This window comes from Cellulophaga fucicola (assembly GCF_900119145.1).
Taxonomy (GTDB): domain Bacteria; phylum Bacteroidota; class Bacteroidia; order Flavobacteriales; family Flavobacteriaceae; genus Cellulophaga; species Cellulophaga fucicola.
The window spans coordinates 219970-450655 of record NZ_FPIY01000003.1 but is presented as its reverse complement, the minus strand read 5'-3'; the positions used below and the strand labels follow the sequence as shown (position 1 = coordinate 450655).

Here is a 230686-nt window from a genome sequence, read left to right as displayed (position 1 = left end):
ACCCCGTTATCTTGCAAACCACCGTATACATTGTATGGTTTTTCATTATCTACATTTATTGCGTAAAACTGACCTACAGCAGGAGAGTTATTTTTAATCCAGCTTTTGCCATCATCGTAAGAAATGTTAATTCCACCATCATTACCATTAATTAAGTGGCCTTTAAGGTCCGGATTAATCCATAATGCATGATGATCCGAGTGTACGTTTGGACCATCTATATTTTCAAAAGTTTTACCACCATCATTAGACTTAATTAACGGAACACCTGCTAAATAAATCTCGTCTTTATTTTTAGGATGAATTCTAATTTGAGCAAAATAATATCCGTAGCTATAGAACAAATTATCTATATGCTCTTCATTTGTCTTTTTCCACGTTTTACCAGCGTCATCACTTCTAAAAACCTCTGCTCCAATAACTGGAGTATCAAACAACATAGAGTTAGCATCTTCTAAAAACTTAGCAATGTCTACTGGTTTAACCGTACCAACACGTACCATTTGCTTTACATTTGGTGCCCTATGCTTTTCATGAAATCCGTTCGTCTTTAAAAATGCATTTAATTTAGAATCTGATAACGCTAAAAACTCTTTAGTAGACATTGTCTTAAAATCGTTTTTCACTAAATCATCAGACTTTTTTTCTTTTTTAGTTTCTTCAGGTCTTCTAAACTGACTATCATGTACTGCATAAACAGTATTTTCATCAAACACAGCTAAACCAATTCTCCCAACACCTTCTCCAATTGGAAATCCACTTTCTTTAGTCGATATTTTTGTCCAGCTACTACCACCATCAGTACTTTTATATATTGCAGAGTTAGATCCGTTACCAGAAAAATTCCAAGCTTTACGGTCTTTCTCCCAAGCAGCAGCATATTGCACATTAAAATTAGTTGGCACCATAGCAACATCTATAATACCTGTAACATCATTTACAAAAAGTGTTTTGTTCCAACTTTTACCACCATCTGTAGTTTTATAAATTCCTCTTTCTTCATTTGAAGAATACAAATGTCCGGTTGCACCAACAACTACTTCATTAGGGTTTTCTGGATTAATAAGTATACGTCCAATATGATGAGAATCTACCAAGCCCATATTTTGCCAAGTTTCTCCTCTATCTGTAGATTTTAATAATCCAACACCAGCATAAGAAGATCTAGAAGAATTATTTTCTCCTGTACCAACCCAAATTGTTCCCGATTTCCAATCTACTGCAATATCTCCTATATTTTGAGTGCTAGCTTGGTCCATAACCGGAGTAAAAGTTGTACCGTTATTATTTGTATACCATAAACCACCAGAAGCATAAGCTGCATAAAACTCGGTTGGTTTGTCTGGATTAACAGCAACATCTACAATACGGCCACTCATAACTGTTGGGCCTATATTAGAAAATGCAATGTTTTTAACTATAGAAGTTTCTTCCATTTGTTTCTTTTGCTTTAGTGCACTTTCTACAACGTTTTTGGATGATGAAGCAGGTTGCGCCCAGCTTAATGCAGTAGTTAGCAAAAAGCAAAAAGATAGCATTTTTTTCATTTTTCAGGTTTTAGTTTGTAAGGTTTTGTTCTCTTTTTTAATCTGTATTTTACACCTACGGAAGTTATAAAGAAAGGCTATCATCACAAAATTAATTTTTAAACTGAATAATACGCGAAAAAGATAGTTTTAGCTTGGTGTATTGAATACGTTAAAAGGAGGCTAAATACTATTTTTTGTTGTGCATCAAAATAGATATTCATTACTTTTGATACAACTTGTAGTTTTTAGCACTTACTCCGCCAAAACTGCATCAATACAAACTGAAAAATTAAGAAATGAAGTACAATCCTATTGATTCTAAATTATTCGTAAAAAACCGCAAAAAATTTATGGCTCAAATGAAGCCAAAAAGCGTTGCTGTTTTTAATTCTAATGATATTTATCCAATTGGCGCAGATAGCGCTATGCCTTTTGAGCAACATAGAAATATTTTTTACCTAACAGGTGCAGACCAAGAAGAAACTATTTTAGTTCTTTTTCCTGATGCATTAGACCCAAAACACAAAGAAATATTATTTGTTCGTGAAACTAACGAGCATATTGCAGTATGGGAAGGCGAAAAACTTACAAAAGAACGTGCCACAGAAGTATCTGGAATAGAAACTGTATACTGGTTAACAGATTTTGACAAGATTTTCTTTGATGTAATGACAGAGGCAGAAACTGTTTATTTTGACACCAATGAACATTACAGACAAGCAGTAGAAACAGAAACAAGAGAAGACCGATTTATTAAAAAATGTAAAGCCGACTACCCTGCACACCAATGGGCAAAGAGTTTTACAATAATGCAAAACATAAGAGGCGTAAAAGAACCTGAAGAGTTGGCATTAATGCAAGAGGCCTGTAACATTACAGAAAAAGGATTTAGACGTCTACTAGGATTTGTAAAGCCTGGCGTTTGGGAATACGAAATTGAAGCGGAATTATTGCACGAGTTTGTACGTAACCGCTCTAAAGGTTTTGCCTATACACCAATTATTGCTTCTGGTGCAAATGCAAATGTATTACACTATATAGAAAACAACCAACAATGTAAAGATGGCGATGTTATTCTTATGGATGTTGCTGCAGAATACGCAAATTACTCTAGTGACTTAAGTAGAAGTATCCCTGTAAGCGGAAAATTCACTAAAAGACAAAAAGAAGTATACAACGCAGTTTTACGCGTAAAGAATGATGCTACAAAAATGCTTGTTCCTGGTACACTTTGGGCAGAATACCATAAAGAAGTTGGCGAGTTAATGACTAGCGAATTATTAGGTTTAGGCTTATTAGATAAAGCAGATATACAAAACCAAGATAAGAACTGGCCAGCATATAAAAAATACTTTATGCACGGCACTAGTCACCATATAGGTTTAAATACACACGATTATGGCGAATTAAAAACACCAATGAAGGCCAATATGGTTTTTACAGTAGAACCAGGTATTTATATTCCTAACGAAAATTTAGGCATTAGACTAGAAGATGACGTTGTTATACAAGAAAAAGGAGAGCCTTTTAACTTAATGGCTAACATCCCTATAGAAGCCGATGAAATTGAAGAATTAATGCAAGCTAAATAGCATTAAAATTTGTTTTAATAATAAACCTCTTCCACTACGGAAGAGGTTTTTTTATACTTAATCTTTATCTTCTTCAAAGCCTGTATTTACATACGTATCGTACTTATTTTTAGATACAATAAATTCTACCCTTCTATTTTTTAATCGTCCTGTTTCACTTTTGTTAGTTGCAAGCGGAATTTTGGCTCCATAACCTTGCCACTTAATCCTATTAAAACCTAGCCCGTTATCTAATAAAAACTCTCCAACAGATTTTGCTCTATTTAAAGAAAGTAGCTTATTGTAAGCAGGATCACCTTCGTTATCTGAGTGTCCAAAAATTGTAACATTAAGACCTGGGTTTCTTTTTAAATGTCTAACCAAAGAACTTAACTGACTTTTAGCTTCATGATTAATTACAAAACTATCTGACGTAAATAAGAGATCTTTTATAACATAAATCTCATCCAAGTTAATTTTATCATCTAACTCAACAGACACTTGATCTATGTAGTAATATGATGCTTTACGCAAATTTTCGCCTGTAATTTTTCTTCTGGTTCTTTTGTCTCTTTTAAAATTACCTAACGTAATATACTGCTCTGTACCGTTTGCAGTAAAACTAGTAGACACATTAATCCACTTCCTTTTATTAACGTAACCAGAAGGCGCCCTAGCCCTTAATAGCTTAATTTCTTCTGCGTTGTTTACATAATCTATTGATATGTTTTTTTTGGTACTCCACTTAGGTAACTTTTCAGTAAATAATATCTGAAACTCGTCTACAGCTAAACCTGCTTTATCTGCTAGACTCACCATAAAAGAAACTTTATAGTGTTTTCCTTTGATTAAAGTCTGCGTTAAGTTTCCTGTGATATATTCTCTATAGTTATCTGGGCCAAGCATATAAAAACCAGCAAAAGCTTTGCCGTGATACACTTGTTGCCTCCCTATAAAGTTATGATTAGTACTCATTTCAGGGCTACAATCACTATAATAATCTGTACTACCGTCTGATGGTGTACGCCAATCTATAACATCCTTTTGAAAATTTCCTGGTTTTTTTGTACATTTCTTAGAATCCTCAAAACTTGGATTCTTCACTAAATTTTGGGCCTTAACACTTAAAATTGAGATTATTAAAAATAAGCCTATAATGTATTTATTTGTGCGTTTTGTTTGGGGAACTTTTTGCATAAAAAATATTTTGTAATTTCTTGTTCACCTTGCAATTAACATATATTTGCTTAATAATGAGTGTTTTACACACTACATTGTTGTGAAATGCTAACTTTTTGTAGGTGAATATGCGAATTAACAAGGTGTAAAAAACGCAAAAAACCCTGTAAAACGCAGTTTTACAGGGTTAAAGTGTTCTACTTAATACTAAAAAATTATTCTAAAACAGAGTAATCTCCAATACTTATAGTTTCGTAAGTACCATTATATTTTACGTGATTACCAATCATTGCGTTGTCTAAATTGGCGTTCGTAATTTTACTATTAGTTTGTATTAAACTATTTTTAATAGTTGAGTTTTCTATAACTGTATTATCACCTACAGATACATAAGGACCAACAGTTGTGTTTTTAAGCACAACGTTTTCACCAATATAGCAAGGTTCTATAATATTTGCATTCTCCAAGATAACAGATTTAGAAATTATTGCTTCACCATCCTTTTCTAAAAAGCCTAACATTCTCATATTAGTTTCTACGGTAACATTTTTATTACCACAGTCCATCCACTCATCAACTTTACCAGAAACAAATTTTTTGCCTTTTTGCATCATCTGTTTAATACCATCATTAATCTGGTACTCTCCGCCATTAATAATATTATTATCTAATACATGTTGTAACTCATCTTTTAAAACAGCAACGTCTTTAAAGTAGTATATACCAATTACAGCAAGATCAGAGACAAATTGTTCCGGTTTCTCTACCAACTCAACAATTTCGTTTTCATCGTTTAATTTAACAACACCAAAAGCTTCTGGCTTTTCTACTTGCTTAACCCAAATAACGCTGTCTGCAGTTTTATCTAAATCAAAATCTGCTCTAATAAGTGTATCTGCATAAGCAATTACAGCCGGACCACTTAAAGAATCCTTAGCACACATTATAGCGTGTCCTGTACCCAAAGGCTGGTCTTGCCTGTAAATAGATGCTTTTGCCCCTAAACCTTCTGCTAATTCCTTTAAACTAGCTATAACATCATCACCAAAGAAAGCTGGATCACCTAAAATAAAAGCAACCTCTTCTATTGGCTCGTCTAAAACTTTTGCAATATCACTTACCAAACGGTGTACTATCGGTTTACCTGCAATTGGTATTAATGGCTTTGGAACAGTTAATGTATGTGGTCTAAGACGAGATCCTCTTCCCGCCATTGGAACTATAATTTTCATTTTTTCTTTTTTAGTGTAAGCACAAATTAATGCACTTGTATTAATAATGGTTTATGTTTATATTATTTTTATTTTGTTCCTGTACTACCAAAGCCACCTTCTCCTCTGTCTGTTTCAGATAATTCTTTAACCTCTATCCATTCTGCTCTTTCGTGCTTTGCAATTACTAATTGTGCAATGCGTTCGCCATTTTCTACTGTAAAATCATCCTCAGATAGGTTCACTAAAATTACTCCTATTTCTCCTCTATAATCTGCATCTACAGTACCTGGAGCATTTAAAACTGTAACTCCTTTTTTAGCCGCTAATCCGCTTCGCGGTCGAACTTGAGCCTCATACCCAACTGGCAACTCAATAAAAAGACCCGTTTTAATAATTGCTCTTTGTAAAGGTTTTAACGTAATAGATTCTAAAATATTGGCTCTTAAGTCCATTCCGGCTGAAGCAAAAGTTTCATAACTAGGAGTTGCGTGTGCCGATTTATTAATTATTTTAATTGTCATTTTTTCTTTATTATTTTTCGTAATACTTCGTTTTCCATTTTGTACACTAACCCTAAGAACACTAGTAATAGTGAACAACCAACCCATAAATTTCTATTAAAAATATAAAAAGATAGAATTGAAAATACCACAGATAACGTAAAATAGAATATTATTTTACGCATATTATATGGTATTGGGTAATTCTTTTTTCCAAACCAGTAAGAGAGTACCATCATAATACCATATGCAAATACGGTTGCAATTGCAGAAGCCATATAACTTAATGTAGATATAAGCACTAGGTTTATAACAATAGTAACCACTGCGCCAATTACAGAGATAAATGCGCCATACCTTGTTTTATCTGTTACCTTATACCAAACAGATAAATTATGGTAAATTCCTAAAAAGAAATTAGCCAATACAATTAGAGGAACAACTTTCATTGCCTCCCAATAATCTGAATTTTTTACAAATAACACTTTTAATACATCTGCAAAAACCACTACAGCAAGTAAAATTACACTCCCTAGTATTACAAAATAATTGGTAATTTGGGCGTAAGTTTTTTGAGGGTTTTTAGAATTAGAATGACTAAAAAAGAAAGGCTCTATTCCCATTCTAAATGCGGTGGCAAATAGCGTCATAAACAATGCTAATTTGTAGCAAGCAGCATATTTACCCATTTCTGCACTAGCAATATCTTCTGGTAACATCCATTCTAATAAAATCTTATCAAAAACCTCATTAATAGTAAATGCAATACCCGCTACCAAAACTGGCGTAGCGTATTTCATCATAGAACGCCACAAAGCCTTATCAAAAACATACTTATTTTTAATATATAAGTTTAAAGTAAGTAACAACGTAACTGCACTTGCAATTAAGTTAGAGATAAATATGTATGATATTTGAAAATCTTCTTTATAGATTGATGCAAAAATAGAATCTGTAGCATCACCGACTAATTTAGGCAAAAGCAGTAAGAAGAATAGATTTAATCCAAGGTTGATACAGATGTTTGCAATTTTAATAATTGCATACTTCATTGGTTTTTCTGTAGCCCTAAGCCAAGCAAACGGAATAATAACCAATGCATCTAAAGTCAAAATATAAATAGCATAAGTAATGTACTCTTCTGAAATCCCCGTAAAACTTAACAAAGTCCCCTCTAAAAATAGCGCCAACACAAAAAACACAGCTGTGGATACCGCAATAGAAATTAAAGATGTAGAAACAACTTTATCTTTTTCATTAGACTTATGATAAAACCTAAAAAAAGCCGTCTCCATACCATATGCCAAAAACACATTAAAAATAGCAAACCAAGAAAATATAAGAGCAACCTCCCCATATAAACCAGGAGCCATTACGTCTGTATATAAAGGAACTAGCATAAAGGACAGCATTCTAGGCAACACTGTTGCCAAGCCATACACAAAGGTTTGCTTAAAAAGTTTTTTAAAAGGATTCAATACAGTTTAATTAGAGCTTAAAAGTAGTTATTTATACCCTAGTAAACAAAGTGTTATTCTCTTGGTTTAGAAGGGTACATTATAGCCTGCTTGTGCTTTATACCCGTAACCTTAACGTAGTTTATAACATCTCCCTTATAATAGCTTAAAACAGCCTCATCATAATTCAATTCAAACGGAAAGTCTACATCTGCACTTTTAGTGTTGGGCGTATTACCAACTTCTTGTTTAGGATCTGCATGAGCAATCATATCTTTAGGAGCTTTAGCTTTTTTAGCCTTAAGATTAGCTACTATATATTTTTGTCCATCTTCATCTAAGACTTTAACATAAGCTTGTTGACCTCTAAAAAAAATAGAATTAACCCTATAACCATCAAGATTTGCTACCGGAATCTTAACTAACATTTCTGACCCTGATGACGCTCTACCTCCATATGATTCTTGGCAATAACCACTTCCTATTTCAAAAGGGGCACTTCCTTGTAAACTCTTTTGAGAAGAACAACTAGTTAACATTCCTAAGATTACGATAAATGTATATATAGAATTTTTCATATTGGGGGTGGTTTTAATGTTTATAAAGATACAAAGACAAATTTAATGCCAAGTATTTTGCAAGTACCTTCCAAAACAACAAAAACCTCACGAGAAGTGAGGTTTTTAATTTTATTATTCGTCTAACTGTGTAATTACCCAGTTAATTTATAGATAAGCTTTACTAGTTATTAAGTGCTTCTGCACCACCAACGATCTCCAAGATCTCGTTAGTAATAGCTGCTTGTCTTGCTTTGTTATATGTTAATTTTAACTGATCTCTTAATTCAGTTGCATTATCTGTTGCTTTATGCATTGCTGTCATACGTGCACCGTGTTCGCTTGCAAAAGAATCTCTAACACCCTTGTATAATTGTGTTTTTAAAGACTTAGGTATTAATTGCTCTACAATTTCTTTTTCAGAAGGTTCGTAAATATAATCTGTACCATTATTTGGAACTTCATTTTCTGCTACAACAGCTACAATTGGTAAAAACTGCTCAGTCATTACTATTTGTGTTGCTGCATTCTTAAACTTATTGTAGACAATTTCTATTTTGTCATAAGTACCATCAACAAATAACTTCATTAATTCTTCTGCAATTGCAGAAACATTATCAAAAGTTAAATCATCAAAAACAGAACTATGATTAGCAATTACATTATAGTTTCTAGAAAGAAAATCGTTCGATTTTTTTCCTATTGCAAGAAATTCTACTTCTTTACCAGCGTATGTGTTTTCTGCTAAAGAAACACTTTGCTTAAGAATGTTAGAATTAAAAGCACCACATAAACCACGGTTAGAAGTTATAGATACTATTAATACTTTTTTAATTTCTCTTTCTTCAGAAAACCTACTACCAGAATCCGCATCTAAATTAGCACTTAAGCTTTGTAAAAGCTCAGTTAATTTATCAGAATAAGGCCTCATTGCAGTAATTGCATCTTGTGCCTTCTTTAACTTAGCTGCAGATACCATCTTCATTGCGCTGGTAATCTGCATCGTTGAAGATACTGATGCTATTCTGTTACGTATTTCTTTTAAGTTTGCCATATTTTAGTCAGTAGTATTGAGAATTGAACAGTAAAGCTATTACACCTTACTGTTCAAACTAAAAAATCTGTTTTATGCTTTGTATTTTGCAGAAAGGTCTTTACATACAGCTACCAAAGTATCTGTTACCTCGTCAGTTAATTTACCTGACTTTAAAGTATCTAAAACATCTCTGTGTTTAGCGTTTAAGAACTCAATATATTCTGCTTCAAATTCTTTTACTTTTTCTACAGGAACATCTCTTAACAAGTTCTTAGAACCTGCATATATAACTGCTACCTGATCTTCTACCGTGTAAGGATCGTTTTGACCTTGCTTTAAGATCTCTACATTACGCTTACCTTTATTAATTACATTTAAAGTAGTTGCATCTAAATCTGATCCAAACTTAGCAAACGCTTCTAATTCACGGTACTGAGCTTGATCTAATTTTAAAGTACCAGATACTTTTTTCATAGACTTAATCTGTGCGTTACCACCAACACGAGATACAGAAATACCTACGTTAATTGCTGGACGAACACCAGAGTTAAATAAATCTCCATCTAAGAAGATTTGCCCATCTGTAATAGAAATTACGTTTGTTGGGATATATGCAGAAACATCACCAGCTTGAGTTTCAATAATTGGTAATGCAGTTAAAGAACCACCACCTTTTACTATTGGCTTTAAAGTCTCCGGTAAATCGTTCATATCTTTTGCAATAGCATCATCATTAATAACTTTTGCAGAACGCTCTAATAATCTAGAGTGAAGGTAAAACACATCACCTGGGTACGCCTCACGTCCTGGAGGACGACGTAATAATAAAGATACCTCACGGTAAGCAACTGCTTGTTTAGATAAATCATCAAAAACAATTAAAGCTGGCCTACCAGTATCTCTAAAGTACTCACCAATAGAAGCACCTGTAAAAGGAGCATAAACTTGCATTGCAGCAGGATCTGATGCATTTGCAGCTACTATTGTTGTGTAAGCTAAAGCTCCTTTTTCTTCAAGAGTCTTAGCAATTAAAGCCACTGTAGAAGCCTTTTGACCTACAGCAACATATATACAATATACAGGGTTACCTGCATCGTAAAATTCTTTTTGATTTAAGATGGCATCAATACAAACTGTAGTTTTACCAGTTTGTCTATCTCCAATTACCAACTCACGTTGACCTCTACCAACTGGGATCATAGCATCAATTGCTTTAATACCTGTTTGTAATGGCTCTGTAACAGGCTCACGATAAATAACACCTGGAGCTTTACGCTCTAAAGGCATTTCGTAAGTTGTTCCAGCGATAGGACCTTTACCATCTATTGGATTACCCAAAGTATCTACAACACGACCAACAATACCTTCACCTACTTTTACAGATGCAATACGGTTTGTACGTTTTACAGTAGAGCCTTCTTTAACTCCTTTAGAACCACCTAATAATACAATACCAACGTTATCTTCTTCTAAGTTAAGTACTATACCTTCTAAACCACCTTCAAATTCTACTAACTCTCCGTATTGAGCGTTAGCTAATCCGTAAGCGCGTACAATACCATCACCTACTTGTAATACTGACCCTACTTCATCTAAAGATGCGCTAGCGTCAAATCCTGATAATTGTTGCTTTAAAATTGCTGATACTTCAGCGGCTTTTACTCCTGCCATGTTGTTTTAATTAATATTTACAAAGTCCGTAGTGTAAACCAAAGACTATAGACTGTTTGAAAATTCTCTTTTTAAACTGTTTAATTTATTAGCTACACTTGCATTGTATTGCAAATCGCCAATTCTTAATACAAAACCACCAATAATACTTTCGTCTATAACATTAGTTATAGTCACTTTTTTACCAGTTAGTGTTGTTAATTGCTCTAAAATTCTTGCTTCTAAATCTGCAGTCAAAGGTACTGCTGTAGTTACTACCGCAGTTTCTTCTCCTTTAATTTTTTCGCTTAAAACAATATAGTGCTGAGCAACTTCTTTTAAAAGCGATACTCTTTTATTATCTACAAGCAAAGAAATAAGTCCCTGAGAAACAGTATTAGTTCCTGCAAAAACAGCTAATAAAGCATTCTTTTTTAATTGCCCCTCAACTATTGGACTAGCCAATAAATCTTGAAGTTCTTTGCTGTCAGAAATTGTTTCTACAACAGAATACATGTCTTTTTCAACTGCTTCTGTAACCTTAGCTTCAACCGATTGGTTTAAAATGGCTTTTGCGTATCTAATAGCTGCTCTAGACTCGTTCATGTTCTCTTATTAGTTAAGCTTAATATCGGCTAACATATCTTCTACCAACTTTAACTGATTGTCTTTGTTAGACAATTGTTCTTTGATAACTTTTTCTGCAATTTCTACAGACAAGTTAGCTACTTGGTTTTTAATATCTGCTACTGCTGCTTTCTTTTCGCTTTCTATAGTAGCTTTTGCTTGCGCAATTATTTTATCACCCTCTACAACAGATAATTCTTTTGCATCTGCAACAATTTTTTCTTTGATCTCGCGAGCTTCTTTTAACATAGCATCGCGTTCTGAACGCGCCTCTTGCAATAACCTTTCGTTATCCGCATGCAGGTTCTGCATTTCTTTTTTAGCATTTTCAGCAGACTCCAACGCATCATTTATTGCTTCTTCTCTACCTTTTACAGCTCCTAAAATAGGCTTCCAGGCAAACTTTTTTAACAATATAAAGAATACGACAAAAATTAAAGTAGTCCAAAAAATTAAACTTTCTGGTGCAGTAAAGTTCATAACTATAATATTTATTTAATTATTTTTTAATTTAAAGTCTTCCCAAAACCAACCGTCAAGGGAAGACTTAGTCTTTTTCAAAAATTATTTTGCAATTAATGCAACAACAATAGCAAAAAGAGCAGCACCTTCAATAAGTGCAGCAGCAATAATCATTGCAGTTTGAATTTTTGAAGCAGCTTCTGGCTGACGAGCAATTGCTTCCATCGCAGATCCACCAATTTTTCCGATACCTAGTCCTGCTCCAATAACAGCAAGTCCAGCACCAATTCCAGCTAATACCATAATAGTAAATTTATTTAGTTAATAATTAAAAAACTCATATTTAATGATGATCGTGCTCTGCTACAGCCTGACCAATATATAATGCCGATAACAATGTAAATACATACGCTTGTAAAACGGCTACTAACATCTCTAAAACACTCATGAACAATACAAACACACCTGATATTGGCGCTATAAAAATGCTCTTGAATATAAATATTAGAGATATTAAACTTAATATAATTATATGACCCGCTGTGATGTTAGCAAACAAACGAATCATTAATGCGAATGGCTTAGTAATAAGCCCTATAATTTCAATAGGAATCATAATAGGATATAAAGCTTTTGGCACTGGTGGTGCAAAAACGTGTCCCCAGTAATCTTTATTACCACTAAAAGAAGTAATTAAAAATGTAATTACAGATAGTACAAAAGTAAAGAATATATTCCCTGTTAAGTTAGAACTAAATGGGAAGAATGGAATTAAACCTATTACGTTATTTATCCAAATAAAGAAAAATATTGTTAGCAAGTATGGCATATACTTAGCGTATTTTTTTTCACCAATATTAGGAATAGCTATATCGTCTCGTACAAAAATAACTAAAGGCTCTAAAAAACCAGCAATACCCTTAGGCGCCTTATCATTTTTCTTGTATGATCTTGCTACTGCAAAAAACAATAAAAACAAAATAACTGAAGCCATTAACATTGAAAAAACAAGCTTTGTAATAGAAAAATCTAGTGGCCTTACATCAAGATTAAAGGCACCTTTTTCGTCTTCTGATAAAGCCTCGAACTTATCTTTATAAAAAATAACCTCATTATATCTAACAAACTCTTGACCATTTGCTTCTACAACATGATGTCCAGTATTATCATGATGAAATTTTTCAGATGAAAAAACAGTTAAACCGTTATCTGACCATAAAATAACTGGAAGGTAAAATGTAATTGGGTGTCCGTCCCAATCTGCAATATGAAACTCATGAGAATCCCCAATATGTCCATTGATCAACTCACTTGCATCAAACTCCTTACCATCACCGTGATCTCCAACTTCCTCTCCTGCAACTGCAAATAAGGGAAGTAAAGAAAAAACTAATATTGCAATTAATTTGATAGATTTTTGTGCTATCATCATACCTTTTATAATAAAAATTATCGTTCCAAAATTTCGGTGCAAATGTACGGCATTAATTATAATTTCAAAGCCACAACGCAAAAAAAAGTTTTTGATTTAATCTCCTCATTATTAGACGCTTTAAAACTTACTTTTGATTTATGATTTTAAGCACATAAAAGGTTTCTAAAAACAAGAATAAAAAATATGGAATAAAAAATGCAAAAACATCATTAATACCATATTGCTCTTTAACCTGAATAAGAGGTAATAAAAACACAAACGCAGCCATCATTTTTAATAAACTACTGCCCATAAATACAAAACCTGTTTTATCTGGAAGTATTTTATTTACAAAAAGAACAAGCATATAAATGATTAGTGTAACAAAAAAATGAAACACATATATACTCCACGTATTATAAAAAAAAGTTCCTTCTTGTTCTTTTACAAGGCTAACAATATAAAATTGAATTCCAAAAAAGAGCAATGTAAACGGAATTAAGACAAGTAGAAAAGACTTTAATTTGGTACTCATTTTTTATCTTTATTTAAACTAATAACTTTTTTTATCACTAAATACATTGCAAGAATAACTCCTACTAATGAAAAAATTACAGTGTTAAGACTATAACTGTTTGGAAATTTTTTATCTAGCCAAACACCAAAATATGAAAAGATACCAATTACAGCTATCATCTGAAATGCTATTCCAGAAAACCGTATATAAGTATTGATCTGCTTTCTATTTTGATTTTTTTCTGACATTATACAACTTCTATAATAACTACTAAAGCTCTAAACCTATTGTTATTTTACAATTAACAGCAAGGATACAATAATGTATCTACTTTAAAAACTAAACTCTATAAAATAAATAGCATCCCTTTTCTATATAAATAAGAAAAGGGATGCTAAATGTTTTTACTATTACAAATCTTTAACTAGCTTTTAGCTGGTTCATTTGCTTTTTTAAAGTTTGAAGCTCCATTTTTACCTTTCATAATACAAGATGCATTAAAAGTTGCCCCAGGCTCTACTGCAAGCTTAGAAACAGAAACTGTACCTTCTATAACTGCAGATGATTTTAAAGACAATAAGTCCGTAACTAATAACTCACCATTAAAACCGCCTTCTATGTCTGCATTAACACACTCTACTTTACCGTGTATGTAGCCATCTTTGCCAATAACTACCTTACCAGATGTTTTTACGTTACCGTCTAACTTACCGTCTATTCTAAAGTCGGCTTCTGAAGTAATATCCCCTTTTATCTGGGTATTTTTTCCAATTCTGTTAGGCTGGCCGCCCATATCTACAACATCTCTAGGCTTACTTTTATCTGAAAACATATTTTTATTACGGTTTTGGAGTTAATAGTGTTTTTTTGTATTCATTTAATTTCTTGTGCACTTGTACAACTTTATAGTTGTCCGATAAAATTACAAAATTCTCTCGACCAACCTTATAATCTTTGTTGTTTTTTAATAATTCTGCATATCCTAATGCAAACTCTTCAGAAGCAAACCCATGTACTATAACAAACTGTTGCTCTAAATTATAAATATCTTTAGACACTTTATTCTTATATTTTAAATCTACTATAGACTTATTTAGCAACTCAAAAAGATCGTTTGCAGCTACATCGTCGCTTCTTTCAAATGTAAAAACAACTTTCCAGCTACCTTTTACGTTTCCTTCTTGATTCACAAAATCAGACTTTTCTAATTGTGTCAATTGATTTTTAATCATATCCTGAGCTCTTTTACCCTCTGGATTGTTAGGATAATTTAAAGCCACATAGTTTAATGCCTCTTTAAAAGCATCAAAACCTTGTATTCTACCAATTGCCATTGCCTTTAGCATCTCAAACTTTGGAGCAATCTCGTCACCAGTATATCTATTTATATTTTCTTCTGCACCAGTGATAGCTTTTAAATACTCCTGATTCTGATACATTTTATACAATGCAGTGTACCTAGCTTGCGGCGTATCTGAGCCACCCGCTAATATTGCTTCCGGATTTAACAACACCTCTGCATATCTAGAACCTTGGTAATTTGTAATAATATCTTGCTTCATTGCTTCAGCTAAATTACTCCCAGACTCTTCGTAAATTTTATACAAATTATATTTAGATGGCAATATTAAACGCTCTTCTGGATTAGATTTTAATACAGACTCTAACTTACCAGCCGCTAAAAGATTCTCTTTAAACTTCTCTTTATAAATTAACCCCAATTGATAATTTGCAAAGTTCTGTTCCGTTTTTAAACTATCTATAACAGCAACATCTGTTGGTATTTTATCCATATAATAAGCAACAGAATACTCTTTTCCTTCTGCTTCTTCTGCATTATCTGCCACTGCATCTACATTTGCATTATCATCTTCGGCTGGCATTATAATGTTCTTATTAGACCATCTCCAATCGTCCTCTAATTTACGAGAGCCCCATGCTGTTTTAAAGTCGGTTTTACCATACCCCAAGCTAGTTACATTATAAAAGTAGAATTTACCCTTATTTTGTTTACCAGCTTTTGTATTAGCAAAAGCTGCAACACCTGCATTTTGGCGTTCTTTTTCTTTTTTAGCAGCAGCTTCTTCTTTTTCTTTTTTCTCTTCTATGTACTTTTCAAAATAAGCAAGTTGCTTATCTTTAGGTAATTTATATAATGTTATAACACTATCTGTATACTGTACAATATCCTCATACTTAATAACATCTTCTAGGTTGTCTAATTTCTTTTTAATTAAACGATGCTTTTTACTTGTCTCTACCAAATTAGTAAGTGTACTATCAAAATAAGCACCAGCATCTTTGTAATTGTGCTCGTCAAAATAGTACTCACCTAAATTCTCGTAGTTAAGTGCATTTAACCTATTGTCATTTGTGGTAGCGCGCAAAGACTTATCAAAATAAACCAAAGCCAAACTATCTTGTTTTTGATCTAAATGATATTGTGCTACTTGCCTGTAAATCTTATCTAAAAAAGGTCTGTTTTCTCTGTTTTCTTCTAACTCCGTTAAATACTCTAACATTTCTTCTTTGTTAGATGCAGTAACATCGGTATTCATTATTTTCTGCAAATGTGCATTAATAAAGTACACACGAGGAGATCTTCTGTTTAAATCTATAATTTTATCAAAAGCATAATTGGCGCTATCTTTTTTGTTAAGCTTGTTATACAACTGTCCAATTATAAAAAAATATCGCCCTTTTTCTTCTTGCTTTTTTGTGTAGACAGATGCTCTTTTTAATTGCTGAATTGCAGTGTCTGGCGCATTTAAATTTATATAAGCTTGTGCCATAACAGCTCTTGCATCTGCATATTCTTGATCTGATAATTGATCGTATTTAAAAAGCTTTTTTAAGTTTTTAATTGCCAACTCATCATTCTCTAGTCTAACATTGGTTTTTTCTCTCCAAATACGGGCTTCGTTAAATTTATCACTTTGTAAGTAATTTTTTAAAACGTAGTTAAACGCTTCTTGTGCAGGTATAAAACGCTGATCAAAATAACGTGCTTTTCCTAATAACAAAAAAGCCTCATCTGTTTGCGGGTTGCGCTCCTTATCTTTTATAACCATACTGTGTTTCTGTATGGCCTTAGTTGCTTTTTCTTCAGCAATAATAAAATTAGGATTGTTGTTTTCAGAATCTAGTTTAACATCATCCGTAACCTCCAAACGTTCTATTGGCAATACATCCCAGTAATTATCTTTGTAGTTTGCTTTAAGTTCTTCTCTTCCTTTTTCAAAAGCAATATTACCGTTGTACAGCACATTAAACTTTGTGTTTAGCGCGTGCCATTCCCTATTAACTAAGGCGTTTTTTTTGGTAGAACAGGCATTAAAAAGTAATGCTGCTATTGCTACTGTTCCTATAATTTTCGTTTGAAGCTTCAAAATTGTCTATATTCTTACTTAAACAAAACAGAAAAACCGCAGTATTATTATGTTTAAGGGTCTATAAATTTACTATTTATTTTTATTTGTTTGGTTTGATGAGCTACTTAAACAAAAAGACTCATCAATTTAAATACAAATTGATGAGTCTATATTTTACATTCAGCAGTTTTTACACTACAAGAAACGTTTATTCTTCGTCTTCAAAAACAGCAACTGCAGCATCTGGTGCTTCTGCTCCAGAAAAGAAAATTTCTAACTCTTTTAATGTAGCTGCAGATGTTTTTATATCCTTTACCAACTCTCCTTTATCTAACACAACTATACGCTCGCACACCTCTGTAACGTGACTTAAATCGTGACTAGAAACCAACACCGTTGTATTCTGGTTTGCTGCTAAATTCTTAATTATACCTTTTAGTCTAATTTGTGTTGTAGGATCTAAATTTGCAAAAGGTTCATCTAAAATAACAACCTCTGGCTTACCAATAAAAGAGGCTACAATACCTGCTTTTTTCTGATTTCCTTTAGATAAATCTCTTAAATATTTTTTCTGATTTAATATTTCTCCGTGGAAAAAATCTTCAAAACTATGTACAAGTGCATCTACATCTGCTTTGTTTTGCCCACGCAACTCACCTATAAAGTAAAAGTACTCTTCCGGAGTTAAGTAGCCTATTAAAAAAGATTCATCTATAAATGCAGATGTAAAAGGCTTCCAAGCCTCACTACTATCTACCTGTACATCGTTATTAATAATATGCCCTGTAGTAGGCTGAATAAGATCTAACAACAAACTAAAAAATGTTGTTTTACCTGCTCCGTTATTCCCTACTAAACCAAAACATTGGCCTTTAGGAATTTCTAAATTTTCTATGTTTAAAACCGTAGCTGTGCCGTATGTTTTTGTAAGGTTCTGTGCTTTTATCATGGTTTTTTATTTTTATGGTGAAGCTCTTTAAAAGAGCTAAATTATTTATGCTTTTTGTTTGTATGCTTTTATGGTTTTGTACTTCTCTTTTTTGTAGATCTTTTCAATCTTATCAAAAACAATATTTCTAAATGCCATTCCTAAAATACCAGCTGCTGCAACAAGTATATAACCTGTTGTTGCATTTACAAAGTAATATCCTGCAGCAAATATTAGCATTGGCAATATTAATTTAGGAAGCGATAATAACATTGTTTTCATATTAAAAGCCTGTTTGTCTCCAAATGCTTTTTTATTAGACGTTAAATCTATTGGCATTTTTATAAATGCGCCTCCTAATAGTACTAAGTGCGAGTTTACACCTATATTATAAATAGCACCAACCAACACTGCCAGGTAAGCATTTATACCAAAGAACAAGTAAAACGAAGCCAGAACAGTACTAATCACCGTTGCAATTACTATTAAATACCATTTAGAGGTAATGTAATCTCTGTATTTAATATTCTGACTCATCATTAATTGGTAATACGCACTATCCCAACTTGGCACAAACTGTCCAAATGTGAATAAGAATCCGCCCGAAACAAATATTCCACCAAATATTTGCCAAATAGGTCCGTCATAAACTTCTACTGCTCCAGAACCAAATAATAGTCCGTAAAACAAGAATAAAAAGCTCATTAAACCAGCTGTTTTTGGTCGCTTGTTTCTTTTTATTAATTTAATATCGTTCTTTAAAAAAGTTCCCGTATTTCCAAATCTGTTTAAGAAAGATAAATCTTCTGTTTTAGCTACTGTTTGTTTACCTTTTAAACCAGCATCTAAATACATGTTCTTTTTAAAGTAGTTAAATGCCGCAAAGTACAATCCTATCATAGCTACCCATGGCAAAATAACCATCCAGGGTGCATTATATAGTCCATTAAAAAATGGAGCCGTATAGTTTGTAACATCAAAAACACCAAAGTACTGACAAACACCTAAAGCAATAAAAATTGCGATTACTGGATAAAAAACACTGTCTTTATTATTTACCAATACATTTATAAAATTACTACAGTAAATAAGTGCAAAAATACCAAAGTGCCACGCTACAACGCCAAGCGGATTATAGCCCTCTATTAGCAAGACAATAGAAAATGGCAAAAAGAAAAATGCATAACCCCAGTTAAAGAAAGAAGCGACTGTTTTACCTAAAGAGTAATGAACAACTTGCCCTTTTTTAAGTGGCAAATACAACAAGGGCTTAATGTTTGTTATAGGCATTTTCTGTATCATATACCTTATTAGTAAATCTAACACAAAAAGGTATATTATGTATTTATTTACTACCTCTAAAGGATCTCCTATTTCTGCTTTTTCAATAAGATAATAAGAGCCAACGCCCATAAACAGAAATGCAACTATAAAATATAGCGCAAAAAAGCCCATAAATATTTTAAGTGCCAAATTGGTTTTAAAAGAGGCCGATCTAAAAAAAGACTTCCATTGAAGGCTTAAAAAGTGTTTTAACATAATTAAGGTTGATTGATTGTATTTTGTTAGTTGCAGCAATTGACAAATTGTTACACTATTTTAAATTAAATTATATTCTGGGTATGTTTCTTCTAACAATTCTTGGGCTTTGCTAGGCATTACATAAGCTGTAATGTAAAAAACTAAACACAATAAAGTAACTACAATAGCAATTAGTACCAGCCAGTAGCTATGCAACTCACTAAAATTAAAACGCGAAATGCTTATAATATTAAAAAAGTTAACCAACGTAATTACAGAAAAACCATTTCTGGTATCGCCAATCATAGCTTCTAACATAAACACCTTTTCTTTTTTCCGCTTTTGTGTTTTCTCTTTTTTTCTTCTTTTAAATTGATGGTAAAGATCTACAGCTACCAAAATTAATATTGAACCCATTAGTACGTATGATGCTTGTTTTAAATGAAGCACCAGAAAAAACAACACAAAAATTACAATAGTGGTTAACAGCTTTGGCAACTGAAACCACTCTTTAACAAACCTAAAAAGTATTTTTCTGTAACGTTTGTTCATAGCTTTTTGGCGTTTTTCTACCACATCCATAAAACAAAAAACACCAAACTTTTTAAATTCAACTTGCAAAGCATCGTCAAAAGATAACTTTGGGTTTTGTTGCAGTTGTTCTTCTATACCATTACTTAAATGGTCTACAAGTTCTGTTTGCAAATCATAATGCACTACATAATGCTTGCGGGTAAATACATACAACTTCTCTATTTGTTCTTTGCTTAGTTTCATGCGAGTTTTTTATGAATTGAATTGTATTTTTTAAGTTGATTAACAAACAATTGAATAGCTGTGTAGAAAAAAGGAAACAACAATGCAAAAACTATAAATATATAAGTAAATGACAATTGCTCACCTTCATCTAAAAATATTTTAGGACCTAATAACAAAGCATTTATAAAACTTACACCAGAAATACTAGATAATAAAGAAGTATTAATAGTTAATGACTTCAGCGTATTTTTAAGATTAAATAATGCAATTAAACACGGGATTAATGACATAACCATTAATAACAACAACACAGTTTTATGCATAGCCTTAGTACTAAAAAACTCTTTGGTATATAAAAATAAAATGAGAACACAAGCGTATACTATTAATGATTTGGTATTAGCAAAAAATAGCTTTAACGCTTTTCGTTGAAGTTTCGCAAAGCCCTTAGTTAACCCTTGTTTTTTTTCTTCAATTAACCGCTTATAACCAGACGAATCTGCATACAAACTAGGGAAAGTATCCCAACCGGTATTTTCCTTGTTTAGTCTTTTTATAGTTAAATCATTACCAAATTTAATGTGAACAGCTTGCATTGCATTGGTAAAACTAGATCCTACTTTCATTAGAGCTTCTACTTCATTACTAATATGGTCTATAAGCTCCATACGAACATACCAGTATTTCACCTTATTTTTAATAAGATAATCATCTATAAATTCTATTTGTTCTTTGCTTAATTTCATTTTTAAACAATAGTATAATGGTTGGTATATTTTTTATGAAGATCTAGAATCACTGTAATAAAAGCAGTAGATAGACCCAGCAATAAAACAAAAACTAAGGTAAAATAGTAGTCGTTTGTGATTACAGATTTTTCATTAAAAAAAGGATTTTGAAAAGCGTTATAAAGTTGAAACAAGAAAGTTAGTATAAGTCCAGCTCTTTCAATTCCAGAGAAACGCTGCTTACGCTTTTTAAGCACTACAATGTAATATACTAGTATAGTAATTATTAAAAAACCAAATGGTACAAATTTTAGAAACTTCTTTTCTCCTAGAGGAAAAAACTGTATTAAAAGGAAAAAGCTGGCTACCATAATACAGACATTTAATGGCGCTATAAACTTTTTAAAAAGCGATTTAAGCACTATTTTATCTGTGGTTTTTCTAAACTGTTTATTGTATTGTAGCAAGTCTTTTTTATGCACAACCATATACGCCTTAAAAGCGTCATAAAACGTAAGGTTCTTGCTATCCATTTCTTCTGATACCGCTGTAGCAACATGGTCTACCATTTCTGTTCTGACATCTGTAAACATAATATCAGAATTTTTAAGATAGGTATCTATAAATTTTATGTTTTCTTTGGTTAGACTCATGCTAAAACATCATTTAAAAATTTATATTCTTTTTTAATTTTCTTTTGCTTACTTGTAACCTCAACTAAAGCCGCAATGTTAAGTAGCAAAGCAAAACCGATATATCCTATAAACAATTGTGGATACTCTAAAAAAAATTCTTTAAATGGAGTAAACATATAAAGTAGTAAATGAGGCAAACTGAAAATATTAAAAAGGTAATTAGCACTTAATAATTTTATTTTAAGTCTATACCTATAGTGATTGTAAAAAAAGAAAATAAACTGAAAAACAATAACACTAAAAAAAGGAAACAGTACAGCCTTTTCAAATAACTCTAGACTAAGAATTGTATACAATTGAAAATACACAAAAGCTACAACAAACGTAATTAAATAGAAATAAGGTGATTTCATAAAAACCAAAACTCGCTTCCAAACATCTTTTTGATATCTCCAATGCATAGTCTTAGCCTTAGCTTCACTCACTTGTTTGCACCAAGTAATTCTTTTACGTAAAAAACTATCTAAATCTGGGCAGTTATCAAGAGATTCATACTCAGATACCAAATGGTCTATTAGCTCAAACCTTACATCTACAAACTTTATATCTTTCTTTTTTAGATAAGCGTTTATGTTTAATATGTCTTCTTTAGTTAATTTCATACCTCTACTCTATACTCCATTTAGGATTTACTAAATTTTGCATACTACGTATAAACTCTTCTAGCTCTGCTAATCTGTTTACGGTTTCTTTTTCACCTGCTTCAGTTAGCTTGTAATATTTACGTAAACGGTTATCTACTTTGGCAACCTCAACATCTAATAGTCCTTCTGCTTCTAATTTATGCAAAGCTGGGTATAATGCACCTTCCGTAATTTTAAGTTCTCCTTTGGTTAACTCTTTTACTTTTTGCGTAATCTCATACCCATACATCTTGCCTTTTTCTTCAAGCAACTTTAAAATAATAGTATTTAAACTACCCTTGTATAATTTAGAATTTCCCATTTTTTCTATTCTCTTATTTTGCTCTTAAAACAAACATCACCTATTTATATAGCAATTTTTAATGCTAAAATTGCTATTACGAATATATACATAATTTTCTTATGCATAAGAATTCTATGCATTAAATTTTAGCAAACTTGGTTTTTTATCAATAAGGCAATGTGTATTTTTGTAGAAAATATTTTTGTTATGAATCATTTTCACCCGTTAACGGTACAACATATAAAGGCATTAACACCTAGCTCTGTAGCAATAACTTTTGCTATTCCTAAAGAATTAACTCAGACTTTTAAGTTTGTTTCTGGTCAATACATCACTATAAAGAAAGATATTAAAGGAAAAGAATTGCGTAGAGCCTACTCTATTAGCTCTTCTCCTAAAAAAGACTGCATTACTATTGGTATTAAAAAAGTAGATAATGGTGGTTTTTCAGACTATGCACACTCAAAATTAAAAGAAGGAGATGTATTAGAGGTTATGCCTCCAGATGGTAGGTTTGTTTTTAAACCAACAGATGCCGTTAAAAATGTTGCTGCTTTTGCTGCTGGTAGCGGTATTACACCAATTATTAGCATTGCTAGATCTGTGTTAGATAGCAACCCAAAAAACAAGTTTGTATTAGCTTATGGTAACAAATCTTTTGAAGAAACTATGTTTCATACAGATTTAGCTAAGTTACAATTAGATTATGCAGATCGCTTTTTTGTACACTTTATATACAGTCAAGAACAAGATGAAAACTCTATTTTTGGTCGTATAGACAGGTCTACTGTTAACTACATTACCAAAAACAAATACAAAGACATTGCTTTTGACGATATATACTTATGCGGACCAGAAGCTATGATTAATACAGTTATAGATACTTTAAAAGAGAATGAAATAAGTGAAGATAAGATTCATTTTGAGCTTTTTACTGCTACTGAGATTAAAGATGAGATGCCTGTAAAAGAAGGTGGTAAAACTGCTGTTACGGTTATTGTAGATGATGAAGAGTTTACGTTTAATATGGATAAAAGTACTATTGTACTAGATGCTGTTTTAAAAGAAAACATAGACGCTCCTTATTCTTGTCAAGGTGGAGTTTGCAGTAGCTGTATTGCAAGAGTTACTGAGGGGAATGCCGAAATGGTTAAAAATCAGATTTTAACTGATGGCGAAATTAAAGAAGGACTTATTTTAACTTGTCAAGCACACGCAACTACACCTACTTTAAAAGTAGATTTTGATGATGTTTAATTGTATTTTAATATAAAAAATAAAAAAGCTGTTCTGTAAAAGAGCAGCTTTTTTTAGTTTTAATATGTCTTGCATTCTTTTTCAAAAACTCTGCAAGCGGCATCGTACCCAATTAAATATGCCTTTTCTATACCTTTACGGTCTAACAAGCCAATACGTTCTATCTCTCTAGATTCTAATAATAAGTTACAAGCTCTTAATTTTTTCTTTGCTGATGCGTATATCATTAAACCAGTAACCCTACCCGTAAGTTGCAGTGAGTTTTTTAAATCTTTTTCATCTAATCTACCCACAATAGATACATTACTCCCAATAATATAGTCGCACGTATTAAGTAACGGCTCTAGCGGAAAATTATTCATAATACCACCATCTGCATATAAATTGCCATTAATTTGTATAGGCGAAAAAACAGGCGGTAACGCAGCAGAAGCTAACATTGGTCTAATTAGTTCACCTGAGGAAAAAAACTCCTCATCCCCGTCCTGAAGGTTAGTAGCAACAATGTGTAATTCTCTTATTAAAGCCGAAAATGCATTCTCAGGAAAATACTTTTCAAATACGCTTATATACTTTTCTGTATCTAAAAAACCTGCTTTTGCAATAGTTAAAAAATGATAACTAAAAAGAGGTGTTTCTTTAAAGAACGTAAGCATATCATCTATAGAATTGCCATTAGCATATAAAGCACCAACCAAAGCACCAACACTACTACCAGAAACAATTTTAGCATCAATTCCAAATTCATTCATTGCCCTTATTAACCCAATATGAGCCATACCGCGAACGCCTCCACCAGAAAGTACAAGACCAATAGATTTTGATGTAGAAATTTTAGCTTCCATTTTACGTATTTTTCTCAAATTTAACACAAAATGCGTATACAAAACAGCTATTTTTTTAAACTGATTGGTTTGTTGTTCTATTAATGTGATTCTGTTTTGAGTAAAAAAGAAACATTCAACTTAAAAAAACCAACGCTCATAGACTTTACTACCTATTTGATGCTTTTGCAAAAAAGAAAAACCAACTATACAGTTGGTTCTTCTTACTATATGCAATATCATTAATTCACAAGTATTTCGCGTGCTTCAGTTAGCAATTCTACTCTCTTTTTTAAGTCAATTTCTAATGGTAATTGTGCCAATCCAATTATTCTACGAAGCATTTCTACAGCCATATATTTATAGCATAATTCCACATTTAAATCAGCTAAAGATGTATACCTGTCTATTGCTTTTTTAATTATATCGTTAGGCTGATCTGCCATTTTTAAATGTGCCAACGTAACACCAATTTCGAACTCTGCTAAACCAAAAAAACAAAACTCTGGATCAATAATTTTTACACCAGAAACGGTAGCCAACCAACTACCAGGAAAATAATCTCCGTGCAATAGAATATCACCATCTTTTAGGTATAATTTTCCTAGTTTTTGTACTTCTGTCTTTAAAATTTCGTCTTCTATAAACACATTTGCCTCTTGTTGTAATCCAGGCAAAACATCATCTAAATTAATACCGTTATCTTTAAGATACGGGTAATTAAATATATGCTCGTGGTTTAACTCGCGCATTTCGCAGTTTGTAATTTTATAAGGACACGTATCTGTACTTATACTTGTATGTAATGTTGCTATAAAATCTATAACCGCAAACAAGTCTTCTTCTAAAAAGACTTTACCTTCTTGGTACAAATAAGTAAAGTCCGAGCCGTTACCAAGATCATCCATAACCATAACGCTATTTTCCTTATCTAAGCCAATTAGTGTAGGCATCATTTCTTTTAGTGTCGGTACAGTTTCTATTAACTCATAAAACTCTGCTTCTCTTAATACACGTTCTGCTGGCGCTGCCACTTGCGGGTATTTCTCTACATACTCACGACTTTGCTTTATAATAAAGGTTCTAGCTTTGGTTATTACACGTAACGTAAAGTTCATATTACCTTCTCCAGGCTTTTCTAAGGCAGTAATAACCTCATCTTCTTTGAGCCAGTTTTTACTTTTAAGGTAGCTGGTTAGGCTGTCTATATTGGTGTTTAGTTTTATCACTTTAGTTTGCTTTAAAGGTTGACATTAGTTTTTGGTGAAACCCTGGAACCACATCATAACAATAGGTTACTGGTGCGCCTTCTTCTTTTGTACAAAGTAAGTACGACTTATATGTTTCTTTATTATTTTCTTTTACCGTATCGTCTAAATTAATCTCTAAACGAGCAAGTAATGGTTCTGATACAATGTCTTCTGGTGCAATAATATAATGACTAGCCATAACATCAAACGGATTAAAACCATCTGCTCCTTGATTCTTCCATTGCTCTAACCAAGGTTGTGATGCTGTTGCTAACCATTTCATACCAGGAGTAGTAGTTTTAAACGCTTCTAAATCTTCTTGCTTTACCCAAACTTTACTAGAAATCTCATACGGGCAAAATACCAACGGAACCTTGTTTTCTAACAAAACACGAAAAGCAGTATTATCCAAGTCAAAATTTAAATCTTGTGCTTGCACTCCCTTATTCCCTATTTTAAAATAGTCATTAGCTGTTCTACGACCAGCAACCAAAACAACCTCAACAATTTGAGATTTTAGTTCGGGGTATTTTAATAGCAGTAAACCAACATTAGTAGCTGGGCCAATAGCTAAAATAGTAAGTGGTTGCTTTTTTAATGCTGTTGCCATTGCTTCTACAGCGTCATTGGTAACTACACTGTCTAAATTTATTGCCGAACCCGCTCCTTTATACACCTCTATTTTTTGCGCAGCAAATTCCTTGTTTATATACGTGCCAATTGCAAATGCATTCTCTATACTGTTGTTTCCAAAAACAGTACTTAAGCCTAAAACTTGTACATTATCTGCTTGTAATAATTGCAAAACCGCATAACCATCATCTACATCCGAATAGCCAGGTCTTCCTATATTCTTTTTTCCAACAGCCAAGTCTGCATCAATCCAGACTTGCTTTTTCCCATTCACAACTCCTGTTAGTATAGGTGCTTTTGCCATAGCTGTTTCTACTTCTGCAACAGGCTCTTTTACTTGCTCTTTACAGGCAAAAAGCATTGTAAACACACATAAAATACCGAATAGTTTAATTTTTTGTTTCATATTATAATTGTTATTTTTCCCACCAGCCTTTGCTGTTTATATTATCGCCACCAATACGTTCCGCAGCTACTTTATAATTTTCACTATTTGTTGCTTGCTCAGATTCTGGATACAAATACCGAACGGGATATTTATCGTTATTAAAATTATCTGGACCAGGAACTAAGTTTGGAATTCCCGTTCTACGTACATTAAACCAAGCCTCGTGACCAACATTAATTAAGCTTAGCCATTTTTGAGTAAGTATCTTTGTAAGGTCGTCTGCAGAACCATCTAACGCAACTGTTGGTCTTGCAAAATAATCTGCAGGCAATGTAGTATTGTAATACTCAAAACTAGCCGTTACTGCATTTTGGTAATAAGTATTTACATCACCCGTTATATATCCTCTAGCAGCAGCCTCTGCTAACGCAAATTGCACTTCTGAATACTGCATATATTGCGCATCTATACCATCTGCTACGTCTCTAAAAATACTACCAAATAAAGAAATAGCACTTAAATCTACTCCGTTTGCATTTATTGTACTACTAGATTGCCCGTTTAACAATCCTTTGTATTCTGGTGTGGCAGAATTGTTACTTGCTTCGGTTGGTTTGTAAAGTACAGAAACACGAGGATCGTTCCAAGAAGTTAAAATAGTCTCTACCGTTTTAGTCATTGTGTGCTCTTGGTACAAACCTAAAGCTGCATTAAACATAGGAAATTGATTTGGTGCAGATGCCAAATAAGGAACAACAGCATTATCACTATTAGACTGCATTAGTTTACCAGAGTCTACCAAAGCCTGTAAATCTGCGAAATCTGTTGCTCTTTTACTAGTACGCAATAAATAACGCACTTGAAGCGAATTTGCAAAACGCACCCATTTGTCTAAATCTCCTTGAAACATAATATCTCCCTGAACAACATTGTTTGTATTTTCAAGCATGGTAACAGCTTTTTTAAGCACTGCTAATATTCCAGTTTCTGCATCTGTATAAATACTTTCTTGTGTATCGTACTTTGGAGAAAAAGTCCCTTCTAAAGCAGCTACTGCTTCTGTGTAAGGCACATCGTTCCAAAGATCTGTTAACTGAGAAAAAAGGTAACTCTGCATAATATCACCTACAGCAACGTAAGCGTCGTTTGCCGCTGGTGAGGCTTTCATCGATTTAATATCTGATAATAATCTAAAAATAGCACTCCAGTACTCACTATTAGAGCCCATTTCATAACGGTCTATACGCTCAAACTCTATACTAGCTGCAAATTGCGCTAAGTAATTGGCTTGTCTAAATCCTTGTTGGTATGCACTAAGATCTGACGAAACCGAAACTACATTGGTTAATAAAAACTGTGGATCTACGCTTTCTGGCGCATTAGGATTTGTGTTTTTTTCTTCAAAATCATTAGTACAAGCAGTAAAAACTATGCTTGCTATTGTGGTTGCTACAAATAGCTTTATATATTTTTTCATTTTTTTACTTCTTAAAATTCGGTTTTTAAACTAACTCCAAAACTCCTTGTAGACGGATATGAAAAATCTTCTACGCCATACGTAATACGCTGTTCTTGCAAGCCATTTAGTTCTGGGTCAAAATGTGGGTTCTCTGTAAATAACAATAAATTGCTACCTACTAAACCTATTTTTATCTTATTAAAACCAATAGCATCTACTATTTTATCTGGAAAATTGTAATAGATACTTACTTGCCTAAGTTTAACATAAGAAGCACTGTACAAAGCACTAGCCTCGTTACCACGATCAAAAAATGCATTGTTATACGCCTGTGCCGTTACCACGGTTGTATTTGGTGTGTATTGCGGATTATCTGCAGTACCTGTATTTACAACGCCAACACCAACAATACCTGTTTCTCTACCTTCTAATGTTTCTTTTAAAACACCAGAAGTACTACCTAAGGCCTTTGTTCTAGAAACTATGGTTCCGCCTTTACGCCAATCGAACAAAAAGGTAAAATCTAATCCTTTATAAGAGAATTTATTATTAAAGCCCATTGTAAAATCTGGATTGTAATTGCCTAATAAACGCAGGTTAGGATCTTGAACAGGAAACCCATTAGAATCGTGCACAACTTGTCCGTCTACCTCAACAAAACCAGTACCGTACATATCACCAACACGGCCATCTTTTTTAGCAATGTAAAAAACGGAGTTAGATCCGCCACCGCCAGAAAATATATTAGCTGTACCTGTTACAAACTGGTCTACACCATTTGGCAGCTCTTTAACCTTACTCCTAAACGTAGAAAAGTTTACCGAACTCTGCCATTGAAAATCGGCATTTTTAATTACAGTTCCGCTAAGTAAAAGCTCTAAACCTGTGGTTTGTACTTTACCACCATTTACGTTAAAACTACCAAAACCACTAGATTCTGATATTGGTCTAGATATAATTTGATCTACACTTGTATTTTGGTACCCAGCAGCATCTAATTGCAACCTACCATTAAAAAACCAAGCCTCTAAACCAGCTTCAAACGCATTAAGACGTTCTGGTTTTAGATTTGCATTTTTTAAAACTGTCTCGTTGGTAACTCTAAAATTTGAACCATAATTCTGGTTGAATAAGAAGTTTTGTGTGTTTTGATACGGATTGGTATCATTACCAACACTAGCCGCACTAAACCTAAAGTTTAGGTAAGATATTGGCTCTGGTAATTGAAAAAGGCTACTAGCCACAAAACTTAATCCGGCTGAGTAATACCCAAATGAATTGTTGTTAGATGGTAGCGTGCTGCTCCAATCGTTACGATAGGTAAGGTCTAAATACAAAGCATCTTTATAAGATAAATTACCGGTGCCGTAAACACTATTAATTCTTTTTTCAAACAACCTGCTATCTCCTTTAAGCGGAGTTCTAGAGTTTGCTAGGGTGTAAATACCCGGCAATGCTAGTTGTGAAGCTTCAGCATAGCTGTATTTAATTTCTTGATCAAACCTATTTGCACCTACAGAAACAGTGTATTTTAAATCATCGTTTATAGCATCTTTATAAGACAATAAAACATCTGTATTTAACTCCCTAAAGTCAATATTATCTTCTCTAAAAGAACCTTGCGGATTTGCATTTGTACTTACCGCTCTTCTAAACTCGCGCTTATCTGCATACGTATCTATACCCGCACGTACCACAACATTTAATTTATCTGTAATATCATAAACAGCTGCAACATTACCTAAAACTCTATTTTTATTAAAGCTATTAGTGTTTTCATTAACCGTTAAGTATGGGTTTGTAAGCCACAAGTAGTTAATATCATAATGTTGTACACCATCTTGGCCTGCTTGCCAGTAATTTTTTAAAGCAGCAACATCTGCCTGTCTGCCTGTCCAGTTAAAACCATACAAAGGATTCTCATAACCGTAACCAAGGTTTGGCCTGTTACCACTGCGCGTATTTATATAATTTACAAAAGCATTTACATTTAATTGCTCTGTTAATTTCTGATTTAAACTAAGCGAAATACCATCACGATCTAAATCGGTGTTTGGCACAATACCTTCATTCCTTAAATTACTATAAGACAATCTACTACTTCCGTTTTCACCTGAAGAATTAATAGCAATATTATTCTGTTTGGTAATTCCTGTTTCAAAAAAATTGCGCACATTATTTGGGTTAGATACCCAAGGAGTAGCGGTTATTGGTGTAAAACTGCCATCTGCATTTGTACGTGCAATAACATCACCTGCACGCACAGGATTACCGTTAATATCTACAGAAGGACTATCAAACTGATTTACCAATAAACCTTGATCTAATCTAGGTCCGTAGCTACTTAAACCACCATCATTAATGCCTGCGCCTTTTCCGTTCTGGAAAGAGTATTGACCGTTAGAACCACCACCATATACGTTTTGGTAATCTGGTAAGGTTAATAATGTTTCTACCGTTAAAGAATTGCTCGTTGTAACACCAAAGCCTTTTTTATTTTTTCCTCGTTTTGTAGTAATAACTACAACTCCATTTGCTGCTCTTGCTCCATAAAGTGCAGCAGAACCAGCACCTTTTAATATAGAGATTGATGCAATATCGTCTGGAGAAATTTCTGAACCACCGTTACCAAAATCTACTTCTTGCAAAGCACCGTTATTAACTAAATCGCTCGTAATTTGTTCGTTGCTAATTGGCACACCATCTACCACAAACAATGGCTGATTGCTTCCGCTTAAAGAATTTTCTCCACGTATAACAATTCTAGATGAAGAACCAACCCCAGAAGAACCGTTTGTTATTTGCACACCAGCAACTTGACCAGCTAAACTATTAACCACATTGGTAAGGGTAACTTCTGTTAATTTGTCTGATGATACTCTGGTTACTGCAGATACCAAAGATTGTTTTTCTCTTTCTATACCCAAAGCAGTCACAACAATTTCGTTTAATTGTTCTGCCGATGCACTTAAGGTAATGCTCTTTGGAAAATTACCGTCTGTAATGGTAACTTTTGTTGCTACAAAACCAATAGAAGAAATCTCTATTACAAAGTTAGTAGAACTTGTTTGCAATGTAAAATCGCCATCTATATTAGTTGTGGTATAATTTTCTTTACCCAGTTCTTTAACTGTAGCAAACGGTATTGGTTGGTTATCTTGATCTACTACTGTAGACGTATAGGTATTTGTTTGCGCAAATACCATAAAGGCAAATAGCTGCATTACAGCTACTATTGCTATTTTCATAATTGAATGTAATAAGGTTGATAAATTATCTCATAAGTGCGTACAAACAGTTATAGATCTGATTGTAATTACTTATAATTATGTGTTCTGTTGATAATTTATGCGCTAGGCGGACCTCTACGTAAAAATGAAGAGGCATAAAAGCTAGATACTACAGACGTAGTTATTTTTATAGCTGTGTGTTCTGTTTTATGAATGTGCTTTAAGATAAAGCTACTTAAAACAGTAGTAGGATTTGCGTACGCAAAATGAAGTACAGACTTTGTAGTATCTATATCTACTAAAGTCTCTAAAACTGTATAAGATTCTGTATTTGCAACTGCTAAAGCATTAATCTCTGTTGCTAAGCCACTTGTTAACCAAGGTAAGTTTTTAAAAGTATGCTCATTAAAAGCTGCTTTATTTAAACCCAAAAGATAAATACCACCATCTTTAGACGGACCAAATACGACTTGCTTAGTAGCTAATGCTTCTATTGCATATTGTATATGTTTTGCTGTTAGGTTGGGAGTATCATTACCTATAGAAACTACATTGGTATATCCTTGCGCATACAAACTCTTGTAAGCATTGGTATAACGCTCTGCAAAAGTATCTCCTTGTTGCTGTGTTTCATCTAACCAAACAACATCTACACCACTTTTATGAGCAACCTTAAGTGTGTTAGAAATAAGCAAGTTAAAAAACTGCTTAGAAACATTTCTTTTTTGACCACCAAACAAGGGTTTCCGTTCTGCCTCTAAACGAGCAGAAAGCGAAAAAACTAACAAAACCGTTTTGTTACTGTGTAGCCTCATAGTTGTTGTTTGGTCGGTAAAAACCTTAAACCTTAATTTCTTTTTTAAAAATAGTATCTAAATTTTAATTAACACCCATATTATAAGACAAATACTACACAAATGAGTCAAAAAAACAACTTGTAACTAATTTTTTTTAGGTATTTAGGGCAATAATAAAACAAACTAGTTAGTTTATACAGTTAGATAAACTCTATTTTAAATACTATTAAAGTGTAGTTTGTCGTTCCCATTACCGTTTACAACCTAAAAAAATCACTTTGTTGCAAAAAATGACAAGCTTGCAACAAACTAACCAGTCTTTTTGGCGTAAAAAGAAGCAAAAATGGAAAAGAATCTAAAACGTATGGCCACTATGCAAAGAATGCAGTCTGTAGGTCTTGCTATTTTTTATAAAAGAGGATATTATGATACTAGCGTAGACGATGTTTTAAAAGAACTATCATTATCTAAAGGCGCATTTTATTATCACTTTAAATCCAAAGAAGAATTTTTTATAAGCATTTTACAAAACATTATTTTTCAGAAAGTCTATAGCGAGTTAATTGCACCTTTTGAAGGGCAAGAAAACCCTGCTGTAGTATTAGATAAGTGTTTTGATAATGCATTAGAAACCGCAGAGCATAACGAACTAGATAATGGCTTTGTACTTAGTAATTTTATGACCGAGTTTAGTGGTAAAAACGAAACCATTGTAAAGCTCTTAAAAGAGATTTTTAAGGTGTGGGAAGTAAATCTTATTACCAATCTACAAAAAGGGAAAACAGATGGCTATATAGACCGCCACGTAGATAGTGACGCTGTAGCTAGCTTTTTAATGTCTTCTTATATGGGTGTGCGTTTATTAATGGTAGAAGGCAATGCTAAATTACTTCGCTACAAATACATTCAGCAATTGCGCAGTTACTTTAAAACTATTGCTGTGAAGCGGTAGAGATTAAATTATCGTTTTTTAAGGTATTTAGGTTTAAAAATAGAAATTTAGAAATATTTATGCCATTACGAGCTACCCAACAACCTCTAAAACCTTTTTTACAACATTGTCTGGTAGTATGGTTTCCATAGCTTTTTCATAACCTAGTGGAAATTTATTGCCATAAACAGATGTTGGTATTAAAGGGTATTTTTCTCTGTTTGCTAACAATGCATTTGTACTTTGTTGCGCAAATGGGTAAAAACCAGCAAATGGGTGTGTAACTCCCCAAAGTGTAATAGTTGGCACGGCAAACATTGCGCTTAGGTGTGCGTTACCACTATCCATAGCCAACATAACGTCTAAGTTGGATATTAAAGAGAGTTCTTCTTTAAAACTTAACTTTTTAACCACAGAAACACAATTGCTATAGGTTTGTTCCCATTTATCTAAAACTTCTTTTTCTTTATCTCCTCCTCCAAAAAGGATAACTGTGTAAGTATTGGTGGTATTTAAACTACTTATTACTTGTTCCATAAGTTCTAAAGGGTACGTTTTACCCTCAAAAGCAGCAAACGGTGCAATACCTATCCATTTCTTAGGTTCTTTTGGTAGTAACGCAATAGCTGTATCAGATAATTTTTCTTTTACCAAAGCACAAGAATCATCAAGCTTAATAGAAAATCCTAATTTACTAAAAACAGTAGCGTAGCGTTCTTGCGTTGTTTGCAGTTGCTTAAAAACTTTGTTTTTATTTGCTGTTAACGCCTTTTTATCGGCTCTGCCTTTATCAATTTGTATAAAAGGAATGCCTGAAAATTTAAAGAACTGTTTTAAAATATTAGAACGCAAAACATTATGTAAGTCGGCCACAGCTGTAACCTGCATTGCTCTAAGTTCTTTGTACAACTTAAAAAGGCCAGCAACACCTTTGTGCTTACCCTTTACATCTGCTTCATAAACGTCTACATTAGGCAGTTGCGCAAACATAGGGGTAAAAAACTGCCTTGTTAAAACGGTAACTTTTAAGCTTGGATTTTGCTTTAATAAACCTTTAACCACAGGAACCGCCATAGCAACGTCTCCCATAGCAGATAAACGTATAATTAAAATATGTTCTTGAGTTTTACTTTCCACGAAGTACAGGGTTTAGCTCGTCATCGTTGTACATTTTCATTTGTTTGTAAACTTTCATGTACTTGGTTCCTGCTTCAATATCTGCTAATAATTGATCTACTGCTGTAGAAAGATCTTTCTTTTGTTCTAATAAAACGTCTAATTTGATCTGACATTTTTGTTTGTGCTCTGCAGAAGCATCTGTCCTAGTTGCTTCTTCTTGCATGTGGTATACTTTTAATGCTAGAATAGACAACCTATCTATAGCCCAAGCTGGACTTTCTGTATTTATAGTAGCACCTTCTTTTACTTGTACCGACTGGTATTTATCTAAGAAATAACTATCTATATATTCTACTAAATCTGTACGATCTTGGTTACTGGCATCAATTTTACGTTTTAAAACTAACGCACTAGTAGGGTCTATGTTAGGGTCTCTAATAATATCCTCATAATGCCATTGCACAGTATCTATCCAGTTTTTTCTATATAGCAAATGAGCTATCTCATCTTTTGGATACGGATTACTAAACGACTGATAGACATCATCTTTAATATGGTATTTATCTATACTTTCGTTAAATATTTTAAATGCAAAATCACTAAACATACTGTCAATTTTAGACAAATATACCAATTTTTACTTCAGTAAAACCTTAAAAATAAATACAGATATTGGCACTAGAATAGCCACAAGTAGGGCAAATTCTTTAAAACGAGGTTTACGAATTATCTCTACATAGTTGGTTAAGAAGACTGCGGCAGGAAAAAAGGTAACCATAATAGGAAAAGCATCCCTAGAAATCTCGAATAAGGTTACAAATATACCAATAGTGAAAGAAATAGCAACCAAGCGCATACTTGCTAAACGTCCTACCCCTGTTTTACCTAATTTAACACTACTATATACACCAACAAAAATAACCACGATAAGGTAAATTAACAACACAGAACTTTTGCCCCATTCTGAAAACATAGCAGGATCTAAATCTATTTTAAATACATAATGGTCTTGTATAAATTGAAGCTTATTTATAGCCGATAAAAAAGCAACCGTTAACAAACCAACAGCAAAAAATGCAGAAAAAGGAATAAACCAATTTCTTATGTTTTTAGGTTCGTAAATATAAACAGCTATAAATACCCAAACTAAATACAACATAGCCCAGTCGTAAAAGAGACTTGCTACGATGATCCACATTGCGGCATCAAATATTTTATACTTTATTTCTTTTAAAGACTTTAAACTGATAAGCTTTCTTGTAGCCAAAACCAGGAAAAAACTGCAAAAAATAGCATTAGAGTCTAACAGCGAATTTGGAAAAAAAACACATAACAAACCGTAAAAAAGGACTGCATAAGAGTTGGCTTTTGTAATTTTATTACGCTTTACTATGAAGTTGACAGCAAAAAATGTTGAAAAAAGGACTAAAAGTATCCCTAAATTTAAAAATAATAACTCGGGTGTTAATACCACGTCTTTGCCCAAAAAACGCACCAAACAATAGAATACAAACAAGAGTGCAAGTACAATTATGTAATTAATAGGTTTTGTTTTTCCAAAAAAGCTTGAAATCATCTAGAGTTTTTATATTTTTGCAGGGTAAATATACATATAAGATGAAAACATTTTTTAAAGCAATAGAGGATTTATTTGTTAATGTACTTTTTGCACCTTTGGATGCTTTACGCGCATTGGAGCTAGAAAGTTGGTGGGCAGCAAATACGCTTAACTGGATTTTTATGATTATTGGTGCCGTAGCAATGGTATATTGGATGTTACAACTTAAAGAACATTCTAATAACGGCGAAGAAGATAAGAGCGTAAACGCACACTCTTATATTAAAATTTAAATATTTATTTAGCTGTACCGGCTAAACTTATATACAAAGAAACCCAACTATATACACAAGGTATGTTAGTTGGGTTTTTATTTATGTTAGATTTTAGTTTTTATAAATCGAATCCTAAATCTTTTCTATAGTTCATTTTATCAAAATGAAGCTTTTCTACGTTTTTATACGATTGCGCTAATGCATCTTTAAAGTTAGCACCAAATGACGTCACAGCCATTACACGACCACCGCTAGTAACAACTTTACCATTTTCTAGTGTTGTACCTGCATGGAAAACAATAGAGCCATCTACGCTCTCTAAACCAGTAATTTCTTTTCCTTTCTCATACGCTTCTGGATATCCACCAGAAACTGTCATTATAGTCGTTGCAGTTCTTTCATCAATCTTAATATCAATTGTATCTAGTGTCTGATTTGCTACTGCAGTAAACACATCAACTAAATCATTCTCTATTCTTGGTAAAACAACTTCAGTCTCAGGATCTCCTAAACGAACATTATACTCTATAACCTTTGGTTGGTCACCAACTTTTATCAAACCAATAAAAATAAATCCTTTATAAGGTAGGTTATCTTTAACTAGACCCTCTACTGTTGGTTTTACAACTTGGGTATGTATCTTATTCATAAAATCTTCACTAGCAAACGGAACAGGAGAAATAGCACCCATACCACCAGTATTTAAACCTGTATCGCCCTCGCCAATGCGCTTGTAATCCTTTGCTGTTGGTAATACCTTGTAGTTTTTACCATCTGTAAGTACAAAAACACTAAGCTCTATACCGTCTAAAAACTCTTCTATAACAACAGTTGTGCTAGCATCTCCAAATTTAGAATCTACCAACATAGACGCTAGTTCCTTTTTAGCTTCATCTAAATCTTGTAAAATTAAAACACCTTTACCTGCTGCTAAACCATCTGCTTTTAAAACATAAGGAGCTTTTAAATTTTCCAAAAAAGCTTGTCCGTCTGCCAACGTATCTGCGGTAAAACTTTGATATGCTGCAGTAGGAATGTTATGACGCATCATAAATTCCTTTGCAAAGTCTTTACTACCTTCTAAAGTTGCTGCTGCTTTTTGCGGACCAATTACAGGAATATTTTTTAGATCGATGTCGTTTAAGAAAAAGTCATGGACACCATTTACCAAAGGATCTTCTGGTCCAACTATAACCATAGTAATTTGCTCGGCAAGAACAACTTCTTTTATAGCTTGAAAATCATTTACACCAATTGGTATATTTTTGGCGATTTGTGCAGTGCCAGCATTACCAGGTGCTACAAAGAGTTTGCTAAGCTTTTTACTTTGATTAAGTTTCCAAGCAATAGTATGTTCTCTACCGCCAGATCCAAGGATAAGAATATTCATAATGTAAAAGTTTGTTCAAAAATACAGTATGACAAACTAATATCCTTTAAAAAAAAGAAAAAAGAAGTGAGATTATAGACCGCTACGCTGTTAGAACAAAGAATATAGACTTATTTTGCGGGAAATTAGATTCAAGACGGTTTCACTACTAGATTCAGGATACAAGACTGAATTATTCTCGTTATGACAAAGACATCTCTTTTATCTATTCTCTCTGCTCTATTTTCTTGGCTCTTGACTCCAAAAAGAAAAAAGATCGCTGCGCTGTTAGAACAAAGATTATAGACTTATTGTTGCGGGAAACGGAAAGTAGAACGCTGCGCTGTTAGATTCAAGAAACTAGACAAAAATTTGTTGTCTATGCTCTATGTTCTCTTCTCTATTTTCTTAGCTCTCTACTTAGAAAAATCTCTGTGTTCTTTATCTTGTAGCTCTTCTGGTGTTAGAGATTTAAAATAATCGAATACTATTTTTAATCCCTCTGATCTAGAAACTTGTGGTTCCCAACCTAGCAATTCCTTTGCTTTAGTAATATCTGGTTGTCTTTGCATTGGATCATCTGTTGGTAAAGGCTTGTAAATTACCTTTTGTTCTGTTCCTGTAAGTTTTATTATTTCTTCTGCAAATTCGCCTATTGTAGTCTCATGCGGATTACCTATGTTAACTGGGTAACTATAATCGCTCATTAGAAGCCTATAAATACCCTCTACTTGATCATCTATGTAACAGAAGGACCTAGTTTGCTTTCCGTCGCCAAAGACCGTTAAATCTTCTCCTCGCAAAGCCTGACCCATAAACGCTGGAACAACACGACCATCGTTTAGTCGCATTCTTGGTCCATAGGTATTAAATATTCGTACTATTCTAGTTTCTATTCCGTGAAAACGATGGTACGCCATGGTAATAGATTCCATAAAACGTTTGGCCTCATCATACACGCCACGTGGTCCAACCGGACTAACATTTCCGTAATATTCTTCGGTTTGCGGGTGCACTAATGGATCTCCGTATACTTCAGATGTAGAAGCAACTAGTATTCTTGCATTCTTTTCTTTTGCTACGCCTAATAAATTATGGGTTCCCAATGCTCCAACTTTTAGCGTCTGAATAGGAATTTTTAAATAATCTATAGGGCTTGCTGGTGATGCAAAATGTAATATATAATCTAATTTACCTGGAATATGAATAAACTTAGAAACATCATGATGTTGAAACTCAAAATTCTCTAATGGAAAAAGGTGCTCAATATTTTTTAAGTCTCCCGTAATTAAATTGTCCATTGCAATTACGTAGAAACCTTCTTTTATGAACCTGTCGCATAAATGAGATCCTAAAAATCCTGCTGCTCCAGTTATAAGTACTTTTTTCATTTTATATGTTAATATGCTTTTTCTTCTCCAGAAACAGCGTTAAGTACGGTTTGTACTATAATTTTTAAATCTAAAAATAAAGACCAGTTTTCAATATAAAAAATATCGAATTTAGTTCTGTTTAATATGTCTTCGTCTTTTTCTATCTCCCCTCTATACCCTCTTACTTGTGCTAAACCTGTAATACCTGGTTTAACAAAGTGTCTTACCATGTATTTATTTACTTTGGTTGCATACTCACTTGTATGCTTTACCATATGCGGTCGTGGACCAACTACTGACATAGACCCAAATAATACATTATAAAACTGAGGCAACTCATCTATACTAGTTTTACGTATAAACCTACCTACTTTGGTTATGCGCATATCGTTTTTAGTTGCCATATGGTTATCTGCATCATTGTTTGGTGCCATAGACCTAAACTTGTAGCAGTAAAATTCTTCATTATCTACACCGTTTCTTTTTTGCCTAAAAAAAACAGGACCTTTAGACTCAAGGCTTATAATAATTGCCATTAAAGGGATAAGCCAAGATAAAAGAAAAACAATGACTAGTAAAGCAAAAACAACATCAAACAATCGTTTTACAAATGAGTTTATGCCTTCGTGCAAAGGAATTTCTCGCAATGAAAGTACTGGTATATAGTCATAGTACTCAAATTTTAATTTTTTAGAAAAGATGTTTTTATTGTCTGGTATAAACTTTAGCGTTTTTAAATTATTATCTGCGAAATTAATAAGGTGAGTCATTTCCTTATTTGTTAGTTCTGAAACCGAACAATAAATTTCATCTATATTATTTTCAGATATATAGTCAAAACTATTTTCTAATTTAAAACCATCTACCTTAGTTGAAAACTGTTTAAAAAACTGAAAACCATATTCTACACGTTCTTTAAAAACATTTACCAACTGATCTGCTTTTTTGTTTTTACCAATAACAACTACGTTTCTTAAATTGCCTTTTATCCTTTTTCTATAGCTCATTAAAAGATAATAATTTAAAAACTTGACAATAGATATTACCAGACCTACATACAAAAAGTACTTACCCAACTCTAGCCTACTTATATTGGGCTGCTTAAAAAACCCAATAAAAGCATAGAGAATTAAAAAGAAAAATACAAACTGTGTAAAAAGTAATATTAATATTCTGGTTGCCTTACTATATCTGTAAACTTCATAAAAATTACTTTTTAGTGATAGTATCACCCAAGCACAAGATAGGTAACAATGAAATAATAGCGCATTCTCAAAATTAATAGGCAAGTAAAAAGCTAGTAGATTTATTATAAGTAAATCTAGTCCATATGAAAACGGCACAAGTAAAGAAGAAAATCTGTGTTGGTTAGATAGCATTTAGTGAATTACCTATTTCTTAAGTTTATATTTTAGCACATCAAAAATAAAAAAACAAACAGATAAAGGGTAATATAATAAGTATCTTTTGATTAATTTAGGTTCATCAATCATTCTATAAAGCCATCGTAAATTATATTTATCATAAAACTTAGGGTAATAATTAATTCCTTTTGATGTTTGATGAATAAACCCCCCACAAGTATACCCTTCACCTTTCCAACCACTATTTTTTAAGCTAACTAAGAATTCCTCTTGGTGAGGTGTACCCATTCCTACAACTAAAATATCAGGTTCAATCTTAGCTAAATTATTAATAAACTTTTGTTTTTCTTGTACATCACTAAAATATCCATTTCTATAGCCTAATACATTTAGATTTTTATATTCAGAATTAATAGTACTAATAAATCCTTCTATTGCAGTATCTGTTGAACCAACAAAGTAAATAGACTTTTTGTATTTAATACAATCGTTAAATACAATCGGAGCCAAAGAGGTCATATCAAAACTTTTCCTTTTTGTTTTAACCCCAATAAGTCTAAAAAAATAAACTAAAAAGATTCCATCTACATAAATTTTATCAATCTCATCAACAGTTGATTTAATTTTTCGCAACTCCAGGTAAGAATATGGATTAACAAATGTAATTAGATGAATATCCTCCCTCTCTAATTTGTTAATTTTTGTAATTATTTTTTTTATAAAACTCATAAAAATGTTTAATAAACATCGGTAAATTCAAAAACCAAATCGATTTAAGAATAGAATTATCAATTCGCGTTAGATAAAATAATCTAACCTTTTCAAAACAAAGTGGTCAACAGTAAATAATATCATTTATTTATAACAAAATTATCTTTAGGCCCTTCATATGGAGTTATTAATAAAAACAAAATGGAGAACAAAACAATTCCTTTATGTGTTTCAATTAAAGATTCAAACAAAGAAAAGTAAGCAAACATAAGGACTATTATTATATAAAAATGTTTTTTAGTCTTTATTAGTAATCTACAAATAACAATAAAAATTAAAATATATGATAGGAAACCAAAAAAACCTGAAGCTAAATAGTTTTGTAAATATTGATTATGAGCATCAAATGAATGATCTATTCCTTCTTTAAAATCAATTCTAAAATATTCTTTTTTTAATTCATCTTTTACATCTCCTATACCTATACCTAAAATGTAGTTGCGTTTAATGATTTCTGTAGCACTATTTACATTTTGTAATCTATTAATAAACCCACCCACTTGTGTATCCTTTTTATTATCTGAAATAAACTCTGAATATGTTTTTCTAAAACGCTGTTTCACAATCGGAACGTATAAATAGACAGAAATTAAAATCAAGCATAAACCAACCAAAGAAATAGCCACTCCCTTAATCTTATATTTTATATATCCATTTCTAGTTAATAATATAACCGTACATACGAGGTAAAAAAAGATGAGAGATCTAGATGAAAGAAGAAACAAAAAAAACAACTGCACTATATAAACAATCAAAAATATAATTTTACTTTTAATTAAATTTACTCTATAAAAAAAAACACCAATTAAATTAAGAACTATTATCACTGAAAAATAGTTAGGCCCAAAATCTAAATAAGAACTTAAATGATGATGATTATACTTCCAATCTAGCCACCAATTAGTAGGAATCTCATTTACTACAAAAAACAAATAGTTATTAAAAAGACAGAAAACACAAGCAACTGCTGTTGACACATTAAGTATTTTTAAGAAAAAAATTCTATTTAACAAGATAGGTTTATTAATCATAAAAATTAAAGGAAAAACTATTATTGAAAGAGAACGTTCTATTGCTCTCCATCCAGTACTTAAGTTATCTGAGTACAGTAATGAAAAAAAACGAGTCAAAAAATAAATAATAAACAATAAATATATCTTATTATAAAAAACCTCTTTTTCTTTAATTAATTTAATTAAAGATACTGCTGTTAATAACAAAATAGCAATACTATTAATGCCTATGGAAAAAGGATACGAAATTAACACAAGTAGAAAAGCAATAAAAACCATTCTATCATTGATAGTTTTCAAATTGTTCTCTTGAACAATTGACTTCAATATTTTCGACATTAAATAAAAATTTTTTTAATAATTACAAATACACAAAACTTATTACTTAAATTTAGATATCCACCTTATATAAATACAACTTCCAGTAAGAGTTAGAATTGCTGAAAGATTTTAAAAACTTAAAGTTAATTTCTTCATAATTCATAATTGGAACCGATGAAATTAAGTATTTACCATTCATCTCTTTAAATACCTTTGCATCTAAATCAAGGTTTTTAACCACAGTATTTGTCTTTTTAGAAAACAGATACTTTCTTCCTAGTTCTGATGAAAACAAATAGCATCTACTTCCCCAATTAATGAAATACATTTTTATTTTATCATTTTTGTAAAGTTCTTCCTTAATGATTTTCTCAAACTGGTGCTTATATGAAAGTTGATAGTTATTCTGATAACTATCTAAGGTTTTAAATCCGTTATATTGAGCTATATTAGGATAAATTCCTAAATTCAGAAAGTTGTGTTTAGCAACCTCTTCCCTTCCTAAAAAAGTACTAATTTCCTCAAATAAGTCTTCTGCATAAAACTCATTAAAATTTGGCCCACCAATCTCTAAACCAAAATAAGATTTTATATTATTAGTATACTCTTTATTATTATCGATAATATTAAACAAACAAAAGGTCAATAAAAGAACTCCTATTAATTTCTTAATTGATGATTTAGCATTTAGCTTATTCAAAATCAAAGCAAGTAATAGTAGCCACAAAAATGGTAAAATAAAATAAAACCTTAATGAGTTAAAACTTCTAAAAATACTAAAATCATTTAAAAAATATACCAAATAGGGATTTAAGCACACCCATATTATAATGAATAATATGCTACAGAAAACAAACTTTACTTCACCCTTAAATTTTAACTTTGAAAATAATATTGCTATTAGAAACAGAGCCAATATAGGTCTAACATCTAAAAGTCCTGAATGATAATGTGTTGCACTAAAATATGTCTTTGCCGTATCTAAAACATTATTAAATGAAGGTTTTAAAACTTGCCATTCAGTCCTATGAGAAATTATGTCAGATTGAAAAAAAGTTGTGTAAATAAGCTGTATTTCTACAAGTAAATTAACCAAGCATAAAATTAGAATTCCTAAAAAAAAATTTCTAGGAAAACTGTTTTTTTTAGTATAAATTAAACCTAATAACAAAAGAAAAGGAACAAAAAAAGGTAGTGTCACAATTAAAAATGAGAAGAACGGAAACAAGACAATAATACACCAATCATACCACTTTTGTTTTTTATAAAGTAAATTTAAAAATGCGAAAAGCAGTATTGGCTGTCCCGAAATTGATATTCCATATTGTATTTGATAATATGATAAAAAGCCAAAACACAATGATATTAGCACAACTAACCAATCATTATTTTTTACAAAAAACCTTTTTAACAATAAATACATTCCAACAAACCCAATAATATGGACGAACAAATGATTAGTTATATAAGCTATAATGGGTGACAATAAAGCAAAAAGCAAAAACGTAAAGTTTAACCCACTCCTCAACAATCCCCTAGGAAGACCATTCATCACCCTTTCTATAATTGGCTCGGAACCAAAACTAAGAGTTACCCCTTCTTCTATAATATTTTTGATGTATACAAATTCAGAATCTATATTATCGTGGATTAACACATAAGATTCACCAGCTAAACTATACCAAAAAAAATACGGAGTTACCAAAATAAATAATCCCCCAAAAAACAAAACGTTTTGTCTAAAAAAACTACTTAATTTCCTCATATGATATAATATTATTGAAAATAGTTCTTTTTATTGATAATAGTAATAGTCCTAAAATAACAGTGCTTATAATTAAAACACAAATAATAAGTATACTAGAACCAATAGTACTAGCCCAACCTAAAATAGCTGTATGTAAAATAAATTTACTGTATAGAACGTACCCCCCTAAAACAATATTAAAACAAATTAAAGCAAAAAAGAATTTGATTAAAAAATATAAAATTTCTTCTGAATATTCAATTAAAGACGAAAGTCCATGAAAGACTAAATTTTTATGACTCATTTTTGACTTACCATCAATTCTATGCTGCCTATCAAAACGAACTTTATTAATCTTAAATTTTTGCTTAGATAAAAAAGCTGCATAATGCGAAAACCGCTGATTATGAATAGAAAAAAGAACATTTGGATTAATAAGTGAGTAATTTCCAAATGTTATACTTTTACCGACAACCATCTTAAACAATCCTTTATAAAAAAAATAACCTACCTTAAAAAGGAGCCCTTCTTTTCTTTTCCCCCTACTTACAAAGACAATATCAAAATCTTTTAATTTTATAAGTTCTTTTATTGCGTTAGGATCATCTTCTCCGTCACTATCCATTACAATAACACCTTCAATATCGTCTTTGAATTTATTTACATAATTAAGACCAATATTTATAGCTGCTTGATGCCCCATATTAAAATTAAGTCGTATTATTTTTAAAGTAAAACTTTCGCTGCTAAATCGAAAACCCTTAAGTATACTTAGACTCAAATCTAAAGAAGCATCGTCCACAATTACTACCGTAAATTCTGCATCTGTTTTAACTAATTTTGTTTCTAAATCCTTGAGAAATCTTTCAATTACTTTTTCTTCATTATAACATGGTGCAATGATAAAGTATCTTTTACTCATAACTTCCTATTAAATTCGTTAAAGGCCACTACAAGGGCTTAAGGTTAACTTTATTTTCGTGATTGTTTTTCATTAGAAACATCATTAACCCTATTAAAATGAAAACAATAGATTGAGAAGTAAAAAAATAATAATTATTCAATAAAAAAGAACATATCTCAAATAAAAAAACAGAAACAAAAACAAGCCGCTGATAATTAACACTACCACCATAATTCATTTTTTTTCTTATAAACTTAAAAAGAGTAATAAATAAAATCGCCTGGTAAGATAAAAATATTGTAAGTCCTATAATGCCCCCTTCTGCAAAAAATAATAAAAAATTATTATGTGCAGCAACTCCATCTTTACCTTTAGCATCTCTATAAAAATTATTAAAACCACCTAATCCAATACCTACCGCCTTTTCGTAAGCACTCATAGCATTATATGTATTCTCTATAATTTCTATTCTAGTCTTGGTTGAGTTATCTCTAAGAGAGTTTTTCGAGACAAATACTTTTTTTAATCTAGGCGATATTTCAGTATTTACTACAATTGAATAAGAGGAAACTAATAAAATAATAACACCTACAGATACTTTTATAATTTTAATAATTTTTTTTAATTTTAAAAGAGTATAAGTCACATATGAAATTATTAAAAAGAGTAATGGCATCCTAGAATGGGTATTTAGGAAAAGGTATGCCAAGCCTACTAATACTAAAAAATTAAGAAAACCCATCTTTTTTTGCACAACAAAATATTCTATCCAAAGAATTATAACTATACCTAAAAACATAGAGTCTGCTAAAGGGTGTAATTTAAAAGAGCCGGATAGTCTATATGCTCCGTTCATAAATCTAACAGAACCAAAAAAAACTTCGTAATATCCAAATACAAGTGCCACTATTACTAAACAGACAGTAAACCTCTTAACCGACTTATTAAATTGATTTAATCCTTCATTCATTAAATACTGATATGCAACTAGAGTTAAAAAATAGTACATACAAAATCTAAAAAAACTAGGTAAAATTTCTAATGGCGTATTAGAAAAAACTCCTACCAATAAAAGCCAAAAAACAAGTAACCCATATAAATTTAAAGGAGTAAAACTTGTGATTTTCCCATTCTTTAATACTGCAAATGAAGACAATAAAAATATTGTCATAGCTAGTAAAACATTTATCACCTTTGCAAAATCAAATGACAATATATCCTTTAGGCTATAGTTGACAATATAACTAACCGAGCTTAAAATAATTAAAGCCATTATAGCATATATATATTTTAATCTCATTGTGTTTTGATATTATATTGATCCTTCATCCATTCAGAAAACATTATGGATACTTTGTTTGCTCCTAACCAATTTACATGTATTAAATCTAAAAAATCTTCTTTTTTTAAATCTAATTTTTTATAAGCCTTATTTAAGTCTAAAACTTTAACCCCGTACTTATTAAAATAATAACTAGAAAGCAACAAAAATATATTCCATGACTTATTTGGAATTATATAATAAAGAGCAAAAACAATAGGGAAAAAGAGCAAAAACTCCAAAGAATTAAAAACCATATTAAGTTAATTTTTTGATGCTTTCTGAAATATTCTTAACTGAATTTTGAGTTTCTGCTGAGAGAAATTTATTTTCTACAGGTATATCATAAACCACTTTATCCTCTTCTAATTCGTTTTTTATTCTAAAACTCAATTCATTTTTTGTAAATATTTTACTAATACTTGGTTCTTTTAAAAAACCATTTTTAAATTTCCAATAAGGGAAATTAATTAAAATAGAATGAACTTTTACACCCTTGTTTACACCTTCAACAATACAAGTAGAAATATTACTAAAAAGCAATTTATAGTTTTTAAAAGTTTCTACCAATGGCTCTCCCACAACTAATTGTATCCTTTTACTATTTTTAAAAAGGTCATAATCCTCCATACGCTCTCTAGGGTGCAATTTAACATATAATTTTATTTCATCATCTTTAGGGTATATCTCATTAATACATTCTTGAATTAATAAAATATCTTGGATTTGAGAATCATGAAAGTGGTCTAAATTATGCCATTTGTATGCAGAAGTAATAAAACATATCGATTTAGGTTTTTTAGGAATAAAAAAAGTCTCGTTCTCTAAAAAATGTTGCCGCATACGAGGTAATCCAAACGAAAAAACTTTTGTTGTTTTATGCTTATGGTTTTCTATATAAGATTTAGAAAAATCTCCTATAGTATATATTTCATTTAGATTACTAGAGCCAATAGTACTCGGTAAATATGGACTAATACTACTACCTGAGAACAATTTAGAAATAAAATACTTAAAACTGTCTATTGCTTTTATTTTAACATCTTTTATTTTTTCCTTAGATTGAAAAAGAACATCGCTATAAGAGTACTTATTAGCCCCTACAAGGCCATCTAGAATCATTACCGATGGTTTATCTTGTTTCTTTGCGTAATAATTTACTAAACGTTGTAAGGCGCCATCATTTCCAAAAACAAACAAATCGTATTCATCCGCAAGAGATTTAATTACTTTTCTTACTGATCGTATATAAATAATTCTATCTATACTGCTTAAATGGTAAAAAGAATTTTCTAATTCAGGAAAAAAAACCTTACTAAAATTACATCCAGAGTTAAACTCTAACTTTTGTTTGTATACTGCTCTTGTATCTAAATATTCACACTTAAAATCAGACTTCTGTAACTCTTCTAAAACAGGGTTCATATTTAAGACATGTTCATTATTTTGAGGAAAAAATAATATTTTCTTATTCATAATTATTATATTTTTTCTAATAATTCTACACGGTCATTATTCAAAAACATAGTATTCCAGGTATTTAACCTAGGTGATAAAACCCCTAATTGTTTTTCAAAATATGGGTAAAGAACTTTTACTTTATGGTTATTTATCATTGAGCCATAAACCAATAAAGAAGATCCAATTCCATAAATTATTAGTTGTTTTTTCTTTACAAAAAGCACCTCCATTATAATGTCATTAGAAATGACTTCTACATGAGTTCCATTCGCTTCTATTTTTTTAACAATCTGCTGCTGAGTTAATTTTGACTGAAATGGATGAAACTTTATTGATATATTTTTTCCCTTGAAATATATTTCAGAAAACCAATCTACAAACTTATTTAAATCTTCCTCCTTTATAACTTTCTGTTCCACAACAGCGTCAAAAACAAATAGAACATCATTCTTTAAGTTCTGTTTATTAAAAAAAGAAATCTCGTCTATGTTTAATACAACTTTATTATTATTTGATTGATTATCATACGCCTTTTTATTTATGCAGTATACTACTGATTTTTTGTTTTTGAAGTTCCCCATAAAGTCTATGTTTAAATACCTCAACCTATTACTGCAAAACCAGGGTAGAAATTTTAAAAAAAAATCTATTACTAACAAATGTTTTGGTATCTTTTTGGGGTACTTACTCTCTAGTTCTTTAGCTGGCAAATAAGCATCCATTCCGTCTTCTATATAATGAACTTCACTGCATTTCTTATGAGAAAAAAAAGCTCTATAAAATGGAACTCTACTATTTGCACAAAAATAAATAAATTCACCTCCTAGTGTAGCTGATTTTATAATCGAATCTATTTCAGCTAGAATAGCTTTATTTTTTAAGAAATTTAAATTTTTTAACTTTTTTATAGTATTAAATGGATGATAGTAAATATTTTCAGGGATATCAATAGTGTTAACCAAAAAACTTGTCTTTATACCTCTATTTAGTAAAAAAAAAACATCTTCTTTTCGGTAGTTACATTTTTCTACAATACCAATTGCAACTAATAAATTAATATTACTGTGTATGTGGAATAAGTATTTCATAAATAATGAACAATAAAATTAGCAGCAGATTAAATAAAATAATTAACTTTTTTTCAAATTTAACAAAACTAGTTTCAAGTATTTTATAGTTTTTCAATGCTACAAACCAAGAATAAAAAAATAAATACGACAAAATTCCTGCAATAGGTATTGCCATTATAGAAAGTATAGGAAATAATACCGAAGTAAGTAATAATAACAATATACCTGTTACAATTAAACCAATATGACCAATTACCCTATTTTTCATAAAGGTATACAACTGTAAGTGCATTGCAGTAAACCTCTCTATAAATAAATAAAATCCCATACAAACAAGCATCATATTAGAGACAAAAGTCACGTTTGATCCTATAAGAGAAATTAAATAGTTTCCAAAAAACAATAAACCTACAATACCAATAAAATTTACTCCATAGGAAAATAACATTGCTTGTTTTACTTCCTTAACTAAAAGAAATATTTTGTTCTGAGCTCTTAATTTTGAAAACCTAGGGATATTAGAATAAAAGGGGGCCCTTGAAACCTCTTTCAATTGATCTAATAACCTATCTGCCAATAAATAAGAAGCAGAAATTTCTGCGCTCACTAAATTCGCAATAATTAAATTTAAACCATACTTTGTTCCCGTACCTGCTAATCCAGCAACAAAGGTTCTCCATGAAGGCTCTATGATGCTTTTACTTACATCTAAATAATGTTTTTTATTAAACTTATCGTAATCAATTAAAAAAGAGTTTTTTGTTTTTTTTACTAAATAGTAATTTCTTAAAACATTAATAATCACCCAAAAATTCATTATTATTATTATGTTTAATAAGCTAGGAACTGTAAGCATTACTAAAATTATTGAAAAAGAGGTTAATAAGCCAAAAAAGGTATCCCAACGTTTTAATAATGCCACTTTATTTATACCTATAAGGTATGAAGTAAATAAATTACCAAATAAAAAAATACAAGATCCTAATAGTAAAATTAACCAGGCTATCCAATTGTCTTCTCTAGCTCCAATTAAACCGTACAAACTAATTGTGCCTATTATACCTAGTACTAATATTGCTAAAATAAAGACTATACTATAATACTTTACCGATTTATTATAAATAGAAGCTATTAATAAAAAGTTTGGCTCGTTGCTTGTTTCTTGACTTTCTATGTTACCAATAGAACTTATATCTTTAACCCCTCCACAGGCATAAGAATACAATCTAGAAACGTTATTTTTTAGCCCAAAGTCAAATATGTCTTTAAATCTAAAAATAGTCATAAATACAAACCAAATATTGGCCTCCGCTAAAGAAAATTTAGTTAAAACTAAAGGCAATACAAAAATTGTATTTGCAGAAAGAACCACTAAACTAGCCCAAGTTGTAATAGTTGGAGAATTCCATAAGCGGTATGCTAATTTCTTCATTAACTTTTAATTACTCTTTGAATTGATCTTGTATTTATGATGTTCTGCTTTTTGAGGCTTTTTGTCTTTGCTACCGTTTATAGTTACTGCTTTTTTAATCTCTTTTACATAATTAGCCAATTCCCCTTTTGTCAAATCTAAAGCAACACCATCAAAATGAATCCAATCCAAGTTTCCAAATTTAACATGTTTCTCCAACATTAACGCTCCTGCGCTAACAGCCATTTGACTAGCCAATGGTCCTACATCATGGCTTGAGTAACCTGGAATTATATTATCGTAATCTGATATTTTTAAATTATTATAGTGGTTTATAACCGCTATATTGCAAGATTCTGGTGGCGCAGGATATGAAGATGTGCATTGTAAAAGGAATAAGTTATTACTCTTATTAAAAGATTGTAACACAAATGACTCATATTCTTTATCTGTAAACCCCGTCGAAACAACAACATCTCCGGTAAATGTTTCTGCTACCAAGCTCAAATAATTTCTATGATTAGAAATAGTACTTGGAAGCTTAATAAGCGGAGGATCGTATTTTAAAATATAATCATATGAATTCTTATCTAGAATTGATGTAAACCAACATATTTCATTTAACTTACATTCTTCTATTAATACTTCAAACAAATAGTCGGTAAGCTCAACAGATTCTCTGTAATCCTTTAATGTCTTACCAAACGGTGAATTATAATCACTCTCAAGTTCTTCTTTGGTGTAAAAAGTACTAACATCCCTTTTCTGTACTTTAATCATATCTGCACCTTGCTCTTTGGACAACCGTATCATCGTTCTTAAACGTTCTTCATCTCCTATATGGTTGTTCGTAAGCTCTGCCACGACTACGGGTATATTGTTAGCTATTTGCAATTTTATATCTTCATACAACTCTATATTAGTTTTATACTTGTAGTCTTCTTTTATACTTTCCTTATTAAATTTAAATACTGAAGTTTTGCTATATATTTTTTCTCCAACATGAATAACATTTAGAGACGCAAAATTTTTATCAATATAACTCTTCACACTTTTAAATAAGTCTTCCTGTGTATGTAAAATAGCATCTGCCAACGCCTTTGAGTGCCCTGAGTGGTCCTCTACAATTTTAACAGTGTTAGCATCACCAAAATCAAAACCCAAGAAATAAACATCTAACTTTATGTTCAATGTTCTGGCTGTATATAATACCAGCTGTATTGCCGTTATAAATAAAAAATCAGAAATTACAACAGGCTTACTTAGCAACGAACTACTTATCGAATTAAAACTTTCGTAGTTATCTGGTTCGTATTCTAGTTTTATAGAATTAATATGTTCCGGGAAACTCCTATCTGAAATATAACATTTAGATTTAAATTCATTTTGCTGAACACTCTGAAAAGCCCAAAAACTATGTAATATTGAGAAATGACCAGGATAAAACCTTTCAGAATCATTAAGATTAAACACAACACCATCAACTAATCTATCTGGGTTAATATTAGCCAGACTTGGTCCTTTTCCTACTATATATACTTTATTCGTTTGTAATTCTGAAAGTATGTTTTTTATTTGGTTCAAGTAATTCTCCATAATATGATTTATTATTTACAACAATTTTAAGGCCATTCTCAATGGCTAAATTTAACCCTCCTATTATATCCCAAACATATGCTCCTTTTATATTTTCAAATGAATAATATGATCCCATTACTACATTATACATATTATACACGCAACATCCAATTATTCTATATTCAAAACCAGGCTCTAACTTTAGCATATCTTCTTTTGTAAGGCTTGATGATATTCCAGAAATCCTTGAATTAAATTTTTCAATTTTATCTCCTGTTTTTAAATAACAGTTTAATTCAGGCATAGCTAATAAAGATTCTTGGTGTTTTCCATTCTTATAATAGGAAAGAGCTACACCCCATTCTTTTAATCCAGAAATAAAGTTTTCTGTCCCATCTATGGGGTCCAAAATTAATACTTCAGGCTTTTTAACATTCTCAATATTATCTGTAGGGCTTTCTTCTGATACTAAAAAGATATTAGGGTGATTTTCTTTTAAAAAATTTTTAATTAATTCTTCGCATAGTAGATCTCCCTTAGACACATAACTATTATCAGGCTTTAAAGTCTTTTGAGACCTAAGCGAAATTATCTCTTCTAGATTATTTTCGATTAATTCTTTAATACTAGTGCATATACTTTTGGACATTATTGCTATTTTTAATTAAACTTTCAACTATAATAAAATCATCCTCATCATCAATATCTAAACCACACAATTTAGGAATAATTAAACCTTTTACATTATCTCCTAAAAATGAATCCGATATATTTTTAGGAATCCCTCTAAACACATCTGTACTAAACACTTTAAATTTTGACTCCATATCTTGCCTTCGTATCATAGATTTTCCATAGTCCTCAAAACAGGCTTCAATTTTATCAGACTTAGTTAATCTGTATAATCTTGATTCTGACTCACAAATTGTTCTTACCGCACTAATCTCTTCTTCCTCTATTAATGTACTAATTGCCTTTTTAATAATATCTAAATCTCTAAAAACAAACGTGGGTCTTAACCAAACGATAATATCAGGATATAACATATCGTGTCTATCAAAACATTTATATAAATCTTCTAATATATCCTCCTCCATAGCATTATCTGCTGAAGCCTTTGAACTTCTTAAAAAAGGGACTTCGGCACCATATTTCTGAGCAATTTTAGCATACTCACCGGAGTCTGTTGAACAAATTATTTTATCTACTCCTAGCTTTTTGGCAAAGTCTATAGAATACGCCATTAGAGGCTTTCCTCCCAACTCTTTTATATTTTTATCTTTAAACCCTTTTGACCCTGAACGAGATGGTATAATAGCATATATGTTACTTTTTTTCATTTTTTTCAATTTAATATTATTTTAGGCAACGAATTACCTGTTTTAACTAAAACATCAAAATTGTTCCCAAGACAAAGGTGTTCCCTTCTTAAAATCTCCTGTAAATTCTTTACCAATCACTTCATTGTAATGCTTAGGATGCATACCATAACCTGGTCTTACAGACCTAATATTCTCCTTCGTAATAACATCTCCTTCTTTTACATCTTGTGACACATATAGCGATCTTGAAAACTCTCTACTTTTTTTCTTTTTATCGGTCATTTCATAATCTACTTTACCCATCAGCTTTTCGGTGAGCCTTACTGCATCTACCATTTGCTTAAATTCCTTTTCATCTAAGGAAAAGTGAGCATCTGCTCCCCCTATTGTTTTATCTAAAATAAAGTGTTTTTCAATTACTTTTGCGCCCAATGCTGTAGCAATCATAGGCGCTTCAATACCCAATGTATGATCGGACAACCCAGCTTTCACTCCAAATCGCTTTGCTATATCAGGAATAGATAACAGGTTGGCATCTTCTGGCGCTGCAGGATAAGCAGATGTGCATTTTAATATAGTAATGTCCTTATTTCCTGCAAGGATACATGTTTCTATTGCCAACTCAATATCTTCAATGGTAGCTATGCCTGTAGAAATTATTATTGGTTTTCCTTTGGAAGCCATATAGCTTATTAAAGGAATATCCGTTATTTCAAAGGAAGCTACTTTATAAATAGGCGTATTTAATTCCTCCAAAAAATCTACTGCAGTCTTATCAAATGGGGAAGAAAAACAAATTAGACCTTCTTCCTTAGCTAAATCATATAATGGCTTATGCCATTTCCATGGCAAAGAAGCGCCTTTATATAAATCATATAAATATTGGCCATCCCAAGCTGTACCTTGAGTAATTTTAAAATCATCTGTTCTTACATTAAGTGTTATTGTATCTGCGGTATACGTTTGTAATTTAATAGCGTCAGCACCGGCACGCTTAGCCGCTCTTACGGTTTCCTTGGCTATCTCTAAAGATCCGCCATGATTTGCTGATAATTCGGCTATTATAAAACATTTATGGTTTAACATTGTTTTTTTCTAATTTATATATAAGACTAGGTTCTCCCTTAACATTTTCCTTTTTATAAAAAGAATAACCAGAGTTCTCAAATGATTTAATTGAAGCTTTATTTTCTTCTTTAATATAAGCAAAAATAGGAAGATCATTTTGTTCAAAATATTTTTTTGCCGATTCCCTTAAAAAATAAGGAGCCATTTTTTTTCCTCGAAATTTTTTTGCGATTAAGACTCCTACTGTTGCAAATTTATCATTCATTTCATAGCGGATAATCCCTGCAGACTCATTATTAAACAAGGCAATTAAAAACAAACAATTTTTATCTGTTATTTTACTCTCAAACCATTTTTTATGACTTTCAAGTACAATTGGTTTTGAATTATAGGAAAAATACCTAACAGTTTCATCATTAGACAAATCATATACCATTAGCATATCTTCTACTTTGGCTAATCTAAATGTTATCAATAAAGGGTTTAATAGTTCTAATAAATTATTTTTACTATCTCCGCTAAAGAGTCTCTTTTGGTTTTTAATAAAGTGACTTATTTCGCTATGTTTTAATATTTCCTCAACTTTAACTTCAAAGTCTTGAACAGTGTAATTATTAAAACTACCTCCTCCATAAATAGCGCCTGATTTTAGTAATGAGTCATAAATACCCCTCTGATTGTCTACAAAATACCCAGATAAGATTGGCAGCTTTATTGAGCATAACTCATATACAATCGTACTAGAAGGTGCAATTGCAAAATTACATAGTTGTATAGTTTTTATTAAATCTTCTTCACTAAGATTTCTATATGTTTTTATTTTACCAGAATATTTTTCTTCTAAATAAAAAATTTCTTTATGCTTATACGCAGCCCCTAAAACAACGTGTATATTTTTAAAATTAGAAATTTTTAAAAGCGATTCAACAGCTTTCAAACTTAAATTAAAAGGATCTGCACCGCCAAAACATACAAATACACTATCAATTACGTTTATAACTCTATTCTTTTTAGCTTCTTTTAAAAAAAGCGGTCTCAATAACGCGTATTTAGTCCCTAAAGCTAGCTTTGTGTATGCTTCCTTTTCATAGTCTATATCCTGAATATAAGGTGAATGATTTATAACCACGTCTGCGTACATGTATTCTTTGGATAAATCATCAATATAAATTAAACTATAGCCTTTTTGCTTTATTTCTTTTTGATAAGACGATATAAATTGATAGCCATCAGCAATTATGATATATTCTTGAGGTGAATAATTTACTGCTAACCATTTTGGTTCATCTTCCGTTTTAATGTTTTCCGGTATAACTTCTTTATTATAATTTGAAGGAATAACTGAAACTGTTGAAGTTTCGTTTGTTAAAAAAACAAACTCAAAAGTATCTTTAACAATTTCTACAAGACTAAATAATCTGTATAAATGACCTAATCCAGTTGTGGAGCTTCCATCTGCTCTAAAGATTATTTTCTTAGTCATTGAGTAGGAGTTTATATTTAATTTCTGCTAGTTTCCAATCCGTTTCAGTATCAATATCTTGGGCTTCTAGTTCCGAAATAATTATAGCTCCAGAGTTATCTGTAAATAACTTTTTATTATTATTAAAAGATGTAGATTTTAACCAATAAAACTGACCAGAATCGTGGTATCTAGACTCTAAATCCTGCGAACGCGTATTTAAGTGTTCACTCCAAACCATAGCTACTTTATCTGCTTCTATTTTTAGAGAACGTTGTATTGGAAAAGAAAATTCTAATACAGGAAAAACACTATCAAAATTATTGTCTATAAATGTGGTATATGCTTCATTAATTTTTTTGAAAGTTACAAAAGGTGCCGTTGGTAGTATACAGCAGATATTATCAAATTTCTTGTTTTTCTCTTTGTATTTACTTACAACTTCTTGAACTACATCTGCTAAAACAGCAAAATCGTTAGCATTATTTTTACTTCTCAAAAACGGAACTGTTGCTCCATATTTTTTAGCTATTTGTGCAATTTCCTCATCATCTGTAGATACCATAACCTCATCAAACAAATTACTTTGTATCGCGGCTTCTATTGAATAGGCCATAATAGGTTTGCCCAAAAAAACTTTGATATTCTTTCTTGGAATTCGTTTGCTTCCTCCTCTTGCCGGTATGATTGCTAAATTAGCCATTAATATAAGTTAATACTTTTTCGATAACAAAAGCCTGTTCCTCATCTTTTAAGCTAGGGTACATTGGTAAACTAATACATTTAGAGTAATAATGTTCAGAATTATCTAAATTAGCCTCATTGTATCCTATTTTCTTATAATAAGGCAGCGTATGTACAGGTATATAATGTATTTGAGAAAAAATGTTATGCTCTCTCAAGTAATTATATAAACCTTTTCTATCGTCAACTTCAATAACAAATAAGTGGTGTGCATTTAAAACGTCTTCAGGCAAGTTTTGATACTTGATTATTCCCTTAAAGGCTTCTTTATATGCATTCGCTATTTCGTTTCTTCTGGCTACTCCTGCTTTGTTCTTAGCAAGTTGTGTAATTCCAAGAGCAGATTGAATATCCGTAAGCCTATAATTATACCCTAATTCTTGCATTTCGTAAAACCATCCTCCATGGTTTTCCGCCATATTTTCTTTGGTTATTCCGTGTGTTCTAAGTGATGCTAGCTTTTTATATACTTCTTCAGAATTTGTTGTTACCATTCCACCTTCACCACAAGCAATGTGTTTTACAGGGTGAAAAGAAAAGATTCCTATATCTGCGTAATTACCGTTTCCACACATTTGTTTTATACCCTTGGAGTCTGTAAAGTATCCTCCTGGTGCATGGCAAGCATCTTCAATTATCCATAAACCATGTTCATCAGCTAATTTCTTAAATGCTTCTAAATCTACAGGTAACCCTGCAAAATCAACTGGTATAATACCTTTAAAAAAACCTTTAGGTTTACTTTCAATAAGTTTTTTAGTGCTCTCTAAAGATAATACATACGAGTCTGAGTCTATATCTGCAAACCAAACTTCTCCTCCTGCATATCTAATACAATTAGCTGATGCTGCAAAAGTAATTGGTGTTGTAATAACACGTTCTCCTTCTTTTAAACCTAAAGCTAAAACTGCTAAATGTAAACCAGAAGTAGCATTATTTACTGCCACTGAATACTTAGCACCAACATATACTGCAAACTTCTCTTCAAACTCTTTAACCTTAGGTCCTTGAGTTAAAAAATCTGCAGTAAGCGTTTTAACGACAGCATCAATATCATCTTGTTCTATGTTTTGTCTTCCGTATGGTATAGAATTCATTATGCTATAAAATTAGGGTCTACATGTTCTATTATTAATTTCCTTAAACTTTCTATGGTCTCCCACTCTTCATTATCTCCAGAATTATAACTAAAACCCTCAGATACCTTTTCCGCATTAAAAGTTGTCTTAAAATCATCTATTTTCCATTTGTGGGTTGCTGGAATAATAACATAATACTTACCTAAATCGTAAGTGTAAAAAGAATCTGAAGATGTAATCATTTCTTCATGTACTTTTTCTCCAGGCCTAATACCAACTATTGGCTTTTCACAACTAGGGCCTATTGCCTCAGCAACATCCATAATCCTATAAGACGGTATTTTTGGAACAAAGATTTCTCCTCCCCAAGCATTTTCCAACGCATGCATAACCATATCAACACCACCTTGCAGAGAAATATTAAAACGAGTCATTTTTGGGTCAGTAATAGGAAGTTTCCCCTCCGTATTCTTTTTATTAATAAAAAAAGGAATAACAGAACCATTAGAACCCATTACATTCCCATAACGAACTACTGAAAACCTAATAGGACTATCTCCTTTAATATTATTTGCTGCAACAAAGAGTTTATCTGAAGTTAATTTTGTTGCTCCATATAAATTTATTGGAGCACAAGCTTTATCTGTAGATAGGGCCACAACTCTTTCTACATTAGTTTCAAAACAGGCATCTACCACATTTTGAGCACCTCCTACATTAGTTTTTATACATTCTTCAGGGTTATATTCAGCTAAATGAACATGTTTCATAGCTGCCGCGTGAATAACATAATCAACACCCTTAAAAGCTCTGATTAACCTATCTTTATCTCTAACATCTCCAATAAAAAACCTAATTTGAGGGAATTTTGAAACTGGAAACTCTTGAGCCATTTGGAATTGTTTTTGCTCATCGCGAGAAAAAATAATTAATCTTCTTATCTCCGAATGATTACTTAAAATATGACTGGTTAGTGCTTTGCCTAAAGATCCCGTACCTCCTGTAATTAATAATGATTTTCCTTTAAACTCCATATTATTTTTTATTATAATTATTACATTATCAACAATAAAAAAACTTGTTATTTAATAAATAATGTTAAATTGTTTTTTAAACACCTCCCTCACCAATTCTGTAATACACAAAACCAATTTCTTGAAGCTTATTTTTATCTAAAACACCTCTACCGTCAAAAACAAAGGCTGGTTTGTGCATATTATCATAAATACGCTGCCAATCATACGTATTAAATTCCTCCCACTCTGTTAAAACAGCAATAGCGTGTGAATTTTTACACGCTTCATAAGGGTCTTTAGCAACCTGTAACTTGTTATCAACCTCATCGGCTTCAATAGAACCTAGTGTATTAATATCTGTATAAACTTGTGCGTCTTTAACCTTGGGATCCCAAACTGATATTTTAGCCTGTTCTAACAACAACTCTTCTGCCACATAAATAGCAGGAGACTCTCTAGTATCGTTTGTATCTTTTTTAAATGCCCATCCTAAAAATGCAATTTTCTTATCTGATACGGTATTGTATAATGTTTTAACAATATTATGCGCAAATCTTCTCTTTTGGTGATCGTTCATTAAAATTACTTGCTCCCAATAATCTGCTACTTCGTTTAAACCATAAGATTTAGCTATATAAACTAAGTTTAAAATATCTTTTTGAAAACAAGAGCCACCAAAGCCGACTGACGATTTTAGAAATTTTGGGCCAATACGACTATCCATTCCTATTGCCTTTGCAACTTCGTCTACATTTGCCCCTGTTATTTCACACAGTTCACTCATTGCATTAATAGAGGAAACTCTTTGCGCTAAAAAGGCATTCGCAGTTAGTTTAGATAATTCTGATGACCATAAATTAGTGGTTAAAATTTTATCTTTAGGGACCCAATTTGCATAAATACTCACTAAAGCCTCTACAGCTTGCTTTCCTTTTTCAGTTTCTTGCTGACCACCTATTAACACTCTATCTGGATTAGTTAAATCTGATACGGCAGTACCTTCTGCTAAAAATTCTGGATTAGATAATATCTCAAAGTTAACATCGTTACCTGTATGATCTAATATATTTTTAAGAGCTTGAGCTGTTCTAACAGGCAAGGTAGATTTTTCTACTACAATTTTATCAGACTTTGCAACTCGTGCTATTTGCCTTGCACAAAGCTCTATATATTTTAAATCTGCTGCCATACCTTTACCTTTACCATATGTTTTGGTTGGCGTATTTACAGAGATGAAAATCATATCTGACTCATCTATAGCTTTATCTATATCAGTATCAAAAAACAAGTTTCTTCCTCTTGCCTCTGCAACCACATCAGATAAACCGGGCTCATATATCGGAATATTAGATACATCTGTATCATTCCATTGATCAATTCGTTTCTGATTTAAATCAACTACCGTAATCTCGATTTCTGGACACTTTTGAGCAATAATAGCCATTGTTGGTCCCCCAACATATCCTGCTCCTATACAACAAATCTTCTTTATCACTTTCTGTATTTTTTTATTACAACCTAAACTAGTTACACAAAAGTGTACTATTCTTAGGCCTTTTAGCAAAACTACGATAATTATTAGCCCTTACAAGCTTTGTAGTCTTATCTAACTTATTATTTTTTAAAACTTCACTAGCAAAACTATACCAAGTCATTGGTTTATTATCTGTAAAATGCTTCACTCCAAAACTTTTATTATTAGAACTAACTAATTCCAAAATATATTTTGCAAGATTATTTGCATTTGTAGGGCAACCTGTTTCTGTATCTATAACGGCTAAGTCTTCTCCCTTTCTTGCTTTATATAAAATTGTTTTATAAAAATTATGCCCAAATTCTGAATACAACCAAGATGTTCTTACTATAAAATATTTTTTTACTATTTCTCTAATATAATTTTCTCCTATTAATTTAGATTTTCCATACTCATTAATAGGGTTTGTGCTATCTGATATTGCATATGGTGAGCCTTTTTCTCCATCAAAAACATAATCTGTTGATATATGAACAAGTATTATATTATATTTTTCACACTCTTTTGCAATATTTCTTGCACCATCACCATTAACTAAATAAGCCTTTTCTGGAGTTTTCTCTGATTGCTCTACATTTGTATAAGCAGCACAATTTATGCAATAGCGAAATTCATTAGTGCTAAAAAATTCTTTTACTTCTTCAGTATTCGTTATATCTAAATCCTTAGAATTACAAAATGTAAAGTCTATATCAATATAATTGTCTTTTATAGCCTGAATACTCTGTCCTAATTGTCCGTTTGCACCAGTTACTAAAATCTTTATCATACCAATGCGCTCTTAAAAGTTGGTAAAATCAAATCTTTTTCTGAAACTTTAATTTCTTCTGATTTAAGCTTCCAATCAATATTTAAAGTTGCATCGTTATAGATTATTCCACCTTCAGATTTTTTGTTGTAATAATTATCACACTTATATAGAACTTCAGCAGTATCACTCAACACAGAAAACCCATGTGCAAAACCTTTTGGTACAAATAACTGTTTTTTATTTTCTGAAGATAGTTCAACTGAAAAATATTCTCCGTAGGTTTTAGAATGGGGCCTTAAATCTACCACCACATCTAAAATAACACCATTTAAAACACGAATTAACTTTGCTTGAGCGTCATCACCCTTTTGAAAATGTAATGCCCTTACAACTCCTCTCGTTGAAAATGATTGGTTATCCTGAACAAAATTAATTTCATTTCCAATAGCAGTATTAAACCGTTCGGTATTAAAACTTTCAAAGAAGTATCCTCTTTCATCATTAAATAGCGTAGGCTCTATAACTACACAACCTTCCAATTTTGTTTTTGTAACCTTCATTCTTATTTATCCAATATTCCTAAAAGGTTCTTCCCATAACCACTTTTTAACAATGGTTCTGCCAAAGCTATAAATTGATCTTTGTTGATATAACCCATTTCATATGCTGCGGCTTCAATGGCTCCAATAGTCAAACCTTGACGCTCTTCTAAAACCTCTACAAATTGTGATGCTTGCATTAAAGATTGAAAAGTACCCGTATCTAACCAAGCTGTACCGCGATCTAAAATACTTACACTTAACTTGCCTTGCTCTAAATATGCTTTATTTACATCCGTAATTTCTAGTTCTCCACGATTACTTGGCTTCATATTTTTAGCTATAGAAACTACTGTATTGTCATAAAAATAAATACCTGGAACAGCATAATTAGATTTAGGTTCTTCTGGCTTTTCTTCTATACTAATAGCCTTACCTTCATCATTAAACTCAACTACTCCATAACGTTCTGGATCATGTACCCTGTAAGCATATATTATTCCTCCTTCAGGATCATTATTAGATTGTAATAATTGTGCTAATCCGGAACCATAAAAAATATTATCACCCAATATAAGAGCAACCTTATCGTTACCTATAAAATCTTCTCCTATAATAAAAGCCTCTGCCAATCCATTAGGACTTTCTTGAACAGCATACTGAAAATTACAGCCATATTTTGTTCCATCTCCCAACAAATCTTTAAATAACAGTAAATCTTTTGGAGTAGATATTATTAAAATTTCTTTTATACCTGCGTACATTAGGGTAGATAGCGGGTAGTAAATCATTGGCTTGTCATAAATAGGCATTAATTGCTTGCTTACACTTAATGTAAGCGGATGCAATCTAGATCCAGATCCCCCTGCAAGTATTATACCTTTCATAACTCTTATTTAATTGTACTGTTTTTTATAGTAATCCTGATATGCTCCGGAAGTTACACTTTCTAGCCATTCTTCATTTTGTAAATACCAGTCTACAGTTTTTTCTAAGCCTTCTTCAAAAGTTACAGATGGTTCCCAACCCAATTCTTTATTAATTTTTGATGCGTCTATAGCATAACGTAAATCGTGACCTGGTCTATCTTTAACATAGGTAATTAGCTTTTCGCTATTACCATTAAGTCTCTCCAGTTTAGCATCCATTATTTTACACAATAATTTTACTAAATCAATATTCTTCCATTCGTTGAATCCGCCTATATTATACGTTTCTCCATTTTTCCCTTTATGAAAAACCAAATCTATAGCTCTGGCATGATCTATTACATATAGCCAATCTCTAGTATAATTACCATCTCCATAAACAGGTAATGCCTTTTTATGTATGATATTATTGATAAATAACGGAATCAATTTTTCCGGAAAATGATTTGGCCCGTAATTATTAGAGCAATTAGTTATTACATATGGTAACTTATACGTTTCTCCGTATGCTCTTACAAAGTGGTCTGAACTTGCTTTAGAAGCTGAGTAGGGCGAATTAGGATCGTACTCCGTAGACTCCGTAAATAAACCAGATTCTCCTAAAGCTCCGTACACTTCATCTGTACTTATATGATAAAATCGTTTACTTTCCAAGTCATTTTTCCAACAATCTCTGGCAGCATTAAGCAAATTTACTGTTCCAATCACATTTGTTTTCACAAAAGCCATAGGGTCTGCAATGGATCTATCTACATGTGATTCCGCTGCTAAATGAATAACTCCATCAAAATTATATTTTTTGAATATATCTTGAATAAAATTCTCATTTGTAATATCACCCTTTATAAACGTATAATTTGACAATCCTTCTATATCTGATAAATTCTCTAAATTACCAGCATACGTTAAGACATCTACGTTATAAATATGATATTTTGGATATGACTGCACAAACCTCCTAACTACATGAGATCCGATAAACCCTGCCCCTCCTGTAATTAAGATATTCATTATTTTTTAGTATAACTCTTTAATGCTTTGTTCAACTCTAATAACAATAACAAAATTAAAACCAAAGAAACCAATAATAAAGGCAATAAAAATTTATACTGATTTGTAATCCCACCTAACTTAACACCTCTTGTTGGAAAATCAGATATTACATTAAGAATGGTTGCTTTATTTGCTTTTTCTAAGTTTAACTCTACTATTTTCTCTTTTAAATCGTCTCTTTCTTTTAAGAGCTCTATCTCTTTGTTTTTACCACTTCCATTATCTGCAAGATTAATGTTCGTTCCTCCTATTTCCTTAGAAGCTTCTTTAACCATTACATCTTTATACAATTGCTGTAGAGAAATAATTTCGTTTAATTGTTGCTTATAAATCTCTTCTTGAAAACCAATATTCTTATCGTTAGTTTCTTTTTGCTCTTTAAAGTAACCGTTACTAGATATTGATTTAACTATTGTTGGCTGAGCCTTTTTAGCAACAGTACTATTTGTACTTACCAAGTTAATCTTATGAAAACGTGCATCAAACGTATTAAAGTTTTTTAAATAAGCTTCAAAATCAAGGTTCTTTACCGTGGTCGAATCTAACTCTCTAATAAACTTATCAAATAATAGCACCTTCTGGTTTTCATCTGAAAACGACTCTATTTCAAACTTCTTAATACTAGCCGCTTCTTTAGCTGTTATCTTTAAAGCACTTGCCAAAGTAATTGAATCCTGAGCTTTTGCCAATTCGTTATAAAAGCTAATGTTATTGTACAACTGTTGCACACTATTAAAATTAGGCTCTACAACCATACTAGAAACAAAAACATCTTGCTTTCTCAAGTCTAAATATACACCTAAACCAATACCAATTACTCCTGCAATCACAAATTTTATAAAGTGCTTTTGAATAAAGATTAAAAACAACATTATAAAATGAAAAACCCCTTTAAAAATACTACCTATAAAAGCAAATAGCTTTTTAAAAGCATTTCCTATTAACTGAAATAACTGCCCTAAATCTATTTCTTCTGAACCTGGTTGTGGCTGTTGATTGTTACTCATTATTATGAATTAAATAATTGTTTTAATATTTTGTCTGTAATTAAATATGTTGGTTTTACCCCTGTAGTTCCCAGACCACCAGATGCTAATGTACCACCTGTTTCTAATGGGTTATCTGATGCATAATACGCATACCTAACCTTTACGTCTTCTTTAATACTTTTTCGTATTCTAGAAGCTGCTTGTATTGCTTTTTGGTAATGCACACCTTCCATTTCTAGACCAATAACACCCCAAGTAGAATCTTTAAAAAATTGCAGGATATTTTTATTCTGTAAAGACGTTCCCAATACGGTTACCATTGTCCCTTCTAGAACCTTAAGACCGTGACCTTCAAAATCAGATGCAGATAATTCGTTTTTAAATGGATAGTTATCTGCTGTGCCTTCAAAAATATGAGCAGTAGCAATCATAATATCGCCTTTACCTCCTTCTAATATTCCTGCTTTCCCCATAATAGAGACCGACTCAATATTTAAAAATTCTTTTTCGTCAGCTTTTTCATATGGCTTTAGCAACTCATCAATAGTCTCGTAAGCTTGCTCACCAAAAGCATAATCCATTACAAAAATAACGGGTTTATCATCTTCCGATGTCCCTTTTGGAAGATCAAAACAGCAAGCACTATCTCCAAACTTAGCTGTATCAAAAATTTGTACATCAATGTTTGTTCCTGAAGTATCCTTTAGAGAAATCATACCATTTTTCTTGGCATAAGCAGTTACTTTAGCTCTTAGCTTATTATTTTGCTCTTTACTTAAATCTTCGTAAATCTCTAAGCTATCTTTAGAATTTGGATATTCTTTTGCAAGTGCTTTTTTAGCGAATAAAGAATTCATTACACTGTGCATATTAGCACTAATGATATGAATTGGTCTGTGCAAAATTCCGTTTTCCTCTAATGTCTCTTTTATAGTTAACGCCCAACGGTCTCCATGTATATGGTGCCCTAAACGCTCACGTAAAACGGGACTAAAAGTAATTATTCTTTTATCACCTAGAGTTTCTTCTTCAATTGCTAATTTACCCATCCAATAAATGGTACGTAAAAACTTTTCTGGATTCTCTTTAGTAGCAAAAACTTGATGCATTTCTTTTACCTCAACAAAAGATCTACCTAAGATATTTGCGGTGTAACTTAACGCTACTTCTAGTTCAGCCTGAGTTAACTCTTCCGTTTCTAAGGCAGCCTCTAACTTACTCCAATCTCTAATTGTTTTTTTAGTATCCTCTATTAAAACACGTTTACATATTTTCTCTGATTCAATAAACAAAAATGTAAGGTGTGTTAGAATATCATAAATATCAGACCTTCCTCTGGTAATTACAATATTCATTTGATCCTCATCTATGCGGTAACAATCTCTTCTTCTTTTTGCTGGAATTATAGCTTTAAAATGAGAATCGCCATAACCTTCATCTGATGTTAAATTTATATACCTACATTGCTCTATGCCTTCTGGAAGACGCTCTAAAACATAAGTTAAACCACTTAATTCCGATTTTTCTTCCCCTATAGACCCATAAATCTCTGGTCTTAATTGCAATAATGCATTGCGTAATGTTTCTCCTGAAACACCCATAGGTTTATAAAAACCTCTATTAAACAAGTGTCTCATTGTAATATACAAACGCTCAATGGCATTTGTAGACTCCTGTGCTCTGGTTGTATTTATTATCTTATTCATATATATTATTCATGCAAATCTACACAAATTAACACTAATTTGTTAAGGCAGACTTTTTAGTTTAACGTAAATTCTTTCAATCCGTCTGCCAGTTTTCTGTCATCAGACAAACGTTGTACTTTGTTTTGGCCTCCAAATTTGCCAATCCCAATCATATAATTTTTAAAACCGTCTTTATTTACTTTGGTGATTTTTAAGGTTTGTAGCACCTTCCCATCAATTAAATCAAAATAATAACTATTCTGCTCTTGTAACTTTTCATCTAAAATAGAAATAAACTGCGCCATATTGGTAGGTTCCTTCTCAAACTCAATAAACCACTCATGGTAAGGAAGTTCTTTCTCTTTTGGGGCTGTCTGCGGAGCAACTGTAAATTCATTTATTCTGGCCCCTGTTTTTTTTATTGCAATTTGCATTGCCTCTTCTACTTCTTTAGCAATTACATGTTCTCCAAAGGCAGAAATAAAATGCTTAATTCTTCCTGAAACTACTATTTTATAAGGAGCTACAGAAATAAACTGAATGGTATCTCCTAAATTATACCCCCACAAACCAGCATTAGTAGAAATTATCATCACATAATTTACGCCTATTTCTACATCTTTTAGAGTGATGCGTTCTGCATTATCCTCATAGAATTCATCTGCTTTTATAAACTCATAAAAAATTCCAGAGTTCAAAAGCAACAACATTCCCTTTTTATATTGAGAATTCTGGTATGCAAAGAAACCTTCACTAGCAGGAAAAAGCTCTATACTATCTACTTTACGACCTATTAAGTTCTCAAATTTAGATCTATAAGGTTCGTAGTTAACACCGCCATATATAAACAATTGAAAATTTTGAAATAGATCTCCGACTTTTTTACCTGTAGTAGATTCAAGTTTTTCAAAATACATTTGCACCCAAGATGGTATACCAGCAATAACGCTCATATCCTCTGCCTTGGTCTCTTCTACTATTTTATTTACTTTGGTTTCCCAATCTTCAATACAATTGGTTTCCCAACTTGGCAATCTGTTTCTTTGTAAATACTTAGGAACATAATGAGCAGATATTCCTGAAAGTCGACCTAATTTTATTCCATTTTTTTCTTGTAAAACCGGACTTCCTTGTAAAAATATCATTCTACCATCTACAAAATTTGCCTGTCCTGTTTCGTGTATGTAATTTAAAATTGCATCTCTAGATGCCTCTATTTGGTATTTAATAGATTCTTTTGTTATTGGTATGTATTTAGCTCCAGATGTTGTTCCAGATGTTTTAGCAAAGTATAATGGTTTTCCTGGCCATAGTATATCTGGTTGCCCTTCAACAACTTTTTCTACATACACTTTTAACGCTTCATAATCTCTAACTGGCACATTAGTCACAAAATCTTGGTGCGACTTAATACTTTTAAAATTATGATCCTTACCAAATTGGGTCTGCGCTGCCTTTTCTATTAATTGTTTAAATACTTTTTCTTGGGCTTCTATAGGGTTAGAAATCCATTTGGCATTTTTAGCCACTATTTTTTTAGCAAAGATTTTTGCTGCAAAAGATTTTAAAGACATAATTTATTATTTAAAATCTATATAATTAGTTGGGTTAACAGAAGTTCCGTTATTCCACAATTCAAAATGTAAATGAGGCCCAGTTGTTAACTCGCCCGTATTTCCTATAGTTGCAATTACCTCGCCAGCTTTTACAATTTCACCTTGCGATTTGTGCAACGTACTATTGTGCTTGTAAACTGATAGTAAGTTATCTTTATGCTCTATTATAATTACATAACCGGTTTCTGTTGTCCAGTCCGCAAATATTACCGTTCCTTGCGCTACAGATTTTATTGGACTATCTTTTGGAGCCACAACGTCTACAGCAAAGTGTTTTTTATCTTTATCGTAATCTTGAGAAATTGTACCGCTCACAGGAGAAAACAACACCAATGAAGATTCAGTTTTTGTATTGCCAAACAAATTGTACTTATCCTCTAGTGCTACTTGTGCCCTTAAGTTTAAATCTTCCTTAATTGGACTAAGATCTACAGTATTGGGATCTATTTTAACTTGCTCAAAAAGCGAATCTCTATTCATTTTATTATTGGCCACATCACCACTTAACACCATACGTATATTAGATAAATACTTATTGGTATAATTCAAAACATTTACCAAAGAATCTGTTTTATACGTAAGCTCCGTTGCTTGTCTTTTTAATTTAGTAGATGAATAACCCGGTATATATTCTCGCAGCGGAGTAAATGCAATAAGTACTGTAGTTAATGCAATTAAAACAAAAGTAGAAACCCAGCCGAGTACAAAAACATTAAGTCTACTAAGTTTGAATGAAATTTTTTCTTCAAAAGTATCTTCGTTAAGTATAACCAAACGATACTTATTTAAAAGCTTGCGTTTAATTTCCTTTCTTTTTTTACTTTCTTTTGCCATAACAAACAAATATAAACTTTAGAATTTTATTACACTAACAAAATAGGGCAACTAAGCATCAAAATTAAGTTAATAATGCCTAATTTAATTACTCTTTTCATAAAAACTAATTCTATTTCTAATATTAACAGTGTTGTATTTAGTTTTTATTATCTTTGTTCTACAAAAATTAATTATTATGATTTCATCAAATATTATGTTGGCCATACCAGGTGGTGCATCTATAGCACTTATAGTTGTTGCCGTTTTATTGCTTTTTGGAGGTAAAAAAATACCTGAATTAATGCGAGGTTTAGGAAGCGGAATAAAAGAATTTAAAGATGCTTCTAAAGAAGATGATTCTAATGACAAGCTAGAAGAGAAAAAGTAATTTTTCACTATATAAATTTACACAATCCCTGCATTTATGCGGGGTTTTTTGTTTTTAAAAAATCCTGAATAAAAACAAGAAGGATATTTTAAAACAACATTATCTACTACTTTTAAACACATATTTCTTCTCTTATACAAGAATAAAAGTAGTCTTGTATATGAGGCTTGTATCTTTGATACTTCATCTGAAAATTAAAGACAACTTTCCTATCTAAGTTACCTATTTTAAGTCCCTATACTTAAGAAAGATATACGTTACTCCAACCCACCTGCATATGTATTTATTAACAAGTTATACACGAAAAGTTAATTTTAAGCGTTAATTATAGAATAAGGGAGCTATAGACGTTCTTATTTGAGACCTATAAACTTAACCGAAAGAATTAATACATGGTATAATTATACCATAACGAACTTAAAAACTTAGCTATAGAAGTAACATATAAATGTGAGTTTTGCTTCTGTAAAATAAAATCCATTAGATTTTTTAACAATTCCCAATGAAAAAAATAGTACCTACTTGTCTGCTTTTATTTTCTTTAAGTATCTTCTCCCAAGAAGTAAAAAAAGAAACTACTACAACTCAAAACAGCCCTACCAAAGAGGCTGAATATCCTGTTATGGATTTGAATAACTATTCATTTACAGACGATGCAGAGACTAACGACATAATTAAAAAATCCAAATCGTCAGGAAACAATAACAAGCTAATTGAAAGAGCTAATGCATATTTTGATATGCTTTGGTATGCAGAAGCAGCAGAATTGTATGATGAGGCTTTAAACAAAGACAAAGAAAATTACACTCAAGAAATATTACAAAAAGCAGGAGATTCTCACTACTACAATACCAATATGGAAATGGCTTACCATTGGTATAAAATTCTATATGATACTTATAAAGATGATTTAAGTGCCGATCAAATTTTTAAATATTCTCATGCATTAAAAGGGAATGGAAAATACGGAAAAGCAAAGCGTTTTATGCGTTTGTACAATCGTATGAAAAAAGATGCTCCTTTAGAGTCTGGTTTAACTTTAGAAACTAGCGAGCGTAACGAGCAAGTTTTAGATGGTATTTTAAGCAGAAAGCCAAACTCAGAACTTAAAAACTTATCAGTAAACACCGAGAATTCAGATTTTTCTCCAATGTTTTACAACAAAGAAGAAATTGTATTTGCTTCTGCCAAAGATTCATCATTTTTTAGTACAAGAAAATACAAGTGGAACAATCAACCTTATTTAGACTTATATGTTGCAAAAATAAATCAGCAATCAGACGATTTAAAAGACGCTATAAAATTCTCTAAAAAGGTAAATACAAAGTATCATGAAGCATCTGTTACGTTTTCTCCAGATAACAAAACAATGTATTTTACTAGAAATAACTATGGTAAAAAATTAAGAAGAGATAAAAATGGCGTGAACAACCTTAAGCTATATATGTCTAAGAAAATTGATGGTGAATGGACAGAGGCAGTAGAGTTACCATTTAATAGCGATGAGTATTCTACAGGACACCCTGCATTAAGCCCAGACGGTAAACAGTTGTATTTTGTATCTGATATGCCTGGAAGTATAGGCGAAACAGATATTTTTGTTGTAGACGTTTTAGAAGATGGTTTATTTTCTTCTCCAAAAAACTTAGGTCCAAAAATTAACACAGAACAAAAAGAAATGTTTCCGTTTATTAACGGTAAAAAATTATACTTTTCTTCTAACGGGCACGTAGGTTTAGGTGGTTTAGACGTATATGAAGTTGCTTATGATGAAGACGGATTTAAAGACGTTGTTAATGTTGGACAACCCATAAATAGTAATAAAGACGATTTCTCTTATATAATTAACGAAGAAACACAAAAAGGATACTTTGCATCTAACAGACAAGGTGGCAAAGGGGATGACGATATTTACTCGTTTAAGAATTTAATGGTAGAAGAGGTAAACAAAAATGCAATTGCTGGTGTAGTAACAGAAATTGTAACAGGAGAACTTATGCCTAAAGCTTTAATTACATTGTTAGATGAAAACAATATTAAACTTAAAGAGGTTTTAACAGAAGACGATGGTAGTTTTGTTTTTGAAGATTTAGACAGTAATACTAAGTACAAAATACAAACTAACAAAGAAACATACTTTGGCGAAGAACTAGCAACAACAACTAAAGAGAATGAAGTAGTAAATGTGGGTATTGCTATGAGAAAACTTCATGAAATGATTGCTATAGAAAATGGAATTAAGAAACTTAAAACAGAAAAAATCTTCTTTAATTTTGATAAATCTTATATAAGACAAGATGCTGGTGAAGAATTAGACAAACTTGTTTCTGTAATGAACGAGTATCCAGAAATGAGAATTAAAATTGAATCTCATACAGATGCAAGAGGTAACAATGCGTATAACAAGTATTTATCAGACAAAAGAGCAAAATCTACAGAAAAATATATAATCTCTAAAGGCATAGATCCAAGCAGAATTATAAGTGCTATTGGTTATGGAGAAGAGCAATTGATAAACGAATGCGCGGATGGAGTTAGCTGCACAAGAAAAGAACACCAAGAAAACAGACGTTCAGAATTTATAATTGTAGATATGTAATATACAAACACAACATTATTTTAAAAAAACAAAATGTAAATAAAAAGTCTCAAGCTAAAGTTTGAGACTTTTTTGATTTACAAATACTACAAATCCTTTATAAGTTATAAGGTATTACTTACAAGGCAGAAACACAGTTAACTGCCTGATAATGTAGTTTATCGGTGTTATTTTTTTAAGCGGGAATAGAACCTTTTTATGTTGCAGTTTAACTAGAATCTTTGCTTTGTACCGAGCACTTAGACGATTTTCATGGTTTATTAACTTAAATGCAAGCTTATGAAAGGAATTTTACTTTGTAAAGAAATCTATTTAAATGGATTTAAAAACCTTGGGCATTTTATCCTTAAAAATTATCTGAAAGCGTTTTCTTGGTTCTGTTTTGCCTTGATCGCCGTTGCAGCTTATGCTTTATTGTATAGAGTACTTACAGGTTTCGCTTTTGTTTAAATGGCAATTAGATTTAAACAGAAGAACAAATTAAAGACTAACCGTTGCATTTATTTGTGCAATACTATGTGAAAATTAAAGGCTCCAATTTTATTGGAGCCTTTTTAGTTATATCTGTTATGTGTGTAAGTCGTTATTCGGCCGTTTTAGGCACAAAACGTAATGTTTTAACAATTGCTTCAAGCTCAAACATAAAGTCTCTCTTAACAGCTGCAGGAGCAAATGTGAAGCCTTCTACAACCAACTTACGATTGTTTTCTTTATCATTTATAATATAAGACACATATGGACCAGCCATAGAATAATTATAGATTTCCCAACGACCTCTAACCTCAGCGGCTTTTTTACCTCCTATTTCTGCAGGATAAACAGATGGAGCAAATGCCTTTTCTGTATCCATGTACGTACCTTCATTAGGTCCTGGAATATATTTTTTACCTATAGAATCTCTCTTTCTAACTATATCGCTAATAAAAGTAGCATCATTACTAAAAGAATCCCAAGGCAAAGCGTAAACAATTAAATTCATTGTACCGTTTTTAATACTACGGTCTAGCCAAACAAAATTATCTTCACTCTTACCAACGTTATAAACAGAAGGAATATCCATCTTAACACCAAACTTATCTTGTATATCTGTTTCTTTATTTAAAGAGCGCTTAAAGTTACCCTGCGTTACCTTTAAGTCTGTTTTATTAAATTCTGATATAATATGATCTGCCTGCTTATTAAGCGTTTCTATAATCCCTTCTTCTGTTGACCCAACAACAACCGCTACGTTTTGCGGACGCGCATACATATTAGAGTTAATATAAGACATATTTGTTGTGTCCTTCTTTTGCACAACTAAAACAGATCTAGATTTACGCACAGCTCCAGTAAATACGGTTTCTGGTAAATGGCGCAACGTAAAAATAGGTTCGTTCCAAGCAATACCAACTACAGATGCAGCAAAATGATCTCTAACATTATCTCCTACTTTCCCTTCCCAAAGTTCATTGCTCATTACTACAGTAAGTGAGTTTACCTGACCTATAGAGCTTGGCGTAAAATCTTCTTTGGTGCTACCACCTTCTTTACACGACGTTAATGCTAAACAAATAGCAAAAACTAAGATTGATAATTTTTTCATCTGATGACTAATTGGTTTATTACGGTTATATTTTTTTCTCAGAGCAATCGCACAACATAATTTTTGTACCTAGCTTAAGATTCTTACCGCTAATACCGTTCCAATCTTTTAAATTGTCTACAGAAATTCCAGTATATTTTTGAGAAATGGTCCAAAGTGAATCTCCAGATTGCACTGTATGCGTCTTAGTACCAGGCGGAATAGACTTTTTCTTGTATTGTGGTTTTGCAGATGCTATTGCTTTAGAATTTCTAGAATAGATAGTTAAGCGCTGTCCAATTTTTAAATTGTTACTTCTTAATCCGTTCCAACGTTTAATTTCACTAACCCTAACTCCAAATTTCTCTGCAATTTTACCAAGAAAATCACCGCTTCTAACTCTATATCTAGATTGCGACTCTGCCTCTACCAATTTAGCTAATGGCTTTTCTTCTTTTTTTAATTCTTCTTCAGCTAAAACATAAATAGCATCTTCATTAGTTACAAACTTACCCATAACACCTGTTGGCAGGCGTAAAGAGTGGTCTCTACCTTCTTGAAAAGGAATTATATTTAATTTGTATGATGGATTTAAAACCTCTAACTCTTCTACTGTAACGCCAGTAAATCTAGAAATCTGATCAAAAGTTAAAAGACTTTTAACGTGCACTGTATCAGTTTCAAAATAAGGACGCTCTACCACTTCTCCAGATATACCGTGTTCCTTGGCATATTCAAAAATATACATAGTAGCTAAAAATGCAGGAACATAACCAGCAGTTTCTCTAGGTAAATGATTTCTAATATTCCAGTAATTTGTATATCCACCAGAACGCCTAATTGCTTTATTTACATTTCCTGGTCCAGAATTATATGCTGCTAATGCTAAATCCCAATCGTTATAAATACTATACAAACGCGTTAAATATTCGCATGCAGCTCTTGTAGATTTTATAGGGTCGCTACGCTCATCTACATAACTATTAACCTCTAAATTTTGTTCTTTACCTGTACCGTACATAAATTGCCACAAACCAGTTGCACCAACTCTAGATTTAGCCCTAGGATTAAGCGCAGATTCTATAATAGCCAAATATTTCATTTCTAAAGGCATATTAAAGTTATCTAATTCCTGCTCAAACATAGGAAAGTAAAACTGACTAACAGTTTGCATACGCTCCATTAGACCTCTATTACGAGTAAGATACGATTTTATAACGCGTTCTAAAGACTCGTTATATTCTACATTAAAAGGTGTTTTTGCATTTAAACGAGCCAACCTAGCTTTTAAAGTATCTGTAGGTAAGTCTATATGACTAACCTTCATGTCTTCTATACGTTCATCTGCTATTTTATTGTAAATAGTATCATAAAGAGAAGCACTCTTACGCATTTGCTCTAACCACAAACGATCGTAAGCAGCGGCATTTTTATGGTCTGCCAACTCATACTTAGTCTTATTAGAATCATTTACAATAAGAGCAGTAATAGGTCTAACCTTTTCAGGCATATTACTTGCTTTTTTTGCTATAGAATCTACAGTGTCATTTTTAATAACACTTAATATTTCTTGACTTGCTGTAATAGACGATATACTATCTTTTTCTTGTGCAAAAATAGAGGCGCTAGAGAGCAACAGTACTCCTAAATAAATACTTTTCATTTTAATTATATTTTGGCGTGTTTAGTTGGTGCGGTGTAAAGTCGCACTTTTTTATTTAAAAATAAAATTTTTAACGCTTTTTACAACACACAACAATTATGCCTAAGCTAAGTTTTATGCTTTAATAGCAGCAATTCCAGGTAAAGATTTACCCTCTAAGCTTTCTAACATTGCCCCGCCACCAGTAGACACATAGCTAACTTTGTCTTGAAAACCGAATTGTTTAACAGCCGCTACAGAATCGCCACCACCTACTAAAGAGAAGGCACCGTTTTTTGTAGCTTCAGCTATATTGTTTCCTATAGAGATAGTTCCGTTTGCAAAACTTTCCATTTCAAAAACACCAATTGGTCCATTCCAAAGTATTGTTTTAGATTTTAAAATAACTTCTTTAAATATCTCTAACGTTTTTGGTCCGGCATCTAAACCTTGCCAACCAGCTTCAATCTTATCTACGTCTACTATTTTAGTGTTTGCAGTATTACTAAAATCATCTGCTGCAATTACATCTACAGGTATATGTACTTCTACGCCTTTTGCTTTTGCCTGTTTTAAAATTTCTAATGCTAATTCCATTTTATCGTCTTCGCAGATAGAATCCCCCACTTGTCCGCCTTTAGCTTTTACAAAAGTATACGTCATACCACCACCAATAATTAAGTGGTCTACTTTATCTAAAATATTCTCTATAATGGTAATTTTAGAAGAAACTTTTGCGCCTCCCAAAATTGCAGTAACTGGCTTTTCACCTGTTTCCATTACTTTATCTATAGCTGTAATTTCTTTGGCTAATAAAGAACCAAAACATTTATTTTCTGGAAAAAATTTAGCAACAACTGTTGTAGATGCATGTGCTCTGTGCGCTGTACCAAAAGCATCGTTAATGTAAACATCTCCTAATTTAGATAGTTGTTCTGCAAATGCTTCTCCGCCTTTTTCTTCTTCTGCATTAAAACGTAAGTTTTCTAACAATAACACTTGTCCGCTTACCAAACTAGAAGCTGCTTTTTCTGCTTCTTCGCCTACAGAACTAGCAACAAAATTTACTTGTACGCCTAAAACTTCAGACACTTTACTACAGATATGTTCTAGAGATAATTCTGGAACAACTTGCCCTTTTGGTCTACCTAAGTGACTCATTAAAACAACACTACCACCATCTTCTAACACTTTTATAATTGTTGGCTTTGCAGCTTCAATACGGTTAGTATCTGTTACATTAAAATTTTCATCCATAGGAACATTAAAATCTACACGAATTAATGCTCTCTTATTTTCAAAATTAAAATCGTTTATCGTTTTCATACTATACTTAGGTTTAATTTTTGCTCTGTTACGTTTAACAAACACCAAATGTAAAGATTTAAGTATAGCATGTAAAACCATTAACAGTATTTTTAGCTTTGAACAGCGTAAAGTCAATATCATTATCATAAAAAGCTTTTTAGGCCATCATTTTTATGTTATTTACATTTACTATGGCATCATTTTAGAAAAAACAAGAATAATAAAACCTAAAAGCTGCTATTTTTACCCCATAACAAAATTTTTAGTTGCGCTCACTTTGCATATCTTTGACGTTATGCTATTTCAAGATATTTTAGGACTTTCTCATATAAAAAAGCACTTGTGTTTAAGCGCAGATGCAGGTAGAATTCCGCATGCACAATTATTTGTGGGTAATGAGGGTTGTGGCACTTTACCAATGGCAATTGCTTATGCACAATATATGTTGTGTAAAAATACAGATGCCGAAAACACAGGCGGTATAGAAGCTTGCAATTTAAAATGCGGAAATTTATCGCACCCAGATATGCATTTTGCTTTTCCGGTAACCAACTCGGACAAAGTAAAAAGCCACGCAGTTAGTAACCACTATATGCAAGATTGGCGACAGTTTGTAAACGAGCAGCCTTATGGTAATTTGTTTGACTGGTACCGACTTATTGGTATTGAAAAAAAACAAGGCCAAATTGGTGTAGATGAAGCCCAAGACATTGTAAAAAAACTGTCCTTAAAGTCTTATGAAGGTGGTTATAAGGTGATGATTGTTTGGATGGCTGATAAAATGAATACTGCCGCAGCAAACAAATTGCTTAAACTTATTGAAGAGCCACCAGAAAAAACCATATTTATTTTAATTGCTGAAGATGAAGAGCAAATAATACAAACCATACGTTCTAGATGTCAGATTTTACATTTTCCGCCTTTGGCTGAAAACGCAATAACATCTGCATTAATAAAAAAAGGTTTAAACCAACAAGCCGCTTTTAAAATTGCACATGAAGCTAATGGCAATTTTAATAAAGCATTAGATTTAATGAACAATGATTCTGAAGATCTTGTTTTTGAAAAATGGTTTGTACAATGGGTGCGTTCTGCATTTAGAGCAAAAGGAAACAAAGCAGCAATACAAGATTTAATTTTATGGAGTAACGAAATTGCAAAAACAGGAAGGGAAACACAGAAAAAATTCCTGACCTATTGTATGGCTATAATGCGCCAAGCAATGTTGGTAAATTACAACACAAAAGAGTTGGCTTTTATGGAAATACACGTAGAAGGTTTTAAACTAGAAAAGTTTGCACCCTTTATTCATGAGAATAACATTATAGACATTATTACAGAGCTAGAAACAGCAATGTACCATATAGAACGTAATGGTAATGCAAAACTAATTTTAACCGATTTATCTATAAAACTAACTAGATTTTTACATAAAAAAGCAAACTAAAAAATGAATAATTTACACGAAAATATTACAGAAGTACTATTGCTAATCTTTTTAATTATTACTTTTTTGCAAAGTGGTTTTGATAAGGTTGCAGACTGGAAAGGAAACCTATCTTGGCTAAAAGGGCATTTTAGTGCTACGCCTTTAAAAAACACGGTTCCGTTATTATTAGGTATTATCTTAGTGATAGAGGTTATAGCTGGTGCACTTTGTGGCTTTGGTGTTGTACAATTTATTATAGACGGCAAAAGCAGTATGGCTATTTACGGTACTATTTTATCTTGTATTACATTGTTGTTCTTACTATTTGGTCAGCGAATAGCTAAAGATTACGAAGGTGCAAAAACCATAGTTATTTACTTTATGCCTGCTATATTTCTACTTTACCTATTAGCTAATAAGTAGACATTTGAAGAAAAAACAATTCGAAATTTTAATGCTATTGCTAGTCATAGTAATGGCATTGTCTTTTTTATATTTTGAAATAACAAATTACAATTACCTCATCTTTATTCCAGCAGCGGCTTACATTGCAAGCGGAAGATTATTCTTTAAAAAATGACACATTTTCCAGCAACTGCCTCTACCCTATCTGCAACAGCTTTAGGCTTGCTGGTAAAAGAACAATACAATTTATCTAGTGATTTTAACTGTACTTTATTTAGAACAGGCATAAACCACACCTACTTTTTAAAAAACAAAGACACTACATATGTTTTGCGTGTGTATTCTTGCAATTGGAGATCTAAACAAGAAATTCTAGAAGAAATTAAACTTTTAGAACTTTTAAAAAGAAACGAGTTGTCTGTGTCTTATGCTTTAAAAGATAAAAACAGTGCATATTTACAAACTATACACGCTCCGGAAGGTAAGCGTTATGCAGTACTTTTTTCTTTTGCTGAAGGAGGAAAAGTAAGGTTTATAGATCATGAAACTAGTTTTGCAGTTGGTGCTTTAATGGGTAAAATACATAATGTTACCATTCATAAAACTGTAGCACGTGTAAATTATACTACAGATACCCTTGTTCATAAGCCATATGACTTTTTAAAGACGTATTTTTCTGAAGATTTACCAGAACTTAAATTTGTTAAAGCACAAGGAGAACAAGTTACAAACACCTTTAAAGATATAGCCTTAGATGATATACCAAAAGGTATTATTCATTTAGATATTTGGTATGATAATATGAGCATTACCGATAACAGAGAAATTACAATTTTCGATTTCGATTTTTGTGGCAACGGTTATTTGGTGTTAGATGTTGCTTATTTCTGTATGCAGCTTTTTCATATAGAAACAGATAAAGAGGCGTACGAGTTGAAAGTAAAAGAGTTTTTAAAAGGCTACCAAAAACAAAGAGCACTTACAAAACAAGAATTAGACTTAATACCTACAGCAGGCAAAGCCATTTGGTTGTTTTATTTAGGAGTACAAGCACAACGTTTTGATTGGTCTAATATATTTTTAAGTGAAAACTACCTAAAAATGTATTTAGGAAGATTAAAAAACTGGACAAGCTTTTGCGAAGAAAACCAAAATGCTTTTATAGTGTAAGCAACCCATCTCTTTTCTTAGTTAAATATGCCTTTTCTACCTGGTTGGTTACTTTAGTAATGGCTGTATTTAAACAATTAACAGCAGCGCTAACATTACCCGTACTTTGGTAATATTTTGCCTTTACCCCATAATACAAATAAGATCGTTGTTCTAAGCTAGACGGACTTAACTCTTCTAATATTTCTAACGCTTTTTCTGGTTGCTGTAACTGTATAAACACAATTGCCATAGCCAAAGAAACAACTGCATTTTTATCATTCTCTTGCAATTGCTTGTATAATGTTAGAATTTTTTGCCAATTGGTTTCTTCAAATGTTTTGGCTTTTACGTGTTCTGCAGCAATAGCCGCCTCTAAATGATATGTAGAAAAATCTGAGTAGTCTTCTGCTTTCTCTAAAGCATTGTGTCCTAAATTAATTAAAGGAAAATACCATTTGGTACGATCTTGGTTTTTTAAATTGATACTATTAAAATCTGAATCTACCTTAGCCTCTAAACGAGACGAATGAAAACACATTAAAGAAAATAAGGCATAACTGGCTCCGCACCTTAATTCATCTTTAGATAAAATCATTTTAGTTAATCTAAGCGCTTCTCCGCATAATTCTTTGCGCACCAATAACTTTTTGTGGTTAGAGTGAAAACCTTCGTTAAAAATAAGGTAAATTACCTCTAACGCGCTATGTAAACGTTCTTGCAGCTTATTCTTTGCTGGAAATTTAAAATCTATATTTTTATCTACAATTGTTTTCTTAGCTCTAGCTAAACGCTTCTTTACTGTTTCTGGTTTTAAAAGCAATGCTGCAGCTATTTCTGATGTACTAAAACCGCCAATAGTTTTTAATGCAAACGCTATTTGGTCTTTAGAATTTAGTAGAGGGTGGCATGCAGTAAAAATCATTCTTAATTCACTGTCTTGTATTTCTTCTTTTTCAAATAAATTAGTAAACGAGATTGCCGAAACACTATACTTTAACTTCTCTATTCGGTTTTTATCAGCATCTATTTTTCGCAATAAATCTATCACCCTATTTTTAGACGCTGTAGTGAACCAAGCTTCAGGGTTTTCAGGAATTTTAGTACGCCATTGCACAGTAGCTTTTGCAAAAGTATCTTGTACGGCATCTTCTATAAGTTCAAAATTTTTGAATCCAAAAATGCGCGTTAAAATAGAAACCATCTTTCCGTACTGATGTCTAAAAAGATGGTCTATTACTTGTTGTTCTTGCATTCTTAGAAATTATCAAAAACCATTACCTCACGTACCTCTACGGTATTACCAAGATCAAAATCTGGAAAATCTTGCGCAATTGCACATGCTGCATCTAAATCTTTAGCTTTTATCATATAATAACCCCCAACAATTTCTTTAAGTTCTGCAGCTGTACGGTCTGTAACCGTTCTGTTAGGACCACTAATTTGTCTTACTTCTGGGTGTAAAGCCTCTCCGTGTTTTACAATACCTTGCTTTTCCATTTTTTGGCTCCAAGCAAACCATTTACCCATACGTTCTTGCATTTGTTCTGGAGAAAGGCCTAGGTCTGTATATTCTTTTCCAATAAAAATTAGCATAAAATCTTTCATCGTTTTTTGTTTTAAAATTAGTAATAAATTAAACTTCAACCTTATAACGATACTGAAATAAAAAAGGGGACATTATATAAAAAAGAATTTAAAGGTTTACTTAAGGTTAAAAAAACATAGCTTATTGTAAACTTATTCTTAAGTTTTTTACTAAAAAACGCCCGTTCAACGAAAAACCAATATTCTAAAAAATAGAAAGGCTCTGAGAACGTTCTTATAGTGTAGTCAATTAAAAACCCCAAGCATTAGTAACTTTCCTGTTGCTAGTGTACTACATATACACATAGAAAATGATTCAAAAATGGTGGAAATCTTACCTGCAATGGTATTTAGATTATACTAATCTTACACAAGAAAAAGAACAAACAAGCATAGCTTATTTTAGAAGCATCTTGTTTATCTCTATATTACTATTAGTTACACTTATTGGTGTTATTGCTTATATACCAACAGTAATAGTTGGTTTTATAAATGAAAATTGGATTGTAGTATTCACAGATACTTTTGCAATAGGTGTTGTATTATTTGTTACTTTTTTTAAGCCCTTGACTTTAAGTGCTAAAAAAAATATATTCTCTGCAAATCTGCTTTTATTATCTTCTGTATTGTTTATAAATCACGAACTAAGTGGTAATGGTCCTGTGCTTTTATTTATGACTACCAGTATTATTACACTTTATAGTGGGCGAAAAGCGGGCCTGTATTCCTTTTTTATAGCTATGTTAATTTATACGCTTATATTATTAAGTTATTATTTTAATGTTATTGAGCTTGTGTATACTGTTAATTATCATTTTACAGAGTTCATTATTATAGCTTTAAATAACTTACTATTTAACTTGGTAATTATTTTCTCTATTTCGTTTTTAATAAACCAATTACACAGAGCCTTTATAAAAGAAACAAAATTACAACAAGAACTAATTGTAAAACACAACGATGCCGTTTCTGCAAAAATTAGAGCTGAAAAATCTGAACAACTAAAAACTGCTTTCTTAACAAATTTAAGTCACGAAGTTGGCACACCAATGTATGGTATTTTGGGTACTACAGATTTTTTAAAGGAATATAATAAAGACGATAAAGAATACCAAGATTACATAAAACTTATAGAAAACAATGGTACTAGGCTTATAAACTTAATAGCTAGTATTGTTAACATTTCTAAAGTAGAAACCGGACTAATGCAAGTAAATGCCTCTACTTTTAATATATCTGATGTTATAGACGAAGTTTACGCAACTTTGGCACCTGCTGCCAAGGAAAAAGGCATTGTTTTTGCAAAAAATAACTTAATTAATGCCAATGAAGCAATTATACATTCAGACAGCGAAAAGTTAAAAGAAGTACTTAAACAACTATTAGAAAATGCCATTAAATACACAGAAAAAGGGTCTATAGATTTTAGATGTTTTTATAGTGATGAAAATACCATTGAATTCTTAATTAAAGATACCGGAATTGGTATTCCGCAAGATAAATTTGAATCTATTTTTAACGCTTTTTATCAAGTAGATACCGAACATAAAAATGCTTTGCACGGTTCTGGTATTGGCCTGGCAATAGCAAAGGCATATACACAAATGTTAGGAGGAAAATTAAGCTTAGAAAACAACTGGGAATTAGGCACCACATTTAGGTTTACTATAGATATACATTTACAAAAGAAAGCAGAAGGATCTTCTGCTTATAAAAATACCTCTGCCTAAAATATATTGTTCATGTTCTCTATGATTATTAAATAGAATTCTTCTTAAAAATTTATTTAATGTTCCTTGTAAAAACAATTTTGTACTAAAATGCCTTGCTAAGCCTTATATTATTAAGAATAAACCTATTGTTAACTACACCAAAAAGAAAAAGGGGGCTAAATAGTTTGTTAAAAGTTGTGTTTTAAAGCATAACTAGTTAAAAATAATAACTTTAAAATTACTACTTTTAGTAAAACTATTAACCAAAACCAACCACTTGTATCAAAAAAAATTGACTTGTGGACGCTATAATAAACCCTAAGATGATTCAGAAATGGTGGAAATCTTATATAAACTGGTATGTAAGTTACAGTAATTTTAAAGAGTTAAATAAGAAAAAAGGCCTTGACTATTTTAGAGATAAACTGTTTATCTCTATTCTTTTACTCACTTTTTTAATTGGCATTCTATCTTATATGCCCAGTAGTTATGTTGCTGTTACAAGAGGAGATTGGTTTGTTTTAGTTGCAGATACAATTGCAGTATTGGTTTTAACTTTTATAGTTCTAAATAAAAGAATAGATTTTGAAACTAAAAAAACAATATTTTCTATAAACCTTTATCTCTTATCCTTTGCTTTATTATTACACCTTGGGTTTAAAGGAAACGGAAGTATTTTAATTTTTACAACTACAGGATTAATTACATTATACAAAGGTAGAAAGGCTGGTATAAATTCGGTTTTAATAAGTGTAGTATTGTATGTAATTTTAATAGCCGCTTTTTACTTTAACTTCTTTCATCTTCCAATTTTTAACGAGTACGATTTTGATGTATTTGCGGTAGTTACTGTTAATAATGTGCTCTTTAATTTTATTCTGGTTTTTTCTATTTCATTTTTAATAGAGCAATTGCATAATGCCCTAATTAAAGAAAATTTATTACAGCAAGAATTGGTAGTAAAGCACAACAATGCAGTTGCTGCAAAACTTAGAGCCGAAAAGTCTGACCAATTAAAATCTGCATTTTTAACAAATGTAAGTCACGAAATTGGCACACCAATGTATGGTATTCTAGGCTGCACAGATTTTTTAAAAGAATATAATAAAGAAGATAAAGAATACCAAGAGTACGTAGAACTTATAAATAATAACGGAAATAAGCTATTAGACATTATTTCTGATATTGTAAATATCTCTAAAGTAGAAACAGGTTTAATGCTTGTAGAGGCATCTACTTTTAATGTAACCGAAGTTATAGATCTTGTACACAATACATTGTTACCAACGGCCAAAGAAAAGGGAATTGTATTTACCAAGAACAACTTAATTAGTACAACTGAAGCCATTATATATTCTGACAAAGAAAAGCTCACAGAAGTGCTAAAACACCTCTTAAAAAACGCTATTAAGTATACCGAAAAGGGAACCATAGACTTTAGGTGTTTTTATAAAGACCAAAACACTATTGAGTTTTTAATTAAAGACAGTGGTATTGGCATTCCTAAAGATAAGTTTAATGCTATTTTTAAAGCATTTTACCAAGTAGATGTAGACCATAAAAATGCATTACACGGTTCTGGTATTGGCCTAACTATTGCAAAGGCATATACAGAAATGCTTGGCGGTAAATTAACCTTAGAAAGCAACGCAGAAATTGGTGCTACATTTAGGTTTACAATTAACACGTATTTAAAAAACACGTAACTTGTTATACTAATTTCACCATTTTGAATCTGAGACCAAACACAAACGTGCTACTTAACAATATAAGAAAATCAAGGATTTATTAACAAAAAGATGACACCTACCACAGCTGTTAACACAAGAGCTAAAATTAATTTAATACCAATTGGTTTATGATTGGGTTTTAATTTTTTTCTGAGGATAAAAACATCTAAAAGAATAAAAAGTACAGTAGTAATACTAGCAATTAAAGCAGAATCTATCATTAAAGTTAAACCATAACCCCAATCCATTAATTGCTCTAAAAATGTTACGGCTATTTTTTTTGGACCTATCCATAAACGTACTAGCCCTAATGAAGAAAGACAAATTAGAATAGCCCAAAGAATGTAACCAAGAATGAGTTTTACTATTTTCATAAATACTTTTAAGGCTGAGAAATACTAGCTAGCTATTTATAGGCTCACTTTTTTAAACAAAATGATAACCAAACATAAGAATTAAAATAGGGATTATGCCAAAAACTAGCGCGTAAACAAGAGTAGTCCAGAATTGGTAATTACGTTTTTCTTTTTTTACAATGCTTATTACCAAAAACACAATAGCTAGTAGCAACATTAGTTGAGAAAGAATACTTAAATAAAATATTCTTTCTTCATAATTATATACTTCACCAGTAATACTATTAAAGTTTATTTTAAAGAAAAGGGATATTCCATTTATAATAAAGCTCCAAATAGTAAAATGAAATGCCCACTTTTTAAAATTTATCTCATTCATATTTTAATTTTACAGTGTAGCGCAAATAACCTCTGTTTTAAAGCTGTTTTAAGCGCTTTTTAGAGACAAAACCAATAATAGCAACAAACTAACGTTGGTTTTTTTAAAGTGGTTAATTTAAGCTTAAATAAAAGATTACTGACTAACTGCAAAAGGATATTTTTCTGCTGGCAAGTCTAAAGTTGCTAATACTTTATCTAAGCTTTTAAGAGATTTTTCTTCTACATCTTTACTATAAACAACCAACTCGGACTTTGCAGTTTTTATAATATACTGATCATCTGTTTTTCTTAAATAACTTATATCTTCTAATGCTGTTTTTTTACGAAAAAAATTTCTTTCTTTTATAATACCATTGTCTATAGACAGGTAATAATTGGTAGATTTTAGTATGCATTTTATAAACCAAATAATAGCTATAATTAGTAAAATAAAGCCAATCCACTTTATAGAATCACTTTTTATAGTAAGATATACCGATTTGTATAATGCATAAATAACAAACAAAAATGAGAATAGAATATTGGTACGTACCTTTTTTTTAGTGTATCTGATTTTCATAAAGCCAGCTTTAAATTATTGTTTGTTGAATTAGTAAGCTCTGATTTCTTATGCTTTTGAGAAACTAATTTTAATAGTTTATTTTGAAATTCCTCATTAACTTTATTACTTTTCTTCAACTCTGACAAAATATAATAATCATAATCAACCCTATTAATTGTATTATAAATTGTTGAAGCAACAAAAAACAAGGAAATACCCAAAGAAATATAGGTCAATATTGTATTTCGTCTTCCTAATTTTATGTTCTCTTTTTGTTGATATTCCAATAAAGATAATAGCTCTTTATTATTCTCTATTAGAAGTTCATTTTGAGTGCTTATTTTCTCATAAACATCAGATAAACCTACATCAGACCAAGCTAGATCATCATTATTCAAAGGCTCTAAATTCATCTTTGTTGGTATGTTATTAAATCAATTAAAAAATAAATCTTGGGGGAAAGAATTGCTTCTCAAATATAACAGATAATCGCAATAAAAAATTACGGAAATACGTAAAAAGCTAAAAACAAGACAGTTTTTACCTACGTTGTTTTCAGCTTAAAAATAAAATAATTATTGTTTTACACTATAAACACTAGTGTTTCCATAATTTCCAGAAGGATTTTTGGGTAGTTTTAGTTGTGGTAGTATCAAGCTTATTTTTTGGTGCGTGATGTTCTTCTATAATAGAAAAAACACGGCTGTAGTTGTAGTCTACACCATCGTACACTTTTTGCCACGTAATGTTTTTAATTTCTATTCTAGTGTCTATAAATCCGTTCCAAGACACTGTAAAGCCATTTTCTCTTAATAGGGTAACAATTCTGTTTGCTACGGCTTCTGCTGCACTATCTGTTGGTTCTATACTATCATATCCAATATAAAGCATTCCGTCTTCTCCTAGCGCTCTCTGTAAGTCTTGAGCGTGGTAATAGCAATACCCTTTTGCTATTATGCCAATAGCGCCTAGTTCGTCTACTATTTCTCTACAATCGTCCTGGGCATCTTGCCTGGTGTAGCCAGCTTTATGTAGGCTTACTATTTTTTCTTTGTTTAGTTGGTCAAAAACAGATACAAGTCTTGTAAATATGGTTTGCTTGTTCCAGCTAGTACTATTGTTTTTATGCGCTACAAATTGTTTGTTTATTTCTTTGGTAAGCCAATCGTCATCAAAATCTTCTGCATCGTAAAATGCATCGCTTATACTATTAAATATTTCTTCTTCACTATAAAAACCAAACAGAACATCTTCCTTGATCATCTCTAATGCTTCTGTCTTTATTTCTTGAGTCATACAATTGTTTTAGTAGCGCTTTTACGCGAGTGTACAAATTATAGAACTATAAATATAGATTTTTTAATTTAGAGGTAAAAACAAAAAAGCCCCAGCAAATGCTGAGACTCTTAATATGTGTTACTTACAAGTTATTATTTCTTGTAGTTATCATTTAAGATCTTAGTAATTTCATCAGTAAGGTCATCTGCTTCTGATCCGTATAATACGCTACCACCGTCTCCACCACCAAAGATGTAAGAGAAACCGTTTGTTGTACCATATGCTTTAATCTCTCTTTTTACTTTAGCAACTAAGCTATCCATTTCTGTTTGGCTGGTTACTTGTAATTGCTTTTCTTCTGCTTGCAACTGTTGACCAATACGCTGGCTCATTTGCTGTAACATACCGTACTCTTCTTGTGCTTTAGCCTGTGCCATTTTCTGAGCCTTTACTTGGAAAGCTTGTGCTTCCATCTGAAAAGCTTGCTGTACGCTATCTCTTTTTTTACCAAAAGCTTCAATCTTAGCTTTAAACTTAGTTTCAAGATCTACTTTCTCTTTATAATCGTTCATTAGTTTTACGTTATCTACGTAACCCATTTTACTTTGTTGGCATCCTACTAAACCGATGAATGCAAGTGCAAAAATAATTTTTTTCATTTCTAGGTTTTTAATATAAAACTTCCGAACCGACGGAAAGTCAAAATTTAAGTTGAGCAAAAATAGAAAAGTTTTTTAATCTTCAACAAAAACAGATGTTAGTTTTAAAATTGATTGAAATTTAGTTTTTAGTCTTTTTCTAAAAAAACATCATTTTAGAAACTATAATGAAAATAGATAGAAAACAGCTATTTAAATCAATAAAAACTATAATCAATAAAAACTATTAATATAAACATATTAAATAGTTAAAAACTATCAAAAACAGCTTTCATAAATAACTTTTAATCAATTAAAAAAGAAAAAAGGGCTTATTACTCGCTGCAAGCACTAAACCCTTCTTAAATAGCTTTAAAATACGTTTTAGCTCTTTTTTAGGATGTATATGATAGAAGAATGTTCGTTAGTCTTCATCGCAGATATATTAGAACGTAATCCTCTATAAAATGCTGTTAGCATATTCTGGTTTCCGGTTTTGTATCTTTCAGATAATAGCGAAACATAAAATGCATCAAACAACATTGGCTTGGTTTGTACCAGTTTCATATTATGTTTTGCAAAAATCTTTTTTATTGCTGTTTTAGAAAAATGCCACAAATGTCTAGGGACATCATAAGCAGCCCAAAATTCTTTATAGTGTTTGGCATCGTAACTATTAAAATTAGGAACAGCTATAATTAAAGTTCCGTCTTCAGTTAATTTAGATTCTAGTGTTTTTATTTGTTCATCCAAATTTGGCAAATGTTCTAAAACGTGCCAAAGCGTAATTACGTTATATTTTTTTTCTGGTAAAGTTTCTAAACTGCTAAAAAGCTCTAAACCTTTTTGTGTTGCTTTTTCTCTTGCAGATGTACTTGGCTCTACACCATCGCAAATCCATTTATTATTTTTGGCTGTAATTAAAAAGTCGCCAGTACCTGCACCAACATCTAATAATGTTTTTTCTCCTTTTGTAAACTTGGTTAAGATTTGTATCTTTTTCTGTAAACTATAATTTTTTACAGTTTGGTACATTTTGTCTACAACTGTTTTTTTAGAATCTGTATGAGAGATATAATCATCGCTCTCGTAATACACTCCTAAATTTTTTGGTTGCGGATCTGTAACCAACATATCTAAATCTGCATTATAGTTTAATGTAAACTCTTCTTGAGTTACAGAGTGGTCTTTAGTTTTTAAATAAAACTTCATTGTAATTGTGCGTAGCTAAATATTCTTTCTTTAAAGCACGAAGATAGTTTAAAACTAAAGGACGTGAAAGTGATTTTTTATCCAAGCAATCTTTTCCGCTTTCATCATAAGCGTTAATAGCAATATAATAATTACCATCTATACGCAATTTAGGCTGCTCATTAAAAAAATCAGAAGGATTGTTCTCTGAACCTATAGCTCTATTTGCAAGAACACCTAGAGTAGGAGAAAGTATGTCTATACTCTTATCTTTCTTTTCTACTTCGTAAAACGAAAAATAATAAGGTGTGTTATTTATAAAAAAAGGAACATTGTCAAAAACATCTGCATTGTATAACTGAAACTTTGTGTTTATATAATTATAAAATTCACTTTCGTTTTTTGGATCTTCAAAAACAAAAACTCGCTGTTTGGGTAAACCTCTCTTAAAAGTTTTGCCTTTGGTAATTTTGTAATCTTCAATATTGGGAGCAACACGCAAAGGAATACAAGATTGAAAAAAAATTAAAACTACAACAACAACAAATACGTTTTTCATTTTACGTTTTTTAGAATGAATTTATTTTTTAATAGCAACAAAAATTAAACCAAGAATTATTTAGAAAGTAGAAAGTAGAAAGTAGAAAGTAGAAAGTAGAAAGTAGAAAGTAGAAAGTAGAAAGTAGAAAGTAGAAAGTAGAAAGTAGAAAGTAGAAAGTAGAAAGTAGAAAGTAGAAAGTAGAAAAATTAAATTATCAGAAATACAAATCAAAATTAAATTGCAAAAAAATGAAACATAAATAACAGCACTTTTTTAGACACTACCCTACTAATTCAAGTTTAAAAAATAGTACCTCTTTTATATTTTTTAGGGCGATAAAAAAGACGATAACAGAAAATTAAAAGTTAGACAAACAATGAATTTTTAAATCGAGTTTAGAAATTTAAATGAAGTAAAATTTAAATATAAAACTGAAACAAAAACTTGAATTAAAGTTTACAAAACAAAAATGAAAAGCTTAAAAAAATGAATCACAAAACATACACATAATTTTGTTTCAGAAATTAATTCTCAAGAAAAATGAAATAAAAAAAAGTATTAAAAAAATGAAATTCTAAAAACCAAAAAAGAATAGAAACTGAAGAATAAATTCATTTTAAAAAAACATTAAAAATGAAAAATTGTAGACAAAAACAGATTTATAAAAATGATAAATTTCAAGAATTAAAAAATGAGATTTTAAGAAAAAATAAAAATTAAAAAAGCACCTAAGAACAAAAATTAATTGAAATAAAATTGAAAAAATAAGACTCAAAAAAAATGAAAATAATTCCTCTTTTAAAATTTAAATTGAGTGCAAAAAAAAAATAAAAAATTAAGAAAAATTACTACAGTGTTTTTGACCTAAAATTTTTGAATATTTAATTCAAAAATACGAGAAGAAAAATGAAAAACAAAAATCAACTTTTTCACTTTTAAATTAAAAACAGGAGTCTAAAAAAACTACAAAAAAGGAGCCCTAAAATTTAAAACCAAAATTAGATTTAAAATAGAAATTGAAAAATTCTTAATAAAAAAAATGGTCTGCTAAAAAAAACTTAAAAAGGCAAAAAGTAAATTTCAAAGAATTAGATTTTAAAAGACAAACTACAAACATTATCTAAAGAACAAAATCTAAAATAGAAAGAGTAAAAAAATAAGCTACAAAAAATAAATGGAGATCAGTTTTAAAACAAAAACTCAAAAGATAAACTTGTATAAAGGAGACAATAAAAAGATCTACACAACCGTTTTATAGATGTGAAAAAATAGCGCAACCAAGACATACCAAAAAACAAAAAAACCCAATTGTTCCACGTGGAACAATTGGGTAAATTCTTTATTATATAAACTTAAGTTACCTGCCCATAAAAACAAGTAACACACTAATGTCACTAGGCGAAACACCACTAATTCTAGATGCTTGCGATATAGTTACAGGCCTTATAGCTTCTAACTTTTCACGTGCTTCGTAAGACAATGACTTTAATAATCTATAATCAAAATTCTCTGGAATTTTAATATTCTCTAGGCGCTGTAGCTTATCTGCATTGTTCTTTTCTTTAGCAATGTAACCTGAATATTTAACCTGAATTTCGGTCTGCTCCATTACCTCTCCATCTATATTTTCCTTCTCTATAAAGTCTGCTACAGACTTTAAATTACGCATGTGATCCATAGTGACATTTGGCCTAGAAAAGCTCTTAAACATCTTGTGAGATTGTTTAACAGGAGCCGAATTTACAGATTCTAAAATAGGATTTATATCCTCTGGAACAACACTTGTCTCTCTAAAAAAGTTTACAAAAGCATCAGATTTTTTAAGCTTTTCTTCCATTCTTTTTAGACGAGAATCAGAAGCTAAACCAATTTTATGGCCCATTGGAGTAAGCCTAATATCAGCATTATCTTGTCTTAATAATGTTCTATATTCTGCTCTAGAAGTAAACATTCTGTATGGCTCTTCTGTACCTTTTGTAATTAAATCATCTATTAAAACACCTATGTAAGCCTCGTCCCTATTTAGTATTAAAGGGCTTTCTTCTTTCACTTTTAAGTGCGCATTTATACCTGCCATTAGACCTTGACTTGCTGCTTCCTCGTACCCAGTTGTGCCATTAATTTGACCAGCAAAATACAAGTTATTTATAAGCTTAGTTTCTAATGTATGCTTTAATTGTGTAGGCGGAAAATAATCGTATTCTATAGCATAACCAGGTCTAAAAAACTTCACATTTTCGAACCCAACTACAGAACGTAAAGCCTTAAATTGAACGTCTTCTGGTAGCGATGTAGAGAAGCCATTTACATAAACTTCAACCGTATCCCACCCCTCTGGCTCAACAAATAATTGGTGCTTATCCTTGTCTGCAAACCTATTAATTTTATCCTCAATTGACGGACAATATCTTGGTCCAAGACTTTTAATTCTACCATTAAACATAGGAGATCTATCAAAACCTTCACGCAATAAATCGTGTACTAAAGTACTCGTATGCGTCATATGACAATCTCTTTGATGAGATAAAGCTTTGGTATTTGTATAGCTAAATTTCTCTGGAATTTCATCCCCAGGCTGCACTATCATTTTAGAATAATCTAGTGATCTACCATCTACTCTAGGAGGTGTTCCGGTCTTCATTCTACCACTTTCAAAACCTAAATCTACTAGTTGTTCTGTGATACCTGTAGCTGCTTTTTCACCTGCTCTACCACCTCCTAATTGGCGCTCTCCTATATGAATTAATCCATTTAAAAAGGTGCCATTTGTAAGTACAACAGACTTAGATCTTATCTCTATTCCTAAAGAAGTTTTAACTCCGCATACCTTTTCTCCTTCTATAATTAAGCCAGAAACCATCTCTTGATAGAAGTCAACTTTAGGTGTTCGCTCTAGTGCTAAACGCCATTCTTCAGCAAAACGCATACGGTCATTTTGTGTTCTAGGACTCCACATTGCAGGTCCTTTAGACTTGTTAAGCATCTTAAATTGTATGGCAGATTTATCAGAAATAATTCCACTATACCCACCTAACGCATCAATTTCTCTTACTATTTGCCCTTTAGCAATACCGCCCATAGCAGGGTTACAGGACATTTGTCCAATAGTTTGCAGGTTCATAGTAACCAAGAGGGTTTTAGAACCCAGGTTAGCTGCAGCAGCTGCTGCTTCAGCACCAGCGTGACCGGCACCTACTACAATAACATCGTATTCTTTATCAAACATAACTTTAATGTTCCACGTGGAACAATTTAATTTTTTCTTCTTCTTTACTTCTCATTAAAGCAGCTTCTTCTGTAGATTTATCTTTAAAACCACATAAATGTAGTATGCCGTGAGCCATAACTCTAAGCAATTCTTGACTAAAATCTACCTTAAAATCTACTGCATTCTCTTTAACTCTGTCTACTGAAATGTAGATATCTGACCCAATTAGCTTACCATCTGTATAGTCAAAAGTGATGATATCTGTATAGGTATCGTGATCTAAGTACTGCTGATTGATGTTTAAAAGGTAAGCATCATCACAAAAAATGTAATTAATATCACCTACTAAATGCTCCTCAGAAGCTATAATCCTATTAATCCAATCGATATACTTGGTATTATCTTCTAGACTAAATTCTGTTTCATAATGAAAATCAATCATTTGTTTTAAAATAACGTTGCACTTTATTTTGGAAAATTTGCTGCAAAGGTAGTGCTTGTCTATTTAAAATTTCTATTTCGTTACGATAATTCTCCAATGCTTCAGGCTTAGTCGTAATAGGATTCTTAAACTTATTTTTAGCCTTATTAGCTTCTCTTGTACTCTTTTCTCCTTGCTTTAAGGAAGCATTCTCTAACTTTAGAAGTTGGTGTTGTATGTTATTAGCCTTGTCTTGGGTCCTATTAGTTATACCATTTTCTAGTAAATCGTTCTCAAAATCTTCCATTTGTTGTAACAATTTCTTAGCTAAATCCTTGTCTTCTTTAGCAATCATATCATTTAATTGCTTCTCTAACTCCTGTCTAATTGTTTGTTGTTGTTTGTAAATTTCGAAGATTTCTTGTAATTCTTCCTCAGATTGGCCACCTAGTTGACCACCTTTTCCTTCTCCATTTTCACCTTTAGAACCAGCTTTACCTCCTTCACCATTTTCACCAGACTCACCCTTTTTTCCACCTTTACCTTCTTTACCCTGCTCACCAGATTTACCTTTTTCACCCTCAGAACCGGGTTTTCCTTCCGCTCCTTTTTCTCCTTCACCAGGCTTTTTGCCTTCAGAAGATTTAGATTTACCTTGTTCACCCATCTTCTTTTTAAGGCTATTTTGAGCTTTAATTATATCTGGTAGCTGAAAACCCTGACCCTTTCCCTGACCTTTACCTGCACCAGATTTCATACTCTGGTTCATATTGTCAAGTAAATTAGCTAAAAAATCTGCCAAACTATTAGATGCGTTAAGTACATACTTTTGGTTAGCAGTAGCCAAGAAAGACCTGTTTTCTGCAAGTTGTTCAAGAGATTTATCAAGGTTATAATACACTTCTGTAATGTCTTTATTCACCTGTTCAGATATCTCCGCCTGACGTAAAGACAAAGCAAAAATGCTATCATCTACGTGTTCAAACATTGTTCTTAACTCCTTTTGACGCTTAATAGTTGTAGAAAACTTAGAAACATCTTCATCTCTAGAACTAATATCTTGGTATAATTGTTCTTGCTTAAAAGAAAAAATAACTAAATTTTCCAGGATTTGACGCAACATTTCAGCATCCTCAGTAATAGATTCTCCACTACCCCCAGATGCAGATTGTTGCATTTTATCACTCATTTGCTTCATTTTCTCTGCAGCAGATTTCTGTTTTTTAGCAGCTTTACTGTCAGATTTGCTATCAGATTTAGAAGAATTATCACTCCCCTGCTCCTTATTTAACTCCTCTAAAGCATCATTCTGGTCTTGTTTAACGTCATCTTCTTTGGCTTTATCAGAATTAATATCTAGTGGTTTTTGTAGTTTTTGGTTATCTTTTTTAAGTTCCTCTAGCTCTTTAGTAAACTCATCAAACTTCTTATTAAGTTTTTCTTGTTCCTTTTTTTCAAAATCTTGATCTTGATTAAGCTTAGAAAGCAATTCTTGTTTCTCAGCTAACTTCTCTAAATCTTGGCCTAATTGAGCTAATTTTTCAGTTACATAGTACTTTTTAGTAAGTTCCAGTAACTGTTCTAAGTTACGCTCACTGTTTTTTTGGCTCTTAGCAAGCTCTTCCAAACGCTTTGTTAATTCAGATTTATTAATTTTATCAGCTACTTTATTCAACTCTTCAAGCAGTTTCTGATTCTTTTTTGCTTCTTTTTCCTGACGCTCTAGCCTTTCTTGTAATAATTTATTCTGTTTATCTTCTGTATTATTCTTATCTAAATTTTCTTTTAACTGCTTGCTAAACTTCTCCATCATCTGTTCTTGCTGAACTTGTTTTTGCAAATAGTCTTTAACTTCAGACTGTTCGGTATAATTTAAAGTAGCTTTCTCTTTTTGCTTGGTATTTATGTCATCTAATTTCTCTTTCTGTTCCTTAAACTTCTCTAAGGAATTATCTAAGTTGTCTAACAGCTGTTGTTGTTGCTTTAAATCGTTGTTTTTAAGGGCATTATCATCTAGTAAAACAGTGCTAAATACCTGACTTTTAATACTTTTACCATTATGAATAGCGTCATTGTCTGTAGCTACAAAGTAGAAATTGTAGTTTGTATTTGATTCTAAATTTAGTCCAGAAGGAAAGGTATAATAGAACTGAGCAACGTTACTTTTGGGAACATTTAATGTAATACTTTGTTTATTATTAGGGTTGTTTTCTGGATAACAAACTAATTTTATACTTATTAGTTTATTATCATCAGATGCATTACCGGCATAATACAAAACATTTGGATTAAGAGAGTCCTTAACCTGTGTAACATTAATAGTTGGGTTTGCGTCTTTTAAAACATTGAAACGGTATCCAAGTTTTTCAAAATTAGTAACATTCTGGTTAGATGTACCTATTATATAATCTAGATTATTGTAAACTTTTTTAGATAATTGATAACTGTCATCAGCTTTAGAAAATAAAATCGTTGTGTCTTTTGTTTCTAATGATATAGTGCTAATATGCTCTCCCTTAATAAACCAACTAACATTTGTACCCTCTGGAAACGTGGCATTACCAGTACTTTTTAAGACTTCAGGTTTACGGTTTAAATAGCTTGGGTACGTTAATTTAAGGCTAAAATCTTCTAATAACGGAACAGCCAATACTTCTAAATTATACTGTTTAGAAGTTACATTGTTAGCTTTAAAGTAAAAAGAAACACTTTTACTAGGAGCAGCAAAGGTATACTCAAAAAATCCGTTATTTTCTTGTAAAAAAAGTTCCTTATCATCTATAACAATAGCAACGTTTTCTGGTTTAACCTCTCCTTTAGTACTTAATTGTAACGTAATACTTTCTCCTTTTAAAACAGTTAGCTTGGTATTGTTTAAGAAAAAAGAAAAAGGTGCTGGTTGCTCAAAGGCCATTTTATAGTTAACTACCCTATCATAAGAACCAAAAAAAGAACTTAAGTTACCTGATAACCAAATAAGTACCATTAATAAAACAGGTATAGCTAAGTATTTTAAATATTTTAAATTGTCTTTTAAATTGATAGCTTTAACAAAAGGAACTGCATCCATTGCACTAGACCGTTGTTCTATACTAGCTAAAAGAAGTTCTGACTTATTAGGATCATCCGCCAGATCTAATAAATTATACAATTTATCGCCTACCTCCGGAAAATGTTTACCTATTAATAATGAAGCTTCTTTATTAGTAATACCTTTTCTAAGCTGAAATAAATAAAAAATAGGTGTTACTATATAGGTATATAATAGGTATACTGTAACTACAATTAAACATAAAAAAAGTATTAGTCTGCCTGTAGAATTAAACCATAGCAAGTACTCTAAGCCTAATATTACTAAGAAAGTAAGTAAACCAAAGCTTAAAAAAAGAAGCAATCCTTTAAGTAACGTCTTGGCATAATACCGCTTAGTAAAGGCCCTTAATTTTATTAAAATATGGTCTAAACTATTCAAAATGGATAATATTTAATACCAAGATACCTACAGTTTAAGAAAAATTTAGAAAAAAATTGTTAAAAAGTGACTATAACACTTTAATAGGACAAATAAGTAACTGTATCTTTGCCCTTTTAATAACAAATTTATGAGTTCTAAAGTAAGAGTACGTTTTGCTCCTAGTCCTACCGGACCACTACATATTGGTGGTGTCCGTACTGCCCTATTTAACTACCTTTTTGCCAAAAAAAATGGTGGTGAATTTATTTTAAGGATAGAAGACACAGATCAAAACCGTTATGTAAAAGGTGCTGAGCAATATATAATTGACAGTTTAAACTGGTGCGGAATTGGATTTGATGAAGGTCCTGGTAAAGAAGGAAAATTTGGTCCTTACAGACAGAGCGAGCGTAAACATTTGTATAAAAAATATGCCGACGATTTAATAGAAAGTGGTAATGCATATTATGCTTTTGATTCGGCAGAAAGTTTAGATGAACACAGAAAACAACATGAAGCAGAAGGAAAAACGTTTATATACAACTGGCATAACCGTTTAAAACTAAACAACTCACTTTCTCTTACAAAAGAAGAAGTTGATGCTAAATTAGCTGCAAATGAGGCATTTGTAATTCGTTTTAAAAGTCCTGAGAATCAAAAATTAGAGTTAAAAGATATTATACGTGGTACTATTAATATAGATACTAATGTGTTAGATGATAAAGTTCTTTTTAAGAGTGATGGTATGCCTACCTATCATTTAGCAAATATTGTTGATGATCATTTAATGGAAATTACACACGTTATACGTGGCGAAGAATGGCTACCATCTTTAGCATTACATAAGCAATTGTATGATGCTTTTGGTTGGCAAGCACCAGAATTTGCACATTTACCATTAATTATGAAGCCTGTAGGTAAAGGAAAATTAAGTAAGCGTGATGGTGAAAAACTTGGTTTCCCTGTGTTTCCGCTATCATGGAACGAGTCTGTAGGATATAAAGAAGAAGGTTATTTTCCTGAAGCAGTTGTTAACTTTTTAGCACTACTTGGTTGGAACCCAGGAACTGAACAAGAATTATTTAGTTTAGAAGAGCTTATAAAGGAGTTTTCTTTAGAGCGAGTAAACAAATCTGGTGCACGTTTTGACCCAGATAAAACCAAATGGTATAATACACAATATTTACAAGCTAAATCTGATGCTGAAATAGCAAGCCTATTTATGCCTGTAGTTCTAAGTCACGTTAAAGAAAGTCACAAATTAGCAACTACAGAAACTGTAGAACGTTTGGTTGGTTTACTAAAAGAAAGAGCAACATTTGTACATGATATTTGGGATCTTGCAGACTATTTTTACATAGCTCCTACTTCTTATGCAGAAAAAGCCGTGAAAAAACAATGGAAAGAGGGTACTAAAGACATATTAAACCAATTGGTATTTGTTTTAGATTCAATAACAGACTTTAGTTCTACAAAAACAGAAACTATTGTAAAACAATGGATTACAGATAAAGAATTATCTTTTGGAAAGGTAATGCCTCCTTTTAGACTAGTACTAGTTGGTGATATGAAAGGGCCGCATGTTTTTGATATTATAGAAATACTTGGCAAAGAAGAAACAATAACAAGAATAAAGACTGCTATTGAAAGATTAGCATAGTCTACATATCAATTTATTAAAAGCTACAACCGTTTAATTACGCTTGTAGCTTTTTTTTTATAAAAATGTAACATATCCCCTATTTTACCTACATATATATGTACAGTATTTGTACATTTAAAACATAAACCTAAAAACGTAAAAAAATTATGGGAGATTATTTATTTATACCAGGACTAGTATTTTTGGTCTTTGTTATTTTTTCTGCAGCTTTCTCTGTAAAACAACAAACAGCAGCTATAATAGAAACATTTGGTAAATTTAGTAGTATTAGACAGTCTGGTCTACATTTTAAAATACCATTTATACAAAGAATTGCAGGGAGATTAAGTTTAAAAATTCAGCAATTAGATGTAATTATTGAAACAAAAACCTTAGATGATGTTTTTGTAAAATTGAAAGTTTCTGTACAATACAAAGTAATAAAAGATAAAGTCTATGATGCATTTTACAAATTAGACTATCCACATGATCAAATAACATCTTATGTATTTGATGTTGTACGTGCAGAAGTACCAAAAATGAAATTAGATGACGTTTTTGTAAAAAAAGATGATATTGCTTTGGCTGTAAAAGCTGAATTAAATGATGCTATGATGGATTATGGCTTTGATATTATTAGAACTTTAGTAACTGATATTGATCCAGATCCTCAAGTAAAAATTGCAATGAACCGTATTAATGCTGCCGATAGAGAAAAAACTGCTGCACAATATGAAGGTGATGCTGCACGTATTTTAATTGTAGAAAAAGCAAAAGCTGAAGCAGAAAGTAAGCGTTTACAAGGTCAAGGTATTGCAGATCAACGTAGAGAAATTGCTCGTGGATTAGAAGAATCTGTAGAAGTATTAAATAAAGTTGGCATAAATTCTCAAGAAGCTTCTGCCCTAATTGTTGTTACTCAGCATTATGATACTTTACAATCTATTGGTCAAGAAACAAATAGTAATTTAATATTATTACCAAATTCACCACAAGCTGGTAGCCAAATGTTAAATGACATGGTTGCATCATTTACAGCAAGTAATATGATTGGTGAAAATATGAAGAAAGCAAATAACACAGGTAAAGCTAAAAAATTAGACAAACCAAAAAATGACTAATTTTTAAGTAATAGTTTTAAAATCAAAAAAATCCGATAGAAATTAAGTTTTCTATCGGATTTTTTATGTTTTACAGTTTTCTAAGGTTTAGAACAGAAGAATACTAAAAATTGAGATCTTAAAAGGCTAAAAATTATTTTAAAGCCCGGTATTTTATCATCTAAAGTAAACTCTTATAATCACCTTTCTGTTTTTTAAAAACTCATTAAAAAGGCTTAAAAAAGGTCTTTTTTAATAGAAAATACCAATTGTTTTTCAATTAGTATCAATAAACCTTATGTTACTTTTTTTCTGCAATTTTAGCCCAAGAATCTCGTAAACCAACAGTTTTATTAAAAACTAAATTTTCAGGAGTACTATCTGTATCAATATTAAAATAACCCATTCTCTGGAACTGAAAACGATCTCCTACTTTTGCTTCTTTTAAACTTGGCTCTACAAAACCTTTTATCACTTCTAAAGAATTTGGATTTATAAATTCCATAAAATCTTTGTCTTTATGTGTATCCGGACTTTCATCTGTAAATAATCTGTCATATAATCTAATTTCAGATTCTATTGCGTGTTTTACAGAAACCCAATGTAATGTTCCTTTTACTTTACGTAAACTTTCTTCAGTACCACTTCCACTTTTACTTTTTGTATCATACGTACATTGAATCTCGGTAATATTCCCATCGGTATCTTTTGTACAAGATTCCGCTTTAATAATATAACCTCCTTTTAAACGTACCTCTCCTCCTAGTTTTAATCTAAAGAATTTTTTGTTTGCCTCTTCTTTAAAATCTGCTTTTTCAATATAAATTTCTCTAGAAAAAGGAATTTCTCTACTACCAGATTCTGGATCTTCAGGGTTATTTTCTATCTCTAACCACTCTTCTTGACCTTCTGGATAATTCGTAATTACCACTTTTACAGGGTCTAAAACACCCATAACACGAGTAGTAATTTTATTTAAATGCTCACGAACATGAAACTCTAATAAAGAAACATCTATTAAATTATCTCTTTTAGCTATACCAATTGTATCTGCAAAATTACGGATAGACTCTGGTGTAAAACCTCTTCTACGCATACCAGAAATAGTTGGCATTCTTGGATCGTCCCAAGATTTTACAACACCTTCTTGTACTAATTTTAGTAGCTTTCTTTTACTTACTATTGTATGACTAAGGTTACGTCTTGCAAATTCTCTTTGTTTAGGACGTGTTTTTTTAGAATCATAAACTTGGTCTAAAAACCAATCGTATAATTCTCTGTGCATAGCAAACTCTAATGTACAGAAAGAATGAGATACTTGCTCTAAATAATCGCTTTCTCCGTGTGTCCAATCGTACATAGGATAAATACACCAATCGGTATTTGTTCTATGGTGTGCTTTATGTAAAATACGATACATAAGAGGGTCACGCATTAGCATATTAGAAGAAGACATATCTATTTTAGCACGTAAAACGTGTTCACCTTCTTTAAAATCGCCATTTTTCATACGGTTAAAAAGATCAAGATTTTCTTCTACAGTTCTGTCTCTAAACGGACTAGCAACACCTACAGTTGTTGGTGTACCTTTTTGTTCTGCCATTGCATCTGAAGATTGGCTATCTACATATGCTTTACCTTCTCTTATAAGAAAAATTGCCCAATCGTACAACTTTTGAAAATAATCTGAAGCAAAGCACTCGTGGTCCCATTTATAGCCCAACCAAGCAACATCTTTCTTAATTGCATCTACGTATTCCTGTTCTTCTTTAGCAGGATTTGTATCGTCAAAACGCAGATTTACAGGTGCATTATAACGCAAACCAAGGCCAAAATTTAAGCAAATAGAACTAGCGTGTCCTATATGTAAATAGCCGTTAGGTTCTGGCGGAAAACGAAAACGTAAATCCTCTTTTGAGAAACCATTTTTCAGGTCTTCCTCGATAATGTGTTCTATAAAATTTAATGATTTTTCGCCTTCACTCATAGGATAAAATTAAGCGGTAAAGGTACAAAATAAGATTAATTCTAGGACTTAAAAATTCGGTCACCATACAATAACCCCATTTTCACAACATATTTAAATACTACTACAACAATAAATTTATGAACAAGTTATAAACAACCATATTTGTTTAAGCAAATTTCGCACCCGCGTTAAAATGTTTGCAGAAATTTTAAACGTTTAATCTTAATCAACTATGTCCCCAGACAATAAAATAGTTACAAAAACAAACATCTCATGAGAACAACACCTACTACAATTCTTTTGGTACTATTATTGTTAATTACCTGTTCATTTACAGCAACAGCTCAAATCTTGAATGCTCCAGAACCTATTGCCAACCCTAGTGGTAGCGGTTCTAGCGGATGGACAGCTGCCTGTGGATCGGCAAGTTTTAACTCTTACTGGGTTAATTTTACTTGGATTAATGCTCCAGCTGTAAACAGCGACAACAAATTTATTCTTGAACTGTCTGATGCCAATGGTAACTTTGGTAGCCCAGTAGCATTAGCTACTTTAGACGACAAAAACTCAACATCTGATTTTAATATACAGTTTGCTCTACCTACAGACACAAGAGGTGAGAACTATAAAATTAGGGTAAAAAGCACAAGTCCAGAGAAGGTAAGTCCTACTGCAGGCCCTTTCTCTATGTATTATGTAGATTACAATTCTCCTATTTTAATGAGCCAGGATGGTAATGGTAACATTCCATCAGGTGGTACAATAGAGGTTTGTGATGGTACTGCTATTACAATGGCTCCACATAATGTACCTAATCCAGAAACTTACCAATACAATTGGTATAAGAGTGGCACATTATTATCAGAAAAAGGACCTTCTTTAACTACTACACAAGCAGGTATGTATTCTGTACAAATAGATTACGGAACAATTTGTTCTGGTTCTGCAAGTACAGATTCTAACATCATAGAGGTAACAACAGGTACTAGTTTAGGTGTTGCACTAAATACACCATCTAAAACTAGTTTATGCTCTACAGACACAGAAACACTAACAGCAAACATATCTGGCCAAGGATTAACATATGTTTGGTATAAAGATAATGTTGCTATTACTACACCAACAGTAGATGACCATACGTATACCGTAAATGGTGCAACTGCTGGTTTTGAAGGTGATTACTCTGTAGAGATTAGTGGTACAGGAGCTTGTTTAGAGCGTTCTGCTGCAATTTCTATAACTACAGCGTCTAATGTTACACTTACTAGAGATAACGAAGCAAATCTTGTTATTTTACCTAGTAAAACAAAAACTTTACAAGTAACTAGCAGTAGTGCTGCTGTTACGTATTCTTGGTACAAAGATGGAGCTGTTATTACAGGTGAAACATCTAACACTATTACAATAAACAGTGCAGGTGAATACTTTGCACGAATTACAGATAATGGAGGTAGTTGTCCTTTTACAATTGACTCTGAGAAAACAACAGTGGTATCTCCAGTATCATTTAATATAGTTATAGACTATACTGCACCATATACTTCTTGTGAAAGCACTTCTACTACTTTAGATGCTACAACAATAGAAGCTGTTGCCGCAGATGGTACTAAAACAGATGTTACTGCAGATTTAAAAAACGAATTTACATACCAATGGAAGAAGAACAGCGTGGCTGTGTCTGGACAAACAAGCAACTCTATTGCTTTAACAGATATAACTGCTAATGGTGATTATACACTAAATGCTAGTATTGCTGGCTATAGTGCACTGGATTCTAACACATTAAATGTAAACCTATTAACATCTGAAACTGTTACAATTGCTACTAGTACTACAACTTTTTGCAACCCTAGTAACCCAGTAGTTATAAGCACAACAACAACATTAGCAGGTGAAACTTTTACTTGGTATAAAGATGGTGTTAGCTATAACACTACAGATGAAACTCTAAATAGTACTGAAACAGGAACGTTTGTTTTAGAAGTACTAAAAAATGGTTGTCCGTTACGTTCTAACGAAATTGTTATTTCTCCTTTAGATGAAGATTTAATAACATTAGACAGCTCTGACCCAGTTATCCTTGTAGAAGGACAAACTAAAACAATAACTGCAAGCGGTGGTACAAGTTACCAGTGGCTAGACGCAGCTAATGTAGAACTAAGCACAACTGCATCTGTTAATTTAACAGAAGAAGGTAGTTACACGCTTATTGCTAAGATAGACGACTGTGAAGTAATAAATCAATTCACGGTTTCATATAAAGATACTTTTAATGTTCCTAACGTAGTAACACCTAATGGAGACGGTAAAAACGATCTATGGGTATTGCCAAATTCTTATTCTAATAACCCAGATGCAACTGTTATTATTTTTAATAGTAATGGTGAGGAAATCCTAAATGAAAAGAGCTACAAAAACAATTGGCCTAGTTCATCTATGAGTTTCCCTAAGCAAAACATGGTGTTTTATTACAAGATTATTGATGGCAAAAATGGTCAAAAACAAGGGACTATAACAATCATAAGATAATTTAAAATGTTTAAGTTTAAGTACATATACTTTCTATTATTATTAACGGTGCTAACCAATGTTAGCGCCCAAGAGGTTAATCCTTATCTATCGTACGATGTTCCTTCACAGAACCTCTTAAAGTACAATAGGTTCTTAATAAACCCTACCTTTTCTACGGTAAGGGAAGATAAGTCGTACGTAAACTTATTACATAGAAACCAATCGGTAGAATTTTCAGATAACAACCAAAACTACTTTTTAAGTTATAGTGGTCGTGTTAATGACCGTGTAGGTTTAGGGGTAAGTATTTACCAACAAACTGCTGGTACATTAACAAACTATGGCGTGCTTGCTAACTACGCTTATGGCGTTAAGTTAAGCGATAAAAGTAACTTTACTTTTGGAGCAAACTTCTCTTACTACGCAAGTGGTTTAGATAAGAGTAGGGTAAATGCTGCAGATCCTGACGATCCGTTTTTAAATGGACAAACAGATAATTTATTACAATTTCAGCCAGGTGTAAACTTGTCTTATGATAAGTTTGATATTGGTTTATACGCAGAAAATTTATTTGACTACAACCTAAAATCTAATGAATCTATAACAGAATTTGCTGAAAAAACATTTTCTGGACACTTACAATATACTCATCAGTTTGATAAAACATCTGGTATTCTAGAACAAGGTAGATTAATGCCATTGGCTAGAGTTCGTATGGCGGGTGAAGAGGATATAGTTTTAGGTGGTAGTCTTATTTTAGACTTACCAAAAATAGGTTGGGCACAAGTAGGTTATGATGACCACTATGGAGCAGCAGCTGGTTTAGGTTTTAACCTTAACAAACGTTTATCTCTAGGGTATACAATGGAAAAAGGAATCTCCGGAGACCTTGATAATTTTGGACTTACACATGAGATATCATTAGCATACTCATTTACACCTAACTTAACAGAAGACCGTGTAATGTTAGAGGATGATAGTGATGAGGAATTAGCCTTAAACGATGAAGAAATAAACGAAGACGATGAGTCAAAATCTGAAAAATTTGAAGAATTAAAACAACGATTAGCAGAAAATGACCAAGTATTGGCAGAGCTAATGTACAGACAAGATTCTTTAGAAATTAATAGACAAAGAGACTTAGAAACAAGGTTTGAAAGAGTGTTACGTATGGTACGTAGCGAAACTCAAGGTAATAGACCAGATTTAGAAGAAAGAGCTAAGAAAATGTATTTTATTAATAACGATGATAATGCAGTAGCAGATAATACAACTTCTAATTCTAACAATACAATTGGGCAAGATTTAGTAGATGATTTTTCAAACACAAAAACACCAGCTACAAACTCTGGTTACCAGAGCTCAACACAAAATAATACTCCAAAAAATACTATAACTAAAGATGCTACATCAACTAACCAAGCAGTTGCAAACAATACATCTTCTAATAGTGTAACAAAAACGGCTTCATCAATAAAGAGTCGAAAGTTTAAAAACTTAGATGGCGTAGAGCAGGGTTATTATGTAATAGCCAATGTTTATAAAGGTCAAGGCTACCTTAATAAGTTTATGTCAGACCTAGAAGATAAAGGAATTACTGCAGATTACATTAAAGATCCAAAAAGTGGATTAAAGTATGTGTATTTAGAAAAATATGATACTTGGCAAGAAGCAGCAGATGCTCATAATTCTAAAATGAATGGTGCTTATACAGATACAATGTGGATAATGAATGTAGATAATAATACATCTACAGATGCTAGGTACTCTAACACAGCATATGCTAGCAATAACCAAACACAAGATAAAACAGCAATACAAGCTAAAGATGATTACAGAAATTCTAAATTTAGAAACCCAGTACAAAAAGACAATGTTGCTGGTGCTTACCCAACTCCAAAAGTTGTAAAATTTGATGGTGTAGACTCTGGATATTATATTATTGCAAATGTTTTTGCTAGTGCTAAAAATGCAAACAGTTTTGTTAGACTACTTAACAAACAAGGTTTAAATGCTAGTTACTTTATTAACCCAGAAAACAATTATAGATATGTTTATTTAAAAAAGCACGGTTCATGGAACAATGCTTTACTATCATATTATTCTAATATAAATAGCTCTTACCAAGACCGTATGTGGATCATGAGAGTTACTCCTAATCTAGTTGCGTAATGGATAAAATATTTTCAAAAATAATACTTTTTTGTGCACTGCTGCTTACTTGTATAGCATTAGCTAATACAAAAAATACCGATAAGTATACTATAAAATTCAATGACAGTATAACAACAAACAACTCAACTCAAATTAATTACTCACCAACAAACACTAAAAACATTCTATCTAATGAATAAGTTTTTAAAATCATTATTAATTATTCTTGTCTTGGCCATGTCCCACCTAGGATTTAGTCAAGTTAAAAACAATTTTGAACCAAGGTATGATAATAGCATCCGTGGAGACTTAACTATTGTAGCAAATAACATTGTAAACCGTGAAGGTAATGAAGTTACAAGAGAAAGACGATGGATAAATACTTGGTGGGGAGGATACTGGGAGTATTATAATGTATTTACACCAGTAGATGCAGATGACCCATATAACCAAACAGGAAATAGCTCTACTGCTAATGATAGTTGGGATATGCAATACATAGATATAGATGGTGATGCATCTACATTTAGTTCTAGTAGTTCAACTTTAACTGTACCAGATGCTAGCTGTTCTAGAGTTAGGTATGTTGGTTTATATTGGTCTGCTGTATATGCAAATGAAACAGACCGTAGCAATATTGGAAATATTAAATTTAAAACACCTAGTGGTTCATATGTAGATATCTCTGCAGATGAAGTACTTTTTGATGGTTTTGGTGATGCAGACTTTGGTTATTATAGTCCTTATGCTTGTTATAAAGATATTACTTCAATAGTAACAGGTTTAGCAGACCCTAATGGTGAATATACTGTTGCAAACATTAGAGCTAGCGTTGGTGAAAGTCCATCTGGTGGTGTATCTGGTGGTTGGACAATGGTTGTGGTTTATGAAAACCCAACATACCCAGGTAAATATATTACCACTTTTGATGGTTATGCAGGTATTAAATCAGGAGAATCTGTAGATATTCCTGTATCTGGATTTACAACATTGCCTGCTCCTTTTCCTGTAAATGCCAGATTAGGTGTAAGTACTTTAGAAGGTGATAACGGTATTTCGGGTGATGGCTTGTCTATTAAAGCAAGTGGTAGACCAACTTATACTCCTCTAGGTACAAATACAGGTGGAGTTAATAGAAGTAACAACTTTTTTGACAGTAATGTCACTTTTGAAAACAATATCGTAACTACCCGTAACCCCAATAGTAGAAATACATTAGGATGGGATGCAGACCTTTTTACAATACCTAACACAGGTTGGTCTACCATCCCTAATGATGAAACAAGCGCTATATTAAGAGCAACTTCTACACAAGATAAATACGATATTTTCTTTACATCTTTTGATGTAGAAATTATAGAACCACAAATGCACTTAGCCAAAAGGGTAGAGGACATTGGTGGTACAGACATTACTGGCCAAGGTGTAAATTTAGGTCAAGTTTTAGATTATGTATTATCTTTCCAAAATGTTGGTAATGATGATGCAGATAACTACACTATAAAAGATATTTTACCTGTAAATGTAACATTAGACGAAACTAATATTACAATGCCAGCAGGCGTTACTTATACGTATAACCCAGCAAATAGAGAAGTTATCTTTTCTATTCCAAATAATTTAGTAGAACAGGGCGGACCATTAGAAAGCATACGTATGCGTGTACGTGTAGCAGAAAATTGTTTCGACTTTATAGATGCATGCTCAGATCTTATTCAAAATTTAGCATACTCTACATACAGAGGTGTTATAAACTCTAGCGAGATTACAGATGATCCAAGTGTTACAGATTTTGATACTTGTGGTTTTACAACTCCTGGTGCTACAAACTTTTTATTAGACGATTTAGAAAGTTGTGACTATAGCAGAAGTGTAGAAATCTGTGGTGCAGATGCTATTCTAGATTCTGGTGATGGTTTTGACGATTACGTTTGGTATAAAGATGAAAACGGAAACGGTGTTATTGACGCTGGTGATACTGTACAAAATGATGGTAATCCTGATGGTGATTTAAGCACACTTATTGTAGATGATATAGGTGTTTATATAGTTGATAAAATTATTGCAGATCCTTGTAAAGGTTTTCAAGAAATAATAACTGTAACACGTTTTGGAACTACACAAACAAACCCAATAACAGCATTAATTAACGATACTACAAATACTGTTGATGGTGAGGTTACAATTTGTCCAATAGACGGTGATCCGCTACCAAAAATATTTTTATGTGGTTTAAATGATGTAGAACCAATAAACATTAATATTCCTGATGCAACAAGCATACAATGGGAAAAGTTAGACGAGGGTAGTTGTACTGCATCTGTAGAAGACTGTGCTAATAAAAACGGTACTTGTACTTGGACACAGGTAGCAACCGGACAAACTTTTAATGCTGAAGATGAAGGGCAATATAGAGTAGTAATTAACTATTTAAATGGTTGTTTTACAAGATTCTATTTTAATGTATTTAAAAATAATTTAGACCCTAGAGCTACTATAAAAGACATTATTTGTACAACAGACGGTAGCATAAGTGTTACTAACGTTCCTGCAAATTATGATTTTCAATTATTAGATGCTGCAACAGGTAACATTTTAGTTCCTTACAGTGCAAATAACGGTCCTGTTTTCCCTATCACTAACAACGGAGCATACACAGTAGAAATGCGCCAACAAGGTGTGGTAGACGGTTGTGTATTTAGATTAGAAAATTTAGGTGTACTAGAAAGAGATTATAAAGTTAATATAACTACAAAAGATACTGATTGTACAGGTTTAGGAGAAATAAGAATTTCTGCTGAAGATGTAGAGCCACAATACTATTTTGCAATATCTCAAGGTGGTGTAAATGTAGATACTTTTGGACCTACAGATGATAATGACCATACATTTTTGGGCTTAAACGATGGTGTTTATGATGTAACAGTTACAACAGACGACGGTTGTACATTTACACAAGAAGTAACTATTAATGATGTATCTGATTTAGCAGGTACCGCATTAACAACAAAATCTATAGACTGTACAGATGGTATTATATCTGTAACAGCTACGGGTGGTGTTGCTGCACCAACTTATTCATATGCAATATGGAGTAAAGGTGGTGTAGATTTATATCCAGCTCCTTTTTCTATAAGTGATATTCCTGCAAGTGCATACCAAACTACAAGCGATTTTTACTTTGGTGCAGCAGATGCAGATACCTATGAGTTTATTGTAGTAGGTAGTAACAACTGTTATATTATTACTAATGAAGCTACAGTAGATATTGCACCTGCAATAGTTTACACACCAATTATAGAAGATGAAAAATGTTTTGGTGCAGAAGACGGTAGTTATAACATAAACATTACAAATAGTAATGGTTATACTATGTCTTATAGCCTATTATATCCAGATGGTACAACTACAGCTGTAAATAACTCAGGTTCTTTTACTTCTTTACCTCAAGGAGATTACATACTAACAATTACACAAACCAATGGTGGTACATCTTGCGATGTAGATGAACTTTTCACAATTGGTGGCCCTGTTGATGGTGTAACGGGAGATGCTGTTTTAACTCTAGATTATACGTGTTTACAAGAAGCTACTATACAAGTACAAAATGTTACTGGTGGTGCAACTCCTTATTCTTACAGTATAGATGGTGTTAATTTTAGCGCTGCTCCAGGTGCAGATACTTTTGCAAACTTAACTAATGGTGCTTATACTATTACAATTAGAGATGCTAACTTATGTACGTTTGTAACTAACGAAATTGTTATAGATGCTTTAAACCCACCAACAGATTTAGACTTTACAGCAACTGCTCCAAACTGTCCTACACAAACATCAGATGTTACTGTAACAGTTACGAATGGTACTGCTCCTTATACTTTTGAAATTATTGCTCCGGTAGCAGCTGTGGCAACAAGTACTACAGGAAATACAGCAACATTTGCTGGTTTAGCTCCAGATACCTATACCTTTAGAGTAACAGACGCTAAAGGTTGTGAATATGATGAGAGCTTTACAATTAGACCAGTAGACCCTATTACGGTAACTAGTAACTTAGTTAGTAATATTTCTTGTTTTGATGATACAGATGGTGAAGCAGAATTTAATGTAACTGGTTTTAATTCTACATACAATTATACCATAACAGGACCAACAGCTGTACCATCTGGTACAACGGTAAATAATACTTTAATATCCTTATCTAATTTAGATAATGGTACCTATACAATTACAGTAACAGATACAGAAACTAATTGTACTGCAACTGCAGATGTTATTATAAACGCACCTACTGCTGCATTAGCATTAAGTGTAAATGAAACACAACCAACATGTACAACAGATGGTAGCGTTGCTTTAACAGCTACTGGCGGTTGGGGTGGTAATGACTTTACAATTATATATCCAGATGGTACAACTACATTTACCAATGGTTCTGGTACGTTTAATAACTTAAACCAAACAGGAACTTATAATGTAAGCGTAGAAGATGCAAACGGTTGTATAGTAACGGCAAGTTTTGACTTAGATGCATCAGTTGCTCCTAATTTAGAAATTATTCCAAATGATGCTTGTTTTACTGCAGCTGCAGGACTAGAACTTACAGCAAATGTAACAGCTGGCGGAGATGGCACTTATCAATATAGAATAAACGGTGGTGCTTATAGCGCTAATAATGTGTTCTCTGGTTTAAACCCAGGAACTTACACAATAGACGTAATAGACGGTAAAAATTGTACTGGTACTGCTACTATTACAGTAAATCCAGAATTGACAGTAACAGCAGCAGCAGATGACATTACATCTTGTGGTACAGATGCAATTGTTACAATTACTCCTGCTGGTGGTAGTGGTGTAAACTATGTATATGCAATTGTTGCTGATGGGGCTACTCCGGTTACAACAGATTTTTCAACTACTAATCCTAGAACTGTTACTACAGGTGCTGGTGATTATGATGTATATGTACGTGATAATAATGGAACAGGAACTTTCTGTGAAGCTAAGTTTGATTTAAACATTGCTCAAGATGCTCCTTTAACTGTTTCTACAGCAAGTACAGACATACTTTGTAGTGGTGAATCGCAATCTACTATAACAATTACTGCTGGGGGTGGAGAAGCTCCATACACATATAGTATTGGGGGTGCTTATAAAACTTCTAATGTTTTTAATAATTTACCCGCTGGAAGCTATAGTATTAGTGTTAGAGATGCTAATAATTGTACAGTAACAACTACACATACCATAACAGAACCATTTACGTTATCTGCTTCTGCTGCAGTTACAGCATTATATGAATGTAACCCAACTACTGGTGCTGAGGTTAGAATAACAAATGCTCAAGGTGGTACACCTAATTATGAGTATAGTTTTGATGGTGGTGCTAATTATAGTACTAACCCAATTAACAACTTATTACCAGGTACACATACATTATATATTAGAGATGCTAATTTATGTACGTTTGAAATGACAGTAACTGTAGATCCTGCGCCAATTGCGCCTACATTTGCTCCTTCTGTTTCTTATGATTGTGAAGGTCTTGGTGAAATTACAGTTACACCAAATAGTACAGATTTTGATTATATCTATTCGATAGATGGTGGATTTAACTCACCAGATACCAGTAATGTATTTACAGATGTTACTGCAGGTACACATACTATTAAAGTAGATTATACATCTAATGTAGCTCCTACACCTAGTAATTTATTATCAGAAAACTTTGGTTCAGGACCAAATACATCAATAACACAAATAGATCCAGTATACTGTTATGAGCCACAAAATTTTACAACTGATGTTTGTAATTCTCCTAATGGAAGGATTAATGATGGTGAATATTCAGTAACGCAAAATATAGGTTTACTTTTTTCTGGTTGGATAAATCCAAATGATCATACAGGTAACCCTAACGGAAGGTTTTTAGCCATGAACGTTGGTGGTGTAGCTGGTGTTGGTGGTATTGTATATGCCAAAAGAGGTATAGAAGTTATACCAAATAGAGATATTACAATATCTACATGGGGCTTTAATTTAATAAGCTCAAATCCAGCTTTTAGCGGGCTTGCAGATCCTAGTATAGTTATAGAATTGGTAGATGCTGGTGGTGTGGTAATTGCTAATACTTCTACAGGTGAAATTCCTAAACATAATAATGCTGACGATTGGCATAATTATACAGTAACATTAAATCCAGGAACTAATACAAACCTTGATATTGTTATCCGTACAAATTCTGTTGCAACCAATGGTAATGATATTGCAATAGACGATATACAAGCATTTCAATTACCAGAAGTATGTTCTTCATCTGTAACTTTTGATGTAGTGGTAGAGGCTGGTAAAGCTTTTGCTGCAACAGTTACAAACCCTAAAAACATCTCTTGTTTTGGAGGTAATGATGGCGAATTTGTTATTAATGCTTCTAATTTTGGAGCAGGCGGATTTGAATATACTATAGATGGTGGTACTTCTTATGCTGGACCTTTTACAACTTCGCAAACCGTAACTGGTTTAACTGCACAAAACTATACTATTGAAGTTAGAGATGTAGATGATAATGCGTGTACTATTCCATTAACACAAGAATTAACAGAACCTACAGAAATTACAGTAACTGCATCTATAACAGATGAATTTACTTGTAACAATACTGGAGCTACAATAACTGCTGTTGCTAACGGTGGTACACCAACGTATAACTATCAATTAGAAATATACAATACAGTAACAACAACTTCTACTGTTTTTAGAGCATATCAATCTTCTGCTATATTTACAGATGTACCTGCAAATGCAGCTGATGAAAACTATATAGTAAGAGTACAAGATGATAAATTATGTACAAATGTTGTTACTCCTGCAATAACTGTTACTGCCCCAGAGGTACCAACTTTTGCAGCAACCCCAACTGCGTGTTACTCTGGTGCAAATGATGGTGAAATACAAGTAGATATTACTTCTATTCCTGGTAACGAAAATTTCCAGTTTAGTATTAACGGTGGTGCTTGGATTACTCCAACTCCAGCAACTGCAACAACATATACTTTTACTAATCTTGCAAACGGATCTTATACAATAGACGTTAAAGATGGTTTTGGTTGTGTTGCTATACAAGAAACGGTTGTTTTAAATCCTTCTTTAAGAGCTACAACAGTTCTAAATAACGATTTAACCTGTTTAGTAGATGCATCAATAGATGTAAATGTTACTGGAGGTTCTGGTACTTATACTTATGAATGGTCTACTACTAATTCTGGACCTTGGAATGCTACAAACTTTACAGGAAATAACTTTACTACAGATACAGATGGTACATACTTTTTTAGAGTAACAGATAATACAACTCCTGTTGCATGTACATACATTACAAACTCTGTAATTGTATTACCAGCAGAATTACCTGTAATAACTAGTGTAACTCCAACAGATTTAAATTGTAACGGAGACGATTCTGGTAGTTTAGATATTGTAATAGATACTAGTGTTGGTTTAGCTCCTTATACAATTAATGTTACAAACACAACTACAGCACAAGATTATGGTACACAAACATCTGGTTTAACAGCAGGCGATTATACTGTAACTGTTACAGATTCTAAAGGTTGTATAGTTACAGAAACAACAACAATTAATGAACCTGCAGTAATAAATTATACTGTTACAAGTCAACCAATAACTTGTAATATAATTGGTGGTAATACAAATCCCGGTTCTATAACAATAACAAATACAAGTGGTGGTACTGCAGAATATACGTATATACTAACTGCTAATAATGGTATTGCACCACAAACTTACAATACAACAGCAACTACAAGAGACCATACTTTTGATATTTTAACTTTTGGTATTTATGAAGTAGATATTGTTGATGCTAATGGTTGTTCTGCTTTTACAACACAAGTTATATCATCTCCACCAGATGATTTAGATATAGATGTAAGCACATCTACAGCAAATTGTGCAGATGGTGGTACTGCAATAGTAGAAGTTTCTGCATTGGTTGGTAGTGGTAATTATGAGTTTGGTATTTTAGAAGATTTTAATTCTCCTTATACATCAACTTATTATTCTCCAGATACAGCAGGAGGTAGTATTATTACATTCTCTCAAACGGCTAATGGCGTATACTTAACACCTGGTATAACATATACTTTTGTTGTACACGATTTAACAACTAATTGTTATTATTTTGAAACTGCAGCGACACCTATAGATAGCCCGTCTAATATGACAGCAAATTTAGATGTAGTAGCTAACGTAACATGTACAGGTTCTAACGATGGTAATATATCTTTTACTTTTGACAATTATGATGCCTCAGCAACAGCAGTAGATTATGAAATTTTCTATAAGCAATCTAACGCACAAATAACACCTACTCCTGTTACTGGCTCAACTCCAGTTTCTGGACCGGTAACAGCAATGACTGTATCTAATTTTGCAACATTACCTCCAGGTCAATATTATTTATTATTATCTGAAGTTGGTGGTCCGTTTAATGGTTGTACTGTTTACGGTGGTGAATTTACTATACGTGAGTCTGTTAACTTATTAGAGATAGATTTAACCCTAACTAAAAATGATAACTGTAACACAGACGCAGGTGTAATAACTGCTAGTGGTCAATATGGAACAGGCCCTTATGAATATCAAATTTTACCAACAGGTGCTACAGCGCCAACATTAACCACTTGGACAGGTTCTTCTGTAAACGTATTTAATGTAGAAGGTGGTACTTATGACGTTTATATTAAAGATGCATATGGTTGTATACAAACAGAATCTATATTTGTACCAACTGATGTTTCACCAGAAATATCTTTAACATTAGTAAATGAATGTGTAGCAGAAGGAAATTACGAAGTTTTAGTAACTTTAGATATTCCAAGTACAACACCTTATTCTCTAAGTGTTAATGGTGCTGCTTTCCAAAATATTACATTTATAGCTGGTGAGTATACCATAACTGGACTAAGTTCTGGTGCTGCACAAACAGTAGAAATAAAAGATTTAAATGGTTGTGGAGAAACAGAAACGTTTACAATTTATCCTAAATTTCAAGCTACTGCAGCAGTAACTAAATTGTTAGACTGTTCTGCAATGCCAAATGCAGAAATTACAATCACTGCTTTTGATGGTTCTGGTTCTTATGCATACGAAATTGATGGTCCTGGTACTAATGACTTACCAAGAACTAATTTACCATCACCTGCAAATGCTGATGTTTGGAATGGTGCAACTGTATCTGGTACTTATGTAGTATCAGTATATGATAACAATACTCCATCTTGTCCTCCAACAGTATTTAATATTGTTGTAGAAGATGCCGTAACTCCAATATTTACACACACATTTACAGATATTACTTGTAATACTGCTGATGATGGTACAATAACTTTATATCAAACAGATAATGGTATTAATCCATTAACATATACAATAACACCTTTAGCTGGTACTTTTGATGCTGCAACAAGCACATTCTCAAACTTACCTCCTAATACATATACAGTAACTGCAACAGGTACAAATGGTTGTACAGCAACTATTACAAATATTGTAATTGCAGATGTAGATCCTATTGTAATTGTAGATACAGATGTTGTAGAATTTGGTTGTACACCTACAAGTGGTAATACAAATAACAATGCAAGTATTACAGTAGAAAATACTGTAACTAATATTACAGGTGGTAGTGGAACATATGTTATTTATGAATTTATAAATGATAACAATACACCTACAACTGCTGATGATGTTATTGTACAAACTGGTTCTAGTAATGTTTATATAGAAACAAATACTGTTGGTGGTTCTTATACAATTAATGTATATGATGATAATGGTTGTGTTGGAACAATTGAAGAAGATATAGCTCCTTATGATGAGTTACTAACAGCTACTGCTGCAATTACAGGCGATATTACTTGTGATCCTGGTACAGATGGTGAAATAACTATTACTGCTACATCAAATACAAATGATACTTCTAAATTTGAGTATAGTATTGATAACGGAACAACGTGGCAACCTTCAAATGTTTTTGGTGGTTTAGATGTTGGTACTCATAATTTCTTAGTAAGACATACAGATACTGGTTGTGTTATAACAACATCAGAAACTATAACTAGTCCAGATGTATTAGAATTAGATGCAACTGTATTAAGTAATGTAATTTGTTTTGGTGGTAATGATGGTAGTGTAGAATTTAATTTACATGATAATGCTAATGTTACTTATACAGGTGCAATAGCATACATACTTTACCAAGATATATTCAATACTCCTGCAGATACTACAGATGATACACAAACTCCAGGTATTGCACCAAATGGTAATTTTGTAATTAATAATTTAGTAGCTGGTACGTACTATATAGAAGTAGAACAAACTCCAGATCCTAGATGTACGTATACACAGGCATTTACTATTGCTGGTCCTAGTGCTGCAATAACAGCTGCTACAGAAGTTACACCAGTAACTTGTTTAGGTAATGACGGAGTTATAGAAGTTATTAATGCTGCTGGTGGTTGGGGAGACTATGTTTACTTTGTAGATGTAGCAACTAATCCTGCTCCAGTATATCCAACAGATTATGTTTCTAATCCTAGATTTACTGGTTTATCTGGTGCTGCAGCTCCGGCTGGTACAGATTACCAAGTTTGGATTGCAGATAAAAATGGATGTATTATTCAATTAGCAGATGTTAATTTAGTAGAGCCAATAGATATAACTGCAACTTTACAGGTAAACCAAGAAAACTGTACAAACCTAGAAGGTGAAATTGAAGTTATTGGAACTACAGGTGGACAAGGAAGCAACTACACATACCAACTTATTAAAGATGGTACAGCAGTTGGTTCTCCACAGACTACTACAATATTCTCTGGTTTAGGTGCTGGTTCTTACACAGTATTAATTAACGATCAATGGTCTTGTGACTTTACAACAGTTGCAACAGTTTTATATGAAGAAATAAATGTTTCGACAATTGTTGATAAGCCAATAGATTGTACTGTAGATCCAGGCGGACAAATAACAGTAAATGTAACTGGTGGTTCTACAAACCTAGAATTTACTGCTACATTACCAATAAGTAGTACAACAATTACAAATACAACTGGTGTGTTCACTGGTTTAACAGAAGTTGGTGTGTATAGCTTTAGGGTTCGTGATTTAGACACAAGTGCACCAATATGTGAAAAAACAGTTACACAAGAATTAACTGATAAGGTAGATCCTATTTTATTAGCTTCAACTATAGAAAATGTTAGTTGTTTTGGTTTATCAGACGGTAGTATAACTGCTAATTTAGATCCTGCAACAAATGTAGATCCTATATATAACTATAATTTATATGATGCTACAGGAGTAACTCAAATAGGAGTAACTCAAACTAGCCCAACTTTTACAGGTTTAGCTGCTGCTTTTTATCAAATAGAAGTAGTATCTGCTAAAGGTTGTGCTATTAGACAAACTGTTGAGGTTACTCAGCCTACAGAATTACTAATAAGTGCAGTTGCAACAGACTTTGCTTGTGCTCCTAATAACACTGTAAATACAGCAACAATTACAGTAACTATAGAAGATGGTGCTACAACACCAGGAATTCCTTCTGGTTCTAATCCGTACTTATATAGTATAGATAATGTAAACTTCCAGACAGGAAATACATTTACTGTTACAGATACAGGAGTTACACAAACAATTACAGTTTATGTTAAAGATGATAATAGTTGTCCGCAAACAACAATAGTAACTATAGAGCCTATTAATAAATTTACTGCTGTAATTGCTCAAGACACTGCCATATCATGTAATGGTCCAGAAGAGGTTACTATTACAGTAACAGATAATGGTGATGCTACAAATGTATACACGTATGAGTTATTACCAATTGGTAATACAAATGCTACGCAAATAACAACACCAACATATAACACTGCAACTTTTGAATTAACAGCAGTGGGTGGTTATGTATTTAGAGTTACAGATACAACTACCGGTTGTTATGTAGATACAGAAGTGTATAACATTGCACAATACGATTTAATTAAGGTTTCTGCTAGAGCAACTTCTCCTATAACTTGTTTTGGAGGTACAGACGGCGAAATAGAAGTAACAGTTACAGATACTACAGGACCATTTACGTATACAGTTTTAAATGCTGATGGTACCTTAACAGGTATTAATGGTAATGCAACAACAAACACATTTACTATAACTGGTTTATCTGGTGGTAATTATTACGTAGCAGTTACAGAAGATAATGCTCCTTTTTGTACTGAAGATTCTAATGTAATAACAATAGTTTCTCCAGATATGGCATTAACAGCAACAGTAACACAAACTGCAGCTGTAACTTGCGATGATAATGCTGGTGAAATAGTAGTACAACCAACAGGTGGTTATGCTCTTTATGATATTGTTTTAAGAAACAATGCTACAGCTGTAGAAACTACTTTTACAGATGTTTCTTCTGTAAGTTTTGTTAGATTAAGTGCTGCTACGTATACTGTAACAGTAACAGATGATGGTGGTTGTTTATTTACAGATACAATAACATTAGATCCTGCTATACCTATTACAGCAGATATCACTCCACTTACACAAATGTTAACTTGTTTTGGAGATAGTAATGGTAGTGTAAGCGCTACTAACGTATTAAATGGTGAAGGTGTTTACAATTACCAATTAAATGTTTATGATGATGCTGGTACAACTGTTTTATACACCAGTGCTACACAGACAAGTCCAATATTTAACAATTTAAGTGCTGGTATATATACGATAACAGTATCTGATGGTTGGAACTGTGATGTAGAAACTATACAGGCTATTATAACAGAGCCAACAGATATTACTGGATCTTTGGTACAGGTTTCACAATTAACGTGCGTAGATCCAGCAGAAATAAGATTAACAGCTACTGGTGGTACTGCTCCTTATGAGTTTAGTGTAGATGGTATAAACTTTACGCCAATGACTGGTGGAGATACACATACATTTACAGTAACAGCAGGTGTTTACCAATACTATGTAAGAGATGATTTTAACTGTGGTAACATTATCAGTAATCTAGTTACAATAGATGCTGTACCACCGTTAACTATTGCTTTAGACGAAAGTGCTGCAATTATTAATTGTAATGGTGAGTCTACAGCAACCATAAGCTCAAGAGCTAGTGGTGGTTTAGGTAATTATTCTTATGAGTTATTAGATAACCCAACAAGTACTAGTCCTTTACAAGGACCACAAACTACGGGTGATTTTAGAAACTTACCAATTGGTACTTACTATATAAAAGTAACATCAGATGGTGGTTGTGAAACAGTATCTAGAGCAATAACAATAATAGAACCTACTCCTTTAGTAATAGAAAATGAGGAATACACAGATGTAACTTGTTTTGGTGAAGAAAATGGTACTATAACTGTTGAGGTTAGTGGTGGTACAGGAGAAATTAAATACTCTATAACACCTAACTTAGATCAGTTTGATACTAAAAACGTATTTACAGATTTAGCACCTGGAGTTTATGATGTAATTGCACAAGATGAAAACGGTTGTTTTATAGCTTTTGACTTTACAATTAGCGAACCAACTGTAATACAGTTAAGCGCTTCTACAACAGGTGAAACTTGTACAGGTAATGAAGATGGTATGGCTACAGTTACAATAACTGGTGGTACTGCTCCTTACAGAACTAGTTTAGATTCTAACGATCCTGCAGATTATGTATTAGACAGAGTAGATTTCTCTGGATTATCTTCTGGAGCACATGTAATATTAGTTAAAGATGCTAATGGTTGTGATGCTAATATTGTAATAGATATTGCGCCAGGTGTTAACTTAAAAGCAACTGCAACACCTATTTACGAGTGTAGTACAGATACGCCTACAAATTATTTAGACGTTGTTTTAGAAGACAACACAATAACAGACGTATTATACGGTTTAGATACTACAGATCCTGCTGCAATGCAATTAACTCCAGACTTTACAAATATGTCTGCTGGTAATCATTATTTATACATATTGCATGCAAATGGATGTTCTGAAACTATTGACTTTACAGTAGATGCTTTTGATCCGTTAACACTTGTATTACAGAATACTAATATTAACGAAATAACGGCAATTGCTGCAGGTGGTAACCCTAAATATACTTTCTATCTGGAAGGAAACAATAATGGGGAAGACAATACGTTCAGGATACGTAAGACAGATACTTATACCGTTGTTGTGAGAGACGAAAATGGTTGTGAAACGACTCAAGATATATTTATTGAGTTTATAGATATAGAAATCCCAAATTTCTTTACACCTAACGGTGATTCTGAGAACAACACATGGAAACCTAAAAACACAGCAGGGTTCCCTAATATCTTAACTATTATCTATGATAGATATGGTAGAGAATTATATAGAATGGGAGCAAATGATGCAGGCTGGGACGGCTATTATAATAATAATGAAGTACCATCTGGAGATTACTGGTATACTATTAAGCTTAAAGGTGAAGAAGACGACAGAGAGTTTGTTGGACACTTTACATTGTACAGATAAAAAATAAAAGAACTTAACCTATAATTATGCGATTTAAATTAGCAATCTTATCTCTATTTGCCGGCACAATGCTTTCGAATGCACAGGAGCTAAATTCACCACAACTCTCCCAATATTTGGCAGACAACCCATTTGTTTTATCACCAACATACGCAGGTATTGGTGATCATGTAAAAATTAGGATGAATGGTCTTGCTCAATGGGTAGGTATAGAAGATGCACCAAGAACACAGTCTTTAGCGGCTGATGCCAGAATTGGTAACAAGTCTGGACTAGGTATATTTTTATATAATGATAAAAACGGATACACTAAACAACAGGGAGCAAGAATTTCTTTTGCACACCATTTAACTTTAGATAGGTATGAAGATGAGTTTTTATCTTTTGGTATCTCTTATAACTTTAATCAGTTTAGAATAGACATACAAGAGTTTAACTTAGTTGCTACTCCAGATAATGCAGTAACAGACGATAGGTCTACAACAAACCACAACTTTGATGTTGGTCTTATGTATAGAATTAATAAGTTTTATGCCAGTTTAAATGTATCTAACTTAATAGATAAAGATATTTCTAACTTTAATGAAACTTTTGAACCTAATGCATTAAGAAACTACTACTTGTATACTGGTTACAGATACAAAAAGAGTAGAAATAGTGATTGGGAAATAGAGCCATCTGTACTTTATAAAATGTTTGAAAGTGATGGAAGGTCTGAAACAGATTTAAATTTAAAATTTAGAAAATACGATTTTGAAGATTATTACTATGCAGGTGTAAACTATAGATTTTTAAACGATCAAATTGGTAAACCCTTATATTTAGCGCCTTTTGCAGGTCTAAAGAAAGATAATTATTACTTTGGTTACTCGTATCAAATAATTTTAAACGATATTTTAAATTACAGTACAGGTACACACGTTATAACAATTGGTGTAGATTTATTCCAGGGATTAAGTAATTGTAGATGTACTTACTAATTATTAATATGATTAGTTAAGTTTGCACATCTAAATAAAACCAAATGGGAAAAATAACAGTAAGTAATATTAAAACTTACGCATACCACGGTTGCTTGCAAGAAGAAGCATTAATTGGTAGCGATTATCTAGTAAATGTTACTGTACATGCAGATTTAAAAAAAGCATCTGTATCTGATGATTTAGAAGATACGGTAGATTATGTACATATAAACCATATTGTAAAACAAGAAATGGCAATAAGATCTAAATTATTAGAGCACGTTGCCAAGAGAATTATAGACCGAATTTTTTCAGAACTGAGTATTGTAAATGAGTCAGAAGTTACAGTTTCTAAATTAAACCCTCCAATTGGTGGTGATGTAGAAATGGTTTCGATAACGGTACAATTAACTCGTTAAACTGCAAGAAAAGAAGTTTCATATACTTGTGAATATATGTACATTTGATCTCTCCCCCGTATTAAAAATGGCATTGTGGTCGAAATGGATAGACATAATCCCGCAAGGATTATCATAGTGGTTCGAATCCACTCGATGCCTCGAAAAAAAATGCAAAATTGATTTAAAAAAACTTATTTGCTTATGAATTTATTTTTGTAAGTTTGCAGTCCTAAAATGGCATCGTGGCCGAGTGGCTAGGCAGAGCTCTGCAAAAGCTTGTACAGCAGTTCGAATCTGCTCGATGCCTCAAAAACCTTCACTAACGTGGAGGTTTTTTTGTTTATAATTATACCAAAATAATTATCTATCTTATTATCAAATAAATACAAATTTATAACAGTTCTTTAGCGTTAAAAGATGCTGAGTTTAATACAATACTATTTTATATTTTTTTTTTATAATAGGAAGTAATCCTATAGAAACTAAGCGTTTATTGCTACCAAAATATTCTAGAAATTTGTTAGATTTCATTATTCTAATTTTTTCACATTCACTTTTAAACTTAAAGTAATCCATTCCATTTTCTTTTAAAAAATTACCGGCGTAGCTATTTTTATTAGCTAGCATAGCAAGTATTATATGTTCTGAATTTACTTTTTTATCTGAATAGATGCGGGCATAAAATGCACTATTTTTTAAAATATGATCTAACTCTTTAGTTAAATAGTACTTTGTAACTATTTTTTTATCATCGGACCTTAAAAGTTCTATTAGTTTTTGAAATTTCCAATCGTAAGATTTAAATATTTTTTGAGGAATATTATTAGATTTTAAAGTAGCTATTAAAAAATGAAAAGAAGATATATACTCAGAATTTAAATCTATAGCTACTATTCTACTATTAGCTATTATTTTTTCGAGTTCAGGATCAAATTTCATTATTAAAATAGTATTTAATAATAAGAAGTTATTTATCTAAAAGTTCTAAACCTTCTTGAATATTTAATTGGTCTTTAGGTAAAAACCCTTTTGTAATAAGTACCAAACCACAAATAACAAGTATAATACCTAGTATTTTTTTAGTTAAAAAAATACGTTTGGGAGTTAAATATCTTTTAAGCTGTTTAGCCAAAAGTATTTTAATAATATCTGTAACAAAATAAGTACCTAACATAGCAGAAAAGAAAACTACAATTCTGTTAGAGTCGTTATCTAAACTAGGACCAACTACTAGAATAACACCAAGCCAAAATACTAAAACTCCAATATTTATAAAGTTTAATAAAAAGCCTTTAATAAATAAACTTAAGTATGCACTTTTACTAGATTTAAGCGCTGTTGGTTTTTCTTTTACGGGTTTTTTTATAATAACAATAACCCCATAAACTAGAAGTATAACACCTCCAAAAATGTATAATCCTGGTAAATTACTTAAATTTTCTAGTAGTTGATAACTACTAAAATAAGCAACCGTTAAAAATAAAATATCGGCTAAAATTACACCAAGATCAAAAATCAATGCAGCTCTAAATCCTTTAACTGCACTGGTTTCTAAAAGAACAAAAAAAACAGGACCAATCATAAAACTTAAAAAAAAGCCTAATGGTATTGCTGCCTGTATATCATCTAACATGTAATAATTTTTCTATTTTCTAATTATTTTACCACCAAAAACTGTTTTCTCATCCATTTTTGTTGGATCGCCATAAACTAAAACTTCGCCACCAGCCTTAACCGATGCTTGCACATAATTTGTAGCAAAAATTTCTGCATTACCACCAGCATTTACACTAATTGTGGTAAGTTCTGTTTTAAAACCTTTTCCGTAATAAATACCACCAGTATTAATTTTTACGTCTTGGTTTTTTGCAGATCCTGTTGTTGTAATTACACCACCAGTAACAGATTTAACTAATAACTGTGTTACTTTAGCATCTATAATTAGTTCTCCTCCTTCTTGAGATTTTAACTCTAATAAATCTTGTTTAATAGTTTCATTAGAGCTAATTCTTGCATCTTCATTTACATCTATAACAGTTAACATATCTGTATAGTAAACATCTACAAATGTTCTATAACCACTAAAAATTTTATCAATTTCCATACGTAATTTTAGAACACCATCGTTATTAACAATTGAAACTTTTTGTGTGTTAGCACCCGTTATAATTGCCTCGTTTTTAGTAGACTTAATAAGGTTTACAGATAAGCCGTCAAAAGCTTTTACTTCTGTAAAACTTTCTAATTTTTGCGTAATTTTTTCGTTTTGTGCATGTACTAAACTAATAGTAAATAGCAAAAACGTAAATAAGTTTAACTTATTCATTTTGTTGTTTTTAGGTATATATTCCTAATATAATTTACAAAATTCGTTCCACAAATATATTACTCTGCTTTTCTAAGTAACGAAAAATCTAAATGTCTTTTTACTAAATCTGTACTTTTTACCATTACTACAACTTGTTCTCCTAGCTGGTAGCTCTTTTTAGTACGTTCTCCTACTATAGAATAGCTTTTCTCATCATAAGTATAGTAATCGTCTTTAATATCTCTTATACGCACCATACCCTCGCATTTGTTATCTACGATTTCTACATAGATACCCCATTCTGTAACTCCAGAAATTACACCTACAAATTCTGCATCTTTATGGTCGTCCATAAATTTAATTTGCATGTATTTAATAGAGTCTCTTTCTGCGCTAGAGGCAAGGCCTTCCATATCTGATGAATGCTTACATTTTTCTTCGTAAACTTCTTGTTTTGCACTTGCACCACCATCTAAATAATGTTGTAATAAACGGTGCACCATTACATCTGGATACCTACGTATTGGAGATGTAAAGTGAGAATAATAATCAAAAGCTAAACCGTAATGACCAATATTGTCTGTTGTATAAATAGCTTTACTCATACTACGTATAGCAAGTGTATCTACTAAATTTTGCTCTTTTTTACCTTTTACATCTTCTAGTAATTGGTTTAAAGACTCACTAATAGATTTTTTGCTTTTAAAATCTAATTTGTGACCAAATCTAGAAATAATACCATTTAAATTGGCTAATTTTTCTTCGTTTGGCTCGTCATGTACTCTATAAATAAATGTTTTTTCTGGTTTTTGCTTACCAATAAACTCGGCTACTTTTCTGTTAGCCAATAACATAAATTCTTCAATTAGTTTGTTAGCATCTTTAGATTCTTTAAAGTAAACTCCTTCTGGATTACTATTTTCATCTAAACTAAATCTAACCTCAACCTTATCAAAAGATATTGCACCAGCTTTCATACGTTTAGCACGCATAATTTTAGCCAATTTATCTAATGTTAAAGTAGCTTCTACTATAGCATCATCAACTGTATATGCACCACTTTCTCTAATAGAAATAGCTTCAGGAATTGTATTTTCTCCTGTTTCTATAATATGTTGTGCTTCTTCATAAGCAAAACGTTCGTTAGAATTTGTTACTGTTCTACCAAACCATTGGTTTATTAACATTGCTTGTTCATTAATCTCGAAAACCGCAGAAAAAGTATATTTTTCTTCATTAGGTCTTAGAGAACAAGCGTTGTTAGATAGTACTTCTGGTAACATTGGTACAACACGGTCTACTAAATATACAGATGTTGCTCTTTGGTAGGCTTCATCATCTAAAATAGTATCTGGTTCTAAGTAGTGAGATACATCTGCAATGTGTATACCTATTTCGTAATTACCATTTTCTAATTTTACAAAAGATAAAGCATCATCAAAATCTTTTGCATCTTTAGGGTCTATTGTAAACGTAAGAGTATCTCTCATATCTCTACGTTTAGCAATTTCTTCTGGTTTAATTGAGGTATCTATTTTATTAGCATAACTTTCTACTTCTAACGGAAATTGATATGGTAATCCATATTCTGCTAAAATTGAATGTATTTCTGTATTATGTTCACCTGGTTTACCAAGAACTTCTATTATTTCTCCGTAAGGTGAATCTGCATCATCTGGCCAATCGCTTAGTTTTACTATAACTTTATCACCGTCTTGTGCATTATTAATTTTATCTTTTGGAATAAAGAAGTCAGTATACATTCTAAAATCTGTAGATGTTACAAAAGCGTAGTTCTTTTGTAATTGTACAATACCAACAAAGTTAGTTTTGTCTCTTTCTATTATTCTAGTTATTTCGCCTTCTAATTTGCGACCTTTTCTTCTTGGAAAAATATAGACTTCTACTATATCTCTATGAAAAGCTTTCTTTAATTTATTACTAGCGATAAAAACATCATCATCTAGGCCTTCTATAACTATGTATGCATTGCCTTTACTAGTTACGTCTACTTTACCTGTATGGTATGTTTTAGAACTTCTAGCAACTGCTTTATATTTACCTCTACTTTCTTCTAGTATTCTCTTTTTTTCTTTTAACTGTACTAATCTCTTTACTAGTATGTTTCTTGTATTTGCGTCTGTTATTCCTAATTTAGCAGCTATTTGCTTGTAGTTAAAACTTTCGCTAGGATCTTTTTCTAGTACCGTAAATATACCTTTAGTAATAAAGTTACGGTCTTTGTTATTAGTTCCTTTTTTAATCTTTGTCATTCATTTTATTTATTTGTGGAAAATTACAAATTATAATCTACTCTTATCTACTTAAACCAATTTCTTAATTTAATAGTAAAGAAAACGTTGTTATAAACATATATATAATATACTATTATTCTTTTATTAAATTTTAAAAAAAAGAGGTGGTTATTATAGTGTGTTAATATGTACAATAAAATTATGCAATATTTCTTGTACTGAACAGTAATGTAAATTTATTGTAAACTTATGAGACGTTTATATTCTATTCTATTCTTAAAAATCAATCTATTACAATACTTATTAACGGTTATTAACAACTTCTATTAACAACGTTTTTTTAATAAATAGACTCTTAATAATTGTTTACATTATCAACATTAGTCTTAATATCTTTTATCTAAAAAGTTAAAAATAGATTTGGTTGAGGAAATTCTATGCTATAATGCAACTATTTTTAGAAAAAACAAAATTTATGTTTTGTATACTTATTAAAGTGTTGTGAACAACTTGTTAGTTGTATGTGATACAATCAAAAATGTATGTAAAAATGGGGGTTTGTATTTATTAACAATTTTAGAATAGTAAATACAAAGGTATTTGTACTTTTGTAATGTAAAACTACAAAAAACAATACAATGCATATAGCTATAGGTAATGACCACGCTGGTACAGATTATAAATTTGCGGTACTAGAACTTTTAAAAGAAAAAGGTATAGAAGTTACCAATTACGGTACAGATAGTAATGATAGTGTAGATTATCCAGATTTTGTACATCCTGTAGCTGCAGATGTAGAAAATAAAAAAGTAGATTTTGGTATCCTTATATGTGGTAGTGGTAATGGTGTTTCTATGACCGCTAACAAATATCAAAAAGTAAGAGCTGCTTTATGTTGGACAAAAGAGATTGTTTCTCTTGCTCGCCAACACAATAATGCTAATATATTAAGTATACCAGCACGTTTTGTTTCTTTACCACAAGCTTTAGAAATGGTTAAAACATTTTTAGATACTGATTTTGAAGGTGGAAGACACCAAAACAGAGTTGAAAAAATAGCTTGTAATTAACATACCTTATTATGTTAGTAAGTGTTAAAAGTTTTAAGGAACTAACTACAAAAGATGTATACGCAGTTCTACAATTAAGATCAGAGATTTTTGTTGTAGAACAAAACTGTGTTTACCAAGATGTAGATGGTAAAGATTTTAAAGCATTTCATGTTTTGGGATACAAAGACAACAATTTAGTTGCTTATACACGTATTTTTAAATCTGGCGATTATTTTAAAGAAGCCAGTATTGGTAGGGTAGTAGTTAAAAAATCTGAAAGAAAGCATAAGTACGGTTACGTAATTATGCAAGAATCTATAGCTGCTGTAAAAGAACATTTACAAGAAACAACAATTAAAATTTCGGCTCAAAAATACCTTCTAAAATTTTATAATAATTTAGGTTTTAAAGAAGAAGGAGAAGAGTATTTAGAAGATGGTATACCACATATGGTCATGTACAAACACTAAATTTTAATTGGCGTTTTATTACTTAGGTTTATATCATCTAGCATATCTGCTGTAAATTTAAAATGTCCTTTAGTTGTTATAATTCTAAACCTATTAGAATTCATTCTACTTAAAGTGTCTAAAAACAGCCATTTAGATTTTAGTAATTTTGGTTTGTCCGATTTTAAACTTATCTCAAAAAAGTATTTTCTACCATTTTTCATAGCAACAATATCTGGTGTTATTTTAGCACCAGTACTTTTTCTAATATAAGACTTTGGTATTTCGCAATCTGTTGCGTCTGCCTTTATATTTGTAAAGCCTCTAGATTCTAAATAGGAAATAGACTTTAATATAATCTCTGTATTTTCTAGTTTATCTGTCTCAATCATAGTTATCAACATAACAAAATAAACTTTAATTTCCTAATTTAAATACTGATTAACAGTACTTTAACGTAGTTATTAACATTAGAATGTTCATTTTATCTACATTAAAATAAAATTTTCATAATTTCACTCTTCCATTTAAAATAGATTAAAAATGAAATTAAGAATCAATTCTAACATATCATTTATTGCACTTGCAGGACTTTTGGTATTAGGTAGTTGTAAAAATGAAGAAGAAGTAAAAAATCCTATTTTAGAATATATAGATGATGTAAAAACAATATATGCACCAGATAAACGTGTTGCTCTTTTTAATATTGATTCTAAAGCCGTTAACAACAGTTTTGTTTTAAAAGGAGAATCTAACCTACCAGAAGCCGTAAAAGAGCTTAAAACAAAGTTAAATAAGGCTAATATTACATATACAGATAGTATACAATTATTACCAACGGCAGAATTTAAAAATAGCAATTGGGCAATTGTTAAAATATCTGTAGCTAATTTAAGAAGCAAAGCAGGACACTCGCAAGAACTTGCCACACAAGCAACCTTAGGTACACCTGTAAAAGTGTTTAAGAATGATGGTGATTGGTATTTAATACAAACACCAGATAATTATTTGGCTTGGGTAGATAAAGGAGGTATAGAAATTTTAAAGAATGATGATTTTAAAACCTGGAAAACAGCTAAAAAAATTATATATACTGATATTACAGGTTTTTCTTACACGTCAACAACACGTCAAGAAATTGTATCTGATTTGGTTGCTGGTAGCATTTTAGAGTTGGTAGCAGATGAAGGGTTATTGTACCAAGTAAAATACCCAGATGGTAGGCTTGCTTTTGTAAAAAAGGAAGAAGCACAAACGTATAATAGTTGGTTAGCAGCCTTAAACCCAACAGAAGAATCTTTGGTAGCAACATCTAAACAATTAATGGGTTTGCCTTATTTATGGGGAGGTACCTCTAGTAAAGGGGTAGATTGTAGTGGGTTTACCAAAACAATTTACTTTTTAAATGGTATGGTGTTACCAAGAGATGCATCTCAACAAGTAAACGCAGGTACAGTAGTAGATAAAGACAAAGACTTTAGTAAACTTACTGTGGGAGATTTATTGTTCTTTGGTAAGCCAGCAACAGATTCTACCAAGCAAAGAGTAGTACACGTAGGTATGTGGATTGGTAATAACCAGTTTATACATTCTTCTGGTCGTGTACATATTAGCAGTATAGATAAAGAGGCTACTAATTTTGATGAATTTAATTTAAATAGGTATTTACAAAGTAACCGTATGTTACACCAAAATACAGAAGCTATTTTAAAATTAAAAAAGGCTAAGCTTTTTATGGATTAATAAATTTTATTAAAATGAGTAAAATAATTAGCATTCTAATAATGGTATCTGTTCTTACGGCCTGCAATGGTATAAAAAAAGAGAACCTTCTTGCTGCAGATACTAATGATACAGTCCTAAATTTTCAAGACGCTTTAGAAAGTTACAAGGCACAAGAGCATCGTTTTGAAATTAAAGCTTGTAAATTGTATTATAATGAACAACATGTGGTCTTAGATAGTCTTCATCTTTTTGAAAAAGTAATGGGAAGCAATTACTCTTCAGATGATGATGATTATTACAATGATAAACCTATAAGTTTTCAGACTAAATGGTTAGGGAAAATGTATAATCTCGATAAAACAAATGGTTTAGACAATAGGCCTAGAATGGTTTATAGTATCGCCATAAAATTATCTGATGATACCGAGTTTTTAAAAAATAGAAAAGAGGGATATACATCTAGGTTAAAGCAAAGGGATTCCTTATTTTATAATTTACCCACCTTAGAAGGATATGTGCTTATTGACGGCCAACTTATTAATGCAAATACAAAAATTAAAGACTTTAATAAAGATAGAAAAAATAATAAATTGCCCTTATATACACCATTTTTAGGTCAAGGAAGATCTCAAGGAATTTGGTATGGACAAAGTTATTGTAAACCGGCATATAATGGAGTTGGTTTAACAGAAATTACACTTTTTTATAATGATGAAAACTATTTAGAAAAGAATTACAAGGTAACTACTATAAAAGAAGTTCGCTATAATTATGAACAGCCATATTAATGAGTAAAATAATAACTATTACAAACGCCTGTTTGTAAAGAGTGCTGAGTATAAGTAAAAACAACAAAAGCTATCTAGTAATTTAGGTAGCTTTTTATTTATATAGACATAATTTTATGTCTATTGTCTTTTCCTATTTTTCATTTTTTGCTTGTAGAACTCTTTATTCGCTACATAAATGGTTTTATGTACCAAGCAAAAAGTAGTAGCACCATCTGCACTTTTTATTTCTGTAGTTTTTTTAATCTCAATTTCATTTTCTGTAGCAATACGGTTTTTAATATCTTGTAGTTCTTCTTCAGTATAGTTAAAAACAGCATATACGTTCTCTTTTGCAGGCTTTTTAAAACGTATATCAGCAGCTTTATCCCAGACCACATAATCATCACCAATTAAATACAACAACTGTATCATTGGTATTGGGTCTACGGCAGAAAATAAACTACCACCAAAAATAGAATTTACATAGTTTCTGTTTTTCCAACTAATAGGAATCTTCACCTTTATGTGTAGTAAATCTTTAGTAATTTCAATTATTTTACCCGTACTTCTTTTGTACATAGGCGAATAATTAAATCCGTATTTAAAAAGTATGTGTTTAGAAAATATTTTTTGACCAACACTGGCCATTTTTTGGTAAACAGACATAGTATTTTTACGTATTCTACTTTAAATATTCGTTGTATTTGGTAGTATTGTTAAGCAATTCTGTAGCAGTTAAAATAGCATCGTCTTGCGTTAAGTAATACTCGTACAAGCCTTCTTTATAAAAATATCGTTTTACAATTTCGTCTTCAATATTTTTTACAATTTCGTCTTTATACTTATCTAAAGCCTTAAATTTATTTTTATTAATATCTACTAGAAGGCTTTTGTACTTGTCTTGTATCTCTTCACCAAAAATAGCACTGTCATTACTGTTTATAGCGGCTGTTAATGCTTTTTCTGTTTCGGTTTCAAAAGAAAAATTAGATTCTTTTACAAACTCTTTAAAGTCAATAAAATTGGCATCAGTAAAATTAAAATCTGCAATAGAGGCTACTTTATTGTTGTAATAGTAATTGGTTGCAAAGTCAAAAATAACATTGTTTAAAAGTAATGCTTTGGTAAGTGCATTGGTTTTAGCAGCTGCAATTTGTATTTCTGGTAATACACCACCACCATCTTGTACTTTACGTCCGTTTTTAGTTTTAAAATCGTTAAACGTAGTGTTTTTAACAGCTTTACCATCTGCATCTCTATGCCAGTAATCTAGAGACTGTATACATCTACCAGAAGGCGTGTAATATCTAGAAATAGTTACTTTAAGTTGTGTACCATAAGTAAGTTTAAGAGGTCTTTGCACTAAACCTTTACCAAAACTACGGGCACCAACAATTACGGCTCTGTCTAAATCTTGCAGGCTACCAGAAACAATTTCACTGGCAGAAGCACTAGAACCATTTACAAGTACAACCAACGGTATTTCTGTATCTACCGCAGCATTTCTTGTTTTGTATACTTTATTAAATTTTTTAACCTTAGATTTTGTGGTTACAATAAGCTCTCCTCTAGGAACAAATAAATTGGTAACATTTATAGCCTCAGATAATAATCCGCCCGGGTTTCCTCTTAAATCTAATATTATTTTTTTTGCGCCTTCGTTTTTAAGATTAACCAAAGCTTCTTTTGTTTGTGAAGATGCCTTTTGGTTAAACTTAGTTAATACAATATAACCCGTTGTTGCATCTACCATTTTATAAAACGGTACTGCATCTACATCTATATCTTCTCTATTTATTGTTGTGGTGTTTGTTTTGTTTTGCCTCTTATAAACCACACTTACACCTGTGCTACTAGCTCCTTTAAGCAGCTCTGTTGCATCATCTTTAAAAGTTGCAACATCTGTATCACCAATCTTTATAATTTCATCTCCAGCCTTTAAACCAGCTTTATCTGCAGGCGAATCTTTATAAGCTTCTATAATTAACATTTTGTCTTTATACGTGCGTACAACAGCACCAATACCAGAATATTTACCAGCATTGTTAATGCGGTAAGCTTCTACGTCTTGTTCATTTAAAAAACGAGTGTAAGGGTCTAAACCATTTAGCATATTTTTAATGGCATTGTCCATTAATTCAGCCGGATTGGTTTCATCCACATAATTCATATTTAACTCTTTAAAGAGCGTAGTAAAGATTTCTATTTGCTTCGCTATTTCAAAAAAATCGCCTTTAAAACTACTTGCTCCAAGTAAAATACAAACAGCAAAAACCGGAATTATTATTTTCTTTTTAAATAGCTTCTTCATTGGTTACTTTCTTATAAAATTTGGTAAGCGCCTCTATTATAGATTGCTCTATCTCTGCATAATCTGGCATCTTTTTACCAAGATATAAAAATAGTAACGCAAAATCTTGATCTATGTTGTTAAAAACAATGTGTTTATTAAGCCTATACGCTTCTCGTAATAATCTTTTAATTTTATTACGGTCTACAGCACTTTTAAAATTACGCTTAGGTACAGTAACACCAACGTTTAAAGAGGTGTTTTCTAAACTACATGGTAAGTAAATTAATTTAACAGGAAAACTAGATACACTTTTACCATCTTTAAATAACTCCTCTATTAATTTTTTGCTTTTAAGCTTTTCTTTCTTTGGATAAGAAAAATTAGGAGTAGTAGTATCTGCTAGCGTAGGCATTAAAGATGTATTAGTTAATTATTTTAAATGATAAGATAACTGTGTACTTGGTATCTCGTTTTTTAAACAGAAACAAAGGTATTATAAAGATACTATTTTTAACTGTTTATTGGTTTTTATATCTAGTTTGATGCAATTTATGGGCACAAAAAAATCCGTTTAAAGTAAAACTCTAAACGGATTTTTAAAAATTAAAAGGAAGATTTACTCTACCTCGTAAACATTATTTTCTTTGTTCACATCTGCCATAAGGTTAGATGGGTCTATAACAATTGCTTTAATACTTGCTTTTGGCTTGTTAATAGTAAAGCTGTAGTTAGAGTTTGCCCAAGGCCAATCTGGCAATACAGTTCTTTTTAAATCTGTATAAGGGTTTTCTTTTTCACCACGCATCATACGTAATGGCGCATAAAATGTTTCTTTTGTACCATCTGTGTAAACAACTAAAACATCTATAGGCATTGGCATTAAACCAATTCTTTCTAAAGATACCGTAGAAGTATTATTAGCTTCTGTAACTTCTTTAATGCTGTAGTCTATAGTATTTGTAGTTTGTGTCCAGTCTGTTAAATACCAGTCTAACTCCATACCAGAAACTTTCTCTGCTGTTCTTTTAATATCGTTAGGTGTTGGATGCTTAAATTTAAAATCTTCATAGTATTTATGAATCGTTTTCATTAAATTATCTTGTCCAACAATGTATCCTAATTGAGATAAAAAGATAGATCCTTTACTGTAAGCAGCAATGCTATAAGGCATATTTGCGTGGTAACGGTCTGCGTGTGTAGTTTGTGGTTGTTCTTTGCCAGTACTTACTAAGTAGTAATACCCACGGTAAGAACCTTCAAAAGGATTGTCTTTTTTCTGATCCATAACCTCGTTCATACATAAAGAAGAAATAAAAGTTGTAAAACCTTCATCCATCCACTCGTGTTTAGCTTCATTACTAGCTAATACATGCTGAAACCAAGAGTGAGCCATTTCATGTGCAGTTGTACCCGCAAGGCTACCAAACTTTTTACCACCAGCAATTAAAGTACTCATAGCGTACTCCATACCACCATCTCCACCTTGTATAATAGAATATTGTTTGTATGGGTATTCGCCAATGTTTTTATTAAAAAACTGCATCATCTCTGCAGCTTTAGGCTGTACTTTTTCCCAGTTAGCTTTAGTTTCTGCATCATCACCTTGGTATAAAAAGTGTAATAACGGACCATTTTCTACCTGTAAAGTATCATGAATATAATCTGGATCTGCAGCCCACATAAAGTCATGTACCATTGGCGCTTTAAAGTGCCATGTTAATTTTTTACCACGTTGCTTTTTTACTTTAGTTCCAGGAGCCTCGTAACCGTGACCTATTTCATTAGCATTTTGTAAGTAACCAGTACCACCAACAACGTAATCTTTATCTATTGTAAGTTTTACATCAAAATCTCCCCAAACACCATGAAATTCTCTTGCGATGTAAGGATCTGCATGCCAACCTTCAAAATCGTACTCAGCTAATTTTGGATACCACTGTGTCATAGATAATGATACACCATCATTACTATTACGACCAGATCTACGTACTTGTACAGGAACCTGACCTTTAAAAACCATATCAAAAGTAGTTTTAGCACCAGGAGCAATTGGTTTAGCCAATTCTACCACTAAAACAGTACCTTCTACATTGTATTTTACAGCAGTACCATCTTGTTTTAAAGAAGAAACTTTAATAAAGCCAATCTCGTCTTCTTTTAAAGTTTCAATTCTGCTGTTTTTGTCTTTATCTGTCATTCTACCATCAGGATCAGAAATACTATGCAGACGTGCATCCATTTCGCTACCTGGTTGAAAAGCATTAAAATACAAATGATAATATACACGTGTTAACTCATCTGGTGAGTTGTTTGTGTATACTAATTTCTGTGTACCATCATATTGGTAATTTTCAACATTCATATCTATATCCATAGAATAGTCTACGTGTTGTTGCCAATACGGACTATTCTGTGCAGATAAAGGAGAAAGCAGCGTTGTAAACGCTGCTACTCCTGCAATTAATAATTTTTTCATATTTATAGTTTTACTTGTCCTTTAGAAACACTTTCAGCTAATAAAAGTGCATTGTATAAATTTACCATTTTACCAGAAGTAGATAAATTATCTAACGTATTACTGTTAGCAGGGTCACCACCAACAACAACCTTAGTTTTTGTAGGTATACCAGACTGCATAATAATTTTTTTAACTTGTGCCGCTGTTAATTTAGGATACTGAGAACGAATTACTGCAGCAACACCAGCAACAGCAGGAGAAGCCATAGATGTACCGCCCATAAACTCGTATTTACTACCTGGTACTGTAGAATAAATTGCTGCACCTGGAGCAAATACATCTACATTAATTTTACCGTAGTTAGAGAAATCTGCAACCATTGTAGAACCGTATTTGTTAGCTAAAGCACCAACTGTAATTACATTATCTGCAAATTCTGGACCATTTTTAATTTGGTCGTTAGGGTAGTTAGGATTGTTTTCATAATCGTCTAAATCTGCACCATCGTTACCAGCAGCATGTATAAAAAGAACATCTTTTTCTGCAGCATATTTTAAAGCTTCGTAAACCCATTCTGCTTTTGGAGAAAATGCTTTACCAAAACTAGCGTTTATAACTTTAGCTCCGTTATCTACTGCGTAACGTATACCTAAAGCAATATCCTTATCGTACTCATCACCATTAGGTACTGCTCTAACACTCATAAGCTCAACATTGTTAGCTACACCGTTAGCGCCTTTACCATTGTTACGTTCTGCAGCAATAATACCAGCAACGTGTGTACCGTGACTTTCACTATCTACAGAGTTCATTGGGTTACCATTACCGTATTTAGTATCTGTAAGGTCGTAAGGGTTATCACCAACTGGCTTTCTACCATCAAAATCTTTGTTTAAGTTATAATTTACTTGGTCTGTAAAGTATGTAATACCACCAGTAATACTTTCTATAGCTTCTGGTATAGAGCTACTAAAAGAATACATTTGGTTTAATACAGCTAGGTTACGTTGCATAGCCTCGTCTTTAGCAGTAATACCAGCTATATCTTCTTTTGTGTAACTGTCTTTTCCTAATTCTTTTTTAACAGCAGCATCTGCAGTATTTACAGCTTGTAAAATTTGCTCGTATCTTTGTTTACCAGCTAAAGCTTCTTCATAATCAGGCTCAATTTTAGCCTTAGCTTTTGCTTGTAAAGCAGCATCACCAAGATTTAATCTTAAAATTCTAGCAGCTTCTAATTGTTCGTTATAAGAATCTCCTAAAAAGTTATAGCCGTGAACATCATCAATAAAACCGTTGTTGTCATCATCTTTATTGTTTCCTGGAATTTCTTTAGCATTAGTCCATAAAACATTTTTTAAATCTTCATGGGTTAAGTCCATACCAGAATCCATAACAGCAACAATAACTTTGGTTCCTTTTTTGTTACCAATAAGTTCTTTGTAGGCTTTATCTACACTCATTCCTGGTATAGTGTCTGTAGCAAGATCTGCGTGACCCCAGTTTTGTTTTTGTTGTTCTGTTAGTTCAGATACTTTTAAAGGCAAAGCATCTATGTTATCTACAGGAGTAGAAACTAAAGTAGGAGCAGATCCACAGCTAGCCATTATTAAGGCAATAGCAGATAAGCTTAAAACAGATTTTGTTATTCTGATATTCATATTGAGTTAATTTAATTTGTATTTTTTAATAGCGTCTAAAATTACTAAATTCTTAGTAAATGATTAATATAGTTGAGTTTATAGTATTCCCTTTAATTAAAGAGCTCGTTAAATGTGAAAATTTCATTTAAACGCACTCCTTTTTCTGTATGTTTTACAGTGCATATTTCATTATGCGCATCATGTTCTAAAACCAAATAATAATTATTGTCTGCAGCGGTGTTTAAAAACAACTCTTTTTCAGACAAGGTTAACAACGGTCTAGTATCAAAACCCATAACGTAGGGTAGCGGTATATGGCCAACTGTAGGTAATAAATCTGCCATAAAAACCAATGTTTTTCCTTTGTACTGTATGTGAGGAATCATTTGTTTTTCTGTATGTCCGTCTGCATAAAAAATTCCAAAACCAAGTTCTGACTCAGCTTCAAATTGATGCTGATTTGGTTTTAAAAAGTTTAATTGCCCGCTTTCTTGCATTGGTAGTATGTTTTCAGTTAAAAACGATGCTTTTTCGCGTGCATTAGGTTTTGTTGCCCAGTTCCAATGGTTTTCGTTAGTCCAAAACTTAGCATTTTTAAACGCAACTTGATACCCTGTATGGTCTTTGTTCCAAATAGCGCAACCACCAGAATGATCAAAATGTAAGTGTGTTAAAAAAACGTCAGTAATATCGTCCTTACTAAAACCTAATTTTTTTAAAGACTTGTCTAACGTATGGTCACCCCACATGTAGTAATACCCAAAAAACTTGTCGGACTGTTTGTTGCCCATACCAGTATCTATTAATATAAGTCTGTTGCCATCTTCTATTAATAAACAACGGCCAGCAATATCTATCATATTATTAGCATCTGCTGGGTTGGTTCTTGTCCAAATAGCTTTTGGTACAACACCAAACATTGCACCACCGTCTAATTTAAAATTGCCTGTTTCTATTGGGTAAATTTTCATAAATACAAAATTAGGTAAAGTAATATGTTTATATGATGCTATTTTATGTTAACATTATTGTAAAATTTGATGCAATTGCTTACCAAAATATAGCATTGCTTTTACTTCTTGTACACTAAGTAAACGCTCTTTTTTAATAATTAACAGCGCAGATCCGTTGCATTCTATGTGGTAGTACGGATTACTTTCTAAAAACAAAATAAGTTCATTTGTAAATAATTTATGTATCTCATTAGGCTTTTCTCCGCTTAAATAAAATCTACGGTTAAAATCGGGATGGTTTTTTATAGCAATATCTTTAAAACCAGCTAAGCTGTAAATATATTTAATAAGACCTTCTTTGTCTAATGTAAAAATAGGCACTTCCCTATCTAATTTAATATGTAAAATGGTAGTTTTAATAACTTCTCGGGCAATAAAAGCACCCTCAGTAAACTCAACATCCATTAAAGCAACCTTGTTATTCTCTGCTTTAAGCTGATTGTAGAAATAGCGTATTTCTCTACTTTTAAAGAATACAAAGTCTTTTAAAAATGTAGTTTCTCTATTTTTATTTGGAATATAATCCCATTTAAAATCTGCTGCAGCATTCTTTAACAACAGTTGTCTTTTGGTTAGGTTACCGCCTACAGGAGCTAATTTTTCTGCAAATGGTATAATTTTACGAATAGCAAATGGGTGTTCAGAATCTGCTCCGTGTTTGTCTAAGCCAATAAGCTCTATGCTACCACCTTTTTTACTAAAAGTATCTATGTAACCTTCCAGACCTTCCATAACGGTGTGGTCTACAAAATTACACATAGAAAAATCTAGAACAACATCGTTGTTTTCTGGTATAGCATCTAACTTATTTTTAAGTTTATAAAAATTAAGAAAGCTACAAAAGTATTTTACGCTAATATAAAAGTTACCACCATCTGGCTCTTTAAACATTAAAATATTAGGCTTTAATAGGTTTTTAAAAAAGATAGAAAAGCTTTTATTTATAATAATGTGTATTACAAACGTAATTAAAATACCAGCACTAATACCTGTAATTAAATTGGTAAAAAGTGTAGTAAATAGGGTTACTAAAAATATAATTATTTGCTCTTTACCAATTTTAGCAACTTTTTGCAATGTTTTTGGTGTAGCTAATTTGTAACCTGTGTATACTAAAATAGCAGCTAATGCAGCTAGTGGTATTTTACGCAACTGCTCTTGAAAAAGAAGCACAAAACCAGCTAAAAATACTGCCTGAAAAAAGTTAGCAGATCTGTTAGTAGCGCCATTATTAACATTTACAGAACTACGAGCTATAACTGTTACTACATTTATACCTCCTAAAAGACCACTTGCAATAGATGCTACACCCAATGCTTTTAAATCTTTATTTACGTTAGAACGCCTGTTTAAAGGATCTAGTTTGTCTACCGCTTTTATACTTAGTAAAGACTCTATGCTAGCAATTAGTGTGATAGAAAAAACGGCAACTATAAAGTTGGGTTGGTATATTTTTGAAAAATTTGGAAATGCTAAATTAGATGTAACATCTGCAGGTATTTTTACAAGAAAATCTTCAGTTAATGGGTGGTCTATTTGAAAAGCAGCTAGTATGTAACTTAAACCAACCACAAGCACAATAATCCACATAGGTGCTGGTATTAATTGAAAATACTTATTTCTAATTTTTGCATAGAAAACCATTATCAGCAAACTAATAACACCAACTGCTGCCGCAATTAAAACACTACTATCTGTAGTTAGCCATAGGTTTTGTACACCAGCAGGAAACTGCAATACAAGCGGAATTATTTTTCCGTTGATACTGTTGTTCCCTAACATAATATGAAACTGTTTAGAGAGTATACCAATACCAATAGCGGCTAACATACCTTCTATAGCAGAAGCAGGAAAAAAATCTGCAAGCCTACCCATTTTTAAAAAGCCAAGTATAATCATTACCACACCAGACATTACAATTGCAGCCAGTGTTATTAAATATCCTTGGTATAAATCGCCATCACCTAGAGTAGAAATAGCACTTAAAAGTACTATAACCATACCATTTCCAGGACCTGTAATTGTAACATTAGAACCACCTAGGATAGATACAATAAAGCCACCAACAATAGCAGCAATAACACCAGAAATTGGTGGCGCCTCACTTGCTAGAGCTAGCCCTAAACCTAATGGTAATGCTATTAATGAAACTACAAATCCAGAAAATATATTCTTTGGTAATGCGCTTACAAATATTTTTGTTTTATTAGTTTTCGGAGTCAAATCGGTTACGTATTATAAATAAATCTGTTGGTAAATCAGATAAAATGTATTCTATATCATGCGGAAAAATACGATCTAAAATACCTGTTTTGGAAGGTGCATTCATTACCAATAAATCTGCCCTAACAACCGCAGCATAATGTCCAATAGAGTATCCTCTTTTGCCAAAAATACTTTGGTTTTTTATTTTAATTCCTTGTTTACAACTATCAGGAATATCTTTTACAATTTCTCTTACTCTTTGTTCTTCACGATGTTTTAATCGTTCTTTAACAATGTTTGCTTTTTTTAGTGATTTATCATCTTGTACCGTTACTTGTATGTCTTTTTGCAAAATTTCTTCTACAATTGTAAGCTGTGGTGCTCCCAGTGCATCTGCAATATAAAAAGCGGCATTAATACTAAGTGGTGTGTCTGGTGCATCTAAACCATTAACAACAATACTCTTACAAGGTACACGTGCTACAGAAGGCTTAATAAGTAATAATACAGAGCAACAAACTTTACGGGTTAGCTTACGAGCAATAGAACCTACGTAAAATTTATACCTATTTTCTTTCTGTAAGGCACCAAGAATCAATAAATCTATACTGCTTGTTTTACAGGTGTTTACAATAATATCTATAGGGTCACCTTCTTTCCAATGTACTTCTATATCTAAATCCTTATATTCTGCCTCTCTAAGAAAAGTTGTAATTTTATCTTCCTTTTCTTGAGTTTTAGAACCAACGTGAAGCAATATTAACTTGGCATTAAAAAAGTGTGCAATTCGGGAGGTTTCTAGAATATTTATTTTCAATTTTGGTGAAAATGCAAACCCAAAAAGAATCGTTTTAAAAGGACGATTTTTATATACCATACACTAAATTTAGCCCAATATAATACAATTATATAAGAAAAGTATTTAGGATTGAAAATTGCTTTTTAAAATTAAAATACTATTTTTCAAAAAAAATGAAATATGCTAGAGTTAGCCGGAATTATAATACTTGGAATAATAGCGCAATGGTTTGCTTGGAGATTAAAATTACCCGCAATTTTACCCTTAATCTTAATAGGGTTATTGGTAGGGCCAATTGCTACTCTTTTTACAGAAGATGGTAGTAAAATAATAGAACCAATTTGGAACGGAAAAACAGGACTTTTCCCAGGAGATAGCTTGTACTATTTTGTTTCTTTGGCTATTAGTATTATTTTATTTGAAGGTGGTTTAACTCTAAAACGATCTGAAATTAAAAATGTAGGGCCTGTAATATCTAAGTTAATAACCATAGGTTCTTTGGTTACTTTTTTTGGTGCTGGTGTAACTGCACACTATATTTTTGGACTTAGTTGGGAGATATCTTTCTTGTTTTCTGGATTAATTATAGTAACAGGGCCAACAGTAATTACACCTATTTTAAGAAATATACCGCTTAAGAACGATATTTCTGCGGTTCTTAAATGGGAAGGTATTTTAATAGATCCTATAGGTGCATTAGTTGCTGTATTAGTGTATGAGTTTATAAGTGTTGGTGGCGGTGGCGATTTTACATTTACTGCATTGATAGAGTTTGGTAAAATATTATTATTTGGTACCACATTTGGTTTTACGTTTGCACACGGTTTAACAGCCGCAGTAAAACGTAATTTTATACCACACTATTTACTTAATGTAGTGTCTTTATCTGTTGTATTACTTGTTTTTGTAATGTCAGATGTTTTTGCACACGAGTCTGGTTTATTAGCTGTAGTGGTTATGGGTATGGTTATGGGGAACACAGATTTACCAAATATTAAAGAGTTATTGTACTTTAAAGAATCTTTAAGTGTGTTGTTAATATCTATCTTATTTATACTACTATCTGCAAATATTAATATATCAGATTTAGAGCTTATTTACAATTGGAATACTTTAATATTATTCGCAATTATTGTTTTTTTAGTAAGGCCTTTGGGTGTCTTTTTAAGTACAAGAGGTTCCAATTTAAAGTTAAACGAAAAACTATTTATTAGTTGGGTTGGCCCTAGAGGTATTGTTGCAGCAGGTATAGCTTCCTTATTTGGGTCTAAACTACTATCTAAAGGAGTTACCGGTGCAGAATATATTACACCTCTAGTTTTTATGATTGTTTTAGGTACCGTTTTACTTAATGCAACTACAGCAAGGATGTTTGCAAAACTGGTTGGTGTTTTCTTAAAAAGATCGGAGGGTATTTTAATTATTGGTGGCTCTAAATTATCTAGATTAATTGCTAATTACTTAAATGACCATAACAGACACGTAGTACTAATAGATAATAACCAAACCAATATAAACAAGGCAAAAAGTTTAGGTTTAGATGCTATTAACGCCAATATTTATTCAGATTCTTTAACAGATAATATTGAGTTAAGTGATATGGGTTACGTTATGGCACTAACGGCAAACTCAGATATTAACAATTTTGCAGTTAAAAAGTTTGGAAAGCAATTTGGTGAAAACGGATCTTTTAGATTGGTAAATGCAGATGAGATGAACGACCCACAGAATAACCCTAAAGAAGGTTTGTTTTCTCATACAGATGATTTTATTAGGCTTACAGAAATAGCTCGTAAATACCCATCTATACACGAAATAAAGTTAAAAGATCAAACCCATTATGAAGGTTTAATAGAGATTACAAAAGCAGATGAAAATATAGTGCCTATATTTTTAAAGTTTCCAGATGGTGAGCTTCATATTATATCTTCATTTAGCAAAGATTTTACAGATATAACAGAAGAGTTTGAGCTGGTATATTTAGGTAAAATGTTAGATGTTGATAAGCACTCAGATCAAACAGAAGAAGAATAGAAATTAGTTTTTAATATAAAAAGGCTTCCTGATTAGAAAGCCTTTTTTGGTTTTGTGCAGTTACAACTGGTCATTAAAAAAATAGGGTTCAGCCTAAATTTAGCCCAACTTATCAGAAAATAGTTTTGCTAAAGCTTTAATTCATATACATTTATAACATCAATCTTAAGCGAACAGTTATGAATGCGTTAGCAAAAATTATTATTATTTCAATTTTAGGAGTCTTATCAGCTCAAGCTCAAAGTAAAATTTCTGGTTTAATAACAGAACAAAACATACCGCTAGAGTATGCTAATGTTATTCTATACAATCAAACATTAAGTAAAGTAGTAACTGGTACAATTTCTAGTAAAACCGGAACATATGTTTTTAACGATGTTGTAAACGGTAGTTACTATATAGAAGTTTCTATGTTGGGTTTTAAAACAACAACATCTAAAGTTTTTGAGTTAACTACAGATAAAGAATTAAATTTTTCTTTAAGTGAAGAGGCAGAATCTTTAAACGAGGTTGTTGTAAAAAGTAAGCGACCAGTAATTAGGCAAACGGCAGAAAAGCTTGTTGTAGATTTAGAAAATTCTGAAATGATAAATTCTAATTTAAAAGATGTAATGAAACGTGTTCCTGGCGTAATTGTAACTAATAACGGTATAAGTTATGCAGGACAAAACAATATTAGAATATTAATTAATGGTAAAACTACCGATTATATGGATATGAATACGTTGCTGCGCGATATGCCTGCAGATAACATAGCCAGAGTAGAAATGGTAGAGCAACCTGGTGCCGAGTTTGATGCTGCAGGTTCCGGGCCAATTATAAACATAATACTAAAGAAAAATGTAAGACTAGGTACAAATGGTACTGTTGTAGGTTGGGTAGGAGAAGATGAAGGAGTAGAGTACGGTACAAGTGCCTCTATTGGTAGTTACAAAAACAAGTTAAACTGGCAAGCAAGTGCAGGATATTCTAGTCCCACTTGGAGAGAAGATTTATTTATTAAAAGAACCGTAGATGGCGCAACATACAACCAAGCTACAATAGAGCCTTACAACCCTAAAACTGCAAGAGTAAGTGGTAGTGTAGATTATTATATTACAGAAGAACATACCATAGGAGTTGGTGTTAGAAACATAAATACAAACTCGGACCGTAACTCTAATAGTTCTAATATAATTACAAGTAACAATGGTACAGATTATTTGTTATCTCAGAATAGTTTTAATAGGGACCAAGTTGTTTTTAATGTGAATCCTTATTATGAATATAAAACAGAGAAACAAAAGTTAACGGTAGATTTTAATTTTGTAGACTACTCCAATGATAATATTAATACCATATCTTCTTTAGAGGGTAGCACAGTTCCTTATACAAATCAGCGTTATTTACAAGATGGCGAATATCAAATAAAAACTTATAAAGTAGATTATTCTAAACAATTTACAAAAGACTTTAAACTTAGTTTTGGTAGTAAGTACGCAGCAGTAGACACAGATAGCGATTTAATGTCTTTTAGTGAAAATACAAACGGAGAATTTACGTTTAATGAAGCTGCTAGTAACCGGTTTTTAGTTGAAGAAAATATTTTTGCACTGTATTCTAAATTAAATATTACTAGCGGAGAATGGTCTTTTTCTGGTGGGTTACGTTTTGAAGACAGCAACACAAAAGGAACGTCTAATACAACCAATGTAACTAGAGAGCGTAAAATATCTAAACTGTTCCCTAGTGCATCTGTAAGTAAAAAACTAGGAGAAAGCCTAAGTGCTAATGTAGCTTATAGTTACCGTATAAGTAGACCAAGTTACAGTACACTAAACTCTTTTGTAACGTATTATGATCCACTATCTTCAGATGTTGGAAATGAAAATTTAAAACCAGCTTTTACCAATAATTACCAGTTTAACTTAACTTTTGATGGTCAACCGTTTTTTACTATTGGTTATAGTGAAACAAAAGATGCAATGTTTCAATACGTATCTCAAAATACAGATACGGCAGAAATTAGCAGAACAACTATTAACTTAACAGATAGTGAAAACTGGAATTTTAGACTATTTGGGCCATTAAGCTTTATAGAAGGTGTAGATGGGTATACTGGGTTTATTGTAAATTACAATAAATTAGAGTCTGTACCAGATAATTTAAATTTAGATAAATGGAGCTTAATTTGGTTTACACAAGCCAGTTACGAGCTTCCTTGGGAAATTAATGCTGAAATAAGTGGTAACTACGGTACAGGAGCATTAGATGGTGGTTTAGATGTAGACTGGTTTGCGGGCATAGATTTTTCTTTAGGCAAAACCTTTTTAGATGACAGACTAAAAGTAAACCTAGGACTAAGTAAAATACTGAATAGAGGTTATGTTGGTAAAATTAATTACAATAATTTGTTTGCAGATGTAGAAAGTAACGAGTCTAGAAGAAACGTACAATTAAGAGTATCTTACAGTTTTGGATCTAGATATGGCAAGCAGAAAAATAGAGAAAACTCATCTAAAGAGGAGCAAAATAGAATTGATGATAATAACTAATACAGAAACTGTCTAATGAACAAAAAAATAAACAAATCAGATGTATTACTAATGGTAGTTTATTTTATAATTTCTTTTTCTATTCAAGGCTTAGAGTATTATAATAAAGATGCTATGCTTAAGGAATATCTCCTAGATTTTCCAACAGATTTAATAACTATAAGTAGTATTATTTTCTTATTTGTTTTTTGGCTAATACCCAAGTTTGTAAAAGAAAAAAAGTATGTGCTATTTGCAATTTTTGGTATTGTTATTCTAGTAACACTTACAGGAATTCAATTTACAGTTGGGTATTGGACAGGAGAAAACGATTGGAGTAAGTTTCCAACGGGTATAGATTTTGTAATAGATATGATAAACAGAGGCGCCAGTGATACTGCATTTCCTTTTGCTTTATTACTTACCAAAAAATTTTATGAAGGACAAAACCAGTTATTAAAATTTGAAAAACAGCAGAAAGAAAACGAGCTAAAGTTATTGCGTTCACAAATAGATCCTCATTTTTTATTCAATAATTTAAACACACTAGACTCTTTAATAGATAGTGATGCTGAAAAAGCAAAAGAGTATATTAACAGATTGTCACTAATTTATAGGTATCTAATAAAAACAAAAGATGCAGAGGTTATGGAGCTGTCTGATGAAATAGAATCTGCAGAAAACTATATATTTTTAATAAAAACTCGCTTTGCAGACGATTATGATTTTAAAATAGTGAAGCTCATCACCTTAGAAGATAAATTTATACCTACAGGAGCTGTACAGGCACTATTAGAGAATGTTGTAAAGCATAATAAACCAAATAAACACAATAGTATAAAAACGGTAATATCTATTACAGAGAGCGTGTTAAAAGTGTCTAATATTAAATCTAATATTAGAGCAAAAAACGAGTCGTTTGGTACGGGTCTAGAGAACTTAAAGGCACGTTATAAATTATTATCAGACAAAGACGTATTAATAATAAATACTGACAAAGAATTTATTATTTCAATTCCGATTATTAAATTGATTGAAGAAAATTAAAGCAATGAGAATTTTAATTTTAGAAGATGAGATACCAGCATACCAAAAACTAGTTTCTTTTGTTAAGGACTATTATGAAGAAGATATTCCTCATGATTGGGCACGTTCTAACGCAGAAGGTAAAGAGTTTTTAGCTGAAAATAAATACGACTTTATACTATCTGATATTCAGCTGTTAGATGGTGTTTCTTTTGATTTGTATAACGAGGTTTCTATAGACGTGCCAATATTATTTTGTTCTGCGCATGACGAGTATTTGTTCGAGGCATTTAATACAAACGGTATAGCATATATATTAAAGCCATACACACAATTGGACTTTAAAAAGGCAATGGAAAAATACCAGTCCTTGTTTATCCAAGGAGATTATAACTCGCTTTCCCATAAAACCATTTCTAAACTTAAACTTGCTTTACAAGAAGAGCATAACAATTATAAAAAACGATTTGTAATAAAAAAGGCAAAGGGAATTCAGCTTTTAAATGTTTCAGAAATTTGCAAGGTAGAGGCTTCAGGAGATTTTTGTATTGCTACAGATGCTAACGGTAAACGACATACAATTTCTTCAAATTTAGGCACAATTCACCAACAGCTGCATCCATCTAAATTTTTTAAAATAAATAGAAGCGAGCTAATAAACATAGACTATATAGAAAACATAGAAAGTCATTTTAAAAATAGATTGCTATTAAAAATGAATGGTATAAAAGAAAAAGTAATGACAAGTTCGTCTACAACAGCAGAGTTTAGAAAGTGGTTAGAGCAATAATGTAATTAGTATAGTACTGCTTTTTGTAAAAAATAAAACCCGATTCTACTATATAGAATCGGGTTTTTTATTTGATTGTAAAATGTTTATAATTTACCGTGTTTATGCTCACTTTGCCACTTTTTCAAGTCGGCCCATTTACCTTCATAACACATTTTGGCTTGCATAGGCCAAGAAGAAGGATCATGTATTCTGTAACGTTCGCCACCAGAGTTTAAAACCTCTTGGCATTTAGCAACAGGAGCTTCAGATAAAGCTTTCCAGGTTTTAATATCAAAATTATGGAATAAGCCTTCAATTTTAGGTCCAATACCTTCAACTAGTTTTAAATCGTCTTGTTTTACTTTTTTACCAAAAGCAGTTTTTGCTGCAAGAGCATCAAAAGCAATGCCTGTGTTTTCGGTAGGAGTTGGTGCCATTGCAACAGGAGCAACAGTAGCAGTAGCAGTTTTAGCTTTTGCTCTACACGCATCTAAATCTGCCTGTAATTGTGAGTTGTTAGCTGCAAGTTTATCTTTGTCTGTAACAAGCTTAGAGTTCTTGTCTTTCCAGATTTGAAGATCCTCAGAGTTGTCTATTACTTCTTTGTTTCCTCTTCCTAATAGGTAACCTAGAATTGCGCAAATTATCCCTACTAAAGCAGGTATAATCCAACACCAGATGTTTGTGTTTTCCATGTTTAATTTAGTTTATGTGTTATTACTTTAATGTTACTACTGTTCTTCTATTTTTTGCTCTGCCTTCTTCTGTGTCATTGGTTTCTATAGGTACATCTGGACCTTTAGAAGAAGCACTAACTTTGGTAGCAGAAATACCATTGTTTACTAAATATTGTTTTGCAAATTCTGCTCTACTAAGACCTAAGCTTATATTTTTATTTCTATCCCCTGTATTATCTGTATGTCCAATTACAGTACAAAGAGCACCGTCTACTTTGTCTAAGTAGATAGATATATCTGCAATTTTTTGACGTTGTTCAGCAGTTAAGTTAATAGCAGCTTCTCCTGTTTTAAAATGTAGAACTAAAGGGTTATCTTTTATTTTTTGATAAAGCGTACTCATCTGTTCGCTATTATCTTCATTTACGCCAACAGTGTATGCAACTGGTCCTAAATAAATAGAATCTTTAGCAACCATATCTTCTTTTAATTGTCCTGTTATATTAAGGTTAGAAGATGGTATACCTTTAGCAACCATATAATTTTTAACAGTATTAGCTCTTGCAATACCTAAATTAGGAAATGCAGAATTGTTGGTTTCACTGTCTTTATAATAGCCAGTAATAGTTACGGCATTGTTTGGGTCTTGTTCTACATACTTCTTTATGGCATCTACACCAGTATCTACTTTTTTGGATAATGGATCTAAAATGGCAAAACCAGAAGTATTAAAGTTAAAGTTGTCGTTTGTAGTATAACTAAATCCGTTTCCTTCTAAAGAAAAGGGGTACGATGTTGCTTCTGGAACAACAGGGGTTTTTACTTGTTCTTGGTTTTTATCTACAGGTGTATCTGTTGCGGTATTTCCACAGCATGAACAACAAGTATAATAAAAGTAAGTTCCTACTAGAATTGTAATAATAATTCCGAGCAGGTACATTAGTTTTTTTGTCATAATGGTCTGGTTTTTTTGTGTTTACGCTACAATTTAGAAAAAAAAATATGTAAAATGTTAAAAATGTTAAAGAAATATACATTGTTAAACTTTTTTTAATCAATATTTTACTTTCAATATGCAATTTTACCAGTTATGTACAAAAACCTACCAGATATACATTGTTTGTAGACAGATATATATTTGTATGAAAAAATATGGGATAATAGTTTTACTTTTAAAGTATCATAGTAGATGAAAAAACCCTGTTCTCCCGAAAAGTTCGGCATTGAATTTGGGTTTTTTTTTATTCAATGATTTAGTTATATATATAGGTACAATAAAGCCGCTGTCTACATTAAGTAAACAGCGGCTTTTTATAAGGGGTAGTACTTATCCTTATAAGTTAAATTTAATACCTTGAGCCAAAGGTAGCTCTGTAGTATAGTTAATTGTATTTGTTTGTCTTCTCATATATACTTTCCAAGCATCAGATCCAGACTCACGTCCGCCACCTGTTTCTTTTTCACCACCAAAAGCACCGCCTATTTCGGCACCAGAAGTTCCTATGTTTACGTTAGCAATACCACAATCTGATCCTTGTACAGATAAGAAGTGTTCTGCTTCTCGTAAGTTGTTTGTCATTATAGCAGAAGATAATCCTTGTGCCACACCATTTTGTATGTCAAGCGCATTTTCTATAGTGCCAGAGTATTTTAATAAATACAAGATAGGAGCAAAAGTTTCGTGCTGTACAATTTCAAAAGAATTTTCAGCTTCAGCAATTGCAGGTTTTACATAGCAACCACTTTCATAACCTTCTCCTTCTAAAACGCCACCTTCAACAACAATATTGCCACCTTCTGCAACTACTTTTTCTAGTGCATTTTGGTACATTTTTACCGCATCTTTATCTATAATTGGACCAACATGGTTGTTTTCGTCTAATGGGTTACCAATACGTAATTGGTTGTATGCACTTACTACAGCATCTTTTACCTTATCGTACATAGATTCATGTATAATTAATCTACGTGTAGAAGTACAACGTTGGCCAGCTGTACCTACGGCTCCAAATACGGCACCAATAACTGTCATTTTAATATCTGCATCTGGAGTAACAATAATTGCATTGTTACCACCTAATTCTAATAAAGTATTTCCTAAACGACCAGCAACTTCTTTTGCAACAATTTTACCCATTCTTGTAGATCCTGTAGCAGAAATTAAAGGAATACGAGTATCTTTAGTCATCATTTCACCAACAGCATAGTCACCATTAATTAGGTTACAAATACCTTCTGGTAAACCGTTAGCAGCAAATACTTCTGCAGCTATGTTTTGGCAAGCAACACCACACATTGGTGTTTTTTCACTTGGTTTCCAAACACAAACATCTCCACAGATCCAAGCTAAAGCTGTATTCCAAGCCCAAACTGCAACTGGAAAGTTAAAAGCAGAAATTATACCTACAACACCAAGCGGGTGGTATTGCTCGTACATTCTGTGTCCTGGGCGTTCAGAGTGCATTGTTAGACCATGTAATTGTCTAGATAAACCAACTGCAAAGTCACAGATGTCTATCATTTCTTGTACCTCTCCTAAACCTTCTTGGTAACTTTTACCCATTTCATAAGAAACAAGTTTACCAAGAGCTTCTTTTTTTTCTCTTAATTTATCTCCAAACTGACGCACAATTTCTCCACGTAAAGGAGCTGGTGTTGTTCTCCAAGTTTTAAAAGCAGAAGTAGCAGCTTGCATTACTTTAGCGTAATCTTCTTTAGTAGTGGCTTTTACTTTACCAATAAGTTTACCATCTACAGGAGAATAACTCTCTATAATATCTCCACTAGAAAAATTAGTAGAACCCGTTGAGGTTCCTTCATTAATATCTTTAAGGCCTAATTGTTTTAAGGCGCTTTCTATTCCAAAAGTTGCTGCTATTTTTGACATTTTTATAACTTTTATATTAAAAATTGTTGTGTTTCTCACAAATTTACAAATAAATGTGCTTTGTTTAACAAAACAAAAGAGTTGGTTTTGGATGGTAAAATTTAAGGTAAATTACCTAATCTTCATCTGCAATATACCTAGTGTCTACAGGCATTACAGTACCACAATTATCACAAGTACGGTGCTCTTTAGAACCATAAAATGTTTTAAAATGACCTAAAAAATCTTTTTCTATATCATTAAGTGTAAAGTAGGCCTCATACAACTTGTGGTTGCAATTATCACAATACCAAAGCAAGCCATCATCTACACCAAGATTGTTACGCTTTCTTTCTATTACTAAGCCAATAGAGTCTTTTTGGCGCACGGGTGAATGGGGTACTTTTGCAGGGTGTAAATACATATCTCCTGGACCAAGTTGCATTGTCTTTTTTTTGCCATCTTCTTGTATGTGTACTTCTATATTACCTTCTAATTGGTAAAAAAGTTCTTCAGTTTCATTGTAATGATAATCTTTTCTGGCATTAGGACCAGCAACTACCATAACTATATAGTCACCAGCATCTTTGTATAAATTCTTATTGCCAACAGGTGGTTTAAGTGTGTCTCTATTTTCAGAGATCCATTTGTTTAAATTAAAAGGTGCTTTTATAGACATAATTCTTTTCTTTTTTAAGCTAAGTGCTCATCAAATTTAAGAAAAGAAAATAGTTTTATACAGCTTAAGGATATAAGATTTTTGTAAAGTAGTAATACCTTATATTATCATCTAAAAAATGAAATATTGAGACTGTTAAAAGGAAAAATATTATTTGTAGAACAATTGAGTAAAGTAATAATTGCCATCTTGTTTGTGCATAACACTAATTCCCGTATGGGTGTACTCTCCTTCTAAGTTGGCTTTATGGTCACTACTTTGTAACCAATTAAGCATTACTTGTTCTGCAGTGTCATAATTACTGGCAATATTTTCAGCAATATAATTAGCATTTGTTTTTGCAGATATAGCTTTTGCTCTTTCTTGAAAATTAGTGTGACTAAAATCTGCTGTAGTAACCATATACAAGGTGTGCTCTTCTGCATATTGTTGTGCAACTTTACTTTGTTCTAGTGGTAGTATACCTAAAGACTCTCTGTGTTGGTTGACTAGCGTAAATAATTTAGCCTCTATTTCTTTGTTGCTGGTTGTTAGTGAATTGTTGTCTGTACTGTCTTTAGAACAGCTTATAAATACCAGTACAAATAGTATTGATAAAAAAAATGGTTTGTTTAACATGCGTAATCTACAAAATGGGACGTTAGTAGTTTATGATATGGTTAAGATATATAAAAAGTTTATAAAAAACTCTAAATAAATGCGTTCTTAACACAATTATTTGTTTTAACAAGACATTCCCCTGTTTTCAGGGAGTATTGTATGTCCTATTTAACTGTACTTTTACCAAAACTAATTTTTTATGAAAACCAAGTCTATCCTTTTTATGCTGTTAATTGCCCTTTTTTTTGGGTGTAAAAAAAAGACAACAGTTGTAGATGCTGAGTCTGCCGCAAAATATGTGGAGTATGTGTCTGAGTATACAAACGGTATAATATCTACCAATTCTCCTATACATATAGTATTAGCACAACCAGTAGAAGCTTGGAAAAGCGGAAAGGAATTAAATTCTAATATTCTAGAGATAAGCCCCAGTGTAAACGGAACTTTAAAAGCTTTAAATGATAAAACTATTGTTTTTACGCCTAAAGAACCATTAAAGCAAGATTCGCAGTATACATTTCAATTAAATTTAAAAGAGATTTATAAAGATGTACCAGAAGATTTAGAAGAGTTTGCTTTTTTTATAAATACAATTAAACAAGATTTTAGTGTAACACTAAGCCCAATGCAGGCATACTCTAAAGAATATCAATATATAGATATGCAGGTTAGAACTGCAGATGAATTGTCTTTAGAAACTGCAAAAAAATTAGTAAAAGGTTTATATAAAGGAAAAGAATTAAAAATTAAATACAACAACCAACCAGAAAGTGGTACTCAATTTCAGTTTAAGTTAGATAGTATTAAAAGGTACAAGGAAGATGAAAAACTTGTTATAGCATACAGCGGTAAATCTTTTAATATAGATACAGAAGGTAAGATAGATGTTGTAATCCCAGGTAAAAATAATTTTTCAATTTTAGATGTAACTGTAGAGCAGACTCAAAGCCCTGTAGTTAAAATAAATTTTTCTGATCCACTTAAAAAAGGTCAGAATTTTAAAGGTTTAGTACTTTTAGAGAACGATGAAAATCCAAGATTTTCAATTAAAGGAAATACATTAAGAGTATACCCATCAGACAGTCACTCTGGTACTGTTTTATTAGAAGTTTTTGATGGTATACAAAGTGTAGATGGCGTAAAGCTTAAGAATAAGTTTGAAGAGCGTATTGCTTTTGAACAAATTAAGCCACAAGTTAGAGTATTGTCTAATGCAACTATATTGCCTTCTTCAACCAACTTAAAAGTAAATTTTGAAGCTGTTAATTTAAAAGCAGTAGACGTTAAGGTTTTTCGTATTTATGAAAACAATGTACTTCAGTTTTTACAAGTAAGTGAATTAAACGGAAGTAATGAGTTACGTAGAGTAGCAAGACCAATAGGAGGTAAAAAATTAGAACTTCAAGATAGATTAACGGTAAACAATGGTAAATGGCAAGCACATGCTTTAGATTTAACTAATTTAATTACTCCAGAAAAAGGAGCTATTTATAGAGTAGAGTTTTCATTTAAACCACAATACAGTTTATATACTTGTGATGGTACTAATTTTGATTCAGAGGAAGAAGAGAAAGAAGAATCTTTTGATGAAGAAACAGAGAGTAGCTATTGGGATTATTCTGAAGACTACTATAATTATGATTATGATTGGAGCGAGAGAGAAAATCCTTGTCATACATCTTACTATAGAAATAAAAAAGCTAGTGTAAATATACTTGCTACAGATATTGGTGTAACAATTAAGAAAGGTCTAAACAATAGTTATTTTGTTGCTACGGCAGATCTTGTTACAACAAAGCCTATTGTAGGTGCAAAGGTTACTTTTTACAATTACCAACAACACGCACTAGGTACAGTTACAACAAGTGCAGAAGGAGTTTCTTTCTTTGATGCAGAAAGCGTTGCCTTTTTTGCAGTTGCAGAACATAAAGGACAAAAAACATATATAAAACTTAACGATGGTAATGCACTATCTGTAAGTAAGTTTAAGGTAGCTGGTGTTAAATTGCAAAAAGGAATTAAAGGATATATTTTTGCAGAACGTGGTGTTTGGCGCCCAGGAGATAATATATTCTTATCTTTTGTTTTAAATGATAATGCTAACAAATTACCAGCAAATCATCCTGTAAAATTAGAATTATTAGACCCATATAATAAAGTTGTACATAGAGAGATAAAGACAAATAGTTTAAACAATTTCTACAACTTTCCTGTACAAACAGATGATGATGTACCTACAGGAGACTGGTTGGTAAAAGTATCTGTTGGTGGAGCAGAATTTACAAAGACTATTAAAATTGAGACCATTAAACCTAACCGTTTAAAAATTAAGAACGATTTTGGAGCAGATATCTTGGTTGGTGGTAAGCAAATAAAAGGAACTATGGAGGTTAAGTGGTTGCACGGTGCAATTGCTAAAAACTTAAATACAGATATAGCAGCTAAATTTAATACTAAGACAACAGAGTTTAAAAACTACCCAGGTTATGTTTTTGACGATCCAAGTAGGTCTTTTTCTGCAGAGGAACAAATGGTTTACAGTGGTAAGATAGATGCAGAAGGTAAAGCCAACTTCTCTATTAATCCGCAGTTAGAGGGTAACCCTCCAGGAATGTTACAAGCTGCTTTTGTAACTAAAGTTTATGAAAACGGAGGCGATTTTAGCACAGACGTTTTTACAAAACCATATTCTCCTTACAACACATATATAGGTCTTAATGCTCCTAAAGGCGATAAGTCTAAAGGGATGTTGTTAACAGATATAAAACATAATTTTGAAGTGGTTTCTGTTGATGAAAACGGAAATCCAAAAGCAGCTAAAAACCTAAAAGTTACTATCTACAAAATACAGTGGAGATGGTGGTGGGACACTTCTGAAGATAACCTAACTCACTACGGAAATAGTGGTTATAGAAATAAGGTTTACGAAAAAACAATTACTACAAACTCTAAAGGAAAAGGTAATTTTGAGTTTGAACTTAAGTACCCAGACTGGGGAAGATATTTAGTTAGAGTTGAAGATGAAAATGGCGGACATGCAACTGGTAAAGCAGTGTATATAGATTGGCCAGGTTGGGCAGGAAAATCTAAAAAGAACGATCCTTCTGCAGCAACAATGTTATTGTTCTCATCAGACAAAGAAAAGTATAATGTAGGCGAAACAGCAACATTTACATTTCCAAGTTCTGAAAACGGAAGAGCTTTAGTTACTGTAGAAAATGGTAGCGAGGTGTTAGAATCTATTTGGGTAGAAACCGAAAAAGGTGAAACCAAATTTACAATGCCAATGACTAAAGAATATACGCCAAATGTATTTATACATATTTCTTTATTACAACCACACGCATCTACGCTAAACGATTTACCTATTAGAATGTATGGTGTAATTCCGATTTCTGTAGAAAACAAAGAAACAAAGTTACAGCCAAAAATTACAATGCCAGATGTATTACGTCCAGAGGAAACAGTAACGGTTAATGTTGGCGAAGAAAATGGCAAAGCAATGACGTATACTATAGCTATTGTAGACGAAGGATTATTAGACTTAACAAGGTTTAAAACACCAAACCCTTGGGGAACATTCTATGCTAATGAAGCATTGGGTGTAAAAACTTGGGATATTTATGATGATGTTATTGGTGCCTTTGGAGGTAGAATTAATCAAGTATTTGCTATTGGTGGAGATGATGAAATGGCAGGTGCTAAAAATAAAAAAGCGAATAGGTTTGAGCCTATGGTTGTGCATTTAGGTCCTTTTAAATTAGAAAAAGGACAAACTAAAGCACATAAAATTAAAATACCTAAATATGTAGGTTCTGTTAGAACTATGGTGGTTGCTGCAGATGCAGAAAAAGAAGCGTACGGTAGCGAAGAAAAAACAACGCCAGTACGTAAACCATTAATGATTTTAGCTTCTTTACCACGTAAAATAACTCCGGGTGAGTCTGTAATACTTCCTGTGACTGTTTTTGCAATGGAGAAAAAAGTTAAGAACGTAAAAATAAAAATTAAGGACAACGAAGCATTTACAATAGAAGCAGGCAATACTAAGTCACTTAGATTTGATCAACCAGATGAGAAAATGGCTTATTTTGTACTAAAAGTATCAGACTTTAAAGGTATTGGTAAGGTTGTCGTAGAAGCTTCAGGTGGTGGAGAAAAAGCATCTTTTGAAATTCCAATAGATGTTGTAAATCCTAACCCAGTAACAGCAGATGCATCAAACTATGTAGTAGAACCAAATAGCACACAAACAATAGATTTACAAACGTTTGGTGTTGCGGGTACAAATACTGCAGAAATAGAAGTGTCTACATTACCAGCAATGAATTTTAATGGTAGAATGCAGTACTTAATTCGTTACCCACACGGTTGCGTAGAGCAAACTACATCTGGTGCTTTTCCTCAGTTATTTTTAGCAGATATTTTTGATATGCCTAAGGCTAAAAAAGAAGAAGTACAGAAAAATGTAGAAATGGCTGTAAATCGTTTAGCAGGTTTTCAAACTAATAGTGGTGGTTTGTCTTACTGGCAAGGACAAAGCAATCCTAACGATTGGGGAACAAGTTATGCTGGTCACTTTATGTTAGAAGCAGAGAAAAAAGGTTATGTATTACCAATTGGTTTTAAATCTAAGTGGATTACATATCAGAAAAACGTAGCAAAACAATTTAGAAATAGCGGAAGATATACAGAGTTAACACAAGCATACCGTTTGTACACACTTGCATTGGCAGGTAGTGCAGATGTAGCTTCTATGAACAGGTTACAAGAATCTAAAGATTTATCTAACCAATCTAAATTAAGATTAGCAGCTGCGTATGCACTTATTGGACAAAAATCTGTAGCTACTAGTTTAATGAATAGTGCTGTGTTAGAGTTTACAAACGAGAGACACAACTATTCTACCTTTGGCTCATCAGAAAGAAACAGAGCAATGGCGTTAGAGACTATGGTGCTTATGCAAAATAAGGTTAAGTCTCAGCAATTGGCATTAACAGTTGCAGAAAGACTAAATAGCAAGGATTATATGAGTACACAGAGTACAGCATATAGTTTATTAGCAATGGCAAAATTTGCAAACCTGGTTGGTGGTAAAGGCATTAAGGCAACCATAAAAGTTAATGGTAAGAGCGAAACTATCTCAACAAGTAAAACACTTGCAAATAGAATCTTAAATATCAAAAGAGGAAACAACTCTATAACACTTAAAAATAACGAGGGCAATACGCTTTATGTTACTTTAGTAAATAGCGGTAAGTTGCCTGTTGGTGAAGAAAGAGCGGTGCAAAACAACCTTTCGGCAACTATAGTTTATAAGTCTAGAAATGGTAGTACTATAGACCCTTCAAAAATAGAGCAAGGAACAGATTTTGTTGCAGAGGTAACACTTAAAAACACAACTGGTAACAGCATAAAAAATGTAGCTTTAACAGAGGTTTTCCCTAGCGGATGGGAAATTGTAAACACACGTTTTACAGACTTTGGAAACTTTGCAGAAAACAATGTTACACATACAGATTTAAGAGATGATAGGGCTAATTTCTACTTTGATTTAAGAGAGAATGAAACAAAAAGCTTTAGAATATTATTAAACGCATCTTATTTAGGAACGTACTACTTGCCAGGCGTACAAGCAGAGGCAATGTACGATCATGATTACTTAGTGCGTACCAAAGGTCATTGGGTAGAAGTTGTAAAATAAAAGCAACTTCTACGCAACCATTTAATCTTTTTAGATTCTACTTATTATATAACAATATAAAATTAGAATTATGAAAATTAAGTTAATTGGTGTTTGTTTACTAGGTTTTTTATTTTTTAACTGTAATACAGATAACGAGCCTAGTTGTGCAGAAGATTTTACCGGAGCTTTAACGGCTACAGAAACTGTTTTAGAAGGTACATGGGCGTTAACAGCAATAGAATCTAGTGTAGCAATAGACTTAACAGACGATCAAGAAGATAACGCTATAAAAGACATTTATAGTCAAAGTACAGATTGCCAAAACGATGCTGTTTATAGTTTTTTGTCTAGTAGATCTTTTAGTTTAAAACAAGGGTATGTTGCAGAAGATTGTGAGCAAAAAAGCAGTATAACAGGTAGCTGGCAATTATCAGGAGACATATTAAGTCTTGTAAATTCTTGTACTGTTTTTAATGTAGAAATAGAAGTTAACGAAGAAGAAACGGCCTTTACAGTAAGTAATGTTTTAAATCTAAGAGATATAGACAATAAAATTGTGCAGGCAAACGTAACATATACATACACTAAAAGTTAAATTTTAGTATAATAAATTAGAGCACCTAAGTTCTTCTTAGGTGTTTTTTTATTGCTTTTTTTAAATGCTATTGCTAAAAAGTTAAAGTGTATCTGTGGTGTTAGTTTCTGTATTGGTTTCTTCCATAACATAAGCAAACACAAGCTCACCAATCCTTTTAACAGGATTGTAAAGTGCAGAACTTTCTATAGTTTCTTGTTTTACAATTTCTAAATTATTATTGGCCTTGTCTAAAAATATAAGCAATGCACCAATAATTATAGCCACTTTTAAAGTGCCAAAAATAGCACCAGCTAATCGGTTTAAGGTTCCTAGCATAACAGCTTTTGCAACTTTGGTAAGTAATTTACCAACAAGATTTATTATAAGAACAACAACAATAAAAGTTAAAATAGAAGAAGAAATATTAATGGTACTTTGGTCCCATTGCCATTTTTCTGTAAGATAATTACCAATAATATAAGAGAAATGAATAGCAGCATAAATACCAGCAATAAGGGCAACTAAAGAAGCAAGTTCTATTAAAAGTCCGTTTTTAATGCCTTTGTAAAGGCCCCAAATTAGTAGTATTCCTAAAATAATGTCTAAAAAATTCATTCTCAAGTGTTTTTACAAATATAGGATATTGATTTGTACCTTTACATCTTTGTAAAAAACAGAAGAAAATAGAACTAAATTGTAATTATAAGAATGTCAAGAGATACCGAATTAAAAGAAAGATGGGATGTTCTAATAGAAAAATTATCGGCACAATTTGCAGATGGTGATGTGTTAGAGTTAGATGCAATTATTTACTTGGTAGGTGTACAAGAATTAGGTAAGCCACACGCTACATATAAAAAAGACGAAAAAATAAACTTAATGCATATTGCCATTTGTAGGTTATTAGAACCATACGGGTATTATGAGTTTGAGATGTTTGACGAAGAAGGCTGGCCACATTACATTATAAAAGAAGAATTACCAACATTAAAAGCAGGTGAACAAACTGTTCTTATGAAAGAAGCGTTGGTAAACTACTTTATAGAAAAACAATATATAGTATAAGTTTTTAGGTTGATATTGCTGTGGGTATTAAAGTAATTTTTAAATAGAATGAAGAATAACGAACCATATTACGCTGTAATTTTTACATCAACCAAAACAATAGAAGATAACGGGTACAACCAAATGGCTATTCAGATGGAAGAATTGGCTCAAAAACAACCTGGATTTTTAGGTATAGAAAGCGCTAGAGAATCTGTTGGTATTACGGTAAGTTACTGGCAGAGTTTAGAGGCTATTGCCAATTGGAAAAACCACGCAGACCATACATTTGCCCAACACAAAGGAAACAAGGAATGGTACACTTGGTATAAAGTTAGAATTTGTAAAGTAGAGCGCGAGTATGAGTTTTTTAAGTAAGATAAAAAACACTAGCGTTGGTAGGTTTGTAGCAAAACATCCTAAAAAGAGCAGCGTGTTGGCAATACTCTTAATTGCCTATTATTTCTGTTTGCCAAAACAACTTTTTAATTCGCCTACAGCAACCGTTGTAGAGAGTAGAGAGGGCGTTCTTTTAGGAGCCCAAATAGCTAGCGATGGCCAATGGCGTTTTCCAGAAGTAGATAGTATTCCTAAAAAGTTTGAGCATTGTTTACTTCAGTTTGAAGATGCACATTTTTACCAACACTTTGGTTTTAATCCGGTTTCTATAGCAAATGCAGTTGTACAAAATATAAAAGCAGGTAAAACAGTACGTGGTGGTAGTACCATTACACAACAAGTAATACGTTTGGCTCGTGAGGGTAAAAAAAGATCGTACGCAGAAAAATTTATAGAACTTATTTGGGCAACACGTTTAGAGTTGAGGTCTTCTAAAGAAGAAATTTTAAAAATGTATGCCAGTAACGCACCTTATGGTGGTAATGTTGTTGGTTTAGAAGTTGCTTCTTGGCGTTATTTTGGGTTAAAATCGCATCAATTATCTTGGGCAGAAACAGCTACTTTAGCCGTTTTGCCAAATGCACCAAGTTTAATATATCCAGGTAAAAATCAACAACGGTTGTTAAAAAAGAGAAACCGATTACTAAAAAAACTTTTAGAAGAGGGTATAATAGACAAAACTACATACAGTTTATCACTTTTAGAAGAATTGCCGCAAAAACCATATGCTTTGCCGCAAACAGCACAACATTTGGTAACGCATATTGCCCAAAAACATAAGGGAGAAAGAATAGTAAGTAGCATTAAAGCACCATTGCAAGCCAATGTAAATGCTGTGGTTCAAAAACATTATTCGCACTTAAAACAAAATCAGGTGTTTAATGCCGCTGTTTTGGTTTTAGACGTGCATACCCGTAAAGTTATGGCGTATGTAGGGAACACAAAAACAGACAGACAACACCAGAAAGATGTAGATATGGTACAAGCCAACCGTAGTACAGGTAGTACCATAAAACCATTATTGTACACAGCAATGTTAGATGCTGGCGAGCTTATACCAGATATGTTGGTAGCAGATATACCAACGCAAATAGCAGGATACTCGCCTCAGAATTTTAATGAGAATTTTAGTGGCGCAGTACAAGCAAAAAAGGCATTGGCTAGATCGTTAAATATTCCGTCAGTTAGATTATTACAATCGTACGGGTTGCAAAAATTTAGAGACCAATTAGAATTTTTTAATCTAAAAGGAATTAATAAGCCAGCAGATCATTACGGACTAACTCTAATTTTAGGAGGTGCAGAAAGTAGCTTGTGGGATTTATGTAAAACCTATGCTTCTATGGCTTCTACAGTAAATCATTTTAATACAACCTCTAGCGAGTATTATACAAAAGAGTTTGCAGAACCTATTTTACAAGATAGTCAAGAGGTAGATTTTGGATCTAAATCTACCCAAAAAACAATTTTTGATGCCGCAAGTATGTACTTAACTTTTGAGGCTATGAAAGAGGTAAACAGACCAGAAGGACAAGAGTCTTGGGAGTTTTATGATTCTTCTAAACAAATTGCGTGGAAAACAGGAACTAGTTTTGGAAACAAAGATGCTTGGGCAATTGGTGTTACAAAAGACCAAGTTGTTGGTGTATGGGTTGGTAATGCAGATGGCGAGGGAAGACCTAATGTAACCGGTGTTTCTAGTGCAGCTCCTATTTTGTTCGATGTTTTTAATGTACTGCCTAAGACAAAATGGTTTTTAGAACCTTTAGATGAGTTTACAGAAATAGATGTTTGTGCTACTAGCGGGTATTTGGCAACTCCTATTTGTCCGGTAAAGAAAATAAAGATTCCTGCTAAGCAAAACTACGTAGAAGCTTGTCCGTACCATAAATTGGTGCATTTAGATGCTAAGCAACAGTTTCAGGTAAATACGTCTTGTGAGCCCTTAGAAACAATGGTGAGTAAGCCTTGGTTTGTATTACCTCCATTACAAGAGTTTTATTATAAAAAAACCAATGTTACTTATAAAACGTTACCAAGTTTTAGAAACGATTGTAAAACAGAGAATGCTAAGGTAATGGAGTTTATTTACCCTAAAAGCGGCGCAAAAATAACGTTGCCTAAAAACTTTGAAGGAAACACCAATGAGGTTGTTTTTAAGTTGGCACACGCTAAAACAAAAACCAAGGTTTTTTGGTATGTAGATGATGAGTTTGTAAAACAAACTTCGGACTTTCACGAAATTGCTGTGAAACCCAAACCGGGAGTACATAAAATTACAGTGGTAGATGAGGTTGGTAACGATGCTGTAATTTGGATAACAATACTAGAATAACTTAAAAGTTATTCTAGTATTGTTATTGCATTTTTATGGTAATATTACGTTTGCTACTTTAAATGTATGCTCTTTTAAAGCACCGTCACTTTCTATTAAAATCTCAATCTTCCAGTTAGGCTGTGCTGCTTCTTTTAAACTAATACTAAGTTTGTGTTCTCCGTATTGACTTCTACCATAGTTCATTTTTTTACCTTCAGCATTAAAGATTAAAATATCTACAATTTTCTCTTTAGGGTCTTCTAGGTAAAACGACAAGGCATTTTCATCACCAAAACCACCAAAACCTTCAAAAAATTGTTTAAAAGCATCAACAGTTTCTGCCATACCTTCGCCAAGGACTCCAGATTCCTTAAGCTCATCAACCTTTTTCTGGTATTCTTTTTCGTCCTTCTCTTTTAGTTTATCTAAAGCCTCTTTGTCTACCAAAGTAAGCTTTACATCCTTGTATTTTTTAGACAGTAAATTTTTGTTGTAACTCTCTAGCGGGTTGTTAATTATTACTTTTCCGCCATTAGCTTCAGTTGGACTAAAATATTTTATTACACCATCAATGTTAACTAGTTTAGTAGCTTTACGTGTTGGCGCTTCTAGTTTAATTTTAAATTCGTTGTCGCTACTGTAATCGTCTCCAAAAAAGCTTTCTTTTTTCTGTAAGGTATTTCCATCATCTGCAGAAGCATTTGTAATAGATTTTATTTTTATCTGGTTTAGATCATCAATCTTAATACCTTGTACTAAAGCTGTTAGTTCTACATAACTATCATCTGTATCTAAACGTCTTTCTTCTTTTACATCTTTTATAAATAAATTTATTTCTTGTGCGGCAGCAAACTTAGCGCAAAGACCAAAGACAATGCATACGAGTATTTTTTTTGTCATTTTTAATTTTTTAAAATTGAATGGTAGAAAAATAAATTGTCTTTTTATAACCAGCTGCATATAGCTTGTTTCTTATTTTGTTATACTGTTGTACGTGTGTTGGTGTGTACATAAAGTATGTAGGGATTTCTTGGTTGTCTACCGTTAAAAATAGTGGTATAAGTGCTTCCGTTTTACTTTCTAGAGGTAATTTATGCATTACCTTATATTCGCATTTTAAGCCTTTAGCTTCGCACTCTTTTGTTATTTCACTAATAGCGATTATGGCATCTACTCTAAGTTTACCAGATGCGTTAACATTTGGAACTTGAATACCTAGCTCATTATTAATGTTGGTTTTAAATACAAGTTTGTCGTTTTCTAAGTTTAAATCTTGGTACTGAAAAATTAAACCTTCGTCTAATAAAGCAGCTGTTTTTTTAGTGCCCAAAGCACCTCTAATTAAAACAATTGGTGTAATAATTATAAAAATGATAATAGCTAAAACAAGGCCTATTATTGATGAAATAATTGCGCGTCCGCTAAAGCAACTTTTAAAAATTAAATCCCAGTAATTGGCAATAGAGTTTGTTTGAAAACAGTAGGTAACTATTTTAATAATATTACCAGAGTTTATAAAAAAGTTGATAAGTAAAATAATAACACCAGCTACTAGCAAGAGTACTCTTAGTCCGTCCATAAGGTTATAAATTTGGTTAAGGTTATTTGTTTTAAGTGTATACTTAAAACTGGTTAAAATTTAGAACGACGCTATTTAAGTAAAAGTATCTTTTGGTCACTTTTTTAGTTGTAAAGAACTAAATGCGGCAGGTTAATACATTGCATTTGGGTTTTTAGATGTCTTAGGTATTTGCTGTATAGCATCCCAATGTTCTACTATTTTACCGGCGGTATTAAACCTAAAAAAATCCATTGTAATGTATTGGTCATTCCCAGGCCAAATTTGGTGCGTATGTAAAGCAACCAGATTACCTTCTGTAATGGCTCTAACAAACTCTATAGTTTTATCTGGGTATTCAGTTTGCATACGCTCAAAATAAGCTATAAAACCCTCTGTGCCGTTTTCTACATCTGGGTTGTGTTGTATATATTCTTCGCCTACGTATAATTCTACAGCTTTTTTAGGATTACCTAAGTAAGCTGTTTTGTAAAATGCAATTGCTTTTTCTTTAAGTTCTTGACTCATAGTAGCTTTTTTTTAAAGATAGTAATTATTTAAAAGAGGCTTATTTATTGTAGATAAAAGATTATTCTATTAGGTTTTGTTTTTTGATTGGTACTATTCTTTTATAGGTATATTTACCAGCTTCTTAAATAGAAATTGAATACAGAAAAAAACACAGAGAAATGGCTCTCCTGGGTAGATGAGCTTTCTTGTAACGACTACGTAATTATTGACGATTTTTTAGATACAGACACGTATCTAGATGTTAAAACCTTCTTTTTATCTAAACTAGATTACTTTGCACAGGCGGGTATTGGTGCGTTAGATAAAAATATGATACAGACAGAAATTCGTGGAGACCATACTTTTTGGTTAAATAAAGAACGAGATACAGAAATAGCTCCTTTTTGGGATGTACTAGACCAAGCTATGTATGTTTTTAATAGGTATTGTTTTTTAAGTTTGGCTGGGTACGAGTTTCATTTTGCGAATTACCCTCCAGGAGGATATTACAAAAAGCATTTAGATCAATTTAAAAATAGAAACAACAGAACCATTTCTTTTATTATTTATTTAAATGATAATTGGCAAAAGGGTGATGGTGGTGAGCTAGAAATTTATACACCAGATAACAAGTCGTTTTTAGTAGAACCCTTAGCAGGTAGGTGCGTATTGTTTAAGAGTGATGTTGTACCACACGCTGTACTAAAATCTTACAAAAACAGGTATAGTTTAACGGGTTGGTTGTTGCAAAAACCACAAAAATTAGGACAGTTTTTAGGATAAAAATTAATGCTTTTTAGTGGTGAATGCTATGGCTAAAAAAACTAATAATAAAATTACTTTACCTAATAAATAACCAATACCATAATGGGTTAGTCTACTAAGGTCTGAAATTAATAGCTGCGTAATATTTATAAATAATATAAGAGCAAATAATAGCGAGGTGTAACATATTATTTTTTTCATAAGTATATAAAATGTAAAAGAGAAAGCTAAGGAGGTTAACCCTAGTCTTTCTCTTTTTGGTTTGGTATTATTTAATAACTTTTGTAATTGTTGGTGCGTATATACCAAGAGTAAGACCCGTAACTAAACCGGTAATAAAAGAATGCGATGTAGTTACCGTATAGTTCTCTGCGCCACCAGCCATAGCTCTAGAGTCAGAACTACCAACAGGAGCTAAACCATAAATTAGGTAATGGTTCCATTCCTTAGTTTCACTGTTTCCTTGAGCTCCTGTACCTACAACACTGGTGTACGAGTAACAAGAGGTTAATAACATTGCAGATGCACATAGTGCAACCATCATTTTTGTTGAGTTTTTAATCATCTTTTTAATTTTAATATTAAGTACTACTCATTTTGAGTCTATGGTTATTTAGCAGCTAATTGCAATAAAATAGCTGTGGCAATTGTAAAATGCCATATTAAATACAACCACGATAGTACTCTATTTTTGCAATAAAAGTCAATGGACAATTTATAGACAGGCTGATTATTAGATGATTAAAATTATTTTTTTAATACAATTTTTTTACCACGAAGAATAGGCTTGTTACTTGGTATTGCTGTAAAGTGGTGTGATTTTTAAACAAAGAATGGTGTCGTATAATTTTTTATACAACACAATTTATTTTTATTGTATGTCCATACTTTGTCTATACCACATAAAAGTTAAAGGACATTTTTAAATAGAAACCAGAAAAATAACCTCTTTTCTGGCTTGGTTTATTATAATTAGTAAGAACTAAAGAAGCTATTGCTTTTGGAACTAGAAAAACCTTTACTATTTAGAGGTTTATCTAAATAGTAAAGGCTTAATTTAAGTTGTAAAGTGGCACAAAAATTATTCTGCTACTTCTGTTGTTTCAACTTCTTTTAAGGAGTAAAGAATTTTATTCATTTCTTCTTTATTCCTATTTTCTTTGTTAGCTAGTGTCCAGGTTAGCAATTGGTAGTAGTCTTCTTCACCTTGGTATAAGCCTATAGCATAGAAGATGTCTAAATCATCTATTTGAGCTTTAAGTGAGACTATTTTAGCAGGCATATTGTTTATTATAGTATCTGTTGCTTTAGAGACTACAGGGTTTATTAGAGACTCCTTAAAGTTATCTATCATTAATTTAGAATACCCACTAATGTCGTTTTTATAATTGTCTGCTAGGCCTCCTTCTTCTAAGGCTTCTTCTAGGTCTATTACTGGCTCGTAAATAACTATTGCATAAAACTCTCTTATGGCATTTTGGTATTGTAAAGACGCATCATCATTTAAGTCACTTGTTTTAGATAAAAAAGAAGGCAAAGTAAGCTCGTATTTATTTTCTACAGTTACAGTTTGGTAGCTGTCTTTTGCCCCGCAAGAATATAATAATAACGCTGTTACTATTAGCGTTAAAGTACATTTAAGGCTGTGTTTTGTGTAATTCATAATTTATGGTTTTGTTATTTAATGGTATTATAAAACGTAATTGGTAAATAATTTTTCTAAGGTTGCTTCTGGATTGTTACACAGACCAGGATGGGTCTTAGAGCTTTGTATAACGGTACTTCTAGAGGCTGCTAACCATCTAAACCTATCAGACAACTCTAACTTACCAATTGCGCCACCAGCGGGTTCACCTTTGCAAACAAGTTCCCACGCTTTTAGGTAATCTACAAGCAAGTTATAATCTAGCTCTTTACAAAAGGCCTCTAACTTGTTGCGATCTATATGGTACTTTACACCTAAAAACTTTTTTCGTTTACTAAATAAAATAACCCCAATGTTAAAAAACTCTTCGCGTTCTACTTTGGGTACTATTCTAATAACAGCATATTCAAACGTAACTTTATCTTGCATCTTTTGCTTCTTTTACGAGTGCGTCTATCATTGTAAGCTTTGCATTTAAATACGCAGTATATGCAGCTCTCATTTGCGCAGGAGTTAAAGAATCGGTGTCGTTTACCAACCAATCTTCTGGTATGTTGGTAATAATATCTTCTATAATTTGTGGTGTAATTGCGGTTGTAATTTCTTCTTTTGCTTGGTCTAATGCTGTTGCTTGTTGCAATAACACGTGGTCTTTTATTAACGGAAAAGTTCTTGTTAAGTGACTCTCCCACAATGGCCAGTTATGATGAAAATAAAAGCTAGCGCCATTGTCTATAATCCACAATTGCTTGTTCCAAATAAGTAAATTTGTATTTTTTGCAGTACGGTCTATATTGCTAATAATACTGTCTAGCAACACCACTTTAGAAGCTGTTTGTGCGTCTACGGTAGTTACTAACGGATCGTACGTTATGGCACTAGATAAGTAATGCAAACCAAGATTTAGACCTACACTAAATTTAAGCAAATCTTGTATTTCCTCGTCTGGTTCTGTTTTGCTAAAAGAGTCGTCTAGGTTAGCAAATACCAATTCTGGTACTCTTAAACCAATGGCACGTGCAAGCTCGCCTCCAATAAATTCTGATATTAAGGCTTTTTTACCTTGTCCGGCGCCTCTAAATTTTAAAACATAAAGAAAGTCGTCATCTGCCTTAACAATAGCAGGTAAAGAACCACCTTCTCGTAAGGGTTGTACATACTGCACAACGTTTACAGTTCTAATGTCTATTTTGTTCATAAAACTAAGGTACTAAAAATTACAAGTTGCAACTATAGCAAAGCACGAGTAATGGTAATTATGATACTATTTTTTAGGCTGATGTTACCTGGTGTTATTTTTTAAGCAAACGTAACAGAGGCGCTCTGTACTCGTTATCTTTTTCGTTTAAATTGATGGTGTTTTTTGCAAAGTCAAAATTTACGAACAGCTCAGCATAATCGTCCTTACCCTCTAAAAATATTTTAAATTTACCAGTACCTTTATTGTAATCTATGTCTTGGGTATTAAGGTTTGCACAAGTAAATTCTTGTGTGTCTTTAAGTTTGTTATTGCTGCTATTAATCTCGTATTTTTTAGCTAAAAACTCTAGTAGCATATTACTTTGCTCACCCATAGAAATAAAGCTAACGCCTTGGTCTATAAACATATTTTTAGGTTCGCCATTTACAAAACCAGCTTTAATTCCTTTTTTAAGCTTTACAAGCATACCAATGGTATCTGTATCAACAATTGCCCTAATGGTGTAGGTGTTGTAATTGTCTGTTTCTTGCGTATTTGTAATGGTTAGTGGTATGTCTACAAAACCATCTACGCCGTATAGGTTAGATAAGTTTGCAATTTTTACGGGTTCGTCTGTTTTGCAACCAATAACTGTTAGTATTAGGGCAAGTAGCATAAGTTTTATTTTCATAGTATAGGGTTGCTTGGGTAATTAGTTAGTCAAATAATAATCCGCTTTGTATATCAAACTGTTTTTGTTCTTCGGCAGACATTTGGTTGCGTAGTACTTTAATAGTGTATGCGCCTTTGGCTATTTTATCATCAAAATACATCCAATCACTAATGTTAGATTCATCTATCTCAATAGTATCACCATACTTTACATTAATGTCGTACAAAGGCTTATTGCCAACAATACCTTTAAATTTAGCATTGTTATAGGTTATATCTTGTATCCAAATGTGTTCTTAGTTATCATCGGCATCTTTAAATTTTTGTTTTAGCGTAAAGCCGTAGTAGTTTTTATTATTGCTTTGTATAGCTGTTTTAAAGTTAGATAGGGTTATGTTGGCTTCTTCAATAGCTCGGTTCATAGCAACATTTTCACTAGCAACATTCAACACATCTGGCTCACCGTCTCGTTCTATTTTTAAAGATGTAGTTTCTTTACAGGCACTAAAAAACAATAAAAAGAGAACGGAAACAGATAGTATTTTTTTCATAGTATTATGTATTATTTTAAACGAACGCTTTCAAAATCGTTTTTCATTTTATCTAAAGTAGGACTTAAAAATACCATATAAAGTATAATTAAAAGTCCAAAAAGCATAAAGTCTTGTTTTAAAAATAGAATTATAAAAGTTGCACTTTCTAAAATTGCCAAACGCACTATAGATGCGGTTTGGTACACACCAAATTTGTCTTCTAAGGTCTTAATGTCTTTTGCTTGTTTTAGTATGTTTTTAAACATAAACGTACTGGCAAAAACCGCAATAAGAGGTAATGCAAAAAAGATGATAGAACCTGCGTTTACCTCTGGCACTTTAAAGTTCTGTAGCGCAGAAATATCGCCTATAAAAATATAAGCTAAGGTAGAACCTGCTGTTATAGCAAGGTGAATAATTTTTAATATTTTTATTTTTTCATCCATAGTTTTTTTAGTTAAGGCTATTGGTTGTTTTTTTTCTTTGAAATTAATAAGTTTACGGTATAAACTACAGCAATTAAGGTTACTACCAACATACTAATGTATAAGATAGATGTTGAATTTTTAAAATTTAACATTGCTGCCCAAAAAAGAGCTTTGGTTACTAAGAAAAGTAGAAATACAATTTTTTTAAAGTTAATTTTTTTTAACGATTTATCTTGAATTACAAAGGTTTTAGAAAGCTTATCATGTAATGCAATTTCATCATCGCTAACTGCAGATAAGACACTGTAAAAACGAATCCAATTGCGTATGGCCAATCTTAAAAAATGGGGCCTTTGTTTTTTAGCATCTACTACAATGCTTCTAGTTTCAAATTTACCAGGTGTACGTCCACATATCATTTCAAAAATCATATAATATAACCATCTACAACTGTAAAATATAGCTATAAGGTAAAGTATAGAGTCTGTCTCTATATAAAAATAAGTAGCAATTGGCGCGGCTATTAAAGAAGATAGAATAAAATCTATATAAAAGTTTTCAATTCTAGCATCTTCTGATGCTAGATTGAAGTCAATAAACTTAGTGTTGGTAATTTTCATTTTATCTTAAGTTTATTTAGGCATAAACCTATTAGGATCTTCTTTTGCTTTGCGCTCTTGTTCTTTGTTTATTTTTTCTTCTTCTTGTGTAGCAGTTGTAGTAGTGTTTGCCGCAGCTGGTTCTTTAAGTTGTGTTGCTGTCTTTTGTTCTTTTTTATAAGACTTACCCAGAAATGATAATAGAATTAATGCAGCTAAAATTCCCCAGACAATACCCACTAAAAGATCTGTTATAGAGTCTCCTTTTTTATTTTCTGTAGTAATTTCGCTTTGTGGATCTTCAGATACTATATTAGGGTCTTCTTTTAAATAGTACAGTTTTAGCTTAGGAAAGCTTGGTAACTCTGTTAAAGAAATTTCGTCTGTATATGCACGTCCGTCTACTGTAAAAGAATAATTAAACTTATATGTTTTTATTACCCTAGCAACAGTTGTTTCTGTGTATTCACTAGACAAATCTGCCATAACAAAAGTGTTATCGTCTAGCATTTGTTGGCGCTGTTCTATTTTATCCTTATCACCTTTGTACACGTAATCTGTGACACAAGATTTTGCCAAAAGAGAGCATACAATTATAAGTACAATTCTATATAGTACAGATTTAATGCTTTTCATTGTTGTAGGTTATTTAGTGGTTTGTTGGTATTGCAAGGTTTAAACGTTCTTAAGCCATAATTTCTTATAATTTATGTTGTTTTTGTTAATGACCCAATAAAAAAGCTTGTTTTTACAGCAATTATAAGATCACTTTAAAAACAAGCTTTACTAAAAGAGTATTGTACTGTTTGTGTTAGTCTAATTTTTCAGTTAAATTATTAAACACTTTTTTAGGGTTTTTACCATCATATAAAATAGCATAAACAGCATCTATAATTGGTGTTTTAGACTTTTTAGTGTGTTTTTCGTTTAATAAGTGTGCACTCTTGGTTGCGTAATAGCCTTCTGCTACCATACTCATTTCCATCATAGCACTTTTAACGGTGTATCCTTTACCAATCATATTACCAAACATTCTATTTCTACTAAAAACAGAGTATCCTGTAACAAGTAAATCGCCTAAGTAAGCCGAGTTGTTTATGTTACGTTTCATATGGTGTACACGTTTAATAAAACGTTTCATTTCTCTAATAGCATTACTCATTAGTACACTCTGGAAGTTATCTCCGTAGCCTAAACCGTGAGCCATACCAGCAGCAATAGCATAAATATTTTTTAATACAGCAGCGTATTCTGTGCCAATAATATCGTCAGATGTTTTTGTCTTTATATAATCGCTACTTAAGTTTTTAGCCACTAATTTTGCTTTTTTCTCATCTGCACAGGCAATTGTAAGGTAAGATAAACGCTCTAGTGCAACCTCTTCTGCATGACAAGGACCTGCAATAACACCTATATTATTTAATGGTACATTATAGGTCTGGTTAAAATGTTCTCCTACAATTAATCCGGTTTCTGGTACTATACCTTTAATAGCAGAAAATATAATTTTACCTTCTAAAGAAACCGTTAGCTTTTCTAATTCTTTTACTAAAAAGGCAGACGGAATTGCAAAAATTACAACATCGGCATTAGAAATAGCAGTGTTAATATCTGAAGTCAGCTCTAACTGATCTACATTAAACTCTACGGCGCTTATATAATTAGGGTTGTGACTGTGCTCTTTAATATGCGCAATGGCATCTGTATTACGCATATACCAATTTACTGTGCTTACATTTTCGGTAAGCATTTTTACAATTGCAGTAGCCCAGCTACCACCACCTAAAACAGCGAATTTTGTAGTATTTTTCATAAAATTGATTTAGTAAATCAAAAGTAGATAAAATTTTGATGATAGCGGAAATTTGGTGCCTGTAGATTATCAAATTAACAAAAGAATGTGTGTACTAGTGCTAGTGTTTTTTTAGCTAATTTATGTTCTTTTTAAAACATCAACCTATACAAAAGAAATAAGTTTAGCTGTTTTTGTTTTTATTACTCGTTGTTAATCAGTGGTTTGTAATTTTTGGCACAGCCTTTGTTTTAGAGTAAACAGAACCAATACATTTTTATTATGAGAACAAAACTACTATTTGGATTACTGCTATTGGGAACTTTAGTTTCATCTTGCTACTCAGAGATTATAATTGATCACGATTATATAGAGCCAGGAATTTCTGTAGAAAATGCGATTCATAAATATGATCTTTGGTATGTAGATATTAATGCTACCCAAGGAAACGGAGAAGTGCCTTTTTTACAACGTGCATTTACCATAACATTTAACAATGGCCGTTTGTATGCTAATAATAATATTGTTGGTATTGGTAAAACAGGTAATGGCTACGGTATAGATGTTGGTAATTACGATGTTTTTAATGATGGTATACGTATTAACCACGCTGTAGATGGTAGATGGCCTTTAGAGGTCTATGTTGTTAACAGCAATACATTAGAGTTGTTAGATGTTGCTACAAACACATCTTACTATTTAAAAGGATACAGGCAAAGCACGTTTGATTATGATTATGTTTTTTATGATAACCTAAAGTACTTTTTACAAGAATACAATGCTTGGGAAAAAACATACACAAGTGAAGAGGGTGCTATAAATGATTTTGATGCAGAGAACTTTTTACAGTTTTTTACAGATAGAGGTACAGATACATTTAGGTCTTCTATAGATAACAATGGTACACGCCCTAACAACTTAACTTGGGATTACGAAGGTGATTATAAAGTGTTTGACGTTGATGGTGATGAAACTTTAAAATTATTAGAGTTAGATTATGATTACTTAGGAGACGATTATTTTGAGCTTTATGTAATAAATGATAGAACAATAGAATTGTATCATCCAAACTCTGGCACGGTTTATGACTTTACAGGAGTAGGATACAGAGAGTACATAAAAGGTGATGCCTCTGTAACAGATAAAAAAAGAACGAAGTCTACAAACGATGTAAAAACAGTGAAGAGACTACGAACAAAATAGAAGAATTTTTAGGTTGGTTATTAGTTGTAAAACCGTCTTAAACAGTGGTATGTTTAAGGCGGTTTTTTTGTACTCTAATTTTAAAGTACAGTACACTAAAACCTTGTTTATGGTGTAAAGTAATAACAAACTTGTTTAGAGTAATAGAGTTTAGACAGGTTTGTATTAAAAACAAAAACCTTCATTATTAAATGAAGGTTTTTCTATATCTAAAAATTGTAAATTACAATGTAATAAAATTAATCGTTAAGCTTTAATACGGCCATAAATGCTTCTTGTGGTACCTCTACGTTACCAACCTGGCGCATACGTTTTTTACCTTTTTTCTGTTTCTCTAAAAGTTTACGTTTTCTAGAAATATCACCACCATAACATTTAGCGGTAACATCTTTACGTAAAGCCTTAGTTGTTTCTCTAGAGATAATTTTAGCTCCAATTGCAGCCTGTATAGGAATATCAAACTGTTGTCTTGGGATTAACTCTTTTAACTTCTCGCACATTTTTTTACCAATATGTACGGCATTGTCTGCGTGTATAAGAGCAGATAAAGCATCAACCGGTTGTGCGTTTAATAAAATATCTACACGTACTAATTTAGATACGCGCATACCTATAGGTGTATAATCAAAAGAAGCATACCCTTTAGATACTGTTTTTAATCTATCATAAAAATCGAAAACAATTTCTGCAAGTGGCATATCAAAAGACAACTCTACACGCTCTGGTGTTAAGTAATTCTGATTTGTAATTTGTCCACGTTTCTCTATACATAAAGACATAACATTACCCACAAAATCAGATTTTGTAATAATGGTAGCTTTAATATATGGTTCTTCTACACGGTCTACACTAGACGGGTCTGGTAAATCTGTAGGGTTATTAACAATAAGTGGCGTATCTGGGTCTTTACGAGTAAATGCGTGGTAACTAACGTTAGGTACTGTTGTAATAACAGTCATATTAAACTCGCGCTCTAAACGTTCTTGTATAATCTCCATATGTAGCATTCCTAAGAAGCCACAACGAAAACCAAAACCAAGAGCAGCACTACTTTCTGGTGCAAAAACCAAAGAGGCATCATTTAACTGCAATTTCTCCATAGAAGAACGTAATTCTTCAAACTCATCTGTATCTACAGGGTAAATACCAGCAAATACCATTGGTTTTACATCTTCAAAACCTGCAATAGGGTTAACTGTTGGGTTTGCAGAGTCTGTAATAGTATCACCCACTTTAACCTCACGGGCATCTTTAATACCTGTAATTAAGTAACCAACATCACCAGCTTTTACACTTTGCTTTATAACCTGTGACAGTTTTAATGTACCAACTTCATCTGCAAAATAACTCTTGCCAGTTGCTACAAATTTTATTTTTTGTCCTTTTTTAATTTCACCATTAATAACTCTAAAATATGTTTCTACACCTCTAAAAGGATTGTAAACAGAGTCAAACACTAATGCCTGTAACGGTTCGTCTACGTTACCAACTGGTGCAGGTATACGTTCTATAACTGCAGATAAAATATTATCTACACCAAAGCCAGTTTTACCACTTGCGTGTATAACATCTTCTGGTTTGCAACCTAAAAGCTCAACAATATCATCTGTTACTTCTTCTGGGTTTGCACTAGGTAAATCTACCTTATTAAGAACCGGAATTATTTCTAAATCGTTTTCTAAAGCAAGATATAGGTTAGATATTGTTTGCGCTTGTATACTTTGTGCAGCATCTACAATTAATAAAGCACCTTCACAAGCAGCAATAGATCTAGATACCTCATAGCTAAAATCTACGTGGCCAGGAGTATCAATTAAATTTAGAATATATTGTTCTCCTTTATATTCAAAGTCCATTTGTATGGCGTGCGATTTTATGGTAATACCACGTTCTCGCTCCAAGTCCATACTATCTAAAAGTTGATCTTGTTTTTCACGGTCTGTCACAGAACCCGTAAAGTCTAAAAGCCTATCTGCTAATGTACTTTTTCCGTGATCTATGTGTGCAATAATGCAAAAATTCCTAATATTCTTCATATATATTACTAAAGTAGCTGCAAATATAGTTTATATTTTATAGGTTATGAACGTCTAATATTTAAAGGGTCTATAATTTAGATAAAGAAAATGAACAAGACAAGGGTTCTTTTGCCTTTTAAGAGTAGTTATTTCTTGTTTTTTAGGCTTAAAATAGCTTAAAAGTGATGTTTTGAGTTGTTTAATTCTTATTTTTTTTGAGTCGTATCTATTTGATAATTAGTTGTTAGTGTGTAAATATTAATTGTAAAAAATCTATTTTTAGTTTCTACCCGTATCTATAGCAGAACAAAACAAAACTTAAAATTATGAAGAAGATATCATTAGCGTTAGCCGCAGTAGTTTTATTGGGATCATGTGTTTCTAAAAAGAAATATGTAGAATTGCAACAAGCTCACGGTGAAACTAAAAGTCAATTAACCAAGACTGCTGTTGAAAAAGAAGAGTTAGAAGCAAAATTTGCTAAAATTGAAGCAAGAGTTGCAGATTACAACTCTAAAATTACTGCTTTAACAGAAGATAACGATGCTAAATTAATTTCTGCAGATGGTGCAGTTATTTCTAACAATGTTAAAGCTAAAATGCGTGAGACATTAAAAAACGTTAGTCCAGAACAATTAATGGGTGCTAAAACACTTAAAGATTCTATGAACTTAGCATTGTCTCATAACTTAAAAAAATCTATTGGTACAAATAGTTTAAATGAAGATGATGATATCGCAATTGATATTGACGATACTGTTGTAATGATTTCTATTTCTGATAAATTATTATTTAACACTGCTAGCTACAATGTAAGCAACAAAGCAGATGCTATTTTACAAAAATTAGCAGACGTTATTAACTCTGAGCCTAGCATTGAAGTTATGGTAGAAGGGCATACAGATGCAAGATCTATTAGTACTCCTAAAGTAACAGATAACTGGGACTTAAGTGTATTAAGAGCAACATCTATTGTACGTAAATTACAAACTAAATATAATGTAGCACCAGAGAAATTAATTGCATCTGGTAGAAGTAGCTATAAGCCTTTAGCATCTAACGATTCTAAAGAAGATAGAGCTAAAAATAGAAGAACACGTATTGTAATCTTACCTAACATAGATAAGTTTTTTGCATTAATGGCTTCTAACGAATAAGCGACACACTAGCTAACAACTATAAATTGTTAAAGCGGAATTCCTTAATTGGATTTTCGCTTTTTTTATGTTTAAAAACTACCAATGGTATATACTCCTAAGTACGTAAGGTTATTAATTTCTAAAGACATAGGGTTAAGATAGAATCTTTTCTATTTTTTAGATAGCGGATATGTTGTAAATTTGCCGAATGCCAAAAATAGGAGACATACAGTTACCAGATTTTCCGTTGTTGTTAGCACCAATGGAAGACGTAAGCGACCCACCGTTTAGAGCGTTATGCAAAGAACAAGGAGCAGATGTGGTGTATACAGAGTTTATATCATCAGAAGGTTTAATTCGTGATGCTGCAAAAAGCGTTATGAAATTAGATATTTATGAAAAAGAACGCCCAGTAGGCATACAAATTTTTGGTGCAAATTTAGATTCTATGTTACGATCTGTAGAGATTGTAGAAAAATCTAATCCAGATATAATAGACATTAATTTTGGCTGTCCCGTAAAAAAGGTAGTAAGTAAAGGTGCAGGAGCAGGTATCTTAAAAGACATAGACCTAATGGTTAAGTTAACCGATGCTATGGTAAAACATACCAACTTGCCAATTACAGTAAAAACCCGTTTAGGATGGGATGCAGACTCTATTAAAATTGTTGAGGTTGCAGAACGCTTACAAGATGTAGGTTGTGCAGCAATAGCTATACACGGTAGAACACGTGTACAAATGTATAAAGGCGATGCAGATTGGGCACCAATTGCTCAGGTTAAAAATAACCAACGTATGCATATTCCTGTTTTTGGTAATGGTGATGTAAATACACCAGAAGCAGCGGTAAAAATGCGAGACGAGTACGGTTTAGATGGCGCTATGATAGGTAGAGCAAGCATTGGTTACCCTTGGTTCTTTAACGAGGTTAAACATTTTATAGAAACAGGAGAACACAAAGCACCACCAACAATGCAAGAACGTGTAGAGGCAGCTCGTAGGCATTTACAAATGGCAATTGATTGGAAAGGTGAAAAGCTAGGTGTTTTTGAAACACGCAGACATTATACAAACTATTTTAAAGGTATTCCAGATTTTAAAGAATATCGTATGAAAATGGTTACTAGTGATGAATCTCCAGATGTTTTTGCCACGTTTGATGCAGTTTTAGATAAGTTTGGAGATTACCAGTTTTCTTAGTGGAGTAGTACAAAGTCCTAAAAAAATATTAAGTACAAAGTCTTTAGTGTAAAGTTTTAATTACGGGGTAGAATTTCTAAAAAGAAGTAATTTTATTGAGTAATTAACTTTTTACTTATTCTACTACTAGCAATTTTTGCAGAAATAAGACCCAATACTATAATAGTGGCTAAAACAATAGCAACGTTTAATAGCTTGTACTCTACAGGGTATGCTAAAAATGCGTTTATTTTAAGCCATCCAAAGGCTAATTGCGACCATATTAGTAGAGATCCTATAAAAACACCAACCAAGCCACCAATACTAGTAACCAAGGTGCCTTGCACAAAATAAATACTTCGTAACTCTTTAATTGTAGTACCTAAGTAGTAAAGTGTTTTAGAGTTTTGTTGCTTGTCTAAAATCATCATAATAATAGCGCCTACAACATTAAATAAGGCAATAATAAGCACTAAGGTAAAAATTAGGTATGTTGCCAGGTTCTCTGTGTTTAACATACGGTGTAGCGTACTATTTTGCTCCTGTCTATCTTTTAAAATCACATTATTTTGTAAAACAGTAGTAATGCTCTGCTTAATGGCAGCAATATCTTTAGTTGCGTCTATTTTAAAGTTTAGAGCAGAAACCTGTAAGCTATCTTTTTCTAAAAGCTTTTGTACTACAGGTAAATCTGTAAATAAGTATTTTTTGTCTAAATCTTCGGCAACGTTATACATACCGCTAATCACAACATTGTGTTGGTTGTACGGAGCCTTGTTTAGTCCGCCTTGGTTAATAGCTCCTTTTTTAGATTTAGGAACTAGTATTTGTAATGGGCTTCTGTAATTGTTTATAGTTAAGCCTAGCAAATTAGCAATACCAATACCAACTACACCTCTCTGGCTGTCTATTAACCACTCACCAAAATATAACGTACTATCTATACCTGTAACTTTGTTGTAGTTGTTATCTACGCCTTTAATGTAACCAATATGGCTTTTCTCGTTATGTAAAAAGTATACCTTTTCTTCTAGTTCTTTAGAAAAGGCAAGTACACCATCTATTTTAGATAATTTAGCTTCTTGTTCAGGTAAAACCGATATAAATTTTCCGGTTAAGGGAGAAGCTTTTAAATCGGGATCAAAACTTTCACTAAAACTAAGGCTGTATGTTTTTAATCCGGCAAAGCCAGACAAAACAATAAAAAGCGCTGCAGAACCAATTACGATAACTAAAAAAGTAATAAAATTGATAATATTTACAGCGTTTTGACTGCTTTTAGAACGTAAGTATCGCTTAGCGATGTACAGCGGAAAATTCAATCTTAAGATTTTTTTCTGCGTTCTAATAAATCTGGGTTCTCTATTGGGTTTTCTTCCCTTTTTAAAGATTTTTCTATACCATCTATGTACTCCAAGGAATCGTCTATAAAAAATAACAATTCTGGTACACGACGTAATTGGTTTTTGGTACGTTGAGAAAGTTCGTGCTTTATAAGCGGTTGGTTAGACTGTATACCTTCTAAAAGTTCTTTCGAATTTTTATGAGGAAAAATACTAATATATACTTTAGCTATAGACAAATCTGTAGTAACAACCACCTTAGAAACAGATATAAGTGTTCCACGCAAACCTCCATCAATCACTGCGCGTTGTAAGATATCTGCGATATCTTTTTGTATTACGCCTCCTATTTTTTTCTGTCTTTGAGTTTCCATGGGGCAAAAGTACAATTTATATCATTAGACTCCTATACCTTAGCCTAGTATCCTAGGGATTACGCAAAAGATTTATTGTTGTAATTTTAGCTTTTATATTTTTAAAGATCGATTATGCAAAAAATAGAACATATAGGAATAGCAGTTAAGGACTTAAAAGCATCTAACATCTTGTTTGAAAAGCTTTTAGGAACACCAAGTTATAAGGAAGAAGAAGTAGCGTCTGAAGGTGTTAAGACTTCTTTTTTTATGCAAGGACCAAATAAAATAGAATTGTTAGAGGCAACAAAAGAAGATAGCCCTATAGCAAAGTTTATTGCAAAAAAAGGAGAAGGTGTACACCATATAGCTTTTGCTGTGGATAATATAGTTGCAGAAATTGCACGTTTAAAAGCAGAAGGTTTTGTGGTTTTAAATGAAACACCTAAAAAAGGAGCAGATAATAAGCTAGTTGCTTTTTTACATCCTAAGGGTACAAATGGCACATTAATAGAGCTTTGCCAAGAAGCGCCAACGGTAGCCAAATAAAAAAGTAAATATAACTGCAATCTTATTTTGGATTGTAACAAAATAAATAGTAATATTGCATCCGCAATTTGCGGGTCCTATAGCTCAGCTGGTTAGAGCACCTGACTCATAATCAGGGGGTCCATGGTTCGAGCCCATGTGGGACCACAAGCAAACAAAAGCCTTTACAGAAATGTAAAGGCTTTTTTGGTTTTAATAACGATTAGTAGTATATAAATTACTACTAATTCTATTTTTCATATAATTTATTGGCCTTTTGTAGTTTTGAGTGTATTCTTTCTCTTAATTTTTTAGGTTTAATAACTTTTATAGAATCTCCAAAACCTAAAATCATTCTTTCTAGCTCAAAATTTATTTTTACAAAAATGTTAAAAATAACTCCATCCTCTGTTTTTTCTATAATTCTTTGAGACCTATGAAAAGGTTTTGTCTCTACGTATGGAGCGTTATTTTTATCTACCCAAAATTGTATACGTTCTGCTCTAATATTAGTAACTGTAACCCCTATTACATCTTTATAATATTTGTCGCCATCAAAATTATCTAATTTATATTCTATAGATGTATCATAATCTATATTAATAATTCTATCTAAAGCAAAAGTTACAATTTGTTCTGATTTTCTACCAACTAAAAACCACCTATTATTAAATTCTTTTAAAATATAAGGATGAAAGCCAATTACAGAGGGCGTCTCTGCTTTAAAGGATTGATAAGTTAATTTTATTGCTATTTTTTTTAATATTGCTTGATATATAACATCTAAAAACTCAAGTCCTTTTAATTTTTCATTTTTGTCTAAATGAATAATTGAAGACTGTTGAGTTTTTTCTGAATATACTTTGTCTTCTAACCTTTGTATAATTCCACCAAGTTCACTAAAAAGTGAAAAATCTTTAAATTGTTTTAGCATTTCAACTGTTTCAGATAACACATTCATATCATTTTCATTTAAAGGAATATTAGTTATTGAAAAGCTTTCATCTTCATATTTGTAAAACTTTTTATCATAAACAACTATAGGAGCATTGTAACCTAGTTTATCACTCCTCATCATTTGTATATCTAATTGTATAGTTCGCTTGCTCACATTAATTTCTCTTCCTTCATATTCATAAAGTGCATCAGAACAAGAAGATATTAAACTTTCTAATGTCCATTTACGGTATCTATTTTGAAGGCATTTATCAATTGTTTTATACCTAATTAAAGCATTTTTGTTAACGGACATAAAATATTTTTATAGAAAAGTATAACTTTTTTTTACCTACGCAAAATGATTGCGTAGGTAGGGCTAATATTTGTACCGGAATCATAATTAAGACCTTAGTAAAGGTTATTTGTAGTACTCCGCCGAACAAGGAGTCGGCGGAGTTAAAAAAGGTAAATATGGAAAACAAAAAGAGAATTACAGGAGAAGATTTAATTAAAATGGGATATAAGCCAGCTAAATGGTTTAAAGAAGCTCTAAATTTTATTAATGATAACGATTTAAAAGGAAATGCATTAACAACATATTTAACCAATTTTAAATTTCCAGAACCTTTAGGCTTAAATAACAATAAAGTTCTATTTAATATTAATATAAAAGCAGAGAATGAGATAGAGGAGGTAAATGTAAAGAATGTTACAGATACAATGGTAGAGTTAATGAAAACACCAACTATTGTATCAGGAGTAATAATGCCAGATGCTTGCCCAACTGGCCCAATAGGTACTATTCCTGTAGGTGGAGTGGCTGTAGCAAATAATGCAATTCATCCAGGTATGCATAGTGCAGACATTTGTTGTTCCGTAATGTTAACTGACTTTGGAAAAGTTAGTCCCAAAGATGTTTTAGACGTAGCACAAAGTATTACACATTTTGGACCAGGTGGTAGGTCAAGAGACTCTCAATTTAGATTTCCATCAGACCTATTAGAGGAAATAGAGGCTAATTACTTTTTAAATAATCAAAAATGTATTTCTGTTGCTAGGTCACATTTGGGAACTCAAGGAGATGGTAATCATTTTTTGTTTGTAGGTACATCAAAAAAAACAGGAAATACAATGATGATTACACACCACGGAAGTAGGGGACTTGGAGCAAACTTATATTCCAAAGGTATGAAAGTTGCAGAACGTTTTAGAAAAGAGTTATCTCCAGAAACATTAAAGCAAAATGCTTGGATTCCTTTTAATACAGAAGAAGGAGAAGAGTACTGGAAAGCTTTACAGATAGTAAGGAAATGGACAAAAAAGAATCACGAATGTTTGCATCATGCTACTTTAGAAAAGCTTGGGGTGGAAAAAAAGAATAGGTATTGGAACGAACATAATTTTGTATTTAAAGATGGTGATTTGTTTTACCATGCAAAAGGAGCAACTCCGCTAGATAAAAAATTTATGCCAGACATCACAGGTCCTAGATTAATACCGTTAAATATGGCGGAACCAGTTTTAATTGTTGAAGGAGAAACAACCTCAACAAATTTAGGATTTGCACCTCACGGAGCAGGTAGAAATATGAGTAGAACACAGCATAGAAAAAGTAAATTAGGTACTTTAGAAGATATTTTTAACGAAGAAACTAAAAATTTAGATGTTCGTTTTTATTCTAATGAAATTGATATAACAGAATTGCCAAGTGCATATAAAAATGCAGCTAGTGTACGTAGGCAAATGAACGATTTTGACCTAGGGAAAGTTGTAGATGAAGTTTTACCATATGGTTGTATAATGGCGGGTAACTGGAAAAAGAATGCCCCATGGAAGAAAAAAAGAAAATAAAAAAAGCCTCTCTAAACTAATTTTTAGAGGGGCTTTTCAATTTTCTAATTAATTCTTTAGAAGCTGAAATAAGTTTAGTATTGCCGTTATTATAGTTTCGCATTAAGATTACTCCGTACTGGCTTTCTTTATCAAAAAAAAGACAGCAAGTATAACCTGCAACTCCTCCGCCGTGGCCAACTGTAGAAACGTTACTATCTTGATAAAGAAAAAAGCCTAAGCCATAATTTTCTTCTGGCGTATGCTTGCTTTGCATTGTGTCTAAACTATGCTTGCTTAGTAATGTTGTATATCCCATATTAGCTGCCGCAAATTTTGCTAAATCATTAGGTGTAGCATAAATACCACCATTTGGTACCTTATATCCTCGACCTTTATGCTCTAGTTCTGCTTTGGAGTTATTTTTTCCAGCAGAAGAGGTGTCCATACCTTTTGCAAGATGAGTTATTCTGTCTTTGGGTACAATAAAAAAGCTATTGGTCATATGTAACGGATTAAATATTTTCTCTTTAACCAATGTTATAAACGATTTTTTTGCGGCTCTAGAAATGGCTAATCCTAAAATTGCGTAGCCTATGTTAGAATAGCTGTATTGTTCTCTAAGCTTATATTTAAAAGATGTTTTTGGAATTGATTGTAAAACTTTACTTTCCCATTCTTCAATAGTACCAGAGGCAGCATTCTTTAATTTGGGTTCTCTAATTAATCCAGATGTATGACTGGCTAAATGTTTAAAAGTGATTTTTGTTGCATCTGAATAACCATTTAGTTCACTAATCTCTGGCAAATACTTCTCTATTGGGTCATCTAATTTAATAGTTCCGTCTTCAACCAGTTGCATCATTAAAAAGGCTGTAAAAGATTTAGAGATAGATCCTGTACGATAAATACTTGCGGAATCTGCCTTTAAATTGTTATTGTAGTCCGCATACCCATAAGCACCAGACCAAATAATAGAATTTCCTTTTACTATAGCAATAGATATACTGCCTTTAGTATTATCTTCTTCTATGTCTTTTTTTATACTGTTTGCAAAACTGGTAATTATAGAGTTAAGGTTATTTTCTTTTTTCGATTGCGCATTTAAAGTAGAACAAAGCCCTATTAGAGTAATTATTACTGCTTTTAGTTTCATATACTATTTTGCTATGTATATAGCCTTTAATTTGGGTAAGATATTTAAATACAGTAATGTGTGTAGGTAAAGAGTAGTATATGCGTAGCAGTGCAAGTAAGCAGTACTACGCATTTGTAATTTTTTAAGACTATTTATCTCCAAAATAAGATACACCGCCACCACTTAAGAAATCTTCTCTTACAGGGCTAAATGTGTCTATTAACATTCCTTCTTCTAGGCAAACAGCACTGTGTAATAAATTAGGTTCAATATAGACACCGTCTCCTGCTTCTACGATTTTCTTTTCTCCATCAATTTCAAATTCAAATTTACCTGAAACACAAAAAGTAGCTTGTGTATGAAAATGTTGGTGAGGCGCTCCTAATGCACCTTTTTCAAACTTTACTTTTACCATCATAATTTGGTTATCGTAACCTAAGAACTTTCTTGATACTCCACCACCAAGTTTTTCCCATTCTAGTTCTTTTGTGCTGATGTATTTTTTACTAAATCTTTCCATTTTTTATAGCTTTACTGTTTTGTGTTTAAGCTCCTAATTTAGCAAATAGAAACTGAATAGAAAAACTGGAGTTTTATTGTGAGAGAACAAAAACTAAGTATTAGTGTTAATTGTAGGTAGTGTTTACCCAACATTTACGTTAAAAATATAACCAACTAGAGCAGTTAGTCCCATTGCAACAGTTCCCCAGAATGTAATTCTAACAATAGCTTTTTTAATACTAGAGCCGCCTGTTTTAGCTGCTAATGCACCTAAAATAATAAGAAAAAATAGGGCAAAACTGTAAAGAGAATATTCCATACTTTTTAATGGCAGAAAGAGCGTTACTAAAAAAGGAAGTAACCCACCAACTGTAAATGCTGCGCCAGAAGCAAATGCAGCTTGTATAGGTTTAGCTTGACTAATGTCGTTAATTCCTAATTCGTCTCTAATATGTGCTCCTAAAGCATCGTGCTCCGTTAATTCTTTAGCTACTGTTAAGGCTGTTTCTTTTTTTAAACCTCTTTTTTCATAAATTTCAGCTAGTCGTTGTAATTCAATTTCTGGCATCTCAAATAATTCTTTCTTTTCTCGTTCAATATCAGCTTTTTCAACATCTGTTTGCGAACTTACAGAAACATATTCTCCAGCGGCCATAGATAAAGCGCCAGCAACCAACCCAGCTAATGTTGCCAAAATAACAGGTTCTCTTAAGTTACTTGCAGCAGCAACACCAATTGCAATACTTGCTGTTGATAAAATTCCGTCATTAGCTCCAAGGACAGCAGCTCTTAACCAATTACTACGATGTATATAGTGATTGTCTAAATAGTGGTCTAATTCATCTGTTTTTTCTTCCATTTTAATTTTGTTCAAATTAGGAGTAGTAATTACGTAAACAGGACCCTGCCAAATAATTAATTAAACACGCTGTTTTGCACTATTTTTTATTCTTTTTTTATGTTAATATTAGGTATTTGAACAATTTCAAAAGTAGTAGAAGCTAGTTTTACTTTGCCGTCTGTCTTTTGAATTTCTTTTCCAATTAACTCATTTAATATACTTTTTGTGTATCTCCTTTTTTTATAATCTACTATATAACGCAGATTAAACTGTATCCAATTATCTGTCATAGTTATTGCTAAAGTAGGGTCGACTTCGGCATTTTCAATATAAAATTTGTTTACAACTTGGCTCCATTCTGATATAGATTTTGATACATATTCAGACAAGGTTTCAGAAGCAATTTTTACTACAATAGCTTTGGCTAATTCTACATCAGAACCATATCTTATAGGAATATTAAATTCGTCCCAAACAAAAGGAAAGTCTTTAGAATAATTATATACAGGTCCTTTAAAAACAAAGGCGTTACTTAACTTAACAATTCTACCACTATAATTATCACTAGAAACCCATTCTCCAATTTCCATCATAGTTGTGTATACGCTATCAATATCAATTACATCTCCCTTTATATTATTAATTTCTATTCTGTCTCCGGGCTTGTATACACCAACAAAAAAGATATAGAAAGAGCCAGCTACACTTAGAATTAACTCTTGTAGTGTTATTGTAATGCCAGCTGTAAGAAACCCGACAGCGAGTGCAAAGTCCTTGATACTACCTGTAAAGAAAGATATTGTAATTATTAATAGCAGTACATAGCCAAAAAATTCAACTGCTTTTTGAGATTTGTATCTTACTCCTGTGTCTGGTAGCTTTTTTCTTAAAAGTCGTCTTAGAAAAGCAATTATAAACAATATAAATACAGCCCAAATTAAATATTTAATAATATTTGTAGAAACAGGATGTTCATTCATCCACTTACTTATATTTTCAAATATTTCCATAATTTTATATAGTATAATAGCAGCTATCTGTTTTCTATTCTAATTCTACAAACTTTATTTAAAAGTTAGTCTTTATGTCTGCTATGAGATTGATATTAATGATGTTTATCAATTTTCTTTTTTATTAAGTTAAAAAAATACGTAGTTATGCTAAGAACAAAGTCGTAGTCAATTTAGTGACTAGGATAAAAAGTAGAATTATAAATACCTAATTTAGTAAATAAAAATAAGGCAAAACTCTAAAAAAAATTATTAAATAATAACTAGCAACTAATTACAAATTTTATGATTTTTTACACGAGTTCTTTTTACACAAAAGCAGACCTAGTAAAACAATAATGACTTTTTTTTGATACTAGAATTACTCGTTATAGTGAACATATTTTTGCAAATTGGCATCTTCACAGATAAAGGATAAATCAGAATTGTAAATACCTTTATATTCAGAATACACTTGGCCACAATTGGTTTCGTTATAATGGTTTATGATAACCAGTTTATCTGAGTCTAAAAAGCTTTGAGCTCCAGATTGGTTCCACCAATTTTTATCATTGCTATAAGATTCATATAAAACACCATCAAAATTAGAAGCGTGTTCTACCAAATTTTTAGCCATACATTTCATTCCTTTTAGGTGAACATAATCACAGAGTTCTTGATAATAAGCTATACCCTCTTCTTCTGTAACCTGAAACCCATAAGTAGCCCTTAATTCATCATCATAACACCAATCCATATTATCAAATTCGACCCAATCACAGCCCCAAGAGGCTATTTGGTCTATACGTGCTTTCATTATATCTAGTATGCCAGTGGTTGTAGAATTTACAAAATATTCATCTGGCCACTCTCCCCAAGATGTAGTTACTAAAAAAGGTGTCATTTTAGTAAAGTCATCTCTGTAGTTTTCACCTGTACCAATGCTAATATAGGCGCCAACCTCATTTCCGTTTGCCTTTATTGCTGCAATTGAAGCAGAAACATTATCTGCAAATGGGTCAAGTAAAACATATCCGTTTTTTGCATTTACAAGAATATCTTCAATTTTATCTGGTTCAAAATTTTCATTATAGGCTTGGTTATAAATGGGAATAGCGCTATTTAAAGTTGGAGCTTCTTCCGAATTATCAGATTGGTTACAAGAAATTAAAATGGATATTATAGCAACTAAGAGGATACGATTCATTTTATAGTTTTGATTTTGTGTACGAGTATTTTTCTCTAAAAGAACAATTTTTATTTTAATAAAGTAGCCTTTTGATTTTTAACATTGTGGCCAAGAAATAAAAAGAGAATATTTAATATAAATATTTTTTCATAAAGACCTATTTTAATGAGTGTAAAATGCTTATTTACATATTGTTGTGTGGTATCTAGACTAAATTAGAAATAAAATCTTAAATAGAGTAAATCTTATGTCTAATTTTTATTTGTGTGATATTGATTTGCCTAAATGTTATACGCTTTTTTAATACTCATTTATAGTTTGTACTATATTAATGTCATTGGTTTTGCTTTATATAGTTAAGAGTAATTTATTTCTTTTCTGTTCTCATAATTTTTTCCATTTTACGACCCTTCGCTAATTCATCAATAAGTTTTTCCATACGTCTACATTGCTTGTACAGTTCAAACTCATCCTCTATTTCTTCAATTCTATAGCCACAAACGACTCCTTTAACTAAGTGTGCGTTTTGATGTATTTTGGCTTTTTGAAAAAAAGTTCTAAAGGTTGCTTTTTCATCAATAAGTGTTTGTAAAGCATTTTCATCAAAACCAGTAAACCATTTAATTACTTGATTGAGTTCTTCTTTTGTTCTTCTTTTGTTCTTCCATTTTTCTCCAGCCTATTTAGGTAAAGAGGATAAATGGATGCAAATATCATATTAGCAACTTTTTCATTTTTTTCAGCTGTAACTTTCATTTATTTAATGTTTAATGAGTGCTAACGGTTTGTGTAAAAATACTGTGTGAATGAGTATCTAATTTAGGAAATAAAAACTGAACAGAAAATCAGCAAGGGTTTTAGTAAGTTGTATGTGGCAATTAAACTTGAATAGTTTTTTATTTCTTTTAATTACTCATCACTCTCATTTAAAAAATCAATTGTAGCAACAGTAGCATATAACATTACGGCGGCTATAGCTAGTTCTTTTTCTTCTAAAGTGTTGTACTTATTACTTTGTCCAAGTATAATATCTTCTTTTTGCAAAAGATTAAAATAGTGCTTATTATTTTTTGTTATTTTACTTTGGTAGCAGTCATAATCGTATGCATTTTGTTTAATAAAAATTATTTGCTGCTTGCATAGTTTAAGAGTTTTGCAAGTTTCGCCATATAATATTATTTCATCCTCACTTGTTTTAAGGTTAAAGTAAAACGTATTAGTAATAGTCTTTTTTACTTCGTAGTAAGGCTTAGTCATAGTAGTTGTGGGTAGAGAATATAGATTTGTACTAATAACTTACACTATATTAGAGAATTGCGTAAAGTAGAGGTCTTACTTGCTAAATTGGATAACTTCCCCCATTACCTTTTTAGCAAGCAGACCTAATACCATTTGTGTTATATATGTTAGTAATAACAAAGCAAATTTAGAACCATAAAATAATAAAGCATTACGGATATCCGTAATGGCTATGCTAAATACGTATTTACGTAAAAGGTTAGCAGACTTTTGTTATACTTTAGCTATTTAAAATAAATTATAGATGTTAAAAAAGTTATTGTTTTTATTCTTTGTTACAATTAGATTAACTGTATTCTCGCAAACGGAAGAAGTTAAATTAGTTTCTTGGAACATTAGAGATTTTGGAAAAACAAAGAGTAGCGAGGAGTTAAATAGTATAGCAGAGATTGTTAAAACTTATGATATTATTGCCATACAAGAGGTTGTTGCTGGCTACGGAGGTGCACAAGCGGTGGCTAAATTATCTGATATTTTAAATAGAAAAGGTAGTAAGTGGGACTATGTAATTAGCAACCCTACTAATAGCTCTAAATATGTAACAGAGCGTTACGCCTTTATTTGGAAAACAAAACATATTAAAATTAAAAATAGAGGACGGCTGGTAAAGGAGCTAGATATAGAAATAGATAGAGAACCTTTTTTGTTAGACTTTTACTTAGGTAAAGAAAAGTTTACAGTACTTAATTTTCATTCTAGACCCTATAATAGAGACCCAGAAACAGAGATTAAGGCGCTATCTAAGTTTGTGTTAAACTCGTTTTCTACACCAGTACTAATTGCTGGAGATTTTAATGTAAATGAAAAAGAAGTAGTTTTTAATCAGTTAAAAAATAGAGGGTACAATGCAACTCTTTCCAATAAAAAAACAACATTAAAAAGAACCTGTCCTAATGGCAATTATTTAAACCACGCAATAGATAATATTTTTTACTCTAAACAAATAAAAAAGTTAGATGGTAATGTTCTAGATTTTATTAAAGCCTGTAATAATTTGGAAGCAGGAAGAAACCTATCAGATCACCTTCCTGTTTTTTTAAAGTTTTCTATGAATTAGTAATTTAGGAATTAAATAATTCCGTCTCTCGTAAGTTTAGCAATTAGGTGCGTTGTGTTTTTTGCTTCAAAATCATCAAACAATTTACTAATTCTTTTGTCTATTGTGCTTTCGCTACTAGGCGAGATATTATTTTGCTTAAACTTTAGTACAATTTCTTTTTTACTTAAACCTTCAGCTAATTCTTTTAAAATAAGAAAATCATAATCATCTAACTCAATAATTGTATTGTTAGCGTTCATATTTATTTGTGGAGAAACGTAGTCGTTGCCGTCATAAACATCTTGTATAGCTATCATAAGTTCGTTAAGGTTTTCTCTACCTTTACATACAAACCCATTTATTTTTTGCTCTTCAAAAAGGGCTTTTATTTTTGTTGGGTTATCTTCCATAGAGTTTACAATAACCTTTATATTTGGTTGTACTCTTTTTATGGCGTTTATAAGTTCTATGCCAGAGGTAAGCTTACGGTCTGCATAACCTTCTTTAAACTGTAAATCTGTTACTAAAAGCTGAAAAGGAGAATTGTTATTACAAGCAACCACTGCTCGGTTGTAAGCTTTGTCACAATACAATTCTTCTTTAATTTCTGCAATAGATAGTTTTTTTGTTATAGCAGCTACTATACCATTATTGGTGTCCTGAAAATCTTCGGCTATTAATACTTTAGTAAACATAAAACAGCTATTTTTTAATTAGGAATTTTAATTAAGGTTTTAAAACCTTTGTGTTTGTCGGTTTCAAATATAATTGTTCCGTTTATGGCTTTAATACGCTTTTCCGTATTCAGTAGTCCATTTTTTGTATTTAGAGCATTTTTTTCTGCTCCAATACCATTATCAGAACAAATAACCTCTAAAATTTTAGCTGTTTGATTAAAGTTAATTTTTATTGCTGTTGCCTTACTGTGCTTTTTAGTGTTTATTATTAGTTCTCTAAGTACCTTATACAATACTGTTTTATTTATATTGTTTACCGCACTCCAATCTATGTCTTTACCACCTGTAATAATTAGTTTGGTACTTTGGGGCTTGTTTTGTTGTAACATACCATATAAATGGTCTTTGTAATTTTCACTTGTATCTACATCGTTTATTTCTCTAGAAAAGTCTCTACTTTGTTTGTACAAGTCTTCTAAAGAATCTAATATTTTACTGGTATCTGTATTACTTTGTACTAATACCATTGCGTGATTTATTTTTGCTCCAAAATCGTCATGCAGCTTTCTAGACAGTTGTGCTTCGGTTTCTAAAGTAGCTTGTAGTTTGTCTAATTTGTTTTGTTGTTTTAGCCTTTTACTGCGCTGTGTGTAAAAGTAAAACAGAAAGCCTAACCCAAGTAAAAGAACCATAACGCCAATACTATATCCCTGCTTTTGTGCACGTTGTTGCGTAAGTTCTAACTCCTTTTGAGCTTTTTCTTTTTCAAGTCGTAAAATAGATTCCTCTTTTAAGGCATCATCATATTTATACTTAGCAAACTGAGTTTTTACTTTTAAATCATTTTTATAAAGACTATCCTGTATAAATAAATACCGATCTCTATAATTTATATTTTTAGGGTGTACTTTAATTAAAAAACTTAGTGCGTCTTTTTCAGCTTTAGGGTTTTTTACCACCTTAGATAAGGTAATAACCGAATCTAAATATGAAGAAGCTTTTTTAGGGTTTTCAGCTAAATAAAACTCGCCTAAATGAGTGTAACTAGCAATTTTACCCTTTAAATCTTTATGTTTGGTTCTTTGTAGTAAAGCGTTTAGCAAGTCTGCCTCTATATTATGTGTACTGCCGTTTAACCATTTAGCATAGGCTAAGTTATCTAGTACCCTTGCTGCTTGTTTTTTATCATTTTGGGTTAAATCATTTTCATATACCTCAGTTAATAAAGTAATTGCCTTAGTATATTTTTTAGCACTAATATAAGAGGCTGCTAAATTGTTTTTGTACGTAAGTGCACTGTTTGGGTTTGTAGTTAAATTAATGGCTTTTTTATAGTATAGTTCAGCATCGTTAAAATTTAATAATTTCCTGTGGTTTGTAGCTAAACTATTGTAAGCATGGGCAACAGTTATACTATCTTTATCTGGGATTAAATATTGTAATGCTTCTGTAATGGTTTCTTTACTGCCAAAAAAATCACTTTTATTTTTTTGAATATTACTAATGCTAATTAAGTTTTTAGCAATCCAACTACTATCATTAACAGCTTTGTATTGGTTTTTAGATAAATTGTAATTTACAAAAGCACTATCTATATTATTAGCTATAGTATAAAAATAGTATGCCTTTAAATAATGTATATACCCTAGATTTGTTTTGTTTTTTGTGTACTTAGAATGATTTATAAACAGTTTACTGTAAAACAGCAAACTATCATATTGTTGTAGAAGAAGATGAGTATGTGTTTTTTGAGTTAAAACAGTATTGTATAATTCATCATTTGTAAACTTTACCAGGTTATAGGCTTTGTTAACAATCTCTATTTTTTTAATAGGTTTAAGTTTTGAGTTGGCAGCCTTATTAAGATAAAAAGAAACACTATCTAATTTAGATGCTGTACTTGGTGTAGTAGCGTTTTGTTTAGAAGTACAGGAAAAAAATAGGAGAACTACTATAAATACAAAAAACTTACCCAAAATATAATTTTTTGCATAAATGTATTCAAAAAAAGAGAGCTACACCAAAAGGTGTAGCTCATTTTTTTTTAGTTAACAGTATTAGGTATTGGAGGTGGTTCTGGTAAAGGAATATCTTCTCCATCATCACCTTCTGTTGCCTGTGTTTCATACAATGCATCGTTAGCGTCAACAGAATCTACAGAGCAAGAAAACATAGACATATTAAGAACTAGTGCCGTTAAGGCTATAAATACTTTTTTCATAATTTTTTTTAAAATTTTTAGACATAGGCGTTGCTGTCCGATCCGTTGTTCGAAAGTTTTTTTAGGTTGCAACAACCCTTTAAAATGTTAGGATTACTCCTTTGTTTTTGAGAAGTAGAAATTGTAATGCAGCAGTTTTTAACTACTTCTCGTCCGGCTAATCACCAACCGCATTACAGATTTCCGTAAGAAAGATTTTTCTAGAATAGCTATGTTAGCAACACACAGCTGTAAACCAATCTTGGGGCAAAGTAAATTGATTAAGAAAGTTTTGTTATAGACACATTAGGGACTTATATAAGACAATTAACAGACACCAGTGTTTACAGCGTTTGTAGAAGGTTGTGTCTTTACTTTGTCTAATTGATAATTTGTATTTTTGAACTAATGGAGCGTAATTATTTAAAAGAGATTGTTTGTGAATCATTTAAAAAAGCAAAAGAAGAGTGTGCTTCTCATTCTAAGTATGCACTGGCTATGCATATTGCAGATAAAACAACATTAAGTGCTAAAACTTTAGAGAGAGCTTATGATAAATATGTAAGTAATAAGGAGTCTAAGTACAAGAATATTAATGATTCTAGCGTCAACCTATTGTGCAAATATTTAGGTTATGAGAATTATAAAGAATATGTAAAAGCTAACCCAGCAAATAAAACGCAGAAAGAAAGCAAAACAGGTTCTTTAAATTCAACAAGAGATGATAAGGTGAATAAAAGGAGTGCTTTAATAATCATTATGTTATTAGTTTGTGCTTTAGGAGCCGCTGTTTATTTTTTTAGTCAAGCACCAGGTAGCCAAACAGAAAAATGTATGGTTTGGGTAAAAACGGAGTACCAGCTAATAGACTGTACTACTAATTTACAACCAGAATATAGAACTCAGATTTTACCTTATGATAAAAATAAATTGAAAAATTTTAAAAAAGTTGAGGTTACTATGGTTACTAATTTTTTTGATGAAATAACTAGTAAGCCTTTATTGTGGTATTGTAAAAATAATGATGAAATAGAGTACTTCTCTAGCCCTGGATTACACCCTGTTACGGGTAAAACACTCAGGGCAATTACACCATATATTGTAGAGAAGTATGTGCCTTTACATTCTAATAATAAAAGTTCCTTTATAAACGAATAAACTAATATTTCATTTATTTTTGATGTTTTAAAGAAGAAAACAATCAACCTTTTAGGTTTGTTAGATCATTTCGTTGGTATGAAAAAAAATTACAATTATTTAGTAATAGCATTTTTAGTAGCTGTAACACTGCAGACTGCACAGGCACAAAAGAAGTATGAAGCTCCTAAACTATCTAACCCAAACTCTTGGAGTTTAATCTTGGTACCAGATACCCAAAACTACGTTAAGTACCAACGTAACCAAGGCACTTTAGATTTAATGACGGCTTGGATAAGTGAAAACATAGATTCGCTAAATATTAAAATGGTACTGTGTACTGGTGATTTGGTAGAACAAAATGATATGATTGTCCCTGACGGTAAAAACGGAAATCAAACAAGTAGAGAACAATGGTTAGCGGTATCTAGAATGTTTGGTAGGCTAGACGGGCAAGTACCTTATGTCTTGGCTGCAGGTAATCACGATTATGGTTACAAAGCAATAGAGCACAGAGGTTCTAATTACAATACATATTTTCCGGCACATAAAAACCAAGCAAATTATAAATTACTTAGCGCAGCTGCTAAAAATGCAGGCGGACACCCAAGTTTAGAAAATTCAGCGTTTGATTTTACAGCTCCAGACGGGCGTAAATTTTTATTTATGACCTTAGAGTTTGCACCAAGAGATACTATTGTTCAATGGGCGAAAGGTGTTGTAGACGATAAAAAATACAAAGAGCATACTGTTGCAGTACTTACGCACTCGTATTTAAACGCTAAAAACCAGCGTATAGAAAAAGAGAACTATTCTATAAAAGATGCTAACTACGGCGAGGCAGTTTGGCAAAAATTGGTAGAGCCATCTAAAAACATACAACTTGTTTTTTCTGGCCATATAGGAGGTGCAGACAATTTTAAGGCACACGTAGGCTTTAAAGAAGATAAAAATAAAGGAGGTAAAAAAGTAAGTCAAATGGCATTTAACGCCCAAGCTATGGGTGGTGGTTGGCAAGGTAATGGTGGCGATGGCTGGTTAAGAATACTAGAGTTTTTACCAGATGGTAAAACAGTGCAAGTGCATACGTTTTCTCCTTTATTTGCAGCATCACCAGCAACCAAGCATTTAGCGTGGAGTACAGAAACATTTAACGACTTTTCTTTTTCTTTGGATTAGTAGTTTTTATCAATTTATAGAAATAGAAATTTACTAGCGTTTAAAATTCTGTTGTAATTTACTTAGGCTATATTTGTGTTTCTTACAAACAACAAAACTAAATTATGCTTAAAAAAATTACATCAAACCTACTGTTTAAAGTATTTATTGCCATTGTTTTAGGTATTTTAATTGGTTTGTATTTACCAGAATCTATAAATAGACTGTTTAATACTTTTAAAGCATTTTTTAGCGAGTTTCTTGGGTTTGCCATTCCGTTAATTATTTTAGGCTTAATTATGCCTGCAATTGCAGATTTAGGCAAAGGGGCTGGTAAGCTGTTGCTTATTACAGCCGCAATTGCATATGGGTCTACTTTATTCTCTGGGTTTTCAACCTATTTTGTAGCATCGGGTCTTTTTCCTTCATTTATAGAACCACAAACAGTAGAAAATGTTGGTGAGGGTGTAGAAAAATTAAGTCCGTTTTTTTCCATAACAATTCCGCCAGTATTAGATGTTATGTCGGCATTAGTCTTAGCTTTTGTTATTGGTTTAGGATTGGCATCTCAAGGAGAAAGTACCTTAAAAAAGGTAGCGTCAGACTTTCAGAAAATAATTATGCTAGTGATAGAAAAAGTAATTATTCCTCTATTGCCACTTTACATTTTAGGAATCTTTTCTGCTATAGCATATAATGGCCAGGTAGAATCTGTTTTAAGTGTATTCTTAAAAATTATAGGTATTATATTTATTATGCACCTTGCTTTAATGCTAGTACAGTTTATAATAGCTGGAGCAATAACAAAAAAGAATCCAATAAGAGCATTACTAAATATGGCACCTGCGTATTTAACAGCTTTAGGGACACAGTCGTCTGCTGCAACAATACCAGTTACATTACAGCAAGTACAGAAAAATGGTGTATCTCCTAAGGTTGCTAATTTTGTAGTGCCACTTTGTGCAACCATACATTTGGCAGGTAGTACAATGAAAATTGTTGCTTGTGCAGTAGCGTTAATGCTTATGCAAGGTTTAGATTTTAATTTTGGAATGTTTGCAGGTTTTGTAATGATGCTAGGTATAGCAATGGTTGCAGCTCCAGGAGTTCCTGGTGGTGCAATTATGGCTGCTGTTGGTATATTACAAACAATGTTAGGTTTTAATGCAGAAGCGCAAGCATTAATGATTGCACTTTATATTGCAATGGATAGTTTTGGTACAGCAGCAAACATTACCGGTGATGGTGCTATTGCACTTATAGTAAACAAAATTGTAGATAAGGATACTATTGTAGTATAACCTTAACTTTTTAAACTATATAAAAGAAGCCTTACTGTAGAGTAAGGCTTTTTTGTTTCCTGTTTTTTTAATTAAAAAGAATAACTCTTCAGTATATGTAGTATAAAACATATGGTAATTGCCAAGATGTCAAGACTTTACTATTTGTTAATATTTTTAACAAAAACCTTTCAATTATTTAATATGTATAGAGATTTGACCTAACAATGAGATTTGATATTTGCGACAGAACAACTAATAAATGTTTCCAAATATTAAAGAAAATGAAAAAAAACCAACTAACCCTAATTATTGCTTTACTGGCAATTTTTGTAGGCTATTCCCAAGGTTCGCTTAAAGGAAAAGTCTTAGACGAGAGCAATGTTCCATTGGGTGGAGCATCAGTTATTATTAAAGGAACCAAAACAGGTGTGGCTACTGATTTTGATGGTAATTTTGAGATTAGCTCTTTACAAGAAAACACAACACTTTTAGTATCATACATAGGCTATGTAACAAAAGAAGTTGCTATTACTAATGAAGCTTTTGTAACTATTCAGCTTTTGCCAGATTCTGAAAAGCTAAATGAGATTGTAGTTACTGCCTTGGGAATTACAAAGTCTGAGAAAAAGATTGGGTATGCAACGCAGAAGATAGATACAGAGATTATAGATGAAATAAATACACCTAACGTTGGTAATTTATTTACAGGTCAGGTAGCAGGTCTTTCTGTTAGTAATCCAACAGGTCTTTTACAGAGTCCGTCTTTTTCTCTACGTGGTAAAACACCTTTAATAGTAATAGATGGTATAGCAGTAGAAACAGATTTCTTTGACGTGTCTGGAAACAATATTGCAGATATAAATGTACTTAAAGGTACTACAGCATCTGCTTTATATGGCTCTAGAGGTAGAAACGGAGCTATTTTAATTACAACAAAAAATGCTAAAGTAGAAGGCTTAGAGGTTTCTGTAAGTCATAATACAATGGTATCTGCAGGTTTCACAGTTTTTCCAGAAACACAAACGGAATATGGTAATGGTTCTAACGGAAAATATGAGTTTTGGGATGGTAAAGATGGCGGTATTTCTGATGGAGATATGATTTGGGGACCAAAATTTGAGCCAGGTGTACTGGTATCTCAATGGAACAGTCCAATTTATGATAATGTTACTGGCGAAACTACACCTTGGTGGGGAGATGTTGCAGGTACGGAGTATGATGATAAATCTCGTTATTCTAGAGTTCCAACTCCTTGGGAATACCATAATAACTTAAAAGATTTTATGGGAACCGGTGTTATTTCATCAACAGATTTTTCTATAGCTAGTAAGTCAGAAAAAGGATCTTTTCGGTTGTCAGGTAATTACTCTTCACAAAAAGATAGAGTGCCAAATTCCGAATTAAAGACAGGAGGATTAAGTTTTAAAAGTACAACCAACCTAACCAATTCACTTACTTTAGACAGTAAACTATCTTATAATAAAGTATATTCTCCTAATTATCCGCGTCACGGTTACGGACCAAAAAACCATATGTATACTATTCTTATTTGGATGGGTGATGATGTAAATGGTAAAGAGTTACAAGAACATATGTATGTGCCAGGACAAGAGGGTTATAGACAAGCCAACTGGAACTATGCTTGGTATAATAACGTATATTTTGCAGCTAATGAGCTTAACCAAAAGTATGATGCTAACCTTATTAATGCACAACTAAAATTAAATTATAAAATAACAGATGACCTTAAGTTACAAGCTAGAGGATCTGCAGTTCTAAAAGATGTTTTTGAAGATAGAGAAAGTCCTAAAACGTATTTAAATTATGGAGATGCTAGAGAGGGCGATTATAAAACTTGGAATAACGAAAGGTTAACAATAGATTATGATGTTCTTGCATCTTATAATAAAGCTATTAATGATAATATTTCTTTTGATGTAAATGCTGGTGCATCTACCTTTTATAGAAAATACCAACAAGAGTATAACTCTACAGATGGTTTAGTAGTTCCTTTTGTATACAGTTTAAATAATACTAAAGGAAACTTAAACGCTAGTACGTATTTAGAAGAAAAAGCTATAAACAGTGTATACGGCACCTTGGGTTTAGACCTATATAATGCAGTGTTTTTAACTGTTGCCGCAAGGAACGATTGGTCTTCTACTTTACCAGAAGAGAATAGGTCTTATTTTTACCCTTCAGCCTCATTAAGTACCATTGTGTCTAACTACATAACAATGCCTAAAGCAATAGATTATGTTAAGTTTTTTGGATCTTGGGCAAAAGTATCTAACGATTTAAGTCCGTATAACACAGAAGCATATTACTCTAATAATGGTGTTTTTGGTGGTAACGTAAAATTACAATACCCTAATGGGTTGGTTAATGCAGATATTAAGCCAGAAAGCTCTACATCTTTTGAGTTAGGTATGTCTACAGCGTTCTTAAAAAACAAACTTAGTTTAGATGTAACTTATTACAATGTTGTAGATACAAACCAGATTATAGATTTACCAGTATCTAATACTTCTGGATTTGAAAACAGAAAGGTAAATGGTAACGAGTATACAACTAATGGTTTAGAAGTAGTTTTAAACGCAACACCAATACGTACAGATAACTTTAGATGGGATATTGGTACAAACTGGAGTAAAAAAGTAAAAAAAATCACTGAAATTTATGGTGATAATGATAGGTACAATAATTTAAAATTAAACGAAAGAGCAGATAGTTATTACGCTACGGTTTGGCAAAAATCTGCAGACGGTGATCTAATCTTAGGATCAAACGGTTTACCTATTAAAGATAATTTCCAGAGAAACTTAGGACATTCAGACCCTAGCTGGACATTAGGATTGCAAAACTCTTTTAAGTTTAAAAATTTATCTGTAAACGTTGGTATAGATGGTGTTTGGGGAGGATTAATGAGATCTTTAACGGTAGAGAAAATGTGGTGGGGTGGTAAACATCCAAATTCAACCGAATTTAGAGATGCAGAATATGCAGCAGGACAACCTGTTTATGTGCCTAAAGGAGTAAATGTAACAAGCGGAGAGTTGGTTACAGATACAGATGGTACTGTACTGTCTGATACAAGAGAATATCAAGAAAATACAACGGCAGTTAGCTGGCAGACTTGGTCACAAAATTACCCTTATAGAGCGGCTGTATCTTATAAAGAGAATAAAAAGTTTGCCAATATTTTTGATCGTAGCTTCTTTAAACTACGTACACTTTCTTTTAAGTACAATTTTACAGAGTTAGTAAATATAGAAGGTGTTAAAAACTTAGATGTAACACTTAGTGGTTACAATTTATTTGTGTGGAAAAAGGCAGATATTATAGATCCAGACTACGGAAACGATAATAATTTGCAAGATCCGTCTACAAGATATTTAGGTATTGGTGTTAATGTTAAATTTTAGTAATACAAACAAAATGAAGAAAATAGGAATTTTATTCGGTTTACTTATTTTGATAGCGGTTTCTGCTTGTCAAGATTTATCAGATATAAACGATAACCCAAATAATGTTAATCAAACTCATCCGCAGTTATTATTAACAAACATAGCGAGTAGTGCTTTTAGTGTTAATGGCACATCTTCGTTATATGCATCTCGTATGTTGGTGCAGACAGATGGTGAAAACAACAATCAATATTACAATTGGGATAGAGCGGGCTTTGGTGATTACAATATGTTAGGTGAGGTTACTAAAATGATCCAAGAAGGAGAAAGAATAGAAAGTAAAGAATACGTAGCCATTGGTAAATTTTTTAGAGCTTATTATTTTTACAATCTAACTTTAACCTTTGGAGACATACCATATAGTGAAGCTTTACAAGGAGAAACAGATGCTAGTTTTAGTCCTAAATACGATTCTCAAAAAGAAGTTTTTATTGGTGTTTTAAAAGAACTTGAAGAAGCAAACACACTTTTAAAAGACAATAATGCTATTGTAGCAGGAGATATTATTTATAATGGAGATATGTCTCAGTGGCAAAAACTTATAAATTCGTTTAGGTTAAAAGTGCTTATAACATTATCTAAAAAAGAAGGAGATGCAGATTTAAATGTAAAAAGTGCTTTTTCGGCTATTTATGCTAACGAATCTATAATGCAGTCTATAGAAGATAATGGGCAACTTGTATTTTTAGATCAAGAAGGTAGTAGGTATACAGAGTTTAATTCTAGTGGTTATGGTTCTGGTATGTATATGTCTTCTACGTTTATTAAAAGATTACAAGATAGAGAAGATCCTAGGTTGTTTATTTTTTGCGGAAGAACAAAAAATGCCAAAGAAACTGGTTTAGCTCTAGACGATTTTAATGCTTACGAAGGCGGAGATCCATTAGCTCCTTATGCGGAGGTTAATGATAAAGCTGCAGCTGGTGATGTTTCTAAAGTAAATTTAAGATATACAACAGACCCAACAACAGAACCACACAATTTATTAAGTTATTCTGAAGTAGAATTTATTTTAGCAGAAGCAGCGGTTCGTGGTTGGATTTCTACAGATGCTAAAATGCATTATGAAAACGGAATAAAGGCATCATTTAGTTTTTACAATAGGTACGCCAAAGGTTTTGAAAATTATGTAGAGTCTACAGATGCAGATACATATATGGCAGGCTCTTTGGTTGCTTTTAACACTAGTGCTAGTTTAGCAGAGAAGTTAGATTTTATTTTAACGCAAAAGTATTTTACTTCTTTTCTTCACTCTGGCTGGCGTATGTATTTTGATCACTTAAGAACAGGTTATCCAACATTTGTGCAATCGGCTGGGGCAACACCACCAACAAGATGGATTTATCCTTTATCAGAATACAACAACAACTCAGATAATGTTGCAAGCGCAATAGAGTCTCAGTTTGGTGCTGGTAACGATAAGATTAGAGAAATAACATGGTGGTTAAAATAAACTGAAAAGCATACTTTTTATAGCTGTTAAAACCAAAGAAAATTATTCTTTGGTTTTAGCTTATAAAGCAACAAGAGCAGTTAACATTCTAAATTAAATATTAATGAAACTAAGACATAAACTATTATTTTTAACACATTTTATAGTTCTGTTGGGTACAGCCCAAAAAACTAAACCAGAAATAATAATTAAGCCATATTTACAAGACGCTACGCCCAGTTCTATTATTGTTAAGTGGGAAACATCTACAGGAGAAGAAAGTGTTGTAGAGTATGGTTTAACGGCTAAACTGGGTAAAAAAACGAAGGGTATTTCGTATGATATTAATTTTAGTGAAAGTAGAATTCACGAAGTTAAATTAACAGATCTAAAAAGGTTTACACCATATTATTATAGAGTTATAACTGGTAATGTAAAATCAGAGGTTTATCAATTTAAGACACCACCTTTTGCAAGCGATAACAAATCGTTTAATATAGTTGCTATGAGTGATATGCAGTATGATAGCAGCGAACCAGAAAAATTCTCAGAAGTTGTAAACCAAGGAGTTTTAGAATACATAAAAAAGGAGTATAACGGAACTTTACCTAATAACTTAGCAATGGTTATGATTCCTGGAGATTTAGTAGTTACAGGGTCTAAATATTACCAATGGAAAGAGCACTTTTTTAACCCTGCAGAAAAATTATTTGCTGAGGTTCCTCTGTACCCTGTACCGGGAAATCACGAAAGAAATTCTATTTTCTATTTTAAATACTTTAGCCTACCAGAAAACGGTACAGCTGCTTATGCAGAACATTGGTGGTATAAAGATTATGGCAATACTAGAATACTTGGCTTAGACTCTAACGATGGTTACCGCAACCTTAATGAGCAACTAGAGTGGTTGCAAAAGGTATTGGATGAAACGGCTAAAAATGATGATATAGATTTTGTTTTTGCACAAATGCACCATCCGCATAAATCGGAATTATGGATTCCTGGAGAAGAAGATTTTTCAGGTAAAGTAGTAGCAAAACTAGAGAAATTTTCAACTAAAACAGGAAAACCAAGTATACACTTTTTTGGGCACACGCATGGCTACTCTAGAGGGCAGTCTAAGGAACATAAACATTTATGGGTAAATGTTGCTTCTGCAGGTGGTGCTATAGATAATTGGGGGGAATTTGAAGGTAGAGATTATGACGAGTTTACTGTAACACAAGACGAGTATGGTTTTGTTATGATAGAAGTAGATGGCAGTGAGGACGACCCTAAATTTACACTAAAAAGAATAAGTAGAGGAAACACAATTAAACCACGTAATAATGAGCAGACAGACAGTATTACAGTTTGGAAAAAAGATAGAAGACCAGCAGCTCCTAAAGCTTTAACGGCGCAAGCAAATACAGATGGTTATAAAAATATTGTCTTAAAGGCAGGTGCATTTAGTAGTAGTTTTGATAATGCTTTTCACGCAGCATCGCATTGGCAAGTTTCTGAAAGTCCAAATTTTGAAAAGTTAGCATACGATAGTTGGAAACAGTTTGAAAATTGGTACTACAAAGAGAATAGACAAAAAGATGATGACCTAACAGATGAAAAAATTAAGAGACTAAATCCTAATGCTACATACTATTGGCGTGTTCGTTATAGAGATCAGAATCTAAATTGGAGTAATTGGTCTAACGTAGAAAAGTTTAAGACGGAGAAGTAAAATATATAAATTGTAGATAACAGTATTGTTAATACAAGTTTTATATTATGTTAACTTTTAAGAAACTAAAAAGAATAACATTTGTGTTAGATTAATTGTTCTTTTATTAATCTAATTTAAGTCAGTTTAAAGCCGATGCATTAGCATCGGCTTTTGTTTTAAAGTGTATTAACTTTTGTGTTTTACTTTAATTGTACTTTGTATATTCTTTTTATCTAGAATATTTTGCTTTATAAATTTAGCAATAAGATCTGTATAGGCATAAGGTATGCCAGCCCAGTTGTGTGTACCTTCTTTGTCTACAACAAGTGTATGTGCAATATCTAAGGCTTCTAATTTTTGTGCAATAGTATAAGAGCCATCTAGCATAATAAAACCAGGTTTATCTTCTTCGCATAAATGATGAGGTGCTGTAGCATATGGCACTAAATTATCTTTAACGCCGTGAAAAAGCATTGTTGGTATAGCCGTTTTTTTGGTAATGTAATTTGCATTAACAATGGCACCAGCAAAAGAAACAACGCCAGTATATTTTATAGAGGTGTAGGGTAGTTTTTTAAAGGCAAATTCGTTCTTCATAAATACGGTGTTTAAAACAGCTTCTGCACCTGCGCTACTACCAACAAGTATTATGTTAGATGGGTTAAACCCTAGTTTATCACTTTTATCAACTAAATACTGCGTAGCTTTTAAAATATCTCTAGAAACAGAAACAAAGGTTTCTATTTTTTGATCGGCCGGACAATTACATCCAAAACCAAGCGGATTGCCTTTACGCACCAATCTATAGCTCATAGAGGCTACAGCGTAGCCTCTTTTTGCCATATCTTCACAAAACTTTATCTCTGATGGATTATCACGTTTTCCCCCACTGAAACCGCCTCCGTGAACTAAAATTAGCAAAGGTTTTTTGATGACTGTATCTTTTTTGTAGCTATAAAAATCCAACTTTAAAGTATCTGCATAACTGTAGGTTTTCATTTTTACTTCAGAAAATATTTTTTGCTCGTATCTAGTTTGGGCATAACCCATACCAGTTGTTAACAATACAAGAAATAGTAGTGCAAAACGTTTATTAACAGTTAGTTTTAAGCTATTCATTACAATTTATTTTAGTGTTAGGGTTGCCTTTAACTGTGCGTTAGAGTTTGCACCTATAAAAAGTTCAAAATCTCCTGGTTCTGCAACAAAATCTAAATTGCTGTTGTAAAACTTTAAGTCATCGGCAGTAAGTACCAAATCTACTTTTTTTGTTTCACCTTTTTTAATAAATACTTTTTTAAATCCTTTTAATTGTCTCATTGGTGGCGTAATGCTACGTACTACATCTCTTAAGTACAATTGTACTACTTCTTCACCATCAAAATTACCAGTGTTTTTTACAGTAACAGAAACTGTCACGTCTTCTCCTTGTGCAATTTCTTTTTTAGATAGGTTGATGTTAGAATACTCAAACGAAGTATAGCTAAGGCCATAACCAAATGGCAGTAAAGGAGTATTTTTAACATCTAAATAGTTGCTTTTAAATTTTTCAAATGCTTCAGTTGGTGCTGGTCTACCTGTATTTTTTATACTATGATAAATAGGAATTTGCCCCACATTTCTTGGCCACGTAGCTGTTAGTTTTCCAGACGGATTGTAATCACCAAAAACAACATCAGCTATGGCATTACCAGCTTCTATACCTGGATGCCAAACCTGAAGAATGCTAACAGGAAGATTAAATTCTTCTTCAATAGTTAGCGGTCTACCGCTCATTAATACCAAAATAACTGGCTTGCCTGTTTTAACTAGTGCTTGTATTAGTTTTTTCTGACTAGCAGGAATAGAAATATCTGTTCTACTAGCTGCCTCACCACTCATTTCTGATGCTTCACCAACTACGGCAACAACAACGTCAGACGTTTTTGCTAAGTCTAAAGCTTCTTGCAAAAGAATCTCAGAAGAGCGTTTGTCTATGTCTACACGTGTACCAAAAACATTTACTTTTTTAGCTAACTCAGCATTATCTGTAATATTTGCACCTTTAGCATACGTTATTTTGGCTTTTGGAGCAACAGTTTTAAATCCTTCTAAAACAGGAATAGACAATTGAGGGTCACCTGTTGGCGCCCAAGTACCCAGCATATTATTTTTGTTATTAGCCAAAGGACCAATTAATGCAATTTTAGCTGTTTTGCTAAGTGGTAATACGTTGTTATGGTTTTTAAACAATACAAAAGATCGTTTAGCAGCATCTCTTGCTAAGGCTTTATTTTCTTTAGTTAAAATGTCTTTTTTAGGTCTTTTAGTGTCAATATACTTGTACGGATCATCAAAAAGGCCAAGCTTATACTTCGCTTCTAAAATTCTTCTACAAGCATTGGTAATTTCTTCTTCTGTAACACGGCCTTCATCTAAAGATTTTTTAAGTGTAGTTAAGAAACCTTCACCAACCATATCCATATCTAAACCAGCTTTTAAAGATAATGCAGATACATCTTGTAAATCTCCAAGTCCGTGTGCAATCATTTCGTTTACAGACGTGTAATCTGATACTACAAAGCCTTTAAACCCCCATTTTTTACGCAGTAAATCTGTAAGCAACCATTTGTTACCACTAGCAGGTATACCGTCTACATCGTTAAAAGAAGTCATTATGCTAGCTGCGCCAGCATCTATACCGGCTTTATAAGGAGGTAAGTACTGGTTAAACATTTTTGTTCTACTCATATCAACCGAATTGTAGTCTCTGCCAGCCTCCGCAGCTCCGTAAAGGGCAAAATGTTTAATAGTAGCTATCATTGTATTTTTAGCAGTTAAATCGTTTCCTTGGTAGCCGTGTACCATTGCTTTTGCAATAGCAGAGCCCAAGTAAGGATCTTCGCCAGCACCTTCTGCAATTCTTCCCCAACGTGGATCACGAGCCACATCTACCATAGGAGAAAAATTCCAGTTTATACCGTCTGCAGTAGCTTCTTGAGCAGCAACTTCAGCCATTTTTTTTGTCAAATTCATATCCCAACTAGATGCTGTTGCAAGCGGAATAGGAAAAGTTGTTTTATAACCGTGTATTATATCGGAACCAAAGAATAACGGAATTTTTAAACGTGTTTCATTTACAGCAAAATCTTGTGCTATTTTTAGTTTTTCTGGACCAGAAATTCCAAACATACCACCAACCTCAGCAGCTTTTATTTTAGACTCTACATTGCTACTTACAACAGAACCAGTGGCAATACCACCACCTGGGGTTACTAAGTTTAATTGTCCAATTTTTTCTTCAATTGTCATTTTAGCAAGCAAGTCCTCTATAAACGGAACTTTAGTTTGTCCTATTGCTAAAAAACCGCTGCAAAGGGCGAGTACTAAGAGTAGGTTTGTTTTTTTCATATACTATATTTTATATCCCGTGGTGGGTTTGTATTTTGTTTTTAAGATTTATGTATTACTTAGCGTAGTTAAAATCTAGTTTGTCTAAACCATTTTTTACATCGGTATTTTGCATAAATAAATTCCAAAGAAGTCCGGTTCTATAATTCTCTACCATAAGTATAATTGGTCCTTGATCTATGGCTAAATATTGCTCTGCTACCCAAAAATTATATTCTGGACTAAATGCATCATAAAAACCAGCAGGTCCTAACAACTTGTCTTTGTTTTTATAGAAATAATGCAATGCTTGCATAGATTCTGTTGGTGTATACGGAAAAGAACTTATGGCTGCTGTTGGAGATATTACACCAGTATCGTTAGACGGACTATGAGCATTGTACCCAATGGTGCCATCTGCATTTCTTGTGTAGCTTGCTGTTAAACCCCAACAATCTTTACCATAATCTGTAAATTGCTTTGGATTTTCTATACTATAGTTGTAATTTATTCTAGCGTGATTTGTGTTTACATTCCAGTAATTTAAATACTCGTCTGATAATCCTTTTGGATTTAAAGCTAAGTACGAGTAATGAGCCCAGAATAAAGGTCCGCCATACTCTTGGTTGTCAGCGTGTTTAGCCAATAAAGGAAACCCATATTTTGTGTTAGATGATGTAATACCACCATTAGAAGCCCAACCGTTTGTATACACCTTTTTAGAAATTGAATAGTCTGGTGAAGCCGCTGCTAAAACATAGGCAATTAGAACTTCATTGTATCCTTTTAACTCCAAGTTTATGGCAAAATCGTTGTTAGGACTCCAGTGCCAATACAACGTATCTTCATTCTTTGTGTACCAATCCCATTCAACACCCTTCCATAGTTCATCTGCTTTAACAGCCAATGCTTTTTCTGTATCTGTACCGTTTTTTAAATACTCTTTTAAGCAGATTAAACCTTGAGTTAAAAAAGCAGTTTCTACCAAATCTCCACCATTATCTAAATCGCTAAAAGGTATAACCTTAGCTGTTTCACCATTAATCCAATGTGGCCAAGCACCGTGAAAACGATCTGCTTTTTCTAAAAAAGATAAAATTTTAGCAAACCTTTCTACACCTTGTTCCCTAGTAATAAATCCCCTTTCTATACCCACAATAAGTGCCATAATACCAAAGCCTGTACCACCTGTGGTAACTGTATTTTTACTGTTATTTGGGTCGTTAGGATGATAGCGCTCTCTTGCTGCACCAGAATTTACCTCAGCAAAATCCCAAAAATATTTAAAGGTTTCAGCTTGTGTTATATCTAGCAACTCCTCGTCTGTTATCGTAGGCGTAGAAATAGGATCGTCATCAGTAGGAAATTCAATTGGAGTATACTCGTAATCATCTCCGCTTTTGCAAGAGATAATTACAAGTATAAGTAGTGTTGTAAAAAGACTATTTTTAATTGTCATTTTTATGTGTTGTAGAGAAACCTAATTTTTCTAATCCCTTGTGTAAGTCTTTATTCTTCATAAATAAATTCCACAACAAACCTGTTCTGTAGTTTTCTATCATTACAGGAATTGGACCTTGATCTATAGCTAAATATCGAGGTAAAGACCAGTTTTTTTCTAAACTAAAAGCATCGTAAGGACCATATTTACCAATAAGAGAATCTTGTTCTGTGTACATATAGCGTAAAAACTGCAAGCTTTCTTTAGGTGTGTATGGCATAGAAGATAACGCAGCTGTAGGTGATATTACACTTAAGTCGTTATCTGGTCTATGACCATCATAACCGTTTATAGAATAACTAGATGTTAACCCCCACATTTTTTTGCCATATCCTTTGTATTTCTTAGGATTGTCTACGGCATAGTTGTATTGTATTTTAGCGTGATTTACATTTAGTTTCCAGTAGTCTGCATAGGCATCTGTTAAGCCTTTTGGATCTAAGCCTAAATACGAATAGTGAGCCCAGAAAAGTGGACCTACAGGTGAAGCATCGTGCTCATAATGATTAAGTACCGTTTCTAGACCGTAAAAAGTTGTGTCTTTTGCAATTTCTCCTTTTAAAGCCCAACCTTGATCATATACCTCTTTTGTTATTGGGTGTGTTGGTGATGCAGCAGCTAGCACATACATTACTAAAGCTTCATTATAACCACCAACGGGGAAATTCATTTTCCATTCTACATTAGGAGACCAATGCCAGTACAAGGTATTTTCACCTCTTGTGTACCAGTCCCATTCTACTTCTTCCCAAAGTTTCTGAATTTGTGCTGCTAGTTTCTGCTCTCTTTCATTACCATTTACGTAGTATTCTTTTACCGTTAGTAAACCTTGAACTAAAAAGGCTGTTTCTACTAAATCTCCACCATCATCATAAGTGCTAAAAGGAGCAACTTTTCCAGAAGGCAATAACCAATGTGGCCAAGCACCGTGAAAACGGTCTGCTTTTTCTAAAAAAGAAACTGCTTTTTCAAACCGAATAAGCGCTTCTTCTTTGGTAATATAACCACGTTCTGCACCAACCAATATTGTCATTAGTCCAAAACCAGAACCACCAATTGTTATAATATCTTTATCGTGAGATGGGTAAATACTATCTAAATGTATACGTTCTCTAGCTAAACCAGAAGTAGGCTCTGCGCCTTCCCAGAAATAACTAAAAGTTTGTTTTTGCACAGTGTCCATTAAGGCTTCATCTGTCCAAACTTGTTTCTGTATTTTTTTTGGATGGTCTTTGCATCCCGTTAATAGGGATGCAGCAACCGCAACTACTAAAAATAATCTCATAAATGAATTAACTAAAAACTAAAAAATGTGTGTATTTTATAAATCTGCGTCTCTAATAGACTGTATCTCTTCTTGTGTAAGTGCTTTGTTGTATAGGCGTAATTCATCAATTAAACTTTGATCTGATAGATGCCCCCATTCAGTAAACCTAGGTGCACCTGAAGCAATTGATAGAATATCACAACCTGTCCAATCTATTCCTGAAAACTCACCTTCAGCTACTATTTCACCATCAAAATACATAACACATTTAGTATCTGAAATTGTAAAAGCAATTTGTACCCATTCACCACTAGATGCTGCTATAGCTGTATTGTCACCGCCGCCAAACCAAATATCTGCTGAGCCGTTGCCTACTATTAATTTAAATTCTTGTCTGTCTGGACTTCCTTCTCTAAAAAAACGAAAACCACTTGTTCTTAGGTTTTGAACATCTGGAAACCCTGCGTTTTCTGTATCAGGTGGTCCCATTACTAAGATTCCTGACCTATCTGGCGTTGCATTTAGTTTGTACCAAAATGTTGCACTAAATTCTGTGCTACCAGTTAAACCTTCTGTAGAATAGCTTAGGTAACTATCTGCAGCTCCTGCATAGGCATTGGTGCCAAGAACACTTTCGCCAGCAAAATTAGGAGTGCCTACTTTTGTTGCTTCAGTTAACGTAATAAGCTCTAAGTAATCACCATCAAAAGGCATATAAAAAGTTTCTCCGTCGTATAATGGCTTATATGGAGGTTCTTTTTCAAAGTTTGTTGATGCTTCAGTAGTCTTACCATCTAAATCTGTTGCAATAATTGTTAGTTGGTGCGTACCATCAACTAAATTATTAAAAACAAGATTGTCTATTAAAACTCTTCTGTAGTCCTTAAAACTAGAGAAGGATTGTATACTGTTGTTGTCTATCTTCACATCTATAGAAGCAATTTCTATATCATCTGTAACTTCAAAATCTATAGTTATAGATGTAACGTCTTCAACAACTCTTATTCTTGTGCCCTCTGTAGGGTAATTTATTTTAACTGCCGGAGCAGTTTCATCTGCGCCTGCAACTACTTGTGTAATGTTATCTATACCTTGGTCACAAGAATATAAAAATAAAGCAGTAACCATACAGATTACGATGTATTTTAAATTTTTCATTGCTTTTTGTTTTTAGTTTGATGGGTTTCCTAATATTGGAAATTGATCTACTTGAGGTTGAGGGTAAGGAAGGTAAACTTTGTCTTCAGAAAAAGTTCTTCCGTCGTAGCTTAGCTCGCTAAATCTACCTAGTCTAACCATATCGTAATAGCGCTTACCCCATTCCATACCTAGTTCTGCAAATTTTTCATCCAATACATTATCTAATGTTACACCAGTAAGTAATGGCATACCTGCTCTTTGTCTCACAATGTTTACAGCATTATCTGCGCTAACAGAAGTTGCAGGTGCTCCCTGTGTTACCGCTTCTGCGTACATTAATAAAATTTCTGCATAACGTATAACACTGTAGTTTTTGTTGCTACCGTATTCTGTTCTACCTTCTATTAGTTGGTTTGATGGTAAATAGTGTTTACCACTAGAGAAAAGTGCTCTAGCATAGTCTTCAATAATATCACCATCTCTTGTTGTATTGTTTACAAAACTTGGTAAACTAGCATAAGCTGGGTCTGTTTGAAGCTCCGCAATACCACGGTCTGTAAATAATACGCTTGTTTCTAAACGCACAGCTTCTCCGCGGTCTAGCATGAATTTAATAAACTTGATGCTAGGCTCATAAAATCCCCATCCAGAACCCGCACCAGTAACAGCAGGTGTCCAGTTTTGTGGTCCGTAAGGTTGTAATAAATGGCCTTCACGATCACCTTCTCCTTGTCCAAAATCTGAATATTGTAAATCTAAAATACTCTCATCACTAAGTTTACCAGGCGTTTTAAAAAGCTCGTAATAATTTGAGAATAAACTAAATTTACCAGAGTTTATAATTTGTCCTGTAGCAGAAGCAACAGCTGGGTAGTTTTTAAGTTCTTGGTTTGCTAGTGCTTTTATAGCAAGAGCAGTATATTTAGTTACGCCACCTGGTACATCTGTACGTTCGTTAGGTCTCATATCTGGTAAAAACGGAATAGCTTCGTCCATTTGGTCAGATAAATGCTGCATAACTTCATCTTTAGTAGGCAATTCTGTTACACTTAAAAGAGCACCAGTGTCTGAAGATTCTGGGATAAAAACGTCTCCCCAAACCTGAGATATTTGAAAAAGCATCATTGCTCTAAGCACTTTAGATTCTGCAATATATTGATTTGCTTTGTCTACACCGTCTGCATCTGCAAACTCTTGGTAACGCGCTATTTGTTCCATAGCTGTATGTGCTGTAATAATATCTACGTATACGTTTTCCCAAAGCGAATTGTACATCCAATAATCTTTGTTGTAGTTAAAAAGATCAGTTTCGGCAAAATCTTGTTGATCTCCCAATCCACCAGCATTAACATCGTCCCCACGAACAGAGATTAGTAACGGTTGCTCCCATCCACGAGATTGGAAAGCATCGTAAACACCAATTAGAGATAATATCATATTCTCTGTTTTGGAAAAATCTGTACCACCAGCAAAATTATTATTCTCCTGAGGCTCGTCTAACTTGTCTGAACACCCAATAAATACCAAAGCAACTAGGGCTAGTAAAAATAAAGGTGAAATGTGTTTTTTATACAGTTTCATAAGTCTTATATTTTAATGTTAACACCCATTGTATATACAGCTGGGATTGGGTATGTTTGGTTATCTACGCCATTAGCAACCTCAGGACTAAATCCGTTGTATCCAAATATGGTTAATGGCTTTTCTGCAGTTAAGTAAATTCGTGTTTTAGGAACACCTTTCATTTTACCATCTTTATTAATGGTATACCCAAGAGTTATATTCTGAATTCTAAAATAATCTCCGTCTTCAACGTAGTAATCGTTTAATTTCTGGTTCCAACCTTTACGTGTTGCAGCAGAAGATGGGTATGAGTTTGTAGTACCCTCACCGTGCCAACGGTTTACAGCAAAATCTCTATCCCAGTTAGTATCACTAGTAAAAATTACTTCTAATCTTTTACGGTTAAGTATTTTGTTACCACCTTGTCCAGAAGCTGTGGCTGTAAAGTCAAAGTTTTTATAATTAAAGCCAAAGTTAAAACCATAAGAGTATGTTGGTAGGTAAGATCCTAAAACTACACGGTCATCATCATCAATAGTAGTTGGGTCACCACCGTTTTCTTTATATTTAAAATCGCCAGGAACTAAATTGTTTGCTACTGCTACAGGATCTGCTAATATCTCTGCTTCATTCTGGTAAACACCAGCAATTTCTCGTCCATAAAAGGCAAAAAGAGGTTCGCCTACAATAGAGCGTTGACGAAATTCTGCTGAACCAGCATCTATATAAGGTTGTCCGTTAAGATCTAAAACTTCATTTTTTAGGGTAGAGAAATTACCGCCAATAGAATAACTAAAATCATCAGATACTTTTTTATTCCAGTTTAATGACATTTCAAAACCAGAGTTTCTTATCTCTCCAACGTTTTGTCTAGTTGTACCTGGAATTAAAGGTCTTTGTACTGGTATAACAGCATCTTGAGTATCTCTAACGTAATAATCTGCTTCTAGAGATAAGTTATTATTTAAGAAATTAGCATTAATACCAACGTTAGTTTCTTCTGTTACTTCCCATTTTAAAGAAGTAAAATCACTTCCTGTATTTAAACCACTAAACATAGTATCTCCTAAGGCAGTAGTAACAACAGTAGAAGTAATAGAACCATTACTACCGGCAACATTATCGTTTCCTAATTTACCCCAACTTGCACGTAGTTTAAGAAAATCGAAGATACCGTTATCTTGCATAAAAGATTCTTCAGACAGTACCCAACCAGCACCAATAGTAGGGAAATAACCCCATTTTTCTTGGTATTTGTTAGTTCCATCAGCCCTAAAGGTTCCATAAAGAAGGTATTTGTCATCATAATTATAAGAAACTCTACTAAAATAAGAGAATCCGTATTCTCTTGCACCACCATCACCAACACTATTTTCTACAATAGTTTGTGCTTGATCTAGGTAATATGCTTCTTCACCTGTTAAAGGAAAGTTTAATCCTGTTGCTCTTAAAGATTGAAAAGATTCGTCTCTAAAAGAAGTACCAGCTAAAACAGTTAAGTTATGGTTTCCAAAAGATTCTTTATAGGTTAATGTATTATCCCAAATTTGGTTAGATATTGTTGTGTTGCTTTTAGCTAAAGAAGCATCTTGTCTCTGAAAACCATTACCTATATAATATGGAAGTCCCACATTTCTAGTTTCAAATGTTTGGTAATTATGGTTGTATGCAGTTTTAAACTTAAGTTTAGTAGGTATTAAGTCTAACTCGGCATAAAAATTAGCAAGTACATTTCTAATTTTTGTTCTGTTTTCATTAAAATCTAAAAGGGGAAAAGGGTTTTGACCGCCTCTGTAGCCTAAGTCTTGTGCGTTAGCGTAGTTTGTAGGGAAAACATTTGGGTCGCTAGCAAGGTTTGTATCATAAATAGGTAAAATAGGAACTGCAAAATAAGCAGAACGCCAAGCGGAGTTTTCGCCATCATACCTTGTAGCATTACTAATTACAGTATTTGCACCTACTCTTAACCTGTCGTTAGCCTTAAATTCTATTTTACTTCTTAGATTAAAACGCTCGTATTCATTTTTCATTTTAAGAATACCTTGTTGACCAAAATAATTAGCACCAACTGAGTAGCTAACATCATCACTACCACCAGTAATGCCTATACTATGGTTTTTAATTATAGCTGGTCTAATAATCTCATCGTACCAATCTGTATTTACATTTGGTACATTTGGATTTACTCTACTACGACCATAACGTTGCATAGCGTTTAAAATAAACTCAGCATCTGGTGCAGAGCCAGACTCTAAGGCTAAGGTTGTAAACTGTTCTGCGTTGGCAACTTTTAATACGTTTTGTGCTATTTGAAAACCTGTGTAGCCATCATATGTAATTTCTGCTTTTTTATTAAAAGCACCAGATTTAGTTTCTATTAAAACAACACCGTTTGCAGCTCTAACCCCATAAATAGCAGATGCAGAAGCATCTTTTAAGACAGAAATAGATGTTATGTCTGATGTGTTTAAAAAGTCGATATTGTCAAAAAACATACCGTCTACAACATACAAAGGAGCAGAAGCGCCTGTGTTGTAAGATCCTATACCTCTTACTCTAATAGTAGGTCCTTGTCCAGGAGAACCACTACTTACAACTTGCATACCTGCAACTTTACCCTGCATTGCTTGCATAGCAGACCCTGTTGGTACCGCCGCTAGTTCATCTGCTTTAATAGTTGTAATAGCAGAGGTTAAATCTTTAGATTTCATTTCTCCATAACCAATTACAACGACCTCATCTAAAGACTGGGCATCTTCTTGTAATGTTACATTAATAGAAGTTTTATTATTTACAGCGATTTCTGAAGTAATAAAACCAATATAGCTAACGACTAAAGTTGCGTTAGTAGGAACCGTGTTTAGTTGGTAGTTACCATCAAAATCTGTCTGTGTTCCTGTTGTTGTACCTTTAATAACAATGCTAGCACCTAATAAAGGCATACCATCATTATCTAATACTTGCCCTTTAACGGCAATACTCTCTTGTGCGTAGGCTGTTGTACCTAGCAAAATAAAGCATATTAATAATATTTGATTGAGTATTTTCATAATACATTAAAAATTGAGTTAGATTTTTACTAAATTAATAAAACAGTGTGTCTAGAGGGGTTTTTGTAACTACATAAAAACTACATCAAAGCAGTATATGCGCTATAAACCACCAATAGTGTGGTTTGCAGTAGTGTTTCTAGAGCACTTTTTAATCACTTTTAACAGTTTGATGTAGTAATGATGTACTGTGTGTTATGTAATTGTTAAGTCGTTTATGACAGAAAAACCTTTATTTAAAGGTGATTAGGAAGTTAGATATGTTTTCTGAGCTATCTATGTTTAACTTTTTACGTAATCTGTAACGATGTATCTCTACGCCTCTAATTGTAATAGCCATTAGTGGTGCAATTTCCTTAGTAGATAGGTTCATTTTAAGGTATGCGCAGAGTTTTAAATCTTTAGGAGTAAGCTTAGGATATTGCTTTAGTAGGTTTTCAAAAAAGTCGCTATGTAATTCTTTAAAATTCATTTCAAAGCGTTTCCAATCTTCTTTGTTATTAACGGAATTGTTTAACCTTTTCATAAAAGATTTATAACGTTGTTGGTTGGTAAATTTGTCTTTATTCTGGACCAACAATGTTTTTACGTCTAAGATTATTTCGTTCTTTTTAGCAATATTTAATGTGGTATTCGCTAATTCTTTCTGTTTAAGTTTTATTTCTTTAGCTAGTTTTTCTTTTTCTAAGAGCGCAATTTTTTCATCTTGTTCTTTTTGCAAATGCTCTTTTAGCTTATTGTGTTTTAAATTTAGCTTGTATTTATTATATTTTCTGATGATAATTATTGCGGTAATTACAAGCAAACAATAAATTAATAGTGCAGGTACAGATAAATACCAAGGTGCTTTTATGGTAAAGTTGATGACATTTGGGGCAGATTTTTTATTGTCAATACCTACGCCAAAAACTTCTAATGTATAATCACCGTAGCTAAGATTCTGAAAAGAAATAAATCCTTTATCTAATTCTGCAAATTGAGCATTTTTTCCGTCTAAACTATAATAATATTTAGGGTGTATTATACCAGGAGAAGCAATTTTTAAAGTAATGTTTCTAGCATCTTTATAAGGTAATGTAATATTTTTGGAGCTAACTTCATAGGTGCTTTGCTTACCTTTAAAGCTAATAAGCTTAGGGGTAGGTAGTCTGTTGTTGTCTTTTAGTTGAGAATTAAGTTTGTTAAAGTTTATTTTGCTGTAGCCATCTACAAGAGAAAAGTAATATGTAGAATCGTTTACCTTAATAATGTTTTCTGCTTCAGGAATTATCCTCTTCTTTAAACTTTGATTTTCAATAATAATATTGTCTTCCTTAAAATTGGTGTAAGTTATTTTTTTACTTTTCTCATTATCTATAAACCAAAAATGATCATTGTTGTAGTATAACAGCTCATTGTTTTTAAAGGAGTCAAACTCTTTTAACGTTACAATCTTATCTAAAATAGGATCATATTTAAACCAATCTCCTTGGCTGTAAAACACAATCTGATTTTTAATATTATATAATTTTACATTGTATTTATTAGGGGCGTTATCACCATTGTATTCTTTGGAGCTAATTACAGAGTCATATGTACTGTTCAATTTAAGTTTATAAAAACCTTTATAAGGATGTGCAACCCAAAGCGTTTTGTTGTCTTCAAAACATAGTTTTTTTACAGGTAAATCAAAGCCTTTTAATTTGGTAACAAGCCAGTTATTAGTATCATCTTTTGAGTATTTTGCAATACCTGTATATGTACCCTGTAAGAATGAAGAATTTCTTTCTGGTGTTTTTTCTATTTGATAGCCTCCAGAAATGTTAGATACTTTTGTTACTCCGTCTTCATTTAGTTTAAATGTTCCTGTATTGTGTCCGCAAAAAAGTTCATTATCTACTACTGCAATATCCCAAACGTGACCTTGTGTTCCTTTTACAAAATGTAGTTTGTTATTGTCTACATAATATAGTCCAGTATTAGAACCTAGGTATACCTTGTTGTTGTAAGTGGCAATGTCGTAAACAGTGCCTAAAACACCCGTAAAATCTGTGTAATATGTAATTGGATGGTCTAGTTGTATGTGGTCTATGCCATTATCTAACCCTAGCCATAATTGGTTTTTAAACACAATCATTGCTAAAATGGTATTGTTTTGTAGACCAACTTCTCTATTTATGCTTTTATATGTTTTTGTGTAGTTGTTATATAAGAAAAGTCCGTTTTTTATGGTTCCAAAAGCAATATTTTTTTGGTCTAGAACTACTATTTTATTTAGTTGATATTGCTTTAGTGTATCGTTAATGGTGCTAGCCCATTCTGTAATTTTACCATCTTTAATAAAATAACAACCACTTAATTTAGTGCCTATTAATAAGCCGTTGTTAAATGTTACCATATCTACAACCGTTTTATCTACAAAAGAAAAACTGTCTTTTAATGGTAATGCTTCTAGAGTTTCTCCGTTAAGCCAAAATAGCCCATCATCGCCACCAGCTACAATTATTTTGTTATTGTGTGCGGTAATATTATTTACAATTATGTCTGATTTTACAACTGTTATTTTATTGTCTTTGTACACATAAACCTTAGAGAAGGATCTAAAAACAATTGAATTATTAAAAGGTATAATTTGCCAGAATTCTTCACTAGTAAATTCGTGATTCTTAATTAGGTGTGTTAAAGAGGTGTATTGTAAAATACCTAAACTATCTTTTTTCCAAAAGCCAAACTCCTCATAAGAACCAGTGTAGACTTTATCTTTTATAGCGGCAACAGAACGTATAGTGGTTTTGCTAGGTAAGGTATTAAGTTTCCATTCTTCGCCATTAAAATGTAGAAGGCCCGCGTTATTGGCAGAGAATAATTCGCCATCTTCACTGGTAGATAATCCCCAGTTGTTGCTGGCCGCATTATAATCAAATATTTTATAGTTACGTATGGGCGGATAGAGGTTTTGGCCAACCATAGATAGGCAGCCAATAAAAAGAAATAGAATAAATGAGGTTAAATTTTTCATAGGGGACATTCAAAATTTAAGATAATATGTTTATGAGCAATAATTTCAAGATAACATTATTGATTAAAAAAGCAATAGTTTATCGCACCAAGATTAATAAAGCGCCAATAGCCGTAAGTATTAATATCATTTTTCTGTAATACTTGTCTTTAATATGTTTTACTAGAAAAGTGCCTGCAATAAAACCAATAAAAATTCCTGGCAAAAGTTTTAGGTTTAATAGTAGTGTATCTGTGGTTATTGTTTTCCAGACAAAAAAATGGAAAGGCAGTTTAAAAATGTTTGTTATTAAAAAAAGCCAAGCTGCTGTACCTATAAATTGTTTTTTAGGTAAGCGCATAGCTAAAAAGTAAATGTTAGAAAAAGAACCAGCAAGATTGCCAATCATTGTGGTTATACCAGCTAGTAGTCCCATTGATCCTGCAAATGCCCAATGTGTAGGTACATTTTTAGATTTTTTCTGATCCCACCAAAGCATCATTATAACGGTAAGTAATATAATAGCGCCCATGCAATACTTAAAAGTAGCTTCAGGTAAATCTTTACCAACAATAACTCCAATTAGTATACCTGTAATCATCCAAGGTAAAAACTTAATAATATATTTCCATTGTGTATGTTTACTGTAGTATATAACGGCAAAAATATCGCCAATAACCAATAAGGGAACTAACAAGCCAGTAGACGCTTTGGTGCCAAAAGCTAAGGCCATAAGCGTAACTACAATAATAGAAATACCTTTTAACCCAGATTTAGAAACACCCATAACAAACACAGCAGTAAATGCCAGTACCCATGCAGTTGTAGAAATGTCTGTTGTTATTAATAGACTCATAAATGGTGTTTAGCTAAAAAAAACAAATGTATTCTAAAAAATAATACCTTTACTAATTAACCAACTACTAAGAAATGGAATTAAGTGTACTAGATTATAGTCTAATCATTGTTTTTTTTACAATTGTTTTGGCTATTGGGATTGTGGTTTCTAAAAAATCAGGAAAAAGTTCATCGGAGTATTTTTTATCAGGAAGAACAATGCCTTGGTGGTTGTTGGGGCTTTCCATGGTAGCTACAACATTCTCTACAGACACACCTAATTTAGTCACAGATATTGTTAGAACAGATGGTGTTTCTGGTAACTGGGTTTGGTGGGCTTTTTTAATTACGGGTATGCTAACCGTTTTTGTTTATGCAAAACTATGGCGTAAGTCTAATGTAAATACAGATTTAGAATTTTATGAATTAAGATACGGTGGTAAGCCTGCTAGTTTTTTAAGAAAATTTAGAGCCATATATCTAGGAGTTATATTTAATGTTATTACAATGTCTGCAGTAACATTGGCTGCTATAAAAATTGGCGGAATAATGCTAGGGTTAGAACCATGGCAAACAGTAGTAAGTGCAGGTTTAATAACAGTTACTTTTAGTGCTTTAGGCGGGTTTAAAGGTGTAGTTTATACAGATTTTCTATTGTTCTTTGTGGCAATGGGCGGTGCTATAGGCGCAGCTTATTACTTGGTAAACTTACCAGAAGTAGGTGGGGTTACAAAATTACTTGCTCACGAAAATGTAAAAGGAAAGCTTTCTATTTTACCAGATTTTAGCAATACAAAAGCTGTAATTACTTTATTAGTTATACCGTTGGCTGTACAGTGGTGGAGTTCTTGGTATCCTGGAGCAGAGCCAGGTGGTGGTGGTTATATTGCGCAACGTATGTTGGCAGCAAAAGATGCAAACCACGCAATAGGGGCAACATTCTTTTTTAATATTATGCATTATGCATTACGTCCTTGGCCTTGGATTTTAGTGGCTTTGGCGTCTATAGTTGTATATCCAGATATTGCAAGTATATCAGAAGCTTTTCCTAATATCGCTGCGGATAAGTTGGGGCACGATTTAGCATACCCAGCAATGTTGACAAAACTGCCAAGCGGACTTTTAGGTTTGGTATTAGCATCTTTAATTGCGGCTTATATGAGTACTATTTCTACACAGCTTAACTGGGGATCTTCTTATATAGTGTATGATTTTTATAAACAACAGGTTAATCCTAATGCATCAGAAAAAAAATTAGTAGCAGTTGGTAGAATTTCTACTGTGATATTAATGGTATTAAGTGCCTGTTTGGCTTTGTTAATGCAGAATGCAATGGAAGTTTTTGATATGTTACTTCTTTTTGGTGCTGGTACAGGTTTAATTTTCATTTTACGTTGGTTCTGGTGGAGAATTAATGCATGGACAGAGATTGCTGCTATGTTTGCATCTGGAGCATTATCTATAATTTTAAAAGTTACGCCTGTAGGTAATTACCTTTTTGCTGCAGAAACTGGTGTTTTCCCAGATTGGTTCCAGATTCCGTTTGTAATGCTTGTAACAACCATAATATGGGTAGCGGCTACTTTTATGACTAAGCCAGAATCTAAAGAGGTCTTAAATAGTTTTTATAAAAAAATTCAGCCAGGAGGTCCAGGTTGGGAAAAGGTTGTAGTTGATGCTAAGGCAGATAATATAGAAATAGTAAATCCTAATGAAAAATGGAGTGTGCCATCTGGTATTGGTGCTATGGTGTTAGGTTGCGTGTTAATATACACTTGTATGTTTGCAACAGGATATTGGATTTATGGAGAAACAATGAAAGGATTAATATTTACGGGTATTGCAATTGTTGCCGGCTTATTCTTGATAAAAGCTTGGAATAGAATGAAAACAGATATTTTGTAAATGAATAATAGAGTTATATCTGTAGACATATTCAGGGGTATTACCATTGTTTTAATGATTTTGGTTAATACGCCTGGAACTTGGTCTAGCATATATGCTCCTTTTTTACACGCAGATTGGCACGGTTATACACCAACAGATTTAGTATTTCCGTTCTTTTTATTTATCGTAGGTATTTCTATTGTATTTGCATATCACAATAGAGAGGTAAGCGGTAGTACCTATCGTAAAATTACTATTAGGTCTTTAAAATTGATAGGTTTGGGCTTGTTTCTAGGTGCATTTACGCTTAATTTTCCTTTTGTTAAAGATTTTGAAAACATACGATTTCCTGGTGTTTTACAGCGTATTGGAGTTGTGTTTTTCTTTTCCTCTATTCTATTTATGAAAATACATTGGAAGGCTTTACTAGTAGTGTGTGTAGCAATTTTAGTTGGTTATTGGTTGTGGATGGGTTTTGTGCCAATTAACGGTGTGGAACCAACTTTTGATAGAGCACCACACAATTGGGCGAATTACATAGATTTAAATGTATTGGGTATACATATGTGGAAAGCAGATTATGACCCAGAAGGAGTATTGAGTACTTTGCCTGCAATTGCATCGGCTTTGTTTGGTGTATTTACGGGTTTAATGTTAAAGTCTAATAAAAATAATAAAACAGGACTTCTTTTTGGGTTAGGTATTGGTCTTTTAGCTCTTGGTTATATTTGGGATCTGTATTTTCCTATAAATAAAGCTATATGGAGCAGTAGTTTTGTACTAGTAACAGCAGGTTGGGCAAATATAATACTATCAGTAATTTATTATTTTTCTGATGTAAAAAACAAAAAGTTTGGAGGTGTTTTTAAATACGCAGGAGCTAATGCTATTACTGTTTTTTTCTTATCTAGTTTTATTTCTAAGCTTTTTGGACTTATAAAAGTAGATGGTACCTCTCTGCATGGATGGTTGTTTAAAAACCTGTATGTACAAGATTTTATGGCGCTAAAATTATCATCCTTATTATATGCACTAACTGTGGTTACATTTTATGTGCTACTAGCGTATGTGCTTTACAGAAAAAAAATCTTTATAAAAGTGTAGTTTATTTTGCAATTAGCTTAGCTACGTATTTACCAATAACATCAAACTCAAGGTTAACAATAGTACCAATTTTATAGGTTTTAAAAACAGTGTTTTCAAACGTATACGGAATTATAGCTACACTAAATGTATTTTTTCCAGAGTTAAAAACAGTTAAGCTAGTACCGTCTATAGTAATAGAACCTTTTTCAATAGTTACATTGTTATAATCGGTATCATATTCAAAACTAAAAACAGAACTACCATCTTTTTCTTCAATAGCCGTACAAATACCTGTTTGGTCTACGTGGCCTTGTACAATGTGTCCGTCTAACCTTGTACCTAAAATCATTGCGCGTTCTAGATTCACAGGAGTATTTACTTGTAAAGAGCCAAGACTTGTTTTTTGCAATGTTTCATCAATAGCGGTAACAGTATAGGTATTATTCTCAATAGCAACAACAGTAAGGCATACACCATTGTGAGCAACACTTTGGTCTATCTTAAGTTCTGGTGTTAAAGTAGATTCTACAGTAATGTGTAGGTTGCTGTCTTCTTTACGTAATGCGGTTACTTTCCCTAAAGTTTCTATAATCCCAGTAAACATATCGTTTTAATTAAGTAGTTTTGCGGTGTAAATTTAGACATTATACAGTTGAATTATGCAAGAAGGCAAAAAAATTAAGGTAGGAATTTCTATAGGCGATTTAAACGGAATTGGCTGTGAAGTTGTTTTAAAGACTTTTGAAGACAACCGAATGCTAGATTTTTGTACTCCAGTTATTTTTGCATCAAACAAGACCATTTCATTTCAGAAGAATGAATTAAAGTTAAACATTAATTACAATGGTATTCAAGATGCAGAAAAAGCAATAGATGGCAAAATTAATGTAGTTAATGTATGGAAAGAAGTACCCAAAACTAAATTTGGAGAAGCTACTGAGGAAAGCGGTAAGTATGCGTTAAAATCTTTGCAGGCAGCAACAAAGGCATTAAAAGAAGATAAGATTGATGTGTTGGTTACAGCACCAATAAATAAAAATAACATACAGTCTGAAGAATTTAATTTCCCAGGGCATACAGATTATTTAGCAAAAGAATTAGGTGGTAAAAGTCTAATGTTTATGGTAACAAGTTCTCTAAAAGTAGGCTTGTTAACAGACCATATAGCTGTAAAAGATGTTGCGGAGGCTATTACTGCTAAGCTTATAAAAGAAAAAGTTGCTACTATAGAACGTTCTTTAAAAGAAGATTTTGCAATACAAAAACCAAAAATAGCATTGTTAGGTATAAATCCGCATAGTGGAGACAATGGTGTTATTGGTAAAGAGGACGATGTTGTATTAAAGCCAACAATAACAGAATTAAAAAACCAAGGTAAAATGGTTTTTGGGCCCTATTCTGCAGATAGTTTCTTTGGCTCTGATGCATATTCTAGTTTCGATGCAATTTTAGCAGCATATCATGATCAAGGTTTAATACCATTTAAGACGTTGTCTTTTGGCAAAGGAGTAAATTACACAGCAGGATTAAGTAAGGTGCGTACATCTCCAGATCATGGAACAGCTTATGAAATAGCAGGTAAAGGAGAAGCAGACCATAGTTCTTTTAAAGAAGCAGTTTTTACAGCTCTAAAAATCTTTAAAAACAGAGAAGAGTATAAGGAGTTAACGCAAAATCCATTAAAAAAACAGCGTTTAAAACGAAAAGAATAAAATATTTTCTCTAGATTTATAGATAATTAGCCCTGAAAATAGGCTAAAACAATACCTAAACTATTAAGTAGTAATATATTTGCAACAAATAGTTGGGTTTTATTAAAATAATAATATCTTTGCACCCGCCTTTAAGGAGGCTGGTACTTTTAAATATAGTGTTGTTATGATGAAGCTAAAGGAGTTTTCCATTCCTTTTTCTGGATTAAAACAGGGAAAGCACAGTTTTGAGTATAATATAGATAATAAGTTCTTTGAAGCATTTGAGTACGACGAGTTTAATAGCGCTAATATACAAATAGAAGTGTTGTTAAATAAGACAAGTACAATGTTGGAGTTAGAGATGAAAGCAGAAGGAACAGTAAATGTTTTTTGCGACATTTCTAGTGAAGCTTATGACCAAGATATAGACTCTACGTTAGAGTTGGTAGTAAAGTTTGGCGACGAGTATAATGATGAGAATGAAGAAATACTGATAATTCCTCACGGAGATTACCAGGTAAATGTTTCGCAGTATTTATACGAAATGCTGGTATTAGCCGTACCATCTAAAAGAATACATCCAGGAGTATTGGATGGCACTTTAAGATCTAAGGCTGTAGATAAGTTGGAAGAACTTCAACCAAAGGAAGAGAAGGAAAATAAAGAAGATATTGATCCCAGATGGGACGCATTAAAAAAATTAATAACGGATAAATAAAGTTTCATAATGGCACATCCAAAGAGAAAAATTTCAAAAACCAGAAGAGACAAGAGAAGAACGCACTATAAAGCGGTAGCTCCAACACTTGCAAAAGATGCAACAACAGGAGAAATTCACTTGTTTCACAGAGCTCACTGGCACGAAGGTAAATTATACTACCGTGGACAAATTTTAATTGACAAAGCAGAAGAGGCAGTAGCTTAATTCTATTTTTGTACAATATTCAAAACTCTCACCGAAAAAGTGAGGGTTTTTTTATTTTTCATCAATTTTTGTCAAAAAATAAACACTTTTGGTAAAAAGTCATAAAAATTGACTAATTTTCCATGATTTTTAGACTTTTTTGAAACTTTTTGATTAAAAAAATCAAACTTTAATATGGGTAAAATATCAGCGGCAATAACTGCAGTAGGTAAGTATGTTCCTGACTTTGTTTTAACTAACAAAGAATTGGAAACGATGGTAGATACAAATGATGAGTGGATTACCACTAGAACAGGTATCAAAGAGAGGCGAATATTAAAAGGAGAAGGTAAAGGAACTTCTTTTATGGCAATTAAAGCAGCTGAAGAATTAATACAAAAAAGAGGTATAGATCCTAAGGAGATAGACTTAGTTATTGTAGGTACCGCAACACCAGACCTACAGGTGGCGGCAACAGCTGCATTTGTAGCATCGCAAATAGGAGCAACTAATGCATTTGCTTTTGATTTAGAAGCTGCATGTTCTAGTTTTCTATACGGTATGTCTACGGCTAGTAGTTATATAGAATCTGGAAGGTATAAGAAAGTATTATTAATAGGAGCAGATAAAATGTCTTCTATATTAGATTATACAGACAGAACTACTTGTATAATTTTTGGTGATGGTGCTGGAGCTGCACTTTTTGAGCCAAATGAAGAAGGTTTAGGTTTTCAAGACGAGTACTTAAGGTCTGATGGTATTGGAAGAAACTTTTTAAAAATAGATGCAGGTGGATCTTTATTACCAGCATCTGAAGAAACAGTAAAAAATAAACAACACTTTGTTTTCCAAGACGGAAAATCTGTTTATAAATATGCCGTATCTAATATGGCTGATGTTTCTGCAAAAATAATGGAACGTAACAACTTAGAGGAGAAAGACGTAGATTGGTTGGTGCCACACCAAGCAAACAAGCGTATTATAGATGCTACAGCTAGCAGAATGGGTGTAGATTCTTCTAAGGTGATGATGAATATTCAGAAATACGGTAATACCACATCTGCTACTTTACCTTTATTGTTAGCAGATTACGAGAAACAACTAAAAAAGGGAGATAATCTAGTTTTTGCTGCCTTTGGTGGTGGCTTTACTTGGGGTTCTATTTACTTAAAATGGGCCTACAACTCTTAATAAAACATATTAAAACTTACAACTAAACAAAATCTAATTTTTATGGATATTAAAGAAATTCAGAGTTTAATTAAGTTCGTTGCAAAATCTGGCGCTAGCGAAGTTAAATTAGAAATGGAAGACATTAAAATTACCATTAGAACAGGAGCACTTAACTCTGGTGGGGAGACTACTATTTTACAGCAGATACCAATGGGGCAACCTCATATGGCACCAGCTGCAGCACCAGCACCGGTTGCAGGAACTGAAGCAGCACCTGCTCCAGCTGAAAGTGAAGATGCTAAATACATTACTATAAAGTCTCCAATTATTGGTACTTTTTATAGAAAACCATCTCCGGACAAACCAGTGTTTGTAGAAGTAGGTGATAGTATTGGTCAAGGAGATGTTCTTTGCGTTATAGAAGCAATGAAACTTTTTAACGATATAGAATCAGAAGTATCTGGTAAAATTGTAAAAGTGTTAGTAGATGATTCTTCTCCAGTAGAATTTGATCAACCTTTATTCTTAGTAGATCCATCATAAGGAATTTTAGACACTAAATACTTTTAGTTTTTTAGAATTTAGGATTTAAAATTTAAAATTTCATAAGATGTTTAAAAAAATACTTATTGCAAATAGAGGAGAGATAGCGTTGCGTATTATTAGGACCTGTAAAGAAATGGGAATTAAAACGGTAGCGGTATACTCTAAGGCAGACGAAGAAAGTTTGCATGTTAGGTTTGCAGATGAGGCTGTATGTATTGGCCCTGCTCCTAGTAGTGAATCTTATTTGAAAATACCGAATATAATTGCAGCAGCAGAAATTACAAATGCAGATGCAATACACCCAGGATATGGGTTTTTATCAGAAAACTCTAAGTTTTCTAAGATATGTGCAGAGCATGAAATTAAATTTATAGGTGCATCTGGCGAGCATATTGACCGTATGGGAGATAAAGCTAGTGCTAGAGAAACTATGAAAAAAGCTGGTGTGCCAACTATTCCTGGTTCAGATGGTTTGCTTAAAGATGTTGCCGAGGCAAAAAAAGTTGCTAAAAAAATGGGGTATCCTGTTATGGTAAAAGCAACTGCCGGTGGTGGTGGTAAAGGTATGCGTGCTGTTTGGTCTGAGGACAAAATGGAAGCTCTTTACGAAAGTGCAGTACAAGAAGCAACAGCTGCTTTTGGTAATGGTGCTATGTATATGGAAAAGCTTATTGAAGAGCCAAGACATATAGAGATACAGATTGTAGGAGATCAATACGGTAAGGCATGTCACTTGTCTGAAAGAGATTGTTCTATACAAAGACGTCATCAAAAACTAACAGAAGAAACACCTTCTCCTTTTATGACAGATCAGCTGCGTAAAGATATGGGAGAGGCTGCGGTTAAAGCTGCAGAATTTATTAAGTATGAAGGTGCAGGTACTATAGAATTTTTAGTAGATAAACACCGTAACTTCTACTTTATGGAGATGAATACTAGAATACAAGTAGAGCATCCTATAACAGAACAAGTAGTAGATTACGATTTAATACGTGAGCAAATTTTAGTTGCAGGTGGTGTGCCAATTTCTGGTAAAAACTATTTTCCTAAATTACACTCTATAGAATGTAGAATTAATGCAGAAGATCCTAGAAACGATTTTAGACCTTCTCCAGGAAAAATAACTACATTACATACACCAGGTGGTCACGGTATACGTTTAGATACTAACGTTTATAGTGGTTACACTATACCTCCTTATTATGATTCTATGATTGCAAAGTTAATTACAACAGCGCAAACTAGAGAAGAGGCTATTAATAAAATGAAACGTGCTTTAGATGAATTTGTGATTGAAGGTGTAAAAACTACAATCCCTTTTCATAGGCAATTAATGGATCATCCAGATTATTTGGCTGGTAATTATACCACAGCCTTTATGGAAAGTTTTGTTATGGAACCGAGTAAAGACGATGAATAAAATAAAAACTCCGATTTAATTATCGGAGTTTTTTTTTGTAGAATAACTAGTTGTTAACTTTTCACGGTTTACAGGGTATAGGCTAGATGGCTTTGGCAATATCTTTGTAGTATCAATTAAAAAGTAACGCAATGTCAACATCAGAAAATAAAGAACAAGAAGTTTTTTTTGTAAAAGAGAACGATAAAATGTCTGTAGCTTATAAAAAAGCACAGGAAACTTTTAAGTTTTTTTGGAGAGAATTATATTGGGAACAGAGACGTATAGTTCCAGCTCATAGTTTAGCAATAGTTAAGTTTCCGTTTGAGCAAATGTTTGAAGGAGATGAAAAACCAACAATTGAATATATGTGGGTTAACGATATTTATTTTGATGGGGAGACTGTTACTGGAGTACTAGTAAATAAGCCTATACAATTAACAAATGTGTCTGAAGGAGACGTAGTTAGTTGTGATTTACATAAAATTAGTGATTGGATGCTTGCTATCTCTGGTAAAACCTATGGAGGTTATACAATTCATGCATTACGATCTGATATGAGTGAAGAAGCAAGGGCACAACATGATAGTTCTTGGGGATTAGATTTTGGCGATTATAATAATATTCTAAATGTGTATAAGCAGCAAGAGAACCCAGAAAACCTTATAGAGCATCCTATGTGTGTAAATATGGGAGATAAATTCTTAGAATTTTTTAAAGAAAACCCAGATCAAGTTACTGCTTTAGATGAAGAAGGCTTTACCGTTTTGCATAGGCAAGCAATTGCAGGTAATAAAAGAACAATAGAGATATTATTAAGTTTAGGTGCCGATAAAGAAGCTAAAAATAATAAAGGAAAAACAGCTTTAGAATATGCCAAGGCATTAAACTGGGAATATGCTATTTCTGCATTAGAGTAATATTTAAGGCGAGCAGTAGTCTAATTAAGAAAGTTTACTCTAATTACAATTTTAAAGGGAAAACATAGTTTACTATTATAATTTTACATCAATATATGTTAAAAAAACTATTTACATACACACTTTTGTTTTGCTCATTGTTATTGTGTACAAGTTGTTTTGAGATTTTAGAAGAGATAAACTTAAATAAAGACGGTACTGGCCGTATAACGGTTACAGCTAACCTAAGTAAAAGTAAGTCTAAGTTAGCGTCTGTAATGCTGTTAGATAGTGTTAATGGGTATAAAGTACCTTCTAAGGACGACATTAACTTGGCTATAAAAAATGCAATAGATCATCTAGGGAAAACAGAAGGTATTTCTAATATAGAAAAGAGTGTAGATTTTGATAATTATATCTTTTCAATTTCTTGTGATTTTAAATCGGTAGAGAATGTTAACTCAATTTTTAAAGAGTTAATTACCAAGCAGAATAAAAGAGAAAAGACAAACTTTAATACTACCAACTTTTCATATAACAATGCAAATCATCAATTTAAAAGACATTTTAGATATGATGGTAGTGTAAAAAAGACATTTAATTCACTTAAACAAGAAGATAAAAAAGTCTTTAACGATGCTAGTTACACAACAATATATAGGTTTAAGTCGCTTGTAAAAAGTGTCTCTAATTCGGCATCAAAAATATCACCAAATAAAAAAGCGGTTTTTTTACGTGTGGCAGCAATGTCTTTAATTTCAGGTGAAAAAACAGTAGAAAATACCATACAATTAATAAATAACTAAAAGAATGAAAAAATTATTACTAAGCCTAACCATTTGTTGCGCTGCTTATACAGCACAAGCGCAAGATTTAATAAAAAATATACCCGCCAATTCTAGTGCGGTTGTTACTATAAAAGGAAGTAATGTTACAGACTTATTTTCTATTAAAGAGTTTGAAAACTCTAAAATAGGACAGGAAATGGTTAAAGAGTTAGCCAGAGAATCAGACGGTGACCTAACAAGTCTTAATGATTTAGGTATAGATTTTAATGCAAGTGCATATTATTTTTTACAAGCAGAAAAAGGTGTTTTTTCTAACTACTTTGCTATTCCGTTACGTTCTAAAAATGGGTTTGATAACCTAATTAAAAAGAATAATAGTAGTACCGAAAAGATAAAAACTGACGGTGATATAACTTATATGCAAGATAATTATGACGGCATTACTGTAGCCTGGAATGATAGAATGCTTGTTGTGGTTATTTCTGAAGATACAAACGAAGATGATGATTATAATTACTACAGTTATGATGATGTTACAGAAATAGAAGAAGCAGTAGAAGTTGCTGTTGATGCCGCAGAAGATGCTGTTGAAGCAGTAGAAGTTGAAGAGGCTGAAGAAGTTATTGAAATTGTAGAAGTAGAAATTGAAGATGTTGAAGAGACGGTAATTGAATCTACCGAAGATGCAACATACTCTAATGATGATTACTATAAAAAAAGAGAAGAGCGTTACAAAAGAGAACGCCAAGAAAGAGAAGCAAAAAGAATAGCTAAAACTCAAAAAGCAAAAGTGCGTAATTTACAAAAGGCAAAAGCTTTTATAAATGGCGACCACTCATCCAATAATATTTTACGTAACAAAAGTTATGTTGCTAGTTTGGGTAAGCAAAATTTTGAAGCGCATGCTTGGGCAGGAGATTTTATGAATCTTTATCAAGAATTAGTTTTAGATCAAATGTATGGTAATGCTTTAGGTATGTATAATGTAGAGCAGTTGTATAACGGTTCTACAGTATCTTCTACTTTAGATTTTACTAAAACTAGTGCAGTTTTAAATATAGATTATACAATGAGCGATATAATGGCTAAACACGCCAAAGCTATGTATGATGGTAAAATGAATAAAGACTTTTTTAAGTATTTTAATGAAGATAAAATGCTGGGTTATATGTCTGTTAATGCAAGTACAGAAGGTTTGCTTACAGAATATCCAAAGCTAATGAAATCTATGTTTGCTAATTCTGCTAATAACGAAATGGCAACTATGATTCCGCTTGGTGCAGATGTGTTATCTATTTTCTTAGATGAAGAAGCAATAGGCGAATTGGTTAGAGGAGATATGTTGTTTGTTGTTAATGATATAGCCAAAAAACAAATAACATACACTACGTATGATTATGATGAGGACTACAACAGAATTCCTATTGAGAAAACAAAAGAGGAAACTGTACCGGACTTTATCTTTATGGCAACATCTAATGGTGAAAGTATTTTTAATAAGCTTATGAATATTGCTGTTAAGGAAAATGAAATGACGGTAGATAACGGTATTTATAAATTTAACACGCCAAGAAGTGTGCCTGTAAATGTGTATGCAATGCATGCTAACGGAGTGTTGTTTTTTGCAACATCTAAAGAGCAGTTATTAGCAATTAGAAATGGAAACTTTAATGGTGGTGTTTCTAGTGAGCACAAGAAAAATATTAGCAAAAACACTTCTGCTGTTTATGTAGATGGTAAAAGTATTATATCTCAAGTGCCAGTTGAAGAATTGCCAAGAGATTTTAGAAAGAAAATAAACTTTATAACTAGCAATACAGAAGACATGCTAATTACTACTAGCAAGTTAAAAGGAAATAAGTCTAGCAGTAAAGTAGTTTTAAATACGCCAGAAGAAGGACATAAAAACGGTTTAGTTTACTTTATTAATTTTATAGATGCTTTTTTAGATTAAGTTTTTAGAACATATGCGTTTAAAAAAAATTTTAAAATTTGTAGTCCCAATAGCCATACTTTTAAGTATTGGTTATTGGGGCTACAACTATATAAACAGGACATCATCATTAATAGGTGTATTGCATAAAGATGCAGATGTAGTTGTAAAAGTAGATCTGCATAGTATAAAAGAGACCTTGATTTTAGATGCGTTATCTGCTCCTAAGTATTATTACAGTAATATTTCTTTTTCTAGTAGTAAAAAAGATAAAGAGAAAGATTCTACACAGAATAAGGGGGTAGATTTACAGCCTTATACTCTGGTTTTATACACATTAAAAAATGTAAAGAATACAGTGTTTGCAACCTTGCCAATAGATAATTCGTTAGACTTTAAAAGCTATATAAAGACTTTTGTTGCAGATAAAAAATCTGTTATAGAGAGAGAAAAAGAGTATCAATATGCTGTTCTAGAAAAATCTAAAGTCATTATTGGTTGGAATACAACACACGTAACAATAGCTGCATCACCAGAAAAACTTACAGCCACCAAAATAGCATCTGTGTTTACAGATGTTCTTGTTGGTAATAAGCTAATTACAGACAAGAATAATGCATTAATACAAAAACTAAAAAGTGCTCAAGACCATATTGTGTATGTAAAAGGTAACGGTTTAGTTGGTGCAAATTTTGTAGACGGTAAATTAGAGTTTTCTGGACAATTAGAGGTAGATAGT

At 32.2% G+C, this 230686-nt stretch carries 191 protein-coding genes, 2 tRNA genes and 1 pseudogene (2 of these 194 running past the window's edge); 59 read left to right on the top strand and 135 right to left on the bottom strand.

Going from position 1 to position 230686, the window contains the following annotated elements; all coding sequences use genetic code 11:
- A protein-coding gene (locus BT107_RS12615; RefSeq protein WP_072304169.1) for a VPS10 domain-containing protein crosses the window boundary here: on the bottom strand, positions 1 to 1547 show its 5' portion. The gene continues 1306 nt to the left of window position 1, outside the view; only the first 1547 of its 2853 coding nucleotides appear in the window; its start codon is at positions 1545 to 1547; its stop codon lies beyond the left edge, outside the window.
- Between the two features lie 278 nt (positions 1548 to 1825).
- Between BT107_RS12615 and BT107_RS12610 the strand changes: the two genes are divergently transcribed.
- Positions 1826 to 3121: an aminopeptidase P family protein gene (locus tag BT107_RS12610; protein WP_072304168.1), complete on the top strand. Its 1296-nt coding sequence runs from the start codon at positions 1826 to 1828 to the stop codon at positions 3119 to 3121.
- Positions 3122 to 3178: 57 nt separating this feature from the next.
- Here BT107_RS12610 and BT107_RS12605 read toward each other — a convergent pair whose 3' ends face one another.
- The 22 genes from BT107_RS12605 to BT107_RS12500 all read right to left on the bottom strand — a co-directional run bounded on the left by BT107_RS12605 (position 3179) and on the right by BT107_RS12500 (position 22660).
- A complete protein-coding gene (locus BT107_RS12605; protein ID WP_072304167.1) occupies positions 3179 to 4297 on the bottom strand; it encodes an OmpA family protein in 1119 nt (372 codons plus the stop codon).
- 197 nt (positions 4298 to 4494) lie between these two features.
- A complete protein-coding gene (locus tag BT107_RS12600) occupies positions 4495 to 5511 on the bottom strand; it encodes a sugar phosphate nucleotidyltransferase (RefSeq protein WP_072304166.1) in 1017 nt (338 codons plus the stop codon).
- Between the two features lie 68 nt (positions 5512 to 5579).
- Positions 5580 to 6014, bottom strand: coding sequence for a dUTP diphosphatase (gene dut, locus BT107_RS12595; protein ID WP_072304165.1), 435 nt, complete (start codon positions 6012 to 6014; stop codon positions 5580 to 5582).
- Positions 6011 to 7471 (bottom strand): oligosaccharide flippase family protein, encoded by a 1461-nt coding sequence (locus BT107_RS12590; protein ID WP_072304164.1) that lies wholly within the window; start codon positions 7469 to 7471, stop codon positions 6011 to 6013. The genes dut and BT107_RS12590 overlap by 4 nt, the downstream gene beginning before the upstream one ends.
- A gap of 53 nt (positions 7472 to 7524) precedes the next feature.
- Positions 7525 to 8028: a hypothetical protein gene (locus BT107_RS12585; RefSeq protein WP_072304163.1), complete on the bottom strand. Its 504-nt coding sequence runs from the start codon at positions 8026 to 8028 to the stop codon at positions 7525 to 7527.
- 163 nt (positions 8029 to 8191) lie between these two features.
- Positions 8192 to 9061, bottom strand: coding sequence for an ATP synthase F1 subunit gamma (gene atpG / locus BT107_RS12580; RefSeq protein ID WP_072304162.1), 870 nt, complete (start codon positions 9059 to 9061; stop codon positions 8192 to 8194).
- 72 nt (positions 9062 to 9133) lie between these two features.
- Positions 9134 to 10714 (bottom strand): F0F1 ATP synthase subunit alpha, encoded by a 1581-nt coding sequence (atpA, locus tag BT107_RS12575; RefSeq protein ID WP_072304161.1) that lies wholly within the window; start codon positions 10712 to 10714, stop codon positions 9134 to 9136.
- A 45-nt stretch (positions 10715 to 10759) separates the two neighbouring features.
- Positions 10760 to 11299, bottom strand: a complete 540-nt coding sequence (gene atpH / locus BT107_RS12570; RefSeq protein ID WP_072304160.1) for an ATP synthase F1 subunit delta — start codon at positions 11297 to 11299, stop codon at positions 10760 to 10762.
- A 9-nt stretch (positions 11300 to 11308) separates the two neighbouring features.
- Positions 11309 to 11800 carry a F0F1 ATP synthase subunit B gene (locus BT107_RS12565; protein WP_072304159.1) on the bottom strand — a complete coding sequence of 164 codons (492 nt, stop codon included), beginning with the start codon at positions 11798 to 11800 and terminating at the stop codon, positions 11309 to 11311.
- Between the two features lie 84 nt (positions 11801 to 11884).
- Positions 11885 to 12085 carry an ATP synthase F0 subunit C gene (atpE, locus tag BT107_RS12560; RefSeq protein ID WP_072304158.1) on the bottom strand — a complete coding sequence of 67 codons (201 nt, stop codon included), beginning with the start codon at positions 12083 to 12085 and terminating at the stop codon, positions 11885 to 11887.
- Positions 12086 to 12125: 40 nt separating this feature from the next.
- On the bottom strand, positions 12126 to 13211 hold the full coding sequence (gene atpB / locus BT107_RS12555; protein WP_072304157.1) for a F0F1 ATP synthase subunit A: 1086 nt from the start codon (positions 13209 to 13211) through the stop codon (positions 12126 to 12128).
- Between the two features lie 130 nt (positions 13212 to 13341).
- Positions 13342 to 13731, bottom strand: coding sequence for a DUF6168 family protein (locus tag BT107_RS12550; protein ID WP_072304156.1), 390 nt, complete (start codon positions 13729 to 13731; stop codon positions 13342 to 13344).
- Positions 13728 to 13961 (bottom strand): AtpZ/AtpI family protein, encoded by a 234-nt coding sequence (locus BT107_RS12545; RefSeq protein WP_072304155.1) that lies wholly within the window; start codon positions 13959 to 13961, stop codon positions 13728 to 13730. Before BT107_RS12545 ends, BT107_RS12550 begins: the two co-directional genes overlap by 4 nt.
- A gap of 176 nt (positions 13962 to 14137) precedes the next feature.
- Positions 14138 to 14545 carry a bactofilin family protein gene (locus BT107_RS12540; protein ID WP_072304154.1) on the bottom strand — a complete coding sequence of 136 codons (408 nt, stop codon included), beginning with the start codon at positions 14543 to 14545 and terminating at the stop codon, positions 14138 to 14140.
- 7 nt (positions 14546 to 14552) lie between these two features.
- Positions 14553 to 17102 carry a type IX secretion system periplasmic lipoprotein PorW/SprE gene (gene porW, locus BT107_RS12535; protein WP_072304153.1) on the bottom strand — a complete coding sequence of 850 codons (2550 nt, stop codon included), beginning with the start codon at positions 17100 to 17102 and terminating at the stop codon, positions 14553 to 14555.
- A gap of 190 nt (positions 17103 to 17292) precedes the next feature.
- On the bottom strand, positions 17293 to 18033 hold the full coding sequence (locus BT107_RS12530; RefSeq protein WP_072304152.1) for an ABC transporter ATP-binding protein: 741 nt from the start codon (positions 18031 to 18033) through the stop codon (positions 17293 to 17295).
- 45 nt (positions 18034 to 18078) lie between these two features.
- Positions 18079 to 19551: a DUF5687 family protein gene (locus BT107_RS12525; protein WP_072304151.1), complete on the bottom strand. Its 1473-nt coding sequence runs from the start codon at positions 19549 to 19551 to the stop codon at positions 18079 to 18081.
- 60 nt (positions 19552 to 19611) lie between these two features.
- Positions 19612 to 20310, bottom strand: a complete 699-nt coding sequence (locus BT107_RS12520) for a hypothetical protein (RefSeq protein WP_072304150.1) — start codon at positions 20308 to 20310, stop codon at positions 19612 to 19614.
- Positions 20307 to 21038, bottom strand: a complete 732-nt coding sequence (locus BT107_RS12515; RefSeq protein WP_072304149.1) for a hypothetical protein — start codon at positions 21036 to 21038, stop codon at positions 20307 to 20309. The genes BT107_RS12520 and BT107_RS12515 overlap by 4 nt, the downstream gene beginning before the upstream one ends.
- Before the next feature lie 2 nt (positions 21039 to 21040).
- Entirely contained in the window at positions 21041 to 21673 is a 633-nt protein-coding gene (locus BT107_RS12510) for a hypothetical protein (protein ID WP_072304148.1), read from the bottom strand.
- Positions 21670 to 22317, bottom strand: coding sequence for a hypothetical protein (locus BT107_RS12505; protein ID WP_072304147.1), 648 nt, complete (start codon positions 22315 to 22317; stop codon positions 21670 to 21672). The genes BT107_RS12510 and BT107_RS12505 overlap by 4 nt, the downstream gene beginning before the upstream one ends.
- Positions 22318 to 22321: 4 nt before the next feature.
- On the bottom strand, positions 22322 to 22660 hold the full coding sequence (locus BT107_RS12500; protein ID WP_038505492.1) for a PadR family transcriptional regulator: 339 nt from the start codon (positions 22658 to 22660) through the stop codon (positions 22322 to 22324).
- 189 nt (positions 22661 to 22849) lie between these two features.
- On the opposite strand from BT107_RS12500, the gene BT107_RS12495 reads away from it, so the two are divergent.
- The gene (locus tag BT107_RS12495; protein WP_072304255.1) at positions 22850 to 23899 is read left to right on the top strand and encodes a ferredoxin--NADP reductase; all 1050 of its coding nucleotides are present in this window, start codon (positions 22850 to 22852) and stop codon (positions 23897 to 23899) included.
- Between the two features lie 59 nt (positions 23900 to 23958).
- Here BT107_RS12495 and BT107_RS12490 read toward each other — a convergent pair whose 3' ends face one another.
- From BT107_RS12490 to BT107_RS12465, 6 genes are all read right to left on the bottom strand, one after another.
- Positions 23959 to 24744 (bottom strand): patatin-like phospholipase family protein, encoded by a 786-nt coding sequence (locus BT107_RS12490; RefSeq protein WP_072304146.1) that lies wholly within the window; start codon positions 24742 to 24744, stop codon positions 23959 to 23961.
- Between the two features lie 221 nt (positions 24745 to 24965).
- Complete coding sequence (locus BT107_RS12485) at positions 24966 to 25952, bottom strand: phosphotransferase (protein WP_072304145.1); 987 nt, start codon at positions 25950 to 25952, stop codon at positions 24966 to 24968.
- 1 nt (position 25953) lies between these two features.
- On the bottom strand, positions 25954 to 27012 hold the full coding sequence (locus BT107_RS12480; RefSeq protein ID WP_072304144.1) for a nucleoside hydrolase: 1059 nt from the start codon (positions 27010 to 27012) through the stop codon (positions 25954 to 25956).
- Between the two features lie 10 nt (positions 27013 to 27022).
- Positions 27023 to 28471: a SusD/RagB family nutrient-binding outer membrane lipoprotein gene (locus BT107_RS12475; RefSeq protein ID WP_072304143.1), complete on the bottom strand. Its 1449-nt coding sequence runs from the start codon at positions 28469 to 28471 to the stop codon at positions 27023 to 27025.
- Between the two features lie 11 nt (positions 28472 to 28482).
- A complete protein-coding gene (locus tag BT107_RS12470) occupies positions 28483 to 31701 on the bottom strand; it encodes a SusC/RagA family TonB-linked outer membrane protein (RefSeq protein WP_072304142.1) in 3219 nt (1072 codons plus the stop codon).
- 98 nt (positions 31702 to 31799) lie between these two features.
- Positions 31800 to 32498 (bottom strand): TIGR04282 family arsenosugar biosynthesis glycosyltransferase, encoded by a 699-nt coding sequence (locus BT107_RS12465; RefSeq protein ID WP_072304141.1) that lies wholly within the window; start codon positions 32496 to 32498, stop codon positions 31800 to 31802.
- Positions 32499 to 32823: 325 nt separating this feature from the next.
- Here BT107_RS12465 and BT107_RS12460 point away from each other — a divergent pair, with 325 nt between their 5' ends.
- A complete protein-coding gene (locus BT107_RS12460; protein WP_072304140.1) occupies positions 32824 to 33432 on the top strand; it encodes a TetR/AcrR family transcriptional regulator in 609 nt (202 codons plus the stop codon).
- A gap of 72 nt (positions 33433 to 33504) precedes the next feature.
- Here BT107_RS12460 and BT107_RS12455 read toward each other — a convergent pair whose 3' ends face one another.
- Genes BT107_RS12455 through BT107_RS12445 form a run of 3 tightly spaced genes read right to left on the bottom strand, consistent with a single transcriptional unit; the run spans position 33505 to position 35797 of the window.
- Entirely contained in the window at positions 33505 to 34500 is a 996-nt protein-coding gene (locus BT107_RS12455; RefSeq protein ID WP_072304254.1) for a glycosyltransferase family 9 protein, read from the bottom strand.
- Positions 34501 to 34537: 37 nt separating this feature from the next.
- The gene (locus tag BT107_RS12450; RefSeq protein WP_072304139.1) at positions 34538 to 35137 is read right to left on the bottom strand and encodes a DUF4254 domain-containing protein; all 600 of its coding nucleotides are present in this window, start codon (positions 35135 to 35137) and stop codon (positions 34538 to 34540) included.
- 30 nt (positions 35138 to 35167) lie between these two features.
- Positions 35168 to 35797 (bottom strand): hypothetical protein, encoded by a 630-nt coding sequence (locus tag BT107_RS12445; RefSeq protein ID WP_244543124.1) that lies wholly within the window; start codon positions 35795 to 35797, stop codon positions 35168 to 35170.
- 350 nt (positions 35798 to 36147) lie between these two features.
- Between BT107_RS12445 and BT107_RS12440 the strand changes: the two genes are divergently transcribed.
- Positions 36148 to 36381, top strand: a complete 234-nt coding sequence (locus tag BT107_RS12440) for a DUF6341 family protein (RefSeq protein WP_072304137.1) — start codon at positions 36148 to 36150, stop codon at positions 36379 to 36381.
- A gap of 100 nt (positions 36382 to 36481) precedes the next feature.
- Here BT107_RS12440 and purD read toward each other — a convergent pair whose 3' ends face one another.
- From purD to BT107_RS12295, 29 genes are all read right to left on the bottom strand, one after another.
- The gene (purD, locus tag BT107_RS12435; protein WP_072304136.1) at positions 36482 to 37753 is read right to left on the bottom strand and encodes a phosphoribosylamine--glycine ligase; all 1272 of its coding nucleotides are present in this window, start codon (positions 37751 to 37753) and stop codon (positions 36482 to 36484) included.
- 395 nt (positions 37754 to 38148) lie between these two features.
- Entirely contained in the window at positions 38149 to 39123 is a 975-nt protein-coding gene (locus tag BT107_RS12430; protein ID WP_072304135.1) for a UDP-glucuronic acid decarboxylase family protein, read from the bottom strand.
- An 8-nt stretch (positions 39124 to 39131) separates the two neighbouring features.
- Positions 39132 to 40484, bottom strand: coding sequence for an undecaprenyl-phosphate glucose phosphotransferase (locus BT107_RS12425; RefSeq protein WP_072304134.1), 1353 nt, complete (start codon positions 40482 to 40484; stop codon positions 39132 to 39134).
- Positions 40485 to 40496: 12 nt separating this feature from the next.
- Positions 40497 to 41198, bottom strand: a complete 702-nt coding sequence (locus tag BT107_RS12420; protein WP_072304133.1) for a WecB/TagA/CpsF family glycosyltransferase — start codon at positions 41196 to 41198, stop codon at positions 40497 to 40499.
- A 122-nt stretch (positions 41199 to 41320) separates the two neighbouring features.
- The gene (locus tag BT107_RS12415) at positions 41321 to 42592 is read right to left on the bottom strand and encodes an O-antigen ligase family protein (protein WP_084639230.1); all 1272 of its coding nucleotides are present in this window, start codon (positions 42590 to 42592) and stop codon (positions 41321 to 41323) included.
- Positions 42593 to 42644: 52 nt separating this feature from the next.
- On the bottom strand, positions 42645 to 44339 hold the full coding sequence (locus BT107_RS12410; RefSeq protein WP_072304131.1) for a DUF6044 family protein: 1695 nt from the start codon (positions 44337 to 44339) through the stop codon (positions 42645 to 42647).
- Entirely contained in the window at positions 44323 to 45243 is a 921-nt protein-coding gene (locus BT107_RS12405) for a glycosyltransferase (RefSeq protein ID WP_072304130.1), read from the bottom strand. The genes BT107_RS12410 and BT107_RS12405 overlap by 17 nt, the downstream gene beginning before the upstream one ends.
- Positions 45244 to 45271: 28 nt before the next feature.
- Complete coding sequence (locus BT107_RS12400; protein ID WP_170854735.1) at positions 45272 to 46498, bottom strand: O-antigen ligase family protein; 1227 nt, start codon at positions 46496 to 46498, stop codon at positions 45272 to 45274.
- 23 nt (positions 46499 to 46521) lie between these two features.
- The gene (locus tag BT107_RS12395; protein ID WP_072304128.1) at positions 46522 to 46803 is read right to left on the bottom strand and encodes a hypothetical protein; all 282 of its coding nucleotides are present in this window, start codon (positions 46801 to 46803) and stop codon (positions 46522 to 46524) included.
- 1 nt (position 46804) lies between these two features.
- Positions 46805 to 48022, bottom strand: coding sequence for a hypothetical protein (locus BT107_RS12390; protein ID WP_139254317.1), 1218 nt, complete (start codon positions 48020 to 48022; stop codon positions 46805 to 46807).
- Positions 48023 to 48027: 5 nt separating this feature from the next.
- The gene (locus BT107_RS12385) at positions 48028 to 49095 is read right to left on the bottom strand and encodes a polysialyltransferase family glycosyltransferase (RefSeq protein WP_072304126.1); all 1068 of its coding nucleotides are present in this window, start codon (positions 49093 to 49095) and stop codon (positions 48028 to 48030) included.
- On the bottom strand, positions 49067 to 50509 hold the full coding sequence (locus tag BT107_RS12380) for a polysaccharide biosynthesis protein (RefSeq protein ID WP_072304125.1): 1443 nt from the start codon (positions 50507 to 50509) through the stop codon (positions 49067 to 49069). The genes BT107_RS12385 and BT107_RS12380 overlap by 29 nt, the downstream gene beginning before the upstream one ends.
- Positions 50510 to 50515: 6 nt before the next feature.
- Complete coding sequence (locus BT107_RS12375; protein WP_072304124.1) at positions 50516 to 52084, bottom strand: N-acetylneuraminate synthase family protein; 1569 nt, start codon at positions 52082 to 52084, stop codon at positions 50516 to 50518.
- Complete coding sequence (locus BT107_RS12370) at positions 52029 to 52715, bottom strand: inositol monophosphatase family protein (RefSeq protein WP_072304123.1); 687 nt, start codon at positions 52713 to 52715, stop codon at positions 52029 to 52031. The genes BT107_RS12375 and BT107_RS12370 overlap by 56 nt, the downstream gene beginning before the upstream one ends.
- A complete protein-coding gene (locus tag BT107_RS12365; RefSeq protein WP_072304122.1) occupies positions 52693 to 53406 on the bottom strand; it encodes an acylneuraminate cytidylyltransferase family protein in 714 nt (237 codons plus the stop codon). The genes BT107_RS12370 and BT107_RS12365 overlap by 23 nt, the downstream gene beginning before the upstream one ends.
- Before the next feature lie 54 nt (positions 53407 to 53460).
- Positions 53461 to 54474, bottom strand: a complete 1014-nt coding sequence (gene pseI, locus BT107_RS12360; RefSeq protein ID WP_072304121.1) for a pseudaminic acid synthase — start codon at positions 54472 to 54474, stop codon at positions 53461 to 53463.
- Complete coding sequence (pseG, locus tag BT107_RS12355; RefSeq protein ID WP_072304120.1) at positions 54461 to 55939, bottom strand: UDP-2,4-diacetamido-2,4,6-trideoxy-beta-L-altropyranose hydrolase; 1479 nt, start codon at positions 55937 to 55939, stop codon at positions 54461 to 54463. The genes pseI and pseG overlap by 14 nt, the downstream gene beginning before the upstream one ends.
- Positions 55932 to 56621, bottom strand: a complete 690-nt coding sequence (gene pseF / locus BT107_RS12350) for a pseudaminic acid cytidylyltransferase (protein ID WP_072304119.1) — start codon at positions 56619 to 56621, stop codon at positions 55932 to 55934. Before pseF ends, pseG begins: the two co-directional genes overlap by 8 nt.
- Entirely contained in the window at positions 56614 to 57759 is a 1146-nt protein-coding gene (gene pseC / locus BT107_RS12345) for a UDP-4-amino-4,6-dideoxy-N-acetyl-beta-L-altrosamine transaminase (protein WP_072304118.1), read from the bottom strand. Before pseC ends, pseF begins: the two co-directional genes overlap by 8 nt.
- Positions 57759 to 58775, bottom strand: a complete 1017-nt coding sequence (gene pseB / locus BT107_RS12340) for a UDP-N-acetylglucosamine 4,6-dehydratase (inverting) (protein WP_072304117.1) — start codon at positions 58773 to 58775, stop codon at positions 57759 to 57761. The genes pseC and pseB overlap by 1 nt, the downstream gene beginning before the upstream one ends.
- 76 nt (positions 58776 to 58851) lie before the next feature.
- The gene (locus BT107_RS12335; RefSeq protein WP_244543127.1) at positions 58852 to 60201 is read right to left on the bottom strand and encodes a nucleotide sugar dehydrogenase; all 1350 of its coding nucleotides are present in this window, start codon (positions 60199 to 60201) and stop codon (positions 58852 to 58854) included.
- A 79-nt stretch (positions 60202 to 60280) separates the two neighbouring features.
- Positions 60281 to 61060, bottom strand: coding sequence for a dTDP-4-dehydrorhamnose reductase (gene rfbD / locus BT107_RS12330; protein WP_072304115.1), 780 nt, complete (start codon positions 61058 to 61060; stop codon positions 60281 to 60283).
- Positions 61057 to 61602: a dTDP-4-dehydrorhamnose 3,5-epimerase gene (rfbC, locus tag BT107_RS12325; RefSeq protein WP_072304114.1), complete on the bottom strand. Its 546-nt coding sequence runs from the start codon at positions 61600 to 61602 to the stop codon at positions 61057 to 61059. Before rfbC ends, rfbD begins: the two co-directional genes overlap by 4 nt.
- A 2-nt stretch (positions 61603 to 61604) precedes the next feature.
- Positions 61605 to 62468, bottom strand: a complete 864-nt coding sequence (rfbA, locus tag BT107_RS12320; RefSeq protein WP_072304113.1) for a glucose-1-phosphate thymidylyltransferase RfbA — start codon at positions 62466 to 62468, stop codon at positions 61605 to 61607.
- A gap of 9 nt (positions 62469 to 62477) precedes the next feature.
- A complete protein-coding gene (gene rfbB / locus BT107_RS12315) occupies positions 62478 to 63521 on the bottom strand; it encodes a dTDP-glucose 4,6-dehydratase (RefSeq protein ID WP_072304112.1) in 1044 nt (347 codons plus the stop codon).
- Positions 63521 to 64570 (bottom strand): hypothetical protein, encoded by a 1050-nt coding sequence (locus BT107_RS12310; protein ID WP_072304111.1) that lies wholly within the window; start codon positions 64568 to 64570, stop codon positions 63521 to 63523. The genes rfbB and BT107_RS12310 overlap by 1 nt, the downstream gene beginning before the upstream one ends.
- A 2-nt stretch (positions 64571 to 64572) precedes the next feature.
- On the bottom strand, positions 64573 to 66258 hold the full coding sequence (locus BT107_RS12305) for a DUF6909 family protein (RefSeq protein WP_072304110.1): 1686 nt from the start codon (positions 66256 to 66258) through the stop codon (positions 64573 to 64575).
- A 56-nt stretch (positions 66259 to 66314) separates the two neighbouring features.
- Positions 66315 to 67814, bottom strand: a complete 1500-nt coding sequence (locus BT107_RS12300) for a GH3 family acyl-acid amido synthetase (RefSeq protein ID WP_072304109.1) — start codon at positions 67812 to 67814, stop codon at positions 66315 to 66317.
- 6 nt (positions 67815 to 67820) lie between these two features.
- Positions 67821 to 68690, bottom strand: coding sequence for a M23 family metallopeptidase (locus tag BT107_RS12295; RefSeq protein WP_072304253.1), 870 nt, complete (start codon positions 68688 to 68690; stop codon positions 67821 to 67823).
- Between the two features lie 178 nt (positions 68691 to 68868).
- Here BT107_RS12295 and BT107_RS12290 point away from each other — a divergent pair, with 178 nt between their 5' ends.
- From BT107_RS12290 to BT107_RS17545, 3 genes are all read left to right on the top strand, one after another.
- Positions 68869 to 69060: a twin-arginine translocase TatA/TatE family subunit gene (locus BT107_RS12290; RefSeq protein ID WP_072304108.1), complete on the top strand. Its 192-nt coding sequence runs from the start codon at positions 68869 to 68871 to the stop codon at positions 69058 to 69060.
- 502 nt (positions 69061 to 69562) lie between these two features.
- Positions 69563 to 71659: an OmpA family protein gene (locus tag BT107_RS12285; RefSeq protein ID WP_072304107.1), complete on the top strand. Its 2097-nt coding sequence runs from the start codon at positions 69563 to 69565 to the stop codon at positions 71657 to 71659.
- Positions 71660 to 71938: 279 nt separating this feature from the next.
- Positions 71939 to 72109: a DUF6747 family protein gene (locus tag BT107_RS17545; protein WP_170854734.1), complete on the top strand. Its 171-nt coding sequence runs from the start codon at positions 71939 to 71941 to the stop codon at positions 72107 to 72109.
- Positions 72110 to 72242: 133 nt separating this feature from the next.
- Here the strand turns inward: BT107_RS17545 and BT107_RS12280 are convergent, their stop codons facing one another.
- The 3 genes from BT107_RS12280 to BT107_RS12270 form a co-directional block, all read right to left on the bottom strand.
- On the bottom strand, positions 72243 to 73241 hold the full coding sequence (locus BT107_RS12280) for a DUF4837 family protein (protein ID WP_072304106.1): 999 nt from the start codon (positions 73239 to 73241) through the stop codon (positions 72243 to 72245).
- A gap of 25 nt (positions 73242 to 73266) precedes the next feature.
- On the bottom strand, positions 73267 to 74883 hold the full coding sequence (locus BT107_RS12275; RefSeq protein ID WP_072304105.1) for a lytic transglycosylase domain-containing protein: 1617 nt from the start codon (positions 74881 to 74883) through the stop codon (positions 73267 to 73269).
- 114 nt (positions 74884 to 74997) lie between these two features.
- Positions 74998 to 76188, bottom strand: coding sequence for a phosphoglycerate kinase (locus tag BT107_RS12270; RefSeq protein WP_072304252.1), 1191 nt, complete (start codon positions 76186 to 76188; stop codon positions 74998 to 75000).
- A gap of 277 nt (positions 76189 to 76465) precedes the next feature.
- Between BT107_RS12270 and BT107_RS12265 the strand changes: the two genes are divergently transcribed.
- The 3 genes from BT107_RS12265 to BT107_RS12255 all read left to right on the top strand — a co-directional run bounded on the left by BT107_RS12265 (position 76466) and on the right by BT107_RS12255 (position 79174).
- Positions 76466 to 77617, top strand: coding sequence for a DNA polymerase III subunit (locus BT107_RS12265; RefSeq protein WP_072304104.1), 1152 nt, complete (start codon positions 76466 to 76468; stop codon positions 77615 to 77617).
- 3 nt (positions 77618 to 77620) lie between these two features.
- A complete protein-coding gene (locus BT107_RS12260) occupies positions 77621 to 78022 on the top strand; it encodes a DoxX family protein (RefSeq protein ID WP_072304103.1) in 402 nt (133 codons plus the stop codon).
- Positions 78023 to 78175: 153 nt separating this feature from the next.
- Positions 78176 to 79174, top strand: coding sequence for a phosphotransferase (locus tag BT107_RS12255; protein ID WP_072304102.1), 999 nt, complete (start codon positions 78176 to 78178; stop codon positions 79172 to 79174).
- Here the strand turns inward: BT107_RS12255 and BT107_RS12250 are convergent.
- Entirely contained in the window at positions 79164 to 80408 is a 1245-nt protein-coding gene (locus BT107_RS12250; RefSeq protein WP_072304101.1) for an RNA polymerase sigma factor, read from the bottom strand. The two genes, BT107_RS12255 and BT107_RS12250, sit on opposite strands and share 11 nt — an antisense overlap.
- Positions 80409 to 80410: 2 nt before the next feature.
- Positions 80411 to 80761 carry a YciI family protein gene (locus tag BT107_RS12245; RefSeq protein ID WP_072304100.1) on the bottom strand — a complete coding sequence of 117 codons (351 nt, stop codon included), beginning with the start codon at positions 80759 to 80761 and terminating at the stop codon, positions 80411 to 80413.
- Positions 80762 to 81051: 290 nt separating this feature from the next.
- Here BT107_RS12245 and BT107_RS12240 point away from each other — a divergent pair, with 290 nt between their 5' ends.
- Both BT107_RS12240 and BT107_RS12235 read left to right on the top strand, forming a co-directional pair.
- Positions 81052 to 82470: a sensor histidine kinase gene (locus tag BT107_RS12240; RefSeq protein ID WP_072304099.1), complete on the top strand. Its 1419-nt coding sequence runs from the start codon at positions 81052 to 81054 to the stop codon at positions 82468 to 82470.
- A gap of 281 nt (positions 82471 to 82751) precedes the next feature.
- The gene (locus BT107_RS12235) at positions 82752 to 84158 is read left to right on the top strand and encodes a sensor histidine kinase (protein ID WP_244543123.1); all 1407 of its coding nucleotides are present in this window, start codon (positions 82752 to 82754) and stop codon (positions 84156 to 84158) included.
- Between the two features lie 71 nt (positions 84159 to 84229).
- On the opposite strand, the gene BT107_RS12230 is transcribed toward BT107_RS12235, so the two are convergent.
- The 11 genes from BT107_RS12230 to BT107_RS12180 all read right to left on the bottom strand — a co-directional run bounded on the left by BT107_RS12230 (position 84230) and on the right by BT107_RS12180 (position 96131).
- On the bottom strand, positions 84230 to 84556 hold the full coding sequence (locus BT107_RS12230; protein ID WP_072304097.1) for a hypothetical protein: 327 nt from the start codon (positions 84554 to 84556) through the stop codon (positions 84230 to 84232).
- 52 nt (positions 84557 to 84608) lie between these two features.
- A complete protein-coding gene (locus tag BT107_RS12225) occupies positions 84609 to 84917 on the bottom strand; it encodes a hypothetical protein (RefSeq protein WP_072304096.1) in 309 nt (102 codons plus the stop codon).
- Between the two features lie 135 nt (positions 84918 to 85052).
- Complete coding sequence (locus BT107_RS12220) at positions 85053 to 85478, bottom strand: hypothetical protein (RefSeq protein ID WP_072304095.1); 426 nt, start codon at positions 85476 to 85478, stop codon at positions 85053 to 85055.
- Positions 85475 to 85873, bottom strand: a complete 399-nt coding sequence (locus BT107_RS12215; protein WP_072304094.1) for a hypothetical protein — start codon at positions 85871 to 85873, stop codon at positions 85475 to 85477. The genes BT107_RS12220 and BT107_RS12215 overlap by 4 nt, the downstream gene beginning before the upstream one ends.
- A 184-nt stretch (positions 85874 to 86057) precedes the next feature.
- Positions 86058 to 86756: a DUF6891 domain-containing protein gene (locus tag BT107_RS12210; protein ID WP_072304093.1), complete on the bottom strand. Its 699-nt coding sequence runs from the start codon at positions 86754 to 86756 to the stop codon at positions 86058 to 86060.
- Positions 86757 to 86890: 134 nt separating this feature from the next.
- Positions 86891 to 87397: an OmpH/Skp family outer membrane protein gene (locus BT107_RS12205; RefSeq protein ID WP_072304092.1), complete on the bottom strand. Its 507-nt coding sequence runs from the start codon at positions 87395 to 87397 to the stop codon at positions 86891 to 86893.
- A gap of 363 nt (positions 87398 to 87760) precedes the next feature.
- On the bottom strand, positions 87761 to 88588 hold the full coding sequence (locus BT107_RS12200) for a class I SAM-dependent methyltransferase (RefSeq protein WP_072304091.1): 828 nt from the start codon (positions 88586 to 88588) through the stop codon (positions 87761 to 87763).
- The gene (locus tag BT107_RS12195) at positions 88566 to 89126 is read right to left on the bottom strand and encodes a hypothetical protein (protein ID WP_072304090.1); all 561 of its coding nucleotides are present in this window, start codon (positions 89124 to 89126) and stop codon (positions 88566 to 88568) included. Before BT107_RS12195 ends, BT107_RS12200 begins: the two co-directional genes overlap by 23 nt.
- Before the next feature lie 1339 nt (positions 89127 to 90465).
- Positions 90466 to 92334, bottom strand: coding sequence for a tRNA uridine-5-carboxymethylaminomethyl(34) synthesis enzyme MnmG (mnmG, locus tag BT107_RS12190; protein ID WP_072304089.1), 1869 nt, complete (start codon positions 92332 to 92334; stop codon positions 90466 to 90468).
- A 4-nt stretch (positions 92335 to 92338) separates the two neighbouring features.
- The gene (gene ybeY / locus BT107_RS12185; protein WP_072304088.1) at positions 92339 to 92758 is read right to left on the bottom strand and encodes an rRNA maturation RNase YbeY; all 420 of its coding nucleotides are present in this window, start codon (positions 92756 to 92758) and stop codon (positions 92339 to 92341) included.
- Entirely contained in the window at positions 92751 to 96131 is a 3381-nt protein-coding gene (locus BT107_RS12180; protein ID WP_244543122.1) for a hypothetical protein, read from the bottom strand. Before BT107_RS12180 ends, ybeY begins: the two co-directional genes overlap by 8 nt.
- Positions 96132 to 96339: 208 nt before the next feature.
- On the opposite strand from BT107_RS12180, the gene gltX reads away from it, so the two are divergent.
- Together gltX and BT107_RS12170 are read left to right on the top strand one after the other, a co-directional pair.
- The gene (gltX, locus tag BT107_RS12175; RefSeq protein WP_072304086.1) at positions 96340 to 97851 is read left to right on the top strand and encodes a glutamate--tRNA ligase; all 1512 of its coding nucleotides are present in this window, start codon (positions 96340 to 96342) and stop codon (positions 97849 to 97851) included.
- Positions 97852 to 98000: 149 nt separating this feature from the next.
- Entirely contained in the window at positions 98001 to 98954 is a 954-nt protein-coding gene (locus BT107_RS12170) for an SPFH domain-containing protein (protein ID WP_072304085.1), read from the top strand.
- Between the two features lie 280 nt (positions 98955 to 99234).
- Here the strand turns inward: BT107_RS12170 and BT107_RS12165 are convergent, their stop codons facing one another.
- Entirely contained in the window at positions 99235 to 100920 is a 1686-nt protein-coding gene (locus BT107_RS12165; RefSeq protein WP_072304084.1) for a glutamine--tRNA ligase/YqeY domain fusion protein, read from the bottom strand.
- A 255-nt stretch (positions 100921 to 101175) separates the two neighbouring features.
- On the opposite strand from BT107_RS12165, the gene BT107_RS12160 reads away from it, so the two are divergent.
- The 6 genes from BT107_RS12160 to BT107_RS12130 all read left to right on the top strand — a co-directional run bounded on the left by BT107_RS12160 (position 101176) and on the right by BT107_RS12130 (position 121817).
- Entirely contained in the window at positions 101176 to 103431 is a 2256-nt protein-coding gene (locus BT107_RS12160) for a T9SS type B sorting domain-containing protein (protein ID WP_072304083.1), read from the top strand.
- A 6-nt stretch (positions 103432 to 103437) separates the two neighbouring features.
- The gene (locus tag BT107_RS12155; RefSeq protein ID WP_072304082.1) at positions 103438 to 105585 is read left to right on the top strand and encodes a PorP/SprF family type IX secretion system membrane protein; all 2148 of its coding nucleotides are present in this window, start codon (positions 103438 to 103440) and stop codon (positions 105583 to 105585) included.
- Positions 105586 to 105759: 174 nt separating this feature from the next.
- Positions 105760 to 120147, top strand: a complete 14388-nt coding sequence (locus BT107_RS12145; RefSeq protein WP_072304080.1) for a T9SS type B sorting domain-containing protein — start codon at positions 105760 to 105762, stop codon at positions 120145 to 120147.
- 26 nt (positions 120148 to 120173) lie between these two features.
- Positions 120174 to 121127, top strand: coding sequence for a PorP/SprF family type IX secretion system membrane protein (locus BT107_RS12140; RefSeq protein ID WP_072304079.1), 954 nt, complete (start codon positions 120174 to 120176; stop codon positions 121125 to 121127).
- Positions 121128 to 121171: 44 nt separating this feature from the next.
- On the top strand, positions 121172 to 121528 hold the full coding sequence (folB, locus tag BT107_RS12135; RefSeq protein ID WP_072304078.1) for a dihydroneopterin aldolase: 357 nt from the start codon (positions 121172 to 121174) through the stop codon (positions 121526 to 121528).
- A gap of 218 nt (positions 121529 to 121746) precedes the next feature.
- A tRNA-Cys gene (locus tag BT107_RS12130) sits at positions 121747 to 121817 on the top strand.
- 119 nt (positions 121818 to 121936) lie between these two features.
- Here BT107_RS12130 and BT107_RS12125 read toward each other — a convergent pair.
- From BT107_RS12125 to rnr, 4 genes are read right to left on the bottom strand one after another with little or no spacing between them, the layout of a single operon-like run.
- Positions 121937 to 122449 carry a Clp protease N-terminal domain-containing protein gene (locus BT107_RS12125; protein ID WP_072304077.1) on the bottom strand — a complete coding sequence of 171 codons (513 nt, stop codon included), beginning with the start codon at positions 122447 to 122449 and terminating at the stop codon, positions 121937 to 121939.
- A 28-nt stretch (positions 122450 to 122477) separates the two neighbouring features.
- The gene (locus BT107_RS12120) at positions 122478 to 123143 is read right to left on the bottom strand and encodes a LysE family translocator (protein ID WP_072304076.1); all 666 of its coding nucleotides are present in this window, start codon (positions 123141 to 123143) and stop codon (positions 122478 to 122480) included.
- 12 nt (positions 123144 to 123155) lie between these two features.
- A complete protein-coding gene (locus tag BT107_RS12115; protein ID WP_072304075.1) occupies positions 123156 to 123836 on the bottom strand; it encodes a head GIN domain-containing protein in 681 nt (226 codons plus the stop codon).
- A gap of 59 nt (positions 123837 to 123895) precedes the next feature.
- Complete coding sequence (gene rnr / locus BT107_RS12110) at positions 123896 to 126091, bottom strand: ribonuclease R (RefSeq protein WP_072304074.1); 2196 nt, start codon at positions 126089 to 126091, stop codon at positions 123896 to 123898.
- 620 nt (positions 126092 to 126711) lie between these two features.
- Here rnr and rpiB point away from each other — a divergent pair.
- Together rpiB and BT107_RS12100 are read left to right on the top strand one after the other, a co-directional pair.
- Positions 126712 to 127143 carry a ribose 5-phosphate isomerase B gene (gene rpiB / locus BT107_RS12105; protein ID WP_072304073.1) on the top strand — a complete coding sequence of 144 codons (432 nt, stop codon included), beginning with the start codon at positions 126712 to 126714 and terminating at the stop codon, positions 127141 to 127143.
- A gap of 11 nt (positions 127144 to 127154) precedes the next feature.
- Positions 127155 to 127595 carry a GNAT family N-acetyltransferase gene (locus tag BT107_RS12100; RefSeq protein ID WP_072304072.1) on the top strand — a complete coding sequence of 147 codons (441 nt, stop codon included), beginning with the start codon at positions 127155 to 127157 and terminating at the stop codon, positions 127593 to 127595.
- Here the strand turns inward: BT107_RS12100 and BT107_RS12095 are convergent.
- Positions 127592 to 127966: a hypothetical protein gene (locus BT107_RS12095; RefSeq protein ID WP_072304071.1), complete on the bottom strand. Its 375-nt coding sequence runs from the start codon at positions 127964 to 127966 to the stop codon at positions 127592 to 127594. The genes BT107_RS12100 and BT107_RS12095 overlap by 4 nt on opposite strands.
- Positions 127967 to 128117: 151 nt before the next feature.
- On the opposite strand from BT107_RS12095, the gene BT107_RS12090 reads away from it, so the two are divergent.
- Together BT107_RS12090 and BT107_RS12085 are read left to right on the top strand one after the other, a co-directional pair.
- A complete protein-coding gene (locus tag BT107_RS12090) occupies positions 128118 to 129317 on the top strand; it encodes a C40 family peptidase (protein WP_072304070.1) in 1200 nt (399 codons plus the stop codon).
- A 14-nt stretch (positions 129318 to 129331) separates the two neighbouring features.
- Positions 129332 to 130087, top strand: a complete 756-nt coding sequence (locus BT107_RS12085; RefSeq protein WP_139254315.1) for a hypothetical protein — start codon at positions 129332 to 129334, stop codon at positions 130085 to 130087.
- A gap of 120 nt (positions 130088 to 130207) precedes the next feature.
- On the opposite strand, the gene BT107_RS12080 is transcribed toward BT107_RS12085, so the two are convergent.
- The 8 genes from BT107_RS12080 to BT107_RS12045 all read right to left on the bottom strand — a co-directional run bounded on the left by BT107_RS12080 (position 130208) and on the right by BT107_RS12045 (position 140558).
- Complete coding sequence (locus tag BT107_RS12080) at positions 130208 to 130735, bottom strand: DUF4442 domain-containing protein (protein ID WP_072304068.1); 528 nt, start codon at positions 130733 to 130735, stop codon at positions 130208 to 130210.
- 16 nt (positions 130736 to 130751) lie between these two features.
- The gene (locus BT107_RS12075) at positions 130752 to 132380 is read right to left on the bottom strand and encodes a S41 family peptidase (protein ID WP_072304067.1); all 1629 of its coding nucleotides are present in this window, start codon (positions 132378 to 132380) and stop codon (positions 130752 to 130754) included.
- A complete protein-coding gene (rnpA, locus tag BT107_RS12070; protein WP_072304066.1) occupies positions 132364 to 132774 on the bottom strand; it encodes a ribonuclease P protein component in 411 nt (136 codons plus the stop codon). The genes BT107_RS12075 and rnpA overlap by 17 nt, the downstream gene beginning before the upstream one ends.
- Before the next feature lie 204 nt (positions 132775 to 132978).
- Complete coding sequence (locus BT107_RS12065; RefSeq protein WP_072304065.1) at positions 132979 to 134838, bottom strand: M1 family metallopeptidase; 1860 nt, start codon at positions 134836 to 134838, stop codon at positions 132979 to 132981.
- Positions 134839 to 134840: 2 nt separating this feature from the next.
- Positions 134841 to 136481: a S8 family peptidase gene (locus tag BT107_RS12060; RefSeq protein ID WP_072304064.1), complete on the bottom strand. Its 1641-nt coding sequence runs from the start codon at positions 136479 to 136481 to the stop codon at positions 134841 to 134843.
- A 92-nt stretch (positions 136482 to 136573) separates the two neighbouring features.
- Positions 136574 to 137434, bottom strand: coding sequence for an MBL fold metallo-hydrolase (locus tag BT107_RS12055; RefSeq protein WP_072304063.1), 861 nt, complete (start codon positions 137432 to 137434; stop codon positions 136574 to 136576).
- A 54-nt stretch (positions 137435 to 137488) separates the two neighbouring features.
- Positions 137489 to 139699: a SulP family inorganic anion transporter gene (locus tag BT107_RS12050; RefSeq protein ID WP_072304062.1), complete on the bottom strand. Its 2211-nt coding sequence runs from the start codon at positions 139697 to 139699 to the stop codon at positions 137489 to 137491.
- Positions 139683 to 140558 (bottom strand): universal stress protein, encoded by an 876-nt coding sequence (locus tag BT107_RS12045; protein WP_072304061.1) that lies wholly within the window; start codon positions 140556 to 140558, stop codon positions 139683 to 139685. The genes BT107_RS12050 and BT107_RS12045 overlap by 17 nt, the downstream gene beginning before the upstream one ends.
- 102 nt (positions 140559 to 140660) lie before the next feature.
- Between BT107_RS12045 and BT107_RS12040 the strand changes: the two genes are divergently transcribed.
- The 4 genes from BT107_RS12040 (at position 140661) to BT107_RS12025 (ending at position 146843) form a co-directional block, all read left to right on the top strand.
- Positions 140661 to 142514 carry a cation:proton antiporter gene (locus BT107_RS12040; protein WP_072304060.1) on the top strand — a complete coding sequence of 618 codons (1854 nt, stop codon included), beginning with the start codon at positions 140661 to 140663 and terminating at the stop codon, positions 142512 to 142514.
- 179 nt (positions 142515 to 142693) lie between these two features.
- Positions 142694 to 145048, top strand: coding sequence for an outer membrane beta-barrel protein (locus BT107_RS12035; protein ID WP_072304059.1), 2355 nt, complete (start codon positions 142694 to 142696; stop codon positions 145046 to 145048).
- A 15-nt stretch (positions 145049 to 145063) separates the two neighbouring features.
- Entirely contained in the window at positions 145064 to 146074 is a 1011-nt protein-coding gene (locus tag BT107_RS12030; RefSeq protein ID WP_072304058.1) for a sensor histidine kinase, read from the top strand.
- Positions 146075 to 146078: 4 nt separating this feature from the next.
- Positions 146079 to 146843, top strand: coding sequence for a LytR/AlgR family response regulator transcription factor (locus BT107_RS12025; protein WP_139254314.1), 765 nt, complete (start codon positions 146079 to 146081; stop codon positions 146841 to 146843).
- 86 nt (positions 146844 to 146929) lie between these two features.
- Here the strand turns inward: BT107_RS12025 and BT107_RS12020 are convergent, their stop codons facing one another.
- From BT107_RS12020 to BT107_RS12000, 5 genes are all read right to left on the bottom strand, one after another.
- A complete protein-coding gene (locus BT107_RS12020; protein ID WP_072304056.1) occupies positions 146930 to 147520 on the bottom strand; it encodes a hypothetical protein in 591 nt (196 codons plus the stop codon).
- A gap of 22 nt (positions 147521 to 147542) precedes the next feature.
- Positions 147543 to 148457, bottom strand: coding sequence for an OmpA family protein (locus tag BT107_RS12015; protein ID WP_072304055.1), 915 nt, complete (start codon positions 148455 to 148457; stop codon positions 147543 to 147545).
- 378 nt (positions 148458 to 148835) lie between these two features.
- Positions 148836 to 150389, bottom strand: a complete 1554-nt coding sequence (gene amaB, locus BT107_RS12010) for an L-piperidine-6-carboxylate dehydrogenase (protein ID WP_072304251.1) — start codon at positions 150387 to 150389, stop codon at positions 148836 to 148838.
- A 115-nt stretch (positions 150390 to 150504) separates the two neighbouring features.
- Positions 150505 to 151047 (bottom strand): 3-hydroxyanthranilate 3,4-dioxygenase, encoded by a 543-nt coding sequence (locus BT107_RS12005; RefSeq protein ID WP_072304054.1) that lies wholly within the window; start codon positions 151045 to 151047, stop codon positions 150505 to 150507.
- Between the two features lie 150 nt (positions 151048 to 151197).
- A complete protein-coding gene (locus BT107_RS12000) occupies positions 151198 to 151665 on the bottom strand; it encodes a CAP domain-containing protein (protein WP_072304053.1) in 468 nt (155 codons plus the stop codon).
- Between the two features lie 181 nt (positions 151666 to 151846).
- Between BT107_RS12000 and BT107_RS11995 the strand changes: the two genes are divergently transcribed.
- Together BT107_RS11995 and BT107_RS11990 are read left to right on the top strand one after the other, a co-directional pair.
- Positions 151847 to 157351: an alpha-2-macroglobulin family protein gene (locus BT107_RS11995; RefSeq protein ID WP_072304052.1), complete on the top strand. Its 5505-nt coding sequence runs from the start codon at positions 151847 to 151849 to the stop codon at positions 157349 to 157351.
- Positions 157352 to 157421: 70 nt separating this feature from the next.
- Entirely contained in the window at positions 157422 to 157928 is a 507-nt protein-coding gene (locus BT107_RS11990) for a DUF5004 domain-containing protein (protein ID WP_084639227.1), read from the top strand.
- 81 nt (positions 157929 to 158009) lie between these two features.
- On the opposite strand, the gene BT107_RS11985 is transcribed toward BT107_RS11990, so the two are convergent.
- Complete coding sequence (locus tag BT107_RS11985; protein WP_072304050.1) at positions 158010 to 158525, bottom strand: CvpA family protein; 516 nt, start codon at positions 158523 to 158525, stop codon at positions 158010 to 158012.
- Between the two features lie 93 nt (positions 158526 to 158618).
- On the opposite strand from BT107_RS11985, the gene BT107_RS11980 reads away from it, so the two are divergent.
- From BT107_RS11980 to pbpC, 3 genes are read left to right on the top strand one after another with little or no spacing between them, the layout of a single operon-like run.
- Positions 158619 to 158975: a hypothetical protein gene (locus BT107_RS11980; protein ID WP_072304049.1), complete on the top strand. Its 357-nt coding sequence runs from the start codon at positions 158619 to 158621 to the stop codon at positions 158973 to 158975.
- Between the two features lie 48 nt (positions 158976 to 159023).
- Entirely contained in the window at positions 159024 to 159332 is a 309-nt protein-coding gene (locus BT107_RS11975; protein WP_072304048.1) for an antibiotic biosynthesis monooxygenase family protein, read from the top strand.
- On the top strand, positions 159316 to 161688 hold the full coding sequence (pbpC, locus tag BT107_RS11970) for a penicillin-binding protein 1C (RefSeq protein ID WP_072304047.1): 2373 nt from the start codon (positions 159316 to 159318) through the stop codon (positions 161686 to 161688). Before BT107_RS11975 ends, pbpC begins: the two co-directional genes overlap by 17 nt.
- Positions 161689 to 161721: 33 nt before the next feature.
- Here pbpC and BT107_RS11965 read toward each other — a convergent pair whose 3' ends face one another.
- The 3 genes from BT107_RS11965 to BT107_RS11955 all read right to left on the bottom strand — a co-directional run bounded on the left by BT107_RS11965 (position 161722) and on the right by BT107_RS11955 (position 163756).
- Positions 161722 to 162570, bottom strand: coding sequence for a hypothetical protein (locus tag BT107_RS11965; protein ID WP_072304046.1), 849 nt, complete (start codon positions 162568 to 162570; stop codon positions 161722 to 161724).
- A 10-nt stretch (positions 162571 to 162580) separates the two neighbouring features.
- On the bottom strand, positions 162581 to 163249 hold the full coding sequence (locus BT107_RS11960) for a hypothetical protein (RefSeq protein WP_072304045.1): 669 nt from the start codon (positions 163247 to 163249) through the stop codon (positions 162581 to 162583).
- Between the two features lie 132 nt (positions 163250 to 163381).
- Entirely contained in the window at positions 163382 to 163756 is a 375-nt protein-coding gene (locus BT107_RS11955) for a nuclear transport factor 2 family protein (protein WP_072304044.1), read from the bottom strand.
- Positions 163757 to 163891: 135 nt separating this feature from the next.
- Here BT107_RS11955 and BT107_RS11950 point away from each other — a divergent pair, with 135 nt between their 5' ends.
- Positions 163892 to 164521 carry a 2OG-Fe(II) oxygenase gene (locus BT107_RS11950; protein ID WP_072304043.1) on the top strand — a complete coding sequence of 210 codons (630 nt, stop codon included), beginning with the start codon at positions 163892 to 163894 and terminating at the stop codon, positions 164519 to 164521.
- A 250-nt stretch (positions 164522 to 164771) separates the two neighbouring features.
- On the opposite strand, the gene BT107_RS11945 is transcribed toward BT107_RS11950, so the two are convergent.
- The 11 genes from BT107_RS11945 to BT107_RS11895 form a co-directional block, all read right to left on the bottom strand.
- Entirely contained in the window at positions 164772 to 165068 is a 297-nt protein-coding gene (locus tag BT107_RS11945; RefSeq protein ID WP_072304042.1) for a Bor family protein, read from the bottom strand.
- Positions 165069 to 165584: 516 nt separating this feature from the next.
- Positions 165585 to 166166 carry a hypothetical protein gene (locus BT107_RS11940; RefSeq protein ID WP_072304041.1) on the bottom strand — a complete coding sequence of 194 codons (582 nt, stop codon included), beginning with the start codon at positions 166164 to 166166 and terminating at the stop codon, positions 165585 to 165587.
- 27 nt (positions 166167 to 166193) lie between these two features.
- A complete protein-coding gene (locus BT107_RS11935; protein ID WP_072304040.1) occupies positions 166194 to 166577 on the bottom strand; it encodes a DUF3037 domain-containing protein in 384 nt (127 codons plus the stop codon).
- Positions 166567 to 167346, bottom strand: a complete 780-nt coding sequence (locus BT107_RS11930; protein ID WP_072304039.1) for a HipA family kinase — start codon at positions 167344 to 167346, stop codon at positions 166567 to 166569. Before BT107_RS11930 ends, BT107_RS11935 begins: the two co-directional genes overlap by 11 nt.
- A gap of 94 nt (positions 167347 to 167440) precedes the next feature.
- Positions 167441 to 168019 (bottom strand): hypothetical protein, encoded by a 579-nt coding sequence (locus BT107_RS11925; protein ID WP_072304038.1) that lies wholly within the window; start codon positions 168017 to 168019, stop codon positions 167441 to 167443.
- 25 nt (positions 168020 to 168044) lie between these two features.
- Positions 168045 to 168284: a DUF2314 domain-containing protein gene (locus BT107_RS11920; RefSeq protein WP_280173629.1), complete on the bottom strand. Its 240-nt coding sequence runs from the start codon at positions 168282 to 168284 to the stop codon at positions 168045 to 168047.
- Between the two features lie 12 nt (positions 168285 to 168296).
- Complete coding sequence (locus tag BT107_RS11915; RefSeq protein WP_072304036.1) at positions 168297 to 168551, bottom strand: hypothetical protein; 255 nt, start codon at positions 168549 to 168551, stop codon at positions 168297 to 168299.
- A gap of 11 nt (positions 168552 to 168562) precedes the next feature.
- Positions 168563 to 168979: an MFS transporter gene (locus BT107_RS11910; RefSeq protein WP_072304035.1), complete on the bottom strand. Its 417-nt coding sequence runs from the start codon at positions 168977 to 168979 to the stop codon at positions 168563 to 168565.
- Positions 168980 to 168996: 17 nt separating this feature from the next.
- Positions 168997 to 169581, bottom strand: a complete 585-nt coding sequence (locus BT107_RS11905; protein ID WP_072304034.1) for an RDD family protein — start codon at positions 169579 to 169581, stop codon at positions 168997 to 168999.
- 12 nt (positions 169582 to 169593) lie between these two features.
- Positions 169594 to 170196: a hypothetical protein gene (locus BT107_RS11900; RefSeq protein ID WP_072304033.1), complete on the bottom strand. Its 603-nt coding sequence runs from the start codon at positions 170194 to 170196 to the stop codon at positions 169594 to 169596.
- A 175-nt stretch (positions 170197 to 170371) separates the two neighbouring features.
- Positions 170372 to 171373, bottom strand: coding sequence for an NAD(P)H-dependent glycerol-3-phosphate dehydrogenase (locus BT107_RS11895; protein ID WP_072304032.1), 1002 nt, complete (start codon positions 171371 to 171373; stop codon positions 170372 to 170374).
- Between the two features lie 261 nt (positions 171374 to 171634).
- Between BT107_RS11895 and BT107_RS11890 the strand changes: the two genes are divergently transcribed.
- The gene (locus BT107_RS11890) at positions 171635 to 172555 is read left to right on the top strand and encodes a nicotinic acid mononucleotide adenyltransferase (RefSeq protein ID WP_072304031.1); all 921 of its coding nucleotides are present in this window, start codon (positions 171635 to 171637) and stop codon (positions 172553 to 172555) included.
- A 239-nt stretch (positions 172556 to 172794) separates the two neighbouring features.
- Here BT107_RS11890 and lepA read toward each other — a convergent pair whose 3' ends face one another.
- The gene (gene lepA, locus BT107_RS11885) at positions 172795 to 174591 is read right to left on the bottom strand and encodes a translation elongation factor 4 (protein WP_072304030.1); all 1797 of its coding nucleotides are present in this window, start codon (positions 174589 to 174591) and stop codon (positions 172795 to 172797) included.
- 308 nt (positions 174592 to 174899) lie between these two features.
- Here lepA and BT107_RS11880 point away from each other — a divergent pair, with 308 nt between their 5' ends.
- Both BT107_RS11880 and dusB read left to right on the top strand, forming a co-directional pair.
- Positions 174900 to 175730 carry an OmpA/MotB family protein gene (locus BT107_RS11880; protein ID WP_072304029.1) on the top strand — a complete coding sequence of 277 codons (831 nt, stop codon included), beginning with the start codon at positions 174900 to 174902 and terminating at the stop codon, positions 175728 to 175730.
- 190 nt (positions 175731 to 175920) lie between these two features.
- Positions 175921 to 176913, top strand: coding sequence for a tRNA dihydrouridine synthase DusB (gene dusB, locus BT107_RS11875; protein ID WP_072304028.1), 993 nt, complete (start codon positions 175921 to 175923; stop codon positions 176911 to 176913).
- 92 nt (positions 176914 to 177005) lie between these two features.
- On the opposite strand, the gene BT107_RS11870 is transcribed toward dusB, so the two are convergent.
- The gene (locus BT107_RS11870) at positions 177006 to 178214 is read right to left on the bottom strand and encodes an ABC transporter permease (protein WP_072304027.1); all 1209 of its coding nucleotides are present in this window, start codon (positions 178212 to 178214) and stop codon (positions 177006 to 177008) included.
- A 2-nt stretch (positions 178215 to 178216) separates the two neighbouring features.
- Positions 178217 to 178609 (bottom strand): 30S ribosome-binding factor RbfA, encoded by a 393-nt coding sequence (gene rbfA / locus BT107_RS11865; RefSeq protein ID WP_072304026.1) that lies wholly within the window; start codon positions 178607 to 178609, stop codon positions 178217 to 178219.
- A gap of 114 nt (positions 178610 to 178723) precedes the next feature.
- On the opposite strand from rbfA, the gene mce reads away from it, so the two are divergent.
- Both mce and BT107_RS11855 read left to right on the top strand, forming a co-directional pair.
- Positions 178724 to 179137 carry a methylmalonyl-CoA epimerase gene (gene mce / locus BT107_RS11860; RefSeq protein ID WP_072304025.1) on the top strand — a complete coding sequence of 138 codons (414 nt, stop codon included), beginning with the start codon at positions 178724 to 178726 and terminating at the stop codon, positions 179135 to 179137.
- A gap of 73 nt (positions 179138 to 179210) precedes the next feature.
- A tRNA-Ile gene (locus BT107_RS11855) sits at positions 179211 to 179284 on the top strand.
- 82 nt (positions 179285 to 179366) lie between these two features.
- Here the strand turns inward: BT107_RS11855 and BT107_RS11850 are convergent.
- Positions 179367 to 180368 (bottom strand): helix-turn-helix transcriptional regulator, encoded by a 1002-nt coding sequence (locus tag BT107_RS11850; RefSeq protein ID WP_072304024.1) that lies wholly within the window; start codon positions 180366 to 180368, stop codon positions 179367 to 179369.
- Positions 180369 to 180526: 158 nt separating this feature from the next.
- Between BT107_RS11850 and BT107_RS11845 the strand changes: the two genes are divergently transcribed.
- Positions 180527 to 181906, top strand: a complete 1380-nt coding sequence (locus BT107_RS11845; protein ID WP_072304023.1) for an RtcB family protein — start codon at positions 180527 to 180529, stop codon at positions 181904 to 181906.
- A 16-nt stretch (positions 181907 to 181922) separates the two neighbouring features.
- Here the strand turns inward: BT107_RS11845 and BT107_RS11840 are convergent, their stop codons facing one another.
- The 7 genes and pseudogenes from BT107_RS11840 to BT107_RS11810 form a co-directional block, all read right to left on the bottom strand.
- Positions 181923 to 183041: a serine hydrolase domain-containing protein gene (locus BT107_RS11840; protein ID WP_072304022.1), complete on the bottom strand. Its 1119-nt coding sequence runs from the start codon at positions 183039 to 183041 to the stop codon at positions 181923 to 181925.
- Between the two features lie 130 nt (positions 183042 to 183171).
- Positions 183172 to 183543: a cupin domain-containing protein gene (locus tag BT107_RS11835; protein WP_072304021.1), complete on the bottom strand. Its 372-nt coding sequence runs from the start codon at positions 183541 to 183543 to the stop codon at positions 183172 to 183174.
- A gap of 123 nt (positions 183544 to 183666) precedes the next feature.
- Positions 183667 to 184383, bottom strand: coding sequence for a VIT1/CCC1 transporter family protein (locus BT107_RS11830; protein WP_072304020.1), 717 nt, complete (start codon positions 184381 to 184383; stop codon positions 183667 to 183669).
- Between the two features lie 86 nt (positions 184384 to 184469).
- Positions 184470 to 185375 carry a mechanosensitive ion channel family protein gene (locus BT107_RS11825; protein ID WP_084639225.1) on the bottom strand — a complete coding sequence of 302 codons (906 nt, stop codon included), beginning with the start codon at positions 185373 to 185375 and terminating at the stop codon, positions 184470 to 184472.
- A gap of 361 nt (positions 185376 to 185736) precedes the next feature.
- Positions 185737 to 186561 carry an endo alpha-1,4 polygalactosaminidase gene (locus tag BT107_RS11820; protein ID WP_072304018.1) on the bottom strand — a complete coding sequence of 275 codons (825 nt, stop codon included), beginning with the start codon at positions 186559 to 186561 and terminating at the stop codon, positions 185737 to 185739.
- 349 nt (positions 186562 to 186910) lie between these two features.
- Positions 186911 to 187299, bottom strand: a pseudogene (locus tag BT107_RS11815) (DUF2200 domain-containing protein).
- A 153-nt stretch (positions 187300 to 187452) separates the two neighbouring features.
- The gene (locus BT107_RS11810; RefSeq protein ID WP_072304017.1) at positions 187453 to 187800 is read right to left on the bottom strand and encodes a YegP family protein; all 348 of its coding nucleotides are present in this window, start codon (positions 187798 to 187800) and stop codon (positions 187453 to 187455) included.
- A 286-nt stretch (positions 187801 to 188086) separates the two neighbouring features.
- Between BT107_RS11810 and BT107_RS11805 the strand changes: the two genes are divergently transcribed.
- Positions 188087 to 188899 (top strand): endonuclease/exonuclease/phosphatase family protein, encoded by an 813-nt coding sequence (locus tag BT107_RS11805; RefSeq protein ID WP_072304016.1) that lies wholly within the window; start codon positions 188087 to 188089, stop codon positions 188897 to 188899.
- 11 nt (positions 188900 to 188910) lie between these two features.
- Here the strand turns inward: BT107_RS11805 and BT107_RS11800 are convergent, their stop codons facing one another.
- From BT107_RS11800 to BT107_RS17540, 3 genes are all read right to left on the bottom strand, one after another.
- Complete coding sequence (locus tag BT107_RS11800; RefSeq protein ID WP_072304015.1) at positions 188911 to 189576, bottom strand: response regulator transcription factor; 666 nt, start codon at positions 189574 to 189576, stop codon at positions 188911 to 188913.
- A gap of 14 nt (positions 189577 to 189590) precedes the next feature.
- Entirely contained in the window at positions 189591 to 191534 is a 1944-nt protein-coding gene (locus BT107_RS11795) for an ATP-binding protein (protein WP_072304014.1), read from the bottom strand.
- A gap of 68 nt (positions 191535 to 191602) precedes the next feature.
- Complete coding sequence (locus BT107_RS17540; protein ID WP_170854733.1) at positions 191603 to 191779, bottom strand: hypothetical protein; 177 nt, start codon at positions 191777 to 191779, stop codon at positions 191603 to 191605.
- 387 nt (positions 191780 to 192166) lie between these two features.
- Between BT107_RS17540 and BT107_RS11790 the strand changes: the two genes are divergently transcribed.
- The 6 genes from BT107_RS11790 to BT107_RS11765 all read left to right on the top strand — a co-directional run bounded on the left by BT107_RS11790 (position 192167) and on the right by BT107_RS11765 (position 201952).
- Positions 192167 to 192916 (top strand): hypothetical protein, encoded by a 750-nt coding sequence (locus BT107_RS11790; protein ID WP_072304013.1) that lies wholly within the window; start codon positions 192167 to 192169, stop codon positions 192914 to 192916.
- Positions 192917 to 192994: 78 nt separating this feature from the next.
- A complete protein-coding gene (locus BT107_RS11785; protein ID WP_072304012.1) occupies positions 192995 to 194074 on the top strand; it encodes a metallophosphoesterase in 1080 nt (359 codons plus the stop codon).
- Between the two features lie 104 nt (positions 194075 to 194178).
- Entirely contained in the window at positions 194179 to 195354 is a 1176-nt protein-coding gene (locus tag BT107_RS11780) for a dicarboxylate/amino acid:cation symporter (RefSeq protein WP_072304011.1), read from the top strand.
- 263 nt (positions 195355 to 195617) lie between these two features.
- The gene (locus BT107_RS11775) at positions 195618 to 198761 is read left to right on the top strand and encodes a SusC/RagA family TonB-linked outer membrane protein (RefSeq protein ID WP_072304010.1); all 3144 of its coding nucleotides are present in this window, start codon (positions 195618 to 195620) and stop codon (positions 198759 to 198761) included.
- A gap of 13 nt (positions 198762 to 198774) precedes the next feature.
- Positions 198775 to 200256: a SusD/RagB family nutrient-binding outer membrane lipoprotein gene (locus tag BT107_RS11770; protein ID WP_072304250.1), complete on the top strand. Its 1482-nt coding sequence runs from the start codon at positions 198775 to 198777 to the stop codon at positions 200254 to 200256.
- 103 nt (positions 200257 to 200359) lie between these two features.
- Positions 200360 to 201952 (top strand): purple acid phosphatase family protein, encoded by a 1593-nt coding sequence (locus BT107_RS11765; protein WP_072304009.1) that lies wholly within the window; start codon positions 200360 to 200362, stop codon positions 201950 to 201952.
- A gap of 168 nt (positions 201953 to 202120) precedes the next feature.
- Here BT107_RS11765 and BT107_RS11760 read toward each other — a convergent pair whose 3' ends face one another.
- From BT107_RS11760 to BT107_RS11720, 9 genes are all read right to left on the bottom strand, one after another.
- On the bottom strand, positions 202121 to 203053 hold the full coding sequence (locus tag BT107_RS11760) for an alpha/beta hydrolase (RefSeq protein ID WP_072304008.1): 933 nt from the start codon (positions 203051 to 203053) through the stop codon (positions 202121 to 202123).
- 6 nt (positions 203054 to 203059) lie between these two features.
- Positions 203060 to 205324 carry a beta-glucosidase BglX gene (gene bglX / locus BT107_RS11755; protein ID WP_072304007.1) on the bottom strand — a complete coding sequence of 755 codons (2265 nt, stop codon included), beginning with the start codon at positions 205322 to 205324 and terminating at the stop codon, positions 203060 to 203062.
- A 55-nt stretch (positions 205325 to 205379) separates the two neighbouring features.
- Positions 205380 to 206762, bottom strand: coding sequence for a glucoamylase family protein (locus BT107_RS11750; RefSeq protein ID WP_072304006.1), 1383 nt, complete (start codon positions 206760 to 206762; stop codon positions 205380 to 205382).
- Positions 206752 to 208089: a glucoamylase family protein gene (locus tag BT107_RS11745; RefSeq protein ID WP_072304005.1), complete on the bottom strand. Its 1338-nt coding sequence runs from the start codon at positions 208087 to 208089 to the stop codon at positions 206752 to 206754. The genes BT107_RS11750 and BT107_RS11745 overlap by 11 nt, the downstream gene beginning before the upstream one ends.
- Before the next feature lie 36 nt (positions 208090 to 208125).
- Entirely contained in the window at positions 208126 to 209229 is a 1104-nt protein-coding gene (locus tag BT107_RS11740; RefSeq protein WP_072304004.1) for a LamG-like jellyroll fold domain-containing protein, read from the bottom strand.
- A gap of 12 nt (positions 209230 to 209241) precedes the next feature.
- Positions 209242 to 210792, bottom strand: a complete 1551-nt coding sequence (locus BT107_RS11735; protein WP_072304003.1) for a RagB/SusD family nutrient uptake outer membrane protein — start codon at positions 210790 to 210792, stop codon at positions 209242 to 209244.
- A 5-nt stretch (positions 210793 to 210797) separates the two neighbouring features.
- Complete coding sequence (locus tag BT107_RS11730; protein ID WP_072304002.1) at positions 210798 to 213824, bottom strand: SusC/RagA family TonB-linked outer membrane protein; 3027 nt, start codon at positions 213822 to 213824, stop codon at positions 210798 to 210800.
- 232 nt (positions 213825 to 214056) lie between these two features.
- Complete coding sequence (locus BT107_RS11725) at positions 214057 to 216822, bottom strand: helix-turn-helix and ligand-binding sensor domain-containing protein (RefSeq protein ID WP_072304001.1); 2766 nt, start codon at positions 216820 to 216822, stop codon at positions 214057 to 214059.
- A 79-nt stretch (positions 216823 to 216901) separates the two neighbouring features.
- Positions 216902 to 217657, bottom strand: coding sequence for a sulfite exporter TauE/SafE family protein (locus BT107_RS11720; RefSeq protein WP_072304000.1), 756 nt, complete (start codon positions 217655 to 217657; stop codon positions 216902 to 216904).
- A 74-nt stretch (positions 217658 to 217731) separates the two neighbouring features.
- Here BT107_RS11720 and BT107_RS11715 point away from each other — a divergent pair, with 74 nt between their 5' ends.
- Positions 217732 to 219543: a sodium:solute symporter family protein gene (locus tag BT107_RS11715; protein ID WP_072303999.1), complete on the top strand. Its 1812-nt coding sequence runs from the start codon at positions 217732 to 217734 to the stop codon at positions 219541 to 219543.
- Positions 219544 to 220629 (top strand): acyltransferase family protein, encoded by a 1086-nt coding sequence (locus BT107_RS11710; RefSeq protein ID WP_072303998.1) that lies wholly within the window; start codon positions 219544 to 219546, stop codon positions 220627 to 220629.
- Between the two features lies 1 nt (position 220630).
- On the opposite strand, the gene BT107_RS11705 is transcribed toward BT107_RS11710, so the two are convergent.
- Entirely contained in the window at positions 220631 to 221215 is a 585-nt protein-coding gene (locus BT107_RS11705; protein ID WP_072303997.1) for a riboflavin synthase, read from the bottom strand.
- Between the two features lie 55 nt (positions 221216 to 221270).
- Here BT107_RS11705 and pdxA point away from each other — a divergent pair, with 55 nt between their 5' ends.
- The 10 genes from pdxA to BT107_RS11655 form a co-directional block, all read left to right on the top strand.
- Positions 221271 to 222323 carry a 4-hydroxythreonine-4-phosphate dehydrogenase PdxA gene (pdxA, locus tag BT107_RS11700; RefSeq protein ID WP_072303996.1) on the top strand — a complete coding sequence of 351 codons (1053 nt, stop codon included), beginning with the start codon at positions 221271 to 221273 and terminating at the stop codon, positions 222321 to 222323.
- A gap of 166 nt (positions 222324 to 222489) precedes the next feature.
- A complete protein-coding gene (locus BT107_RS11695) occupies positions 222490 to 223023 on the top strand; it encodes a YceD family protein (RefSeq protein WP_072303995.1) in 534 nt (177 codons plus the stop codon).
- A 9-nt stretch (positions 223024 to 223032) separates the two neighbouring features.
- On the top strand, positions 223033 to 223230 hold the full coding sequence (gene rpmF / locus BT107_RS11690; RefSeq protein WP_072303994.1) for a 50S ribosomal protein L32: 198 nt from the start codon (positions 223033 to 223035) through the stop codon (positions 223228 to 223230).
- Positions 223231 to 223404: 174 nt separating this feature from the next.
- Complete coding sequence (locus BT107_RS11685; RefSeq protein ID WP_072303993.1) at positions 223405 to 224400, top strand: beta-ketoacyl-ACP synthase III; 996 nt, start codon at positions 223405 to 223407, stop codon at positions 224398 to 224400.
- A gap of 42 nt (positions 224401 to 224442) precedes the next feature.
- A complete protein-coding gene (gene accB, locus BT107_RS11680; RefSeq protein ID WP_072303992.1) occupies positions 224443 to 224925 on the top strand; it encodes an acetyl-CoA carboxylase biotin carboxyl carrier protein in 483 nt (160 codons plus the stop codon).
- Positions 224926 to 224992: 67 nt separating this feature from the next.
- Entirely contained in the window at positions 224993 to 226348 is a 1356-nt protein-coding gene (accC, locus tag BT107_RS11675) for an acetyl-CoA carboxylase biotin carboxylase subunit (protein WP_072303991.1), read from the top strand.
- Between the two features lie 131 nt (positions 226349 to 226479).
- On the top strand, positions 226480 to 227247 hold the full coding sequence (locus tag BT107_RS11670) for a DUF2314 domain-containing protein (protein ID WP_072303990.1): 768 nt from the start codon (positions 226480 to 226482) through the stop codon (positions 227245 to 227247).
- A 95-nt stretch (positions 227248 to 227342) separates the two neighbouring features.
- Positions 227343 to 228032: a hypothetical protein gene (locus tag BT107_RS11665; RefSeq protein ID WP_072303989.1), complete on the top strand. Its 690-nt coding sequence runs from the start codon at positions 227343 to 227345 to the stop codon at positions 228030 to 228032.
- A gap of 4 nt (positions 228033 to 228036) precedes the next feature.
- Complete coding sequence (locus BT107_RS11660) at positions 228037 to 229968, top strand: hypothetical protein (RefSeq protein WP_072303988.1); 1932 nt, start codon at positions 228037 to 228039, stop codon at positions 229966 to 229968.
- Between the two features lie 13 nt (positions 229969 to 229981).
- Positions 229982 to 230686 carry the 5' portion of a hypothetical protein gene (locus BT107_RS11655; RefSeq protein WP_072303987.1) on the top strand. 699 nt of this gene lie beyond the right edge of the window, so 705 of the gene's 1404 nt are visible here — the first part of the coding sequence; the start codon lies at positions 229982 to 229984; its stop codon lies off the right edge, out of view.

What these genes read in the sequence shown, in the direction of transcription:
- BT107_RS12610 (WP_072304168.1), top strand. Translation starts at nt 1,826, where the DNA reads ATGAAGTACAATCCTATTGATTCTAAATTATTCGTAAAAAACCGCAAA.
- BT107_RS12605 (WP_072304167.1), bottom strand. Translation starts at nt 4,297, where the DNA reads ATGCAAAAAGTTCCCCAAACAAAACGCACAAATAAATACATTATAGGC.
- BT107_RS12600 (WP_072304166.1), bottom strand. Translation starts at nt 5,511, where the DNA reads ATGAAAATTATAGTTCCAATGGCGGGAAGAGGATCTCGTCTTAGACCA.
- dut (WP_072304165.1), bottom strand. Translation starts at nt 6,014, where the DNA reads ATGACAATTAAAATAATTAATAAATCGGCACACGCAACTCCTAGTTAT.
- BT107_RS12585 (WP_072304163.1), bottom strand. Translation starts at nt 8,028, where the DNA reads ATGAAAAATTCTATATATACATTTATCGTAATCTTAGGAATGTTAACT.
- atpG (WP_072304162.1), bottom strand. Translation starts at nt 9,061, where the DNA reads ATGGCAAACTTAAAAGAAATACGTAACAGAATAGCATCAGTATCTTCA.
- atpA (WP_072304161.1), bottom strand. Translation starts at nt 10,714, where the DNA reads ATGGCAGGAGTAAAAGCCGCTGAAGTATCAGCAATTTTAAAGCAACAA.
- atpH (WP_072304160.1), bottom strand. Translation starts at nt 11,299, where the DNA reads ATGAACGAGTCTAGAGCAGCTATTAGATACGCAAAAGCCATTTTAAAC.
- BT107_RS12565 (WP_072304159.1), bottom strand. Translation starts at nt 11,800, where the DNA reads ATGAACTTTACTGCACCAGAAAGTTTAATTTTTTGGACTACTTTAATT.
- atpE (WP_072304158.1), bottom strand. Translation starts at nt 12,085, where the DNA reads ATGGTATTAGCTGGAATTGGTGCTGGACTTGCTGTTATTGGAGCAGGA.
- atpB (WP_072304157.1), bottom strand. Translation starts at nt 13,211, where the DNA reads ATGATAGCACAAAAATCTATCAAATTAATTGCAATATTAGTTTTTTCT.
- BT107_RS12550 (WP_072304156.1), bottom strand. Translation starts at nt 13,731, where the DNA reads ATGAGTACCAAATTAAAGTCTTTTCTACTTGTCTTAATTCCGTTTACA.
- BT107_RS12545 (WP_072304155.1), bottom strand. Translation starts at nt 13,961, where the DNA reads ATGTCAGAAAAAAATCAAAATAGAAAGCAGATCAATACTTATATACGG.
- BT107_RS12540 (WP_072304154.1), bottom strand. Translation starts at nt 14,545, where the DNA reads ATGTTTTCAGATAAAAGTAAGCCTAGAGATGTTGTAGATATGGGCGGC.
- BT107_RS12530 (WP_072304152.1), bottom strand. Translation starts at nt 18,033, where the DNA reads ATGATAAAAGCACAGAACCTTACAAAAACATACGGCACAGCTACGGTT.
- BT107_RS12525 (WP_072304151.1), bottom strand. Translation starts at nt 19,551, where the DNA reads ATGTTAAAACACTTTTTAAGCCTTCAATGGAAGTCTTTTTTTAGATCG.
- BT107_RS12520 (WP_072304150.1), bottom strand. Translation starts at nt 20,310, where the DNA reads ATGAAACTAAGCAAAGAACAAATAGAGAAGTTGTATGTATTTACCCGC.
- BT107_RS12515 (WP_072304149.1), bottom strand. Translation starts at nt 21,038, where the DNA reads ATGAAATTAAGCAAAGAACAAATAGAATTTATAGATGATTATCTTATT.
- BT107_RS12510 (WP_072304148.1), bottom strand. Translation starts at nt 21,673, where the DNA reads ATGAGTCTAACCAAAGAAAACATAAAATTTATAGATACCTATCTTAAA.
- BT107_RS12505 (WP_072304147.1), bottom strand. Translation starts at nt 22,317, where the DNA reads ATGAAATTAACTAAAGAAGACATATTAAACATAAACGCTTATCTAAAA.
- BT107_RS12500 (WP_038505492.1), bottom strand. Translation starts at nt 22,660, where the DNA reads ATGGGAAATTCTAAATTATACAAGGGTAGTTTAAATACTATTATTTTA.
- BT107_RS12495 (WP_072304255.1), top strand. Translation starts at nt 22,850, where the DNA reads ATGAATCATTTTCACCCGTTAACGGTACAACATATAAAGGCATTAACA.
- BT107_RS12490 (WP_072304146.1), bottom strand. Translation starts at nt 24,744, where the DNA reads ATGGAAGCTAAAATTTCTACATCAAAATCTATTGGTCTTGTACTTTCT.
- BT107_RS12480 (WP_072304144.1), bottom strand. Translation starts at nt 27,012, where the DNA reads ATGAAACAAAAAATTAAACTATTCGGTATTTTATGTGTGTTTACAATG.
- BT107_RS12475 (WP_072304143.1), bottom strand. Translation starts at nt 28,471, where the DNA reads ATGAAAAAATATATAAAGCTATTTGTAGCAACCACAATAGCAAGCATA.
- BT107_RS12470 (WP_072304142.1), bottom strand. Translation starts at nt 31,701, where the DNA reads ATGAAAATAGCAATAGTAGCTGTAATGCAGCTATTTGCCTTTATGGTA.
- BT107_RS12465 (WP_072304141.1), bottom strand. Translation starts at nt 32,498, where the DNA reads ATGAGGCTACACAGTAACAAAACGGTTTTGTTAGTTTTTTCGCTTTCT.
- BT107_RS12460 (WP_072304140.1), top strand. Translation starts at nt 32,824, where the DNA reads ATGGAAAAGAATCTAAAACGTATGGCCACTATGCAAAGAATGCAGTCT.
- BT107_RS12455 (WP_072304254.1), bottom strand. Translation starts at nt 34,500, where the DNA reads ATGGGAGACGTTGCTATGGCGGTTCCTGTGGTTAAAGGTTTATTAAAG.
- BT107_RS12450 (WP_072304139.1), bottom strand. Translation starts at nt 35,137, where the DNA reads ATGTTTAGTGATTTTGCATTTAAAATATTTAACGAAAGTATAGATAAA.
- BT107_RS12440 (WP_072304137.1), top strand. Translation starts at nt 36,148, where the DNA reads ATGAAAACATTTTTTAAAGCAATAGAGGATTTATTTGTTAATGTACTT.
- purD (WP_072304136.1), bottom strand. Translation starts at nt 37,753, where the DNA reads ATGAATATTCTTATCCTTGGATCTGGCGGTAGAGAACATACTATTGCT.
- BT107_RS12430 (WP_072304135.1), bottom strand. Translation starts at nt 39,123, where the DNA reads ATGAAAAAAGTACTTATAACTGGAGCAGCAGGATTTTTAGGATCTCAT.
- BT107_RS12425 (WP_072304134.1), bottom strand. Translation starts at nt 40,484, where the DNA reads ATGCTATCTAACCAACACAGATTTTCTTCTTTACTTGTGCCGTTTTCA.
- BT107_RS12420 (WP_072304133.1), bottom strand. Translation starts at nt 41,198, where the DNA reads ATGAGTTTTATAAAAAAAATAATTACAAAAATTAACAAATTAGAGAGG.
- BT107_RS12415 (WP_084639230.1), bottom strand. Translation starts at nt 42,592, where the DNA reads ATGTCGAAAATATTGAAGTCAATTGTTCAAGAGAACAATTTGAAAACT.
- BT107_RS12410 (WP_072304131.1), bottom strand. Translation starts at nt 44,339, where the DNA reads ATGAGGAAATTAAGTAGTTTTTTTAGACAAAACGTTTTGTTTTTTGGG.
- BT107_RS12405 (WP_072304130.1), bottom strand. Translation starts at nt 45,243, where the DNA reads ATGAGTAAAAGATACTTTATCATTGCACCATGTTATAATGAAGAAAAA.
- BT107_RS12400 (WP_170854735.1), bottom strand. Translation starts at nt 46,498, where the DNA reads ATGGCTTTAATTATTTTAAGCTCGGTTAGTTATATTGTCAACTATAGC.
- BT107_RS12395 (WP_072304128.1), bottom strand. Translation starts at nt 46,803, where the DNA reads ATGGTTTTTAATTCTTTGGAGTTTTTGCTCTTTTTCCCTATTGTTTTT.
- BT107_RS12390 (WP_139254317.1), bottom strand. Translation starts at nt 48,022, where the DNA reads ATGAATAAGAAAATATTATTTTTTCCTCAAAATAATGAACATGTCTTA.
- BT107_RS12385 (WP_072304126.1), bottom strand. Translation starts at nt 49,095, where the DNA reads ATGAAATACTTATTCCACATACACAGTAATATTAATTTATTAGTTGCA.
- BT107_RS12380 (WP_072304125.1), bottom strand. Translation starts at nt 50,509, where the DNA reads ATGAAGAAATTAGCATACCGCTTATGGAATTCTCCAACTATTACAACT.
- BT107_RS12375 (WP_072304124.1), bottom strand. Translation starts at nt 52,084, where the DNA reads ATGGAGAATTACTTGAACCAAATAAAAAACATACTTTCAGAATTACAA.
- BT107_RS12370 (WP_072304123.1), bottom strand. Translation starts at nt 52,715, where the DNA reads ATGTCCAAAAGTATATGCACTAGTATTAAAGAATTAATCGAAAATAAT.
- BT107_RS12365 (WP_072304122.1), bottom strand. Translation starts at nt 53,406, where the DNA reads ATGAAAAAAAGTAACATATATGCTATTATACCATCTCGTTCAGGGTCA.
- pseI (WP_072304121.1), bottom strand. Translation starts at nt 54,474, where the DNA reads ATGTTAAACCATAAATGTTTTATAATAGCCGAATTATCAGCAAATCAT.
- pseG (WP_072304120.1), bottom strand. Translation starts at nt 55,939, where the DNA reads ATGACTAAGAAAATAATCTTTAGAGCAGATGGAAGCTCCACAACTGGA.
- pseF (WP_072304119.1), bottom strand. Translation starts at nt 56,621, where the DNA reads ATGGCTAATTTAGCAATCATACCGGCAAGAGGAGGAAGCAAACGAATT.
- pseC (WP_072304118.1), bottom strand. Translation starts at nt 57,759, where the DNA reads ATGAATTCTATACCATACGGAAGACAAAACATAGAACAAGATGATATT.
- pseB (WP_072304117.1), bottom strand. Translation starts at nt 58,775, where the DNA reads ATGGAGTTTAAAGGAAAATCATTATTAATTACAGGAGGTACGGGATCT.
- BT107_RS12335 (WP_244543127.1), bottom strand. Translation starts at nt 60,201, where the DNA reads ATGGCTATTATTGCTCAAAAGTGTCCAGAAATCGAGATTACGGTAGTT.
- rfbD (WP_072304115.1), bottom strand. Translation starts at nt 61,060, where the DNA reads ATGATAAAGATTTTAGTAACTGGTGCAAACGGACAATTAGGACAGAGT.
- rfbC (WP_072304114.1), bottom strand. Translation starts at nt 61,602, where the DNA reads ATGAAGGTTACAAAAACAAAATTGGAAGGTTGTGTAGTTATAGAGCCT.
- rfbA (WP_072304113.1), bottom strand. Translation starts at nt 62,468, where the DNA reads ATGAAAGGTATAATACTTGCAGGGGGATCTGGATCTAGATTGCATCCG.
- rfbB (WP_072304112.1), bottom strand. Translation starts at nt 63,521, where the DNA reads ATGAATATCTTAATTACAGGAGGGGCAGGGTTTATCGGATCTCATGTA.
- BT107_RS12310 (WP_072304111.1), bottom strand. Translation starts at nt 64,570, where the DNA reads ATGAGTAACAATCAACAGCCACAACCAGGTTCAGAAGAAATAGATTTA.
- BT107_RS12305 (WP_072304110.1), bottom strand. Translation starts at nt 66,258, where the DNA reads ATGAATAAGATAATAAATACAACCAGAGCACAGGAGTCTACAAATGCC.
- BT107_RS12300 (WP_072304109.1), bottom strand. Translation starts at nt 67,814, where the DNA reads ATGTCTTTAAAATCTTTTGCAGCAAAAATCTTTGCTAAAAAAATAGTG.
- BT107_RS12295 (WP_072304253.1), bottom strand. Translation starts at nt 68,690, where the DNA reads ATGGCAAAAGAAAGTAAAAAAAGAAAGGAAATTAAACGCAAGCTTTTA.
- BT107_RS12290 (WP_072304108.1), top strand. Translation starts at nt 68,869, where the DNA reads ATGATTTCATCAAATATTATGTTGGCCATACCAGGTGGTGCATCTATA.
- BT107_RS12285 (WP_072304107.1), top strand. Translation starts at nt 69,563, where the DNA reads ATGAAAAAAATAGTACCTACTTGTCTGCTTTTATTTTCTTTAAGTATC.
- BT107_RS17545 (WP_170854734.1), top strand. Translation starts at nt 71,939, where the DNA reads ATGAAAGGAATTTTACTTTGTAAAGAAATCTATTTAAATGGATTTAAA.
- BT107_RS12280 (WP_072304106.1), bottom strand. Translation starts at nt 73,241, where the DNA reads ATGAAAAAATTATCAATCTTAGTTTTTGCTATTTGTTTAGCATTAACG.
- BT107_RS12275 (WP_072304105.1), bottom strand. Translation starts at nt 74,883, where the DNA reads ATGAAAAGTATTTATTTAGGAGTACTGTTGCTCTCTAGCGCCTCTATT.
- BT107_RS12270 (WP_072304252.1), bottom strand. Translation starts at nt 76,188, where the DNA reads ATGAAAACGATAAACGATTTTAATTTTGAAAATAAGAGAGCATTAATT.
- BT107_RS12265 (WP_072304104.1), top strand. Translation starts at nt 76,466, where the DNA reads ATGCTATTTCAAGATATTTTAGGACTTTCTCATATAAAAAAGCACTTG.
- BT107_RS12260 (WP_072304103.1), top strand. Translation starts at nt 77,621, where the DNA reads ATGAATAATTTACACGAAAATATTACAGAAGTACTATTGCTAATCTTT.
- BT107_RS12255 (WP_072304102.1), top strand. Translation starts at nt 78,176, where the DNA reads ATGACACATTTTCCAGCAACTGCCTCTACCCTATCTGCAACAGCTTTA.
- BT107_RS12250 (WP_072304101.1), bottom strand. Translation starts at nt 80,408, where the DNA reads ATGCAAGAACAACAAGTAATAGACCATCTTTTTAGACATCAGTACGGA.
- BT107_RS12245 (WP_072304100.1), bottom strand. Translation starts at nt 80,761, where the DNA reads ATGAAAGATTTTATGCTAATTTTTATTGGAAAAGAATATACAGACCTA.
- BT107_RS12240 (WP_072304099.1), top strand. Translation starts at nt 81,052, where the DNA reads ATGATTCAAAAATGGTGGAAATCTTACCTGCAATGGTATTTAGATTAT.
- BT107_RS12230 (WP_072304097.1), bottom strand. Translation starts at nt 84,556, where the DNA reads ATGAAAATAGTAAAACTCATTCTTGGTTACATTCTTTGGGCTATTCTA.
- BT107_RS12225 (WP_072304096.1), bottom strand. Translation starts at nt 84,917, where the DNA reads ATGAATGAGATAAATTTTAAAAAGTGGGCATTTCATTTTACTATTTGG.
- BT107_RS12220 (WP_072304095.1), bottom strand. Translation starts at nt 85,478, where the DNA reads ATGAAAATCAGATACACTAAAAAAAAGGTACGTACCAATATTCTATTC.
- BT107_RS12215 (WP_072304094.1), bottom strand. Translation starts at nt 85,873, where the DNA reads ATGAATTTAGAGCCTTTGAATAATGATGATCTAGCTTGGTCTGATGTA.
- BT107_RS12210 (WP_072304093.1), bottom strand. Translation starts at nt 86,756, where the DNA reads ATGACTCAAGAAATAAAGACAGAAGCATTAGAGATGATCAAGGAAGAT.
- BT107_RS12205 (WP_072304092.1), bottom strand. Translation starts at nt 87,397, where the DNA reads ATGAAAAAAATTATTTTTGCACTTGCATTCATCGGTTTAGTAGGATGC.
- BT107_RS12200 (WP_072304091.1), bottom strand. Translation starts at nt 88,588, where the DNA reads ATGAAGTTTTATTTAAAAACTAAAGACCACTCTGTAACTCAAGAAGAG.
- BT107_RS12195 (WP_072304090.1), bottom strand. Translation starts at nt 89,126, where the DNA reads ATGAAAAACGTATTTGTTGTTGTTGTAGTTTTAATTTTTTTTCAATCT.
- mnmG (WP_072304089.1), bottom strand. Translation starts at nt 92,334, where the DNA reads ATGTTTGATAAAGAATACGATGTTATTGTAGTAGGTGCCGGTCACGCT.
- ybeY (WP_072304088.1), bottom strand. Translation starts at nt 92,758, where the DNA reads ATGATTGATTTTCATTATGAAACAGAATTTAGTCTAGAAGATAATACC.
- gltX (WP_072304086.1), top strand. Translation starts at nt 96,340, where the DNA reads ATGAGTTCTAAAGTAAGAGTACGTTTTGCTCCTAGTCCTACCGGACCA.
- BT107_RS12170 (WP_072304085.1), top strand. Translation starts at nt 98,001, where the DNA reads ATGGGAGATTATTTATTTATACCAGGACTAGTATTTTTGGTCTTTGTT.
- BT107_RS12165 (WP_072304084.1), bottom strand. Translation starts at nt 100,920, where the DNA reads ATGAGTGAAGGCGAAAAATCATTAAATTTTATAGAACACATTATCGAG.
- BT107_RS12160 (WP_072304083.1), top strand. Translation starts at nt 101,176, where the DNA reads ATGAGAACAACACCTACTACAATTCTTTTGGTACTATTATTGTTAATT.
- BT107_RS12155 (WP_072304082.1), top strand. Translation starts at nt 103,438, where the DNA reads ATGTTTAAGTTTAAGTACATATACTTTCTATTATTATTAACGGTGCTA.
- BT107_RS12145 (WP_072304080.1), top strand. Translation starts at nt 105,760, where the DNA reads ATGAATAAGTTTTTAAAATCATTATTAATTATTCTTGTCTTGGCCATG.
- BT107_RS12140 (WP_072304079.1), top strand. Translation starts at nt 120,174, where the DNA reads ATGCGATTTAAATTAGCAATCTTATCTCTATTTGCCGGCACAATGCTT.
- folB (WP_072304078.1), top strand. Translation starts at nt 121,172, where the DNA reads ATGGGAAAAATAACAGTAAGTAATATTAAAACTTACGCATACCACGGT.
- BT107_RS12125 (WP_072304077.1), bottom strand. Translation starts at nt 122,449, where the DNA reads ATGAAATTTGATCCTGAACTCGAAAAAATAATAGCTAATAGTAGAATA.
- BT107_RS12120 (WP_072304076.1), bottom strand. Translation starts at nt 123,143, where the DNA reads ATGTTAGATGATATACAGGCAGCAATACCATTAGGCTTTTTTTTAAGT.
- BT107_RS12115 (WP_072304075.1), bottom strand. Translation starts at nt 123,836, where the DNA reads ATGAATAAGTTAAACTTATTTACGTTTTTGCTATTTACTATTAGTTTA.
- rnr (WP_072304074.1), bottom strand. Translation starts at nt 126,091, where the DNA reads ATGACAAAGATTAAAAAAGGAACTAATAACAAAGACCGTAACTTTATT.
- rpiB (WP_072304073.1), top strand. Translation starts at nt 126,712, where the DNA reads ATGCATATAGCTATAGGTAATGACCACGCTGGTACAGATTATAAATTT.
- BT107_RS12100 (WP_072304072.1), top strand. Translation starts at nt 127,155, where the DNA reads ATGTTAGTAAGTGTTAAAAGTTTTAAGGAACTAACTACAAAAGATGTA.
- BT107_RS12095 (WP_072304071.1), bottom strand. Translation starts at nt 127,966, where the DNA reads ATGATTGAGACAGATAAACTAGAAAATACAGAGATTATATTAAAGTCT.
- BT107_RS12090 (WP_072304070.1), top strand. Translation starts at nt 128,118, where the DNA reads ATGAAATTAAGAATCAATTCTAACATATCATTTATTGCACTTGCAGGA.
- BT107_RS12085 (WP_139254315.1), top strand. Translation starts at nt 129,332, where the DNA reads ATGAGTAAAATAATTAGCATTCTAATAATGGTATCTGTTCTTACGGCC.
- BT107_RS12080 (WP_072304068.1), bottom strand. Translation starts at nt 130,735, where the DNA reads ATGTCTGTTTACCAAAAAATGGCCAGTGTTGGTCAAAAAATATTTTCT.
- BT107_RS12075 (WP_072304067.1), bottom strand. Translation starts at nt 132,380, where the DNA reads ATGAAGAAGCTATTTAAAAAGAAAATAATAATTCCGGTTTTTGCTGTT.
- rnpA (WP_072304066.1), bottom strand. Translation starts at nt 132,774, where the DNA reads ATGCCTACGCTAGCAGATACTACTACTCCTAATTTTTCTTATCCAAAG.
- BT107_RS12065 (WP_072304065.1), bottom strand. Translation starts at nt 134,838, where the DNA reads ATGAAAAAATTATTAATTGCAGGAGTAGCAGCGTTTACAACGCTGCTT.
- BT107_RS12060 (WP_072304064.1), bottom strand. Translation starts at nt 136,481, where the DNA reads ATGAATATCAGAATAACAAAATCTGTTTTAAGCTTATCTGCTATTGCC.
- BT107_RS12055 (WP_072304063.1), bottom strand. Translation starts at nt 137,434, where the DNA reads ATGAAAATTTACCCAATAGAAACAGGCAATTTTAAATTAGACGGTGGT.
- BT107_RS12045 (WP_072304061.1), bottom strand. Translation starts at nt 140,558, where the DNA reads ATGGTATATAAAAATCGTCCTTTTAAAACGATTCTTTTTGGGTTTGCA.
- BT107_RS12040 (WP_072304060.1), top strand. Translation starts at nt 140,661, where the DNA reads ATGCTAGAGTTAGCCGGAATTATAATACTTGGAATAATAGCGCAATGG.
- BT107_RS12035 (WP_072304059.1), top strand. Translation starts at nt 142,694, where the DNA reads ATGAATGCGTTAGCAAAAATTATTATTATTTCAATTTTAGGAGTCTTA.
- BT107_RS12030 (WP_072304058.1), top strand. Translation starts at nt 145,064, where the DNA reads ATGAACAAAAAAATAAACAAATCAGATGTATTACTAATGGTAGTTTAT.
- BT107_RS12025 (WP_139254314.1), top strand. Translation starts at nt 146,079, where the DNA reads ATGAGAATTTTAATTTTAGAAGATGAGATACCAGCATACCAAAAACTA.
- BT107_RS12020 (WP_072304056.1), bottom strand. Translation starts at nt 147,520, where the DNA reads ATGGAAAACACAAACATCTGGTGTTGGATTATACCTGCTTTAGTAGGG.
- BT107_RS12015 (WP_072304055.1), bottom strand. Translation starts at nt 148,457, where the DNA reads ATGACAAAAAAACTAATGTACCTGCTCGGAATTATTATTACAATTCTA.
- amaB (WP_072304251.1), bottom strand. Translation starts at nt 150,389, where the DNA reads ATGTCAAAAATAGCAGCAACTTTTGGAATAGAAAGCGCCTTAAAACAA.
- BT107_RS12005 (WP_072304054.1), bottom strand. Translation starts at nt 151,047, where the DNA reads ATGTCTATAAAAGCACCTTTTAATTTAAACAAATGGATCTCTGAAAAT.
- BT107_RS12000 (WP_072304053.1), bottom strand. Translation starts at nt 151,665, where the DNA reads ATGTTAAACAAACCATTTTTTTTATCAATACTATTTGTACTGGTATTT.
- BT107_RS11995 (WP_072304052.1), top strand. Translation starts at nt 151,847, where the DNA reads ATGAAAACCAAGTCTATCCTTTTTATGCTGTTAATTGCCCTTTTTTTT.
- BT107_RS11990 (WP_084639227.1), top strand. Translation starts at nt 157,422, where the DNA reads ATGAAAATTAAGTTAATTGGTGTTTGTTTACTAGGTTTTTTATTTTTT.
- BT107_RS11985 (WP_072304050.1), bottom strand. Translation starts at nt 158,525, where the DNA reads ATGAATTTTTTAGACATTATTTTAGGAATACTACTAATTTGGGGCCTT.
- BT107_RS11980 (WP_072304049.1), top strand. Translation starts at nt 158,619, where the DNA reads ATGTCAAGAGATACCGAATTAAAAGAAAGATGGGATGTTCTAATAGAA.
- BT107_RS11975 (WP_072304048.1), top strand. Translation starts at nt 159,024, where the DNA reads ATGAAGAATAACGAACCATATTACGCTGTAATTTTTACATCAACCAAA.
- pbpC (WP_072304047.1), top strand. Translation starts at nt 159,316, where the DNA reads ATGAGTTTTTTAAGTAAGATAAAAAACACTAGCGTTGGTAGGTTTGTA.
- BT107_RS11965 (WP_072304046.1), bottom strand. Translation starts at nt 162,570, where the DNA reads ATGACAAAAAAAATACTCGTATGCATTGTCTTTGGTCTTTGCGCTAAG.
- BT107_RS11960 (WP_072304045.1), bottom strand. Translation starts at nt 163,249, where the DNA reads ATGGACGGACTAAGAGTACTCTTGCTAGTAGCTGGTGTTATTATTTTA.
- BT107_RS11955 (WP_072304044.1), bottom strand. Translation starts at nt 163,756, where the DNA reads ATGAGTCAAGAACTTAAAGAAAAAGCAATTGCATTTTACAAAACAGCT.
- BT107_RS11945 (WP_072304042.1), bottom strand. Translation starts at nt 165,068, where the DNA reads ATGATTAAAAACTCAACAAAAATGATGGTTGCACTATGTGCATCTGCA.
- BT107_RS11940 (WP_072304041.1), bottom strand. Translation starts at nt 166,166, where the DNA reads ATGAATTACACAAAACACAGCCTTAAATGTACTTTAACGCTAATAGTA.
- BT107_RS11935 (WP_072304040.1), bottom strand. Translation starts at nt 166,577, where the DNA reads ATGCAAGATAAAGTTACGTTTGAATATGCTGTTATTAGAATAGTACCC.
- BT107_RS11930 (WP_072304039.1), bottom strand. Translation starts at nt 167,346, where the DNA reads ATGAACAAAATAGACATTAGAACTGTAAACGTTGTGCAGTATGTACAA.
- BT107_RS11925 (WP_072304038.1), bottom strand. Translation starts at nt 168,019, where the DNA reads ATGAAAATAAAACTTATGCTACTTGCCCTAATACTAACAGTTATTGGT.
- BT107_RS11915 (WP_072304036.1), bottom strand. Translation starts at nt 168,551, where the DNA reads ATGAAAAAAATACTATCTGTTTCCGTTCTCTTTTTATTGTTTTTTAGT.
- BT107_RS11910 (WP_072304035.1), bottom strand. Translation starts at nt 168,979, where the DNA reads ATGGATGAAAAAATAAAAATATTAAAAATTATTCACCTTGCTATAACA.
- BT107_RS11905 (WP_072304034.1), bottom strand. Translation starts at nt 169,581, where the DNA reads ATGAAAATTACCAACACTAAGTTTATTGACTTCAATCTAGCATCAGAA.
- BT107_RS11900 (WP_072304033.1), bottom strand. Translation starts at nt 170,196, where the DNA reads ATGAAAAGCATTAAATCTGTACTATATAGAATTGTACTTATAATTGTA.
- BT107_RS11895 (WP_072304032.1), bottom strand. Translation starts at nt 171,373, where the DNA reads ATGAAAAATACTACAAAATTCGCTGTTTTAGGTGGTGGTAGCTGGGCT.
- BT107_RS11890 (WP_072304031.1), top strand. Translation starts at nt 171,635, where the DNA reads ATGAGAACAAAACTACTATTTGGATTACTGCTATTGGGAACTTTAGTT.
- lepA (WP_072304030.1), bottom strand. Translation starts at nt 174,591, where the DNA reads ATGAAGAATATTAGGAATTTTTGCATTATTGCACACATAGATCACGGA.
- BT107_RS11880 (WP_072304029.1), top strand. Translation starts at nt 174,900, where the DNA reads ATGAAGAAGATATCATTAGCGTTAGCCGCAGTAGTTTTATTGGGATCA.
- dusB (WP_072304028.1), top strand. Translation starts at nt 175,921, where the DNA reads ATGCCAAAAATAGGAGACATACAGTTACCAGATTTTCCGTTGTTGTTA.
- rbfA (WP_072304026.1), bottom strand. Translation starts at nt 178,609, where the DNA reads ATGGAAACTCAAAGACAGAAAAAAATAGGAGGCGTAATACAAAAAGAT.
- mce (WP_072304025.1), top strand. Translation starts at nt 178,724, where the DNA reads ATGCAAAAAATAGAACATATAGGAATAGCAGTTAAGGACTTAAAAGCA.
- BT107_RS11850 (WP_072304024.1), bottom strand. Translation starts at nt 180,368, where the DNA reads ATGTCCGTTAACAAAAATGCTTTAATTAGGTATAAAACAATTGATAAA.
- BT107_RS11845 (WP_072304023.1), top strand. Translation starts at nt 180,527, where the DNA reads ATGGAAAACAAAAAGAGAATTACAGGAGAAGATTTAATTAAAATGGGA.
- BT107_RS11840 (WP_072304022.1), bottom strand. Translation starts at nt 183,041, where the DNA reads ATGAAACTAAAAGCAGTAATAATTACTCTAATAGGGCTTTGTTCTACT.
- BT107_RS11835 (WP_072304021.1), bottom strand. Translation starts at nt 183,543, where the DNA reads ATGGAAAGATTTAGTAAAAAATACATCAGCACAAAAGAACTAGAATGG.
- BT107_RS11830 (WP_072304020.1), bottom strand. Translation starts at nt 184,383, where the DNA reads ATGGAAGAAAAAACAGATGAATTAGACCACTATTTAGACAATCACTAT.
- BT107_RS11825 (WP_084639225.1), bottom strand. Translation starts at nt 185,375, where the DNA reads ATGGAAATATTTGAAAATATAAGTAAGTGGATGAATGAACATCCTGTT.
- BT107_RS11820 (WP_072304018.1), bottom strand. Translation starts at nt 186,561, where the DNA reads ATGAATCGTATCCTCTTAGTTGCTATAATATCCATTTTAATTTCTTGT.
- BT107_RS11810 (WP_072304017.1), bottom strand. Translation starts at nt 187,800, where the DNA reads ATGACTAAGCCTTACTACGAAGTAAAAAAGACTATTACTAATACGTTT.
- BT107_RS11805 (WP_072304016.1), top strand. Translation starts at nt 188,087, where the DNA reads ATGTTAAAAAAGTTATTGTTTTTATTCTTTGTTACAATTAGATTAACT.
- BT107_RS11800 (WP_072304015.1), bottom strand. Translation starts at nt 189,576, where the DNA reads ATGTTTACTAAAGTATTAATAGCCGAAGATTTTCAGGACACCAATAAT.
- BT107_RS17540 (WP_170854733.1), bottom strand. Translation starts at nt 191,779, where the DNA reads ATGAAAAAAGTATTTATAGCCTTAACGGCACTAGTTCTTAATATGTCT.
- BT107_RS11790 (WP_072304013.1), top strand. Translation starts at nt 192,167, where the DNA reads ATGGAGCGTAATTATTTAAAAGAGATTGTTTGTGAATCATTTAAAAAA.
- BT107_RS11785 (WP_072304012.1), top strand. Translation starts at nt 192,995, where the DNA reads ATGAAAAAAAATTACAATTATTTAGTAATAGCATTTTTAGTAGCTGTA.
- BT107_RS11780 (WP_072304011.1), top strand. Translation starts at nt 194,179, where the DNA reads ATGCTTAAAAAAATTACATCAAACCTACTGTTTAAAGTATTTATTGCC.
- BT107_RS11775 (WP_072304010.1), top strand. Translation starts at nt 195,618, where the DNA reads ATGAAAAAAAACCAACTAACCCTAATTATTGCTTTACTGGCAATTTTT.
- BT107_RS11770 (WP_072304250.1), top strand. Translation starts at nt 198,775, where the DNA reads ATGAAGAAAATAGGAATTTTATTCGGTTTACTTATTTTGATAGCGGTT.
- BT107_RS11765 (WP_072304009.1), top strand. Translation starts at nt 200,360, where the DNA reads ATGAAACTAAGACATAAACTATTATTTTTAACACATTTTATAGTTCTG.
- BT107_RS11760 (WP_072304008.1), bottom strand. Translation starts at nt 203,053, where the DNA reads ATGAATAGCTTAAAACTAACTGTTAATAAACGTTTTGCACTACTATTT.
- bglX (WP_072304007.1), bottom strand. Translation starts at nt 205,324, where the DNA reads ATGAAAAAAACAAACCTACTCTTAGTACTCGCCCTTTGCAGCGGTTTT.
- BT107_RS11750 (WP_072304006.1), bottom strand. Translation starts at nt 206,762, where the DNA reads ATGACAATTAAAAATAGTCTTTTTACAACACTACTTATACTTGTAATT.
- BT107_RS11745 (WP_072304005.1), bottom strand. Translation starts at nt 208,089, where the DNA reads ATGAGATTATTTTTAGTAGTTGCGGTTGCTGCATCCCTATTAACGGGA.
- BT107_RS11740 (WP_072304004.1), bottom strand. Translation starts at nt 209,229, where the DNA reads ATGAAAAATTTAAAATACATCGTAATCTGTATGGTTACTGCTTTATTT.
- BT107_RS11735 (WP_072304003.1), bottom strand. Translation starts at nt 210,792, where the DNA reads ATGAAACTGTATAAAAAACACATTTCACCTTTATTTTTACTAGCCCTA.
- BT107_RS11730 (WP_072304002.1), bottom strand. Translation starts at nt 213,824, where the DNA reads ATGAAAATACTCAATCAAATATTATTAATATGCTTTATTTTGCTAGGT.
- BT107_RS11725 (WP_072304001.1), bottom strand. Translation starts at nt 216,822, where the DNA reads ATGAAAAATTTAACCTCATTTATTCTATTTCTTTTTATTGGCTGCCTA.
- BT107_RS11720 (WP_072304000.1), bottom strand. Translation starts at nt 217,657, where the DNA reads ATGAGTCTATTAATAACAACAGACATTTCTACAACTGCATGGGTACTG.
- BT107_RS11715 (WP_072303999.1), top strand. Translation starts at nt 217,732, where the DNA reads ATGGAATTAAGTGTACTAGATTATAGTCTAATCATTGTTTTTTTTACA.
- BT107_RS11710 (WP_072303998.1), top strand. Translation starts at nt 219,544, where the DNA reads ATGAATAATAGAGTTATATCTGTAGACATATTCAGGGGTATTACCATT.
- BT107_RS11705 (WP_072303997.1), bottom strand. Translation starts at nt 221,215, where the DNA reads ATGTTTACTGGGATTATAGAAACTTTAGGGAAAGTAACCGCATTACGT.
- pdxA (WP_072303996.1), top strand. Translation starts at nt 221,271, where the DNA reads ATGCAAGAAGGCAAAAAAATTAAGGTAGGAATTTCTATAGGCGATTTA.
- BT107_RS11695 (WP_072303995.1), top strand. Translation starts at nt 222,490, where the DNA reads ATGATGAAGCTAAAGGAGTTTTCCATTCCTTTTTCTGGATTAAAACAG.
- rpmF (WP_072303994.1), top strand. Translation starts at nt 223,033, where the DNA reads ATGGCACATCCAAAGAGAAAAATTTCAAAAACCAGAAGAGACAAGAGA.
- BT107_RS11685 (WP_072303993.1), top strand. Translation starts at nt 223,405, where the DNA reads ATGGGTAAAATATCAGCGGCAATAACTGCAGTAGGTAAGTATGTTCCT.
- accB (WP_072303992.1), top strand. Translation starts at nt 224,443, where the DNA reads ATGGATATTAAAGAAATTCAGAGTTTAATTAAGTTCGTTGCAAAATCT.
- accC (WP_072303991.1), top strand. Translation starts at nt 224,993, where the DNA reads ATGTTTAAAAAAATACTTATTGCAAATAGAGGAGAGATAGCGTTGCGT.
- BT107_RS11670 (WP_072303990.1), top strand. Translation starts at nt 226,480, where the DNA reads ATGTCAACATCAGAAAATAAAGAACAAGAAGTTTTTTTTGTAAAAGAG.
- BT107_RS11665 (WP_072303989.1), top strand. Translation starts at nt 227,343, where the DNA reads ATGTTAAAAAAACTATTTACATACACACTTTTGTTTTGCTCATTGTTA.
- BT107_RS11660 (WP_072303988.1), top strand. Translation starts at nt 228,037, where the DNA reads ATGAAAAAATTATTACTAAGCCTAACCATTTGTTGCGCTGCTTATACA.